A 165,732-nucleotide genomic window follows, 5' to 3' on the forward strand; every position below is an offset into this window, starting at 1 on the left:
AACGATCGACCATCCGAATCATCCCTCTTCATTCCTTACGCACGGAATCACCAACCCGGTTCCGTGCAAAGGCCTCCCGAACGGGACGGGAAACCGCTTCACACTTCTCCGGGAACCGCTCCGAGGGGTGAGGCGCCTACCTCAGCGAGATGCTCATGCCGCTGAGATCCGCGTTCACCTGCAGGCCCACCTGTCTGCCCGTGAGTTGGAGTTGGGCGCCCTTGTCGTTGGTCATCACGATCACCTGAGCGCCTCTGCCGAGCGTGCCGCCGCCGCCGGCCGCGCCATATACGCCAGCCACGTCCCGGGCGCGCCTGATGTGGCGCACGGTGCCCTGGAAATAGGTCTTGGAAACGCCGAAGGCGAGGCCGCCCGAGACGCCGCCGATCGAGATCGGATATTTCCGGCCATGGAAGGTCAGCGTGCCCTCGCCACCGGAGCCGCCGACGAAGAAAGCCGCCTTGTAGACGGAGAAGCGGATCGTGCCGCTGTCGGCATGCGCGGCGCTGGCAAGGCTGACGCCTACCGTGGCGATCGCGGCTACGGCGATTGAACGAAATCCGGACGAAATAGTCATGATGGGAACTCCTGAAGGTGGCCGTCGGCAAGAATGGTCGGCGTGGCATCAAAGTTACAACTGAACAGTCTCGCTCATCATTGGTTCCAAGCGGCGGTCTGAATCTGGCGGCGGGAAGCCCGCCACGAAAAGAGGCCAGGCTCTCTGGTCGCGGCGGTCTTCTTGTGGGATGGAGACGTCGGTGTCCGCTCCACGGCGGTTGGCAAAGGGGTTCGGTATGAGAATTGCGACGGGGCTTGTAATGTCCGCATTGGCCGCGACAATGGCTGGATGCGCGGCGTCTCCAGTCGACTATGGAGCCTCGCTTTCGCAGCAGGACCAGAAATGGGCGACGCCGCAATGCCAGCAAGCCCGGGCGGCGGCTTCGGACTACGCGGTCCGCGAAAAACAGCACCCGGGTTGGGAATTCGTCGCACTTGGCCCCTACGGGTTGGGGATCATAGCGGCGACCAAGGAGCACGAGCAGAAGCAACGAAAGCTGCTCGCCCGCGACGTGCATCTGCAGTGTTCGAGCCTACCCCTTCCGAAGGAATTGCAAGGTGATTTGAGCCCTGCCAGTCCAACCCCGGCGAAATATCCATAGCCGGGAACGGTTGCGGATGCGACCCTCGACGAAAAACCGTTACACGCTTTTCCTGGGAGTTGCTCTAACGTAGCAATCCGTCCGCCTCGAATGTGTCCCAACCTTCGAGCTTTGGCGCATCGTCCTTTCCCGCATTTCTGGTCTTGCGGGCGTTGCCCGTCCGCTTGCCTGCCCGCGTCAGTGCGGCCTTGCCGGCCCCGCGCCGTCTGTTCTCGGACACTTCCAGCGCATCCTCCTCCCGCCAGGCGGTCGCCAGGTCACGATCGAGAACGTCCTCGATGTGGCGTGGATCGAAGACGTGGAAGGTCACAGCCTTGGATCGCCCGCGCATCTTCACGGTACGCGTGCCAATGCTTTTCAGGCGACCATCCCTGAGCCATTTGTGCCGCTCTCGGGAGGAGATGGTGAGGATGTCCTCTGCCTCTCGCGGAAGCACGGGCAGTGCCTCGATTCCCTCCAGCGTCCTGGAGATGGTTGCCGAGGCGGTCTTGAACGCATCCGCGTCGGTTCGCATCATGCGCAAGACGACGCGGCCCGTCTCGGCCTTGGCAAATTTCCGCACCGTCCACGGCAGGCGGGCCCGAACTTCGCGTTCTATCCCCTTCAGGCGCAAGGAAGACCCAAGCGTCGCCGCTGGCGGCAGCAGCCATTCGGCGACCATTGACGCGGTGCCCGTGCCTTGCTCGGCCGTGCGATCAGGGGCGGTGGCAATTTTCGCCGCGATGCCGCTCAGGATCTTCCGAATGGAGCCGCGCTTCTTGTCCGCCATGTTTCGTTTTCGCTCATCGAGTGCTTTCGTGGAAGCACAGTTCGCACAGCGGACAACCGAAATCAGGGTCGAACAGTTCCCTAGGCATGCGCAGGCGGAGGACAATTGACTTCATCTGGGCAACCTCCATGCAAGCGGCCCTGGACAGGTGGTCCAACGAACCGCAGGGTGGTTCCAATATTGCGTCAGGATTTCGCAAGGAGCGCTTGCCCACAACGACAGGTCAGATCGTTGCGAAATTGAAATTCCCGAGGCGCTGACCACAGCTCTCTTCGTCCCATCGACGCCTGATCGACCGTTGGAATTGCACTTGGTCGGAGTCGGCGGGCGATCCTATTACCCTCGAGGCCGTGATGGCATGTGTTGGGCGAGGGCGCCCTGGACTGGGCCGCCGTCGATAAGCAAGAAGTCCGGTGCCGCTTTTGGCAAACACATCGTCCGGTGTTCCAGCATATTGTGCTGGCGAATAAGCTTGAGACAAGGCGGTTCCGAACAACAATGGCTAGGCGGTTTGCGTTTCTCCTGGTGCGCGACTTCACGCTGTCGCCGCTGTCGCTGTTCATCGACACGCTGCGGCTGGCGGGCGATGAGGGCGATCGCAGCCGCAGGATAGAGTTCGACTGGGAGATCGTCGGCGAACGCGGTCTGCCGATCCGGGCAAGTTGCGGCGTCGAACTGCTGCCGACCGGGGGGATCGGCAATCCCGAGGATTTCGATAATGTCGTCGTGGTCGGCGGCCTGCTCGACACCAACCGCAGCCTGAGTTCCGAAAAGGAGGCTTTCCTGTTGCGGGCCGCAGGGAAGGGCGTGCCGCTGACGGCGCTCTGCACGGGCAGCTTCGTGCTGGCGCGCTACGGCCTGCTCGATGGCTATAGCGCCGCCGTCAGCTGGTTCCACATCAAGGATTTCCGCAGCCGGTTCCCGGAGGTCAACGCCCATGCCGACAGCCTGTTTACCGTCGACCGTGGCCGCTCGACATGCGCGGGCGGCACGGGTGCCGCCGACCTTGCAGGCCATTTCGTGTCCGAGTTCATCGGCCGGAAGGCGGCGGAAAAGGCCGCCAAGATCCTGGTGCTCGACCGGATCAGAAGCAGCAGGGATGTGCAGCCCGTCGGCGACCTGTTTCCGGAGGCGTCGAGCCGGGCGGTGAAGCGCGCTTTGCTGTTGATGGAGAGCAACCTCCAGGAGACGCTGTCGGTCGCCGAGATCGCGACCCGCCTGAACTGCTCGCGGCGCCAGCTCGAACGGCTCTTCGGGCTGGAACTGGGCATCGGCCCGATGGCGGCATATCTCGCGTTACGAGTGCACCATGCGAAGTCGCTGCTCGAAGGCAGCGACCTGCAGATCGGCGAAATCGCCTACCGCTGCGGCTTTACCAATGCCGGCCATTTCAGCCGCGTGTTCCGCCAGCAGACCGGCACCACGCCAACCTATCTCAGGCATCCCAACCGCAGGCCCGGCGGCGCGACGATACAATGAAGTCCGCTACGTGCGGCGCCTATGAAATCCGCTGGCCGTCCTCGTCGAGCAGAACGCAGCCCTCGGGATCGAATCCGAGGTCGGCCGTCTCGCCTTCGCGAAGGACGCGGCCATTGATCGGCGCGTTGGCGCGGAGGCTGGTCTTGCCGCCGATGTCGATCTCGTAGATTGCGCTGCCGCCCAGATACGAGGCCGAGACGACACGACCAGTGAGCCGGTTGACGCTCGTTCCAGCACCGACCGAAAATTTCTGCGGCCGCACCACGACGGTGACCTTGCTGCCGTCGCCAAGCGGCCTTGGACAAGCCACGTTGATGGTCTGGCCGGTGGCAAGCACCACCGCTTGGCCGGACCTGCTCACGGTCCCGGCAAGCATGTTGGCCTTGCCGAGGAAGTCGGCGACGAAGGCCGTGGCCGGCGTCTCATAGACCTCCTCCGGAGTGCCGATCTGTTCCACCGCGCCGGCGTTCATCACCACGATGCGATCCGACATGGAGAGCGCTTCTTCCTGGTCGTGCGTGACGAAGATGGCGGTGATGCCCGTTTCCTTCTGGATCTTCTTGATCTCGACGCGCATCTCCTCGCGCATGTTGGCGTCCAGCGCCGATAGCGGTTCGTCCAGCAGCAGCACCTGCGGCTCGAAGACGATGGCGCGGGCAAGCGCGATGCGCTGCTGCTGCCCGCCCGACAGCTGCGACGGCAGCTTCTTCTCGCTGCCCGGCAGCCGCACCATTTCGAGCGCCTTGCCGACCCTGCGGGCGATCTCTGGCTTTGGCACGTTGCGGTACTTCAGGCCGAAGGCGACGTTGTCGAACACGTTCTTGTGCGGGAACAGCGCGTAGCTCTGGAAGACCAGCCCGATGTTGCGCTTGTAGATCGGGACGTCGTCGACCCGCCGCCCGTCGATCATGATCTGGCCGCCCGAAATATCAACCAGGCCGGCTATGGAGCGCAGGATCGTGGTCTTGCCGCAGCCCGAGGGCCCGAGCAAGGTGACGAAGCTGCCCTTGCGGATCGAGAGCGAGAAATCGCGCACGGCGACGAACTTGCCGTAGGCGATGTCGATATCGCGGAACTCGACCGCCGGGCTGTTCGCCTCGGCGGCCGCGCTCGCGCCGGCTGCCCCGGCCAGGACAGGCCGGGGATGGAGTGTCGTGCCCTGGCTTTCAGGCACCTTTGGAGATCCTGTTCCACTGCTTGGTCCAGGCGTCCTCGTTGGTCGCCCAGTAGGTCGGATCGGCGAAGGTCAGCGATTTCATGGTGCCGGTCTTGTCGAACGCCGGCAGTTTCTCGATCTTCTCGGTCAGCTTGACCTTGTTCGGGTCGAGCGACGGCGGATAGCTCTGGCCCTCGGCCACCGCGATCGAGGTCGCCGGGTCGAGCATGAAGTTGATGAGCTCCTCGCACTCGGCCATGGGCGAGCCCTTGAGGATCAGCATGTCCTCCATCCAGGCATAGGAGCCGGCCGGGTCGAGATAGCCGATCGGATGGCCCTGGTCCTGCAGCGCGGCGACCCGTCCCGACCACGCATCGGTCACCACGATCTCGCCCTTGGAAAGCAGGTCCATCAGCTCCGCGCCGGAGCTCCAGAACTTCTTGGCGAGGTCGCGCGTCTCGCGCACCTTGGCCCAGATGGCATCCATGTCCTTGAGGTTATTGGGATCCTGCCCGGTGGCAAGCGCCGCATACCAGACGCGCGTCGTCATGTCGGAATAGCCGCCGACCTTGCCGGCATATTTCTTGTCGAGAAGCAGGGCCGCGCCTTTTTCCTTGGCTTCCTCCGGCGAGATCACCTTGGTGTTGTAGGCGATACCCGTCGTGCCATAGTCGTAGGGTATGGCCGAAAGCTTTGGCGTCAGCTTGCGGAACGGCTCGATCATCGGCTGCAGCACATTCGCCATGTTGGGAATGTTGGCCTCGTTGATCTCCGAGGTCAGGCCGGCGTTCACATATTTGATGTAGTAGTTGACGCCCGAGGAATGGATGACCTGGTAGTCGCCGGGCTTGGCGGTCTTGATCTTGGTGATGATCTCGTCCTCGTCGCCGAACGTGCCCTGGACCACCTTGATCTTGGTCTTGGTCGTGTAGGGCTGGAAGGCGAACTTGTCGATCGCGTCCTGCACCGTGCCGCCCCAGCCGTCGAAGCGAACCTCCTGGACCGCGGCGAGCGCCCGGCCCATCCACGGTATGGAAAGGCCCGCCGATGCCGCCGCGGCGGCGGTCAGTGTCAGGAAAGTGCGGCGGCTCAGGTCGCCATTGGCGTATCGGTCGTGCAGCCGTTCCAGCCGCTTCGTGGTGGTGAGTTTCATTGTGTTTCCTCCTTTGGTTCGCCACGTCTTCTCAGTTTTGTCAGGCTTTGCAGGATCAGGCCGCCAATCAGCGGGATGCCGACGGTCACAAGGATCATCACGGTGCCGAGTGCGTTGATTTCCGGACTGATCGAGATCTTGAGCATGGAAAGGATCTGGGTGGGCATGGTCTCGACGCCGGCCGGCCGCCAGAACAGGCTGGCCGAGGTGTTGTCGAACGAGATGGTGAAGGCGAGCAGCGCGCCGCCCACCACGGCCGGAATGAGCAGCGGCAGCGTGATCTCGCGGAAGGACGAAAAGCGCGAGGCGCCGAGCGACAGCGCCGCCTCCTCATAGACGCGCCGGATGCCGATCATGCGCGCCTGCGCGATCAGCACCACATAGGGCACGGCAAGCAGGATATGACCGAGCACCAGGAGCAGCATGGTCCTCGGCTGGTCGACCGCCTTGATCAGCACCAGCAGGCCGACGCCGAGGATGGTTTCGGGCACCAGCGCCGGGAGGATCACCAGCGTGCTCAGCGCCTGCTTGCCGCGAAAATCGAAGCGCACCAAGGCAAATGCCGTGGTGACGCCGACGGCGGTGGTGACGATCGCGGTGACCAAGGCGATCCACAAGGACGTGCGAAAGGCGGCCAGCACCGCCTCGTTGGCCATCAGCTTGCCGTACCATTGCAGGCTGAAGCCGGTCATCGGGAAGCCGCCGAACATCGAGGCGTTGAACGACAGGATCACCGTCGCCACGATCGGCGCGAACATGAAGATGTAGACGCAGACCGTGACGAAGCCGGTCAGCCGCCAGGCCCATCTGCCTTCCTGCTTGCGCCGTGTTCCTCTCATCCGCCAAGCCCCATCATCCGCCAAGCCCTTTGACGATCTGCGACATGCCCATGTAGCGCGTGTAGACGGCGGCGAAGAAGCCGAGCACGACGAACAGCACGATCGAAAGCGTGGCGCCCATCGGCCAGTTCAGCTCGCCCATGATGGTGTCGTAGATCAGGTTGCCGAACAGCGCGTCGCGGCCCGAGCCGAGAAGCTGCGGCGTCACATAGCTGCCGGCGGCCAGCACGAAGCAGAGCAGCAGGCCCGCCGCAAGGCCTGGCAGCGACAGCGGCAGCGTGACCTCTCGGAACGCCTGCGCGCTCGTGCAGCCCATCGAGCGGGCCGCCGAAATCAACGTGCGATCAATGCTCTCCAGGCTGACATAGACGTTGAGGATCATGTAGGGCAGCAGAAAATGCAGCATGCCCAGGATGACCGCGCCCTCGTTATAGAGCATCGGCAACGGCTCGTTGATGATGCCCATTTTGAGCAGCGCGACATTGATGACGCCCTGTTCGCCCAGGATGTTGATCCAGGAGAAGGTGCGGATGGTGAAGCTGATCCAGAACGGCACGATCAGCAAAAGCAACAGCAGCCATTTGTGCTTGAAGCTCGTGGCCCAGATGAAATAGGCGGGAAAATAGCCGAGCACGCCGCAAAGCAGCGCCGTCATGGCCCCGACTCTCAAGGTCTTCAGAAGGAAGCCGTGATAGTAGCTGTCGGTGAGGAATTCATGCCAGTTCGCGGTCGTCAACGCGCTCGTTTCCACGCCGGCGGTGACGAAGGTGAAGAAGGTGTAGGCGCCCATCACGGCGATCGGCAGCACCAGGAAGAAGATCAGCAGCAGGAGCACCGGTGCGACGAGCATCCAGGCCAGCCGTGGATCATACAATGTCCATCGTCGTTTCATGAGCACCCGGAGCGCTTTCTTTGAAGCGCCTGTTTTGTTCCCGGGCCAAGATTGAGGGATTGGAGGCGCGATGTCCACAGTCGGCGATTGAGCCAGTGAACTTCAGCATGTCGGCCCGATGGGCCAGAATAATTATCGGCGAACGCAATACCGCGGCCGGGCATCTATCCGATGCGTTTGCCGGCGGCAGCCGTCTTCTAGGCCGGCAGGCCGGCCACGCGCAGGGCGTCGGTGACATCGTTGATTATGCCAGGCGCGATTCCGACGGCGGTGGCCCAGCGGCCGATGGTGAAATGCGGATCGAGCGCCATGAGCCGTGCGGCCGACGCTCTTGCCTCCTCGATCCGTCCGAGCCTCGCCAGCGGCGCGGCCAGCCAGCCATGCAGGATGCTGAAACCAGGGTTCAGCTCCACCGCCCGCCGGCCGGCCGCGATGGCCTGTTCGTGCCGGCCGGACAGAAAATTGCCGAAGCCGATGATGCCTTGCGGCACGCAGCTCATGGCGTCGAGCGGGGAGAGCCGCATCGCCTGCTCGCACCAGTCGATGGCGCGTGCCGCATCGCCGCCATAGGCCACCGGCACGCAGCCAAAAGTGTAAACGAAGGCGCAAGAGGCGCTAAGCGACAGGGCCTGCGCGAACATCTCGTTGGCCAGCCCGCGGTCATGCTCGACCAGGCCGATTGTGAAGCCGGCCAAGGCCAGCGCCATCGCGTCGCCCGAGCCGTGCTCGATCGCCGCATGGGCATGGTGCGACGCCTTCTGGCGATGCTCCGCCAGCATGCCGCCGCGGATGAAAAGGGTTTGATGCGCCCAGGCGGCAAAGCCGTGGGCGAGCGCATAACTCGGCTCCATGGCCAATGCCTGGTCGAGCAGAGGCAGTCCCTTGGCCGCGCCCTGGGGCATGAAGGTGTAGACATCGGGCAGAGCGCGCAGAAAAAGGTCGTAGGCGTCGAGGCTGTCGGGGCGCTGGCGCTTGACGCGCTCGATCTCGGCACGGCGCAGATTGGGCTCGATGGCCGCGACCACGCTGATGGTGATCTCGTCCTGCAGCGCGAACACGTCGGTCAGCTCGCGATCGTAGCGTTCGGCCCACAGATGGCTGCCATCCTCGACGTCGATCAGCTGCCCTGTGATGCGCACGCGGCTGCCCACCTTGCGGACCGAGCCTTCCAGCACATAGCGCACGCCGAGTTCGCGCCCGACCTGCTTCACGTCGACGGCGCGGCCCTTGTAGGTGAAGCTCGAATTCCGCGCGATGACGAACAGCCAGCGGATGCGCGACAGGCCGGTGACGATGTCCTCGACCATACCGTCGGCAAAATAGTCCTGATCCGCGTCGCCGCTCATGTTCACGAAAGGCAGAACGGCGATGGAGGGGCGGGCGGGAATGCCGAGGCCAGGCTTGGGTGTCCCCACCGGCGCTGCCGCCTCGGCGCCGGCTTCCTCGCGTACGGTGCCGACGAAACGAAAGCCCCGGCGCAGGATGGTACGGACGAGGCGCTGCTGCTCGCCATTGTCCTGAAGGGCGCCGCGGGCGGCATTGACACGGCTGGCAAGCGTGGCGTCGGAGACGATGCGTCCCTGCCAGACCGCATCGACCAGATCGTCCTTGCTGACCACCCGCTCGCGATTGCGGATCAGATATTGCAGGAGGTCGAACACCTGCGGCTCGACCGGGACCAGCTCGTTGCCCCTGCGTAGTTCGCGCCGGTCGCCGTCCAGAGCGAAGTCCTCGAAAAGATACGGCAAATTGCTGGCTCCAGATGGGGCGGAAACGCTGACCTGGACACTGTAGACGTGTCGTGGGCGCAAAATCAAAGCCCTCTCAAGACAAAATCAAGAGGTCCTGAAGGTCACCTCAAAGCGAGCGCGGCGGACCCGGCGCATAGTCCTCCTGCAACCAACGCAAACAACGATTTGAAAAGGAGAACTCAAATGTCCAACACCGCGGCAAATTCGGTCGTCCTCGTCCATGGCGGCTTTGTCGACGGCTCCGGCTGGGAAGGGGTCCATAACCAGCTCAAGGAGGACGGCTACGACGTCACCATCGTCCAGAACCCGACCACCTCGCTCGCCGACGACGTCGCTTTCACCAAGCGCGCCATCGCCGCCGCTTCCGGCAACGTCATCCTGGTCGGCCACTCCTATGGCGGCGTCGTGGTGTCGGAAGCCGGCACCGATCCCAAGGTTTCAGCCGTCGTCTACATCGCGGCCTTCGCCGCCGATGCCGGCGAGTCGGTCTCGACCCTCATCGCCAACCCGCCTCCCGGCGCCGCGGTGCCGCCGATCCTGCCGCCCGTCGACGGCTTCCTGATGCTCGACAAGGCCAAGTTCGCCGCCTCGTTCGCCGCCGACGTCCGTCCTTCGCTCGCCTCCTTCATGGCGGACTCGCAGGTGCCGTGGGCCGTGGCCGCACTCGAAGGCAAGGTCACCAAGCCGGCCTGGAGGGTGAAGCCGAGCTGGTATCTCGTCGCTACCGACGACCATATGATCCCGCCGCCAGCACAGCGCCAAATGGCAAATCGGGCCGGCGCGACGACGGTGGAAGTGCCCGGCAGCCACGCGGTCTACGTTTCCGATCCCGCATCCGTCGCCAAGCTGATCAAGGACGCAGCCGCCAGCGTCGGCGGGAACTGAACCGGCCTCCCTCCCAACAAAAGGCCTGGCCTCCCAACAAAAGGCCTGGGCGCCCGGCGGCGCCCAGGTCTTTGCCTGTTCCGGCCGAGGCGCCGACTGGCCTCAGCCCTTCGAGATGCCGCGCGCGATCAGCCGGGCCAGACGCTCCGAGAATGCCCTGGCGTCGGCAGGCTTGTCGCCGTCGAGCACGCGCGCCTCGTCATAGAGAAGGTGGGCGGCATCGTCCTTGAAGGCCTGTTCGTCGTCGCCGAGGCCGGCGAGCGCCAGGACGCGCTCGTGGCGGGGGTTGATTTCGAGGATCGGTTTGGCCGTCTTGTCGAGGCGGCCGGCGGCGTTGAGCAGCCGCTCGAACTGCCGGTCCGGACCATGTTCGGGCGCCACCAGGCACACCGCGCTTTCGGTCAGGCGGTCGGAAGGCTTCACATCCGACACGGCATCGCCAAGCGCCGCCTTGACGAAGGCCAGGAAGCCATCGACTTCGGGCGTCGCCGCCCTGTCCGGCTTCTTCGCATCATCGAGCAAGGAGATGTCGGAAAGCTCCGCCCCGCCCTGCGTCACCGACTTGAACGGCTTGCCGTCGAACTCCGGCGCCATCGACGTCCAGAAACTGTCGACGGGGTCGGTGAGCAGCAGCACCTCTATGCCGCGTGCCCTAAAACCTTCGAGCTGCGGCGAGGCTTCGAGCCGCGCACGGTCGTCGCCGGCCATGAAGAAAATCGCCTTCTGGCCTTCCTTCATCGCCGAGACATAATCGGCAAGGCCGCGCCAATTTTCGCCCGAGGTGGTCGAACGGAAGCGGGCGAGCTTCAAGAGCTGCTCGCGCCGCTCATGGTCCTCGTAGAGCCCTTCCTTGAGGACGACGCCGAAATTCTCCCAGATTTTGGCATAAGCCTCGGCCTCGTTCTCCGCCAGCTTGGCGAGATCGCCGAGCACGCGGTTGGTCAGGCCCTTGCGGATCGCGGTCAGCAGCGGGCTTTCCTGGATCATCTCGCGCGAGACGTTGAGCGGCAGGTCGGCGGAATCGACCAGCCCGCGCATGAAGCGCAGGTAGCGCGGCAACAAATCGGCCTCGTCGGTGATGAAGACGCGGCGCACATAGAGTTTCATACGGCCCTTGCGGTCCTGGTCGAAGAGATCGAAGGGACGCGAGCCGGGCACGAAGGCCAGTACGCTGTATTCCTGCCGGCCTTCGGCGCGGAAATGGATGGTGGCGGCCGGCTCGTCATACTGGCCGGAGAGGCCGCGGTAGAAATCGGTGTATTCCTCGGGCTTGATCTCGCTTTTCGGCCTGACCCAAAGGGCCGTGCCATCGGCAATGTCGCGCGCCTCGGCGCCGGGTTTCTCGGTGAGCGTGATCGGCACCGGCACGTGGCCCGACTGCGATTTCGCCAGTTGCTCGAGCCGGTAGGATCCGGTGTAGGACACAGCATCGTCCATCAGATGCAGCACGACGCGGGTGCCGCGTTTGGGTGCCGCTTCGAGCGGGGCGGGCGCGATCTCGTAGGAACCCTTGCCATCGGACGACCAGCGCCAGGCCCCGGCGCTCCCCGCCAGGCGGCTGATGACATCGACGCGGGTCGCCACCATGAAGGCGGAGTAGAAGCCGACGCCGAACTGGCCGATGAGCTGCGTGTCTTCGCTGGCATTGCCCGCATCGACGCGCTCGATGAAGGCGCGCGTGCCCGAGCGCGCGATCGTGCCCAGCGCCTCCGTCATGTCGTCGCGGCTCATGCCGATGCCGTTGTCCTCGACGGTGATCAGCTTGCTGTCGGCGTCGGCCGATATCGAGATGCGGGGTTTCGGATCGTCGGCCAGCAACTCCGGATGGCTGACGGCCTCGAAGCGCAGCTTTTCGCAGGCGTCGGCGGCGTTGGAAATCAGTTCACGCAGGAAGACGTCCTTATCGGAATAGACCGAGTGCACCATCATGTGCAGCAGCCGCGAAACATCCGCCTCGAATGCCTTGGTTTCCGTCGCTTTTGTGTCTGTCGTCATTGCCGAGTTTCCCACGCTGTTCATCCGCCCGCCGCGCCATGGCGCGTTCAGGACTTCCTTTCAACCATTTTCAACCGTGCTGGCAACCGCGTTCAGCAAGGCCAGCGCGCCGACAATATCGTCATGGGGTGCGGGGGCCGCAAGGGGGTGGAAACGGCGCTGACAACGAAATAGCCGATCTCCCCCCGTGGGGGAGATTGGCAGCTTCCGCGCCCTACTTGCCCGCCATGTGGTCGGCAAGCGTCTGCGCCTGGGCAAGCAGCGCGGGGAAGACGGGGTTGTCGGGCAGGTTCTTGGCCATGCAAGCGCGGAAGTCGCTGTCGCCTTTTGCCCAGGCGGCGTCGGCGGCATCGGATGTATTGTCGTCGCCGTCGCCGGTGGCTTGCTTGACCAGTTTCTGGGCGGCGGCGTCGGCGGCGGTCCAGACCGCGTCGCAGGCCGCGATCTTCGGGACGGGGGGCGTCGCGGGCGCCTCGGCGATCATGACGCTGTTGCCCCTAACGAGCGTGACGACGACCTCCTGGTCGTAGTTCGGCCCGACATCCTGTGCCCAGCCGCCGAGGCGGGCAATCGCCATGTCGGCGCCATCGGGCGTCTTCAGGGTGAAGTCGAGCGTGCCTGTGAAAGCGGCGTCGCTGCCGATGGCCTGGGTGTAGAAGGCATCGAGCTTCAGCGCCGCGTCGAAGCTGGTGGGCAGTTTGAGATCGGCGTCCGTCTCGGCGGCGCGCGATTGGAGCCAGCGCTCGACCAGCCCGCGCGTCGATACCACGATGCTGGGGCCGTCCTCAGTGCCGTGGCGCAGCCCGTCCAGCATGCCAAAGCCGACATCGGAGGAACTGAGGCTTTCGATGTTGATCGTGCCGGCCGCCGGAAAACCCTTGACCGTGAAAGGTCCGAGAAGCGCCGAAAGGCGCTGCTCGAGATCGGCACGGGCCTTTTCACTGGCAGCATCGAGTGTCTCGACGGGAGCGTTCGCGCTTTCCATCGCGGCGATGGCTGATATCGCCTTGTCGCGCGCGGCGATGTAGTCGTCCTCCGGCGAAGCGGCACAGGCCGCACCGCTCGCCAGCGCGAACACCAAAGTCCAGACCAGACGCATCGTGGAACCTCCGTTTTTACAAGCTCTTCGCGTGGCTTGGTGGCGATTGTGCGGCGGTGAAGTCTGGCGAGGCGTTGCAGATATCGGGGCACCAGGACAGCCTTCCCACAGTGGGAGGCCGTCATATGGAGAAGGACAATGAAACCTTCCGATTTCCACGCCGTTATGGCCGTTGTGGCAGACATCAAACCCAAACCGAAGCCGGCCGGCGGCGCCAAGCCAAACGGTGCCAGCAAGCCCCGCCGGGAGAAGGCACCCGATGTCGAGGCCGCCTCCGAGGTCGTGGGCGAGGCCGCACCGCCACCAGCGGCGGGGGAACCCGATCCGCAACTGAGCCCCGAACAGGCCGAGCAGGCGCGCAAGAAATATCTGCTGAAGCGTTTCTGGATCAGCGCGCGCGGTTATTGGAGCCGGCGCGGCGACAAGCTCGCCTGGCCATTCACGATCGGACTCCTGATTATGATCTGCGTCAATGTCGGCTTCCAGTACGGGATCAATGTCTGGAACCGCTCGATCTTCGACGCCATCGAACAGCGCAATGCACCGATCGTCTATTTCCTGAGCGCCGTGTTCGTGCCGCTGGTGCTTGGAAGCGTCAGCCTCGTCGTCGCGCAGGTTTATCTGCGCATGACCATCCAGCGCCGCTGGCGCTCCTGGCTCACCACATCGGTCATCGGCCGCTGGCTCACCAATGGTCGCTACTACCAGCTCAATCTCGTCAGCGGCGATCACCAGAACCCGGAGGCCCGCATCGCCGACGATCTGCGGATCGCCACCGAATCGCCCGTCGATTTCGTCTCCGGCGTGCTCAACGCCTTCCTGGCGGCCTCGACCTTCATCGTCGTGCTGTGGACGATCGGCGGCGCGCTGACGCTGCCGATCGGCGGCGCCAACATCACCATTCCAGGCTTCCTCGTCGTCACCGCGGTCATCTATGCGGCCATCACTTCCACCTCGATGGTGGTCATCGGCCGGCATTTCGTCGAACTCTCCGAGCAGAAGAACCAGGCGGAAGCGGAATTTCGCTACACGCTGATGCGTGTGCGCGAAAATGGTGAGAGCATCGCCCTGCTCGGCGGCGAGCAGGAGGAACGCAGCGGCATCGACAGGACCTTCGCCGGCGTGCTGAAGCGGTGGGCGATGCTTGCGGGCCAGCACATGCGCACGGCGCTGGTCTCGCAGGGATCGAGCCTGTTCGCGCCCGTGGTGCCGGTGCTTTTGTGCGCGCCAAAATTCCTCGAGGGCTCGATGTCGCTCGGGCAGGTCATGCAGGCGGCATCGGCCTTTGCAATCGTGCAGGGCGCGTTCGGATGGCTGGTCGACAACTATCCGCGTCTCGCCGACTGGAACGCCTCGGCACGGCGCATTGCCTCGCTGATGATGTCGCTCGACGGGCTCGAGCGCGCGGAAGAGAGCGACGCGCTCGGGCGCATCACTCGCGGCCAGACCAAGGACGATACTATGCTCAGCCTCAACAATCTCTCCGTGTCGCTCGATGACGGCACCGCCGTGGTCAAGGAAACCGAGGTCGTGATCCAACCGGGCGAGCGGCTGCTGGTGGCCGGCGAATCCGGTACGGGCAAGAGCACGCTGGTGCGGGCGATAGCGGGGCTGTGGCCGTGGGGTGGCGGCAGCGTCGATTTCCACCCCGGCAAGCGCTTGTTCATGCTGCCGCAGCGCCCCTACATTCCCTCGGGCACGCTGCGCCGGGCGGCCGCCTATCCAGGTGCCGCCGATGACTGGACGGTTCCACAGATCAGGGCCGCCCTCGACAAGGTGGGGCTCGCTTATCTCGGCGACCGGATCGACGAAGAGGCGCCATGGGACCAGACCCTGTCGGGCGGCGAGAAGCAGCGGCTGGCTTTCGCGCGGCTCCTCCTGCACGCGCCCGACATCATCGTGCTGGATGAGGCAACGGCGGCACTCGACGAGAAGAGCCAGGACAGGATGATGGAGACCATCATCCAGGAATTGCCAAATGTGACCATCTTGAGCGTGGCGCACCGGGCCGAGCTGGAGGCGTTCCACAGCCGCAAGATCACGCTCGAGCGGCGCAAAGGCGGCGCCAAGCTCGTCAGCGATATCGATCTTGTCCCGCGCAGGCGCAGGGGCTTGCTCGGCCGCGCCTTGTGGGGTTCCGGCGGGCGGGCCGACAAGCGCGGCGCCGCCCGTAAAAAGACTTGAAGGCCGTCAGGCGAGTTCTGATTTCAGCGCACGGGATGCCCGGCGACCCCGCCATCAGGCGCGCAATTCCTCCCTATGCGCCTCCACGAGGTCGGCCATGCTGTCGAAGCGGAAGTCCACCTTCGGTATGTCGCCGGGATGCATCGTGGCGCCAAAACCCTGATCGGCGTGCCGGCGGTGGATCCAGCACGATGCGAGGCCCAGCTGGTTGGCGACGGTGTGGTCGTGGAACAGGCTTTCGGCCGTGTGCAGGACCTCCTTGTCGCCAATCCCGAGCGTCGCAAGCTTTTCAAGCATATAGTCGAAATTCCGGGGCGACGGCTTGTAGGAGCCGATGTCCTCCGCCGTGTAGATCGCATCGAAATCGACGCCGAGCTTCCTGTTGCTGAAGGAGAAGCTCGTATTGTCGACGTTGGAGAGGATGATCAGCCTGTAGTGCTTCTTGAGGTATTGCAGGGCGGCGGCTGTGTCGGCAAAGGCCGGCCAGTCCTTCACGCTTAGGCCATAGGCGATGCATTCCTCCGGCGTGGCCAAGACGCCCCATTCCTCGGCGAGCCTTTTGTAGACGACAGCCAGAAGGTCTCGGTAGCGTTTCTGCGGCGTCCAGTTCTGCTGGCTGGATTCGTGCCTTGCGTGCGCCTGCAGGATCTCGTCGCGGCCAAGGCCGCGGCCAACCCGTCCGGTCAGCGGCTTCAGGGCTTCGATCATGCCGGATTCCCAGTCTATGAGGGTGCCGTAGCAGTCGAAGGTCAGCGCCTTGAAATCAGTCAGCTTCATGAGGTTCACTCCCTTAGGGTCCATGGTCGGTTTGGTGCGGGATCACGATCAATCGGCCGGTTGCCCGATCGGGCCTAGACTTGTCTCGCCCTTGGATACCGTGCCGCGCGGCGACGTCAGCCAGACGCCGAACAGCGTCACCGCCAGGCCGAGGAACATCGCCGCAGAAAGCGGCTCGCCGAACAGCAGCCAGGCCCAGAGCATCGTCACCGGCGGGCTGAGATAGATCACGCTGCTGACCTGCGCGGCGCTGTGGAGGCGCAGGCTCACATAGTAGACGCCGTAGCAGAAGAAGGTCGAAAACAGCACCAGCCAGGCGATGCCGAACTCGAACCGGCCATCAAGCGGCGGCATCAGCCCGCCATTCCAGCCGGCGCAGGCGGCAAAAAGCATCGCCGCCGTCATGCATTGGATGCACAGGCTCTGGTGGATGGGCATGTCGATCGTCCCCATCCGTTTCTGCAGCACGGTCACCAGGGCGAAGACCATCATGGACGCGATGGTCACAATATATGCCCAGGCCGGCGCTGTCCCGAGGCTGAGGCTGTTGAGCGAGACGATCAGCACACCCAGCGCCCCTAGCGCCGTTCCGGTCCATTGCCTCGATGTCAGCCGGTGGCCCAGGATGGGCTGCGACAGTGCCGCGATGGCGAGGGGGACGAGGTCGGAGATCAGCGCGACCAGGCCGGTCGGTACGCGCTGGCCGATGGCAAGCGCGAAGCCGCCGAGATAGAGGAACATCATCGCCACGCCGAACGCCATCTGCCGCATCAGGGCGCGTGCGCCGATGCGCGGCCCGACCATGAGCGCGAAGGGCAGAAGGATCAGTCCCGACATCAAGGTCCGCCAGAACAGCACCAGCATGACGTCGGCACTCTCGCTGGCGTAGCGGATGCCGACGAAGCCGGAACTCCAGCTGACGACCAGCGCGGCCGCCATAAGCGGCCAGGCCAGGCGATGGGGCTGATGTTTCGGGAGCGTCATGCGGTCATTCGTTGAATGGGTGCGGGCGTTGAATGGGTGCGGGGTTGAATGCGTGCCGGGGCAGACTTATGGCGGTGCGCACGCGTTTGCACATGACAAATTTCGATGCATCCATGAAATTGCCACTAAATCTGGCATTTCAATTTGCCTGCGAACAGGTTCTGCGCGAGGATTTGGGAGCGCCGCTTTCGTTTCAAACGAGGATTGTCATGGCTGGAGTGATGAGCCGCCGCCTGGATGTCGATGCCTTGCGGGCGATGGTGGCGATCGAGAAACATGGCGGCGTCACCCGCGCGGCCGAGGTGCTGGGCCTGTCGCAGTCGGCCGTCAGCCACAAGATCAGGCGGCTGGAAGCGAGCCTCGACTGCGAAATCCTCAGCCGCAAGGCCAATGCGCCGATGTTCACCAGTTCAGGGCAGGATCTGCTGGGCTATGCCAGGCGCATCCTGGGCATCCATGACGAGGCGATCCTGAGCCTGTCGAAAAGCACGCTGCAAGGAAAGATCGCGTTGGGGATGACCGAGGATACGACCTGCACGGACCTGTCGCGCATTCTTGGCCGGTTTCGCCGGCTCTACCCTGAGGTGAGCGTGCGCACGCAAGTGCGCATGAGCCTGGCCTTGCAGAAGCTGCTGGGCGAGGGGGCGCTCGACGCGGCCATTATCCAGGTGTTCCAGCACGAGGTCCGCCCCACCGACATCCTGCTCTTCCGCGAGAGCCTGCATTGGGTGAAGTCGCCCGAACTGATCCTGGCGAAGGGGGAGCCGGTCCCGTTCCTGTCCTTCGACGACAACTGCTTCTATCGCCGTTGGGGCCTCGATCTCGGCCAGGACGAGGGAACGGTGTTCGAGATCGTGTTCGAATGTTCGAGCGCGGCCGGCATCATCGCCGGCGTGACCTCCGGGCTCGGCGTCGCGCTGCTCAGCCAGCGGCACCTGCAGCCCGGCATGGAGATCGCCGACAAGCAGTTCCCCAAGCCTCCGGACCTCGCCTACGTCATCCGCCGCGCCCGCAACGCCCGCAACCCCGCGCTGGAGACGCTGGTGAAGGAGATCGAGGCCGAGGTGAGGCGCCACGGGACGCTGCAGATCGCGGTGTGAGGGGGATGGCGGAGAGGCGTGGGCGTTCTTGTCCCTCCATGAGCCGATCGGTGCTGGACGTCTGCTTTGCGCCGCATCCATGACATGCGCGATGTCAATCGCTGATCCGAGCTGTCGGCGAAACGGGAGCGTGGCGCCTCAACGCCTTGCCCGCGCCGCCTCGGTCAATCCGACGCAACAGTCCGCTTCCTGCGGTGGCGGCCTTTTGAATCTCACACGGCAGCGGCTGGGATGGGTTGCGGAACGCAAGGAACGAGTCAGCCGGCGTTCGCGTTATTTAAACTCGAACTAATGGAGGTAACCGTGAGAAAGCTGATATTGGCATCTGTGCTCGCGCTTGCTGCCACAGCCGCTGTGACTTCACCAACCAAGGCGCAATTTCTGTTCTCACCGTTCGGTGGTTTTTTTGGGGGTTTCGGAGGCCCGCCATTCCCCTACCGGCCCTATTACAACCCGTATTACGGCCCATACTACGGCCCATACTATGGCTCGTATTACCAGCCATATCGGCCGTACTTCCGATACCACCACAGGTATTATCACCGGTACTATTACCCGCACCGGCATCACCACCACAGGCGACATCACAGGCACTACTATCGGTAGCTAGGATCGAGCCGTTGGTCAGCTCGACGACCCCTGTCAGACGCCTTGACAGGGAAGGAGGTCAAGCCCTCCCCATTCACCCGCTCATTATCTGGCGCGGTTCCTCGCGGGTGGCTGCGATCTGCCCCCGTCTTTCGATCCCTGGGCTGCTTTGACCAACCGGTCCAGCACTGGGAAATCTTTCAAATCTCGATAGGGCGTCAGGTCGAGGTCGTGAGGGACGGCCTTCACCTTCTCCTCGTCGATGGGCTTCTCGTTGCTCTTCATCAGGGCCTGGTAGGCCTGCCATGAAACACGGGCTGCGCGGACGGCATCTCGCTCCGCCCGCAGCGCTATTTGGTGGGCATGCAGATAGTGAAGTCGCAATTTGTCCAAGAGCGATTTCTCGACCACTTCATGCGTGACCAAAAAGGGCGCAAGCCTTACCGCCCGGCCTTGCGACGCCATGGTGCGCGGTAAGTGCCGGTCGATATAGACGGTTCGCCCATCCTCGCTGTAACCGGCAAGATAAGGGATATCGAAATCGTGGTTCACCTCGACCCGCCGCTGCAAGGCAAGCACGACGTCTGTGAGGACTGCATTGTCCACATCTTCGGATTTGTGGCGGGCTTCGTCCTCGAGTTTCATCGGCAGCAACCTACAAGCAAACGTGGCACCCCACCAACGAGGCCCTTTCCGCATTGTTCCTTCCGATCGCAATCATGATGATGCGGCGCTCTTTGCGGTCTCGGAAGTTTCCTGTTGGGGGGCGCTCGATGCAGCCATCATCCAGGTGTTCCAGCATGAGGTCCGGCCCACCGACATCCTGCTCTTCCGCGAGAGCCTGCATTGGGTGAAGTCGCCCGAACTGATCCTGGCGAAAGGGGACCCGTTCCCGTCCTTCGACGACAACTGCTTCTATCGCCGTTGGGGCCTCGATCTCGGCCAGGTCGAGGGAATGGTGTTCGAGATCGTGTTCGAATGTTCGAGGGCTTCGGCAATTTTTGGTGGCAGGCGATCTTTATCGCCCTGGCACACGCCCCGACAGATGGTGAAAGCAGCTAGCGGTTCAGAGCGAAACCGATAGACCGCCGTCGACGGCCAATACATGTCCATTGACGTAGGCGGCAGCATCTGAGGCGAGAAACACCGCGGCTCCACCGAGTTCCTCAGCCCGGGCCCAGCGGCCTGCAGGGGTCCGCGCTTCGACCCATTTGGTGAAGGCTTCGTCGTTCATTAGCGCGGTGTTGAGTTCCGTTGCGAAATACCCGGGCGCGATCGCGTTGATCGTGATGCCGTGACGGCCCATCTCAGCTGCAGTGGAGCGTGTCAATCCATGCAGGCCCGCCTTCGCGGCAACATAGGCATGAATGGTGGGACGGCCAAGGATCCCTGCAACCGATCCGGTGTTTATGATACGCCCAAACTTGTTGGGCAGCATCAAGCGCACGGCGTCGCGTATCATTCGAAAGCAGGACGAAAGATTGACGGCAATCACTCTGTCGAAATCCTCGTCCTCCCATTCCACCAACGGCCTGCGATGCTGGATGCCAGCGTTGTTGATCAGAATATCCAGACGGCCATGGCGTTCGACCATTCCTTCGAGCGATGCCTTCGAGATCGCCGCATCAGTGACATCGAACGGCAGGGCTTCGGCACCGATCCTTTCGGCCGCTGCTGACAGGGCGTGGATGTCGCGGGCATTGACGATCACCGTCGCGCCGTTCTCGGCAAGTGCCTTGGCCATGGCGAAGCCGAGACCACGCGAAGCGCCCGTCACCAATGCGACACGGCCCTTGAGCGAGAACAATTGCGACATAGAGGTTCCTGTAGCAAGGGGCGGGAGTTTCCTCCCGCCCTTAGGCAAAAGCACTATTTGGCGACGCAGGTATCCGCTGTCTGTGGAGTACAAACGTCGAGGCCCGTGTAGGTCGGGTCAGCCGGCGGAGCCTTGCCGTCCTTCATATCCTTCAGTGCCATCATCGTCTTGTAGCCCATTTCGAACGGGCGCTGGCCAACCTGCCCGAGGGAGTATCCTTCCTTCATTTGTTCAATTTGCGTGGGCAAGGTATCGGCAACGACCAGCGCCAGTTCCTTCTTGGCGATCTTGTCTTTGTACGGTGCGACCGCAGCACGGTTGGCGTCGGGGATGAACTGCGGGAAACCACCGGTTGGGATGAACGCGTCGAGATTCGGGTTCTTCGCCATGATGTCTTCAAACTGCTGCACCGAAAGAGGAAAATCATCGTTGGTATAGAGCGGACAGCCTTCGATTTCGGTCCAGCCGTTCTGGCCGGTTAGCCGGTCCCCGGGCGAGGCGGCCGATTTGGTGCCCGAAAGCGTATCGCGAATGCCCTGCATGCGTTCATTGTGGTTGGCCGCCGCCGCGCCGCCCGATTGGATGCAGATCGTGCCCCCCTTGGGCTTGACCTGCATGGCCAGCTTGGCAAGGTTCACACCGATCTCATAATTATGGGTGCCGATATAGGCGGCGCGAAGATCCTTGTTCTCGGGCAGGAGGTCGGAATCCCAGGTGAGCACCGGGATACCGGCTTCCTTGGCGGCCTGCAGCGCAACCGCCATCGCCGCGGCATTCGATGGCGACACGGCGATGCCGTCCACCTTCTTGGCTACGAGATCCTGCACGATCTGAACCTGCTCGTCGCCGCCGCCATGCTCGCCGGGGCCTATATACATGCACTCCACGGCGCCCTTCGATTCAGCTTCGGCCTTCTTGCAGCCGTCGCGTGCCTGGTCGAAAAAGGGATTGTTCATGTTCTTCGGTACCAGGGCGAACGTATATTTCGCCTGGGCGCCGGAAACGGCGAGCACCATTGCGCCAAGCGCCACGGCCGCCGTCAGCAGATGTTTTTTCATGTCACGTTCTCCTCCTAGCTGGATGTCCCGCAGGCCTCCCGCCGGCGGGTTTCTAACGGCTTTTCTTGGGAATCAAGACGGCCAGCGACTTGGCGAGAATGGATTTGCCGCCGGTCTGCATGCCCAGGAGAACCGCAAGAACGATGAAGGCGCCGACGAAGGCACCCTGCCAATTTGAATCGATGCCGGCCATCAGCAGAGCGTTCCTGATCACTTCGAGGAAGGCTGAACCGATGATCGCGCCGAAGGCCGTGCCGGCGCCGCCCATGAGGCTGGCGCCGCCAATGACTGTCGCGGCGATCACGCGCAGCTCGTACCCCTGGCCCATGGCGTTGATGGCTGAGCCGTTGTAGCCGAGGAGCAGGAGGGAGGCGAGCGAGGCGGTGAAAGCCGAGAAGACGTAGGCCTCGAATTTGATCCAGTCGACCGGAACGCCGGTAAGCCGTGCCGCGTCCTCATTGCCGCCGATGGCGAAGAGATGCCGGGCCCAGGCAGTAAAATTGAACACGAAGCCGACGATGAGGGCCAGAACCACCATGGTCCAGAATTGCGATGAGAGTTCTGGTATCCAGTGCGGTGCCCAGTGCTCGGGCCCATGCAGCGGCCATCTCCACTGACCGATCGCTTTCACGATTGGAGCATCGGGCCCGAATTGGTAGAGCATTTGGTTGGCCGAGAATACGACCGCGAGCGAGCGCGCCGCGGACAGCATGCCGAGGGTGACCACGAAGGATGGCATTCCGACATAAGCGACGAAGAAACCATTGACCGCGCCGCAAGCCATACCGGCGAAAAGGCCGATGGCGAAGGCCACGTACCAGGGATAGTGCCAGGTCAGAAACAGGCCGGCGACAATGACCACGAGGCCCATGATCGAGCCGACCGACAGATCGATGCCACCAGTAATGATCACCACCGTCATGCCGAGCGCCATGATGCCGAAAGGTGCGAAGTTGCGCGTGACGTTGGCGGCGTTTTCGGAAGTCCCGAAGCTCGGTTCCATGGCAGTCATCCAGGTGACGAGTGCAATGAGCGCGATCGTCACCCAGAAGGGCTGACTTGACATCACACTTTGGAGCGCGGTCTTTTCCTTGGTCGGGACGAACTCAGACATGCCCGGTCGGCTGGTTTCCCGGGCAGACTCCCTGACACTAACTGACTCCCGAGCACTATTCGCCACGGATGGCCCCCGTTATTAGTCCAGTGATTTCCTCGGGTGATGTGTCGCCGGCATGCTTGTCGGCAACCTTCGAACCCCGCCTGAGCACAATGATACGATCTGAGACAGCGAAAACGTCAGGCATGCGATGGCTGATCAACATGACGCCAACCCCTTGCGCTTTGAGGCGTCGGATCAATTCAAGCACTTCCGCCACCTGACGCACCGAAATAGCGGCGGTCGGTTCGTCCATCAGCACCAGCTTGGCGTTTGAAAGCCGGGTCCGCGCGATGGCTACCGCCTGACGCTGTCCACCCGACATCTTCCTGACGAGGTCGCTCGGCCGGGTTTCCGATTTCAGTTCCTTGAACAGCGATGCCGAACGCTCGATCATCGCCTGTTTATCGAGCACCTTGATTGGCCAGAAGCCCTTCTTCATCTCGCGGCCAAGAAAGACGTTCTGCGCGGCCGTCAAATTGTCGGCGAGCGCAAGATCCTGATAGACGACTTCGATACCTTTGGCCCGCGCTTGGACGGGTTTATGGAAGTGACAAACCTCGCCGTCCACGACAATTTCGCCGTCGTTCGGCGGGAAATTCCCGGCCACCGTTTTGACTATCGTTGACTTGCCGGCACCGTTGTCCCCCATCAGCCCCACGACTTCGCCTCGCTCCACTTGGAAGCTAACGTCCGTCAGGGCCTGGATGGCCCCAAAATTCTTGGAGACGTGGCGAACCTCAAGTACCGGCATCGCGGTCCTCTCCGGACAACATTGCCAATTGTCCCGGCCATATGCAGGACAGCTAATCAGCGAAACGCTTTCAACACAATGATTTATTGGATTAGGGTTTCCGGCGATCACCTTAACTGAGACGGCGGGAGAGGTTCGGTCTGGCGGATTGATTTCAGCCCATGGGTGGCGCGGAAATCGATGTCGCCTTCAACCAACGCATCGCCACCGCGAGGATGGTGGCGATTTGCGGAGGGTTCGCGACCTCGTCGAGCTTGCCGCGATTGGCGGGATTGGTGACCACCAGCTTTGCGCCGCTGTAGCCCAGGCGATGCTCGATCGCCTTCGGGCCGAAGGCGGTGAACAGCGGCTGGTAGACGGCGCCGATGCGCCAGGCGCCGAGGATCAGCGCCACCAGTTCGGGAATGCGCGGCAGCATGCCGGCCACGACATCGCCGGGGCCGACGCCCTCTGCTTCAGCAGAGTGCCGAAACGCGCCGGTGTGCCGGCCGCAGCATTCCACATAGGCGTTGATGCCGGTCGCAGGGTCGCCCTGCAGTCTGGCGATCTCATCCTCTATACGAAAGCCCGCAACGGCATCGTCATAGCGCGGCAAGCCGGTCTTTGTCGTGGTCATGAAAATCCTCCCTGACGGCGCTCCATGTCCCATGGCGCGCCGTCGCGGCGACATTGACATCAGGTGGCGCCAATGGGCAACGATGGACGTCTAAAGGCTCGCCTCGGCGAAGATGCCTGCCGCCCAGTCGAGGAAAACGCGCAGGCGCGGCGAGAGCTGCCGGTTCTGCGGGTAGAGCGCCGACAATGGCGTGGGCGAAGGCGGGTACTCGGCCAGCACTTCGACCAGCGTGCCGTCGGCAAGGTCCTTCTCGAAGCGATAGCGCGGCGCCTGGATGAGGCCGAGGCCGAGCCGCGCCAAGTCGGCGGCGGTGTCGGAATTGTTGGCGGCGACGCGGCCGGGCAGCCTGACCTCGCGCGTCTTGCCGCCGACGGTGAATTCGAAGGGCAGCACTTCGCCGGTGCGCGAGGAGACGAAGCGCACCGCCTGATGGCCATCCAGCGCATCGGGGGAGGCGGGCGCGCCGTGGCGAGAGAGATAGGCGGGGCTGGCGCAGGTCATCTCGCGGATCATGCCAAGGCGCCGCATGATCATGCCACTGTCGGGCAGCTCGCCGACGCGGATCACGCAGTCGACACCCTCGCGCACGAGATCGACCAGCCGGTCGCTCTGGCCGATCTGCAGGTCGATGCGGGGAAAGCGGGCGAGGAATTCCGGCAGGCGCGGCAACAGGAAGGTGCGGGTGAGCAGCGTGCTGGCGTCGATGCGCAGCAGGCCGAACGGCTCGGCGTCGCGGAAGGCGGCCTCGGCATCCTCGATCTCGGCCAGGATCGACAGGCAGCGCCGGTAATAGGCCTCGCCGTCCTGCGTGGCGTTCACCTGGCGCGTCGTGCGCTCCAGCAGCCGGGCGCCAAGGTGCTCTTCCAGCCGCCGGACCGCTTCCGTCGCGGTTGAGCGCGGCAGGCCGAGATCGGCGGCGGCAGCGGTGAAGCTGCGCCGTTCCAGCACACGAACGAAGAGCCGCATTGTGTCGAGCCGATCCATGGGCCTTTGTTCGCAGTTTCCGAATAGTGATGTCAAGAGATGGCTGATTATCCGGAAGTAGGCCTCGCCTATATCCGTCTCACCAACAGAAGGAGAGACTTCCATGACATCTGACCAAACAAGCACGGGCCAAGCCAGGGCGGCGATCGTGACCGGCGCCTCCAAGGGCATCGGCGCGGCGATCGCGCGGCGGCTCGCCCGCGACGGTATCGCCGTCGTCGTCAATTATGCGCGAGGACAGGCGGAGGCCGAGGCGCTGGTGCGCGCCATCGAAGCCGATGGCGGCAAGGCGATCGCCGTGCAGGCCGACATCGCCGATCCGGCCGGCATCGCCAGCCTTTTCGATGCCGGCGAGAAGGCGTTCGGCGGCATCGACATCCTTATCAACAATGCCGGCATCATGAAGCTTTCGCCGATCGCGCAGGCCGATGACGCCTTCTTCGACACCCAGGTCGCGATCAATCTCGGCGGCGTGTTCCGTGGCATGCGCGAAGGCGCAAAACGCCTTCGCGATGGCGGCCGCATCGTCAGTTTCTCGAGCAGCGTCGTCGGCCTCTACCAGCCGGGTTACGGCGTCTATGCCGCCACCAAAGCGGCCGTCGAGGCGATGACGCACGTCCTGGCTAAGGAGCTTGGCGCGCGCGCCATCACCGTCAACGCGGTGGCGCCCGGGCCGGTCGAGACGGCTTTGTTCACGGACGGCAAGAGCGCGGCGCAGATCGAGGCCACCGCCAAAATGATCCCGCTCGGCAGGCTCGGCCAGCCCGACGACATTGCCGGCGTGGTCTCGTTCCTGGCCGGGCCGGACAGCGGCTGGATCAACGGACAAATCATCCGCGCCAATGGCGGCGTGATCTGAGGCGGCGGGCAGCTGCTGCCTGCCGACCTGCTCCATCCCAAACCCGAAACCAACCTCCAGAAACAAGGAAAAGATCATGCCATTCGCCAATATCAAGATGCCGCAGGCGGCGCTCTCCAAGGCGCAGAAGGAAGACCTCATCCATCGGACCACAGCCATGTTCGTCGATTTTTTCGGCGAGGGCGTGCGGCCCTACACGATGGTGCTGGTGGAGGAAGTCGCTGACGGCGGCTATGGCCGCGCCGACGAGGTTTTCATCGTGCCGGAAGCTTTTCGCGCCAAGGAATAGGTTCCGAACGCGATACCCGTCATATGACGACTGGTGGCCGCGCACACCAACGTCCGCCCTGTTCGTGGGGGTATGGTGGCGGGGGCCGGGTGGGCAGCTCTTGGCTGTCCACCTGTCTCGCTTCGTTCAGGGCGGCGTCTCGAAACTGGCCCGCCGAATGGTGGCGTTTGTCACGCCGGCAGGTTCATCTGTTTTCGAAGGCTTTTGTCGAAAGCATTCGCGGGAACGAACCGTCGCAGCAGGTACAGTCGGCGCGCCTGCTTGCTGGCGGGATAGCGCAGCTTCGGCGATGTCGCGGTGGCCGCGGTGACGACCGCCTGGCCGACGATCTCGGGAGCATCGCCGGCTTCGATCGCACTGTTCCAGACCGCGGTCGCCGTTGCCCGCGCCTGATCATAGACACTCATCATCCTGTCCGGCTTCGTCGCATTGTGATCGAGAGCGGTGCGGGTGAAGGCCGGTTCGACCAGCAGGACGCGAACACCGAAGGGACGGACCTCATGATCCAGCGATTCGGAATAGCCCTCGACGGCATGTTTTGTGGATGTGTAGAGCGCGCTGAACGGGCTGGGGACAAAGCCGACGACCGAGCTGATGTTGACGATCCGGCCGCTACCCTGGCGCCGCATGATCGGCAGTACCTCGTTTATGACGCGGATGAGACCGAAGACGTTGACGTCGAAAAGGGCCTTTGCCTGTTCGACCGACGATTCTTCCGCGCCCGCGATCAGTGCATTGCCGGCATTGTTGACGAGCAGGTCTATGCGCCCGGCCTGGCTTACGACCTCCGACACCATGCGTGCGACGGAGTCCGCATCGGTCACGTCGCAGCTCAGCATGGTGATCCCGGCCGGCGACCCGGTTGTGGCTTTCCGGCTCGTGCCGAAGACGCGGTAGCCGGCCGACAGAAGGGCCTTGGCCGTTGCAAGTCCGATACCGCCGGCTGCCCCGGTGATGACGGCGACGCCGCGATTTTTGGTGTTCATTTCAATATCCTTCGAGATGCATGGTCATGGCGCTTGTGCTGACGGACCTGTCAGCCGCGCACGCTCAGGTGAAGCATGGGGTGATGTTCGTAATGGCCGGCGCCATTCCTCACGATGGGGTCTTGCGAGGTTATCGCCTGGATGTCCTGGTCCTCGGCGATCCGGTAGAGCGACAGGCCATAGCCGCCGCCTGGATCCATCACCGGACCATGGGCGACGATCAGTCCGCGATCGAGCAATTCGTCCAGAAATGCGCCATGCTGCTTCATCCATTCCCGCTCGTCGCCGGTCATGGTCGCGAGAAAGTCGGTGCGGGGCGGGATGTACTTGCACAGATAGAACTTCATTTGGGGACTCCAGCGGCGCGATGTCCGGCCGTCACCTTCACTTTTCGGTGGAACGGCCTGGCGGGATCAGATACTATCAAATCAGTAGTAAGTCACTATCAAAATGGTATCGACGTGAAGAATCTTTCCAACCAGCCCTGTTTGATCGCCCGCAGCCTCGGCTCGGTGGGCGACACGTGGAGCATGCTGATCATGCGCGACGCCCATGCGGGGCTCAGCCGTTTCGACGAATTTCGCAAGAACCTCGGCATCGCCCCGACGATGCTGACCAGCCGGCTGGCAACCCTGACGGAGGAAGGGCTGCTGGAGAAACGGCGATATTCAGAGCGGCCGCCACGCGATGAATATGTGCTGACCCAGGCGGGTCAGGATTTGCTTCCCGTGCTGTTTTCGCTCGCCGCATGGGGGGCAAGGCACCGGGGCGGTGGCAATTTCACCCGGTTCTTCGACGCCGAGACAGGAACCGAAATCGACCCGGTCAGCATCGATCGCGGGACCGGAGCGCCGATCGGCAGCCGTCCCATCCAGATCGTGATGCCCAAGCTGCCTGACGAGCCGTCGGACTGACTGGTTGCGTAGCCTCCGCTCCGAACGGACGGCGATATCTCGCCGGTAAGAGAGGGAAGGTGAGCGTTCGGATCAGCCGCTCTTCTTCGCGCCGACCCAGTCGACCGCGATCTCGGCGAACAGCCAGTCGCGGAAGGCCCTGATCTTCTTCTCGCGCAGCGCTCCTTCGGGATAGACGACGTAGTAGCTGGCCGCTGATTTCAACGCGAGGTCGAAGGGCCGTACCAGCCGGCCTGCCGCGAGGTCGGCCGAAACCAGCGCGCTGCGGCCGAGCAACACGCCTTCGCCATGCACCGCGGCCTCGACGGCGAAGGTGGCGGAATCGAAGCGCACGCCGCGCTTGGGGTCGATGCCTTCGACGCCTGCCTGTTCAAGCCATGTCGCCCAGTCGATGCGGAAGGCGTCGTGGATCAGCTTGTGATGCCTCAAATCCCCGGGCTGCCGCAGCGGATGGTCGCCTTCCAGGAGTTCGGGACTGCAGACGGGGAAGACCTCTTCATCGGCGAGGAATTCCGCCGTAACCCCGGTATAGCCGCCACGGCCGTAGCGGATGGATATGTCGATGCCGTCGCTGACGAAATCGGCCAGCACGCCCGAGGTCGCCAGCCGCACGTCGATGTCGGGATTGGCGCGATGAAAGCGATGCAGCCTCGGCACCAGCCAGCGCCCGGCGAAACCATCCGACGTGCTGACGTTGAGGATGCGGGTCGAGCGGTCGGGCGTGGCGGCGATGGTGGCGGCGGCGATCTTGTCGAGCGCCTTGCCGACCTCCGCCGCATAGGCCGCGCCGACAGCGGTGAGGCGCACGGAGCGCGTGCCGCGATCGAAGAGCTGGATGCCCAGCCTGTCCTCGATGTTGCGAATGGCGCGGCTGACCGCGCCATGGGTGAGGTTGAGCTCTTCGGCGGCCTTGGAGAAACTCAAATGTCTCGCGGCCGCGTCGAAGGCGGGCAAAGCAGTGAGGGGCGGCAATCTGCGCGGCATGGTTCGACCTGTGAGCGTTGCTCACAAATCCTGCACAAAGAGTCGTTTGTCGTCCAGCCGCGAATGACCCAATATTCAGGCGTCCCAAGCATCCATACCGGACTTCCGGTTCATCGATGCGCTGAATTGACCAGACAAGTGTGAGCAACCGTCATGCTCGCCCCGCCCGGGCGACATCGGCAGGCTTGCGCCCAGTGAAACACAGGAGACGGATTATGACCTTGACCCTTCGACCCATCGGGGCCGCGATGAGCGGCCTTGCCACGCGAGGCGCGGCAGCGTTCGAGCGCCGCCGCACGCTGCGCCAGATCTCCCGGCTTTCCGATCGCCGTTTGCATGACATCGGCCTCGAACGCGACTGGGACGGTTCCATTCTCGGCAATGGGAGGGCGATATGACCAGCACCCTGATCATCGGCGCGACCGGGCTTCTCGGCAGCGAGATGGCGAAGGCCAGCGCGCGCAATGGCGACAGCCTCCATGTCCTCGTCCGGCCCGCCACATCGGCCAATGAAGCGCGGATGCACCCGCTGAAGGAGCTCGGCGCCACGGTGCATGTCGGCGATCTCGATGACTATGACAGCCTTGTGCGCGCTGTCGGCAAGGTCGATCGCGTCATCAGTTCGGTGCATGTCGGGTCGGCCAGCGAGATGACGCTGGTGCGCGCCGTCAGGGATGCCGGCGTCTCCCGCTATGTGCCGTCCGCCGGTTTCGGCCTCGACTTTGCCGCCGCCGCACCCGGCTCGATCGAACCGCTCGACATCAAGCGGGCCGTCTTCGACGCGGTCAGGGAGGCCGACCTGCCCTATACGGTGATCTACACCAACGGCTTCTTCTCGACCTGGGTGGCGACACTGGGCGACCTCACGCGCTTCGGCTCGTCGCCGCTGCCGCCCGACGAGGTGACGCTCTATGGCGACGGCAATGTGCCGGCGACGTTTGTCAGCGAGAAGGATATCGCGGCGGTCACCTTGCGTGCGCTGGAGGATCCCGACGCCGTTCGCAGCGAAATCCGCATCGCTCAGAACAAGATCACACAGAGTGCGATGATCGAGCTGTGGCGCCGGGTGAGCGGCCGCTCGCCGCACATCAAGCAGATGAGCGCCGAGGAGCTTGAGGCGCTGATCGCGGCGGTTCCCGGCCTTGGATTGCTGCGCGCGTTCTGGATCCGAGGCGAGACCGCGCTGGAGACGGCCACGCCTGAAGCCGGGACGCTCTACCCGGAGCTGAGGTTTGAGACCATTGAAAGCGCTTTTGCGGCGATGGCGGGCTAAGGGGGCGGAGGTTGTGAAGGCAAAGGTGGCGCCGTAGAGCGCGGCGGACATGGTTGGCGTTGCGACAGTGGTTGACCCGACAGCCCATCCGGCCGATAGGTCCGCCCGAACAGCCCGAGACGCCCAATGCCCAACCTCAAAGATGCAACCCGCGCCGCCGACACCGCCTGGCAGGACGACGTCCGCGCCGGCGTACGCCATGTGCGCGACCTCTCCTCCTTGCCGCTCTCGCCGGCCGAGCGCGAAGCCGTGCAAGCCGCCGCCGCGCTCCACAAGGTGCGCGCGCCAAAGAGCTATCTCGACCTGATCGACTGGAACGATCCCGCCGATCCGATCCGGGCGCAGGTGATCCCGTCGCCTGGGGAATTGGACGAGACGGAGGGCGAGCTTGGCGACCCGATCGCCGACCATGAATTCAGTCCGGTGCCCAGGCTGACGCATCGCCATGCCGACCGGGTGCTTTTATTCCCGACCTATCAATGCGCGGTCTATTGCCGGTTCTGCTTCCGCAAGGAATCGCTGACCTCGATCGGGCGGGGCTATACGCGCGAGGCGCTGGAGCCGGCGCTGGCCTATATCGCCGGCCACCCCGAAATCCGCGAGGTGATCCTGACCGGCGGCGATCCGCTGTCGCTGCTCGATGCGGCGCTTGCCGAAATCCGTGCCCGCATCGAGACCATCCCCCATGTGCGGCTCTTGCGCATCCACACGCGTGTGCCGGTGGCGTTGCCTTCGCGCATCACGCCAGGGCTCGTGGCGGCACTGCAGGGCCGGCTGATGGTGACGGTGGTCACCCACTTCAACCACGCGCGCGAGATCACATCCGCGACTGAGGCGGCTTGCCGCACCTTGCGGCAGGCGGGCTTCGTGCTGCTTAACCAGAGCGTTCTGCTCAAGGGCGTCAACGATACGGTCGAGGTGCTGGAAGAGCTCTGCCGCGAGCTGATGTACCGGCTGGGGATAAAACCCTATTACCTGCACCATGGCGACCTGGCGCGCGGCATGGCGCACCGCCGCACCACGATCGCCGACGGCCATGCGCTGGTGGAAGCGCTGCGGTCCCGCCTGTCGGGTATCTGCAATCCGGTCTATGTCATCGACCTGCCGGATGGGGGAGGCAAGGTGCCGCTCGGACCTTGCCATGTCGAGGGGCAACACGGGCAGAGCTGGCGGATACGCGGGCTGGATGGGGAGGTGAGGACCTATCGGGAGGTGGTTAGCGAATAGGCCGATGTCTATTCTGCAATAAACGCCAGCACGACCACGCGCGGGGTGATGCAGTATGCGATGCTGACCTTGCGGCCCATCCTCGTTGTCGCGTGGCCGGTTTCGAGGTCCACGGCGATGTCCTCATAGCCCAGCACTTCGCGATCCAGCGGATAGGCAGCCTTGTAGACCGCTTCCTTGGCGGCGAAGAGGATGCGGCCGGCGAGCTGCCGGTCGGCTGCACCCATCCGGTCGGCGGGAATGGCTACGAGCGAGAAAATGTCGTTTGGCAGGGGCAGCGCCGGCTCGACATCGATGCCGAGCGAGCCTATGCCGGCAACGGGCGCGACCGCCGCCACCGCCACGTCGTCATCATGCGCCAGCGAGCCCGTTATCCCCTCCGGCCATGCGGGTGCACCTGATGGCGTGCGCAAGAGGGCGAAACCGTCGAAGCCGACGTCCGCCAGCAGCCGGTGCGCGATCCAGCGCGCCGCGCCGCTGGCCCGCCGCATGGCCGGCTGGCGGGCGGGGATCGAGCCTGCCTCCGCCGGCAACAGATGGGCTTCGTCGCCGTCGCGGATGATCCGGCAGCCGGTGCGGAACCCGGCCGGGGCCATGGCGGCCATGGCGCGCGCCAGGGCAATTTCCTCGGACGGATCGGCTGATGGCGTCATCGGTCGCCGGCCGGGAGGACGAGATCGGCGATCATTTCGCCGTCCTTATCGAGCCCCTCCTCGACGAAACCGGCGCTGCGATAGAGCCGCCGTGCCGCCTCGTTCTCCGGTTCGTAGCATATCGACACGTGCCTGATGTGGCCGAGCCCGCGGATTTCCTCCAGCACCGCCCGCAGCGCGGCCTTGCCGTAGCCCCGGCCCTGCCAGGCGCGGTCGATCATGAAGCGGTAGATGCGCGCCTCGTCGTCGTCCCGCGGCGCCTCGTACATCAGGAATCCGACAAGCCGGCCCCCGGCCGTCACCGCGCGCGGCCGCGCGTCCCGATCGGATATGGCTTCGCGCAGGGAATCCGCATTGCTGGCGACGAAATCCATCTGCTCCGGCGCCAGCTGCAACGTGGTGACCAAAGCGCGATTGGCCCTGGTCACGGGAGCGATACGGATGTCCACTGTGCCAGGCGCGCCGCCCTTCAAGACGCAGATGCCCTGGAGTCCTCGTTGATCGGCTCGACGAACCGGTGCAGCTTGGCCGGGTTGCCGCGCCAGATGGAGTTTGGCTCCAGCTCTTCGCCCTTCATCACGAAGGAATCGGCATCGACCATCGATCCCTTGCCCATCACAACGCCGTAATGGACAAAGGCGGACGGCCCGAGCGTGCAGCCATCGCCGATGCGGATGAAATCGGACTTGAACGCGCCTTCCTCCAGCGAATGGGCCTGGATGACGCAGCCCTCGTTGAGCGTGACATCGTCGCCAATCTCCACCAGCGAACGCTCGGTCAGGTTGGCGCCGCCGTCATAGACGCGCTTGCCCACCTTGACGCCCAGCATGCGCAGGATCATCGGCCGGAAGGGCGTGCCGGCGAACAGGCGCACGATAGGCGAATCCGCCAACTTCCAGTGGCGCTCATGGCGCCAGAAGGTGACGTCGTAGATCGTCGTTATCCGCGGCTTCAGCTTGCGGAAACCAAGGCTTGCCCGCTCGACGAAGATGTAGAACGGAATGGTGATCGCCGAGGTCAGAAGCACCGCCGCGAAGAGGGCGATTTCCGCCCATTCGGTATAATAGTTCAGCGCCCGGTCCCAGATCGCCAGCGTGGCGAACAGCATGACCCATTGCGTGGCCATGAACAGGAGGATCGTCACCAGATTGTGACGGTTCTTGAGCGGGATGCGCTGGCGCCGGTCCGCCTCGTCGATGCCGGCGATGAGTTCCTTGTCGCGGTTCACCATGCGCGGGATTTCAAAGGGCGGCGAGCCCAGAAGGCCGACATTCTCGCGCAACGGCCCGTCAATCGGGACCATCACCTTGGTGCCGAGCAGGACGTTGTCGCCCGTGCGTCCATCTGGCGGATAGTAGATATTGTTGCCGAGATAGTTGCGCTCGCCGATCCGCGTCGGCTCGAGCCGGAACGCGGAGGCGGACTTGTGCATGTTGATCATGAAAAGCCCGTCCGATACCATGGTCTCGGTGCCGATCTCGCACAGCAGCGGGTTTTCATGCTGCTGGTTGGAGCCGAAATTAGAGCCGGTCTGCACCACCTTGTTGAGGTTCCAGCCGATGGCGCTCATGTAGTGGACGATGGCCGAGCTGTCGCCGAACAGCAGCCCGAGCACGCGTGAGTTGCTCGAGAACTCGGCGACCGCCTGCAGCCAGTAGCGGAAGCCGTAAAGCGTGTAGGTGCGGCCGGGTTTCAGGATCAGGCTGAACAGGCGCGGCACCACCGTGGCGGCGAGGAAGGCCGAGGCGATGTAGCCGAAAAGCGTGACCGTGGTGCCGATCGCCACGATGCCGATCGTCTCCTGATAGTCGTCGCCGATATTCTCCCAATAGCTGTGGAACAAAAGCGGCAGCGGGGTGACGATGGCAAACAGCCCTATCAGCTGCACGGCCTCGTAGAGGAAGCGCCGGATGCGGGGAGGGTTGACGTTGCGCACCTTGCAATAGTCCGCCGTGGTCGGCACCGCCGGCGATCCATGCCAGTGTTCGCCGTCCGGGATGCTTTGCCCGCGCTGCAGCGAGGACGAATGGCCGAGCTGCCCGCCATCGCCGATCGCGGTGTCGATGTCGAGCGTGCAGCCGACGCCGACGAAGGCGTCGCGGCCGATGGTCAGCGGCCCGGTGTGAATATAGCCGGCCTGGGCACGATAGCCGAGGATCAGCGATTCCTTGCGCAGGATCGTACGGTCGCCGATCGAAATCAGGTCCGTGCACACGGGCACGGCGCGGGATTCGATGACCACGTTCTTGCCGATCCTGGTTCCCAGAAGCTGCAGGTACAGGCTGTAGAGCGGGCTTCCGCGGAACAGCACGACAGGTGCCGTGCGGATCAACGTCTTGACCACCCAGAAGCGATAGTAGCGCAGGCCCCAGATCGGGAACGCTTCCGCCTTCCAGCGGCCGACCAGCACCCATTTGGCGGCAACGGCGAAGCCCGACATGCCGAAGAACACGCCGGCCGAGAGCACCACGCACCTGACATATAGCTGCAGCGGGTCGTCGAGCGTGTCGTAGACCCAGTTGAGGCCGTCATTGACCGCCCACAGCGCCACGAAGCTGTAAAGCGCGTAAAACAGCAACTGCGCCGCGCCGCAGGTCCAGTAGACGAGGTTGGACGCTTGGCGGGTGAGAACAGGCTCGTTGGTGGCCGTCGTCATCTCTTCCGCCACGCTCAGGTGCTTGGCCAGGCGCGCCACGGTTGGATAGAGATAGATGTCGCGCATGGACGTCGTCGCCCATTCCTTGCGGGTGCGCACGCGGGCACAGAAATGCGCCATGAGCAGCGAGTTGGCGCCGAGATCGTCGAAGAAATTGTCCTCGACGGACACGTCGTCGAATCTCAGCACGGCGCATAGCGCGTCGGCCAGGAAACGCTCGTCGTCGTTGCCGGGCGGCACCATGGCGCGGTCGGCCGAAAGCCGGACGGTCGTCGGTTTGGGAAGCTGGCGAAGATCGACCTTGTTGGAGACCGTCATCGGGATCGCCGGCAGTTCCTCGAGATAGGAGGGCACCATGTAGTCCGGCAGCCGCCGCTTCATCGTCTGGGCGATGTCGGCGCGCGAGAGCGCCGGCTGGCCGGCCTTGGGCGCGTAATAGGCAACGAGCTCGACGCGGCCGGGCTCGATCTCCCAGGTGGTGACGGCGGCCTGCGCGATTTCAGGCTGGTCCAGCAGCACGGCCTCGATCTCGCCGAGTTCAATGCGATAGCCGCGGATCTTCACCTGGGTGTCGATGCGCCCGGCATACTCGATCTCGCCGGCGTCGTTGATCCGGCCAAGGTCGCCGGTGCGGTAGATGCGCTTGGACGGGTTGTTCGGCAGGCCGAGGAAATCGGCGATGAACTTCTGTTCGGTCAGGTCTAGCCTGTTGAGATAGCCGACCGCCAGCCCGATGCCGGCAATGCCGATCTCGCCCAGTTCACCAGGCTCGGCAAGTTGCGGCAGCGAAGGGTCGAGAATGACGATGGAATAGGTGGGCAGCGGCGCGCCGATCGTCACCGGCCGGTCCGGCGTCAGCGCACCCATGGTTGCCGTGACGGTCGCCTCGGTCGGGCCATAGGTATTGAGGATCTGCCGGCCGGGCTTCGACCAGCGCACCACCAGATTGTGGGGGCAGGCCTCGCCGCCCACCAGCAAAGTGCGCAGGCTGGGCACGTCCGATGTCATGGACGACAGAAGCGTCGGGCTGCAGGCCATGCAGGTGATGTCGTGATGGCGCAGGAAATCGGCGAGCTCTTCGCCTACCAGAGGCATCTGGCCCGGTGCGGGCACGACGGTCGCGCCGGCGACGAACGGCACCCAGATCTCCTCGGAGGAAAAGTCGAAGGCGATGGTCATGCCCTGGTAGACGCGATCGCCCGGCCGGTAGCCGTAAGACGCGGCGGCGACGCGGATAAAGTTGACAAAACTCTGGTGGCGGATGGCCACGCCTTTGGGCCTGCCGGTCGTGCCCGACGTATAGAGGATGTAGCAGATGTCTTCGATCGCAGTGGCGGCCGGCGCCTTGTGCGGCTTCAGCGGCGCGTCGGACTGGGCTGATATCTCGGCGGCGGCGCTGTCGATCAACAGATGCGGAACCGGCAGCTGGTCGGCCCGCGATGCATAGGTGGCGATGGTGACGATCAGGCTGACGCTGGCGTCTTCGATGATGAGCGCCATGCGCTCTTCAGGAAAGGCGGTCGCCAGCGGCACGAAGGCGGCGCCCGCCTTGACCACGGCGAGCAGGGCCACATAGGTTTCCGCGGACCGGTCGAGAATGAGGCCGACCCGGTCGCCCGGCCGCACGCCGCGCTTGACCAGCAGGCGGGCGAACTGGTTGGCGCGCCTGTCCAGCTCCTGATAGGTCCAGCCGCGGCCCTCGGAAATCACCGCCGGCAGCGTGGCGAATGTTTCGGCGAGTTGCTCGAAGACCTTGTCGAGCCGCTCGCCCGGCTGACCTGCCCGGGAAAAATCGGCACCCACCAGGACCTGGCTGTGTGCGATGGAGGCAAGTCCTGCAAGTGCATCGGCGCTGTGGGGGCTGGTCTCGGGCTCTCCGCCCGATCTTGCCGCTTCCCTGTCCAGTTCGGCGATTTCGATACCGTGGTCCATTTCCAAACTTTCTCGTCCTGGCGAAGCTTTCACAGGCACATATCGATCATGCCGCCGCTCGAGCAGGCATTATCGGCTGCGCCGCCGCTGCAATTTGGTCGTTGTTGATGGAGCTGGAATGACCGAACCTTCCAAAATGGAAGATTCCGGAATCCCGGCCGGCGATCGCTGACCGCCGGGTCCTCTTTGGCCGGGCGGTTATCACAGAACCAGCCGCTCCGTCTTCACATGTTCGGGAGCATCGGCTCGGGGCGGAGGCGTGCGCATCCTGGGCGCTGCCGTCGACGAGCGACATGCCGGGCAGGGCACCCATCCATCCGTTCGAACCTCGTTGCATCGCCCGTACCCAAACCCCGTATGCCTGTGCGGCGGCCAGATTTCTCGCCGTTGAGAAATGCTTATGCCATCCGATCTTTTCGCCAGTTTTTCCGAACTGTTGAAACTTATTTCTGGATTGTGTCTGGGTGCGCCCTTCCGCATGGCCGCTGCCGCCGGTTTCGGCCGTTCCAAAAAATCTCACCGCCCCGGGAATAAAGCGGAGCCCTTCCGAGTCTTCTCTGCAAGCGGGGCAATCTTGCGGCCGCGACCCCTGGAAAACGAAACAAGGATTTACCGAAATGACCAAGCTCGCCCTCAGCGTGGCTGCGATGTTGCTCGCCTCGAGTTCTGCCTTTGCCGGCAGCGACCATTTCGGCACGAGCGCCCTCACACCGGCCGCCGTGACGGTCGACAACACCTACACCGCCTCTACCACCAAGCCGGACATGGTCCGCCACGGCGTGCAGGCGACGATGAAATCTGATGCGGAGGAACCCGGCCAAGGCATCTGGGGCCGCTGAGTTCATGGTCGGCGCCGGATCCCGACGGTGCCGCTCCGATCCGCGGTCAGCGACGGAGGGCCGGCGGTCCTCCGTCATTCCTTCGAAAAAGTAGCCACAACTCAACAGAGGAGATCACCATGTTCAGCATGACACGCCGCACAGTGCTTCAATCCGCCGCCGCCGCTGCCGCTTTCGGCCTTGCCGGCAAGCTGGAATTCACCCGGCCCGCCTTCGCACAGACGCCGGTGGAGCCCACCGTCGGCTTCTACAAATACACGGTCGGCGACATCGAGGTCACTGCCATCTATGACGGCATCTGGAAGAAGCCGCATGACCCGGCCTTCATCAGGGATGTCTCGGTCGACGACACCAAGGCGGCACTCGCCAAGGCCGGGCTGACCACCGACTTCATGCCCATTCCGCTCACCGTCGCCGTGCTCAAGATGGGCGGCAGGCTGATCATGATGGATGCGGGCTCGGGCGTCGGCCAATGGCAGGCCAACGCCACGCATCTGCCGGCCAACATGGCCGCCGCCGGCCTCGACTACAAGGCGATCGACACTATCATGATCTCGCATTTCCATCCCGACCATGTCTGGGGCCTGATGGAGAAGGGCACCAACACGCCGGTGTTCCCCAATGCCGAGCTGATCGTCAACGCCACCGAATACGACTGGTGGACCGATCCCAGCCGTCTGGCCAAGCTGCCGGAGGGTCGCAAGCCGGCGGGCAAGCGCATCGCCGAGAACTTCCCGAAATGGAAGAACTGGAAGCTGGTCGAGGACGGCGCCGAGGTCGTGCCCGGCATCCAGATCATTGCCGCACCCGGCCACACGCCGGGTCATTCGGTGTACCTCGCCAACTCCGGCAAGGAGCAGCTGATGATCTCGGCCGACACCATGTATGTGCCGGCGCTGCTGGCGCCGCACCCGGAATGGCAGGGCGCCTACGACCAGGACGGGCCGACGGCGATCGCCACGCGCCACAAGATCATCGACCGGGTGATCGCGGACAACATCCGCATTTCCGGCTCGCACTTTCCGTTCCCGGGCACCGGCGTCTTCGTCAAGGACGGCAGCGCCTATGGCTTCACTCCCGTGCAGATTTGAGCGCCAGCACTCAACCAAGCGAGACAGACAATGAAACGATCCCTTTTGGGCAGAAACGCCCTGTTCGGCCTGCTCGGCGCCATTGCCGTGCTGACCGTCGTTCCCGTCGCCACAATCGTGCCTGCCTTTGCGGTGGACGACATCGAGGGCGCCGACGCGCCCGACCTCACCGCCGTCAAGGCCAAGCTCGACGCCAAGGACTATAAGGGCGCGCTGGCCGATCTGCGCGACCTCGCGCAGGACAATCAGCAGGCCGACGTCTATAATTTGCTCGGCTTCACACTGCGCAAGACCGGCGACTTCGACACCGCGCTGACCTACTACAACAAGGCGCTGGAGCTGAAGCCCGACCACAAGGCGGCCCGCGAATATCTGGGCGAGCTCTATGTCGAGACCGGCGACATGGCCAAGGCCAATCAGCAACTGGCCTCGCTGCAGAAACTCTGCCCGGCCGGCTGCGAGGAGCTTTCCGACCTGCAAAAGGCCATCGACAGCAAGGTGACGAAGTAAGTTCCCCTCACCCGGATTGCCAACCGAATTGCGAAGGGCAATTCGGGGCAATCCGACCTCTCCCCGAGGGGAGGGGAGGGGGCCGGCACAAGCGCAAGCCTCTTCTCCCCGGCGGGGAGAAGGTGGCCGCGCAGCGGCCGGATGAGGGGGCCCTGGCGCCAACCTCAACGCGAAATGAACCAAAGTTCGGGCGCTTGTGGCTGGCGCCCATTGCCGGAGCCGGCGCCTCTCCCTCGAACCGGCTCCGGCCCTTTCGAACATAACATTCGGCAGGCGCCATCCCCGCGCGGCGCCTGTGCCCAAAATATCGGAGCCCGACCATGACCCTGAACGAACGCGCCGCGAAGCTGCACGCCACCAGACAATACCTGAGGGACGCGGCCCTGATCGCCGGTCGCCTGCTGCTTTCTCTCATCTTCCTGCATGAGGGCGTCACGCTGGCCACCCATTTCGAAGGCGCCGCCAAGGCGATGGCGGCGCTCGGTGTCAGCCTGCCGCTGTTCATCGCCACCGTGGCCCTGCAACTGGGGGCAGGGCTTTCCGTCGCAACAGGCCTGCTGACGCGGCTGGGCGCCATCGGTCTCGGCCTGTTTTGCCTGGCGACGGCAACCCTGTTCCACACCGACTTCGCCAGCCGGAACGAACTGCTGCATTTCGAAAAGGATCTGGCCATCGCGGGCGGCATGTTCGTGCTTGCCGCGGTCGGCGCCGGCAGGTTCTCGCTGGACTGGTTGTTGGCCGGCTACCTGCAGCAGCGGCGGCGCGACAAGGACATGGTGGCGGCGCTGCTGGCGGTGGAGAACCAGTTTTCCCTGGGGCTGCCGGTTTGAGGGGAGCTGAGCCCGCGCGCCTCATCCGGACACGCTCGCGACACGCACTTTGCTGGAACCAGCCTTGATGCTCCGCATTCTATAAGCAGGGGCTGAAGGAGCGTGACGTGAAAGCGATCGTGGCACTGGTCAGCGGCTTCGTTTTGACGCTGGCGGTTTTCGGCAGCGGGCTCGCCTTTGCCGCTTGGCTGCTTGCCGCCAAGCCTGCGCATGAGGCAAGGCCGACTGTCAGCGTGGCGGAGCTCTGGACCAGGAACGCGCGGCCGGTGAACAAGGCGGCGCAGAACCTTGAACGCTTGCCGGCCGACCAGCCCGCCCCGCCCGACATCGCCGCCAAGGAGCCGGCACCCGATCCGGCCGCGACCGGCTCGATCGAGCCCGCCGCAAGCGACGCGGTCCTGCCGGCGTCCCATCTCCAGTGGTGCGCCAGCCGCTACCGCTCCTACCATCCCGACGACAACAGCTACATGTCTTATAGCGGGCGGCTGCGCCCCTGCGTATCGCCCTATCTCGACGCCGGCGCCGACCAGGGGGCAAAGCCTTCAGCCGAAGTCAGCTATGCCGAGACGGGCGACGCCGCTTCGGTCGCCACGGCGGGGCTTTCCGCCGACCATGTCGATTCCTGCTTCAGCCGCTATCGCTCCTACCGGCCCGAGGACAACAGCTATCAGCCCTATTCCGGCGGACCCAGGCGCCAGTGCGAATAGCCGCCGGATGCGGGGCGGGCGCGCTGAAAGGTAGCGCCTTGTGATCCCAGAGATTACGCAGATTTTTTGGATCGTTCGGATCGGCGCGGCGTTCATGCCTCACATGAGTGGAGGAATGGATATGAGCGACGACCGCGACGACAAGATCAGGAATCGCGCCTACGAGATCTGGCAGCGCGAAGGCGGCGCGCATGGCGACCATGACCGTCACTGGCGCCAGGCCGAGATGGAGATCGATAGGGAAGCCGCCCTGCCGCTGACGGCGGACGACGCGCTGCCGCAGACCGGCGAGATCGCCAGCTCCGACGTGCTGACGGTAGAGGAACTGGCCATCCGCGCCGGCATATCGGGCGACGAGGCGCAGGCGCTGCTCGACCGCCTGGGCACCGACCGCGCCGCGATCGAGCAGGCCGCGCGCAACCTCAAGGCCAAGCGCAGGCGCTGAACGCGAGGCATTTCGAGACAATGCGTTGGCGCGGCTTGATGAGAAGATGATTCATCGAGCCGGCCCTCAAAATCCGCGCGCCCGCTACTTCCGTCATCCGCGGCAATGTCGGAACCCTTGGCCACCTCGGAGGTTCACCCTGTCCCAACCCCCAGAGGAGATGCACTCATGGACCACGCAAACCACGTAAGGCTCCGCCCCGCCGAACTGACCCCCGACACGCTTGAAGGCGCGACGATCTACGGCCCCAACGACGAAAAGATCGGCTCCGTCGACCACATGCATGGCAGCGGCCAGGTCGTGATCGACGTCGGCGGCTTCCTCGGTATCGGCGCCAAACCGGTCGCCGTCGCCGCCAACGAACTCGATTTCATGCGCGACGAGGACGGCGACGTCCACGCCGTGACCAGCTGGACCAAGGACCAGCTGAAAGCCATGCCCGAACACCGTGACTGACAAGGGAAGGGCTCGGCGATCGCCGGGCCCTTCGCCAAGGGAGAGACCGATGATCAGGAAGCTGAAGGACGGAAAATACCGGCTTTATTCAAGGAAGAAGGACGAGAAGACGGGGAAGCGGCGGAATTTGGGGACGTTCGATACGAGGGAGGCGGCGGAGAAGCATGAGCGGGAGGTGCAGTATTTCAAGCGGGGGTGAGATGGCGAATCTGCCCTAGGCCCTGCCACCACAGCTCAGGCCAACTGTTCGGCAATGCCTTCTTGATTCACTACAACAAGAATTTATCAAGCGACTGAAATACACCCGCGCTTTTCCAGAGAGCTCGGTTCCCAATGACATACACGACCTCCTTAGCCCGCGTGACGGCGACGTTCAGCAGATTGGGTCGTCCGCCTGCCCACCCTCGCGCGCCACGCTGCTCGGCATTGGGTGCTCCAAGGATGAAGAAAATTGCCTCAGCTTCTCGCCCTTGGACCGTGTGGACTGTTCCGACGCGCTCGTACACCCAGGTGAAGGGATTCTCGACCCATCCGTCAAGCAAACCGCTGGAGCGCAACATTTCACGCATGCGATCCTGTACCACCACAAACGGGGTCACAATGTAAAAGTCAGGTGCGATTTCTTGTTGGCGGAGTTGCCTGAGCATATCCAGCAATACCTCGCCCTCCCGCTGGCACCATTTCTCCTGTCCGCGCCCTTCCACATCGATCCACTGCGAAGGACCTAGAATGTCCCGGATAGGCGAGATCTTGGAGGTCTTCGCTTGGACCATCAGATTCTCATAGGCAATTGCATTCGATATACTGAACATAGGCTCTTCGCACCGCCGATGTACCAGAAGGGGCACCCCAACTTCCCGCGTGCCAGATTTGGTTTCCAGGCAAACGGTCAGTATGGTTGCCTCCACGCTGTCAGAAACCTCGGGTCCAACTCTCTCTCCACCCTCCCCGTTAACCATTCGTTAACCATTAACCCCCTAGCGTTTACCTCTCAGTAAGGATTCGCTGGCCGTGACCTTTGCCGCCCCCGTCGAAACAAAATCCATCCGTTTTCGCGCCCGTTCGTTCGTGGCCTTTTCGCTCACGCCGGAGGCGCCGATTTCCGCTTGGCTGGAGGGGCTGGATCATTGGATCGGCAATTCGCCGGGGTATTTTGCCGGGCGCCCCGTGGTGCTCGATTTGAACGTGCTGAAGCCCGAGGTCGCCGATATCGCGCTGCTGGTTGCTTCGCTCGGTGCGCGCGGTATCCGGGTCTATGCGATCGAGCTCGAAGGCGCTTCGCTCGGGCTTGACCTGCCGCCGCTTTTGACCGGCGCCAAGGAGGCGACTTCGGACGGTCTGCTTTCCGGCCGCAAGGGCAAGGCGGAGGCGTTGGAAGAAGCCGGCAAGCTGGAGACGGTGTTTTCGGATCACGGCAAGGACGCCGGCAAGCCCGAAGACGGCAAGCCTGTCGAAATCAAGGCCGAGGCCGGCAAGGGCAAGGCTGCCAAGGCGGCGGAAGCCGGCGTGGTGGAGGCGGTCCAGGCCGGCACGCTGATGGTCAAGTCGCCGATCCGCTCGGGCCAGTCGATCTTCCATCCGCATGGCGATGTCATCGTGCTCGGCTCGGTCGCGTCCGGTTCGGAGATCATCGCGGCGGGCTCGATCCATGTCTATGGCACGCTGCGTGGCCGCGCCATCGCCGGCTCGCAGGGCAATCGGTCAGCGCGCATCTTCTGCCGCAGGAACGAGGCGGAACTGATCTCGGTCGACGGCTGGTACACCACGGCCGAAGAGATGGAAGGCGTCTCGCGCGGCAAGGCCGTGCAGGCCTTCCTCGAAGGCGACATGCTCGCCGTCGTGCCCTTGAACTAGGGCGGCGCGATGCTGACGCCGGGTTTCACGGTTCCGGTCGGGACATGCGCCGCGCGCGCAAGCTTCAGACCGGTTTGGGATGGCATGATGGCAGGCTCTGACCGTGCGGCGCACGGCATAACAAACGACAACAGGCAACGGAGGCTTTTTCCATGGGCAAGGTAGTGGTCGTCACATCGGGCAAGGGGGGCGTCGGCAAGACCACCTCGACGGCCGCGCTGGGTGCCGCGGTCGCCAAGACCGGCAAGAAGGTGGCGCTGGTCGATTTCGACGTCGGCCTGCGCAATCTCGACCTGATCATGGGTGCCGAGCGGCGCGTGGTGTTCGACCTCGTCAATGTCATCCAGGGGCAAGCCAAGCTGTCGCAGGCGCTGATCCGCGACAAGCGCGTCGACACGCTGTTCCTGCTGCCGGCCTCGCAGACGCGCGACAAGGATGCGCTGACGGAGCAGGGTGTCGGCGAAGTGATCGACAAGCTGCGATCGGTCTTCGACTATGTCTTCTGCGACAGCCCGGCCGGTATCGAGCGCGGCGCGCAGCTCGCCATGCGCTTCGCCGACGAGGCGGTCATCGTCACCAATCCGGAAGTGTCGTCGGTGCGCGACTCCGACCGCATCATCGGCCTGCTCGACGCCCGCACCATGCGCGCCGAACAGGGCGAGCAGATCGCCAAGCACGTGCTGGTCACGCGCTATGACGCGGCGCGGGCCGCGCGCGGCGAAATGCTCTCGATCGACGACGTGCTGGAAATCCTGTCGGTACCGCTGCTCGGCATCATCCCGGAAAGCCAGGATGTGCTGCGCGCCTCCAATCTCGGTTCGCCGGTGACGCTGTCGGAACCGCTCAACAACGCCGCCAAAGCCTATCTCGAAGCGGCAAGGCGGCTGGAAGGCGAAGATTTGCCGGTGGTGGTGCCCTTCGAACGCAAGGGTTTTCTCGACCGTCTGCTCGGAAGGAGGGCCGCATGAGCATCCTCGACCTCTTCAAGCGGCGCACCAGCGCGCCGGTGGCGCGCGAGCGGCTGCAGGTGCTGCTCGCCTATGAGCGCCGCAGCCGTGGCCAGCCCGATCTCGTCTCCATCCTGCGCGAGGAGATCATGGCTGTGATCGCCAGGCATGTGCAGATCGACCAGGATTATCTCCAGGTCTCGATGGATCGCGGCGAGACCATGTCGACGCTGGAAATCGACATCCAGATCCCCAACAAGAGCGCCGTGCCGCTGGCCATGGCGGGGTAAAAACGCCTCGCCTTTTCCTCGCCCCGCTCCAGAGGGGCGAGGGACCCGGATTTTGCCGGGCCGGCACCGCCGGTATCCGTCCAGATCAGTTCAGCGAAAATCTCGACCTGAAGCCCGCGGCGTTGTTGCGATTGGGATAGTCCTGATCCGGTATCGCAACGCCGAGATGGGTGCACAGCGGTTCCCAGCCATCGCCAAGAGCGTGGACCAGCAGCCGCTCCGGTGGCACCCCAGCGTACACCGCACGGACATTGGCCTCGTAGCAGGCAATGGCATGCGCTCGATCGCCAGGCCGGCCGCCGAACACCTGCCTGGCGATCAGGACAAGGCCCAGCGATTCCTGATCCACGCTTTGCTCAAGTCCCGCCGCGATCGTTTTTTCAAAACTCTCCCACCAGCTTTCGGCCGAACGGTAGGTCAGGATCACCCTGGCATTCGGATAGAATTCGATCAGTTCGCGCCAGTAGTACGCCGAGGGCCAGTCCAGACAGGAGACATAGCCCGAGAGCAGCTGGTTCCAGTCCGGCGTGGCACCTTGGGCCAGCGCGCGCCACATCCGTTTCTGCTCCTCGTTGCCGTTCACTTCATGCATGTGATGACAGGGGCCGAAGCCGAGAATGGCCAGCGCCTCGCGCATCGAATCCGTGCCCGTTCGGCCGAAGCCGGTTCCGATCACCTTGATCGACATCTCCACGCCCTCCCGTTCGACCTGCAAGCCGTTTGCCGGCAGCATATCGGGCTGCACACCACGTTCACACCGTCGCGAACGCCACGGTCTGCGCCGGAGGCTCGGCACTGGCTGCTCGCGGCATCCAAATCGCCAATGTCGGAAATTTACATTTTCCAAGGGGGGCTTCCCCTGCGGAATAAGCGGATGTAAGGATGCATATTAGCAGTTTGTTAAATATCCGGTTTTGGTTGCGTACAGAGGGAGTTCCGTATGAACTTCAAGAGCCTGATCAAGCGTGCTGAAGACGTAGATAATGCCCTCCAGGAGTTGCAGGACGATCTTGCGGACGCCCTGGATGCCAGCCTCGACAGCGAATTCGAGTCACCGCCAAAGGGCGACGGTGTCCCCGATGCCGGGTCAGGCGCCGATGCCTCGCCACCACAAGCCGATGCCGACTATGCGGATGCCGCGGACAATCCGGATGACGCGGGCAATGCCGAAACTGCCGAAACCGCGCCACGACTGACCCCCCATGCCCAGACCCGGCTGGCGGCGTTGAATGCCTTCGAAGGGATGTTCCACGACGCCAGGGATTATCTGGATGAGATCAACGGCAAACTGTCGGAGATCTCGACCTCGCACCATCTGACGCGCGAATTCCTCAACATCCTCCACACCGACATTCTTCGCGCCAACGAGCTGGAGCTCGCGAATGCCGGGCTGGTCGCGGAGCAAAGGACGCTGTCGGACAAGCTGCACGACACGGCGGCAAAGCTGCGCGAGCGTGACGGCGCGTGCGAATTGCTGCAGCAGCGCGAGACAAGCCTGGTCCAGGACCGGGAGACGCTTCGCGCAACGCTTGCGGCGGTAAGGCTCGAGCTCACGGAGACGGCCAATGCCAGCGCCAAACGCGACGCGGAATTCGGCGACATCGCCAACCGGCTGACGGCCAGGACGGTCGAAGCCAACAGGCGCCTGCGCGAGAGCAAGATGCTGCGGGAAAAACATGTCAGCCTGTCAGCCGAGCTCGACAAGGTGCTGAAGCGGGAGACCCAGGCGCGCCACAGGCTGGACGAGCTTTCGACAATCCACGCCAGCGAAGCGGCGCGGCTTGCAGAACTGATGGCGGCGCTCGGCAAGAGCGAGAAAGAGGAGATCCGGCTGCAGAAGGCGCTCGAGGCGACACAGGCCAAGCTGGCGGAAAAGACCGAGTCGGCCAGCATGATGCAAGGCGACTGGGAAGCCGAACGGGCTCGCGCCCAGACGGAAATGCGCGGATTGCGTTCCGAGATACGAGATCTGGAATCGCGGCTGGAGCGGGCCTCCAACGAGAACAGTGCGGCCGCCGCCGAGATGGCCAGGCTCAAGACCGAGCTGGACGACGCAGTGGCCGAAAAGAAGATCGCCGATGAAAGACTGTCCGCGCTCACGGATGAGAACGAAGCCGACAAGCTGAGCCTTTCCAGGGCGAACGCCACTCTTTCGCAGCTCACGCTGCAGCAGGCGTCGGAGGACATACAACGGGATGTCCAGCGGCAGGAATGCGAGGATCTGCGGGCCGAAATCGCGTCGCTCAATGCCCGGATCAAGGAATTGCTGCCCTACGAACGGCTCCACAAGGCCACCAACGGCAGACCGCGCGAGGGCGAGGTGGTAGAGATCGCCGCCGTGGTGGCCGAGAAAGCCCGTGCAACGGGCAGGCGGCCCATCCGCAGGAACCTGCGTGCCACGTCGTAGCTCGGCTCCGCAGGTCTCGTTGCCCAGCGCTTTGCGCTTAGCGTGCGCTGTTCAATGTCGGGCGGTCGAAAGCGGCGGCCGTCGAGGTCGCCAGGCGCATCGCGACCAGTATTTCATCACCTACCGGTCTTCGGTATTGACCGCTGCGTGAGACCAGGCTGGTGCCGGCCTGCTCATTGTGCCAGTGGCAATGCCGCTTTGGCGATAGCTCGCGCAATACTTCGCTGATATTGATAGCAGAAATTCCTGGATGAGCAGATGACATCGAATTCGGATAAGGCGGAGACGGTCGAGCAGTTGCTCGAAACGCCGGACCTTGCCAGCGCGCTGGAAAGCGAACAATTCAAGAAGTTCCTCGACCAGGTGCCAATTGCAATCGCCGTTTCGGATGTCAGCGGGCAGGAACGTGTCGTCTATGCCAATCCGGAGTTCGAGAAACTGTCCGGTCTGAAGGCGGCCAAGCTCGCCCAGAAGCATTGGGCGGCACTTTCCGGCATCGGCCTGCACCAGCAGAAGGATCGCGCGCTATCAAGTGCGGTGGTCGACGAAACCGATTTCGTCGGTACCTTCCGACTGGAGCGGGCCGAGGACAAGCCTGCAATCGTCGACGTCTATTCCAACATCATCGAGGATGACAATGGCAGAGCCTGCTTCCGGCTGGTGGCTCTGGTCGACGTCTCGGCCCATGGCGAGACCGAAGATGCGCGCTCGATCGAAGAGCGCGTTCGCGAGAAGGACACGCTGTTGCGGGAATTGCAGCATCGGGTGAAGAACAATCTGCAGATGATCACCGCCCTGATCCGCCTCGAAACGCGCAACGCGGCCGAGCCGGACCGCAACCGCTTCGAAAGACTGGCCGGCCGCGTCGACGCCCTGGCCATCCTTTATCAGACCCTGTCGGGCGAGGAGCACAAGGAGGAGGTCGATCTCGGCGTTTATCTCAGCCAGATCGCGTCCGCCGTAATGGCCTCGCATGCTGTCGAGGGCATTCGCCTCGACATGAAAGTGGACACCTATCCGGTCTCGGTAAACGTTGCCATGCCCACTGGCTTGGTGGTCAACGAACTGCTGACCAATGCGCTCAAGCATGCATTTCGCGGGCGCGACAGTGGGACGATCACCCTGCACAGCGTCGTAAACGGGGATGGCTGCCGCGTCGTCGTTGCCGATGATGGGATCGGGTTGCCGGACGGCGAAAGCTGGCCCAAGCGAGGCAAGCTCGGCGCGCTCATCGCACAGTCGCTGAGCGAGAACGCCAAGGCGGAGTTCCATGTAACCTCCAGCGCTGACGAAGGCACCCGGGTCACAATCGTGTTCAAGCGCTCTGCCGCCGCAGCCTAGACTGGATACTGAAATCGCGCTTCACCCACGCTGGACCGGCCAGCCTGCTGTGATCTATCCGCAGCAAGGTTGCGAGCCGGCGGAAGGCTCGCAACAGGCCTTGGCTTTCCGCTCTTCCTCCAGCCAACGGTCGCGCGGCTTGCAGCTTGCCGGCCGGGGCGAAAGCTCGACATGCACCGCGCCGTCGACGAGCCGGGGAAGGGCGGCCCGATAAAGCGCGATCGGGTGCGCACCGTCGCTGACCTCGAAGGTGAGCCGCGCGGAAGGGTCAAGGTCGACATGCTTCGTCACCTTGCGGATGATCGCGGAGAATTTCGCGGCCGGCATATGCGTGCGGTCCTCGTCGACGTCCCAGAGCTGGACGAAGATCTCGGCCCAGGCTTCCGGATTGGCGCCGCAGTCCAGCGCTGCGAACGTGCCCGCCTTCACCTCGGTGACGTGGTAGCCGGGCCGCACCGGCCGGCCATCGTAGAAAAACACCAGCTGCCTGTCCTTGTGGCCGGCCAAGAACCCCAGCAGGCCAGCGATGGTGATGTCCTCGGGATCACTGACGATGGAGAGTTCAAATTCCCGATTGTCAGAGGCGGGCATGTGCGGTAATCCTTGTTTCAACATTTCTAGGATTGTTGAAATATGGATGAACGTCAAGCCCTGTCCGCCTTCGCGGCGCTTTCGCAGGAGACGCGTCTGCGCATCCTGCGGCATCTGGTGATCGCGGGTCCTGATGGTATTGCCGCAGGCGCCATCGCCGAGAAGGTCGAGGTCTCGGCGTCGAATGTGAGCTTCCACCTGAAGGAACTCGAACGGGCTGGGCTGGTAAGCGTGCGCCGCGATTCCCGGTCCATGGTCTACAGCGCCGAATATGAAGCGCTGAGCGGGCTCATCCGCTTTTTGATGGAGGATTGCTGCTCCGGACGGCAGGAGATTTGCGCGCCGGCGCTGGCGCCGGGCTGCTGTGCGGCCGATGCGCAAGAGACGGCTCAATGACGGTCGAGCGCCAATTCGACCTGCCGCGCCGCCTGGTCGCGGAAAGCCTCGGCACGGCGCTGCTGGTGGCTACGATCGTCGGTTCAGGCATCATGGCGCAGTCGCTGACGACCGACGGCGCACTGGCACTTCTCTGCAACACGCTGCCAACCGGTGCGAGCCTGGTCGTGCTGATCACAATCCTCGGCCCAATATCCGGTGCCCATTTCAATCCGGCCGTGTCGCTCGCCCTCGCTCTGTCGCGCCGCCTGTCGGCCAGCGATTGCACCTTGTATATACTGGCCCAGCTTGCCGGCGGCATTGCCGGAACAATGATCGCGCATCTGATGTTCGGGCTGGCGCCGCTGGCGCTGTCGACGCATGGCCGCACCGGCGCCGCGCGGTGGCTTTCGGAAGGCGTCGCGACTTTCGGCCTGCTCGCCGTCATCCTCGCGGGCCTGCGCTTCGAACGCGCGGCCGTGCCGTGGCTGGTCGGCCTTTATATCACCGCTGCCTACTGGTTCACCGCCTCGACGTCCTTCGCCAATCCGGCGGTCGCGGTGGCAAGGGCGTTCACCGACACCTATTCCGGAATCAGCCCGGCAAGTCTTCCCGGCTTCATCACCGCCGAGTTCGCCGGCGCCGGCATTGCCTTGGCGCTGATGACTTGGCTGCTGCAGCCGCAATCCGAAATCCAACCTCTTGCCGTCAAGGCCACGCCATGACCGTCACCATCTACCACAATCCCGACTGCGGCACCTCGCGCAACACGCTTGCCATGATCAAAGCAAGCGGCGAGGAGCCGGTCGTCATCGAATATCTGCAACATCCGCCCAGCCGGGACCGCCTGCGCCAGCTTATCGCCGCCATGGGAATTCCGGTGCGCGCCTTGCTGCGCGAAAAGGGCACGCCCTATGCCGAGCTGGACCTGGCTGATCCCAAATGGACCGACGAGCAGCTGCTCGACGCCATGCTGGAGCATCCGATCCTGATCAACCGGCCGATCGTCGAGACGCCCAGGGGGACGCGACTGTGCCGGCCGTCCGAGCTTGTGCTCGACCTGCTTGACCATCCGGCGACCCATTTCACCAAGGAAGACGGCGAGGTGGTCACCGGTGACCGTGGCATCAGGTGATCGGGGCCTTTCCGAGCTCGATGCCTCGGAACGCGCGCCGACAGCCGCAATTGCCGCCCTTGGGGTCACCCAGATCATCGGCTACGGCACGCTCTATTACAGCTTCAGTATTCTTGCCGCCGACATGGCGAGGGATTTGGGATGGCCGACCGAATGGATTTTCGGCGCGCTTTCGGCCGCCTTGCTGGTTGGCGGCCTGACGGCGCCATGGCTCGGACGCTGGATCGACCATTTTGGCGCCGGAAAAATCATGACCGCCGGCTCGGTCCTTGCAGCGGCGGCACTGGCCGCCTGCGCCTGCGCTCCCACCGTTGGGGCCTTCGTGGCAGCGCTGATCGTCCTCGAAGTGGCATCGAACCTGGTGCAGTACGGCGCCGCCTTCGCGCTGCTGGTGCAGATAAGGCCGCATGCCGCGCAACGCAGCATCACCTATCTCACCCTCATTGCCGGCTTCGCATCGACCGTGTTCTGGCCGATCACGTCAGCCTTGCACGCGCACATGTCCTGGCAGAGCGTCTATCTTGTCTTCGCAGGGCTGAACCTGCTTGTCTGCCTGCCACTGCACGCTTGGCTCTCACACGGGCTGGCCAAGGGCAGGCGGGCGGCAAGCGCGCCGCCACGGCATATCAAGGGGTCGCTTCCCGCCTCGTCGCGGCCGCTCGGCCTTGCGCTGATGGTCATTGCCTTCTCGCTGCAGAACCTGATCGGCGCCGCCGTGCTGGTGCATATGGTGCCGCTGCTTTCCGGGCTTGGGCTCGGGGCGACCGCCGCCATCGTCGGAACGTTGTTTGGGCCGTCACAAGTGTTGAGCCGCTTCGTCAACATGGTCTTCGGCGGCAAGCTGTCGCCCCTGATGCTCGCCACTATCTCGGCCAGCCTGATGACAACCGGTGTGGTCGTGCTGGATAGCACCGCGCCTTCAATCGCCGGGGCGATGGCGTTCGCCGTCGTCTTCGGCATGGGCAACGGGCTTTTCAGCATCGTCACCGGCTCGTTGCCGCTTGGATTGTTCGGCAGCGAGGGCTACGGCCGGCTGCAGGGCCGGGTCATGTCGGCCCGGCTGATCGTCTCGGCCGTGGCGCCCTTTGCCCTGGCATTCGCCATCGTGCATATCGGCATTGCCTGGTCGCTCGGAGCGATGGCGCTTCTGGGCAGTGCCGCGCTGCTCGTCCTTGTGGCGATCACCAGACTGCCGAACGCGCGCAACGACCGGGTGTGATGTCCGACGGCGATGCCCGCCGGTTCATGCCATTTGACCGTGCCCTCATCGAGGCATCCGCGCTGTCTCACGACAGCAAGGCCGGTTCAGCCTATTGCGTTCCTGCCAGCAGGTTTGCGCCTGCCGGCATGGAGGATGAAGCACAAGTGACATCAATGCCGGTTGCCAGCCGCGAAGCAGCACCCTTGCCGGTCGCGGCACTGATGGGCGCCATGGTGTCGATCCAGATCGGCGCCACCTTCGCCAAGACGCTGTTCCCGGTGATCGGCGCGCAAGGCACGACGACGCTCAGGCTGGTCATCGGCGCGCTGATGCTGATCGCGGTGCTGAGGCCCTGGCAGATGCGGCCCTCACGCGCCACTCTGCCGTGGCTCGTCGCCTATGGGGTGACGCTATGCGCGCTCAATCTTCTGTTCTACGCAGCGCTTGCCAGGATCCCGCTCGGCGTCGCGGTGGCGCTGGAGTTTTCCGGTCCCCTGCTGGTGGCGACGCTGACCTCGCGGCGGGCCAGCGACTTTGCCTGGATCGCGCTTGCCGTCGCCGGCATCGTGCTGTTGTCGCCCTTCATCCACTCGCTAAAGCCGCTCGACCCGATCGGCGTGATGCTGGCGCTGGCGGCCGGCGGGTTTTGGGCGCTCTATATCATGCTGGCGCAGAAGGCGGGCGCGGAGCTCGGCACCCGCACCACCGCCTATGGCATGGCGATCGCAGCCGTGCTGGTGCTGCCCTTCGGCATCGCGGAAGCAGGATCGGCGCTGCTCGCGCCATCGATCCTGGTCAGCGCACTGCTCGTCGGCCTGTTTTCCAGCGCGCTGCCGTTCTTCCTGGAAATGGTTGCGCTGACCCGCATGCCGGCGCGAATCTATGGCACGCTGACCTGCCTGGAACCGGGGCTCGGCGCGCTGGCCGGGTTTTTATTCCTGCGGGAAAGCCTGACCATGCCGCAACTGGCCGGCATCGCCGCCGTGATCGTGGCCGCCGCCGGCACCGCGCTGAGCTCGAAGCCGCCGGTGCCTTCGCCGGAGTAGGGGCGGATGCCAGGACCGCCCGGCGACGTCAATTTGGCCGAGCCGGCGGCCTGTTGTCGTCAGAATTTGACGCTGAGGTTTGCCTTCGCGCCCTGGTCGACCGTGCCGCCGCCGAACTGTCCGGTATAGGACAGGCCGAGCGTCGCGTTGGCCGACATGTTGATGTCGAAGCCGGCCTCGATCACCGCTGCGTCCCTGGCGATCGGCACGCCGCCGATGGTGAATTGATCGCCGCCGGCAAAGGCGAGGGCGGAAGTCGGCGTGACGTCGCCAAAGGCGTGACGCCAGCCGAGCATGCCGCGCGCCGTGGTCTTGACGCCGCCAAGCGCAAAATCGGTCGAGCCGCGCATGCCGAGCGTGGTGAAGGTGGCGTCGGTGTTCGAACCGGCGCTGGTCAGTGCCGCCGCACCACCCTGTTCGCTAAAGCCGTCGGTTCTCACATTGACATAGGCGAGATTGGCGAACGGCTCGAAGTGGAAGCGATCGGCATCGACCTTGTAGGCAAGCTCGCCGAACGCCTGCGCGGTGCCGGCATCGTAATCGGCCGACAGTGCGTCGGCAAAACCGTTGAAGGCGACGGAGCGCTTGGTCGAGAGGCTGCTCCAGCTGTAGGCGGCGCCGCCGCGGAAGGCGATGGCGCCCCAATTGGTGCCGCCATAGAGACCGAGATGGTAGTTGTCGCTCTTGCCGGAGGAATTGCGATCGTCGGCGTCGAAGGACGAATGGCTGTAGCCGCCGAGAGCACCAACGCGCCAGCCGCCGACCAAAGTGTCGGCGCCGGCCAGCAGGCCGCCGGTGGAGCGGTCGAAGGCGGCGGCATTGCCGTCGGAATTCGTCTTGCCCCAGGAGCCGAAGCCCTGGCCCCAGACGGCGAAGCGGTCGGTATCAGCGGCGACCATTTCGGGCCCGCCTTCGCCATAAGCCATGACCGGCAACGCTGCCGCACCAATATCGCTGAAGGCGGCGCTGATGCGATTGCTGGCGGCGTCGCGGACGAAGCGGCTGTCCTCGAGCAGCATGCCCTTGGCCGAGGCGTGAATTTCGCCCGAAAGCTGGTCGAAAGCGTCCTGGGCGGCGGCTTCACTCGGCAGGGCGAAGATGGCATCAAACAGCGGATTGCCGCTGCCAAGGCTTTCGGCGCCGCCGCCGGTGGCGATCTGATTGGGCGTCAGGCCGACACTGGTAAAGCTTGCCCGGGCCAGGTTGAGATAGACATTGTTCGCGTCATAGGTGAGCGTCGGCGCGATGAAAATCGAGCCGCCGGTTTCAAGACTGACCTTGTCGAAGGCGCCGGTGACACCGCCCGCCGCCGTGACGATCGTGTATGTCGTGCCGGTCGCATAATCCGGATAGGGGATGATGTCGACCGTGCCGCCGCCGATCGTCACGGTGCCGGTGGCGTTGATCCGATCGGATGTGCCGCCGCTTTCGACTTCAACGGCATAGGTCGAACCCGCCGAGAAGGTGGTGTTGCTGACATTGATCGTGCCGATCGAATTGCCCGGTGCAAAGGTGCCGCCCGAAGCAATGGTCACATTGCCTGCCGTGCCCGACCCGCCAAGCAGGCCGCCGGTGACATTGATCGCGCCGCCGAGCAAGCCGTTGACATAGAGGCCGCCGCCGAGAACGTTCGTCGTCCCGGTGAAGCCGGAGGAATTACCGGTCAATTTGGTGGTGCCGGCGATCTGGTTGATAGTCCCCAGTCCGCTGATCGCCGAAGCGAAGCCATTGTTCGCGCTGGTATGGTTGAAATTGAGCGTGCCGGTGCCGGCGCCGAACTGCAACGTGGCCGAATCGAGGACGCCGGCACCCGCCGCCGCGGAGCCCGCCGCGCCGCCGATGTTAAGCGCGCCGACAGAGCCGGCCTGGCTGGCGATCACGGTAACGCCGTCCACCAGAGCGGTGCCGCCGTTGGAGAGTGTCACCGAAGCCGTGCCGCCGAAACCGATATCCAGGTCGCCGTGCATCTCCCAGAGCGAGGCCGGGCCATCAACGGTTGCCTGGCTGGTGGCACCGGCGGCGAACGCCATGTAGGTGCCGCCGCCGGAGGCGACGCCGCCATTGGTGACGGCAAGAGTGCCGCTTCCGAGACCGGCAAGATACATGCCGTTCTTGTTGGTCCATTTCGAGCCCACGCCGTCGACGGTAACCGCACCGGTGGCTGTCGCCGCCTGGCCGACAAAGACGGAATCCGCATCCGCTGAACCGCCGCTGGAGATGGAAAGTGTCGCGTGACCGGCGCTTCCCAGGATAAGATTGTCATCGGTGCTCCAGGAGGATCCCGCCCCGTCCACCGTCACGGTGGCGGTCGCGGTTTCGAACACCGCGAGGAGCGCGGCCTGGTTGAGGACATGGCCGCCATCGGCGACCTGGAGAGTGCCGGCGCCCTTGAAACCGAGGAACAGGTCGCCGGAATTGGTCCAGCTCGAACCCGGTCCATCGACCGTGACGGTGCCCATGGACCCGACGTCGTAGCCCACAGAGCCAGTCTGGTTGCTGACGGCGCCGCCATTGATGATGTCGATCGTGCCGGTTCCTGATTGGCCGACAATGAGTTTGCCGGTATTCGCCCAGTTCGAACCCACGCCATCCACCGTCGCGGTTCCGCTGGAGCCCTGATAGTAACCTAAAGTGCCGTCCACGTCGTTGAGGGCACCACCTCCCGACACGGAAACGGTGCCTGCTCCGCCAACGCCCACGGTAAAGTCGCCGATGTTCATCCAGGTCGAGCCGATGCCATCGACAGTTGCCTTGCTCGAAGAATCCACCGAACCGCTTCCGGCGCTTACGACGCCGCCATTCGTGATCGCCAATGTGGAGATCGAACCGGCGCCGACCTGTAGAAAGCCGCTGTTGGACCAATTCGAACCCGCACCGTCCACGATACCGGTACCTACGCCGGCACCGTACCCAAGCACGGCATTGACATCGCTGACACTGCCTCCATTTGTAATGTTCAACGTGCCGGAACCATCGAGCCCGACCTGCATATCGCCGCTATTGGTCCAGGTCGAACCCGCGCCATCGACGAACACCATGCCGGTCGAGCCTGCTTTCGCGCCAATGGCCCCCGCGCCATTGCTGACCGTGCCGCCATTCGAAATGGTCAACGTGCCAGTGCCGGCGTCGCCGACAAACAGGCTCGACGCGATGCTCCAGATCGAACCTATGCCATCGACCGTCGCCGCGCCCGTCGAGCCCGCTGTGGCACCGACAAAGCCGATGTTGCTGCTGACAAGGCCGCCGTTCTGGATGTTCAGTAAGCCAGTGCCGCCATACCCAACGTAGAGGCCGCTCGTGTCGCTCCATGTCGATCCGCTTCCGGTGACCGTAAGGGTGCCACTCGAATCGGCATTGATGCCGATGTAACCCGCCATGGCGCTCACCGCGCCGCCGTTCTGGATCGTCAGCGCGCCGGCACCGTAATTGCCGATGGAGAGAAAGCCGGAATTGGTCCAGTGCGAGCCCGCGCCGTCCACCGTCGCGGCGGCGGCCGGGCTGAAATTTTCACCGATATAGCCGTTGGTGTTGCTCACCGTGCCACCGTTCTGGACCGTCAGCGTGCCGGCGCCGTTCCAGCCGACATAAAGCTCGCCGGAATTGGTCCAGGACGAGCCAGCGCCGGCGACTGTCACGGCGCCGGTCGAGCCGGATTTGGAGCCGATCTGGCCGCTGGCGCTGCTCACCACGCCGCCGCTCTGGATCGTGAGCGTGCCGGCGCCGCCCCAGCCGACAAGCAGATTGCCGGAATTGGTCCAGGACGAGCCGACGCCGGTGACAGTCGCCGAGCCACTGGAACCGGCCTGCTCACCAATCGAACCGAGGGAATTGCTTACAGCGCCGCCGTTGGAGATGGTCAGAGTGCCGGCGCCGGCATGGCCGATGAAGAGCGACGAACTGCTGGTCCAGGTCGAACCCGCTCCGTCAACCGTCACCGTGCCGGTGGAGCCAGCATGCCAACCGATGGTGCCCATGGCATTGCTGACCGCGCCGCCATTGGTGATGTCCAGCGTGCCGGTGCCAAATTCGGCGACGTAGAGATCCCCACTGTTAGTCCATGTCGAGCCCGGGCCGTCCACCGTTACGGTGCCGGTGCCCAGGCCGTAGCCGACATGACCCACTTTGTCGCTCACAGCGCCGCCGCCGGAGATCGTCAAGGTGCCTGTGCTGCCGGTGCTCAAGGCAAGGAAAACGTCCGAACTGTTGTTCCAACTGGAGCCTGGTCCAACGACCTTTACAGTGCCGTTCGCGTTTGAAATGTAGCCGAGATAGCCGGCGGTGTCGGCAAGCGTGCCGCCATTGGTGATCGTCAGCGAGCCCGAGTAACTCGAAATGGTGCCCATAAGCAGATAATGGGCGGCCGCATTCGCCGCATCGACCACGGTCGGGTGCGGGAACACCGGATCGAGAATGACATCGTCGCTCGATGTCGGAACAGCGGCGGGGTTCCAGTTTCCGGCGGTAAACCAATCCGTGGAGGTGGCGCCGGTCCAGATCTCGGCTGCCGAAGCGGGGATCGGCTGGCCAAGGCCGACCAGCGCCGTCGACGTCAGCGCCAGATATTTCAAAGCGCTAGCCTTGCGGCCTACAAAACCATTCCGCGGCATTCGATCCCCTGACATGACAGTCGTTTCGCCCTGAGGCTGACATGTCATCGGCGCCCGGCTGTTGTCTTGGGCAAGGCCGCACTGGAATTGGACTGGAGTGAGGTGCCGTGCCTTTTTCGCGCACTGTGGCAGTTCGGCGTCATCGGTCACGCAGGGCGATGCGGAACGGCCTCGCACGGGGCGGATACCGGACTGCTGGCGAAAGCCGCAAAACTTATCTGGCGCCTGTCGGCGTATGGCCGAAGCGGCGACGAAAGCAGCGGTTGAAGTACGATACGTCGCTGAATCCGTTTGTCAGGGCGATGTCACTGACCCGCATGTCGCTGTGCTTGTGCAAGAGCATTCTGTGGGCGCTCCGCAGACGCAGTTCGAGAACGCGTTCGGAGAAGCTCATTCCCGTCTCCTGAAGGAGGTCGTGGACGTAGCGCACCGACAGGCCGAGTTGTTGGGCAACACTTTGGGCGGAGATGCCGGGATCGATAAAATCCTCGGCGATCCTCGCCAGGACGGCCTCCAGTCTGGCAGCGCGCGGGCCGCGAAGTCCGGCCAGTTCGGCAGCCCGACCTTTTGCGCCGGTCGCCAGGCCGATCAGATCCACGATCGTGTCCGTCGCGTGCGTGATCAAATCCACCGAGGCAAGCGGGCTGCCGCTTTCAAGAAGCAGGCAATAGCGTTTGAGGAGGTCGAGGGCTTCGCTGTCGGCGCCGATCTTCAGCCCCAACCTGTCATCGATCCGCGGGAAGGCGCGCAGGAGGATCGCGCGTGGGACCACCACATTCATCCAGACATTGCTGTCGGCACCGTTCATTTTCAGAGCTTCCGATGCGGTGACAAGCACGGCCTCTCCCTGACCGACGGCATATTCGCGGCCGACATGTACCCCTGACAACACGGTATCGGCCTTGTTGATCAGCAGCAAATAGCCGTCCTTGTCGTCATTGGCGATGTTGCTCGCTTTGCTTGTGGCGTGCTTGACCGGTCCGGACATCTGGCCGAGAACCGCTGAACCGACAGCGGTGGCTTCGAAGTGCGGGTTTTCCGGACTGCCGTATTCGGCCGACCATGTTTCCGCGACATGGATGTCTTGCCACGGGGAAAATCGTTCTCGTTCGTCAAGATGCGGTGGCAACCGAGCCGATGAAAGCACCGTCTTTCGCGACAATGGAGAACCTCGACAACTGTCCACGGCTTAAAAAATATCGAACGCGATGCTTTCCATTGCGACAATAACCGGCAACAGTGGCGACCGGCGTTCAAGCGATCAGGTTCAACCTGTAGTCGAGAGCCGCCGCGACTTGCGTCATCCAAAAGTATGATGTCACAAATTCCTCCGAGGCGAGATCGGGATGTGCCAGGAGGTGTGGTGGAAAGGCTGAGCAGCGAAGTCCTGAGTTCGATAATCGGCGATATCTATGATTGCGTATTGAACCCGGAAGGCTGGGCCGGAGTCATGACCCGCGTCACGAAAGCCGTCGACGCGGCCTATACCACCATCGCGCTTGCCGGCACCGCTCATAATAGCGGCCGTTTCGCGGCTCAGTCGCCTTGGGATCCGATGCGGATGCGGGCCCTCGAGGAAGACTATGACTTTGATGGAATTCCCGGACTGAAGGAAGCGGTCGTCGGCGATGTCGACCGGCCCGTTGCGACGCTGTCGCTCATGAGCGAAAGCGAACTCCAGCTGACGCCGTTTTTTCAGAACTGGGCCAAACCGCAGGGACTGCGCGAGGCTTGCATCACCAAATTCGTCCATACGCCGGACCGAATCGGGCTTCTGGGCTGCACCACGCGTGCCAGCAGGGGAGGCATTTCGACCGAAGAGCAGCAGTTCCTGGCATTGCTCTCGCCGCATCTGCGCCGCGCTTCGCTGATCGGCGATCTGCTCGACCAGAGCCGCGTCACCATCGATCTTTATCGTCAGGCGCTCGATCATTTGGCTGTGCCTGTCGTGCTCACCCACGCCAATGGAGCAATCCTCCATGCGAATGCGGCCGCCGAACAGATGTTTTCGGTGCAGGGGCCCATTCTCTCAAGGAACGGCCTGCTCCAGGCACAGAATAGGGTGGTGGCCCGCGCCCTGCTCGACGCGATCGCCAGTGCGGCCAGCGCGGATGCCTCGCTTGGCGCGCGCGGCATAGGGCTGCCGGTTTCGGCCCAAGGCCAGCCGCCCGCCGTCGCCTATGTGTTGCCGTTGACTGAAGGAACGGCGCGCGCGGTTTTCCGGCCGGCATGCGCGGCTGTGTTCATATCGACGACGACATCGGCTTCTCCTCTCCCGGAGGCCGTTCTGACCACGCTGTTCGATCTTACGCCCTCGGAGGCGCGGGTGCTGCTGCGGATCGGCAGCGGATTGTCAGCGTCGGAGAGCGCGTTGGCGCTCGGCATTGGCGAAAACACCTTGAAGACCCACCTCAATCGAATCTTCGCCAAAACCGGCACGAGACGCCAAGCCGACCTCGTCAAACTCGTGTCGGACATAGGCATGCCGCTGGCGGCCCATGGGCCCTGAAGCCGGAGCGCGCGGTCTCTACCGCCAGCGGGTCAGGGGCTTTACCGCCAGGGCGGCTCCGGCGCGAAGCGCTTGCCGATCCAGTCTGTGAAGGCGCGGGTCTTGGCGGCTTTTCCCTTGGCCGCCGCCGGCACGTCGCTAACCTCCGAGCCGCCGGTGCCGTCGCCGGAGTAGGAGAGGCCGTCTCTTCGGTCGTCGCCGATCTCCGACGTCGGCGCCTTCATGGACTTCGCAAGAATACAACCCATATTGAGTCCATGGAGCTTTGAGCGTGACCTTCGCGCGGGTGGCCCTTCTTGCCGCGGCCTTCGTCGTCGCGGCTGTGCTTTTTCCCTTCTCCTCAGCCGGGAGCGAAAGGGTTGCGCTGAGCGTCGCCATTGACGGCGCCATCGGGCCGGCAAGCAGCAGGCAGCTCAAGGAAGCGCTCGATGCCGCGGCCAGGCGGGACGCGGCGGTCCTCATCCTGCAGCTCGACACGCCGGGCGGGCTGGTCACGTCGATGCGCGAGATGATCGCCGACATCCTGGCGTCGCCGGTGCCTGTCATCGGCTATGTCGCGCCGGCCGGCGGCCATGCGGCAAGTGCCGGCACCTATATCCTCTATGCAACCCATGTCGCGGCGATGGCGCCCGGCACCAATCTTGGTGCGGCGACGCCGATTGAGATTGGCGGCATGCCGTCGCTTCCGGGCGGCGACAAGGGCGATCAGAAGGACGTGGGCGATCAGAAGGACGTGGGCGATCAGAAGGACGTGGGTGACCAGAAGGGCGGGGGCGACCAGAAGGAAGCCGGCGGGCGGCCTGCGGGCGACGCGATGATGGCCAAGGTGACCAATGACGCGGTCGCCCTGATCCGCTCTCTTGCCGAACTGCGCGGGCGCAACGGCGACTGGGGCGAGAAGGCCGTGCGCGAAGCGGCGAGCCTTTCGGCCAATGCGGCATTACAGGAACATGTGATCGATCTCGTCGCCCGCGACACCACCGAGCTGCTGCAACTGGCCGATGGGCGCACCGTCGATGTGGCGGGCAAGAAAGTGGTGCTGGCGACGAAGGGGCTGCCGGTCGAGACGCTGGAGCCGGGCTGGTTCATCCAGCTGCTTTCCGTCATCACCGATCCGAACACCGCCGTCATCCTGATGCTGGTCGGCGTCTATGGCATCGTCTTCGAGTTCACCAGCCCGGGCGCGGTCGCGCCTGGCGTCATCGGCACCACCTGTCTCGTGCTCGGCCTCTATGCGCTCGATCTCCTGCCGATCAACTATACCGGCCTTGCCCTGATGCTGCTCGGCGTCGTTTTCCTGATCATCGAGGCCTTCAATCCCACCGTCGTGCTCGGGCTCGGCGGCGTGGCCGCCTTTCTGTTCGGTGCCGCCATGCTGCTGCGGGTCGAGGGGCCGGGCTTTGCCCTGTCATGGGCCGTCATCGGTCCCGCCGCCGCGCTGACGCTTGGATTGGCGCTGCTGAGCGGCACCTATCTCTGGGCGGCGCGCCGGAAGCCGCCGCGCGTCGGCGGCGAAGCAATGCGCGGCCAGCCGGCCGAGATCCTCGACTGGCAGGGCGGCGAGGGCCATGTGCTGGCCTTGGGTGAGCGCTGGCGGGCCAGGGCCGATGAACCCGTCGCGGCCGGCGACAGCGTCGAGGTGACCGAGATCGCCGACCTCGTGCTGACGGTGCGACGGCGCGACGCGGGAAGGAATGGAGCAAGGCAATGAACATCGGTTATGTGGCCTACCTGGTACTTGCGCTTCTTGTGGTCATGTTCCTGTCCGCGGCTATTCGCATCCTCAGGGAATATCAGCGCGGCGTGGTCTTCACGCTCGGCCGCTTCACCGGGGTCAGGGGACCCGGCCTCATCATTCTGATCCCCTTCGTCCAGCAGATGGTGAAGGTCGACCTGCGCGTGGTGGTGCAGGACGTGCCGCCGCAGGATGTGATTTCGCGCGACAACGTCTCGGTAAAGGTCAATGCCGTGCTTTATTTCCGCATCGTCGACGCCGAGCGGGCGGTCATCCAGGTCGAGGACTACATGGCCGCCACCAACCAGCTGGCGCAGACCACGCTGCGATCGGTGCTCGGCAAGCACGAGCTCGACGAGATGCTGGCCGAGCGCGACAAGCTGAACAGCGACATCCAGGAAATCCTCGACCAGCGCACCGATGCGTGGGGCATCAAGGTGTCCAATGTCGAGATCAAGCATGTCGACCTCAACGAGAACATGGTCCGCGCCATCGCCAAACAGGCCGAGGCCGAGCGGCTGCGGCGCGCCAAGGTGATCAATGCCGAAGGCGAGCAGCAGGCGGCGGCAAAACTGGTCGAGGCGGGCCGCATGCTGGCGGCCGAGCCGCAGGCCATGCAGCTGCGCTATTTCGAGGCCTTGCACGACATCGCCGGCGAGCGCTCGTCCACGGTGGTGTTCCCGCTGCCGGTAGACTTGCTCAGCCAATTCCTGAGGCACGGGAAGTGAGGGAAGGGGCATCGGCGGAACTGCTAATCTCCCCCACGTGGGGGAGATTGGCTGTATCTCCGTCTTCGCCAGTCCCGCCACTTCACTTCACCGCCGCCAGGGCGGCTCCGGCGCGAAGCGCTTGCCGATCCAGTCTGTGAAGGCGCGGGTCTTGGCGGCTTTTCCCTTGGCCGAGGGCGTGACGACGTAGACCGCGCCTTCGTCCGCCAGCGTCCACTTCTCCAGCACGGGCACCAGCCGTCCGTCGGCAAGCTCGCGGCCGACCAGCCAATCAGTGCTCATCATCAAGCCGACGCCTTGCACGGCGGCGTCGACCAGCACCTCGGCATCGTCGGTGACCAACGGCCCCGAAACCTCGATGCGTGCGCGGCGGCCCTCGCGGTCGGTCATCTCCCAGGCTGGAAAGGTCTGGAAGCCCGAGAAGCCCAGGCAGGCGTGGTCGAGCAGCGCCTGGGGTGTCTCCGGCCTGCCCTTGCGGGCGAGATAGGATGGAGCGGCGCAGAGCAACCGGCGTCGCGTCGCCACCTTGCGTGCCACCAGGCGCGAATCCTCCAGGCTGCCCAGTCGCACGGCCACATCGAAATTCTCGGCGACCAGATCGGTGAAGCGGTTGGAGAATTCGGCCTCGATGCGGACATCGGGAAATTCGCCGAGGAACCGAGGCAACAGCGGCCCGATCCACATGCGCCCGAACGTGCCGGGCAGCGCCAGCCTGAGCACGCCGCGCGGGCCGCCCCCGGCATGCGCGGACGCGACGGCCTCAGCCTCGTCGACGGATGCGAGGATGGCGCGCACACGCACCAGGAATTCGGCACCCGCTTCGGTCAGCGACACGCTGCGTGTCGTGCGCGAGAGCAACCTCACCCCAAGCCGCGCCTCCAGCGATTGCAGGCGCCGCGACAGGATGGTCGCGTCGCGCCCGACACGTGCCGCCGCCCGGGTGAAGGAGCGCGCCTCGGCGATAGCGGCGAAGGCGGCCATCTCGGCAAGGGCAGCGGGTTCGTGAGATTGCTGCATCGTTCACAGTTCTCAATTGCAAAAAACAAGGATTATCCAGAGATAGCGCAGCAAATAGGTTCACTCAATCGAACAAATCGTCCACCGGAGTGAAACCATGAAAGCCATCGAACTCAGCCAGCCCAGGCTGGACGCCTTCCGCGCCGCCACCGTTGCAACCCCCGAACCGCAGCGCGGCGAGGTGCTGATCCGCCAGCGTGCGGCGAGCCTCAATTTCGTCGATGTGGCGGTGGCGAGCGGCAATTATCCCGGACCGAGTTTCCCGCTCATCCCCGTCGCCGACAGCGCCGGCGAGATCGTCGCGCTGGGCGAGGGCGTTACGAGATCCGCCATCGGCGATCGCGTCGTCGCGCATGCCAAGCCGCGCTGGATCGGTGGGCCGCCCCGGCCTTACGAGATGACGCAGATGCGCGGCGTCTCGATGCCGGGGTCGCTGGTCGAATATGTGGCGCTGCCGGCCAATTCGCTGGTGGCGGTCCCGGCGCATCTCTCCTTCGAGGCGGCGTCGACCCTGCCGATCGCCGGCACCACCGCCTGGAACGCCATCCGCGCCGCCAATGTCGGGCCGGGCTCGGTCGTGGTGCTGCTTGGCACTGGCGGCGTCTCGATCTTCACCCTGCAGCTCGCGAAAGCCGCCGGCGCCACCGTCATCATCACCTCGTCGTCGGACGAAAAGCTGGAGCGGGCGAAGGCGCTCGGTGCCGATCATCTCATCAATTACCGCGCGACATCAGACTGGGACGTCAAGGTGCTGGAGCTGACCGGCGGCCTCGGCGCCGACCTCATCGTCGAGACCGGCGGAACTGCCACCTTCGCCCGTGCCGTCAATGCCACCGCGCCCGGCGGCACGCTGTTCACCATCGGCTTCGTCACCGGTGCGGAAGCCACGATCAATCTGCTGCCGATCATCATCAAGGCGCTGAAGGTGGTCGGCAACAACACCGGATCCGTATCCGATCTTTTCGACGCCGCCCGTGCCATCGGCGCGGCCAGCATCGAACCGGTTGTCGACAAGGTGTTTTCACCTGATCAAGCGAGCGAAGCCTACACACACATGGCCGCCGGCGGCCTGCATTTCGGCAAGCTGGTGTTCGGGCTGGAGTGGTGAAGCAGCTGATCTCCCCGTCAAGGGCGGAGATTGGCAGTTCCACCCTCAGATCAGCTTCTCCAACGTGATGGGCAGATCCCGGATCCGCTTGCCCGTTGCGTGGAACACGGCATTGGCAATAGCCGGCGCCATGCCGACGATCGCCAGTTCGCCGACACCCTTGCCGCCGAGCACGGAGGAGTGCAGGTCGGGGATGCCGACCGAGATCACCTCGATGTCGGGGACGTCGGCGTTGGTCGGGACGAGATAGTCGGCGAGGTTGTTGTTGACGATGCGGCCGTGGCGGCGGTCGACGATGCCTTCTTCGAGCAGCGCCTGGCCGATACCCATGATGATGCCGCCTTTCCACTGGCTTTCGGCCAGCTTCGGATTGTAGAGCCGGCCCGAATCCAACGCCGACACCACGCGCGATACGCGCACCGTGCCGAAATCCTCGTCGACGCGCACCTCGACGAAATGCGCGCACCACGAGTGGCGGGAATAGTCGCCCTCGGTGTGCGGTAGCGCCATGGCGATGGTGGTGTAGTTCTTGTAGCGATCCTCTGCCGTCGAATTGGCCGGCATGGTGTCGCCGGTCGCCTCGATGCGGTCGCGGCCGATGCTTTTGAGCAGTTCGGCGATCGAGACATCGGGACCGTCGCCGCGAGGCGAGCCGATGCGGCCATTGGCGACGACCAAAGTGTTGGCCTGCAGCGTGTGGAAGGGCGAGCGCGGATCGCTGATGGCCAAGCCGATCAGCTGGTCGAGCGCCGAGGTCGCCGCCTTGTAGACCGCGCCCGTCATCACGCCGGCCAGCCGTGAGCCGCCAGTGACGCCGGCGCGGGGAAACCGGGAATCGCCGAGCTTCACCACGACGTCGTCTGCGCTCACGCCAACCGTTTCGGCGGCGGTCTGCGCCAGGATGGTGTAGGTGCCCTGGCCCATGTCGATCGAGGAGCTCTCGACCTCGACCGAGCCGTCGGCCAGAATGCGCACCATCGCTTCGCCATAGGCGCGCCGCACCGGATAGGTGCCGGCGGCGACGCCCCAGCCGATCAGCTGGTTGCCGTCGCGCATCGAGCGCGGCTCAGGTGCGCGCCTAGCCCATCCGAAGCGTTCGGCGCCTGCTGCAAAAGCTTCGCGCAACTGTCTGGTCGACCAGGCTTTTTTCGCGTGCGGGTCCTGCTCGGCGTAGTTCTTCAGCCGGATTTCCAGCGGATCGATGCCGACCTCGTAGGCGAGCTCGTCGATGGCGCTTTCGATGCCGAAGGCCGACGGGTTTTCACCCGGTGCGCGCATGGCGCCCGACACCACCGAATTCACCCGCACGACATTCTGTTTCGAGGAGAAGTTCGGCGTCGCGTACATGATCGAGGTGACCGAACCCAGCGGCTCGACCCACATGCCGTCGATGGACGTTTCGTTGACGCCGCGATGTACGATCGACTGGATCATGCCGTCACGGTCGGCGCCGATCGTCACCGTCTGCCGCGTCGCGGCGCGGCCGCCATAGCTGGTGAAGGTCTGCGGCCGCGTCATCACCAGCCGCACCGGCCGGCCGAGCATTTTCGCGGCACTCGCGGCAATCGCGCCATGGCTGAGCGCCAGTGCCTTGGAACCGAAGCCGCCACCGACATAGGGCGACACCAGCCGCACATTCTCGAACGGCACGGCGAACCATTCGGCATAGGTGCGCGCCATGCCATCCAGCCATTGGCTCGGCTCCCACACTGTGAGGTGGTCACCCTCCCAGCGGGCGATCAGGCCATGCGGTTCCATCGGCGCCTGGTATTCGCGCGGCGTGTTATAGGCGGCGCAGATGCGCACCGGGGCGGAGGCGAAGGCGGCGGACGCGTCGCCCCATTCCTTGGTCATGGCATCGACCGGAATGCCGTCACCGGCCTTGCCGTCGCTGAGGTCGACGATTGCCGGCGTCTCGTCGTAGCTGACCTTGACCAGCGCCGCCGCGGCGACCGCCTGCTCGAAAGTCTTGGCAACGACGGCGGCGACGTGCTGGCCCGAGAAGGTGATGTCGCGCGCCAGCGGACAATAGGGTTTGTCGGGCGGCGGGGTGCCGAACCAGTCCGAGGCGGTTCTCAGGCTGATGATTGTGTCCGGGGTCAGCACCTTGAGTACGCCCGGTGCCGCCTCGGCCGCCTTGCTGTCGATGGCGCGCACCTTGCCGGACGCGATGGTACTTTCGACCAGTGCGGCGTAGGCGAGGCCTTTGAGCTGCTGCTCGACGGCGTATTTGGCGGCACCCGTGATCTTGGCCGGACCGTCGACGCGCGATAGCCGGCCGCCGACCGCGTCCGCGCCGCCGTCGAACGCATCGCCATGTCTGATGTTGTGAACGGTCATGCCGTTTCTCCCATCTTGAGAATAGCCCGTGCGACGACGCGCGGCGCGAGCTCGATCTTGTAGTGGTTGGCGCCTTGGTCGACGGCGCCTTCGACGGCGAGCAGGCTGGCGGCGCGAACAGCTTCGGGCTCCAGCACCTTGCCTTTCAGCGCGGCTTCCACGGCCCGCGCCCGCCAGGGCTTGGTGGCGACGCCACCGAGCGCCACGCGCAGGTCGCGGATGGTGCGTCCGTCGGATTCCAGTTCGAGCCCGACGGCGGCACTGGCCGCGGCGAACTCGTAGGATTGCCGGTCGCGGACCTTCAGATAGGTCGAGCGGTGGGCAGCGGCGGAAGAGGGGATTTCGATGGCGGTGATCATCTCCCCCGGCTCGATCGCGTGTTCCCTGTCCGGCGTCGTGCCGGGCAACAGGAAAAAGTCATCGACCCGGATGCGCCGATCGCCGAGATGAACTGTTGCGTCGAAGGCGACGAGCACGGTGGCGAGGTCGCCTGGGTACATGGCGATGCAGGCCTCGCTGGTGCCAAGCACGGCATGGCCCCTGGTGACGCCGCCGATCGCCGAACAGCCGCTGCCTGATACACGCTTGTTGCAGGCCGAAAAGTTCGAGGGATCGCGGAAATAGGGGCAGCGCGTGCGCTGTATCAAATTGCCGCCTATGGTCGCCATGTTGCGGATCTGCGCCGAGGCCGCTTGCCATAGCGCCTCCGAGATGGCGGGGAAGCGGCTCTTGATGTCGTCGTGGTCGGCGACATGGCCCATCCTGGCGAGCGCGCCGATGATGGCGCCGCGCTCGCCGATCTCGATCCGGTCCAGTCCCTTGAGATGGGTGATGTCGACCAGCGTGTCGGGTTCGGTGACGCCGCATTTGGCGAGGTCGATCAGCGTGGTGCCGCCGGCGAGCAGCATGGCGCCGGGGAGCGCGGCCGCCTGGCGGGCGGCGTCGACCGAAGTGGCGCGAAGATAGGAAAAATCCCTCATGACGCGGCCTCCAGCGTTGCCTGGCGCACGGCGGCGACGATGTGCGGGTAGGCGCCGCAGCGGCAGAGATTGCCGGCCATGTATTCACGGATTTCGTCGTCCGAGCCGGCATGGCCCTCACGGATGCAGGCCACCGCCGACATGATCTGGCCTGGCGTGCAATAGCCGCACTGGAAGGCGTCCTGTTCGAGGAAGGCAGCCTGCACGGGATGCAGTTCGCCCTCCCGTGCAAGCCCCTCTATAGTGGTGATGGTGCGACCTGCGGCCTGTGCGGCCAATGTCAGGCAGGCCAGCACGCGCTCGCCGTCGACATGGACGGTGCAGGCGCCGCACTGGCCATGGTCGCAGCCCTTCTTGGTGCCGGTCAGGCCGAGCCTGTCACGCAAGGCGTCGAGCAGCGTGACACGCGGTTCGAGTTCCAGCGTGTGACGCTGGCCGTTGATATCGAGATGGACAGGAATTGTGGTCTTGCTCGTCATGGGCGTCTGGCTCCAGTTGCTTGACGCTTGGGGGAATGAATTGGAGTTAGGTTAGGGGGGTCCAACCGTTGCTTCGGACGGACCGCTCCTCACCCCAGCAGGTCCTCGATCCGGATCGGAAAGCGCCGCGGGCGCATGCCGGTCGCGTGCCAGACCGCATTGGCCACGGCGCCGGCCGTGCCGGTGATGCCGATTTCACCGACGCCCTTGATGCCGAGTGCGTTCACATGAGGGTCGTCCTCGTGAACCAGCAGCGCCTCGACCGACGGCACGTCGGCATTCACCGGGACATGATATTCGGCGAGGTTGGCATTCTGGATCCGGCCGGAGCGTCGGTCGGTGACGGCTTCCTCATGCAGTGCGAAGGAAACGCCCCAGATCATCCCGCCATAATACTGGCTGCGCACCAGCCGCGGATTGATGACCCGTCCGGCGGCGAATGCGCCGACCAGCCGGGTGACGCGGATCTGGCCTAAATCCGGGTCGATCTTCACCTCGGCGAACACGGCCCCATGCGCGTGCTTGGCGTAGATCTCCTGCGACGCCGGATCCGGTGCGCCTTTGCCATGGCCTTCGATCTCGGCAAGACCCGCGCGGGCGAGGATCTCGCTATAGTTTTCGCTGCGGCTTTCGTCATCGCGGCGGTAGAGGCGTCCGCCGCGCGCCAGGACACCTTCATTGCCGGCGCCGAACAGCGGCGAGGCTTCGTTGCCCGTGGCGAGATCGGCAAGCCTGGCGATGACGGCCGCACCCGCATTGTGGATGGCCATGCCGGCCGTCGCCGTGTGGCCCGAACCGCCGGCGATGCCCGCATTGGGCAGGTCGGAACTGCCGGCCCTGAAATCGACCTGGTCGATGTCGAGCCCCAGCCCGTCTGCCGCAATCTGGGCAAAGGCCGTCCAGGCGCCTTGGCCCATGTCCTGAGCGCCGGTCTCCATCAAGCCGCTGCCGTCGGCCCTCAGCACTGCGCGTGCCTCGGCCTGGAACATGAGCGCCGGGAACGTCGCCGTGCCCATCCCCCAGCCGGTAAGGAAGCCGTCCGCGTCGCGCATCCGCCGCGGCTGCAGCGGGCGGCTCGCCCAGCCAAACGCTTCGGCCGCCTGTTGGTAACATTCGCGCAGGGCCTTTGAGGAGAACGGCTTGCCCGTCATAGGCTCGACTTCGGCATAGTTCCTGAGCCGGAATTCCAGCGGGTCCATGCCGCAGGCATGGGCTGCCTCGTCTATAGCGCTTTCCAGCGCGATCGATCCGGTGGCCTCGCCCGGCGCCCGCATGAACAGCGGCGTGCCGGTGTCGAGCCGCACAGCATCGTGCGAGGTGGCGATGGCCGGACTGGCATAGAGCGTGTGCGAGGCGTCCGCCGCCGGTTCGAAGAAATCGTCGAACGTGCTCGATGTGGTCCTGGCGTGATGGGAGAGCGCGGTCAGCCGCCCTTCGCCATCCATGCCCATGCGCAATGTCTGGCGGGTCGGTGCGCGATGGCCGACCGGGCCGTACATCTGCTCGCGCCGCAGCACCAGCTTGACCGGGCGGCCGACGAGACGCGCCGCCAGGATGCCGAGCACTTGCGGCCCGGAGATCATGCCCTTGGAGCCGAAACCGCCACCCAGGAATGGGCTTCGGATGTGGACGTTCCGCGGCGCGATGCCGAACAGGCCGGCGATGCGCCCTTGCGCCATGGCAAGGCCCTGGCTCGGCGTGTCGATCGACAGCTGGTCGCCATCCCAGGCAGCGACGATTGCGTGGGGCTCCATGGCGTTGTGATACTGTGCCGGCGTCTCGTAAGCCGCCTCGATCCGCGTTCTTGCCGATTCGAGGCCGGCCTCGATATCGCCCTTCTCCTGCACCGCCGGGTTGCCGATGCCAACGCCGCGCGGCACGAAGCTTTTGCCGCTATCGAGACCGACCCGCGCCGGCAGCGTTTCATAGCGCGGCGACAGCAGCGCCGCGCCTTCGGTCGCCGCTTCCAGCGTCTCCGCGATCACCACGGCGATGCTCTGGTTGGGATAGCGAACCCCATCGTTCTGCAGCAGGTCGAGCCGGAACATGAAGGGATGGTCCTTGGCATCCGGATCGACGGCGAGTGCCGGCCGGTTCAGTGGCGTCATCACTTCGATCACGCCCGAATGCGCCTTGGCCGCCTCGATATCCAGCGACACGACCCGGCCGCGCGCGATGCTCGAGACGGCGAGCACGGCATAGAGCATGCCGGGCGGGTGGTTATCGGCGGCGTAACGCGCCGCCCCCGTCACTTTCAAGAATCCGTCGCGGCGGGTCAGCGGCTGGCCGATGCTGGAGCCCTGCCGCGTATGGGCGGGTTGCTGGTTGAGGCTGAGTTCAAGCGTCATGGCGCACTCCGGGAATGGAGGAAAAGGGGGAGGCAGGAAGAGCCGGCATCCGCTCGGGTGTTCCGGCCTTTGCGGCCATCAGCGCCCTGACGACAATGCGGCGGGCAAGCTCGATCTTGAAGGCGTTGTCGCCGGAGGGGCTGGCGTCGGCCAACGCGGAATCCGCGGCGCGAACGAAGCTCGCCTCGTCGGCATCGGCGCCAAGCAGCACCGCTTCCGCCGAACGCGCCCGCCACGGTTTGGCCGCCACACCGCCCAGCGCCAGCCTTGCACCGCGGATCTTGCCGCGATCGACGAAAAGTGCCGCGGCCGCCGAAACGACCGCGAAGGCATAGGAGGTGCGTTCGCGCACTTTCAGATAGCGGGCGTGAGCGGCGAAGGAAGCTGCTTCCGCCGGCAGGCGCACCGCAACGATCAGCTCGCCCGGCTCCAGCACGGTCTCGCGCTGCGGGGTGTCGCCCGGAAGTCGGTGAAATTCCTCCAGCGTCACATGGCGCCGGCCTTCCTTGCCCTCGATCTCGACCACGGCGTCCAGCGCCACCAGGGGCACGCAGAAGTCGGAGGGATGGGTGGCGATGCAGGCATCGCTCCAGCCCAGGATGGCATGTAGGCGGTTCTCGCCGCCAAGGGCCGAGCAGCCGGAACCGGGTTCGCGCCTGTTGCAGGCGCTGGCGGTGTCATAGAAGTAACTGCACCGCGTGCGCTGCAACAGATTGCCGCCAACAGTGGCGGCGTTGCGAAGCTGCGCCGAGGCGCCCGACAGCAGCGCCTCGGCCACCGCCGGATAGGCCTTGGCGAAGGCCGGATCGTGTGCGAGATCGGCATTGCGGACCAGCGCGCCGATGCGCAGGCCGCCATCATCGAGCGTTTCGATGCGATTGAGTTCCGGCAGCCGGGTAATATCGACGATCCGTTCGGGGCTGGTAATGCCGCCCTTCATCAGATCCAGCAGATTGGTGCCGCCGGCGAGATAGGCCGAGCCCGGTACGGCCGCCGCCGCTATGGCGTCGGAGATGGTGGCCGGCCTGACAAAATCGAAGTCTCTCATGCCGCGGTCCTCCGGTCGGTTCCGGCAAGTTGTTGCCGGGCCTCCAGAACGGCCTCGACGATGCCGCCATAGGCCGCGCAGCGGCAGATGTTGCCGCTCAGCCCCTCGCGGATACGCTCGGGATCGTCTCCAGCCTGTCCTTCGGCGATCAGGCCGAGCGTGCTCATGATCTGGCCGGGTGTGCAGAAGCCGCACTGGAAACCGTCATGGGCGATGAAGGCGGCCTGCACCGGATGCAGTTCTTCACCGTGGGCGACGCCTTCGATGGTCAGCACCTCGGCGCCGTCATGGCTGACCGCCAGCGCGAGGCAGGAGTTTATGCGCTTGCCGTCGACCAGCACCGTGCAGGCGCCGCACTGGCCGCGGTCGCAGCCTTTCTTGGTGCCGGAGAGCTCAAGCCGCTCGCGCAGCAGGTCGAGCAAGGTGACGCGGGTGTCGACCTCGAGTTCGTGGCGGTGTCCATTGACGGTAAGCGAGATGGGAAGGGTGGTCATGGGCGTCTGGCTCCAGTTGCTTGACGCTGAGGGGGATGATCTGGCGCTTGGGAGGGGAAGGACAAGGTCAGGCGGCAGCCAATCCGCCGCGGGTAGGGAAGGTGGCAGCTTGCGGCTTCGAAAGACGTGACATACCGGGCTCCCTGATTATATGATAAAGGTGCTCCACTAAAACGGAGGCGCCTCCGTTTATTTACGTGGGGACTGGCCGGGCATGGTTCAAGCCCCCATATCCCTGGTGGAGAAAAAAATTGGCTTTTGAGCCCGTCACAACTGTCGACCAAAAACCCGCCGCCGCCGACAAACCGCTGCGCGCGGATGCCCAGCGCAACCGCGACCGGCTGGCCGAGGTCGCGGCGGCCGTGTTTGCCGAGCGCGGCATCGATGCCTCGCTGGAGGAGATCGCGCGCCGCGCCGGCGTCGGCATCGGCACGCTCTACCGGCATTTCCCGACGCGCGAGCATCTGGTCGAGGTGGTCTACCGCCGCGAGGCGGAGGCGCTATGCGCGGCGGCCGGCGAGCTTGCGGCAAAACATCCCTCCGATGTTGCTCTGGAAGAGTGGATGCGCCGCTTCGTCGACTATATCGCCACCAAGCGCGGCCTGGCGACCAGCCTGCGCATCCTGTTCACCACCAATTCGAGGCTGTTCTCCGACACGTCGGGTAGGGTTTCGCAGGCCTTGCGGCAACTGGTCGAGGCGGCGGTGGCCGATGGCACGATCCGCGGCGACGTCGATGCCTCCGATGTGCTGCATGCGCTCGGCGGCATCTACTCGGCACCCGACACGCCTGAGTGGCGCGACCGCTCGCGCCGGCTAGTCAAGCTGTTGATGGACGGCCTGCGGTTCGGGGCGGGGAAGGCTGGGTGAACGGGGATAATGGCCGCGCAACCGTGCGCGACAGAATGATTTGAGGGGCATTCAATGTATGTAGGCCGTTCCTACAAGGTGATCGATTTCGCGCTGTGGTCGCGGCGCAGCGTGCTCTACATGGTGGTGGTGAGCGGGCTGGCCGTGGCGGCCTACCGCTTTCCGGGCATTGCCGGGTTCTCCGTGCCATGGTCCGTGGTGCTGGTGCTCGGCACCACGGTATCGCTCGTCGCCGGCTTCAAGAATTCGCAGGTGCTCACCCGCAGCGGTGAGGCGCTGCAGGCTTTCACGCAGATCACGGCCAGCAGCCGGATGTGGTGCAATTTCTGCCGGGACTTCCTCGATGCGCCGACGGCTCGGAAGCTCATCTACCGCCACATCGCATGGATGACGGCGCTGCGATACGCGCTGCGGCGGCCGATGCCGTGGGAATCGATGGGGAAGGCCGCCAATATCGAATACCGGCGGCGTTACCACATCCAGGAGGACGGGGGCTCGATCGCCGACGAATTGCGCCCGCTGCTGGGCGACCAGACCGTTGATGTCCTGAAATCGCCTCGTCCGGCGATTGCCTTGCTCGAATTGCAGTCGGTCCAGGTCAACGGGCTGCTCAAGGACGCCAAGGTTCCGGCGCAGGTCTATGTCGAACTGACCAAGCTGATCCGCGACTTCCACGATCAGCAGGCGCGCTGCGACCGTATCAAGAACAATCCCTATCCCCGGCAATACGCCATCGTCAGTTCCATGTTCGTGATGATCTTCTGCACGCTGCTGCCGTTCGGCGTGGTTCCGGTGTTCGCCGACATGGGCAAACCGGACGGCATGCTCGGCTCGATCGCCATCTGGCTGACAATCCCGTTCAGCACGTTGCTGGGCTGGGCCTACATGTCCCTCGACCAGGTCGGCGAGAGCAGCGCCAACCCTTTCGAGGGCAACGCCAACGATGTGCCGATCTCCCAAATCTGCCGCGACATCGAGATCGAGATGCGCGCCGGGCTCGGCGAGAGCGACCTTCCCAAGCCCTTGCTGCCGGTCAACGACATCGCCATGTGAGGCGGAAGCGGGCGCCTACCGGCGGGAGATCACCCGCAGCCAGGGAGCCAGGTGGAAAGCGCTCATCAGCAGATACATGGCGGGCATTCCGGTCAGGATTGGGCCGGCCAGCGGCGAGGCGCCCATGCATGGCATGGCGGTATCGCCGCCTTGAAGGCGGGAAAGCAGCGCCATCAGTGCGAAGGTGGGCGCTGCTGCCAGGCACAGCCAGTCGGCGATGCCACGAGGGGCGGCATTTTCGGGGGTGGCGCTGCCGATGCCGGATTGGATATCGCTCATGGTCGTTGTCCTTGATGGTTGCGAGCCGTCAGGACCTGGGTTCCTCAGCCCCTGCCGGAGGCGGGAGAGGAACCCAGGCTGGACAGGCCTGCGCCGGTTACTGGTTGGCCTTGTCGCGGAACGCGGCTTCGCCGGCGGCGGACACTTCGGCCCATTTCTGGTCGGCTCCGGCTTCGTAGTTGTCGTGCCAGTTCCACCAGCTGTAGAGCGGGGTCTGCGGGTAGCCTTCGGGCGAGTCTTCCCAGACCTCCTGGCGGCCGAGCGGTGTGACGTCGAGATAGCTCCAGACGGTGCCCAACGCCTCGTCGCCGCGGTTGTTGATGAAATAGGTGCGGAAGATGCGGTCGCCATCATGAATGAACACGTTGTGGCCGTGCCATTCGTCGACGCCGAAATCCTTGTCGAAGCTGTCGGTGATCGTGTACCAGGGCATCTCCCAGCCCATCCGTTGCTTCAGCCGCACAATGTCGGCCTGCGGCGCGCGCGAGGCATAGGCAAGCGTGGTGTTGCGGGCGTTGAGATGGGCGAGGTGGCCGACCTGGTCGGCGCCGAGCGAGCAGCCACGGCAGGCGTGCTCCGGCCAGCCATAGACGCCAGGCTCGAAGAAGGCGCGGTAGACGATCAGCTGGCGGCGGCCTTCGAAAAGGTCGAGCAGGCTCACCTTGCCGTCGGGACCCTCGAAGACATAAGCCTTGTCCACTTCCGTCCATGGCATGCGCCGGCGTTCGGCCGACAGCGCGTCCCTGGCGCGCATCGTCGCCTTCTCCTTCACCAGCATCTTTTGGTGCGCGGCTTCCCAATCTTGCCGTGAAACGATCGGCGGGGTCTTCATCGTCATGGTCATTGGTCTTCTCCTTTGCCAGTCGTGGCGTCGTTGCGGTGTGGTGTTGGCTGGGCAGGTCGGGGTGCTGCGGGCGCGGCGGAATCCAAGAGATCCGGTCCGGCGCAGCAGGGGTGGCGTGCTACGTGCTTGGCCGTCTCATTGGCCGTGTCGAGGTCGAGGTCGGTGGAAGCAGGCATCTTTTGTGTCTCCTATGCGTGCCGTCATTGCCGACTTGCTGGGCCGACTTGCTGGGCCGACTTGCTGGTTGACGGTACTGACGTAAGTTAGGGCGGCTCGGTGCCTAGGTGGGAGTTACAAGTGTGACGGGATTTGAATGGACTCGCTGATCACCTCGGCAGCGCTGGCGCTGGCGGCCGGCGATCCGCTTGGGGCGCTCGACCGCGTCGCCCTGCGCGAGGATGCGCCGGCGCTGGCGCTGCGCGGCATCGCCATGGCGCAGCTCGGCGACTTCGATCGCGCCAAGCTCTTGTTGCGGCGGGCCGCGCGCGCCTTCAGCCCGAAAGAGGCGGTCGCGCGCGCCAGATGCGTCGTCGCTGAGGCCGAGATCGCGCTGGTCTCGCGTGATCTCGGTTGGCCGGCCAAGGCGCTCGACGCGGCCCGCACGGCGCTGGAAAAGCACGGCGACCGGTTGAACGCGGCGCATGCCGGCCACCTCAAGGTGCGCCGCCTGCTCCTGATCGGCCGCCTCGACGAGGCCGAGCATGTGCTGGCCGGGCTCGACCCGGCGCCGCTTCCGCCGGCGGCCAGGGCCGCGCACGAGCTCGCCGTCGCCGGCATCGCCATGCGGCGCCTGCGGACCCGGCCGGCACGCGCGGCGCTGGAGTGGGCGCGCCATGCCGCCCGCAAGGCCGGCATTCCCGGCCTCATCGCGGAGGTCGACAGCGCATGGCAGGCACTGGAGACACCCGCGGCGCGATTGATCGCACAGGGCAGGGAGCAGCCGCTGCTGCTCGAAGAGGTCGAGGCGTTGCAGGGATCGCCGGCGCTGGTCGTCGATGCTTTCCGCTACGCCGTGCGGGTTGGGCGGACCACGGTTTCGCTGGCAAGCCGGCCTGTGCTGTTCGCCTTGGCGCGGACGCTCGCCGAAGCCTGGCCCGGGGACGTGTCGCGGGGCGACCTCGTGGCGCGGGCCTTCGGCGGCAGGCATGCCGATGAATCCCATCGCGCGCGCCTGCGCGTCGAGATCGGGCGGCTACGCGCAGAGCTTCGCGCACTGGCCGGCATCAGCGCCACCAAGCATGGCTTCACGCTGGCGCCGCGCCAGGCGCGCGCGGTGATGGTGCTGGCGCGGCCGATCGAGGAGCGGCACGCGGCCGTGCTGGCCTTGCTGGCCGACGGCGAGGCCTGGTCGAGTTCGGCCCTGGCGCTGGCACTTGGAACCGGCCAGCGCAGCGTGCAACGGGCGCTCGATCCGCTTGCCGAGGCCGGTAAGGTCCAGTCCTTCGGCCAAGGCCGGGCGCGCCGCTGGATGACGCCGCCGGTGGCGGGTTTCACGACCACCTTGTTACTCCCGGCGCCGCTGCCAAACGGCTAAGTGTGTTGATATTCAGGTGATGCCGGCCCGCAAAGGTCAGCGGGATGACGACCACACTAAAGGATCAAGAGATGAAACATTCAGCGGCCGAAATTTTGAGGGAATATGGACCCTTTCCCGGTGCCAAGACGGTGGCCGGGGTGAGCTTTGACGGCAAGAACGTCTGGTTCGCCTCGGGCGACAGGCTTAACGCCTTCGATCCGGAGAGCGGGCAGGCATTGCGTTCGATCGATGTCGCGGCTCACGCCGGCACCGCCTATGACGGCCGGCATTTCTTCCAGCTCGCCAAGGACCGCATTCAGAAGATCGATCCCGACACGGGCGAGGTGCTTTCCACCATTCCGGCACCCGGCAACGGCGGCGATTCCGGTTTGACCTGGGCTGAAGGCACGCTGTGGGTCGGGCAGCACCGGGAGCGCAAGATCCACCAGATCGATCCCGAGACCGGGGCGATCCTGCGCACCATCGAATCCAACCGTTTCGTCACCGGGGTGACCTGGGTCGAGGGCGAATTGTGGCACGCCACCTGGGAGGGCGACGAAAGCGATCTGCGCCGCGTCGACCCACGGACGGGCAAGGTCCTGGAGAAGCTCGACATGCCTGCCGGCATGGGCATCTCGGGGCTGGAATCCGATGGCGCCGACCGACTGTTCTGCGGCAGCGGAAATGCCGGCGTGGTGAGGGCGGTGCGCCGGCCTCGGTGACATCCGATCTCCGACAGGACAGAGCGGCACTGTCCCGGTAGCTGGACACCTCCCGCCGTCGTTGTGCTACATTAATCCCAGCCTAGGCCGATGGATTTTGCGGCCACTGAACTGTTCAGAGGGGCTGGCGCTGATCCGGAATGTCTCCTTCTCCTTCCTAGGTTGACAATCTCAACCCAAGAGGCCCACTCGGGCACTTGGTACTTCAATGGGAATTGCCCGTGCACAACCCTGTTGCCGTTTTTGACGCCGGAATCGGCAGTTACGCTATAGTGACCGAGATACAGAGGCGACTTCCTGCGCAGGACATTGTCTATTTCGCAGATCGTGCGAGCTTTCCCTATGGAAATAAGGGGCGTGGACAGCTCCTTGCTATCATGCGCAAGACGATCACCTTTCTGGAGAGCTACAACCCATCAGCCATCGTTGTCGCGTCGAACGCACCATCCATCATGGTGCTGGATCAGATCAGGCAATATAGCTCCGTGCAGCTGTTCGGCGTGTTCCCGCCGCTGCAGGAAGCTCTTGCTACGTCAGCCAGTGGCCATGTCGGCATCATGGGCGTTGGTTCTCTGATCCAGAGCGAGGCTTTGAAGCGCTTTGTTCAACAGCATGCCGCCAAGCCTGAGAATGTCGCCCTGATCAACGCTTCACCCTTGGTGGAGCTTGTCGAGAGTGGCTCGTTTCTCTTCTCGCCCGCCGAGACCCAGACCGCTGTGACGGCCTTCGTTGACGAGATTTTCCGCCAAGACGCACCGATCGATGTTCTAACCCTCTCAAGCACGCATCTGCCGTGGTTGCGCTCTTTCTTTAAAGCCGCCCGTCCGGAATGCCAGTTTTTGGACCCAGCGGAGAGGGTCGTGGCTGCGATCGGGGAAGGAACTATAGGCACCGGATTAATCCAGGGACTGGTGACAGAGGATGAGAACTACGGATTGCCGGCCTTCCGACGTATGCTCGGACAGATCGGCGTAGACATTCCGCTCGAATTGGTCGGGTAGCCACAAGAAACGACCGCCTGTCGCCGCCGAACTCATTTAGATTTGTCTAATGTCGGACAGGTTGTACTCATTGCTGTCGTAGCCACCCGCGAATTTTCCCCAATCGACTGGCCGTTGCGCGATGTCGGGCCTAGATAGGCTGGACCATCCCCCCGCAAAAGGACCAGATCATGCCCGAACAGATCACGTTGAACGACGGCGCCGCCATTCCCCAGCTTGGCCTTGGCGTGTGGCAAGTCGATCACGACATCACCGCGCAGGTAGTGGGCTGGGCGATCGCGGCCGGTTACCGGCTGATCGACACTGCCGAGGGCTATCAGAACGAGGAAGGCGTCGGCGAGGCGATCCGCGCCGCCGGCGTGCCGGCAAGTGAGTTGTTCATCACCTCGAAGCTGCGCAACGGCGCCCACCAGCGCGATGCGGCGCTTCGTGCCTTCGACGACACGATGCAGAAGCTCGGCGTCGAGCAGCTCGACCTGTTCCTGATCCATTGGCCGGTGCCCAGCCAGGACAAATATGTCGAGGCGTGGAAGACGCTTGTCGAACTGAAGCAGGCCGGCCGCATCAAGTCGATCGGCGTCTCGAATTTCAATCCTGATCATCTGGAACGCATCATCGGCGAGACGGGCGTGACACCAGTCGTCAACCAGGTCGAGTTGCATCCGCGCTTCCAGCAGCGCGCGCTCAGGGAGTTTCACACCCGGCACGACATTCATACGGAAAGCTGGAGTCCGTTGGGCAGCGGCCGCCTGCTGAGCGATCCGACCATATCAGGCATTGCCCGCAAACATGGCAAGTCCGCCGCGCAGACGATGATCCGCTGGCATCTCCAGCAAGGGCTGATCGTCATCCCGAAATCGGTCCGCCAGGACCGTATCGCGGCCAATTTCGACGTCTTCGATTTCGAACTGGACGCGCAGGACCTGGAGACGATCGGCGGCATGGATGCGGCCGACGGCCGCAACGGGCCGAATCCGGCGACGGCTTCCTTTTTGTTCTGAGCGTGCCAAGCGGCGTTAAATCCCCGAGCCGTCCAGCTGTTGCGCGTCGTCGCCTTCCCATGGCGCCGGCATCGAGGCGCCCCGGCTGAGATTGGCCGAGGGCATCGGCATCCAGCACTTCAGCTCCGGCTCGGCGTATTCGACGACGCGGCCGGGCGAGGAATCGGAGGCGCGCCAGCCTTCCTCGCCGAACTGATCGGCGCGTGACCAGTAGGCGAGGTCGACTTCCGCTGGCCCCTGTTCGGACGGGCGGACCGTAACGAGTATCCGGCTGCCGTCTTTTGGCGCGCTGGACATGTGGCGCCAGCGGTCGGGCTCATCCATCGTTTTTCCTCCTGCCTTGCTGTGGGATGAAGTGTCGCCTCGCCGTCGGAGGCGGTCAACCCAAACTTTGCACGACCCTTCCTGTTTCGATGGGCTGCTCGTTCCGCCCGGTCCGCGGGAAATGTAAGATTTGTAGGATTGCACCAGCCGCATCCGTCCTTGATCTGGCGATGGTCGCCGGAACAAGGAGAGGCATTCATGAGGGACAAGGTCGAGCCGACGCCGGCTGGGGTGGAAACAAAACTGTACTTCAGCCGCAACCCCAATCCGCGCCTGGGGGTCGCGGTGGCGCGTCATCTCGGGGCGAAAGTGACCTTCGAATTCGCGTCGCCGTTCGCGCCGGGGCAAGCGGAGCGATTCCGGCCGCTCAATCCCAACCTTTCCCTCCCCATACTGGCGTGGCCGGGCGGCAGCCTTTGGGAGGCCGACGCCATAGCCTGCCGGTTGTCGCGCGACATGGGTTCGGATTTTTGGCGCACCGGCGAGGATGAGCCCGACATGATCCGCTGGCTGAGCTGGGGCAAGGAGAATTTCGTGCGGGCCTGCGACATGGTGCATTTCGAGCGCGGCACCAAGCAGCGCTATCACATCGGGCCGATCGATCGGGAAAAAGTCGCGGAGGGACTTGCAGAATTCCCCAAGGCCGCCGCGATCCTGGAGGCGGTGCTTGCCGACCAGCCATGGCTGGTCGGCAATTCAGTCTCCTATGCCGACTTCCGCATGGCGACGTTCTTGCCGTTCAACGACGTCGCTGGGCTGCCGCTTGGTGATTATCCCGCGCTCACCCGCTGGTACGGGCGGCTTGAAGCCATCGACGCCTGGCGTGATCCCTTCGAGGGTCTGGAAGCGCCGCGATTGCCGCCAGTCCCAGGACAGATCGAGCCGCATGAGGCGGCACCGAGGCTGTAACCGAAAGGGGTGGCGACCGGCGTATACATTTGGAGAGAAACTTGAAGACGCCGGCCGCCATTTGGGGGCGTTGGGTGCATCACGTTGGGGCACGATGCAGGGTCAGGTTAGGCGGATGCCTGGTGTCCGCAATCGGAACACCAGCCCATGGTGAACAAGTGGTTACTATCCACAGGTCAGGGCTGTAAACGGCAGCCGGGCCGCCGGTCTCGGCCGTCCATCGCGGCCACGTCGTCGTTCTCTCGGCTGTGCGCAACGCGAATCGCCGGCCATCCCACGCTCGACGGGCCGCGATCGGGTTGATAAGCCCGTCTGCGAAGGAGCTGATGAGTCTGGCATGACCGTTGCGATCGAGATGGGACACACCACGGCGGGCGACCCGGCGAAGCTCGATCTCGAGGAATTGCTGGCGACCCGCCTTCTGGTGCAGGGCAATTCGGGCTCCGGCAAGTCGCATTTGTTGCGGCGGCTCCTGGAGCAGAGCGCGCCTTGGGTGCAGCAGACCATCATCGACCCCGAAGGCGACTTCGTTTCGCTGGGCGAACGCTACGGCCATCTGGTCATAGATGCCGAGGAGCATACCGAGCGCGGGCTGCAGGCGGCCGGCGAGCGGGCGCGTATCCATCGCGTCTCGACCGTGCTCAACCTGGAAGGGCTCGATGCCGAGAACCAGATGCGGCGGGCCGCCGCCTTTCTCGGCGGGCTGTTCGAGGTCGCGCGCGACCACTGGTACCCGATGCTGGTGGTGGTCGACGAGGCGCAGCTTTTCGCGCCGGCGGTGGCCGGCGAGGTGTCGGACGAGGCGCGCAAACTCTCGCTCGGCGCCATGACCAATCTGATGTGCCGTGGCCGCAAGCGGGGGCTGGCTGGCATCATCGCCACGCAGCGGCTGGCCAAGCTCGCCAAGAACGTCGCGGCGGAAGCCTCCAACTTCCTCATGGGCCGCACCTTCCTCGATATCGACATGGCGCGCGCCGCCGATCTCCTGGGCATGGAGCGGCGGCAGGCGGAAGCCTTTCGCGATCTGGAGCGCGGGCAGTTCATGGCGCTGGGGCCGGCGCTGTCGCGACGGCCGCTCGGCCTGCGCATCGGCCCGACCGACACCAGCCCGCGCAACGGCACGCCCAGGCTGATGCCGCTGCCGGAGGCGGGGCTCGAGGATGCCCGCGCCATCATCCTGGCCGCCCCGCCGCCGGAGACGATGCGCACGCCACGCCGGGTGGCGTCGCCGGACCTGCTGGAGCAGCTGATGGCGGCGAAATCGGCGCCGCGCGACATCCGCCCCGAACCGGCGGAGCCGCAAATCAGCGCCGAGGATCTGGCGGAGCGGCGCGAGCGCGTGGACCGGGTGCTGCGCGCTATTCTTGCACAACCTGACGCAGGCTTCCGCGTGATCGGCGTGCTCTACCAGGAGTTCGTCGTACGCTGCCGCATCGAGGGTCTCGCCTCGGTCGTGCCTGATCTGCCCGCATTCCGCCGCATGTTGACGCGCGCCCGTGCCGGGCTGGGGTCTGAAACTAGCGAGGACGATGTGTGGCGCGACGTCTCGGTGCGCGCCTCTCTGCTGCCGGAGGACATGCAGGGCGTGTTCATGATGATCGCGCGCGCGGCGAAGGAGGGCTGGCCGTGCCCGAGCGATGGCGCGATCGCCCGCGCCTATGGCTCGCACTCCATGCGCCGGGCCCGGCGGCTGCTCACCTATATCGAGGAGCAGGGTCTCATCGTCTGCCAGTTCGACGGCGCCGGCCGGCGCACCGTGACGCTGGTCGAACTCGCTTGGGCCACGGCGCCCGGCGACCCCAGTGCCGAGGAGGCGGAGCAGGGGAGCCTGGCCCTGTGAGAGAGCTATGAAGTTTTCAACCTCGGGCCGTCATGCAGGCATCCTGGCAAGACCGGCCGGTCGCTTATCTGTTTCCGGTGAGAGTCAGCCGTGCGAGGACGCTTTACTGGATGGTGATGACGCCCTCGATGGCTCGCCATTCCGATGGGGTGATCAGCCGGTGGTGGGCGACGCGGACGGAGTGAAGCGGTCCCTCGAGTTCGCGCTCCCAATAGGAGAGGAACCCCTTGAGTTCGGGGAACTCCGGCGCCAGGTCGTAGTCCTGCCAGACATAAAGCTGCAGCAGGCTCGGATGGTCGGGCAGATGATAATGAATCTGAGCCGTGGTCAGGCCATAGCCTTCCATCTGGAGGCGGAACTCCTTGCTGACATTTTCAACCATTCATGTCTCCTTTCGGCGGCCGTCTTCAACCAACTCCCTGAGCGGGCGAGCGGTTCCGGCGCCCGCGATCGCGCCGCCGCGGATATTTTGTTGGACCGCGGCGGAACTTCAAGCGGCAGCTCCCGGCGCGAGGCAGAATAACCACGCGATAACAGCCGGTTGGCACTCTCTCAGGGTGAGTGCTAAAATTTTTTGGCCGACCTCTTGAAACCCAAAAATGGCAAGACTAGCTCGATATGCGCGCGCGATGCCTGACAAAGGGTCGCCGCACCCCGCACCGGTCCAATTGCCGGTCCGGTGCGGAGGAACCTCAAACCTGTTTGTCCCAAGAGGAGAACGACATGGCGTTCCGTCCATTGCATGACCGTATCCTGGTCCGCCGCATCGAGGCCGAGGAAAAGACCTCCGGCGGCATCATCATTCCCGATACCGCCAAGGAGAAACCGCAGGAAGGCGAAGTCATCGCCGTCGGTCCCGGCGCGCGTGACGACAGCGGCAAGCTGACCGAACTGGATGTCAGGGTCGGTGACCGTATCCTGTTCGGCAAATGGTCCGGCACCGAGATCAAGCTCAACGGCGAGGACCTGCTCATCATGAAGGAAAGCGACGTGATGGGCGTGATCGAACAGACCGCGCAAGTGAAGAAGGCCGCCTGACGGGTTCTTCGAAAATCCACCAGTCAACGAATGCTGCCTAGATAGAGGAGTGATCCAATGGCTGCCAAAGAGGTAAAATTCCATACCGAAGCGCGCGAGAAGATGTTGCGCGGCGTCGATATCCTGGCCAATGCGGTGAAGGTGACGCTCGGCCCCAAGGGGCGCAATGTCGTCATCGACAAGTCGTTCGGCGCGCCACGCATTACCAAGGACGGCGTCACCGTCGCCAAGGAAATCGAACTCGAGGACAAATTCGAGAATATGGGCGCGCAGATGGTGCGCGAAGTCGCGTCCAAGACCAGTGACATTGCCGGCGACGGCACCACGACCGCGACCGTTCTGGCTCAGGCGATCGTCAAGGAAGGCGCCAAGGCCGTTGCCTCGGGCATGAACCCGATGGACCTGAAGCGCGGCATCGACAAGGCGGTGGAGGCTGTCGTGGCCGAGTTGAAGGCCAACGCCCGCAAGGTGACCCACAACGACGAGATCGCACAGGTCGGCACCATCTCCGCCAATGGCGACGCCGAGATCGGCCGCTTCCTCGCCGAGGCGATGGAGAAGGTCGGCAATGAAGGTGTCATCACCGTGGAGGAAGCCAAGACCGCCGAGACCGAACTCGAAGTCGTCGAGGGCATGCAGTTCGACCGCGGCTATCTCTCGCCCTATTTCGTCACCAACCAGGACAAGATGCGCGTCGAACTCGAAGAGCCCTACGTGCTGATCCATGAAAAGAAGCTCTCCAACCTGCAGGCGTTGCTTCCGGTGCTGGAAGCGGTGGTGCAGTCGGGCAAGCCGCTGCTGATCATCGCCGAGGATGTCGAGGGCGAGGCGCTGGCGACGCTGGTCGTCAACAAGCTGCGCGGCGGCCTCAAGGTCGCGGCCGTCAAGGCGCCGGGCTTCGGCGATCGCCGCAAGGCCATGCTGGAGGATATCGCCATCCTCACCGGCGGCACGGCGATTTCGGAAGATCTCGGCATCAAGCTCGAGAATGTGACGCTGGAGATGCTGGGCCGCGCCAAGAAGGTGGTGATCGAAAAGGAAAACACCACCATCGTCGACGGCGTCGGGCGCAAGGAAGAGATCCAGAGCCGCGTCGCGCAAATCAAGGCCCAGATCGAGGAGACCACCTCCGATTATGACCGCGAGAAGCTGCAGGAGCGGCTGGCCAAGCTCGCCGGCGGTGTCGCGGTGATCCGCGTCGGCGGCTCGACCGAGGTCGAGGTCAAGGAGCGCAAGGACCGCGTCGACGATGCCCTGCACGCGACCCGCGCGGCCGTCGAAGAAGGCGTGCTGCCCGGTGGCGGCGTCGCGCTGCTTCGGGCCAGCAAGGCGCTCGATGCTGTCCAGACGGACAATGCCGACCAGAAGACCGGCGTCGAGATCGTGCGCCGCGCCATCGAGACGCCCGTTCGCCAGATTGCCGAAAATGCTGGTGCGGAAGGCTCGATCATCGTCGGCAAGCTGCGCGAGAAGAGCGAATTCGGCTGGGGCTGGAACGCCCAGACCAATGAGTTCGGCGATCTCTATGGCCAGGGTGTGATCGATCCGGCCAAGGTGGTGCGCACGGCGTTGCAGGATGCCGCGTCGGTCGCCGGCCTTCTGGTGACCACCGAGGCGATGGTGGCCGAGAAGCCGAAGAAGGAAGCCGCCGCTCCGGCGATGCCCGCCGGCGCCGGGATGGACTTCTGAGGTCCCGGTCAGTCCGCCCGCTCCCCTCGAGGGAGCGGGCATCAGTTGAGGGAGAGAGACATGGATGCAATGGCTGGCCTTGGGCCCGTGCCCGCGCCGACATATCAGGCAAAGGAGTTCCTGGCCTATGAAACCGAATGCCGCAGCGTGCTGAAGCCGCTGCTGGCGGGACTGCTCGACATGGCCGAAGCCGCCGGCTGGAAGCGGCGCACCGCTGCCGCGACCCTGATGTTCCTGGCGGCGAAACAGGTGTCGGAGGAGTCCGAGACATCGGCTAGCGGCTGAACGCCAAAGGGCGGCCAATCACCCTGTCCGCGGCGGGCGCTTTCCGGTATTCGGTCCGCCGCAGGGCCTGCACAATCGAAAGGAGCCACAAGCCATGAATCGCGGGCAGTTTGAAGAACCGGTCACCCTTCTGGTCGGAATGGGCTTTCCGAGGAAGATCGAAAGCGTGATGGAAGCCTACGTGCTGTTGCAGGACTGGCCCGCCGTCAGCCGCAACGGCGCCCATGCCATCGCCCTCAATGCCTGCAAGGCGGGCATCGCCGGTGAGATCGACCCGGAGACGGTGCGGGCGACGCTGGTCACCTTCGCACGCCGCAACGACATATTGCTGCCGGATGCGGTTTCGCCGGCCGCCGCGATGGGCAATGAGATGCATGCGGGGTGAGGCGGCAGGTCCGTCCGATGTGCGGCGATCGGTTCCCGGCTTCGCGGGCGCCGGGAACCAAGCGACGGCCACGCAGGTTGATCAGCGTTGGGTTCCCCGAGGCGAGGCGACGTCATGAGCATCCTGCAAAGCATCAAGAAAGCAGCCGAACAGGTGACCGGTGCCGCAAGACCGGACAGGCAACACGCGGCCGATCTTGTCAGGCCACGAAAATCGAACGAGTTCAGGTTTGGGGATGATGGCCTGGTGCCCAACCATCCGTCCTGGCCGCTGGTGGTTTATCGCGGTGCCGTCACGCTACCGGAGGACTTCGATCCCGCGGCCGTCATGGAGGAGCTTTTCTCGGCCAATGGCTGGGGGGAAAGCTGGCGCAACGGCATCTACGACTATGTCCACTACCATTCGCGCATCCACGAAGTGCTGGGCGTGGCGCGCGGTACGGCGAAAGTCCGGTTCGGCGGCAAGAAGGGACGAACGCTGGCGCTGAAGGCCGGCGATGTCGCGGTTCTGCCAGCCGGCACCGGGCATCAGCGCATCTCCGCCTCAGACGACTTTCTCGTGGTTGGCGCCTATCCGCCATCCGGCACCTATGACGAATGCACGACCGCCGCCGAGCACGCCAAGGCAGTGGCGATGATCCCCAGGGTCGACCGGCCGCGCAAGGACCCGGTCTACGGAAGCAAAGGCCCGCTGCTGGCGGCGTGGAAGAAAGACTGAATTCGCAGAAGCCCAGGAGAGCAAAACTCATTGGCGCAAGCCCTGCCTCGGCACGAGCGCCCGAGCAGATCGACGCAACAGCATCACATCGGTGGAACGCTCTCGGCCATTGGAGGTCGGTAGGCGTCGATTGCTTCATTGGACTGATAAACGGAGAGCGCCCGTCTTCGGTTAACGCCGGGCGGGTTCTTTTTTCAGTCCAGGCTTCTCCGGGTTGACCACGGCGTGCGGAAAACATGCCCGGCAGCCAGGCGCAAATATTGGGAGCAAAGCATGGATACAGCAGGTGGTGAAGAGATTGCGCCTGCCTCGAAAGGCGGAAGACGCCGGATTATATGATCTATATTCCGTAGGTCAGGGCAACATATATCACAGGGATAAGGGCCAGGCAGATCGCCATTCCCACGACAACCGCAATGGCCAAGCGCTCGGTTCGCCTGACAAGATCGGCAATATTGGCGTCGTCACTCAAAGAGACGTGCGGGACCGGAGGCATTTCCGGAACCTGAGCATCATTGTCATTTGCGGGGTGATTGTCGTCGCGGGTAATCGGTCTCTGGGCTGATGTCACTGCTTGCCTCGCTCTCAAAATATCCGGCAGTCCAGCTCCATCCGTGAGGGTGGGCGACCGGCAATAGTAACGTGTGGGCAAGACATTGGGTTGCGCCATAAGACTTCAGTCGGATCATTTCCTGGACCTAAGCCTTGCCGGGGAACGCAATGCAGCGGAAGTCGTTGCTCATCGGTGACAACTCAAGAATAGGAGAGGAGAAAGCCATGGCTGACGGCCCAACTGTTGTTAATTCTGGAGGTGGCGGCGGCACTGCGGTCGCTATTGTTCTTGCAATCATCGCCATCGTGGTCCTGCTGATATTTACCGGTGTCATCAATATCCATGGCGGCGGAAAGGACATCAACGTGAAGGTTGAAGCGCCAAAGCTGGAAGCCCCGGCCACTTCAGCGCCGGCGAAGCCCGCAGCACCGGCCAATGGTGGCTGATGCGGCGGCAGTAGAGGCCAGAATAGTTCTGGCATTCGCTTCTCAATTCACAACAAAGAAGGACTTGTCATGAAAAGATATCTTGCCGGCGCAGTCGCCGCAGTCGCATTTGTGGGTGGAATTGGCGCTTCCTACGCGGGAGACGTCGTAGTTCTCAAGCCTGAGCAGCAGACGGTCGTTCGCGAATACATCCACAAACAAAAGCTCGCATCGGTCAGCCTGCTCGGTGTCGAACTCAACGTCGGCTCCGCTCTCCCCGACACTGTCGAGCTTCACACAATAGACGTCCCCGACGTCAGGTACAAATATACCGTCGTCGGAGATCATGCGGTCCTGGTGGACCCCGATACACGCAGAGTCGTGCAGATCATCGAGTGATGCCGGTAGTTAGCCCCTGATCGGCAGGGGACGGCCCGCCGTCGCCGCAAATGGCACGGCGGGTTTACTATTGGGGAGCCACTTCATCCCTATGAATATCGCGGGGGGCTGCGTGTCACCCGCCCAGGTCTGCGGGCAACGCGAGGCGTCATGCCTTGCTTTTGGTCAGGCGCTCGAGCGCATCGACGATCAGGTCGCAGAATTTCGGATGGTCGAGCTTCATCGCCACGGTATGGCGGAAGTCGACCTGCTCGCTTGCCGTGCCGCCGAAATGGTGCATGCCGCCCATCTTCTCGAAATTGCAGACCGTCATGCCCTTGGTCCACCGGCCGGCAATCTCGACGCGGATATCGGCCTTCTCGGTGGTGAAGACGGTCGGGTCGATCATGGCCGCGACGCAGCATGCATCATGGATGGCGGGATACTCGATCTGCAGGAGGCCTCCATGCGTGGTCGCTATGAACTCCCAGATATCGAGGATGAACCTGGCAATCGGGCCGCCGACCGCGCGCACCCTGTTTTGCAGGTCCGGAGTGGCCAGCGCCTGGTGCGTGAGGTCGAGCCCGACCATGGTGACGTCCCAATCGGCGCGGAACACGACGTCGGCGGCCTCCGCGTCGGCATAGACGTTGAACTCCGCCGCCGGCGTGATGTTGCCGCGTGTGTAGGCTCCGCCCATCGCGACGACACGCTTCACCCGCCCGATCATGCGTGGATCCTTGCGGATGGCGAGCGCGATGTTGGTGTAGGGACCGACCGGCACGAGCGTGATGGTTTTCGGCTCGTGCGCCATGACCGTGTCGATGATGAAGTCGGCGGCATGCCGCTTGTCGAGTTCGAACGAGGCGGGCGGCAGGACGGGGCCGTCGAGCCCAGTATCGCCATGGATTTCGACGGCCAGCACCTGGTCGCCGATGAGCGGGCCGGGTGAGCCCTTCGCCACCGGCACCTTGATGCCGTAGGCAGTGCATACGGCCAAGGCATTGCGCGTGGTGTTCTCGACATTGTGGTTTCCCGAAACCGTGGTGATGCCGAGAAGGTCGATATTCGGGTTCCCCGCAGCGAGCAGGATAGCGATGGCGTCGTCGTGCCCGGGATCGCAGTCCAGGATGATTTTTTCCATGATGGCATCTCCCTTGTCGCCTGCGGCGATTATTGTCGAGCGGCCCGGATATGCCCGCTACCGCTCCTCGATAATCCGCAAATACGCCGCCGTCACGAACAGCACGATCAGCCCAAACAATATCCGCCTCGCACCTTCCGGCATTTGCAAGATGGTGAGCAGCGTGGTCAGCACGGTGAGGATCAGCGCGCCGATGATGGTGCCGGTGTAGCCGCCGCGGCCGCCGAAGATCGAGGTGCCGCCGATGACGGCCGCCGCCACCGAAGGCAGCACCAGCGGCTCGGCGAGCGAGAGCGAAGGGGCCTTGATCAGGCCGATATAGAGCAGGCCGGTGATGCCGGCGAGCATGCTGGAGGAGATGTAGAGCGCTGTTATGACCTGCCAGTACTGGACGCCGGAGAGGCGGGTCGCGCGCTCATTGTCGCCGACGGCGTAGAGCAGGCGGCCGAAACCGGTGCGGGCGAGCGTGAAGACGATGAGGGCGGCCAGCGGCACGAACAGCAGCAGGGCGTTGGGAAAGCCGGAGGTGACGCCGGTGCCGAGCCAGGCGAGGAAGTCGGGGATTTTGGCGCCCGACGCGATCACCGTGCGCTGATAGACCTGCAGGCAGCCGGTGCCGATCAGGCTGGTGCCCAGCGTCATGATCAGCGGGTGAACGCGGAACACGCCGACGCCGATGCCGTTGACGAGGCCGATCAGCACCGCCGGCAGCATCGCCAGCAGGAAAGCCACCGCCGGGTCCTGGTTCACCACTTGCGTCGCCATGATGAAGGCGCTCATCGTCGCCACCGTGCCGACCGAAAGGTCGATGCCGCCGGTCAGCATGGTCATGGTCTGGCAGCCGGCGAGGATCGCCAGCGGTATGGCGAATTTGATGGTGTTGGCGATCCAGCGCTCGTTGACGATGCCGGGGCGCAGGATCTGCAGGATCACCACCAGGATGACCAGCAGGATGATCAGCGGGATGAGGGGCCGGTCGGCCATGAAACGCTTCAGGCGGCGGCCGAAGGGAACGGGCGTGATCGCGGTGGTGCTCATGGCGCGGCTCCTGCTCGCGATGGGGTGGTGTTCTGCGAGGGTAGTGCCCTACGGCGCCCCCGGCGTTGCAAGAATGAGCGAGGCGCCAAAGCTGCCAATCTCCCCCCTTGAGGGCGAGATGTCCGGCAGGACAGAGGGGGGCGCCCTAGAGCGCTGCGCGTCAATTCATGTCTACTCATCATTGCCGCTCCCTCATCGTAATAAACGCGCCGAACATCACCACGGCGACCATGATCAGGCCTTCGATGATGGCGGTGACGTTGGGGTCGATGGCGAGCAAGGTGAGATCGGTGCGCACCAGGCGCAGCACGAAGACGGCAACGATGGGGCCGAGCAGGCCGCCCTTGCCGCCGCCGAGCGCTACGCCGCCCAACACGACCGCGGCGACGCTGGCGAGCAGATAGGGGCCGGGGATGGGCGCGCCGATGCCGGTGCTCATGGTCAGCGCCAGCCCGCCCATGGCCGCGAACAGGCCCGACAATGCGTAGGCGATGACCCTGGTGCGGGCGACAGGCACGCCGCTGCGGAACGCCGCAAGTTCGCTCGAGCCGATGGCATAGATGGAAAGGCCGAGGCGCGAGCGCCGGAGCGGGATCCAGATCACCCAGAGGCAGACGACCAGCACCAGCAGCGCCTTGGGCAGCCAGGCATCGATGGTATCAGGCAGGCCCGGTATCGGCACGGTGCCCGAGATCAGCGCCTTCAGCCATTCGGCGGCCGCGCCGCCCGGCGCGCCGAGCACCAGAAGGGCGGCGCCCTGCAGCACGAACAGCATGGCGAGCGTAACGACAATGTCGGGCACGCGAGTGACGACGATGAGCAGGCCGTTGAGCGCGCCCAGCACAAAACCCATGGCGAGCACGAAGGGCACCACGAACAGGGCGTATTCCTCCGAGGCGCCGTTCATCATCGAGGCGGCGGTGACGCTGGTCAGCGCCATCATGGCGGCGACCGAGAGGTCGATGCCGCCGGCGATGACGACAACGGTCTGCGCGGCGACGGCAAAGGCGTAGGGTAGCACGGCCCGCGCCAGCGAGCCGAAATCGCCGCTGCCATAGCCGGGCTGGATCAGTTTTGTCGCGATGAACAGAACGATCAGCAGGGCAAACAGGCCTGTTACCCAGCCCTGGCGGCGCAGGAAATGGCTCATGGCGTCGCTTCCGGCGCATCGGAGGTGTTGGCGGTGGGATCGGCCAAAATGCCGATATCGGCCTTGGCGCCGCGCGGCAGGCCGTAGGCGGCGCGCATCAGTGCCGGTTCATCCGCTTCCTCGACAGGGAAGACATCGACGAGGCGGCCGCCGAAGATGACGATGACGCGGTCGCAGACGCGCTGCACCTCTTCGAGTTCGGAGGTGTAGAACAGCACCGACTTGCCATTGCCGGCGAGCTCGCGCAGCAGCTTATAGATCTCCTGCTTGGTGCCGACATCGATGCCGCGTGTCGGGTCGAAGCACAGGATGGTGCGGGCATCCGCCGCGATCCAGCGGGCGATGGTCACCTTCTGCTGGTTGCCGCCGGAGAGGCGTTGCACCTCGCCCTGGGCGCGAGTATCGATCTGCAGGCGCTGGATGGAGCTCTGGACCGTGGCGCGCTCCTTGCGCATGGCAATCGGTCCCCAGTTGCGCAGGGCGGCGCTGAAGGGGAGCGCAATGTTCTCGCGCACCGAGCGCTGCATGGCGAGCGCCTCGGACCGGTCGCCCGGCACATAGGCGATCCCCGATCGGATGGCGTCGATCGGGTGGGCGAATTTCACTGGGCTGCCGTCGACCTCGATCGTGCCGCCCGATGGCTTGATCGAGCCGGCAAGGGCGGCGAACAGCTCGTCCTGGCCCTGGCCTTCCAGCGCCACCACGCCGGCGACCTCGCCATCCCCGAGGTCGAAGGAGACGTCGCTGAGCTTGGTGCCGACGCGCAGGTTGCGTACGGCGATGCGCGGGCGGGCAGGGGGGCGGGCCTTCTCGCTGGCGCTGCGGCCGGCGACATGGGTCTTGACGATGCGGGTGCCGAGCATCAGCTCGACGATCTTTTCTTCCACGCCCGGCACGATGTCGACGACGCCGACGGTTGCGCCGTCGCGCAGCACCGTGGCGCGGTCGCATAGTGCGGCGATTTCGACAAAGCGGTGCGAGATGAAGATCACGGCGCGGCCGGCGTCGCCCTGGCGGCGCACCACCTCCAGCACTTTTTCGGCAAGGTTGGCGGGCAGTGCCGCCGTCATCTCGTCGAGCAGCAGCACGTCGGGCTCGACGGCCAGCGCACGGGCGAGGTCGAGCACGCGCAGTACGGCCAGCGGAATGTCACGCGCGGTGTCGCGCAGGTCGAGGTCAGGAATGCCGAGCTCGCGCACCCAGGCGCGGAACGGCTCGACCGGCGTGCCGGTCAGCCGCAGATTGGACAGCACGTCGAGATCGGGGATCAGCGACGGCTCCTGGTAGACAGGCAAAAGCCCGGCGCGCCGCGCGGCGGCGGGCGAGCGTATGTCGCGCGCCTCGCCACGGATCAGGATGCGGCCCGCATTGGCTGATATGGCGCCGGTCAGGATCTTCACCAGCGTCGACTTGCCGGCGCCATTGGCGCCCATCAAGGCGTGCACCTCGCCCGGCAGGACGGAGAGCGACGCGTTACGCAAGGCGGCAACCGCGCCGTAATTCTTGGCGACGCCCGTGGCGTCGAGGAGGAGATTGGACAAATCGTGTGGTTCTCGGTGAAGCTGTTCAGATGTTTGAAGGAGCTCAATTGCTTTTGACAGGTTGGCACTCTACGAGGCCCCCCTCTGTCCTGCCGGACAGAGGGGGGCGACGTAGAACGCTGACCTTCGCATCACGAGGAGGCGACCCGCCGTCCTCGTCAGGTAATTCAAACCCGGCTTACTCCCCCGGGCCCTTGCAGGCGACGATCTGGTCCTTGGTGTAAGTCGTCCAGTCCGGGATCGAGATCGAGACCGGCCATTCCGGGCTGAGCGACGGGTCGGCGGCGGCCTTCAGCTTGGCCTTGCCTTCGTCGGTGGCGTTGTCCCACAGCTGCGGGTCGACCAGCACGGTCTGCTGGGCCGGCTTCTTGCCGTCGAGGATCTGCAGGGCGAGCGTTACACCCGCACCGCCGATCGAGCCGGGGTTGGTGACGGCAGCGCCGACGAGGCCCTTGACCGAGCTCAGCTGGCCGACGAAACCGGCATTGTCGGCGCCGACGATGGGCACCAGCGGCGCCTGCGATTCGACCAGCGCGTCGACGATGACGTTGTCGATGCCGGAGGTCCAGACGCCGTTGAACGGCGTGCCCGTCGCGAGGAACGACAGCATCTGCTGCTTGGCCTGGTCCTGCTGCCAGCCGGTGAAGACTTCCTGCGCGACCTTCACGTCGGGGAATTCGGCCAGCGCCTTCTTGAAGCCTTTGTCGCGATCGCTATCGGCGGACGCACCGGCTGCGCCGCGCATATAAAACACCTCGCCCTTGCCGCCCATCTGTCCGAACAGCCATTTGGCGCCGAGATAGGCATATTGTTCCTGGTTATTGGAAATGATGTAGGCCGACGGTTCGGTGACCGCCTGGTCGACGGCGACGACGACAATGCCGGCCTTGGTGGCTTCTTCCAGGCCCGCCTTGATGCCGGCCGGATCGGCGGGGTTGACGACGATGGCGTCGACCTTGGCGCTGATCAGGTTGCGGATGTCCTCGAGCTGGCCGGCGGCATCGGTGTTGCGGTGGGCGATGTTGAGCTTGGTCACTTCGCCGGAGGCGAGCGCCTGCGCCTTCATGGCGCACACCATCTCTTCGCGCCAGCCATTGCCCTGCACGGTGTTGGAAATGCCGATCGTGTATTTGCCGGCGGCGGACGACACACCCACCGAGGCCAGCAGGGCCGCGCTGGCAAGCAGCGGGACGATGGTCAGATATTTCTTCATTTCAGTCTTCCTCCACATTTGTTTTTCAGTTCAGTTTTAATCCGTTAAGCCGCGCCACTCACAAACAGAGTCAAGTGGCCCGCTATGCCCGTCACTTGACAAAGGGACGCAGCACGTCGCGGGCGAGCAGAAAGCCCCGCTTGACCTGATCGTCGCTGCCTTCAAATCGCCTGTCCTCGTGTTCGATGATGACCGATCCTTCATAGCCGGCGCGATAGAGGCCGGAGAAGAAGCCGCTCCAGTCGACATCGCCCAGCCCCGGCATGCGCGGCACCTGCCAGCCTATGCCGGCTGACAAAATTCCGCGCTCGTACAAACCATCATGATCAATCATCAGGTCCTTGGCGTGGACATGCAGCATGTAGGCGCCGAATTCCCTGATGAAGCGGGCTTGGTCGATCATCTGCCAGACCAGGTGTGACGGATCGAAATTCATGCCGACATCGCCGCCCCAGCTCTCCAGGATGCGGCGCCAGACCTGCGGCGAGTAGGCGATGTTGTGCCCGCCCGGCCATTCGTCATAGCTGAAGATCATCGGGCAGTTCTCGAAGGCGAGTTTTACCCCGTGGTCGCGCGCATGGGCGACGATTTCAGGCCAGACTTTCAGCGCGTCCTGCCAGTTGACGTCGACGGTCTTGGTCGCATCGCCGCCGCAGAAGGTGTTGACCACTGGGACACCCATGTTTGCGGCCAGCACGATGACCTTTTTGAGGTGGCCGATGACCGCCTCGCGGTGCGCGGTATCGGGATGCAGCGGGTTGGGATAATAGCCGAGGCCGGAGATGGACATGTTCTTTTCCGCCAGCGCGGCGACAATCTCTTTTGCCTGCGAGGCCGACGTGCCGGCAGCGTCGATGTGGCTGGTGCCGGCATAGCGGCGGGTCGCGCCGGAGGTTTTCGGCCAGCAGGCGATTTCCAAGGCCTCGAAGCCGACGGAGCTTGCCCAGCCGGCGACCTCGCCAAGCGGCGTCTCCGCGAACGGTGCGGTGAGCAGTCCAAGTTTCATCATGCCTCCCCTGACCGCGAACCCGCGATCGATGCCTATAATGCCGATTGTTTGGATCGCTTCAACCTCGCGACCTCGTCTTGTTCGAGACTGTGACGGACTGCCGCCATCGGATCGTCCGACAGCAGTTCGCCAAGCGCCGAAGCCGCGGCCTGCCGGAACGTCTCGTTTGCGGCAAGGTCGGGATCGAAAATCGTGTCGATGGCCAGGATGGCGGAAGCCAGAGCCGGCGCATCGCTGCCCGTCGCGTCGGCTATTGCCGCGACCTTGCCGGCATAGGGATCCGACACCGGCCAGCGTTTGCCGAAGCGGGCCGAGGCCAGGATCAGATAGGCCATCCAGCCGGCGACCGGCACCGACAAAAGGCCGATGCTGGCCCCCTCGTTCAGCCGGTCGCGGATCGGGTTGAGCAGGCGCTGGATGATCTTCTGCGAGCCATCGGTGGCGATCTGGTGGTTGCGGTGGCGGATGGCGGTGTTGCGTAAGCGGCCGAGGCTCTGGTCGACATAAGCCAGCGGCTCCATGCCAGGCACTGGCATCAGCGTCGGCAGCGTTTCCTCGACCAGCATGCGCCTGACGAAGACCGACAGCAGCGGGTCGGCGATGGCATCGAATGTGTGTTCCAGCCCTGCCAGTACGCCGAGCGTGGCGAGCGTCGTCTGCGCGCCGTTCAGCACCCGCATCTTGAGATGCTCGAAGGGCGTGACATCGTCGACGAAAGTCGCGCCGGCCAGGTCCCAGCGGGGCACGCGGCCGGCGAACTTTTTCTCGATCACCCATTGCCGGAACGGTTCGCCGACGGCGACGGCGGCATCGCGGTAGCCGAACCACTGTTCGACGCTATCGAGGTCGTCCTGCGTCACCGCCGGCGCTATGCGGTCGACCATGGCTGAAGGGAAGGTGGCGTTGGCGGCGACCCAGTCGGTCAGACCATTGCTGCGCCGCTCGGCAAGGCTCCGCACCACATTTTCCAGGATGACGCCGTTGGTGGGAATGTTGTCGCAGGAGAGCAGTGTCAGCTTCCGGCCATGCGTGGCCCGGCGCATCTCCAGCGCCCGTGTGAGGATGCCGGGCACGCTGCGCGGTGTGTCCGGGTTGGCGAGGTCATGGACGATGTCGGGATGGCCGAGGTCGAGTTCACCGCTCGACGGGATGTGGCAATAGCCTTTTTCCGTCACCGTCATCGTCACCAGTTCGATGTCGGGCGAGGCGAGCGCGGTGAGCGCCGGTGCGGCGCTGTCCTGGCTGTCGATCACCTTCACGATGCTGCCGATGATACGCGCCTCGACATGGTCGTTCTCGCGGATCAGCCTGGTGTAGAGGCCGCGTTGCCGGCCGAGCGTGTCGGCGAGGGTGGGCGGGCGGATGTTGATGCCGACAATGCCCCAGCGGTCGAATTGCAACGACAAGAGGTCGTCGGTGTATTCGGCTTGATGGCAGCGGTGGAAGGCGCCGACGCCAAGATGCGCCATGCCGGGTGACAGCGACGCCCGGTCATAGGCCGGTGTCTGGACAATGGCCGGAAGCCGGCCAAGCAAGGCCGGTCCGAGCGTTTCCAGCGATGCCGAAGCGGCGTTCACCGGTTCGCCCCGATCACCGACTGCTCCTGGTCGATCACCGCACCGGTCATCGGCCCGGCCGCGTCGGAAAGCAGGAATACGGCGAGGTTGGCGATATCGTCCGGCTTGAGTAGCCGGCCAAAGGGCTGCGCGGCATTGGCGGCGTCGAGCCAGCCCGGGCCGTTGCCCAGCGTCTCGGCCTGCATGATGCGTTCGGCCGGGGTGTCGGTCCAGCCGACATTGATGCCGTTGACGCGGATGCGGTCGAAGCGGTGGGCGTTGGCGGCATTCTTAGTCAGCGTCGCCAGCGCGCCCTTGGTGGCGGAATAGACGGCAAGCTCCGGCGAGCCGCAATGGGCGTTGATCGACAGGATGTTGACGATCGCCCCGCTTTGGCCGCGCTTCTTCATGTCGCCGATCGCCGCCTGCATCAGGAAGAAGGGTGCGCGCGCATTGACCGCGAACAGCGCCGCCCAGTCGTCCAACGACGCGTCGAGAAAGGAGGCGCGGTCGGTCAGACCGGCGGCGTTGACCAGGCCGTCGATGCGGCCGAAGTGGTCGATGCAGGCCTGCGCCAGAGCGGCGGGGGTTGCCGGATCCTCCAGGTCGGCGGCGACGAAGAGCGTCGGCGTACCCAATCGCGAAAGCTCCGCCGCCACGGCATTGCCGCGCTTGCTGTCGCGCCCCGTGATCAGCAGGCCAGCAGCGCCGGAACGCGCCAGCGTCTCGGCAATGGCGCGGCCGATGCCTTGCGTCGACCCGGTGACCAATATCACCTTGCCGTCGAGCCTGGTCTCCATTCCTCCTCCCGGAACAAAGTTTCTATTTTTTGAAATATGGAACGATAATTCCCGGTAGTCAATTGTGCCAGCAGCGCCTCATGTGCCGCGGCGCGCGGCGACGCCTTGGACCAGCGCCATGCCGACCGCCAGCGATGCCGCCAGCGAGCGGAAACCGGCGAAGTCGGATTCCACCACCTCCAGCCAGCTGTCCGAGAGCCGGATCAGCGGCGAGAAGGTGCTGTCGGTGATGGTGACGATGCGGGCGCCGCGTTCGTGCGCCACCGCGACGAGGTCGGGCGTGATCGAATTGTAGGGGCTGAAGGACACCGCCAGCACCGCATCCTGCCTGCCGATGCAGCCGACCTGGTCGAGCGCGGTGGAGCCGACATTGTCGAGCAGCACATTGCGTACGCCTTGCTGCGAAAGCGTCAACGACAGGTAGGTGGTGACGGAGAAGGCGCGCTTGGAGCCGATGACGTAGATCAGGTCCGCTTGTGCCAGCGTTCCCACCATCTTCTCGAAGCTTTCGACATCGAAGCCGCTTTCGATGCGGCCGAGCGAGGCCTGCGAGGCGGCGACCATGCCGTGCAGGAAATGCAGGGCAGCGTTTGGCTCCGTCTCGGCGCGCTGCTCGCCGCGTCCTTCCGGCCAGGATCCCTTGATGTGGTCCTTGAACAGACCCTGGAAATCGGAAAAGCCGGAATAACCGAAGATCTGGGCAAAGCGCACCAGCGTCGAGGGCTGCACGCCGGCCTGCGCCGCCACCTGGGCGATGGTGCCGAACGCCACCTCGCTCGGATGCTGCCACAGGAAGATCGCCACCTGGCGCAGGCGCTTGGGAAAATGCACCGTGCCGGAAGACAGCACGGCGCGCAGCTCCTCATAGTTTCGCGGCTGTATATAGCCAAGCGCCGCCAGGGAACGCCCGCGCTTGCGCGTCGCGGCCTCCTCGGCACTCGATCGTCCGGATGGTTTTCTCGCCCCGCTCATGAATTCAGGCTAGCGCGATACGATCGTTTTACAATATGGAAATTGGAAATCCTGTTCGAAGCGATGTCTTGGAGAGGGATGTAAACGGTTCAAAGTGGGCGCTCTACGAGGCCCCCTCTGTCCTGCCGGACATCTCCCCCTCAAGGGGGGAGATCGGACGTCGCCTATGCTTTCGCCAACCATGAGCGTTGCAGGAAGGGCGCCGCGATCAACGCTGCAAATCTCCCCCGAAGAGGGGGAGATGTCCGGCAGGACAGAGGGCGGCGCCGTAGAACTCGACGGGATAGCCAGGAGGAGAAAACATGGTCTACGCAACATCGGATGGATCGACGCGCCAGCGTCTGCGGGTCGGCATGGTCGGCGGCGGCCGCAATGCCTTTATCGGCGCGGTGCACCGGCTGGCCATGCGCCTCGACGACCAGATCGTGCTGGTTGCCGGAGCGCTGTCGTCCGACCCGGACAACGCCGCCGCCTCGGCCGCTGAGATCGGCATCGCGCCGGAGCGCAGCTATGCCGATTACCGCGCCATGGCCAAGGCAGAGGCCGCGCGGCCGGATGGCATCGAGGCGGTCGTCATCGTCACGCCCAACCATCTGCACGCGCCGATCGCCACCGCCTTTCTCGAGGCCGGCATCGACGTGATCTGCGATAAGCCGCTGTCGACGACGCTCGGTGACGCCGAAGCCCTGGTGGCGCTGGCGCGCGCGAAAAAGCGCCGCTTCGTCGTCACGCTCAACAACACCGGCTACGCCATGGTGCGCCAGGCGCGCGAAATGGTGATGGCGGGCGAGCTTGGCCGGATCCTATCGGTGCATGGCGCTTATATCCAGGACTGGCTGACCAAGCCGATCGACGCCGACGGCCAGAAGCAGGCGGAGTGGCGCACGGATCCGGCAAGGGCAGGGCAGTCAGCGGTGCTGGCCGATATCGGCGTGCACGCCTTCAACCTGGCAAGCTTCATTTCCGGCCGCGAGGCCGAGACGGTGTCGGCCGACCTGTTCACCGCGGTGCCCGGACGCCGGCTGGACGACAATGCCCATGTGCTGGTGCGCTGGACCGACGGCGCGCGCGGCACGATTCTCGCCAGCCAGACATCGCCCGGCCACTACAACGATCTCTCCGTGCGCATCTATGGCGACAAAGCCGGGCTCGAATGGTCGGGCGCGCGGCCGGAGGAACTGCGCTTTTCCGTCCATGGCGAGGAAACCCGCACGCTGGTGCGCGGCGGCCATGGCTCGACGGCTGAATCCCGCCGCGTGTCGCGCATGCCGGCGGCACACCCGGAGGGCTATATCGAGGCCTTCGCCAATTTCTACCGCGACGCCGCCGACATCATCCGCGCCCACCGCTCGGGAGGCGCGGTCGATCCGGCGCGCGCGGCGCAGGTGCCCGACGTGATCGATGGCGCGCGCGGCGTGAAGTTCGTCGCCGCCGCGGTGGAGTCGAACGCGGCCGGCGGGGCGTGGACGGCGGCACGGTTCGGGTGAGGTCACTCCAAGCCTAGGACTTGGAACGGAATTAGCCGGCGACGGACAACCGACGAGATCGAACGAATTTTCTCAGTCCGTCGGAATCCAAGGGCTGCCCGAAGGCATAGCCTTGCAGAATGTCGCAGCCAAGCGCTTTAAGCAGACGGGCGTGCTCCATCGTCTCCACACCCTCCGCTATGATCTCGATGCCGAGGGATTTGCCGATTTCGATGATCGAAGACACGACTTGCCTCTGCTGGGGCGAATTCACAATTGGATCGACCAACTGGCGGTCTATCTTCAGGCGGCGAGGTTGCAGTTTGAGCAGACTGACGATTGAGGCGTAGCCGGTGCCGAAATCGTCGATTTCGATGTCGATGCCGAGTTGCTTGATCTGCTCGACGTTCCATGTGACCAGGTCATCGTTGTCGTCGAGGAAGATGGATTCGACGAGCTCAAAGGAGAACGTTCCCTTCCTGATGTTGAGATCTCGCAAACTCGCTATGAGTTGCTCATCGTGAAGGCGCCGTGCCGAAACGTTGACTGACATGCGCGGAACGCCAATCTTCTGCGCGGACCATGCTTCGAAATCCAAAAGCGATTGCTGGAGGATTTTCTGGTCTATTATCGAGACGACGTTCAGTTCTTCAGCGGTCTTCAGGAAAACGTCGGGTGTTAGAATGCCCTTCTCAGGGTGATTCCATCGCGCCAGCGCTTCAACTCCCACGATCTCCCGCGTCCTGGCGCTAAATTGAGGCTGGTAGAATACGATAAATTGATTTCGTTCGAGGCCGGCGAGAATTTCGTCGGCAATTCTCTTCGTGTTGACGATTTCACTTTGCAACTCGCCGCTGAAGAATTCATGCCGGTTGCGGCCACGTCTCTTGGCCCGGTAGAGGGCGATATCGGCATTTACCAGCAGCTGTCTGGTATCGGCGCTCGTACCATCGTCGATTGCAATTCCGACGCTGACGCCAAAACGGCACTGGTGACCGTGGTAATAAACGGGCCTGCGCATCTCTTCGATAATGCGGTCCGCGAGCGCGGCCGCCTGGGCATCGTCATCGTCTATCGTGCAGAGCACGATGAATTCGTCTCCTCCAACCCGAGCGACGAAACCTCGGTCGCCGACGTTGGACTTGAGAACGGATGCCGCATGCACCAGCATCGCGTCGCCCGCTGCGTGGCCGAGCGTATCGTTGATGTGCTTGAAGCGGTCCAAATCGACGTGAAGCAGTGCGGCATGGCCGCCATTCAGCCTGGCCTTTGCCGCGTAATCATACAGTACCTGGTCCAGGTAGCGCCGATTGGGCAAATCCGTCAGCGAATCGTGCATGGCGACATGTTCCGTGCGCGCCTTGGCAACTTCGAGTTCCCCATTTTTCGACTCGGCCAGCTGTTTTGCGCGAACCAGATCGGTGTTCAGCATTACATCGGATGTCACGTCCCATTCGGCCCCCACCATTCGTGGCGAATTGTTCGCGGTCTCGTAAAACATCGCCCTGGACCGGACATGGCGAATTTCGCCGTCTGGACGAACAACCCGGTATTCCGATGAATATGTGCCTCGCCCGGTCACGGCACTTTCGAAGTCTGTAAGCGCCTGAGGCAGATCGTCGGGATGAATGGCCCCGGCCCAGTCGGAATATCCGCGCGGTCCGCCATCAGCCTCCCTGCCATATATCTCGTTGACGCGGTCGTCCCAAGCAAGATGGTTGGTTTGGAGGTCGTGTTCCCAAACGCCAATGGCCGAGGCCTCCAGGGCAAGTTCCAGCCGTCGCGACAGCCGATTCAGTTCCCAGTAGTTTCGCTGCCTTTCATTGATCAAGCGGCCCGCCGCCAGGAAGGGAATCAAAATCAGCGCCGCTGCTGCCGCCATGAGCGCCCGGAGCCGCCAGGCGTTGGCGGGCGTGGCGGGCCAACCGCCCTTGGGAATCGCAGCGATCTGCCAGGAGCCCGATGGAAAAAGAACGTCGGCTGTCACAGGATCGCTTTTGACAACCTGTTCGTCACCAAAGAACCGCATCCCTTTAGTGCCAAGGGCGTCATTGCCGATGAGGGCTATGTCGATCCCGAGCTCCTTGTCGAGAAGACCGCTTGCCTGGTAGAGGCGCTGCACGTCGACGACTGCGGAAACGATGCCCCAGAACCGTTCGGTGTTGCCCGCGCTTTTAACGAACACCGGAAATCGGCCGATGAAGGCCTGCCCTCCCTGCGCCAGATCGACCGGGCCGGCAAGAATGAGCTTGCGCTCGTCGCGCGCACGCAACGCCGCCGCACGCTGCTGGTCGTTATTGCGGTAATCGAGGCCGATAGCCTTCTCGTTGCCGGCCATCGGATACATCAAGGAAATGACCAGGTCGGGCGCGCCGGCAATGTTGCGAAGCTGGGACTCTTCGTTGAACAGTCTGCTGGCAAGCTCAGTGAAACGTTGCTGTCCCATGTAGGGTTCGGTCGTGACTGCCGCGACCAGTCCTCGCGCCAGCTGAAGGTTGCCGTTGATGTTCCCTTCGAGCTTGGCGCGAACGACATTAACCTTGGCCAGGACGTCCGCGCGGGCGACCTGATCCGAAACGATCTTGTTTTGGTGGTCGGCGAGCGCCGCACAAACGGCAATAACCACAACCGCGATCGCCACCGGAATCCTTGCCGGTGAAAAGACGCCCGCCTTAACGCGGGCGATCATACTGGCGAAAAAAGCCAATAAAGCGATGTTCCCTGTGCTTCTCAGGCCCTCTGGTCGAGCCTCATCAAGGGAATATTAGTTCGCAACAACTTAATTTTGACCTTCACAATCTTTAAAAATTTTCCGCCTTCGGAGGCTGCTGCGTGGAGAACGCACACCAGAACCTGCCAAATACGAAACTAGTGGCTGTCGAGCTTCTTCTTGACGATCCGATACGTCCCGACGCCGCGCTTGGTTGCCCCGATTGAATAGGCCATCGGAATCTTGGGAGCGTTTTCGGGAAGGCCGTACATATCCTTGCCGGCCCTTACCGCGAATGAAAAGTGCTGCCAGGAAACAGTGTCGTGCTCATTGAGGAAATCAAGCGTCAGGCCCGCAGCGATCAAGGCGTTCACCACGTCGCTGATCGGATGAATCCATTCATAATAGCGGGGATGCTTCAAGGTGCGCTCATCGCCGGTGTAGGTTCGCTTCTCGTTCCAGACGAGCGGTCGCGCTACAGGCGTTCGCCAATCGTCCTTCAATTCGAGCGCAGCAGCCTTGCGATTGCACTGGAACATCAAGGGATGACCTTCGGCCATATAGAGCCGGCCGCCGGGACGCAGAAGATCGGCAACCACCCGGGCCCAACGGAAGACATCGTCAAGCCAGTTCACCGATCCCCAGGTAACGTAGACGATGTCATAGGTCCGGTCGAGCGCTTCGACAGCCTCGTATAGTGGCGCTTCCACGAAGCGAACGTCGCTGCCCGCCTTGGAGGCGAAAACTCGCGCCGCGGCTATCGCCCTTGGTGAAAAGTCCAGGCCGGTCACACTGCCCGCGCCGAGATTCCTGAGGCTGATCGTGTCGAGCCCGATGTGGCACTGCAGATGGACGATGTCCTTGCCGAAGAAGTCACCGATCTCGCGCGTTTCCAGCTCATAGAGATTGGATCCACCAGCCAGCACGTTCTCGATACGATAGCTGCCGGTTCTGTCGGTCGCGTGCAGTTCGGCCCGATCGTCCCAATTCAGGAGGTTCGTATCCATGAACGGTTCCAAACTGTCCCCCGATCTCAGCCGCGGCATGGTAAACAGCTGGTTAACGCAGATTGCAGTGGGCGGGCGTGCACGTCAATCCCAGCGCCTTGCGATGTGTCGCAACTGGCAGGGTAACTGGCGCGGTCATCGCAGATGCGGTGCCCGGTGCCACTTCCGCCGGTACGTATCGCGCATGCCGATGGCGCACTGGGACGGGGCGACGAAGTTTGAGGACGACAGCCAATCTCCCGCTCCTAGGGGTGGTTGGCAGCTTATCGCGACCGCATCAGGCCGCCCCTAACTGCCCTGCCAGATCCGTCAGCATCGGGCGCTGGCCCTTCAGGATCTTCACCTCGGCTTCGGCCAACGTGAACCAACCGGCTCTGTCGACCTCCGGGAATTCCTTCATCCTTCCGGACCTCGGCGGCCATTCCATGGTGAAGGTGTTGCTCTTCATAGTGGCCACATCGATGTCGGACTCGACGGACCACGCCATGACGATCTTGCCGCCCGGTTGCCGGTAGTCGCCAAGGCGCGCGAAGAGGCCTTCGACCTTTATACCGAGCTCTTCCTCGGCCTCGCGTCGTGCCGCTGCCAGTTCGTCCTCACCCTCGTCGACAAGGCCCTTCGGGATCGACCAGGCGCCATCGTCCTTCTTCGCCCAGAACGGGCCGCCGGGATGGACCAGCAGCACCTGGATGTCACCACCGCCGCGGCGATGGATCAGCAGGCCCGCGCTGCGTTTTGCCATGTTTGCACGTCCGTTTGCGGCACTGGTGCGAAGCCGGCCGATCCTGCGTTGATCATTGCCGACCTTGCACCGGGAAATTGCGACGCTATGTCAGGCGCATCTGCATTGCACCTCATGCGCGAGTCCGGCAATCTGATAACATCGTTTTTGGGGCGGCGTCGAAAGTCAGGTGAGGCGTCTGAATGCAGCTGGGTCTGATCGGCTACTACAGCGACTTCGTGGTCTATCCCCTGGTGATCGCCATATTGGGCGTGGCCGGGCTGATCGAGGCCGGAGAGGAAAGCGCGCCGGATTGGATCGGCACGGCGCTGATCTGCCTTGGCCTTTGGACGCTGATCGAATACGTCCTGCACCGGTTCGTGCTGCATCACGTCCCCTGGATCCGGGACCTGCACGACCGCCACCATGTCGAGGAGCGCAGCCCGGTGGGCACGCCCACCTGGCTCAGCCTTGGCGTCCATGCGCTGGTGGCGTTCCTGCCTGTCTGGATGGTCTCGGATTTCGCGACCGCCAGCGCGGTGAGCTGCGGGTTGATGCTGGGCTACCTCTGGTATATCAGCGTCCACCACATGATCCATCACTGGCATCCGGCCCATGCGAGCTATCTCTATACGCTCAAGCGCCGCCACGCGGTGCACCATCATATCGACGATAACGCCAATTTCGGCGTGACGTCGATATTCTGGGACCGGATTTTCGGCACCGCGCGGCTTTGACGTGGGTCTTTCGACAGGCCACCAACATCATTTGTGGTCCGGGCGGTCGAGCGATGAAATCTAGGCCGAGCGATCCGGCCAGAATAACCAGATGAGCGCGGCGGCCATCAGAATCCAAATTCCGACAATGAATGCGAGAGCGCCGCGGCTGGTCGGTTTGGATCGGCGAATGGCCTCCGCGCGAAACTCCGCCATCAAATCGGCGGGGATCAACTTCACCGCAAGCAGGATCCCAAGTGGTACGATGATCAGGTCGTCCAAATATCCGAGTACGGGAATGAAATCGGGTATCAGATCGATAGGACTGAGCGCGTAGGCGGCGACCGCGCCGGCGGCAACTTTGGCGTACCAGGGAACGCGAGGATCGCGGGCGGCCAGCCACAGGGCTACCACATCGCGCTTGACGGCCCTCGCCCATTGCTTTGCCTTATCAAGGATAGTCACACGGCAACTCTCTTTTTGTAGGACCCCAAACCGTAAGGCGTCTCCGCTCCTTACAGCATGTCGCGGCGAATAGGATTCGCCCGACCTGCCACAAGATTCTGATTTTATGCTTGTCCTTATCCCGGAACCGAGGACACTTCCGGATGACATGCATTGCTTCGATCATTGCAAGGATGTCCGCGATCCGCAAACTGAGCCGCCACCCAATTTCGGGTAGTGGGTCAGTTTGAAAATTCAGACGCTCGCGGAGCCTCAGACTTCAGTCCCATGGAATTGACTCGTTTCTGACTTTTTCTGGGTGTATCTTTTCCATGTCGTCCGCACCGAGTAGAGCGAAGCGGACGGGTGGGGGCGGCTATCGTGCTTTCGCCCTATGAGGGAGGCAGGCATGTTGCCATGCGGAGTGGCGGATTCCGCCGATCTGGAAGCTCTTGCGAACGTTTTCAACGACTACTGCGCCAAGCATCGAATTGTCAGAGAGGACGAGCGCGAACAGGTCGCGATCAAGATCATGTGCCTTTTCAAGCGTGGCATCATTGACCCTGACCGGTTATCGGCGGGACTTGAAAGGGTAGGCTAGACTAGGCAGCACTCGCCTTACTGGGCGTCCGGCCGGCAAATCCTGTGTCACCTCGCTGACCACTACCGAATTTCGCGTCTTCTTGACAAGCCGTCCCTGCCGGATGTTACGCTGCTTGGGCTTGGGGAGTTGCCGTGAAGAAGACATATCAAAGCCGGTGCTGGTGAAGCGCGAATTGCTGTCGGCCGTGACCGCCGCCGCGCCAGCTGGTTCCGGACCCGGAAGGTAGCGGCGAGGGGCTGAGGCTCCTTCGCTCACAGTTCCTTTTCAGCCAACTCCCTGAATTCGTCGGGCACCGAGCGAGCCGCTTCCAGTGCCACCGTGCCGTAGCCGACCGCCTGTTTGCCGAAGCGCTCGCGGATCTTGTCGATGGCGCGGTCGGCGCCGAAGCGCGCAAGGCCTTTTTGGCTGCCCGGGCGGCGCTTCTCGTCGGCGAGGCCGAGCGGCAGGTCGAGCTGCAGTTCGGCGCTTTCCTCCAGATGTGACACCGAGATCGCCAGCAGCGAGATGGTCTCCCGTGGATGATCGGCGAGCACGCCGCGCACCAAATCCCCTGCGATCTCGGCCAGCATGGCGGTCGCCGAGATCGGCTGCTCCAGCGTGATCGAGCGGGTGACAGCGCTGAGATCGGCGAAGCGCACGCGCACCGTCACCGTGCGGCCGGGGCGGTTCCTGGCGCGCAGCCGGCTGGCGACGCGGTCGGCCAGATGCAGCAGTGTCGGCACGATCACCCGCGCCACGGCCGGTTTTTGCCCGAGCGCCGACTGCGCGCCGGCCGAGTGCGCCCGGCGCTTCGTCTCCAGCTTGCGGGGATCGCGGTTCCAGGACAGGGCCGCGAGCTTTTCGCCGGCGGCGGGGCCGAGCAGCCGCGTCAGTGCGCCGCTGTGCGTCCGGGCCAGCTCGCCGATGGTCTCGACGCCAATCTCGGCCAGCCGCGCCCTGGTTACCGGCCCGACGCCCCACATCAGCGCGACCGGCAAATCGCGCAGGAAGGCAAGTTCGGTGCCGGGATCGACCACCACCAGCCCGTCGGGCTTGGCAACCTGCGAGGCGATCTTGGCCAAATGCTTGGTGCGCGCCACGCCGATCGAGATCGGCAGGCCGAGTTCGGCGCGCACCCGGCGGCGGATCACGGTCGCGATCTCCCTGGGAGAGCCGAACAGATGCGTGCAGCCGGCGACATCGGCGAAGGCCTCGTCGATGGAGATGCGCTCGACCACCGGCGTGAAATCGTCGAGCACCTTGATCGCCGCGTCGCCCAGCCGCTGGTAGTGGCTGAAATTGCCGCTGACGAAGATCAATTGCGGGCAAAGCTCGCGCGCCTTGCGCCCCGGCATGCCGCCGCGCACGCCAAAAGCGCGCGCTTCGTAAGAGGCGGCGAGCACAACACCACCACCGACCGCGATCGGCTTGCCACGCAATGTCGGGTCGAGCAACTGCTCGACCGAGGCATAGAAGGCGTCGAGATCGGCATGCAGGATGGTGGCCGTCGTTTCCATCCTGTTCCGCTCATCCGCGATTGCTGATAGACCGAAACAAATAGAGAACAAATGCAGATCGTTGTCAATGCGGGGCCGTAGGATGCGTCCTTCTTCCACAGGGGAGGAGAAAGGCCTAGACAATATGCTCCGCCCGCAGCGCTGCCTTCATCCGTTCCAGCGCCGGCTCGCCCCCGGCCGCCAGTTCTTCTGCGATGCGGGCAAGTTGACCGTCGGCCTTGCGGTGCCTGCTGCCCCACGCGCCAAGCGTGGCCAGCACCGGCAAGAGGTCGATGCCGGCCTCGGTCAGCCGGTAGATCGCCTTCAGCCCGTGGCTGGGATCGTCGCTGCGGGTGAGGATGCCTTCATCCTGCAGCGTCTGCAGCCGCTCGGCCAACGTGCGCGAGGAGATGCCTTCATCGGATTGCAGGAACTCGCGAAAATGCCTTTTGCCGGCGAAGACCAGGTCGCGGATGATGAGCAGCGTCCAGCGATCGCCGAGCAGTTCCAGCGACAGGCTGATCGGGCAAGCGGATCGTTCACGCGTCGACATATCTATGGTTCCATTTTTAAATCACTTTACTATTGACATCGTTCTTTCCGTCAGTCAAATGCTTTCAAAAGTAAATCGTTAGATCGCAACTTAGCCAGCAGGAGGACGTCATGAGCCAGGCCGTCGGGAAAATCAGCACACCAAGAACCGTCGTGGTCATCGGAGCCACCAACGAGGTTGGCAAGGCAGTCGCCCAGGCCCTGACCGGGCGGGGGCATATTGTGCGCGGCGTGGCGCGCGGCCTGGGTGTCGCGCTTGACGATAGCGACGCGCTCGCCTCCGCCTTTTCCGGTGCCGACAGCGCCTATGTAATGATTCCGTTCGACGTCACGGCGCCGGATCTTCATCGCTTTGAAGATGAAGTCGGCGCGCGGCTGGCGGCGGCGATCGCGAAGTCAGGCGTGCGCCGCGTCGTGCTGCTCAGCGGCCTCAACGCCCATCTCAGGATGGGAACTTCGCTCGGCGCCGTCTTGATGGAGGAACGGCTGGCGGCGCTCGGCCTCGACGAACTGGTGTTTTTGCGCGCCTCGTTCTTCATGGAGAATTTCGCCAAGGGCATGGGCTTTGTCCAGCAGGCCGCTTCGGGCATCTTCATGACGCCGTTTCGGGGCGATCTGCCGATCCCTTTGATTGCCGCCAGCGATGTCGGCCAGCGCGCCGCCGCCCTGCTGGACGCCACGCGTTTTCCAAGCGAGCGGATCATCGAATTGCATGGCGGCGGCTATTATACGTTCGAGCAGGCCACCGCGATCCTGGGCAGCGCGATGGGGAGGCAGGTCACTTACAAGGCGGCTCCACTCACCGAGGCGCGCGCCGGGATGATCGCCAACGGCCTGTCACCGAGCTTTGCCGATGCGCTCGGCGAAACGGCGGCGAGTTTCAACAAGGGCGAACGCTGGGCGCTCGAGGCACCGTCAATCCGCAACGCCACGCCGACCACTTTCGAGAGCTGGGCACAAGCCTTTGCCCGTTCGCAAAGCGCGACGTGATCCTTCCTGCCTGGAATCCGGAAACGAGGAGAACCCGATGAAAAAGCTGATCCTTCAGATGCAGATGTCGGTCGACGGTTTCGTCGGCGGCGATGCCGACCATCCCTGGCAACTCTGGGGATGGGGCGACGACATCGGCTGGGACGAGGAGTTGAAGCGTGATTTCAACGCCGTGTTTGCCGGCATCGACACCATCCTGCTCAGCCGCAAGATGGCCGAGGAGGGTTATCTCACCCATTGGGGCAATGCGGCGAGGAAATATCCGGCCGATCCGTTCTATGCCTTCGCCCGGCGCATCGTCGACGCGCGCAAGGTGGTGCCGAGCGACAGGCTCGAAGCCTCGCGTTGGGAGCGCACGACAGTGGTGAGCGGCGACCTGCCGCGAGAGGTCAACGCGCTGAAGGCGGGCGACGGCGGCGACATGGCCGTCTTCGGCGGCGCCGGCTTTGCGTCGGCGCTGATCGCGGCCGGGCTGGTCGACGAGTTCCAGCTGTTCGTCAATCCTGCCGTGTTGGGCGCCGGCCGTCGCATCTTCGACCAAGGTGGGTTCCGGAACCTGCGGCTGCTCGGCTCGAAGGCCTATGCCTGCGGCATGGTGGTCAGCCGCTACGCGCCGGCAGGCTGATCGGCGCACAGGCCTCGCGCCGACAAAAAAGACGTTTGGCCGGAATCCTTTGCCCGCTTCTCTTCGTCTTCAAGGTGCGGTCGTCGCAAGGGCGGCCCCATCAATCTGAATGGAGAGACAGACCATGATCCTGGTGACAGGCGCCACCGGCCTGAACGGCAAGGCAATCGTGCGCGAATTCGCGCGGCAGAAGCATCAAGTGAGGGCGCTGGTTCGCGATCTCAACCGGGCATCGGCGGCGGGGCTCGGCGGACTTGCCGGCATCGACCTGATCGAGGGCGATATGCGCCGGGCGGACACGCTTGGTGCCGCACTTAATGGCATCGATCGCGTGCTGATGATTTCGACCGCGGCCGAAGACATGGTCGAGACGCAGTGTCGTTTCATCGACGCCTGCGGGCAGGCCGGCGTCGCGCATGTGGTGAAGTTTTCCGGCGCCGAATCCAACATCGGCTACGACGCGACGAAGTTCCGTTTCACGCGCATGCATGAGGAAATCGAGCGCTATCTCGAAGCGGCCGGGATGGCGTGGACCCACCTTCGCCCCAGCCAGTTCATGCAGGTCTATTTGCGCGACGCGCCGACCATCGCCACCGAAGGCGCCTTCTATCTGGCGCTTGGCGACACCGAACTGTCGCCGGTCGATGTCGAGGATATCGCCAAGGTCGCCGTCCGGCTGCTGTGCGACGGTGGCCACGAAGGAGAGAGCCTCGACATGACCGGACCCGAGGCGCTGACGATGAGCGACATCGCGGCGCGAATATCGCAGGCGATCGGCAAGCCGGTCCGCTACGTCGATATCAGCCCGCGGGAGCGCCGGCGCAATCTGCTGGCCGCCGGTGTCCCCGCCGACTTCGCCGACGCACTGGACGAGCAATTGGCGGAGCGGCTTCGCCGGCCGAAATCGCGTGTGCATCTGGCGACGCATGAGATGTTCGGCGTGCGGCCGACGCCGTTCGTCGAATTCGCCCGGCGGTATGCCGCAATGTTTGGAGGCTGAGTGCGTCCGCAAAAAAGCACCCATCGTCACGTATCCTTTTTGTCTGCCCGTCCGTCTCTGCCTTCCGAAGGTCGCGTCTTCCGCGATCCGCAACCCGAGGAGAATGTCATGGCGAGCATCGAGAGCGAGGCAAACAGGAACCATTACGCTGTTATTGCGGCCAATGCGGGCAAGCTGACCAGCCCGCAGGCGATCATCGACCACAACGATATCCACTGGACGGCGCTGACCGGCGAGCCGCGCGGCGTCGACTTTATCGAGATCGATGCCGGCGGCATGCCGGCGATGTGGGTCGTGCCGAAAGGCGCCGACGAGCAGCGGGTGCTGTTTTATGCGCATGGCGGAGGCTTCATCGGCGGCTCGATCTACACCCACCGCAAGCTGGTCGGCCATCTCGCCAAGGCCGTCGGCTGCCGGGCGCTGCTCTACGACTATCCGCTGGCGCATCAAGCCAAGCATCCGGCCCAGCTCGAGGCCGCGATATCGGCCTGGAACTGGCTCGTCGACCAGGGCTTCGACCCCGGGCGGATCGTGATCGCCGGCGACTCCTGCGGCGCGGTGCTGACCTATGGCGTCCTGCAGCGGCTGCGTGCGCAGGGGCGGCCGCTGCCCGTCGCCACGCTGGTCATCTCCGGCTGGTTCGACATGGCGCTGACCGCCGCCAGCTATCAGACCAACCGCGAAAAAGATCCGGCCTTCGCCAAGGAAGCCGTCGACTGGCTGGCGGCCAATTTCATCGGCGATGCCGATCGGCGCGATCCCGAGGTCAGCCCGCTCTACGCCGATCTCTCCGGCTTTCCACCCGTCTTCCTGCAGGCCGGCGCCGACGAGACGCTGGTCGACGAAAGCCGCATGTTCGCCGAGCGGGCAAGGCAGGCGGGGGTCGAGACGCGGCTCGACGTGTTCGACGGCATGCTGCACTCCTTCCAGATGATGGCCGGGCGGGCGCCGGAGGCCAACGAGGCCATTGCCCGCTTCGCCGCCTGGGTACGGCCGAGACTGGGGCTGCCGGCTGCCGGTGAGAAGACCCGCGAAAAGGCGGCGTGAGCATGCGACGGCTGATCGTGTCGAGTTTCGTCTCGCTGGACGGCGTCATCGAGGGGCCCATGACATGGGCCTCGCCGTTCTTCGTCGGAGAGAATGTGGACCACGCCTTGCAGGCGCTTTCGAACGTCGAGTTCTTCCTGCTTGGCCGCGCCACCTACGAGATGTTCTTCGCGCGCTGGCCCGGGATCAAGGGTCCCTACATGGACCGCATCAACGGCCTGAAGAAACTGGTCGCCTCGACGACGCTGAAGACGGTGTCGTGGAATGCCACGCTCATCAACGGCGACGTCGCCGAGGCGCTCGCGGCGCTGAAACGCCAGCCGGGCGGCGACATCCTGAAATATGGCGTGTCGCAGCTCGACCGCACCTTGCTTTCCGCGGGGCTGGTGGACGAGTATCATCTGTCGATCGTGCCGACATGGGTGGGGCACGGCAAGCGCGCCTTCGACGATGTTGGTTACATCAACCTCGATCTTGTCGGCACGCATCGTTTCGACAATGGTGTGGTGACCCTGATCTATGTGCCGCGATGAACCAGCAAATCCGCAAATCCCTCGACACGACGCAAGGCATGCGGACCTGGCCTGAGCCCGACCGCGTGTTCGACCTGCGCTATGCCGCGTTCCTGGAGACGGTTTCGCATCTGCGCGCCAGGCTGCATCGCTATTGCGCGCGCATGACCGGCTCGGCGCTGGATGGCGAGGACATCATGCAGGAGGCGCTGTTCGAGGCCTATCGCAAGATCGAGCTGCTCGACGACGCGCAGGCGCTACGGCCGTGGCTTTTCCGCATCGCGCACAACCGCTGCATCGACTTCATCCGCAATCGCCGCACGCGGCACGCGGCCGAAGCCTTCTATGCCGGCGACGACATCGTGCTGCCGGTCGAGCCGGCCGGTCCGGGGGCCGGCCGCGCCATCGAGCGGCTGGTCGTGCATCTGCCACCGAAGGAGCGCGCCTGCGTGCTGCTCAAGGATGTCTTCGACCATTCGCTGGAGGAGATCGCCGACCTCGTCGGTTCGACATCGGGCGGCGTCAAGTCGGCGCTCAATCGCGGCCGCGCCAAGCTCGCCGCCCTGCCAGCGCAACCGGTCGCGGCGCCGCCACACGATCCTGAACTGGAGCGGCTGCTCGACCGCTATGTCGCGCTCTTCAATGCCAGGGACTGGGACGGCGTGCGGGCGCTGACCAGCGCCGATGCGCGCCTGCAGGTTTCGGACTGCTACAGTGGCCTGCTCTCGGCCTCGCCCTATTTCGTCGAATATGAGCGCAGCGAGCTGCCCTGGCGCATCCGGCCGGGCGCGTTCGAAGGGGAGATCGTGCTGGTCGTCGACAGGCAATATGGCGAGGTCTGGCGGCAGGCATATCTGGTGCGGATCGGCGCCACGGGCGGGGTAATCGACAGCATCAGCGACTACTATGCCTGCCCGTGGATCCTGGAGATGGCAAACGCGGAGGGGTAATGGATCTATCCTGGTCTCCTCGCCGGTATCGTTTCCGTGCCTACTTCACCGAGTGCGGTGGTCGCTGAAGCCGTGCTGTTACTTGGCGAGGAAATCCGTGATCAGCTTGACCGTGGCGTCGGGGTTTTCTTCCATGATCCAGTGACCGGAGGCCGGCACAATCCCGCCCGTCACATTGGTCGCCACAAGCCGGAGAACATCGGCCTGAGTCGTACCGGCCGACTTTTCCCCGCCAACCGCGAGGACCGGCATGGTCAGCTTGCCGCCCGTGGTGAGCATCGCCTGATTGTCGATCGCATCCTGGTCGAACGCCTTGAACTGCTCGAAGGCGTCGTGCATGGCATGCGGCCGGGCGTAGAGCTTGGCGTAGTGGGCGCGCGTCGCCTCGTCGATCTTCTTGGGATCGGCCGACAGCTCATTGTAGAAGCGGTCGAGATAGATGCGCTCGCGGCCCGCCACCAGCCGTTCCATGTCGGGGCCGCGGAAGTTGAAGTGCCACAGAAGTGGGCTTTGCTTGATCTTCTCCCAGTCGCCAATACCGGGCAACGGCGCGTCGATCACCACCCATTTCGTTATGCGCTTCGGATACTGGGCGACAAGCGCGTAGCCGACCATATTGCCGATGTCGTGCGTCACCAGATCGGCCTTGTCGATCTTCAGCGCGTCCATCACGCCGGCGATGTCGACGGCCTGGTTCTTCTTGGTGTAGCCATCGTCGGGGTGCGCCGAAAGGCCCATGCCGCGCAGGTCCGGCACGATCACCGTGTGGTCTTTCATCAACTTTATCGCTGCCGCTCCCCACATGTCTCCCGTATCCGCAAAACCGTGCAGCAGCACGACCGCAGGGCCTTTTCCGCCGACGCGGACATGCAGGCTGGTGCCGTTGGTCTCTATCGTCCGCGTCTTGAAACCGGCAGGAAAGGGGACCACGCGAGCCGATGCTGGAACACTCATTGCCAACAGACCAAGGACGATGACCAAAGGACGAAACATACTGTACTCCCGACGAGATTTTGTTTGTCGCCGCCATATCGCGGCTTCGCCAACTATGACACCATGTCCTTGATTTCGTTAGGCGACGGTCGCCTGATTGTGAATTCGGGAAAGCCGAACAATGCTGAAGCTCGAATCCGCCGCCGCCTTCGTCGCCGTCGCGGAATCCGGTTCGATCACCGAAGCGGCCCGGCGCATGGCGCTGTCGAAATCGGTCGTCAGCGAGCGGCTGTCGGAACTTGAGCGCAGCCTCGGCACGAAGCTGCTCGACCGCACGACGCGCAAATTGTCCATCACCGAGGCGGGGCGCGGTTTTTACGAACGCGCCAAGCGCATCATGCAGGAAGTGGCCGATGCCAGCGCTGAAATCGCCGAGCGCCGGGGCGAACTTGCCGGTCCGCTCAGGATAGCGGCGCCGACCAGTTTCGGCATCCTGCATCTCGGCCCGGCGCTGTATGGCTTCCTGGCCAAGCATCCGGGGATCGAACTGACGCTCGATCTCGATGACCGCTTCGTCAGCATAGTGGCCAATGGCTATGACGCCATCCTGCGTCACGGGCCGGTCGTCGATGACGGGCCTGTCATCATCAAGAAACTGGCTTCCAGCCGCCGCTCTCTGGTGGCTTCGCCGGACTATCTCGAGCGGTTCGGACGGCCCGGGACGATCGAAAACTTGAAACGGCACAAGGGCATCATCTATTCCTTCCGAGGTGCCGCCGACTGGCGGTTCAAGATTTCGCGGCGGCTGGTGACGATCCGCCCGGAAACCGCGCTGCGCGTCAACAATGGGATTTTGATGCGCGACGCCGCGCTTGCCGGCCTGGGCCTGGCGCTGCTCCCCGCCTACTTCACCCGCACCGAGATCGCCGACAAGCGATTGACGGTCGTCGATGTGGCTGCGGAGCCTGAAGGAGCCACCATCTATATCGCCTGGCCCGAGGATCGGCGCGGATCCGCCAAACTGCGCGCGCTTACCGCATGGCTGCGCGACGCTTTCGGCGATCCCCCCTATTGGGAGCAAGAGCCGGCGCTCATTTCGCATCGTGAAAAATGATGCCGACCGTGTGGCGCATGCCTGAGCGCAGGCGGCTGACGCCGTGGCGCAGATTGACGCGGTAATTGCCTTTGGTTCCCTGCACCGGCCGGTTGTGGACGGCGAAAGCCACCGCGTCGCCCTGGCGCAAGGGCACCACTTCGACCCGGCTCTGCATGCGCGGCCGCTGTTCGGTCAGTGCGAATTCGCCGCCGGTGAAATCCTCGCCGGGCTCGGAAAGCAGGATCGCCACCTGCAGCGGGAAGGCGAGGTCGCCGTAGAGGTCCTGGTGCAGGCAGTTGAAGTCGCCGGGCACATATTGCAGCAAGAGCGGCGTCGGCCTGACCTGACCGGCGGCATGGCACTGTTCGAGAAACGCTGCATGCGTGCTGGGGTAGCGCATGGCGATCCCCATGCGCTCGTTCCACCGGTTGGCGACCTCGGCCAGCCTCGGATAGAGCGCGCCGCGCAGGCCGCCGATGAGATCGGGCAAGGGATAGCGGAAATAACGGTATTCGCCCTTGCCGAAGCCATGCCTGGCCATGTGAATGTGGCTGCGGAAATGCTGCTCCTGGGGGTAGAGGCCGGCGAGCTGCCGGCACTCTTGCGGGGACAGCAGCTTTTCCATCACCGCGCAGCCGAAGCCGTCGAGCTCGGTGGCGAGCGCCGGCCAGTCATAGGCGGCGATGCGTGTCTCGGCGGCTTCGACCAGCGATGGCGCGACCCTGGCGTCGGCGTTCATATCGCGGCCTCCCTTTCCAGCAAGGCGCGCTTGCGTTCGATCCCCCAGCGGTAGCCGGACAGCGAGCCGTCGGCGCGCAGCACGCGGTGGCAGGGAATGCCGAGCGCAATGGCGTTGGCGGCACAGGCCGCCGCCACGGCGCGGGCGCCGTCCGGCATGCCGAGGCGCCGGGCAAGGGCGGTGTAGGTGGTGGTGGCGCCGCACGGGATCGTGCGCAGCACCGCCCACACGCGCTGCTGGAAGGGCGTGCCGTGACGCATGTCGAGCGGCAGATCGAGACCGGCGCCGGGCGTTTCGATAAAGCGAATTGTCGCCGCGAGATCGTCGCGCAAGCCGGCCTCGTCTTCGAGCAGCACCCTGCCGGGGAAGCGGTCGGCGAGGTCCTGTTCCAGCGTAATGGTGTCGAAACCGATCAGGATGGCGCAGACGCCCACGGGGCTGCGCGCCACGAGGATGTTTCCAAGCGCGCACTGGCCGATGGCATAGGTGATGGTGTCGAGGGCTACGCCGGCGGCTGTCGCCGGCATATGGGTTTGCATGTGGTTCATTGCCTTCACTCCTTGTTGTGCCTGCACCCTAGCGATCTGGCCGCTGCCGCTCACTCCGATGCTTGCTTTCAAATTGAAGTCTCAGCTCACGAGCGCTCACCACGACCGCCGAGTAGAGCGCTAAGTGTATCTAAGCGACGCGCGTGACGGACACTTCGCCGAGCACGAACACTTCGCCGGTCATCAACCGCAGCTCGAACTCACCGCTCGCCGTGCGGCCCCACTCGGCCTTGCCATCCTCGACCAGCTCTCCCATGGCGGCCATCACCAGCGTCTTCGCGTCCTCTCTACTGACGGCAGCGCCGTTAGCGATCTGGCTGTTCGCACCGGTGGTGGAAGACCTGGCCATCGCGCGCATTGCCGAATCCTCGTCAAGCCCGCGAAGGCCGGCCGGCTTCGCGGTCGAGCAGCGCGCGTTTGCGCTCCGCGCCCCAGGCATAGCCCGACAGGGCGCCGTTCTTCCTGATTACGCGGTGGCAGGGAATAGCGACCGCAAGGGTGTTGGCCGCACAAGCGGCGGCGATGGCGCGGGTCACCTTCGGCGCGCCGATACGCCGCGCGATCTCGGCGTAGGAGACGGTGCGGCCGGCCGGGATGTCCCGCAAGGCCTGCCAGACGCGCTGCTGGAACGCGGTGCCGCGCACGTCGAGCGGCAGGTCGAGACCGAGCGCCGGCGCCTCGACGAAGCCGACGACGCGGGCGACGAGCGCCTCGTAGTCGCTGTCGCCGCCGACCAGCCGTGCCTTGGGGAAACGGTCCTGCAGGTCGCGCACCAGCGCGTCGGGATCCTGGCCAAGCAGGATCGAGGCGACGCCGTTGCGGCTCGAGGCGACCAGGATGGTGCCCAGTGACGTTTCGCCGACGGCGAAACGGATCTCCTCATTGGCGCCGCCGGCACGGTAGCGCGTCGGCGTCATGCCGAGCATGCCGGTCGATTTTTCGTAGAAACGCCCGGACGAATTGAAGCCGGCATCGTAGATCGCCGATGTCACGCTGGCGCCATCTTCCAGGCCCTGGCGGACCCGGGCGGCACGCTGGGCCGCTGCATAGTCTTTCGGCGTCAGCCCGGTGACTGCCTTGAAAACGCGGTGGAAATAGCCGGGGCTGCGGCCGGCGGCATCAGCCAGTTCGGCGAGCGACGGTTCCGCCTCGCTCGCCTCGATCCTGCGGCAGGCATCGGCGACCATCGCGGCGTTGGCGGCCTCGAGCGAAGGGCCGTCCGGATTGCAGCGCCGGCATGGGCGAAAGCCTGTCGCCTTCGCCGCCTGTAAAGTGTCGTGCAATTGGACATTGGCGGGGTTGGCGCGCCGCGACGGACAGGACGGCCGGCAATAGACGCCGGTCGTCGCCACCGAATACCAGAATGCGCCGTCGGCCGACTTGTCGCGTGCCACGATGCGCGCCCAGCGCGGATCGTGGGCCACCGGCAGCGGCGCGGGTTGCAGATGTTTGGCCAGGGTGATGAACATAGTCCATTGAAGCCGCCAAAAGCCGGCCTCGCCACCCGTTTCCTGACAACTGCCGGAGGGGAAGCTTGATCAATATTCGTGACGTTAAGGCGGGGCGATCGGAATGCTCCACAATTTTCTGGTAGTGTCTCAGTTAGAAATTGAAATATTAAGGCGTCTATTCCGGTTTGCCGCATAGGCGAAAGTGCCTAGATGTTCAGCGGAAAACATGGGTGGGAGACATGTCGCGAGTTTGGAAGATTGTACGCCACGGGACGCCCGACCGATGGGAGGATTCGATCCCCGAGAAGTCCCTGGCGGAAGGGCAATTAGCTCTGCTTCTCGGACGGCTGGCTGCTGGCCATCTGCCACCCGTCACGACCCCATTGCCACGAAATGCTCCGCGATATACCACCTCGCTTACTGTCAAAAACGACCGCTTGGGCAACAAGTGTTTCACCGTCTACGCCAGCGGTAGCCGGGTGCACTACATAGCGACCTTAGAGGAGATGCCTTGAATGGGCGCTTTGGCCGACGATCTGATTTCAAACCGAGATACAACCAATTTCGCTCCCAATTCCGGCAAAGAATGACAAAATTGATCCGGAGGAGGTGTGATGGAGAACATCCGACCTGTTAAGACCGAAGCCGATTACGATTGGGCGATCGCCGAAATCACCAAATACTTCGAGAATGAGCCGGAGATCGGCTCACCCGACGGTGATCGCTTCGACGTTCTCGCGACTCTGATCGAGGCTTATGAGGATAAGCACTATCCAATTCAAGCACCCGATCCCGTGGAAGCCATTCATTCGCACATGCAATTGTTCAACCTGCCGCGAAAGGCTTTGGCCGAGGTGATCGGATCGTCGCCTCGGGCGACCGAGGTGCTGAACAGAAAGCGCCCCCTTACCCTCGACATGATCTTCAAACTGAACAAGGAATGGAACATTCCCGCCGAAATTCTCGTGCAACCCTATCACCTCGCAAATGAAAGGGGCGGCAAGCGCGCCTAAAGCGCGTCGCGGCGAAACAGATGCATGCGACGCGCTTTAGGTCTTTGTTTTTATGCATGTCGTTGTCCCAAAACCAAGGTCAGTTTTGGGCGACCTGATAGGCCTTCTCCCACGCGCTTGCCGGCAGCACCGGCTCCTACGCCGCGCGTTTGGGCTCCACCGCGAACGGGCTGAGCCCGAGCCAGGCCTGCATCTTCCTGCCGATGGCCTGGTCGCCGGTCAGGACGACCTTCGCGCCGGCCTTTTCGACGGTGAGCACTCCCATCCAGATCGCCGTCATCGTGTGCAGGTCGGTCGAGACATAGAGGTCGACGTCGAAGCCCGGATCGTACCAGCACAGGTCGACTTCACCGAGCTTTTCGACGATCAGCCACCAGGAGCGTTTGGAGGCGGGGAGTTCCTGATACAGAAATTGTATCACCGTGCGTCCCTCGGGCAGCGGCGAGGGGTTCAGGTTGCGCCGCATGTCCCACATCAGCAGCGACGGATCGAGGTTCTTCAGGGACAGCCTGGATTCGACCCATTTCTGGCCCCAGAAGCCCATCGCCTCGACGACCGGACGCAGATCGCGGCCGGCCTCGGTCAGCCGGTAATCGAAAATCCCTTTTTCTCCCTGGACCTCCTTGCGCTCGACGATCCCCGCCAGCTCAAGCTCCTTCAGCCGTTGCGACAGAAGGGTCGGCGACATTTTCGGCACGCCGCGGCGCAGGTCGTTGAAGCGGGTCGACCCCGCCACGAGCTCGCGCATCAGCACCATCGTCCAGCGGGTGCACAGCACCTCGGCGGCCATCGATAGCGGGCAGAACTGTTTGTATCCGTGCTGGGTCATGGCTGTGCCTCTCCCTCGAACCTTGGGAGAACATTAGCCCTTCGCGATTGAGGCGGCGAGTACAGAAACTGTACCGGCCCAGTACAGATCGCGGACTGGCTGGCGCGGGCCTTGCCATGCGAGCCCTTTGGCCGGTGCACGGGATACCCCTGTGCGCCGCAACCAGGAGACCACAATGACTGCTTACGTTATCGCCGACATCAAGATGAGAGATCCGAAATGGGTCCCGGCCTATGCCGCCTCGGTGCACGACCTCGTCCACAAGCATGGCGGCAAATATCTGTCGCGCAGCGGCAATGTGAAGACGCTCGAAGGCAAGCCGCTCGACACCACGCTGATCGCCCTAATGGCGTTCCCGTCGGAAGCGGCGGCGCGCGCCTTCACCAACGATCCGGCCTACGCGCCCTTCGTTTCGGCCCGCCAGGACGGCAGCGACAGCCGTTTCCAGCTGATCGACGACACCGATCTGGCAGGAACGATCCCGTATCTGCCGAAAGGATGACCGGCATTCGCCGCGTCGTTTTCGGGATCTCCAAGCAGCAACAGACACGGCGCTTGCCCGTCGCGCCGCCGTATTGCCGGCGGCCGGCCAGCCGTGCTTTTTCAACAGGAATGGAATGGATATGAAATCAAACTTTCGCAACGGGCTTCTCATGGCGGGGGCCATGCTGGCCGTCTGCACGACCTTTGCCCAGGCGCATCAGGAAGCGGCGGCGGGCGCGCCGGATGCCAGTCCGCTGGCCGAGAAGGTGCGAGCCGCCAACAGCCGGTTTCTCGACGTCAACGCCGCGACGGCGGAAGGCTATGCGCCTATTCCCTGCGCCAGCGGCATCACCGGCGGCGCCATGGGCATCCACTATGTCAATGGCGGGTATCTGAAGGACGACAAGATCGACATCGCCCGTCCCGAAGCGGTGATGTACGAGCCGATGGCCGACGGCACGCTGAGGCTGGTGGCGGTTGAATACATCGCCTCGAAGGGGCCGGCTTCGCTTGAGGGACAGCTGTTCAACTTCAACAGCGCGCCCAACCGCTATGGCCTGGGTGAATTCTACGAGCTGCATGTCTGGGCCTGGAAAGGCAACCCGACCGGCACGTTCGCCGACATGAACCCGAAAGTGTCATGCGAGCACGCGATGGCGCCGAGCCAGTAACCGGCACGGCCAGGCGGCGCCAATGCCGCGTGGCCGTTGTCCGAAAGTTCCTGTCGACCCCATGAAATCAGCGATGCGGGCGTAGCAGACGGCTCTTGCTGCCTTGGACGAAGCCAGACAGGCTGATCATCGCGATGCCGTTTCGGGCAGCGGCAGTTCCATCCCGGCGCTGTCCCGGCTCGCCCGCGGCAGAACGAAACGTCCGGCCAGGTACCACAGCACGGACACGACAAGGACGGAAAGGTAGCCGTCCACGGCATAGTGCCAGCCGGTATAGACCGAACCGAACAGGATAAACGCCGCGAAGGACCAGCTGGCAAACGCCCACCGGCGACCGAAACCGCTCAGAAAGAACGCGTTGAGCGTGGCGAAGGCGACATGCATGCTTGGCATGGCGGAAATGCCGCCGCCAAGTTCCGGCCGTTTGCTTTCGAAGGCGGCAAGCAGATAGTTGGCATAGGTATGAACCGGCGCGGCATAGCTGTTGTGCGCCAGAGCATCCCGCAATGCGCCAAATCGGTCGCCGCCATAGAACTGGTCGTGGAATATCGGACCCGTGGACGACAACAACGTGGCCAGGACCGTGCCGCACACGATCGTGGTCAGCGCCAGCGCCCAGAGATAGCGCAGACGCCCTGCCGGGTTGTTCCAGAAGGCGACGAACAGCAAAGTGCCGAACCATTGCACGTGCCAACCGTATGCGTAGCCGAAGAAAACGACGGCCGAGACGGATTCGGGAACGACGCTGTGCGCCCATGCCCAGGGGTCGGCGCCATGCAACCCAAGATCAAGTTCCGCCAGCATGCCGTCGGCGTAGAATGGCACGAAGTCCGGGATGGAGATCTTGAAGGTGGTGAAGGCTGTGATACCGAGAAAGAACAGCAGGATCACCGGTGCGGCGCCCAGCCAGCGCTGCCTGATCGTGTCGAGCATGAACCTGGTTGGGTTTTGCCTGGAGAATGTCAGCGCCACCAGGCCGAGGCCAGCAGCAAACAGCGCGGGCAGGAAGAAAGCGAACGGCTGGACGTAGGATTGGGCCAGGTGCAGGTACCGGTCCGGCGCGACGCAAAGCGCGGCCAGGGCGTAGGCCAGGCACATGGCCGTCAGCAGCCAGCCGCTCCTGGTTGTCGCGATGTCCAGGTCAGGAACGGCAAGGGTGCGGCCATCGCCGTCCCTGTGCCCGGTGTACGCACTCATCGAAGACATCCCGCCAGCTGCCCAAGTTTTCCGAATCTTGTCTATAACGCGAAGTATTACTGCCCGGTTACACCTTGGAGGAAGGCTCTTTCAAGTATCTGACGGATATGATTCTTCCATTTTCCTCAAGGAATTGTTCACGAAGACGTCGATGAAATGCGGCAGTGTCGATGATTGCCTGTTCCGCCGGAAACGCTGCCGCGCCTCCGCCGCGGTCGAAGAGGGCATCGTTTGTCTGACATTCCGACCCTCCGCTGCCCGGTAACTGTTTCTTCTCTGGTTTTGCCGCAGATTGCGGGTGGGGTGGAGCAGGCGAAACGGACGATGGCGGGTCACGGCAAGAAAAGTCGCAACGGAGCGTTCTGGGCCAAGGCCCTGGAGAGCGCCGATCTTGGCGTCTGGGATTGGAATCTTCGCACCGGCGACTGCTTCTATTCGGCGACCTGGGCGCGGATGCTGGGGTACGAGGAGGGCGAACTCGCCAATACCAGCGACCTGTGGCTGCAACTGACCCATCCCGACGACCGGGAACGGGCGCAGGCCAGCGGCGACCGCCACATTGCCGGGCTGACCGACGCTATCGAGACCGAACTCAGGCTCAAGCACAAGCAGGGCTATTGGATATGGGTGCTCGACCGCGGCGGCATCGTCGAGCGCGACGCCGACGGCAAGCCGCTCAGGCTGATGGGCGTGCAGACCGACATCTCGAAGCAGAAGGCGGCCGAAGCCGCGCTCGAACAGGTCAATATCCGCTTTCGCCTGGCGCTCGCCGCCAGCGGCAGCGGCATCTGGCACTACGACATCGCCACCAACAAGAGCTATTGGGACGCGCGCACAAGGGAGATATTCGGCCTCGTCGCCGTGAACGATGAGGTGACGGCCGATCTCTGGCACAGCTACCTGCATCCCGACGACAAGGACGCCGCCGAACGCGCGCACAGGGTGCCGTTGGAAACCGACGGCGTCATCGCCGCGCAATACCGTATTATCAAGCGCGACGGCCAGATCCGCCATGTCGAATCGCTGCTGCGCTTCGTCGCCGCGGCGGGCGCGGCCGGCCTGGTTCTCGGCACGGTGCGCGACATCACCGAGGACAAAGTGCGCGAACAGGAACTGGCCTTCGCCGCCCGTCACGACGCATTGACCGGACTGTGGAATCGCACCGCTTTCGACAGGCTGCTCGCCGGCCAAATCGCCACCGGCGCGTCTCTGGCGGTGTTCTACATCGATCTCGACTACTTCAAGGCACTCAACGATTTCGCCGGCCATGCCGCGGGCGATCTGGCGCTGAAGAGCGTCGCGGCGGGTATTGGCCGTTGCTTGCCGCCGTCGGCGCACGCGGCGCGGCTCGGCGGCGACGAGTTCGCGCTGATGGTGCCCGATTGCGATGCCGTGCAAGCCGAACAGCTGGCCGGCGCCATCCTGGCGGCCGTGCGCGACGCCGATCTCGGCCTTGCCGCGATGTCACGCCGGCTGGCGGCCAGCATCGGCATCGCCATCGTCCGCGACCGTGTCACCACGGTTGCCGACGCCCTGGCCTGCGCCGACGATGCCTGCTACGCGGCCAAGGCCGCCGGGCGCGATCGCTTCGCGCTGTTTTCGACCGATGCCGTCTCCGGTTCGGGCGGCCTCAATGCCGCACGGCTCGCCGCCGACACGGTCGACGCCATGGACGACGGCAGGCTGAAACTGTTCGGCCAGGAGATCCACCAGCTAGGCAGGCCCTGGGAAGAGAGCCGCCATGTCGAGGTGCTGGCGCGGCTTGACGGAAAGACCGGCCGGCTGATCCCGCCCGGCGAATTCATACCGGCGGCGGAGCGCTTCGGCGTTGCCGCCCGGCTCGACCGCTGGATCATCCGCACTGCGCTGTCGCGGCACGGCGCGGCGATGAAATCCGGCGCGATCACGCTCGGCTTCAACCTGTCGGCGCAGACGCTGAGCGATCCCGGGCTGTGGGACTTCGTCGAGAGCATCATCGAGGAAACCGGGGCGCCGCATTCGGGCATCGGCTTCGAGATCACCGAAACCGCCGCCGTCACCAATTTCGATGCCGCCGAAACCTTCGTGCGCAAGGCGCGCGAGCGGCGCTGCAAGGTCAGCCTCGACGATTTCGGCGCCGGCATGAGCTCGTTCGAATATCTCAGGCGCTTTCCGGTCGATGCCATCAAGATCGACGGCTCGTTCATCGAGCACGTCACGGAAAGCCGCTTCGACCGCGAGATCGTGCTGGCCATCGCCAGCATTGCCCGCAGCCTCGGTTGCGCCGTCGTGGCCGAGAAGATCGAGCGGCAGGACACAGTGGCCATGCTGGGCGATATGGGCGTCGAGTTCGGCCAGGGCTTCCTGCTGCACCGGCCCGAACCGCTGGAGCGGATCGTGGCGCGCGCGGGGCAAATGGCGGGCGGTGCATCGAGTCGCAAGGCGTCCTGACGGACAACTTGCATGTCGCCGAAAGCGGCCTGGATAACGACATTCGTGAAGACTTGATGCGCGTAGCCCGAATCCGCTCAGCGCGGCGGGTTTTGTTCAGCCGTGTCGGCGCGCCGCCGCTCGGGGAAATTCCAGCACCCCTGGTTCCGGCTTCCTGTGCTGTGCTTCCGCCACCGTCTCGATCAACAGATCGAGGGCCTCGCATGTCGAACGGCTCGTCTCGTCATTGCCGCGCAGATAGTGGTAGGCGCGTTCGAGATGAAGACGGGCGGCTGAAAAATCACTGGTCAATGGTCCCTCCATGATACCGCCCTAATGTATCTTGGCCGGCCTGGCGCAATTTGAGGTAAATATCCACAAGCGCCTTTTATTCAAATGCCGGCGGATGCCTCGCGGCGGCGGCGGCACGTCGTGTCAGGAGTGGCGGCGCCGCGGCCTTGCGCGGTCTGGCGGCGCGCCTACAGCTTCTGATTTTATGCATGTCGTTGTCCCGGAACCGAGGCACCTCAGGGCGACATGCATTAGCATGCATTAGACTGCGCTCTTTTGTCCGAGGTGAAATCGATGATCGTCCAGGCCTGCATCAACGGCGCGCGCCCGCGCGATTTCCATCCCAGGCTGCCGCTGACGGCGCAAGCGATGGCCGGCGATGCGGCTTCCTGCGTCGCCGCGGGTGCCGCCGAACTGCACATTCATCCGCGCGGCGCCGACGGGCGCGAAAGCCTGGCGGCGGTGGATATGACGGTGCTTGCCGTGCGCCAGGCCTGTCCGGGTACATTGATCGGTGTGTCGACCGGCGCCTGGATCGAGAACGATGTGGCGCTGACCCGCGCGGCGATCGCGGCCTGGCGCGAGCTGCCCGACTATGCCTCGGTCAATCTCTCGGAGCCCGACGCACCCGAGGTGATGGAACTGTTGCGTAAACAGGGCATCGGCATCGAGGCGGGGCTTGCCACGACGGATGATGCGGAGCGCTTCGTGGCGCTTGCCGATCATAGCAGGGTGCTGCGCATCCTGATCGAGATCGACATACCGGACCTGCCTACAGCCCTCGACGAGGCGCGCGGCATCGCCGCCGTGCTCGAACGCGGGGGCGTGCGGCGGCAGATCCTGCTGCACGGCGTCGACGGCACAGTCTGGCCGTTCGTGGATATTGCCCGGCAAAAGCGCTGGTCGACACGGGTCGGGCTGGAGGACGGCAATACGCTGAGCGATAGAACGGTGGCGAGGGACAATGCCGAGATCGTGGCCGCGGCCGCCGCGAACTTCCGCTCCACGAGTATGAGCTGAACCTTGTCAGGCCGCGCCGCCGGCGAACTCGGTGATGCCCGCCATTCGCGCAGCAAACCCATGTCGCCTGACGAACAGCTGAAATAAGGCCACATTCGAGGGCGAGGGGAGATGTCCAATTGTTTCGGAGCTCTCGCATGTCGCTGTCCGGCACGACAACCCGCTATGGACGCCTCGCCCAGGCATTTCATTGGCTGACGGCACTGCTGGTGCTCATTGCTTTCCTGGTCTCGGCGGGTGGCCCTCCGGAGCGGGTCTATTCAGCGGCCAGGGCGCCCACGCTGCTGCTGCACGAGTCGCTCGGCTTTACCGTTTTCTGCTTGCTGGTCATTCGCCTGGTCTGGCGCCGGTTCGATCGCATTCCCGAGGCGCCGGCCATGCCTATCTGGATGGAGGTCGCCTCGAAGGCAACGCATTGGGCGCTCTATGCGCTGCTGTTCGCGGTTCCGGCGACAGCCATGGTCGGCGCCTTGTTCGGCGGCCACCCGGTCACCGTCTATGGGTTGGGAGCGATCGGTCCGTTTTCCGGCACCTGGGGCGCGCCGCTGGCGGAGATCCACGGCACGCTCGGCGATATCATGATGTGGCTCGCTGGCCTGCACGCGGCCGCTGCCATTTTCCATCACGTCTTCCTTCGCGACCGGGTGCTGAGCCAGATGCTGCCGGGCCTGCCCGATCCATCGTCCGGGCAGGGCGGCTGAACGCGGTCAGTCGAGGATGATGCGGATCGCCTGGTCGACCACCGGGTGCAGGCCACTGGCCTGGAAGGACAAGCGGTTGCCGGAACCGACATTGCTGGTCATGGCGATGGTGAGGTCCGTCTCGGGATCGTGCAGCATGACGGCGACATAACCCGGAATGCTGCCCTGGTGGCCGTAGAAGGCGCGGTCGGCATAAGCGCTCTGGAACATGCCCGCGCCGGCCTCGCGCATGCGGGTGCCTGGAAAGCTCGCCGGCACGCGGTGTTCGAACATCTCGGCGAAGAACGGCGGTGACAACAGCTTCCCAGAAAACAGGCCGCGCATGAAACCCACCATGTCGGATGGCGTCGACACCATGTCGCCGCAGCCATAGGCGGCGCCGAACGGGAAGGAGTCGGACGAATCCTGCAGCTCGTCGGAATAGGGCAGCACGCCGTCCATGCGCCACATCTCGCCGCCCGAGGCGATGTCGGTGGGCGCGTTCGGCGCCGGCGGCGGCCGGTGGTAATAGCCGCGCACCATCGACTTTTCCGGAAACGCTTCGGTCGCCGGCGACCAGGTGTTCTTCAGGCCGAGCCGCTCGAGGATCGCGCTTCTGACATAGGCGCCCAGCGGCTGGCCGGTGAGGGCCTCGATCACCATGCCGGCCAGGACATAGCCGGTGTTGTTGTAGACGGCTGGCCCGCCCGGCGCCTTCTGCTTGTCGGAGGCAAAGGCGATGTCGACCAGCTGCCGCGGCGTCCACTGCCGGCCCGGGTCCATCGGAATGTAGTATTCGAACTCCGGCAGGCCGCTGCGGTGGTTGATCAACTGGCGCACCGAAATATCGCCGGCGCCCGGCAGGTCCGGGAACCACGATGAGATCGGCGCGCCGAGATCGAGCTTGCCGGTCTCGGCGAGCTTGACCAGGGCGGCGGCGACGAAGGTCTTGGTGCAGCTGCCGATCTTGAACAGCTGGTCTGGCGTGACCGATGTGCCATGCGCGCGGTCGGCGAGGCCGGCGGTAAGGGCGGTCGGCGTTGAGTCACCCTTGGCGTAGGCCAGCGAGGCACCCACCGCGCCGTCGGCAAGGTAGCTGTTTAGGAGGGAGGTCAGGTTTTTTGGCATGATGGTCTCGCTTTCCTTTTTCCTTCTCCCCTTGTGGGGCCCGAAGGGCGGGCGAGGCCCGTGACTCGCCCAGGGCGGTGGATCGGCGCGCAGCGCCGAGACGGTTGAGGGGTGTTCCAGCGGAGTGGGGCGTTGGCGTTCCCTGGAACACCCCTCATCCGACCGAGATCGTTTCTTCTCCACAAGCGAAAGGGAGTTTCTTTCATCCTCCCGGCCCTTCGCTATGGCTCCGGGCGTTCCAGCCCTTTGAAAGGTCCACTGGACCTTTCAATTTGCCTCCGGCAAACCGGGCTCTCACCCCGCAAGGGGAGAAGGGAAGGGCAGCCCAGCTCTACTCCGCCATATCGACGGCGGCGAAATTCTGCCGGCCGAAGGGGTCGAGCACGTAGTTGAGCACGCTTTTGCGGATCGGGATCGCCACCATCGAATGGGCGATCGGCGCCACCGGCACCTCGGCCTTCAGGATCGCTTGCGCCTTCCCGTAGATCGCCGCGCGCTCCTTGGGGTCGGCGGCGACGCGGCCCTCGTCAAGCAGTTTCTCGAAATCCCTATCGCACCAGCGCGAGCGGTTGGAGCCGCCCTTCACGCCGTCGCAGGAGAGGAGATAGCTCAGCATGTTGTCGGGGTCGCCATTGTCGCTGCTGCCGCCGAGCAGGAAGGTGTCCTGTTCGCCCGCCGCGGTGCGCTTGAGATATTCGCCCCATTCGAAGCTGACGATCTCCGAGTGCACGCCGACCTTGGCCCAGTCCGCCTGGATCATCTCGGCCATGCGCTTGGCGTTGGGGTTATAGGGGCGCGACACCGGCATCGCCCACAGGCTGACCTTGAGGCCGCTTTCGTGGCCGGCTTCCTTCAGCAGTTTCTTCGCCCCATCGGGATCATAGTCGATGCCGGCATCGGTGACGGCGCCGAGCTGCGCCGGCGGCACGACGCTGCCGGCCACCGTGCCGGCGCCGGCGTAGACGGCATCGACGATTGCCTTGCGATCGATGGCCTTGGCCAGTGCCGTGCGCACGCGCACGTCGCCCAGCGGCTGGTGCTCGACATTGAAGCCGAGGATGCCGATGTTCTGGCCCTTGAGATCGAGAACCGTGATGTCGGAATCGGCACGCAGGTCGGCGACCGCACTTGGCGGCGGCGGCGCGGCGACCTGGCATTCATTGGCCTTGATGCGCTCGACGCGGGTGGTCGGCTCGGGCGTGACGGCGAAGACCAGCGTGTCGATCTTCGGCGCACCGCGCCAGTAATCCTTGTTGGCGGCGTAGCGGACCTGACTGTCGGGCACATAGGCCTGAAGCACGAAAGGCCCGGTGCCGACCGGCATGCTGTCGATCAGCTCCGGCGTGCCGGCCGCGACCATCTTTTGCGTCTGCTCCAGCGACAGGATCGAGAGATAGTCGAGCGCCAGCCCGGCCAGGAAGGTGACATTGGCTGCCGTCAGCGTGAAGCGCACCGTGTAGTCGTCGACCTTGTCTATTCTGTCGATCAGTGTGCCCATGCCGAGCGCGTTGAAGTACTCGTAAGCGCCGCCGCCGAGCTTGTGATAGGGATTGTTGGCATCGCGCTGGCGGTTGAAGGTGTAGAGCACGTCATCCGCGTTGAAGTCGCGCGAGGGCGTGAAGTGCTCGTTCGACTGGAATTTCACGCCGTGCCTGAGATGGAAGGTGTAGGTCTTGCCATCCGATGAAACATCCCAGCTTTCGGCCAGCGCCGGCCCGGCCTCCGTCGTGCCCGGCTTGAACTCGACCAGCCGGTTGAAGATCGTCTTGGCGGCGGCGTCCATGGTGGAATCGGCGATGCCGATCGCCGGGTTGAAGGTCTCGGGATTGGCCTCCGAGCAATAGACCAGCGTCTTGGCGTAGGCCTGCCCGCCGACGAGGACGGATGAGGCCAGAAGGGTCGAGGCCAGAAGGGACGCGGCCAGAAGAGACGGGGCAAGCACTGTGCGCAGAACGGTGGATTTCATCGCAAACGCTCCTGATGACACTTTACGGGTTGAGGGAAGGGCTGAAATTCATGGGGTCGCCGCCGGGACAAGAAAGCGATCAGGCGCCAGCGCCCCGGCGGTGACGCCGAGCGCCGTGACATCCCCCGGGATGGACTGCCCGCGCAGCAGCGCCGCGCTCAGCCTGGCCAAGGTCAGCGAAACCTGGAAACCGTAGCCGCCCTGGCCGCCGAGCCAGAAGAAGCCGGGCAGGCGCGGGTCGAAGCCGGCGACCGGCGTGCGGTCGGGCGCGAAGGTGCGCAGGCCAGCCCATGGTGTCGACGGACGGCCTATGCGCATCGATGTCGCCTGTTCGATGCGGTCGACGGCGATGGCGACGTCGAGGTCTTCCGGCCAGGCGTCGCAAGGTTCGGAATCCGTCTCGTCGGCGAGGGAACCGATCAGCCTGCCGGCATCGGGCTTGAAGTAGAACTGCTCGTGCAGGTCGACCACCAGCGGCCAGCCGGCGATATCCATCCCGGCGGGCGGATCGAACAGGAAGGCGGTGCGCCGTTTGGGCTGGAAGCCGAGGCCCGGCAGCCCCGCCATCCCGGCGACGACATCGACCCAGGCGCCGGCGGCGTTGACCACGATGTCGGCCGAGTAGACGCCGGCGCTCGTTTCAACCCGAAAAGCGCGGCCGTCGCGTGATATGGCGCGGACCTCCTCGCCGGTGCGGATGATGCCGCCGCGGGCCTTGAGCGACGAGGCGCTGGACCCCAGCATCTTGCCGGTGTCGACATCCACCGCGTCCGGCTCATAGACGCCGCCGCAGGTGGTTTGCCTGGCAATGACCGGAACCAGCGCGTGGAGCTCGGCCGCCGATAGGCGGCGCACGCTCGGCACCAGCGCCTGCAATTCATGAGCCAGCCGGTCGATGGCGGTATCGTCACCAGTCCATCCGACGTGCAGCGCGCCGCGCCGGTGGGCGACGAAGCCGCCCTCGACTATCGCCTGCCGGCTGGCCAGCGTCAGCCCGCGCACCAGCCGGTTTCCATAGGTCTCGGTGAACAGAGCGGCGGAGCGGCCGCTGGCGTGATAGCCGAGATGCGGTTCGCGCTCGATGACGGTGACATCGGCCCAGTCCGCCACCTCGGCGGCAAGGGAGAGACCGGCGATGCCGCCGCCGATGACGATGATCTTGGTGGGAGAATCCGACTGCATCCATCAGTCGTAAAAATAATTTCGTATGCAGTCAATATTTAGCGTATAAGAAAATTATTGATGTTGTTGATGGCCCGCTCGAGTTCGACTACCTAGGGTGAACCCCGCGGTAGTGACGTGCCGCCGCTTCATGGAGCTGACAATGTCGGAGCAACCGAATCTCGGTGATTGTCTGCGTGCCCTGAGAAAAAGACATGGCTGGACCTTGCAGGAGGTCAGCTCTCTCACCGGCGTCGCGGTGTCGACGCTGTCCAAGGTCGAGAACGACCAGATGTCGCTGAGCTACGACAAGCTTTTACAGATCTGCGAAGGGCTCGGCATCCATGTGACCGAGCTGCTCAGCGGCGACCGCAAGCAGCCGGCGGCGCGCACCCGCCGTTCGGTGACCTCGCAGTCCAACACACTGCGCCAGCTGACCCGCAACTACGACTACCGGTATCTCGCCACCGATCTCGTGCGCAAGCGCATGGTGCCGATCCACGCCTATGCACGCGCCCGCACGCCGGAAGAGTTCGGTCCGCTGACCCGGCATGCCGGCGAGGAGTTCCTGATCGTGCTCAAGGGCGAGATCGAATTGCACACCGACCAGTACGCGCCGGTGCGGCTGAAAGCGGGCGAAAGCGTCTACATCGATTCCACCATGGGCCATGCCTATCTCTCGGTGGGCGAGGGCGACGCCGAAATGCTGTGCGTCTGCTCCGGCGACGAGCCCGACATGGAAGGCACGCTGCTCTCCGTGCTGGAGACGGTGGAGGGGTAGGGCGCGGCTCACCGCGCAAGTTTTCTGCAGCTCGATTCAGGCTTTCTCGTTCGAACCGCGCGGCGAAACCGGCTATAGGGACCGCTGAAACCGTGGCTCTCGCCAATCTGAAAAGGAAATCCGATGAGTGTAGAAAAGACAGCCGTCATCGTGGCCGGCGGCAGCGGCATGGGCGCGGCGGCGGCAAAGCGCCTGGCGGCGGATGGGTTCAAGGTGGCGATCCTGTCTTCGTCCGGCAAGGGCGAGGCGCTGGCCAAGGAGCTTGGCGGGCTCGGCGTCACCGGCTCCAACCAGTCGAACGACGACCTGCAGCGTCTCGCCGACCTCACGTTGGAGCGCTATGGCCGCATCGACGTGCTGGTCAACAGCGGCGGCCATGGGCCGCGCGCGCCGATCCTGGAGATCACGGACGAGCAGTGGCACACCGGCATGGATGTCTACCTGATGAATGTCATCCGGCCGGTGCGCATCATGGCGCCGCAGATGGTCAAGCAGAAGGGCGGCGCCATCATCAACATCTCGACGGCCTGGGTGGCCGAGCCGAACGCGATGTTCCCGACCTCGGCCGTGTTCCGCGCCGGCCTTGCCGCCTACGCCAAGATTTTCGCCAACACCTATGCGGCCGACAATGTGCGCATGAACAATGTGCTGCCCGGCTGGATCGACAGCCTGCCCGCCACCGAAGAGCGCCGCGACAACGTACCGATGCAACGCTACGGCACATCAGAGGAGATCGCCGCGACGATCGCGTTTTTGGCGTCGGACGGGGCGGGTTACATCACCGGGCAGAATATCCGGGTGGATGGGGGCGTCATCCGGGCGCTGTGAGAGGCGGCTGGCTTCAGTCCGATACCTCTCGGATTAGCCTAGCCGAATCCCTCCCTCCCTTCGTCATTCTAGGGTCTGCGCCGCGTCGCTTCGCTCCTTGCTCCGCCCTAGGATGACGAAGGGAGGGAGGGATTCGGCTAGTCGCCAGTCAACCAGCGACCCACTATGGCGGGGCTTCCCAGTTCACCGCGACCGCTTCGCCGTCTGATCCGCATCCGTCAGCGTCCGCAGAAACGCCACGATGTCGTCGATCTCGGTGTCGTTGAGCGCCGGCTTGTCGCCGGGTTTCTTGCCGTTGAAGGGTGGGTCCTGGTTGAGATTTCCCCAGTAAGCCTTTGGCAAATCGTCATATTGCCTCACCATGCCGTCTGCATTCCTGGGATACCAGTGGCCGGGGTCGGTGTCGCGGCTGGCGTAGAAGGCGACGGCGTCGCGCAGCGTGTGGAAGTAGCCGTTGTGGAAGAAACTCTTGCGCAGCGCGACATTGCGCAGCGTCGGTGTCTTGAACAGGCCGCAATAGCCGGTGCGGCCGTGAAAATCGGTGCGCAGCGGGCCGCACAGGCCGAGATCGGCATAGGCGGGGTCGGCGTTGGCCGGGATGGCCGGGTTGCGCGGCACGGCGATGGCGATCAGGCCGAAGTCGGTGAACTGCGGCGGCTCGCCGTCATTGGCGGGTTCGCTGAGGTGGCAGGAGGCGCAATTGCCTTTCGCCTCGTCCTCGAACAGGGCGCGGCCGCGCCGTTCCTGCGCCGACAATGTCGCCTTGCCGGCGAGGAAGGCGTCGTAGCGGCTGGAATAGGGGTAGAAATCGGCGGCGCTCTGCTCGAACGTGCCGAGCGCCTCGGCGGCGGCGTCGAAGGCGTCGCCCGGGCGGTCGAAGACATCGTTGCCGAAGGTTGCCTTGAACTCGTCGGCATAGGCCGATTTACGCAGGGCGGCGGTGACAGCCCCCGCATCCTTGTTGGCCATCTCGAAGGGCGAGAGCAGGGGGATTTTCGCCTGATCCTTGCCGTGGTCGGCGCGGCCGTCCCAGGTCAGGCCGCCGGTCGGACCGTTGTCGACGCTCTCGTCGCCTTCGTCGTCGGAATCGTAAAAATGCTCGGTGAAGGCGGGAGCGGCCTGGAGATAGCGCAGCGAGGGCACCGCGCGCACACCGGGCTGGTCGAGGTTCGGGCCGCCCATCTCGACCGGCGTGGCCGAGGCCGGTCCGAAAGCATGGCGCGGATCATGGCAGGACGAGCAGGCCTGCCTGCCCGAGGCCGACAGCGCCGGGTCGAAGAACATTTTTCGCCCCAAGGCGGTCAGCGCCTCGGCGCGCGCGAAAGCTTGCGCGCGCGATAGCGGACCGGGATGGACGCCATCCGCCGTATTCGCGGGCGCGGCAAAGCCAAAGGTCGAGATCGCGGCAATCGCGATCATCAGGCTTTTCCATCGTCTCGTCGTCTTTTTCATCGTCCCGTCGTCATGGGGAATGTCCGCTTTGGCCCGGAAATAGGAATGGAGTGCAACGGATTGATGAACGGCTCCAGTGCTCACGAAACCGTGTTCGCCGCGGCGGCGGATGTCACAAAGGTGACAAGGCATCCACGTTAGCTGCCCCTATGGTTCCCGCGCCCCTCCAGCCACAGTCAAGCCACGAGGTCTTCCCTATGACGAGGCTCAAACTCCTCACTTCCTTCTGCCTGGCCGGCTCGGCCCTGCTTCCCCTCGCGGCCAATGCCGCCCCTCCCGCCTTCGACAAGATCGACACTGTCGTCGTCATCTATGCCGAGAACCGCAGCTTCGATAATCTCTATGGCGGCTTCCCCGGCGCCAACGGGCTGGCCAATGTCTCGGCCGACCAGGCGCGCCAGCTCGACCGCGATGGCAAGCCGCTGGCCGAACTGCCGCCGGCCTGGGGCGGGCTGACTGGAAAGGGCGTCACGCCCGTGGTGACGGAGGCTGAGACCGCGCACCTCGCCAACGCTGCCTTCGCCATTGACGATCCCAAGGGCTTCAACGAAGGCACCAACGTCATCACCCATGATCTGTGGCACCGCTTCTACCAGGAGCAGATGCAGATCGACGGCGGCAAGAACGACAAATTCGTCGCCTGGGCCGATTCCGGCGGCCTGGTCATGGGGCACTATGATGGCTCCATCCTGCCGATGTGGCAGGTCGCGAAGAAGTATGTGCTGGCCGACAATTTCTTCCAGGGCGCCTTCGGCGGCTCCTTCCTCAACCATTTCCAGCTCGCCTGCGCCTGTACACCGGTCTACCCCCACGCCGACACCGGCCCGATCAAGGGCCAGATCGCCGTGGTCGAGGCCGATGGCACAACCTTGAAGGTCGCTGACAATTCGCCGGCCTCGGCACTCGGCGGCGTACCGAAATTCGTCAATGACGGCGCCATCACGCCCGACTTCCATGCCGTCAACACCATGCAGCCGCCCTATCAACCGAGCGCCAACAAGCCGGCCGAGGGCGGCGACAAGGCGCTGGCCGACCCGGCCGCGCCCACCACGCTGCCGCCGCAGCACGACATCACCATCGGCGATCTGCTGTCGCTGAAGGGGGTGAGCTGGGCCTGGTATGCCGGCGCCTGGCAGGCAACGCTGGACGGCAAGAACGCGACGCCGGTGCCGAACTTCCAGTTCCACCACCAGCCGTTCAACTATTTTGCCGCCTACGCGCCCGGCACCCCCGCGCGCACCGAGCATCTGAGGGACGGCGGCCTGAATGGCACCGAGTTCATCAAGGCGATCGACGACGGCAAGCTGCTGGCGGTGAGTTTCTACAAGCCGCAGGGCAATCTCAACGAACATGGCGGCTATGCCGACGTGGCCAGCGGCGACCAGCATCTGGCCGACCTCATTTCGCATCTGGAGAAGAGCCCGCAATGGGGCCACATGCTGGTGGTCGTCACCTATGACGAGAATGGCGGCTTCTGGGATCATGTCGCGCCGCCCAAGGCCGACCGCTGGGGCCCGGGCAACCGCATCCCGGCCTTCATCGTCTCGCCCTATGCCAGGATGGGCATGGTCGACCACACGCAATACGACACGACATCGATCCTGCGCTTCATCACCGCGCGCTACGACCTGCCGGTACTGACCGGCATCGTTGCCCGCGACAAGGCGCTGGCCGCCAATGGCGAGCCGCCGATGGGGGATCTGAGCGCGGCGCTCGACCTCAGCCGGTAGGCCGGGGCGAACGGCGGATATGCCGCCGCGCCGCGGGGTGCGGTGGCTCAGCCGCCATTGACCAAGGCAAGAATGAGCTTCTGCAGATTGCCGCCCTGGCCGAGTTCGACGCGGTCGAAATCGCGGCTTGCCTGGCGCTGCGCCTGCGAGAGTGCGGACAGGCGCTTGGTCATCTCGACCCGGATCTTGCTGCATTTTGGGTCGTCGGGAACGGTCAGGCCCACTGTCGCCGCCTCGATCTTGCGCGCCATGTCGACAATGCTCGCGCCGTGCACCTTTTCGTGGGCGCTGACGCCGGCGAGGAAAACCTCCCAGTTCTTCTGGATGGCGGAGGGCAGCGGCGATGAGGGGCTGGGCAAGGTGTAGGTGATGATGAGCTTGGGCTTCGCCGAAACCAGCACGCAGGCTCCGGCATGCGCCTGATAATCCCTGGTCCAGGTCAGCTTGAAATTGGTGTGGGCGATGGCGCGGGCAATGCCGGCATTCGGCCCGTTCTCGCCGATCGACCGGTAGAGCTCCAGCCCGGACTGGCCTGAAATGGCGTAGGTCTCGACCTTCTCGACCGGCTTCCATTCGGCCTGCGCGGTGAGCGGCGAGGCCACCAGGGCGGCTGTCACAAGACACAGGCGAATACAAGTTCTCAACACCAAGGCGCCCCGCACATGCAATGCCATTCAACGCCTTTTCCTATATGCTGCCGGCGGGTGCTGCAAATGCCCGAAGGGGGAAGTCATGAAAAGATATGTCGTTGCCGCCGGAGCCTTGGCGGCATTGCTTGGCGCGCAGCCGGCCTTTGCCGCGTCCTGCGGCTGGAGCGCGAAGATGGAAGAAGACGAGGGCGGCAGTGTGCTGACGGCTTCCGTCTGCGGCGGGCCGAAGGGCGACGCCTATCTGATGCTCAATTGTTACGACAAACCGGTGCTGAGCTACGATCTGGGCGCCAGCGGCCAGGAACTGGAACCGGGCACCAGCGGCGCGTTCGACTTCAAGGCCGACGGCAAGACGGTGACCAAGACGCTGCGGTTGGAGGCGATGTACAATTATTTCGTGGTCGATCTCGCCAAGGCCGATCCGCTGCTCGACCTGCTGCGCTCGAAGGGGGACGTGTCGGTCAGCGCGGCCAAATATGGCGCTATCAACTTTCCGCTGAAGGGATCGAGCGCGGCCATCGGCAAGGTGCTGGCGCAGTGCGGCAAGGCCAAGCCTGCAGGGGATGGGGATTGATCGGTGGTGCTGTGCGGCAGCTGTGGCGGCTATAGTTGCTGGCCCATTGTCACATCCAACTTCGCGGGCGGTGACGCCTCTTCCTTCTCTCCTTGCGGGAGAAGGTGGATCGGCGCGTGGCGCCGAGACGGATGAGGGGTGCCGAAAGAAATATTCCGTTGATAATTCAGCGTAATGTGGTGTCGCGAGAAGCATGTTGCCAAGCTGGAACACCCCTCATCCGACCTCGCTTCGCGAGGCCCCCTTCCCCCACAAGGGCGGGAAGGGGGAGCTGAACCTTGCCGCCGGGGACGGCCGTATCTCATCCGCTATGGCCAACATCCAATTATGAAGGCTTGGGCTTCACCGCCAGCTACAAGAAGAGCCTTTAGCGGACGCCAGCACGCTGTCGCCGGTTCCGGCTTGGCGGCGACTGGCGTATAGCGGAAGCCTTTCAGGCACTATTCAAATCGCCCGGCAAACCGGATATAGGTCAGTCAGGTTGACCTATATAAGAAAACGTCGGGGAGGCATGTCTTGACCCTTTTGAACCTGTTGGCTTCGCGCTCGTCGCGTATGAAGGCGTCGGAAATCCGCGAGCTGCTGAAGCTGCTCGACCAGCCCGACATCATTTCGTTCGCCGGCGGCATTCCCGATCCGTCGCTGTTTCCGTCCGACGCCATCCGCGATGCCTATGGCGATGTGCTGGACGGCGCGGAAGCCGGGGCGGCCCTGCAGTACCAGGTTTCGGAAGGCTATCTGCCGATGCGGCGCTGGCTTGCCGGGCAGATGGGCAAGCTCGGCATTGCCTGCGACGAGGCCAACATCTTCATCACCTCCGGCTCGCAACAGGCGCTGGATTATCTCGGCAAGCTGTTCCTGTCGCCGGGCGATACCGCGCTGGTGACATGGCCGACCTATCTCGGCGCGCTGCAGGCCTTCAACGCCTACGAGCCGCGCTACGACCGGCTGCGGCCCGAAGGCGGCAACATGACGCCGGCGGCCTACCACACCGCTGCCGCCGCCAATGGCGGGCGGGTGAAATTCGCCTATCTGGTGCCCGACTTCGCCAACCCGACCGGCGCCACGCTGGACCGAAAGCAGCGCGAGGCCGTGCTCGACCTTGCCGGCGAGCTCGACATCGCCGTCATCGAGGACGCCGCCTATCGGGCGCTGCGCTATGACGGCGAGGGTGTGCCGCCGATCCTGGCGCTCGACTGCGCGCGCTCCGGCGGCATCGACAAGGCGCGCACGCTCTATTGCGGCTCGTTTTCGAAAATCCTGTCGCCGGGCATGCGCGTCGGCTGGGTCTGCGCGCCGCGCCACGTGGTCGAAAAACTGGTGCTGATGAAGCAGGCTTCGGACCTGCACAGCCCGTCGGTCAACCAGATGGTGATGCACCGCGTCGCCGAATCCGTGTTCGACAGCCAGGTGGAAAAACTCATCGGCGCCTATCGCGAGCGCCGCGACGGCCTGCTTGGCGCGCTGGAAGCCAACATGCCGGAGGGCGTGAGCTGGAGCCGCCCGGAAGGCGGCATGTTCGTCTGGGTGACGCTGCCGGAAGGCACCGATGCCACGGAACTCCTGGCGCGGTCGGTGAAGGAGGCGCGCGTCGCCTTCGTGCCCGGCAATGCCTTCTACGCCGACGGCACCGGCCGCAACACGCTGCGGCTGTCGTTCACGCTGGCCGACCGTCGCGCGGTGAGCGAGGGCATTCCACGGCTGGCGGCGCTGCTCAAGGGTTAGCCAAGCTTACGCCGGCACGTTCACCAGTTGCTTGAGCTTCGCGAGCCTGGCGCGGGCGAGCTTGCGGATCGGCTTTTGGAAACCCTCTTCGCCGGTTTCGACGACGAAGACCAAGGTCTTGAAGTCCAGCATGAACTCGTCGATGGCCCGCGCCGTCTTTTCGGACCTGTCCTTGAACCGGCGCAGCAATGCGTTCGCTTCCTCGATGCCGTCGGCGCCTGCGCTGTCGACCAAGGCTTCAAGCCTCTGAAAACAATCCAATCGCAATCCTCCCGCCGCGCCACCAAACTTCCGGTCAGCCGAAAAGTTCCGTCGGGCCCAAAAAATTGTCGCTGGTTGTCAGCAGATGCAGGCGCCCCGCGTTGACGCCTTGCCGCCCGCGCCTAAATTCGAGGCCTTGCGAGGAGGAGCTTTCATGGAACTGCATCGCGGCCGGCTCATCGACCACCTCCAGCTCGTGGTCCGGGATATCCCCGCCAGCCGGCGTTTCTACGAGGCGCTCTTCCAGGTGCTCGGTATCCCGATCGGCGGCACCGGCGAGGACTATTTCTGGGCCGACGAATTGTTCATCTCCAGCGTCGACAGCCGGGCCGCACAGGGAAAGCTGACCGGCCGCCATCATCTGGCCTTCCAGGCCAGGGATCACGCCATGGTCGATGCCTTCCACAAGGCCGGGCTGGCGGCTGGCGGCACGGACAATGGCGCGCCCGGCGAGCGGCCCTATCATCCCGGCTATTATGCCGCCTTCCTACTCGACCCGGACGGCAACAACATCGAGGCCGTCCACCACGGCCCGGCCAACCGGAGTGCCGCTTCCGTGAAGATCACGTTCTAGCAACACCCGGCCGGCCGGGCGACCGCGATGCGCGCGTCGGATGGTGATTCTCTTGCCGCTGCATGTTCCGCGCATTTGAAAAAAACGCGGGGCCGGCGAATCGGATCGGATCCTTGATCTGGGCGGCACTGAAATTGTCCTGCAGGGCATGGATAGCGTCGCCTCTGGACAAGAGGCAAATCGGTCCCATACGGTGCGGCTTCAGGGAAGACGCGTGCGCGGGAAAGGCCGGTTGGTCGTTGAAAAAGAACGTCTTCTCATCGGTCGACCTGCCGCCGCATCTCGACGACCGCGCGCGTTTCGCGCTCTGGCAGGACATCCATGTCGCGGAGATATGGTCGGTCGAATACGCCATCTCCGGCAACGTGCCGTTCCAGGCGGATATCGAAGCCACCGCCATCGGGCCGCTGGTGCTGGGGCGGATGGCAGGGACGATCAGGCATGCCAGCCGCAAGACGCGCAACATCGCCGATGACGGCCGTGACGGCTACCTGCTGCTGGTCAACGACGGCGACACCAAGCTGAGCGGCGTGCAGACCGGCCGCGACTACAGCATCGGCAGGGGCGAAGGCGCGCTGGTCTCGGCTTCGGAAGCGCTGGAAATGACCGGCGGCGACCGAAATGTCTGGACCAATGTCGTGGTGCCCCGCGAAATCCTGGAAAATGCCTTCCCCCATCTCGAGGATCGCCTGGCGCTGACCATCGGCGCCGACAATGAAGCGCTCGATATGCTCAAGCGCTATTGCGGCTTCCTGGAAGCGGGACCGGCATTGCTCTCGCCCGACCTTGTCGCCCACGCCACCGAGACGATCGTCGACCTGATCGGGCTGGCGACCGGCGCCAAGGGCGAGATCGCCGAGCTGGCGGGCGTGCGCGGCCTGCGCGCGGCAAGGCTGCAGGCCATCCTGCAGAAGATGCGGGACAACTTCGCCGATCCCGCGATCTCGGCTCAGCACATCGCCCAGCATTTGCGGCTTTCCGCGCGCTATGTCCATGATCTCTTGCAGGAAACGGGCTCCAGTTTCGCCGAGCATATTCTTGAACTGCGCCTGCAGAGAGCCCATCGCATGCTGCGCGACCGGCGCAACGACAGCATGCGGGTCAGCGAGATCGCGCTGTTGAGCGGTTTTTCCGACGTCTCCTATTTCAATCGCTGTTTCCGCCGCCGCTTCGGCTCGACGCCGAGTGGCGCCAGGTAGAGCGATTCATCGTTTCCTTGAATCGCAAGCGGGCTTTTCCGCGCCGGCACGTTCGCAAGCAGCTCGATATGGCGAAGACTGGTTCCGATCAGCTTTGCCGATCGCTGCCCTGCGTTGCCAATTCGGTGGCTCCGGTGCTAACCGGACACGGCGCCCAGGCTCGATATCTACGCCAAGGGCGGCGACATACAGATGACCAACACCGCCGAACCCGATGAAAAATCGAAATAGCCTGGCTGGTGTTCGGCTGGACGAAGGTTGAGTAGACGCCGCGGACGCACCGGGAAATTCGGGGTGTCCGAGCGGCTTTCACCTGCCCGAGGAGTCCACATGAGTCCATTGCCTGAAGCCGTGCCGTTTTTCAGTCAGTGGGAGACGCCCGACATGACGCTGGCGGTGCTCGCCGATGGCGCCGAAGCCGCGTTGCGGCAGGATCCGCTGTGGCAGGGATCGGGTGCCGCCACGCTCGACGAATACGCGGTCTGGGCCGCCAATGTCTGTGGCATGGCTTGCCTCAAGATGATCCTGGCGACGCGCGGCCAGATCGTGCCGACGATCGAGCTGGCAAGGCGGTGCACCGGATATGGCGGCTATGTCGTCAATGAAGGCTCGATCAAGGGCCTGATCTACGCGCCCTTCGTCACTTTCGTGAAGCAGGAATTCGGCCTCGAGGCCGAGGTGATGACCGATGTCGCGGCAGCGGACGTCCCAGGGATCCTCGCCCGGTCGCGCTTCTTCATCGCTTCGGTCAGCAGTTCGATCCGCTGGCCGGAGCGCGAGCCGCCGTCGAAGGGCGGTCATCTGGTGCTGGTCACGGCGGCGTCGGACGATGGTTTTCGCTTCCACAACCCATCCGGCCATACCAGCGCCACACAGGCGGACGCAGTGTTGGCGCCCACCGATTTCGATCGTTTCTTCGCCAATCGCGGCATTGCCGTCAGCATTTGATTTTTGACAGTTGAGGGATTTCGATGACCGGAAAGATCAGGGTTGCCATCCTCTATGGCGGTCGCTCGGCCGAGCACGAGGTGTCGCGGCTGTCGGCGGCCAATGTGCTGAAGGCGATCGACCGGACCCGGTACGAGGTGGTGCCGATCGGCATATCCAGGGACGGCAGATGGCTGCTGCAGCCGGCGTCCGAGGCCTTCGGCGAAGGGGCAGGGGCTCCAGTGTCGGAGGACGGCGTGGAAGTCGCTCTGCTGCCCGGCGGCAAGGGCCGGCTGATCTTAGCGTCGCACAAGGAAGCTGACCTGCCGCCGGTCGATGTCGTTTTTCCCGTGCTGCACGGTCCGTTCGGCGAGGACGGCTCGGTGCAGGGCTATGCCGAGGTTGCCGATGTCGCCTATGTCGGCTGCGGCATCCTCGCCTCGGCCGCCGCCATGGACAAGGACGTCGCCAAGCGGCTGCTGCGCGAGGCCGGCCTTGCCGTCGCCCGCTCGGTCACCGTGCTTAGAGGCGATGTCGGTTCGTTCCAGGAAACCGCCGGGGCGCTCGGGCTGCCTTTCTTCGCTAAGCCGGCGCGCCAGGGCTCGTCCTTCGGAGTGAGCAAGGTAAACGACAGGGATGGCTTCGAAGCAGCCATCGAAACCACTTTCCGCTATGACGGCAAGGCGTTGATCGAGGAGTTCGTCGAAGGCCGCGAGATCGAGTGCTCGGTGCTGCAACGGGCAGACGGCTCGCTCACGGTGTCGCTGCCAGGCGAGATCATCCCGGCCGGCAAGCATGGCTTCTACACCTACGAGGCCAAATATCTCGACGCCGACGGCGCGGTGGTCAAAGTGCCCGCCGATATTCCCGCCGCAGTCGCCGACAGAGCGAGGAACATGGCGGGGCAAGCCTTCAAGGCGCTCGGCTGCGAGGCCCTGGCGCGCGTCGACTTCTTCCTGCGTGCCGACGGCTCCCTGCTGGTCAACGAGGTCAACACGCTGCCCGGCTTCACCGACATCTCGATGTACGCCAAGGCGCTGGCGGCGATCGGCATCGGCTACAGCGAGGTCATCGACGCGCTGATCGAGCACGCGCTGGCAAGGCATGCGGTGCGCACAGTCTAAAGTCTTCGCCGATCGAGATACAAGCCAGGATGATCCCGTTTGCGCTCCGAGCGCCTACCGATCGACCATCGCCATGCCGCGCTCGGTGTAGCGCGGGCCGGAGATTTTTCCCGGCGCCAGGGCATCGTCGAGCGCGGCCATTTCGGCGGCGTCGAGTTTCAATGATGCGGCGGCGACGTTTTCCTCCAAATATCTGATCCGCTTGGTGCCGGGGATGGGCACGATGTCGACGCCAAAGCCGTTGCCCTTCTCCAGCAGCCAGGCCAGCGCGATCTGGCCGGGCTTGACGCCCCGGGCTGTGGCGATGTCGCGCACCTTGGCCGCCGCGTCGACATTGGCGTCGTAGTTTTCGCCCTGGTAGCGCGGGTCGTTGCGGCGGTAATCGCCCTCGGCGTAGTCCTCCGCGCGCTTGACCTCGCCAGTGAGAAAACCGCGGCCGAGTGGCGAGAACGGCACCAGGCCAATGCCGAGTTGCCCGAGAAGCGGGATGATCTCCGGCTCCAGATTGCGCTCCCAGAGCGAATATTCGCTCTGCAACGCCGACACCGGGTGAACGGCATGCGCCCGGCGGATGTTGGCGGCACCTGCCTCCGACAGGCCGAAGAACCGCACCTTGCCTTGCGCGACCAGCTCGCCGACAGCGCCCGCGACGTCCTCCAGCGGCACCGCAGGGTCGACGCGGTGCTGGTAGAGCAGGTCGATATGATCGGTGGCGAGACGGCCGAGCGAGGCTTCCACGACCTCGCGGATATGCCCGGGCCGGCTATCGACTCCCACCTGTTTACCGTTTTCGATGCGGAAGCCGAACTTGGTGGCGATGGTCACCTTGTCGCGCTTGCCCTTCAACGCCCGGCCGAGCAGGGCCTCGTTGGTGTACGGGCCATAGACCTCGGCGGTGTCGAGGAACGTGCAGCCGAGTTCGATGGCGCGGTGCAGCGTGGCGACGGATTCGGCCTCGTCAGCCGGGCCGTAGGACTGGCTCATGCCCATACAGCCGAGACCAATGGCCGAGACTTGCAGCCCCTGGCTGCCGAGCTTGCGTGTGTTGAGGGTCATGGTGGAGCTCCGAGAGGGAAGGAAGGAGATGACCCGGATTATATAAGGCGCTCGCTCAATTCCCACAGGGTGTTCGGCACGGTCTCGATGGATAGCATCGGGCATGACGCTGTACGCGCCGGCTTCGCCGTCAAGCTACAGGCTGATCGCGCGTCACGCTGCAGCGAATGTGCGAAAGGACATCTGGGTCCAGGGCTTCGAAGATAGTCGGGCTTCATTCCGATTTGGGTGTGGTTGCCAGCAGACCGCTCAGCCCAGGTCTGGCGGTAAGCGCACTGTGCTCACCTATTTGAAGCGACGTCACGGGAGGAGGGCGGCTTTGGCTTGTGTTCCGGTCGCGTTCTCGCGGTCTGGCGGGCAACGCGGGAAACGGGTTTGACAGGATTTCCGGCGACTGGTTTTTTCGTCTTGCGGCGCTGGAGCCAGTTGGCAGACAGTTCGGCAAGCAGACTGCGCAGGGCCTTCACTACATCCTCCTTTATCGGGCGATGCAGTAATTTCCGAAGGCTAGACTCGTTCCATGGCACATGGATCTGTCGCGCCTCGGGCTTTGACTATTGCATCAAGCCTGATCGTTGAAGACCGAGATGGACTGTCGCACTCTCATCGCCGTTCTCGACATGCCCGTTTCCAGACGGCGCCAATCCGTTGCTCAAAGTGTCGAATTCGATCGGCGCGCCATGCAGTTGAGCAGCCTGCATGACCAGATGTTCAATGTCCTCGAGGGCGACATTCTCGGCCAGGTTCCTGAGCCTGATCCTTTCCGCAACTGCCGACAGTTCGATGATGCCAACGGTCCTGAACACTGCGCAGACGATCGAATAGACGTCTTCACGCAGCTGTGCGGAATAATCGTATCGCATCGAAACCTCCCAAAGCGAGTTGGTTTCCTCAAGGCGGCAAGATGCGCCCGATACCGCGGCCTGACAAGTCAAAAAATGAAAAATTGACAAATAAAATCAGCTAGTTAGTAGAGTTACACGAACGCGCAACCTGCGTTCGATGATCATCATTGGTACAATGCTGCATTCGCGCATTAGCCACGCTTGACGCAAGATGAGCGAATTCCTAACTGTAAGTGGAATGAGACAGTTACTAACTCAGCAAATCTTACGCGGGGAAACGCACATGGAACTGGAACGCCCGGAACGATTGCAGGTCATGTTGACACAGGACGAACTGGCAGCGCTGGAAAACTGGCGTTTCGACAAGCGCATGCCCAGCCGTTCGGCTGCGGTGCGCGAATTGCTGCGCCGTGGCCTTGCCTCCGACGGGTTCCTGACCGCCGAGATGGGCGCCAAGTCGCAGGAATTCGGCGTGCTCAGGCCCAATGGCGATGGCAAGACGCCGCCGGAACAGACGGAGTGAAATGCGTTAAGGCCTATCCATCCTCGCGCCGGCGATTGCCTTGATCCGTTTGCGCCTTATCTGATTGGGGGAAGATGCAATTGCGGGTGGCGATGAACGACGTCGACGGCAGCGACAGACAGGGGGCGACCGCCGATGCCCGGCTCGCGACCGCCGATGCCCGGCTCGCGGCAATTGTCGATTCCTCTTTCGATGCCATCATCAGCAAGGACCTGAACAGCATCATCCAAAGCTGGAACCAGGCGGCGGAACGCATGTTCGGCTATACCGCCGAGGAGGCGATCGGCCAATCCATTCTCATGCTAATCCCCGATCACCTCAAGAACGAGGAAATCGAGATCATCAGCAAGATTCGCAGCGGCGACAGGGTGGCGAGCTTTGAGACGATGCGCAAGCGCAAGGATGGCGTGCCGATTTCCGTCTCGCTAACGATTTCGCCGATCAAGAACAGCAATGGTGGGATCATCGGCGCCTCGCAAATCGCCCGCGATATCTCCGCCGCCAAGGAGAGCGAGCGCCGCATCAGGCTGCTGATGCGGGAGGTCAACCATCGCGTCAAGAACCAGTTCGCGGTCATCCTGTCGATGGTCAGGGAGACCAGCAAGCGCTCGACCCATCCAGGCGAGTTCGAGGAGTTGATCCGCGCCCGCATCATGGCGCTGTCGCGGTCGCACGATCTGCTCGTCACCTCGGAATGGGCGGGGGCGAGCCTGTTCGACCTGATCCAGGAGCATCTCAAGCCCTTCGGTCTCGAGGAGCAGATCCTGCTCTCCGGCCCGGTCCTGACGCTGCAGTCGAACGCGGTACAGAACCTCGGCATGGCCTTCCACGAACTGGGCACGAACTCGTCCAAATATGGCGCGCTGGGCAGCGAGGGCGGCCGGGTGGAGATCACCTGGACAATCGACTCCGGGACGCAGAACCCCGGCTCCGTGGGCGAGCGTGAATTTCACTTGACCTGGGAGGAGACGTCGACGCCGCATCCCGGCGACCGGCGGGACCAGACCACGCGCAAGGGGTTCGGCACCGTTGTGCTGCAGCGGGTGGCGCCGCAATCGCTGGGCGGTTCCGCCATTCTGGAGCGGTCGCCCGGCTATTTCAAATGGCGGCTGAGCGCGCCCTTGGCGTCCATCGTCGTGGCGCCGATCGGTAGCGAGGCTGACGGCGATTCGCCGGGTGCCGGCATCTAGGGCAATCCGCCGGTCCGGAATGCCGCCCAAAATCCGTGGCCCACAATCCGTGCTCGACCTACTCGACCAGGATATGCGCCTCGCGCGCGGCCTCGACAAAAGCCTCCCTGGCGACGTCGGGCGGCACGTCGCCGCTCGTTGCGCGGCGGCAGGCGCGCAGCGCGGACTGGTGTTTCAGGCTGCCGGCATCGCGCCAATGTGTCGTCAGCAACTCGATGGCCTGTTGTGTGTTGGACAGGTTGCGGGTGGCTCCGGTAACGCCGACCGAAACCACGACGGGCTTGGAGAACCACGCGGTTTGCATTGGAACCTGGACCCTGTTGCAGGTATGGAACGTGTTTGGCCGCGCGAGGTTTCGTTGCCGCCGATCACTGTAGCGTGAACTCTCCGGCATCTCCCGGCGAAACGATGCCTAGAGGATGTTGGTCGTCACCTCGACGACAATCGCGGCGCCTTCCAGTCCGCCGTTGGGAACATGCACGACGCGCGAGACCCTGAGATCCTGTGGGCTTCCGTCGACCGGCAGGGAAACGCTCTCGCCAATCCGCGGCACAGCCTGGAAAATGGCGTTGGTGGCGTCAGGCCGGTTGTCGATGGATATGCGGCAGTTGACGGTCATGGAAATGTCTCCTTTGTCTGGCCATGCCGGTCGTTAACGCCGGGTCCCTGAAATGGTTTCAGGAGGGCCGGGTCAAAACCGAGAGCCCGCCGATGTCTACCCGTTCGCCAACTGGCGACGTTGGTCGCGGCCCGGCGGCTTCGGCATCCGGACTTGTCGTTGCTGGCGGGCTTCTAGTTGCGGGCTCTCGGCACGAAATAGTTGGTGGTGACCGCATCGCTGCCGGTTCCCCGCGTGACTTGAACCGCGGCATAGCCTTCCGGAGGAATCGAGCCAGTCGCCGTCTGGTCGACCTGCTTGCATCGGCCGACCATTTCGCCGTTCGGCCACGGTGCCAGTCTGGCTTCAAGTGCCGCTTGGCATTCCTCCATCGATGAATAGACGACCGGGCGCGACTCCGTAGGCCTGCAGAGCGATGCGCTGCATGAAAGCATCACCATCACTGCCACGGTTCCCGGATCCATGGAATTCTCCTGTTGGCCGACAACGCGCAACAGGCCGCGAGGTTTCATGCGGGCCCAGCGCGCCGCGATTGCTAGAGTCAAGCACGAGGTCTGATAGTGCACTCACGTTTTACAACGGCCCAGCGCCTCGGTCGCCGGGCCTTCGGGTAGAGGAAATGCTGGGAACGTTAAAGGCCGAACGAGGGTATCGTCCAAGCGTTTTCGTACCCAAGGTGCGGCTTGGCATTCGCTGCGTCAGTCTGGGTTGCTGTGGCGGTTCCCGTTGCACTGCAGTCCAATTTTGCCGCCACTGCCGCCTTGATCGACAGACAAGCACATGCCTTGGCAGCAGTGACTGTTGCCTTTTTCCCATGCGCCGCAGCGACACTCGACCCGGCGAGGACAAGCGCCAGGCAAACGAAGGCGATCTTCATGAGGATCTCCTATTTTAGAGTTGGCTAATTTAAAGTTAACGTAACGTTAACTGGCCGTCAATCGCGAGCGGGGTCCTGGGCTGAAGCCACCTTCCTCCTGCCCGGAAGGATCACGGCCGTTCTTTACCTGTCCCGGATTGTGTCCAAATTGATGCGAGAGGATCGGGAGCGGCATGACCTTCGGCGCCGCACGCTCGCGTGCTCCGGCACGCGGTGATCAGCACCTCTATACGATGGCTTCTTCCCAAGCCCTCCACTCCCCGAAGCAGAGAATGCTTCCGTTGCGGGAGAGAGACTAGACAATCATTAGCAAGTGCTAAAGAGCGACTGGAAGACGTGCCTCGGCTGAATTACGACTTGGCCATGAGCTTTTTAACAACTTCAGTAACGGTTGATTCAACCATTACTGGTATTTATTCCAGCGTGTGGTGGCGGCTCCGACAAAAGCGGGCGGGGCTAGTTGCCGAAGCCGCCTGCGCAGTCCGGTGGGATCTGACCGCGCTGTCTCAGAATAGGACAGCGCGGTCAACGATCCGTTAATCGGGCGTCAGCCGCCACTTGTAAGCTTTCCCACCCATGGTGATGATCGCCTCCCCCGGTGGATCGGCCTTTGGCCGTGATAGCTCGGGCGGGCTCCGGTAGAGCTTGAGCATAGCGTCCTAAATTCGGGAGCCGCGTGGAACATTGTTGCGTACGGTGTCCGGCGAACTGCGCGCAGCTTGCGGAAGCTTTAGCCCTCGATCTCAGTCTTGAATGCTCGCACGCCGGCGTGGCAAAGCGCATGCCGGCTCGGCATCCAAGAAGGAGAGTTGCCTGGGAGGACGCCGAGCCTAACCGACGAGATTAGCGGGGGGCCGCGTCGTCTCGCCGGCTAAGAGTTTATGCGCTCTTTAAGGCAACTCGCACAAAGCATCCGAACGAACTAAGGGGTCAGCCGATCGGTGGTGCATCATCGACCGCTGTTCTGGCGCGGCTGGTTCCTTAGAGGGGTGCTTCCTGCAATAGATGCGAAGCATCCGAATGAAACGAGACATCCTTGCGCTTCGAAGGGCGTAGGACCGCCGGGCGGCAGGAGACCGCTCTCCGGCAGGGTTTGCCAGCCCCTGTTAATAGTTCTTCATCGCTCGGTGCGGGATGCCGGCTTCCTCGAACTCGTCGCCACATGCGACGAAGCCCAGCTTTTCGTAAAGCGCGGTCTTGTCGGTCTGGGACGTGAGGTAGAAGCGGTTCTCGCCACGTGACCGCGCTATCTGCATCCCCGCCTGCATCATCCGCATGGCGATGCCATTGCCCCTTGCCTGGCGTAGCACGGCGACGCGGCCGAACTTGGCATGTTCGGTCAGAAAGACAATCCGCAGCGTGCCGACGACATCGCCTCCGTCGATGGCGACGACGTGAGTGGCCTCCGCGTCATAGGCATCCCGTTCCACCGTCTCGGGCACGTTCTGCTCGACAATGAACACTTTGCGCCGGACTTCCAGGGCGAGGGCTCCCAGGTCAGAGGCAATGGAAACGGGTAGAATTGTTAGATTGGCCATAACCGTTGTTCCCATGGCTTACCAATAAGTGGCGCCTTATGTCCTCTGCGTTTCAGTAAGAAATGTGGCGACCCGGCGCCAAGTAAATTGTTGGTTCCCGCTCATGGGCTCGAACCACGATTCACGCCTTCAAAGGGCGCTGTCCTACCATTAGACGAAGCGGGAAAGGCTGGACGTTATGGCGCCCAGGCAGCTTGCGGTCAATTCGGGAAATTATTGACCGGCTCTTCGCAACGATAGACCGGGCAGTGGCCATCGCGGGACGGCACATAGGCCGACATCGGCACTTCAGGCCAGTCGCACTCATTGCCGAACTGCCTGACATAGCGGTCATAGGTGTTGCGGCCGGTGGTCAGCACCACGGCGCGATGGCTCTGGATCATGGCCCGGATCTCGCCGCAGCCCATGGAGCGGCTGTCGGGGCGGGCATCGACCAGACCGGTCGTCGCGAGCACGGCGCCGATGGCCGTCAACAGGGTCAGAACGCGAGCGGACATGACGGTTCTCTTTGGTTTGACAAAATTGGCGACCGGTCCGGATTCGCACTGGAACGGCCGCTTGCATTGTCGCACACAACCCCTTTCGTGTCCGTTGGTTCCGCGACAGGCTGTGCGGCGCGCGCGTTCGGGCGCGGCGCGGGCCCCCGCGCAACCAAATCAGGCGTTGCGCATTGCTGGGCATGGACGGCAGGAAGCCCTACGAAACACCGCAATGGCGGCCCGGAAACGAGGGCCGTCCGGCGATGTGCTGTTCCTTCTGCGGCGGCCGCGACCATGGTTTCGAGGAGTGTCCGCGCATGCCCGATCCTCTCCGGCCCGATAGACCCGAAGACGACGATACGTCGGAGGAATCGGCCGGCTGATCCGAGGCGCCCCTGGCGGGTGGCTAACCGGCGCCAGCCGCGCCGAAGAAATCGATCAGCGCGCCAGCCGTTTGCCCGGGCGCTTCCTCGGGGAAGAAATGTCCGCCTGACATCGCGCGGCCCCGCACGTCATCGGCCCAGTTCCGCCATAGCGCTAGCGGCCCGCCTTCGCCGGCATACCATTCGGCGAGCGCGCCTTGCCCGCTCCACAATGCCAGCAACGGGCAGGCGATGCGCCGGCCGGCGGCTTTGTCCGCCCGGTCGTGGTCGCGGTCGAGCGTTGCCGCCGCCCGGTATTCCTCGCAGATCGCGTGGATGTGGGCGGGTTCGCGCAAGGCATCGACATAGGCCTGGCGGATGCCGGCTGGAAAGACATCGGGCGGCGAACCCCAGCCGCCCAGCGCATTGTCAACGATGGCGTCGGCGGTGCCCGCCAGGATCTTTTCCGGCAAGGGTTCGGGCTGCGCCAGCAAGGACCACGGCCAGTAGCCGAGGGCCAGCCGGGCATCGGCCCTGTCCCAGGCGTCGGCCGTGGGCACGATGTCGAGCACGGCGAGTTTTTCGACGCGGTCGGGATGGTCGAGCGCCAGACGGTAGGCGACACGCCCGCCGCGGTCATGGCCCGCGACCATGAAAGAGGTAAAGCCGAGTTTGGCCATCATCGCCACCATGTCCGATGCCATGGCCCGCTTGGCATAGGGCGCATGATCGGCGGTCGACGGCGGGCAGGCGCTGCGGCCATAGCCGCGCAGGTCGGCGCATATGACGGTGAAATGCTCGGCAAGCACCGGCGCAATATCGCGCCACATCAGATGGGTTTGCGGAAAGCCGTGCAGCAAAAGCACCGCCGGCCCGGCGCCGGCGCGGCGCACGAAAATGCCGGCGTCCCCGATGTCGACGTCCATGGCTTGGAAGTGCTCGAACATAGCTGGCCTCCGGCACAGGCAACGACTGGAGGACGGGGTTGGTTGCAGCGCCTTTCGCGCAAGCACCGGCTCTTTGCGCCGCGACAAGTGGTCCCGGGCAAAGCCGGGCGCCACGCTGATCGAGCTGATCGTGCTGGTGCTTGCGCACCGGCTCGAACCCAAGGCTGGCCTTGCGAAAGAGGCCGACAAGAAAGCCGCTCCGGCTCCAACGGGCCGGTTCCGCGAATAAACCTTTTTTCCAACCCTTGGGGCCAACGCTGTGGGCCAACCCTTGGGGCCAACCTTTTGGGCCGACGGGCGTTGTCTCCATGAAGGGAAGGCCGCCGCGGGCGGCCATTCAACGAAGGAGGCCGAGATGAAACCTCTCGCCATTGCGTCATGCGCCGCGATGCTGGCCCTGGCGGTGCCGGCAGCGGCACAGGCGGATCAACAGATACCGAACCAGCAAACCGACAAATGCCGGGCGCAAACGGACCAGGGCGGCAAGCAGCAGCCCGGCGGCGGCGACCTCAGCGAAAAGCTCAACGATTGCGGCGGCGTGCTGAAGCCGCCGCCCACCGGCGACCAGGGCATGGCCGCGCCGGCGCCCGACGAAGGCAAGACGCCGATAATCAAGCCGGGCGAAGTGCCGCCCCAGCCGCCGAAGCAGTAGAACTGGTCAGGCGACATCATCATCGAGGCAGCGGAACCTCGCAGATCGCCACTGGTTCCAGACAATGGAGGCGGGTTCGCCTGCTTTTTTGGACTTTTCTTGACTTACCTGACCAGAAGGCCGGCGTGATCGCACAGCGCGGTGAAGGCCTCCTGCGCCTGTGCCACGCCTTCATTGTTTTGCAGCGCCGACTCGATCTTTTCGCGCGCGGCTTGGTAGAAAGGGCCGCGCTTGGCTTGTGGCCAGTCGATCAGGATTTCACTGGCGTCCTGGAGCGTGGCCACGTCACGGATCGTGTCCGACCCATGCGGCTTGACCCGCAGCGGTGTCGACAGCATCAAATACGCCATTTTTATTCCCGCTATTGGAGGATGCGCGCTTCGCGCGCGGCGTCGATCATCGCCCGCATCGCTTTTTCCGGCGGCGCCCAGCCATCCAGGGCATCGCGGCAGCTGCGCAGTGCCGCCCGGTAGCGCCGGCCTTGGCCGGCCGGCCAATCGCCAAGGCACTCCAGCCCTTCCCAGGCGCTGCGCACCACGCGCTCCCGCTCAGGGGCGAATTTGAGGCGGATCGGTCGGGGAAACATCTTGTCGTTCAACGGTCGTCTCCATGAATGGTGCATGTGAGCAGAAGCCGACATGCACCGAGGAAGCGGCGGATAACGTGACCGACAGGGGAGGGTTCCGGGCCCGACGATCAATTTTCAATCTTGCTTTCAGTCGCGCGCGACGGCGTCCGACAATGGCCTGGGCGCGGGCAGATCCGCGCCCAGCGCCCGCGGCCGGTCATGCTCGAACTGCTCGGCGCCGGGCAAGGCATGCAGCCAGGTTTCGCGCCGGCCGGTCCACAATTCATATTGCGGTGCCAGGTCCGTGGGTGCGATGTCGAGGCTGCCGAGCATCACCTCGGCCTCGTTGTCGTCGACCCAGGCGACGCGGCTGCCGCAGGTCGGGCAAAAGCTGCGTGTGCCGTAGCTGGCCACTTGGCCCGATGTCTCGAAAGCATCGCGCGGCCAGATGGCAAAGGCCGAATAGATCGAACCGCCCGCCTTGCGGCAGTCCTTGCAGTGGCAAAGGCCGACCCGCGACGGCTGGCCGGTGACGACGAACTGCACGCCGCCGCACAGGCAGCTGCCGGTCCTGCGGGTTATCTCGGACATGGTTGCGGCCCCTCCCTTTTTCGCCAGTCTGGTTTCGTCAGTTTGGCATACCGCGGGCCGGGCGGGACAGATGCTCGTCTGCCATTTCGTTGGCCAGGATGAGAAACCGGGAAAAAGACATCCTGTTCACCGTACCGCCGGGCCCGGTTGACGCGGCCCGCAGCATCCTCCAACGCGACGCAGGCGAAATGGTTGCCGCCTCGCGCCTTCTTCTATCCTCGCGCCGCCATGTGGTTGTCGAGCTTCTTGCGCGAGGGGCCGTAGCGCTTGATGATGGTCTGCGCCTCGCTCTGTGGAATGCCGTATTTGCGCGCGAAGGCGGCGACCTCATAAGTGTCCTCGCTCGAGACCAGCTTGCGGTCCTGTTTGGTCTTCGATTTGTCGTCGGGCATGGCGGGCCTCACTTTCTGTAAGCCGCATGGTCGCGCGGACGTCTAGATGTCGCGGTCAGACATAACACGGATCGGCCATGCTGGTTCCATGGCGGATGGCGGTGACCGGCGGGCACTTACCGCCGGCCCCGGTTCAGGCCGATGGAGCGGCCGGGGCCGGCGCCACGGCTGTCGGGCGCCCCGCATTCGGCGCAGGGCGCGCTGGCGCCGGGGCAGCCGCGGGAATGCGTGCCGGCGGGACAGCAAAGGCCGTTTGAACTCGCCCAACGCGGGCACTGGAAAACCTGTCCGGTGCCGCCGCAGCCATCGCACTCCAGGACCGGCGACCGGACCAGATAGGACTTCGTCCCCAACCTGACGTTTGCGCCCAAAACTCGACCCACCCAAGATTACTGCACGGAACACGCCATGCATTAGCCATAGCTAACATATCATGTTGCCGGTTACGGACAAGTTTCAGGATCGTTAATTGTTCGTGAACGCCTGGCGCGTGTCGCGGCGGCCGGCAATCGGCGCCTTGGGCCTGCTTGCTTCCCCTTCGAGGGGTGCCGTACATCAGCCGTCAAACCGAAGTCGGAGAGAAAAATCGCTGGCTGATGTCGGATCCGCGCGCGGCGGTGCGTCCTTGGGGCTGATGAAACTGGAGGAATACAACCATGCCGTCGCAAATCACACAATCGCCGTGGCAGACCGCGGCCCTTCTCGTCGCCCGCCTGATCTTCGCGGCCGTCTTCCTGATGGCGGTGACCTTCAAGTTCATGGGCATGGAGGCCACGGCGGGCTATATCGCGGCCGCCGGTTTCCCGTTCCCGCTCTTCCTCGCATGGTGCGCGGCGATCCTGGAGGTTGCGCTGGTGCTGTGTTTCCTCAGCGGTGCCTTCTTCACCCAGGCCGCGCTGGTCGCCGCCGCCTATGTGCTGTTCCTGGCCTTGGCCTTCCACGGACCCAGCCACTGGGCCGGCAACCAGGCCGAATTCGGCTTCTTCGTCGACCATTTTTCGTTCCTGGCCGGACTGCTTTTCGCGGCGGTCCATGGACCGGGAAGAATCCTGGCGCTGAACCTGGGATGGCCGGGCAGGGCCTAGCGGCCCGCCCGGGGCAGGGGATGACGCCCGCCCGGGGCAGGGCATGACGCCCGCCCGGGGCAGGGCATGACGCCCGCCCGGGGCAGGGCATGACGCCCGCCCGGGGCAGGGCCTAGCGGCCCGCCCGGGGCAGGGCATGACGCCCGCCCGGGGCAGGGCCTAGCGGCCCGCCCGGGGCAGGGCCTAGGGGCCCGCCCGGGGCAGGGCGTAGGACCCGACCGGGGCGCGAGGAGCCCTCACATCTGGTCGTTATAAGGCTCCTTCATCTGGCCGACCATGCGGGCCAGCTTCGAAAAGGACGGCATGTCCGCCTCCGGCTGGCACTGGTTGGCAAGTTCCAGCAGCCGGATCGGGAAGTTGACGGCGTCGCGGCTCGACGCCGACATGCCTCCTGACCGCTCCTCGCCGGTTTCCGAGGCCTCGGCCTTGCGTAGCGCGATGTCGATCTCCTCCGATGTGAGCACCCCCTTTTTGACGAGGACGTGGTTGATCGAGGCGACGGCCATCAGCAGGCCCTCGAGTTGCAGATTGGCGACGTTCATGGCGATTGCTCCAGTGGCTGGGTTCCAAACGCGCGAGCGGCATTTCCGATCCGACGTGGAGAAGCGCCGCGGCCTTTTGGCGACATGCGTCTACTCCTCCGTCAGGCGCTCGCCATATTCGCGCCACAGCGCCCTGACCTCCAGGCTGCCGAGGCGCGGGATCGAAGGGTCGCCGCAGTCTATGGCGACGGTGCCGATGTCGTAGTTGGGGTAAGCGCCGGCGACGAAGCGGATCGCTTCGCCAAGCGAGTGCACCCGGATGATCGGATCGGCCTGGCCCTGGCCAGTGCTGCGCACACCGGAAACCGTGGCCGGAGCGTGCCGCATCCTGAAGACGGATGCCATGGCTGGTCTGTCCATCGTCCTCTCCACAAGGCCGTGCGACGGGAATCATTCCATGAGCTGCCGCTGATGATTTCACAGGAGCCGGCTGATGAAAAGCCGGATGAATGTCTGGGCTGGCGTCATGCTCTCTCGGTCAAATGTGAATTTTTTCCTAGAAGCCGTTGACCGGGTGAGGGCAGCCATGCTATAAATTTGTCCATGGTGCTGATTTGCGCCAACGACCCGCCGCCAAGGCGGGTTTTGTGTTTCTGCCGCCATGCCTAGGGACGCTACTGCGGTTGCAAATTTGGATGCTGGCGGGACAGCGCCCCCTCTGGCCTGCCGGCCATCTCCCCCTCTTGGGGGGAGATCAGATACAATCGCGACCTTCGCCAACCGCCTGCGCTCCAAGACTGGGCGAGGCGTCCAACCTGCCAATCTCCCCCTAAGACGGGGAGATGTCCGGCAGGACAGAGGGGGGTGCCGTAGAGCGCTACCTCCGCGAGATGCGAGAAATCCCATGACACGTTACGCCACCATCATCACCGGCGACGACGGCCTTGAGGTCGTCAGCGCCATCGGCCAATTCGAGGGCGCGGCGCCTCGGGCGCGCCTCGGCCGTGTCGAGGCGGTTGCGCCCGACGTGCTGATCGGCATGGTGCGGGAGGCGGCGGGCGGTTTCTGTTTTCCGCAAGCAGGCACAGACAGCCGCGCTGTCGGTCTTGTCATGGCCAGACTCAAGGCGCGAGCCAATGCTGCAAAACCTGCAAGCGCGGCAAAACCGGCCAGCACGGCAAGGCAGAAGGGTGCCAAGCGGGCCAGGAAGAAATCCGCCCGCTCGAAAAAGCCGGCCAGGCGGGCCAAGCAGGCGCTGCCGGAGGCTGCCGCCGGTGATACCAATGCCGTGGCGCAGATCCATGACTGACGAAACCGGGCCGTCGCGCGCAAAGGCAAGGTCGGCAAAGCGCAAGCCCGCCGCCAGCCCGGCAGCCGCGAAGACGCCCCGCCCGAAGCGGACGAAGAAGTCACTGGGCGCCGATTTTCTCGCCGCCGTGCGGGCCGATTTTCGCATCCATGGCGCCGGTGTCCTGGCCGAGGTGCGAGCCGACAAGCCGGACCAGTATCTCAAGATCGTGCTTTCGGTACTGCCCAAGGACATCGATGTCGCCATCAACCAACTGGACACGCTCTCGGATATATTGTTCGAGGTGATCGTGCGGAAGTTCAGGCCAGCGGGGGAGGAATGACCCGGGCCTCTTCCGCGGCTCGATCGAGCCAAAGCCCGCCTTGGCTCGCGCCAAGGCGGGCTTTTTGCGTTTGTGGCTCCTGCCCAAGGCGCGTTTGAATGGATCGAGGCGACGCGCGCTCAGGTCTTCATCTTCATGCCTGCCGTTCTCCCGGTGCCCGGCGGGCTTGGGGACGTGCCTTAGGCCAGGATGTTGACCGCGCGGGCCGCGACAAGCGCGATCGTCAGCAGCGAGATCATCGCCTCGGCCATCATCAGCAGCTTGGCGCGTTGGGAGAGCGGCAATGTGTCGGTTGGCGAAAACGCCGTCGCATTGGTGAAGGCGAGGAAGAAATAGTCGACGAAGCCCGGCAGCCAGTCGCGGATCTCGCGGTCGCTCAGGGTCATTTGCGGAAATAGGAAATCGGCATGGGCGCGTGTGACGAGGCCGCAGGTCGGCGGCCCGCCCCGGTCGGTGCTCCAGAACCACAAGGCAAAGACGATAACGTTGGTGACCCAGATGTTGAGCGCGTCGACCAGCAGCGTTTGGCCGCTGGAGCCGGCATGGCCGGCCAGCAAGGCACGCACCAGAAGCGCCAGAGAGCCGCAATTCATGACGCTGACGAGGCCGGTCATCACCAGGGCCGTCCTGCGGATCATGACGCGAAACCGGCCAACCAGATACCAGTGCTCCTCCTCGACCGCTTTCTGGGTGGCGACCTGCGTCCAGGCGGTGGCTACGGACAGGGGTACGAGCAGGGCGGCCTCCAGCGCCGGCGCCAGCCAGCGGGGGCCGAACGAAAGATCGTTGATGACCAGAAGCTGCAGGCAGATGATGACAAGGACCGCCGCGCGCGCCAGCCAGAAGTCGAGCGCGCGGTGGTGGATGACGGCATGCTGGTGACGCATCGAGTATCCGGGATGTTCAAGTGGGATCAGTGTGCGGGCTGTTCTGCCCGGCGACGGCAGTAAGAGACCGTAGATCCCGCTCAATCTTGGTCTTGCAATGACCTGAAAGCATACTTTTTTGTGAGCTTTGATGTTGGGGCTGTTCGGCAAACCAGGCGATGTGGTCTAAGCGCCGCATGGCGGGAATTGACGACTCCATCGATCGTTGGATGCCAGCAGGGCTGCCTGCCGCGGGGCTGGACTCAGCGTCGGTCTGGTCCGTCCTGCTTCGGCACCCCTGGGGTTTGCTGGCGCTTTTGTGCCTGGCGCAGACCCTGTGCTGGACGGTGGTGCCAACACTCATCAATCCCGCTCCGCCCGGTGATGTCGTGGAAGGCTTCATGTGGGGCCGCGAATGGGTGCTTTTAACCTACAAGCATCCGCAACTGCCCGGCTGGCTGCTCGAGACCAGCCATCTTCTGACCGGATCGTTCCGCTGGCCGCAATATCTGCTCGCTCAGCTGACGATCTCGGCCACCTTCGTCCTGGTCTATCTGCTGGCCCGCGACATGCTCGGACAACGCCGCGCGCTGGCTGCCGTGCTTTTGATGCCATCGATATATTTCTTCGGCTGGCCGACGCCGCAATTCAATCACGACTATGCGCAGATGCCGTTCTGGGCCGCGATCTGCTGGCTGTTGTGGCGCGCCGGCCGCGCCGGCGGGCCAGGCTGGTGGCTGGCGCTCGGACTGGTGTCCGGCGTCGGGCTCTACGCCAAGTTCTCTACCGGACTGCTGCTTGCCTTCGGCGGCCTCTGGCTGCTGTACGAGCCGCGCGCGCGCAGCCGGCTGGCGACACCCTGGCCATGGCTTGGCCTGGCCGTTTTTCTCGCGGTCGCCGCGCCGCTGGCCGTCGCACTTTACCGCATGGATTTCCTGCCGCTGACCTATTTCGCCGGCCGCGACGCTTGGGTGACCGAACACCGTGCGCGCCTCTACTATATCGGCGTCCAGATCGCCGGGTTTTCCGGCTTTCTCCTGGTGTTGGCGCTATCAGGGCTCTTGCGGCGCTCACCAGCCCCGCAAGAGCCGGTCGAGCGCGGCACCCTCGTCTATCTCATATGGATGGGGCTTGGGCCCGCGGCGCTAGTCATGGTCGCCTCGCTGTTCACCGGCACCGGCGAGGCCTGGAGCGCGCCGATGTACAATCTTGTCGGTGTGGTCGCGCTGGCCTTTCTCGGTCACCGGCTCGCCGCCGTCGAGATGCGAAAGCTAGCGATCTGCGCCTTCATCTGCATCGTCACCATGTCGGGCGCATATGCGGCAATCCGCTGGACGGACTGCAATGTGCGCGGGCGCATGGACGCCGTCTGCTGGCCGGCGCAGCCGATCTCGGACGAGGCCGAGGCAATCTGGCACGCGGCGGCGCCCGGCCAGCTCGACATCGTCGGTGGCGACACCAATCTTGCTATGCTGGCGGGCCTCAATGCCGATGACAAGCCGTCGATCTTCACCGACCTCGATATGCGGTTCGCACCCTGGATCACGAGGCAGCGGTTGCGCGACCATGGCATGCTGATGATTTGGCGGGGTCATGGCGTGCCGCCACAGTTGCGGGCATGGTTGGACAACATCCCGGTCAAGACGGTTCTTTTCAACTGGTCGCGCGAGGCGCCGCCGGTAGCGATCAGTTTTGCCGCCATTCCGCCTGGTACGCGATATCTGCCGGTTGCCGCCAGCAGCCGGACCCGGCATCCGCGCGTCTAAGGCGGGCAGTGTCATGCGCCGGTTCGTTAGGGGGCGCCTTCCACCGGTATGACCGAATGGCCGCTCGTCTGACTGGACGAACCGGGCGACAATGCCCATTTATGGGGATATCCATATTTGTTGTCGCGCAATTCCCCGGGGAAAGCCGCTACACTTTTCCTGGGATTGCCTTGAGGAGACGTTACATGGCGACTTCGAGCGAACGTGCAGTGCTTGCCGGTGGCTGCTTCTGGGGCATGCAGGATCTGATCCGGCGCTTCCCGGGCGTCCTCGCCACCCGTGTCGGCTACAGCGGCGGCGACGTGCCGAACGCCACCTATCGCAATCATGGCACGCATGCCGAAGCCATCGAGATCACCTTCGATCCGGCGAAAATCAGCTTCCGCCAGCTTCTGGAATTCTTCTTCCAGATCCACGATCCGACGACGCGCAACCGCCAGGGCAACGATGTCGGCATGAGCTATCGCTCGGCAATCTACTACACCAGCGAGGAGCAGAAGCGTGTGGCGGAGGACGCCATCGCCGATGTCGATGCCTCCGGCCTGTGGCCCGGCAAGGTTGTCACCGAGCTCGCGCCGGTCGGTGCGTTCTGGGAGGCCGAGCCCGAGCACCAGGATTATCTGGAGAAATATCCCAACGGCTACACCTGCCATTTCATCAGGCCAGGCTGGAAACTGCCGGTTCGCGAAAAGGCAGTTTCATAAGTTTTTTTGGCGGCGGGCAGAATTTCTATAAATTCAACGCCAGAGCGGTTCACGGGCTTCGCGGAAGCAACTGACCGCTCTATCTCTTTGTTTTGACGCAAGTCCGGCCAGAAACCGCTTCACACTTTTCCTGCGATTGCGTCTGGTGAACAACCCCTCGGCATTGCGAAGGTTCCAGACAAATTTCCGAGCCGGGGCACCCGGTTGCGTCTGCGCTGGCGCAATGCTTTTGGTGCAGCTTGCTGAAAAAACAGCTTCCCCAACCGATCGAATGGTGCTTTAACGCCGCCATCCACAGGGGTGCTCCGTACGGTCGGGGCTGAGACGGGGGCGGCAAGCCCACAGACCCTAGAAGCTGATCTGGGTAATACCAGCGGAGCGAGGCGGGCGATGTTTTCAGGCGCACAGGTTTCCCTATATCCAATGGCCGACGATTTTGTCGGCGTCATCCTGGGCGCGCTCGGCGCGCTCGATCCGTACCGCGACAAGCTCAGGATCGAGACCGACGACATCTCGACCCTGCTGGTCGGGCCCCCCGAGGTGTTGTTCCCGGCGCTGCGCGACCTTTTCGTGGCTGCGTCCGGCAGCGGCAAGCATTGCGTGCTGTCGGCCACCATTTCGCGTGGCTGTCCAGGGGAGCCGGACGATCCAATCTGCCGCTCCAACACGTTCGGCGGACCCGCCGGGCCACTCGGACCACGCAAGCAAGCGGCCATCACCGCCGTGCGCTGCGCGCCCGCCACTGGCCAGCCAGCGGCGGCGCAGTTCTCGCTCTATGTGATGGGCACGGACGACCACATGGACGAGATCCATGGCTGCATCGATTTCCTGAAGCAGTCCGGCGTCTACGATCGCTCCAAGAATTTCTGCACCAAGCTGCGCGGCGATGCCGGCGCGATCTTCTCGGCGCTCGATGAAGCGTTCTGCCGCTTCGGGCCAGGCGCCGGCCACGTAACCCTCGACGTCACGGTTTCGGCCAACAGTCCCACTGCCGTCTGAACCGCTCGCGCCGAAGCGCGCGCGCCGTCAAGGTTATCCTCTCGTGGTTTCATCGTCATTCAACCCGCGTCAACTCGTGGGCTTCTTCGCCCAGGCAGCGCCGGCCGTGATAACGATCGGTCTGGTGCTCGTGGCCTGGGAACTCTACGCAAACCATTCCGGCATCAAGCCGACGGTTCTGCCGGCGCCCTCGCGCGTCTTCGAACAGGCGATGCTCAATCGTGACGCGCTGCTCGACAATGCCATTCCCACCATGCGCGCCACGCTGATCGGTTTTGCCTGTTCGCTCAGCGCCGCCTTCGCGCTGTCGATGCTGGTCGACTTCTTCCAGCCTTTGCGGCGCGCGCTGTTTCCCGTGTTTATCGTCAGCCAGACTTTGCCGCTGGTCGCCATTGCGCCATTGGTGGTGCTTTGGTTCGGTTTCGGGCTGACGCCCAAGATCATGCTGGTGGCGCTGGTCACCTTCTTCCCGATGCTGGTGGCCCTCGTACAGGGCTACGAGGCGACCGAGGTTGAGATTGGCCAGATGCTGCGCGCCATGGGAGCAGGGCGCTGGCGGGTCTTCATGCTGGCACGGTTGCCTTCGGCGCTGCCGTATTTCTTCGCGGGCCTCAGGATCTCCATCACCTACGCCGTCGTCGGCGCCATCTTCGCCGAATATGCGGGCGCGGCCAAAGGGCTGGGCATCTACATGCTCAACGCCAAGAACAATTTCCGTCCCGACCTGGTGCTCGCCGCCGTCGGCGTCAGCGCCGCGCTCACCCTCGTCCTGTTCGGGCTGACGGTGCTGCTGCAGCGTCTGGCCATGCCCTGGGAACAAGCCGCTGGCAGGCAAGCCGCCGGAAGAGGCCCGCAAGCATGAGCCGGCTCGAATTGCGGCATATGCGCAAGGTCTTTGGCGGGCTCGAAGTGCTCGCCGACATTTCACTGCGCGTGGATGCCGGCGAATTCGTCTCGATCCTTGGGCCTTCGGGTGCCGGCAAGTCGACGCTGTTCCAGCTTTTGACCGGCGCCGAGCATGGCGAGGGTGAGATGTTCTTCGACGGCGCGCCGCTCGACGATCACGGCAGGCATTTCGCCTTCATGCCGCAGCGCGACGCGCTGATGCCGTGGCGGCGCATCCTCGACAACACGACGCTGGGGCTCGAGGTGCAAGGCGTCAGCCGCAAGGCGGCACGGACGCGGGTCGCGCCGCTGTTTGCCGAGTTCGGGCTTGCCGGCTTCGAGCGGCATTTTCCAGCGCAGCTTTCGGGCGGCATGCGCCAGCGCGCGGCGCTGCTGCGCACTGTCGTGCAGGAACGCGACATGTTGCTGCTCGACGAGCCGTTCGGCGCGCTCGATGCACTGATCCGGGCGGCCATGCAGCGCTGGCTCGAACAGATGTGGCGGCATCATCGCTGGACGGCGATGCTGATCACCCATGATGTGCGCGAAGCCGTGTTCCTGTCCGACCGCATCTATGTGCTGTCGGCGCGGCCGGCCCATGTCGTGCGCGAAATCAAGGTGCCACTGCCGCGCCCGCGTGATCCGACCAGCACCGCCACACGGCAGGCCGGGGCACTCGAGGCCGAAATCCTCGATATTCTGCTCAACCTCCAGCCATCCAAAGGACATGACCATGACTGACTTGACGCGCAGGCAAGCTCTGCTGCTCACCCTTGCCGGCAGCGTACCGCTGATCACCGGATCGAGCCGCTCCTTCGCGGCAACGCGGAAGGTCACCGTCGCGCTCGACTGGACGGTCAACACCAACCACATCGGACTGTTCGTCGCCCGCGACAAGGGCTTTTATCCCGAGGCCGGCCTCGAGGTCGACATCCTGCCCTATAGCGATACCGGTGCCGGTACGCTTGTCGCCAACCGCGTCGCCGATTTCGGCATCAACGGCACCATCAGCCTGTTCACCCAGAGGACCGCTGGGGCCGACTTGAAGGGTGTCTATGCCGTCGTGCAGTCCGAGACAGGCCGGCTGGTGTTCAATGCGGCGCGCAGCGAGATCAAAAGTCCGAAGGATCTGGATGGCCTGACCTATGGCGGCTTCGGCAGTGCCTGGGAGAACGCACTGATTTCAACCATCATCCGGCATGATGGCGGCAAGGGCGATTTCGAGACGGTGACGCTCGGCACTTCCGCCTACGAGGCGCTGGCCAACGGCTCGGTCGACTTCACGCTTGAAGTGTCGACCTGGGAGGGCGTCGAAGCCGAACTCAAGGGCGTCAAGCAGCGCAGCTTCGTCTACGCCGACTATGGCGTCCCCGACGAGCACACGACGCTTATCTCTTCGAGCGAAGCCTATCTCCAGGCAAATCCCGAGCTGGCGTCATCCTTCATCCAGGCAACGCGGCGAGGTTATCAGTTCGCGGTCGATCATCCAGAGGAAGCCGCCACGCTGCTGATCGCCGCCAACAAGGATGCCCTGAGCAATCCGGCGCTGATCCACGCCTCGCTGAAGACACTGATCGAGGGGCACTATCTGCGCGGGCAAGACGGCACCATCGGCATCATGGATCCGGCCAAGATGGAAGCGATCGGCTCCTATCTCCTTGCTGCCGGCATCCTGCACGATGCCGATGGCAAGATCGTCGCGCAACGTCCCGATTTTGCGAAATATTTCAGCAATGTGTACCTCAGATAGGCATCAATGCGGAACCGCGAAAGGATCGTCCGATGCTGGACGCCGGGATGTCGCCAAGGTTGCGGCCCCGACAAACCCCGGGTGCGGCCCTCACCTTCGATCCGGTTTGATGCCGATCTGATCTTCTCGGTTAACGGCCCGGCAATGGTTGCGTGCGAGGGTCGCCCCGAGGGATCATCGGGATGCTTGCCTTGCTCATGTTAAAAAGCGACACACTTTCGCCTGCAGCAGATAACCGGTTTTTGTCCGCGGCGCGCAAGCGCGAGATTCTGCTCGACCTGCGCGAAGGTTTCTTTCGTGTCTGCGCCTTGGTGTGCGCGGGGCTGTTCGTCTATCGCGGCGTCTATCAGCTTATCGAGGATCCGACCCGGCTCAATGCCGCGCTGGTGGCGATTTCCGAGATACTCACCTTCACCTGGCTGCTTCTGTCGCGGCGTCCGGTGACGCGTGACTGGAATCCGCTGACGGTCATCGTTTCGGTGTCAGCCAGTTTTGGCGTTGCGTTGATCACCCTCCAACCAGGCATTGCACTCATCCCCCTTTATGTCGCCGCGCCGTTGCAGTTCATCGCACTGTTGTTCGTTATCTGGGGTAAGATCTCGCTGGGGCGCTCTTTTGCGATCCTGCCCGCCAATCGCGGTGTGATGACGGGCGGTGCCTATCGGCTGGTGCGGCATCCGATCTATGCCGGTTACCTCGCCGGCCATGTGCTCTACCTCCTGTCGGCCTTTTCCTTCCACAATCTCGCGGTCTATGCGGTAATTACCTATCTCCAGCTTTACCGCATCTTGCGCGAGGAGGCCTTGTTGGCCACCGTGGCGGAGTATCGCGCCTACATGGAACGCGTGCACTACAGGCTGTTCTATCGGCTATTCTGAGAGCAAGATCGCCAAGGCACTGTTGGCGAACTCATTTTTGGGCTGTTCAGGGGCGGGTCGCCTCAACATCGCCCAGTGAATCAAAGATTCCCGGCAAAAGCCAGGGTTGTCAGCAGTCCGAGCCCGCCGTCCAGGCGGGCTTTTCTGCGTTTCGGGGCTGAATGTTCCGCAGTTGCAATGGTCCGGCGGAACGCCAGCCCCCCTAAAACGTTCATACCTTGCAACATCCGAAATGGCGCGATGTTGAAACAGCGCGAAAGCGCGCATTCAGGAGCAGGGAAGGCCATGGGTCTAGGAACGATACTGATCATTATTCTAATCCTCGCGCTGCTCGGCGGCTTCAGCGGTCTCGGCGGTGGCCCGTTCTACGGAACCGGTTATTATGGTGGTGGCGGTCTCGGACTTGTGTTGCTCATCGTCATCATCCTTGTCGTTCTGGGACGCATTTAGCAGTTCGATCACGGCGGCAATCGCCACGTCGCCGGGCACCGGATTGTGATGCAAGCAAGCCGGCTTGTGATCCGGCATTCCGCGGGACTCGCATATGGTGATTGCGGTCCACACCCCCGTGGAAACAAGAGGAGAAGGTCCCACCCTTTCATCCTCCTCCAAGGCCCGCCCGGTGTCCCCGGAGCGGGCTTTCCTTTTTCATCAAAGCGATTGCCTCGAAGTGCTGGCTCGCCGCAGGGTGATACTGGGCCACTTGCGGTGAAGCGTCCGTCCGCGGCGATCGCTGACAGAGTTCACATAGCTGCGCGTGCTCTCGACGAGCCGCTCGGCGCGCTCGACAAGGCGTTGCGCTTCCATGCAGATCGAATTGAAGCGCATCCAGCGCGAGATCGGCATCACCACCATCTTCGTCACCCACGACCAGGAAGAAGCGCTGACAGGCTGGCGGAGGGGCAGGATGTGGTGCTGCGGTGGTCACCGGAGAGCACGGTGCTGATCGCGGCGGGGTAGTCAGGGCGTCTATAGCTGCGACGGTTGGCATTCCTTCGCGCCCCCCTCTGTCCTGCCGGACATCTCCCCCCACGAGGAGGCCTTTGCACGGGAGCCGATATTTGGCGCACGTGATGCATGGGCGTTTTTTGAAAGGCGATCGGGCCGCCTT

173 protein-coding genes, 1 tRNA gene, 3 pseudogenes and 1 riboswitch are annotated in these 165,732 nt (G+C 64.1%); of the genes and pseudogenes, 89 read left to right on the forward strand and 88 right to left on the reverse strand.

What is annotated here, in order from left to right:
* Positions 1 to 136 precede the first annotated feature (136 nt).
* Positions 137 to 577, reverse strand: coding sequence for a hypothetical protein (locus FJ492_RS18195; RefSeq protein ID WP_140713903.1), 441 nt, complete (start codon positions 575 to 577; stop codon positions 137 to 139).
* Between the two features lie 217 nt (positions 578 to 794).
* Between FJ492_RS18195 and FJ492_RS18200 the strand changes: the two genes are divergently transcribed.
* Positions 795 to 1,160, forward strand: a complete 366-nt coding sequence (locus FJ492_RS18200) for a hypothetical protein (protein WP_140771347.1) — start codon at positions 795 to 797, stop codon at positions 1,158 to 1,160.
* 64 nt (positions 1,161 to 1,224) lie between these two features.
* Here FJ492_RS18200 and FJ492_RS18205 read toward each other — a convergent pair whose 3' ends face one another.
* A complete protein-coding gene (locus FJ492_RS18205; RefSeq protein WP_140771349.1) occupies positions 1,225 to 1,929 on the reverse strand; it encodes a hypothetical protein in 705 nt (234 codons plus the stop codon).
* Between the two features lie 498 nt (positions 1,930 to 2,427).
* Here FJ492_RS18205 and FJ492_RS18210 point away from each other — a divergent pair, with 498 nt between their 5' ends.
* Complete coding sequence (locus FJ492_RS18210) at positions 2,428 to 3,408, forward strand: GlxA family transcriptional regulator (protein WP_140508607.1); 981 nt, start codon at positions 2,428 to 2,430, stop codon at positions 3,406 to 3,408.
* 19 nt (positions 3,409 to 3,427) lie between these two features.
* On the opposite strand, the gene FJ492_RS18215 is transcribed toward FJ492_RS18210, so the two are convergent.
* The 5 genes from FJ492_RS18215 to FJ492_RS18235 form a co-directional block, all read right to left on the reverse strand.
* A complete protein-coding gene (locus FJ492_RS18215; RefSeq protein ID WP_140751466.1) occupies positions 3,428 to 4,582 on the reverse strand; it encodes an ABC transporter ATP-binding protein in 1,155 nt (384 codons plus the stop codon).
* A complete protein-coding gene (locus FJ492_RS18220) occupies positions 4,575 to 5,717 on the reverse strand; it encodes an ABC transporter substrate-binding protein (RefSeq protein ID WP_140508611.1) in 1,143 nt (380 codons plus the stop codon). The genes FJ492_RS18215 and FJ492_RS18220 overlap by 8 nt, the downstream gene beginning before the upstream one ends.
* Entirely contained in the window at positions 5,714 to 6,556 is an 843-nt protein-coding gene (locus tag FJ492_RS18225; protein WP_140508613.1) for an ABC transporter permease, read from the reverse strand. Before FJ492_RS18225 ends, FJ492_RS18220 begins: the two co-directional genes overlap by 4 nt.
* Before the next feature lie 13 nt (positions 6,557 to 6,569).
* Entirely contained in the window at positions 6,570 to 7,406 is an 837-nt protein-coding gene (locus FJ492_RS18230) for an ABC transporter permease (protein ID WP_246676061.1), read from the reverse strand.
* Between the two features lie 239 nt (positions 7,407 to 7,645).
* Complete coding sequence (locus FJ492_RS18235; RefSeq protein ID WP_140771353.1) at positions 7,646 to 9,196, reverse strand: winged helix-turn-helix domain-containing protein; 1,551 nt, start codon at positions 9,194 to 9,196, stop codon at positions 7,646 to 7,648.
* Positions 9,197 to 9,382: 186 nt separating this feature from the next.
* On the opposite strand from FJ492_RS18235, the gene FJ492_RS18240 reads away from it, so the two are divergent.
* A complete protein-coding gene (locus FJ492_RS18240) occupies positions 9,383 to 10,084 on the forward strand; it encodes an alpha/beta hydrolase (protein ID WP_140771355.1) in 702 nt (233 codons plus the stop codon).
* 102 nt (positions 10,085 to 10,186) lie between these two features.
* Here the strand turns inward: FJ492_RS18240 and htpG are convergent, their stop codons facing one another.
* Positions 10,187 to 12,079: a molecular chaperone HtpG gene (gene htpG / locus FJ492_RS18245; RefSeq protein WP_140771357.1), complete on the reverse strand. Its 1,893-nt coding sequence runs from the start codon at positions 12,077 to 12,079 to the stop codon at positions 10,187 to 10,189.
* A 214-nt stretch (positions 12,080 to 12,293) separates the two neighbouring features.
* The gene (locus FJ492_RS18250; RefSeq protein ID WP_140713885.1) at positions 12,294 to 13,178 is read right to left on the reverse strand and encodes a hypothetical protein; all 885 of its coding nucleotides are present in this window, start codon (positions 13,176 to 13,178) and stop codon (positions 12,294 to 12,296) included.
* 174 nt (positions 13,179 to 13,352) lie between these two features.
* Between FJ492_RS18250 and FJ492_RS18255 the strand changes: the two genes are divergently transcribed.
* Positions 13,353 to 15,362 carry an ABC transporter ATP-binding protein/permease gene (locus FJ492_RS18255; RefSeq protein ID WP_140771537.1) on the forward strand — a complete coding sequence of 670 codons (2,010 nt, stop codon included), beginning with the start codon at positions 13,353 to 13,355 and terminating at the stop codon, positions 15,360 to 15,362.
* A 54-nt stretch (positions 15,363 to 15,416) separates the two neighbouring features.
* On the opposite strand, the gene FJ492_RS18260 is transcribed toward FJ492_RS18255, so the two are convergent.
* A complete protein-coding gene (locus tag FJ492_RS18260) occupies positions 15,417 to 16,139 on the reverse strand; it encodes a haloacid dehalogenase type II (RefSeq protein ID WP_140771359.1) in 723 nt (240 codons plus the stop codon).
* A gap of 48 nt (positions 16,140 to 16,187) precedes the next feature.
* Entirely contained in the window at positions 16,188 to 17,123 is a 936-nt protein-coding gene (locus FJ492_RS18265) for a DMT family transporter (RefSeq protein WP_140771362.1), read from the reverse strand.
* 209 nt (positions 17,124 to 17,332) lie between these two features.
* Here FJ492_RS18265 and FJ492_RS18270 point away from each other — a divergent pair, with 209 nt between their 5' ends.
* Positions 17,333 to 18,223, forward strand: coding sequence for a LysR family transcriptional regulator (locus FJ492_RS18270; protein WP_140713879.1), 891 nt, complete (start codon positions 17,333 to 17,335; stop codon positions 18,221 to 18,223).
* A 693-nt stretch (positions 18,224 to 18,916) separates the two neighbouring features.
* Here FJ492_RS18270 and FJ492_RS18275 read toward each other — a convergent pair.
* Positions 18,917 to 19,456: a hypothetical protein gene (locus tag FJ492_RS18275; protein ID WP_181166678.1), complete on the reverse strand. Its 540-nt coding sequence runs from the start codon at positions 19,454 to 19,456 to the stop codon at positions 18,917 to 18,919.
* Between the two features lie 118 nt (positions 19,457 to 19,574).
* Between FJ492_RS18275 and FJ492_RS18280 the strand changes: the two are divergent.
* Positions 19,575 to 19,811: pseudogene (locus FJ492_RS18280) on the forward strand (LysR family transcriptional regulator); the annotation flags it as partial.
* 66 nt (positions 19,812 to 19,877) lie between these two features.
* Here FJ492_RS18280 and FJ492_RS18285 read toward each other — a convergent pair.
* The 6 genes and pseudogenes from FJ492_RS18285 to FJ492_RS18310 form a co-directional block, all read right to left on the reverse strand.
* Positions 19,878 to 20,627 (reverse strand): glucose 1-dehydrogenase, encoded by a 750-nt coding sequence (locus FJ492_RS18285; protein WP_140508690.1) that lies wholly within the window; start codon positions 20,625 to 20,627, stop codon positions 19,878 to 19,880.
* 53 nt (positions 20,628 to 20,680) lie between these two features.
* On the reverse strand, positions 20,681 to 21,685 hold the full coding sequence (locus tag FJ492_RS18290; RefSeq protein ID WP_140713876.1) for a sugar-binding protein: 1,005 nt from the start codon (positions 21,683 to 21,685) through the stop codon (positions 20,681 to 20,683).
* 52 nt (positions 21,686 to 21,737) lie between these two features.
* Entirely contained in the window at positions 21,738 to 22,799 is a 1,062-nt protein-coding gene (locus tag FJ492_RS18295; protein WP_140771364.1) for an ABC transporter permease, read from the reverse strand.
* 55 nt (positions 22,800 to 22,854) lie between these two features.
* Positions 22,855 to 23,595: an ATP-binding cassette domain-containing protein gene (locus FJ492_RS18300; protein WP_140771366.1), complete on the reverse strand. Its 741-nt coding sequence runs from the start codon at positions 23,593 to 23,595 to the stop codon at positions 22,855 to 22,857.
* 167 nt (positions 23,596 to 23,762) lie between these two features.
* A pseudogene (locus FJ492_RS18305) lies at positions 23,763 to 24,211 on the reverse strand (AMP-binding protein); the annotation flags it as partial.
* 90 nt (positions 24,212 to 24,301) lie between these two features.
* Complete coding sequence (locus tag FJ492_RS18310; protein WP_140771368.1) at positions 24,302 to 25,195, reverse strand: LysR family transcriptional regulator; 894 nt, start codon at positions 25,193 to 25,195, stop codon at positions 24,302 to 24,304.
* 103 nt (positions 25,196 to 25,298) lie between these two features.
* Between FJ492_RS18310 and FJ492_RS18315 the strand changes: the two genes are divergently transcribed.
* Both FJ492_RS18315 and FJ492_RS18320 read left to right on the forward strand, forming a co-directional pair.
* Positions 25,299 to 26,054: an SDR family oxidoreductase gene (locus FJ492_RS18315; RefSeq protein WP_140771371.1), complete on the forward strand. Its 756-nt coding sequence runs from the start codon at positions 25,299 to 25,301 to the stop codon at positions 26,052 to 26,054.
* Between the two features lie 76 nt (positions 26,055 to 26,130).
* Positions 26,131 to 26,343 (forward strand): 4-oxalocrotonate tautomerase family protein, encoded by a 213-nt coding sequence (locus FJ492_RS18320; RefSeq protein WP_027144271.1) that lies wholly within the window; start codon positions 26,131 to 26,133, stop codon positions 26,341 to 26,343.
* Positions 26,344 to 26,513: 170 nt separating this feature from the next.
* On the opposite strand, the gene FJ492_RS18325 is transcribed toward FJ492_RS18320, so the two are convergent.
* Positions 26,514 to 27,329 carry an oxidoreductase gene (locus FJ492_RS18325; protein WP_140508641.1) on the reverse strand — a complete coding sequence of 272 codons (816 nt, stop codon included), beginning with the start codon at positions 27,327 to 27,329 and terminating at the stop codon, positions 26,514 to 26,516.
* A 50-nt stretch (positions 27,330 to 27,379) separates the two neighbouring features.
* The gene (locus tag FJ492_RS18330) at positions 27,380 to 27,676 is read right to left on the reverse strand and encodes a YciI family protein (RefSeq protein WP_140751437.1); all 297 of its coding nucleotides are present in this window, start codon (positions 27,674 to 27,676) and stop codon (positions 27,380 to 27,382) included.
* 114 nt (positions 27,677 to 27,790) lie between these two features.
* On the opposite strand from FJ492_RS18330, the gene FJ492_RS18335 reads away from it, so the two are divergent.
* Positions 27,791 to 28,243 (forward strand): helix-turn-helix domain-containing protein, encoded by a 453-nt coding sequence (locus FJ492_RS18335; RefSeq protein WP_140508645.1) that lies wholly within the window; start codon positions 27,791 to 27,793, stop codon positions 28,241 to 28,243.
* Positions 28,244 to 28,315: 72 nt separating this feature from the next.
* On the opposite strand, the gene FJ492_RS18340 is transcribed toward FJ492_RS18335, so the two are convergent.
* Entirely contained in the window at positions 28,316 to 29,227 is a 912-nt protein-coding gene (locus tag FJ492_RS18340) for a transcriptional regulator GcvA (RefSeq protein WP_140751435.1), read from the reverse strand.
* A 215-nt stretch (positions 29,228 to 29,442) separates the two neighbouring features.
* Here FJ492_RS18340 and FJ492_RS18345 point away from each other — a divergent pair, with 215 nt between their 5' ends.
* The 3 genes from FJ492_RS18345 to FJ492_RS18355 all read left to right on the forward strand — a co-directional run bounded on the left by FJ492_RS18345 (position 29,443) and on the right by FJ492_RS18355 (position 31,727).
* A complete protein-coding gene (locus FJ492_RS18345) occupies positions 29,443 to 29,625 on the forward strand; it encodes a DUF1127 domain-containing protein (protein ID WP_140508649.1) in 183 nt (60 codons plus the stop codon).
* Entirely contained in the window at positions 29,622 to 30,500 is an 879-nt protein-coding gene (locus FJ492_RS18350) for an NmrA family NAD(P)-binding protein (protein WP_140508651.1), read from the forward strand. The genes FJ492_RS18345 and FJ492_RS18350 overlap by 4 nt, the downstream gene beginning before the upstream one ends.
* Before the next feature lie 126 nt (positions 30,501 to 30,626).
* Complete coding sequence (locus FJ492_RS18355) at positions 30,627 to 31,727, forward strand: KamA family radical SAM protein (RefSeq protein ID WP_140771374.1); 1,101 nt, start codon at positions 30,627 to 30,629, stop codon at positions 31,725 to 31,727.
* An 8-nt stretch (positions 31,728 to 31,735) separates the two neighbouring features.
* Here the strand turns inward: FJ492_RS18355 and FJ492_RS18360 are convergent, their stop codons facing one another.
* From FJ492_RS18360 to FJ492_RS18370, 3 genes are read right to left on the reverse strand one after another with little or no spacing between them, the layout of a single operon-like run.
* On the reverse strand, positions 31,736 to 32,380 hold the full coding sequence (locus tag FJ492_RS18360) for a 4'-phosphopantetheinyl transferase superfamily protein (protein ID WP_140771376.1): 645 nt from the start codon (positions 32,378 to 32,380) through the stop codon (positions 31,736 to 31,738).
* Positions 32,377 to 32,853, reverse strand: coding sequence for a GNAT family N-acetyltransferase (locus tag FJ492_RS18365; RefSeq protein WP_140713858.1), 477 nt, complete (start codon positions 32,851 to 32,853; stop codon positions 32,377 to 32,379). Before FJ492_RS18365 ends, FJ492_RS18360 begins: the two co-directional genes overlap by 4 nt.
* Positions 32,850 to 36,968 carry a Pls/PosA family non-ribosomal peptide synthetase gene (locus tag FJ492_RS18370; protein ID WP_181166679.1) on the reverse strand — a complete coding sequence of 1,373 codons (4,119 nt, stop codon included), beginning with the start codon at positions 36,966 to 36,968 and terminating at the stop codon, positions 32,850 to 32,852. Before FJ492_RS18370 ends, FJ492_RS18365 begins: the two co-directional genes overlap by 4 nt.
* 617 nt (positions 36,969 to 37,585) lie before the next feature.
* Here FJ492_RS18370 and FJ492_RS18375 point away from each other — a divergent pair.
* From FJ492_RS18375 to FJ492_RS18410, 8 genes are all read left to right on the forward strand, one after another.
* Positions 37,586 to 37,807, forward strand: coding sequence for a DUF680 domain-containing protein (locus FJ492_RS18375; RefSeq protein WP_140771380.1), 222 nt, complete (start codon positions 37,586 to 37,588; stop codon positions 37,805 to 37,807).
* 119 nt (positions 37,808 to 37,926) lie between these two features.
* On the forward strand, positions 37,927 to 38,898 hold the full coding sequence (locus FJ492_RS18380; RefSeq protein WP_140771382.1) for an MBL fold metallo-hydrolase: 972 nt from the start codon (positions 37,927 to 37,929) through the stop codon (positions 38,896 to 38,898).
* Between the two features lie 30 nt (positions 38,899 to 38,928).
* On the forward strand, positions 38,929 to 39,408 hold the full coding sequence (locus FJ492_RS18385) for a tetratricopeptide repeat protein (protein ID WP_140771384.1): 480 nt from the start codon (positions 38,929 to 38,931) through the stop codon (positions 39,406 to 39,408).
* A gap of 320 nt (positions 39,409 to 39,728) precedes the next feature.
* Complete coding sequence (locus tag FJ492_RS18390; RefSeq protein ID WP_140771386.1) at positions 39,729 to 40,238, forward strand: DoxX family protein; 510 nt, start codon at positions 39,729 to 39,731, stop codon at positions 40,236 to 40,238.
* A gap of 107 nt (positions 40,239 to 40,345) precedes the next feature.
* Complete coding sequence (locus FJ492_RS18395; protein ID WP_140771388.1) at positions 40,346 to 40,945, forward strand: BA14K family protein; 600 nt, start codon at positions 40,346 to 40,348, stop codon at positions 40,943 to 40,945.
* A gap of 121 nt (positions 40,946 to 41,066) precedes the next feature.
* On the forward strand, positions 41,067 to 41,390 hold the full coding sequence (locus FJ492_RS18400; RefSeq protein WP_140508670.1) for a DUF2934 domain-containing protein: 324 nt from the start codon (positions 41,067 to 41,069) through the stop codon (positions 41,388 to 41,390).
* Between the two features lie 168 nt (positions 41,391 to 41,558).
* Positions 41,559 to 41,846 (forward strand): hypothetical protein, encoded by a 288-nt coding sequence (locus tag FJ492_RS18405; protein WP_027144288.1) that lies wholly within the window; start codon positions 41,559 to 41,561, stop codon positions 41,844 to 41,846.
* Positions 41,847 to 41,895: 49 nt separating this feature from the next.
* Entirely contained in the window at positions 41,896 to 42,045 is a 150-nt protein-coding gene (locus FJ492_RS18410) for a hypothetical protein (protein WP_140509404.1), read from the forward strand.
* A gap of 70 nt (positions 42,046 to 42,115) precedes the next feature.
* Here FJ492_RS18410 and FJ492_RS18415 read toward each other — a convergent pair whose 3' ends face one another.
* A complete protein-coding gene (locus FJ492_RS18415; protein ID WP_140771390.1) occupies positions 42,116 to 42,805 on the reverse strand; it encodes a C-terminal helicase domain-containing protein in 690 nt (229 codons plus the stop codon).
* A gap of 52 nt (positions 42,806 to 42,857) precedes the next feature.
* Between FJ492_RS18415 and minC the strand changes: the two genes are divergently transcribed.
* The 3 genes from minC to minE all read left to right on the forward strand — a co-directional run bounded on the left by minC (position 42,858) and on the right by minE (position 44,937).
* Entirely contained in the window at positions 42,858 to 43,700 is an 843-nt protein-coding gene (gene minC / locus FJ492_RS18420; RefSeq protein WP_140509406.1) for a septum site-determining protein MinC, read from the forward strand.
* Between the two features lie 152 nt (positions 43,701 to 43,852).
* Positions 43,853 to 44,668 (forward strand): septum site-determining protein MinD, encoded by an 816-nt coding sequence (gene minD, locus FJ492_RS18425; protein ID WP_027144292.1) that lies wholly within the window; start codon positions 43,853 to 43,855, stop codon positions 44,666 to 44,668.
* A complete protein-coding gene (gene minE / locus FJ492_RS18430; protein WP_027144293.1) occupies positions 44,665 to 44,937 on the forward strand; it encodes a cell division topological specificity factor MinE in 273 nt (90 codons plus the stop codon). Before minD ends, minE begins: the two co-directional genes overlap by 4 nt.
* 85 nt (positions 44,938 to 45,022) lie before the next feature.
* Here the strand turns inward: minE and FJ492_RS18435 are convergent, their stop codons facing one another.
* The gene (locus tag FJ492_RS18435; protein ID WP_246676063.1) at positions 45,023 to 45,670 is read right to left on the reverse strand and encodes a sulfotransferase family protein; all 648 of its coding nucleotides are present in this window, start codon (positions 45,668 to 45,670) and stop codon (positions 45,023 to 45,025) included.
* 207 nt (positions 45,671 to 45,877) lie between these two features.
* Here FJ492_RS18435 and FJ492_RS18440 point away from each other — a divergent pair, with 207 nt between their 5' ends.
* A complete protein-coding gene (locus FJ492_RS18440) occupies positions 45,878 to 47,344 on the forward strand; it encodes a hypothetical protein (RefSeq protein ID WP_140771392.1) in 1,467 nt (488 codons plus the stop codon).
* 258 nt (positions 47,345 to 47,602) lie between these two features.
* Complete coding sequence (locus FJ492_RS18445; RefSeq protein WP_140771394.1) at positions 47,603 to 48,685, forward strand: histidine kinase dimerization/phosphoacceptor domain -containing protein; 1,083 nt, start codon at positions 47,603 to 47,605, stop codon at positions 48,683 to 48,685.
* Between the two features lie 54 nt (positions 48,686 to 48,739).
* Here the strand turns inward: FJ492_RS18445 and FJ492_RS18450 are convergent, their stop codons facing one another.
* Complete coding sequence (locus FJ492_RS18450; RefSeq protein ID WP_140771396.1) at positions 48,740 to 49,276, reverse strand: DUF6428 family protein; 537 nt, start codon at positions 49,274 to 49,276, stop codon at positions 48,740 to 48,742.
* Between the two features lie 42 nt (positions 49,277 to 49,318).
* Between FJ492_RS18450 and FJ492_RS18455 the strand changes: the two genes are divergently transcribed.
* The 5 genes from FJ492_RS18455 (at position 49,319) to FJ492_RS18475 (ending at position 53,033) form a co-directional block, all read left to right on the forward strand.
* Positions 49,319 to 49,672, forward strand: a complete 354-nt coding sequence (locus FJ492_RS18455; protein WP_140509414.1) for a metalloregulator ArsR/SmtB family transcription factor — start codon at positions 49,319 to 49,321, stop codon at positions 49,670 to 49,672.
* On the forward strand, positions 49,669 to 50,376 hold the full coding sequence (locus FJ492_RS18460) for an MIP/aquaporin family protein (protein WP_140771398.1): 708 nt from the start codon (positions 49,669 to 49,671) through the stop codon (positions 50,374 to 50,376). The genes FJ492_RS18455 and FJ492_RS18460 overlap by 4 nt, the downstream gene beginning before the upstream one ends.
* Positions 50,373 to 50,786: an arsenate reductase (glutaredoxin) gene (gene arsC / locus FJ492_RS18465; protein ID WP_140713832.1), complete on the forward strand. Its 414-nt coding sequence runs from the start codon at positions 50,373 to 50,375 to the stop codon at positions 50,784 to 50,786. The genes FJ492_RS18460 and arsC overlap by 4 nt, the downstream gene beginning before the upstream one ends.
* On the forward strand, positions 50,767 to 52,005 hold the full coding sequence (gene arsK, locus FJ492_RS18470; RefSeq protein ID WP_246676064.1) for an arsenite efflux MFS transporter ArsK: 1,239 nt from the start codon (positions 50,767 to 50,769) through the stop codon (positions 52,003 to 52,005). The genes arsC and arsK overlap by 20 nt, the downstream gene beginning before the upstream one ends.
* A 146-nt stretch (positions 52,006 to 52,151) precedes the next feature.
* Positions 52,152 to 53,033, forward strand: coding sequence for a DMT family transporter (locus FJ492_RS18475; RefSeq protein WP_140771400.1), 882 nt, complete (start codon positions 52,152 to 52,154; stop codon positions 53,031 to 53,033).
* 59 nt (positions 53,034 to 53,092) lie between these two features.
* On the opposite strand, the gene FJ492_RS18480 is transcribed toward FJ492_RS18475, so the two are convergent.
* A complete protein-coding gene (locus tag FJ492_RS18480) occupies positions 53,093 to 57,601 on the reverse strand; it encodes an autotransporter domain-containing protein (RefSeq protein WP_181166680.1) in 4,509 nt (1,502 codons plus the stop codon).
* Between the two features lie 253 nt (positions 57,602 to 57,854).
* Complete coding sequence (locus FJ492_RS18485; protein WP_246676065.1) at positions 57,855 to 58,628, reverse strand: AraC family transcriptional regulator; 774 nt, start codon at positions 58,626 to 58,628, stop codon at positions 57,855 to 57,857.
* 375 nt (positions 58,629 to 59,003) lie between these two features.
* Here FJ492_RS18485 and FJ492_RS18490 point away from each other — a divergent pair, with 375 nt between their 5' ends.
* Entirely contained in the window at positions 59,004 to 60,149 is a 1,146-nt protein-coding gene (locus FJ492_RS18490; RefSeq protein ID WP_140713984.1) for a helix-turn-helix transcriptional regulator, read from the forward strand.
* Positions 60,150 to 60,190: 41 nt separating this feature from the next.
* Here the strand turns inward: FJ492_RS18490 and FJ492_RS18495 are convergent, their stop codons facing one another.
* The gene (locus FJ492_RS18495; RefSeq protein WP_140509429.1) at positions 60,191 to 60,373 is read right to left on the reverse strand and encodes a hypothetical protein; all 183 of its coding nucleotides are present in this window, start codon (positions 60,371 to 60,373) and stop codon (positions 60,191 to 60,193) included.
* 47 nt (positions 60,374 to 60,420) lie between these two features.
* Between FJ492_RS18495 and FJ492_RS18500 the strand changes: the two genes are divergently transcribed.
* Together FJ492_RS18500 and FJ492_RS18505 are read left to right on the forward strand one after the other, a co-directional pair.
* On the forward strand, positions 60,421 to 61,860 hold the full coding sequence (locus tag FJ492_RS18500; protein WP_140771406.1) for a nodulation protein NfeD: 1,440 nt from the start codon (positions 60,421 to 60,423) through the stop codon (positions 61,858 to 61,860).
* A complete protein-coding gene (locus FJ492_RS18505; RefSeq protein WP_140509433.1) occupies positions 61,857 to 62,612 on the forward strand; it encodes a slipin family protein in 756 nt (251 codons plus the stop codon). Before FJ492_RS18500 ends, FJ492_RS18505 begins: the two co-directional genes overlap by 4 nt.
* Positions 62,613 to 62,699: 87 nt before the next feature.
* Here FJ492_RS18505 and FJ492_RS18510 read toward each other — a convergent pair whose 3' ends face one another.
* Positions 62,700 to 63,629 (reverse strand): LysR family transcriptional regulator, encoded by a 930-nt coding sequence (locus tag FJ492_RS18510; protein WP_140771408.1) that lies wholly within the window; start codon positions 63,627 to 63,629, stop codon positions 62,700 to 62,702.
* 97 nt (positions 63,630 to 63,726) lie between these two features.
* On the opposite strand from FJ492_RS18510, the gene FJ492_RS18515 reads away from it, so the two are divergent.
* Positions 63,727 to 64,737 carry an NAD(P)-dependent alcohol dehydrogenase gene (locus FJ492_RS18515; RefSeq protein WP_140771410.1) on the forward strand — a complete coding sequence of 337 codons (1,011 nt, stop codon included), beginning with the start codon at positions 63,727 to 63,729 and terminating at the stop codon, positions 64,735 to 64,737.
* 45 nt (positions 64,738 to 64,782) lie between these two features.
* On the opposite strand, the gene FJ492_RS18520 is transcribed toward FJ492_RS18515, so the two are convergent.
* From FJ492_RS18520 to FJ492_RS18545, 6 genes are all read right to left on the reverse strand, one after another.
* Positions 64,783 to 67,077, reverse strand: coding sequence for a xanthine dehydrogenase family protein molybdopterin-binding subunit (locus FJ492_RS18520; RefSeq protein WP_140771412.1), 2,295 nt, complete (start codon positions 67,075 to 67,077; stop codon positions 64,783 to 64,785).
* Positions 67,074 to 68,057, reverse strand: coding sequence for a xanthine dehydrogenase family protein subunit M (locus FJ492_RS18525; protein WP_140771414.1), 984 nt, complete (start codon positions 68,055 to 68,057; stop codon positions 67,074 to 67,076). The genes FJ492_RS18520 and FJ492_RS18525 overlap by 4 nt, the downstream gene beginning before the upstream one ends.
* Positions 68,054 to 68,536 (reverse strand): (2Fe-2S)-binding protein, encoded by a 483-nt coding sequence (locus tag FJ492_RS18530; protein WP_140713813.1) that lies wholly within the window; start codon positions 68,534 to 68,536, stop codon positions 68,054 to 68,056. Before FJ492_RS18530 ends, FJ492_RS18525 begins: the two co-directional genes overlap by 4 nt.
* Before the next feature lie 89 nt (positions 68,537 to 68,625).
* On the reverse strand, positions 68,626 to 70,884 hold the full coding sequence (locus FJ492_RS18535) for a xanthine dehydrogenase family protein molybdopterin-binding subunit (protein WP_140771416.1): 2,259 nt from the start codon (positions 70,882 to 70,884) through the stop codon (positions 68,626 to 68,628).
* On the reverse strand, positions 70,874 to 71,932 hold the full coding sequence (locus FJ492_RS18540) for a xanthine dehydrogenase family protein subunit M (RefSeq protein WP_140771418.1): 1,059 nt from the start codon (positions 71,930 to 71,932) through the stop codon (positions 70,874 to 70,876). Before FJ492_RS18540 ends, FJ492_RS18535 begins: the two co-directional genes overlap by 11 nt.
* Positions 71,929 to 72,426, reverse strand: coding sequence for a (2Fe-2S)-binding protein (locus FJ492_RS18545; RefSeq protein ID WP_140771420.1), 498 nt, complete (start codon positions 72,424 to 72,426; stop codon positions 71,929 to 71,931). The genes FJ492_RS18540 and FJ492_RS18545 overlap by 4 nt, the downstream gene beginning before the upstream one ends.
* A gap of 251 nt (positions 72,427 to 72,677) precedes the next feature.
* On the opposite strand from FJ492_RS18545, the gene FJ492_RS18550 reads away from it, so the two are divergent.
* Together FJ492_RS18550 and FJ492_RS18555 are read left to right on the forward strand one after the other, a co-directional pair.
* Positions 72,678 to 73,295, forward strand: a complete 618-nt coding sequence (locus FJ492_RS18550; protein ID WP_140509452.1) for a TetR/AcrR family transcriptional regulator — start codon at positions 72,678 to 72,680, stop codon at positions 73,293 to 73,295.
* A gap of 54 nt (positions 73,296 to 73,349) precedes the next feature.
* Positions 73,350 to 74,348 (forward strand): bestrophin family ion channel, encoded by a 999-nt coding sequence (locus FJ492_RS18555; RefSeq protein ID WP_140771422.1) that lies wholly within the window; start codon positions 73,350 to 73,352, stop codon positions 74,346 to 74,348.
* 15 nt (positions 74,349 to 74,363) lie between these two features.
* On the opposite strand, the gene FJ492_RS18560 is transcribed toward FJ492_RS18555, so the two are convergent.
* On the reverse strand, positions 74,364 to 74,627 hold the full coding sequence (locus tag FJ492_RS18560) for a hypothetical protein (RefSeq protein WP_140771425.1): 264 nt from the start codon (positions 74,625 to 74,627) through the stop codon (positions 74,364 to 74,366).
* A 97-nt stretch (positions 74,628 to 74,724) separates the two neighbouring features.
* A complete protein-coding gene (locus tag FJ492_RS18565) occupies positions 74,725 to 75,471 on the reverse strand; it encodes a thioredoxin family protein (protein ID WP_140771427.1) in 747 nt (248 codons plus the stop codon).
* A 313-nt stretch (positions 75,472 to 75,784) separates the two neighbouring features.
* On the opposite strand from FJ492_RS18565, the gene FJ492_RS18570 reads away from it, so the two are divergent.
* The 4 genes from FJ492_RS18570 to FJ492_RS18585 all read left to right on the forward strand — a co-directional run bounded on the left by FJ492_RS18570 (position 75,785) and on the right by FJ492_RS18585 (position 79,711).
* Positions 75,785 to 77,005: a helix-turn-helix domain-containing protein gene (locus FJ492_RS18570; RefSeq protein ID WP_140771428.1), complete on the forward strand. Its 1,221-nt coding sequence runs from the start codon at positions 75,785 to 75,787 to the stop codon at positions 77,003 to 77,005.
* A 71-nt stretch (positions 77,006 to 77,076) separates the two neighbouring features.
* Positions 77,077 to 77,709 (forward strand): PQQ-binding-like beta-propeller repeat protein, encoded by a 633-nt coding sequence (locus tag FJ492_RS18575; RefSeq protein WP_140771429.1) that lies wholly within the window; start codon positions 77,077 to 77,079, stop codon positions 77,707 to 77,709.
* A 377-nt stretch (positions 77,710 to 78,086) separates the two neighbouring features.
* Positions 78,087 to 78,710 carry an Asp/Glu racemase gene (locus FJ492_RS18580; protein ID WP_246676066.1) on the forward strand — a complete coding sequence of 208 codons (624 nt, stop codon included), beginning with the start codon at positions 78,087 to 78,089 and terminating at the stop codon, positions 78,708 to 78,710.
* Positions 78,711 to 78,880: 170 nt separating this feature from the next.
* The gene (locus tag FJ492_RS18585) at positions 78,881 to 79,711 is read left to right on the forward strand and encodes an aldo/keto reductase (RefSeq protein WP_140752774.1); all 831 of its coding nucleotides are present in this window, start codon (positions 78,881 to 78,883) and stop codon (positions 79,709 to 79,711) included.
* Positions 79,712 to 79,726: 15 nt separating this feature from the next.
* Here FJ492_RS18585 and FJ492_RS18590 read toward each other — a convergent pair whose 3' ends face one another.
* Positions 79,727 to 80,035: a hypothetical protein gene (locus FJ492_RS18590; RefSeq protein WP_027146346.1), complete on the reverse strand. Its 309-nt coding sequence runs from the start codon at positions 80,033 to 80,035 to the stop codon at positions 79,727 to 79,729.
* Positions 80,036 to 80,233: 198 nt separating this feature from the next.
* Between FJ492_RS18590 and FJ492_RS18595 the strand changes: the two genes are divergently transcribed.
* Together FJ492_RS18595 and FJ492_RS18600 are read left to right on the forward strand one after the other, a co-directional pair.
* Positions 80,234 to 80,944: a glutathione S-transferase family protein gene (locus tag FJ492_RS18595; RefSeq protein ID WP_140771433.1), complete on the forward strand. Its 711-nt coding sequence runs from the start codon at positions 80,234 to 80,236 to the stop codon at positions 80,942 to 80,944.
* Positions 80,945 to 81,281: 337 nt separating this feature from the next.
* A complete protein-coding gene (locus FJ492_RS18600; protein ID WP_140771435.1) occupies positions 81,282 to 82,784 on the forward strand; it encodes an ATP-binding protein in 1,503 nt (500 codons plus the stop codon).
* A gap of 103 nt (positions 82,785 to 82,887) precedes the next feature.
* On the opposite strand, the gene FJ492_RS18605 is transcribed toward FJ492_RS18600, so the two are convergent.
* Positions 82,888 to 83,166: an usg protein gene (locus FJ492_RS18605; protein ID WP_027146349.1), complete on the reverse strand. Its 279-nt coding sequence runs from the start codon at positions 83,164 to 83,166 to the stop codon at positions 82,888 to 82,890.
* A 341-nt stretch (positions 83,167 to 83,507) separates the two neighbouring features.
* Between FJ492_RS18605 and FJ492_RS18610 the strand changes: the two genes are divergently transcribed.
* From FJ492_RS18610 to FJ492_RS18640, 7 genes are all read left to right on the forward strand, one after another.
* Positions 83,508 to 83,822, forward strand: coding sequence for a co-chaperone GroES (locus FJ492_RS18610; RefSeq protein WP_015316962.1), 315 nt, complete (start codon positions 83,508 to 83,510; stop codon positions 83,820 to 83,822).
* 57 nt (positions 83,823 to 83,879) lie between these two features.
* Positions 83,880 to 85,511, forward strand: a complete 1,632-nt coding sequence (gene groL / locus FJ492_RS18615) for a chaperonin GroEL (RefSeq protein WP_140509470.1) — start codon at positions 83,880 to 83,882, stop codon at positions 85,509 to 85,511.
* Positions 85,512 to 85,571: 60 nt separating this feature from the next.
* Positions 85,572 to 85,796: a hypothetical protein gene (locus FJ492_RS18620; protein ID WP_140752770.1), complete on the forward strand. Its 225-nt coding sequence runs from the start codon at positions 85,572 to 85,574 to the stop codon at positions 85,794 to 85,796.
* 94 nt (positions 85,797 to 85,890) lie between these two features.
* Entirely contained in the window at positions 85,891 to 86,181 is a 291-nt protein-coding gene (locus tag FJ492_RS18625; protein ID WP_140509472.1) for a DUF982 domain-containing protein, read from the forward strand.
* A 114-nt stretch (positions 86,182 to 86,295) separates the two neighbouring features.
* Complete coding sequence (locus FJ492_RS18630) at positions 86,296 to 86,898, forward strand: cupin domain-containing protein (RefSeq protein WP_140771437.1); 603 nt, start codon at positions 86,296 to 86,298, stop codon at positions 86,896 to 86,898.
* Positions 86,899 to 87,675: 777 nt separating this feature from the next.
* Complete coding sequence (locus tag FJ492_RS18635; protein WP_140771440.1) at positions 87,676 to 87,897, forward strand: hypothetical protein; 222 nt, start codon at positions 87,676 to 87,678, stop codon at positions 87,895 to 87,897.
* 69 nt (positions 87,898 to 87,966) lie between these two features.
* Positions 87,967 to 88,275, forward strand: coding sequence for a DUF1236 domain-containing protein (locus FJ492_RS18640; protein ID WP_140509481.1), 309 nt, complete (start codon positions 87,967 to 87,969; stop codon positions 88,273 to 88,275).
* A gap of 148 nt (positions 88,276 to 88,423) precedes the next feature.
* Here the strand turns inward: FJ492_RS18640 and FJ492_RS18645 are convergent, their stop codons facing one another.
* From FJ492_RS18645 to FJ492_RS18685, 9 genes are all read right to left on the reverse strand, one after another.
* Positions 88,424 to 89,398 (reverse strand): nucleoside hydrolase, encoded by a 975-nt coding sequence (locus tag FJ492_RS18645; protein WP_140771443.1) that lies wholly within the window; start codon positions 89,396 to 89,398, stop codon positions 88,424 to 88,426.
* A 57-nt stretch (positions 89,399 to 89,455) separates the two neighbouring features.
* Positions 89,456 to 90,436 (reverse strand): ABC transporter permease, encoded by a 981-nt coding sequence (locus tag FJ492_RS18650; protein WP_140771446.1) that lies wholly within the window; start codon positions 90,434 to 90,436, stop codon positions 89,456 to 89,458.
* A gap of 178 nt (positions 90,437 to 90,614) precedes the next feature.
* Entirely contained in the window at positions 90,615 to 91,586 is a 972-nt protein-coding gene (locus FJ492_RS18655) for an ABC transporter permease (RefSeq protein WP_140771448.1), read from the reverse strand.
* A complete protein-coding gene (locus FJ492_RS18660) occupies positions 91,583 to 93,127 on the reverse strand; it encodes a sugar ABC transporter ATP-binding protein (protein ID WP_140771450.1) in 1,545 nt (514 codons plus the stop codon). The genes FJ492_RS18655 and FJ492_RS18660 overlap by 4 nt, the downstream gene beginning before the upstream one ends.
* 178 nt (positions 93,128 to 93,305) lie before the next feature.
* Positions 93,306 to 94,340 carry an ABC transporter substrate-binding protein gene (locus FJ492_RS18665; RefSeq protein ID WP_140509491.1) on the reverse strand — a complete coding sequence of 345 codons (1,035 nt, stop codon included), beginning with the start codon at positions 94,338 to 94,340 and terminating at the stop codon, positions 93,306 to 93,308.
* Positions 94,341 to 94,431: 91 nt separating this feature from the next.
* On the reverse strand, positions 94,432 to 95,346 hold the full coding sequence (locus FJ492_RS18670; protein ID WP_140771452.1) for a sugar phosphate isomerase/epimerase: 915 nt from the start codon (positions 95,344 to 95,346) through the stop codon (positions 94,432 to 94,434).
* A 35-nt stretch (positions 95,347 to 95,381) separates the two neighbouring features.
* Positions 95,382 to 96,926, reverse strand: a complete 1,545-nt coding sequence (locus FJ492_RS18675; RefSeq protein WP_140771454.1) for a mannitol dehydrogenase family protein — start codon at positions 96,924 to 96,926, stop codon at positions 95,382 to 95,384.
* Positions 96,923 to 97,705, reverse strand: a complete 783-nt coding sequence (locus FJ492_RS18680) for an SDR family oxidoreductase (RefSeq protein ID WP_140752756.1) — start codon at positions 97,703 to 97,705, stop codon at positions 96,923 to 96,925. Before FJ492_RS18680 ends, FJ492_RS18675 begins: the two co-directional genes overlap by 4 nt.
* 78 nt (positions 97,706 to 97,783) lie before the next feature.
* Positions 97,784 to 98,677: a MurR/RpiR family transcriptional regulator gene (locus FJ492_RS18685; RefSeq protein ID WP_140509499.1), complete on the reverse strand. Its 894-nt coding sequence runs from the start codon at positions 98,675 to 98,677 to the stop codon at positions 97,784 to 97,786.
* A gap of 302 nt (positions 98,678 to 98,979) precedes the next feature.
* Between FJ492_RS18685 and FJ492_RS18695 the strand changes: the two genes are divergently transcribed.
* Positions 98,980 to 100,164 carry a Gfo/Idh/MocA family oxidoreductase gene (locus FJ492_RS18695; RefSeq protein WP_140509501.1) on the forward strand — a complete coding sequence of 395 codons (1,185 nt, stop codon included), beginning with the start codon at positions 98,980 to 98,982 and terminating at the stop codon, positions 100,162 to 100,164.
* A gap of 31 nt (positions 100,165 to 100,195) precedes the next feature.
* Here FJ492_RS18695 and FJ492_RS18700 read toward each other — a convergent pair whose 3' ends face one another.
* The 3 genes from FJ492_RS18700 to FJ492_RS18710 form a co-directional block, all read right to left on the reverse strand.
* A complete protein-coding gene (locus FJ492_RS18700) occupies positions 100,196 to 102,832 on the reverse strand; it encodes an EAL domain-containing protein (RefSeq protein WP_181166687.1) in 2,637 nt (878 codons plus the stop codon).
* A 179-nt stretch (positions 102,833 to 103,011) separates the two neighbouring features.
* Complete coding sequence (locus FJ492_RS18705) at positions 103,012 to 103,860, reverse strand: class I SAM-dependent methyltransferase (RefSeq protein ID WP_246676067.1); 849 nt, start codon at positions 103,858 to 103,860, stop codon at positions 103,012 to 103,014.
* A gap of 277 nt (positions 103,861 to 104,137) precedes the next feature.
* Positions 104,138 to 104,602, reverse strand: a complete 465-nt coding sequence (locus FJ492_RS18710) for an NUDIX domain-containing protein (protein ID WP_140509505.1) — start codon at positions 104,600 to 104,602, stop codon at positions 104,138 to 104,140.
* A 182-nt stretch (positions 104,603 to 104,784) separates the two neighbouring features.
* Here FJ492_RS18710 and FJ492_RS18715 point away from each other — a divergent pair, with 182 nt between their 5' ends.
* Positions 104,785 to 105,318 (forward strand): sterol desaturase family protein, encoded by a 534-nt coding sequence (locus tag FJ492_RS18715; RefSeq protein ID WP_027141435.1) that lies wholly within the window; start codon positions 104,785 to 104,787, stop codon positions 105,316 to 105,318.
* A 60-nt stretch (positions 105,319 to 105,378) separates the two neighbouring features.
* On the opposite strand, the gene FJ492_RS18720 is transcribed toward FJ492_RS18715, so the two are convergent.
* The 3 genes from FJ492_RS18720 to FJ492_RS18730 form a co-directional block, all read right to left on the reverse strand.
* Positions 105,379 to 105,762 (reverse strand): YkvA family protein, encoded by a 384-nt coding sequence (locus FJ492_RS18720; RefSeq protein WP_140771458.1) that lies wholly within the window; start codon positions 105,760 to 105,762, stop codon positions 105,379 to 105,381.
* A gap of 834 nt (positions 105,763 to 106,596) precedes the next feature.
* Positions 106,597 to 107,841: a DNA polymerase IV gene (gene dinB / locus FJ492_RS18725; RefSeq protein WP_140771460.1), complete on the reverse strand. Its 1,245-nt coding sequence runs from the start codon at positions 107,839 to 107,841 to the stop codon at positions 106,597 to 106,599.
* Between the two features lie 115 nt (positions 107,842 to 107,956).
* Positions 107,957 to 108,373: a helix-turn-helix domain-containing protein gene (locus FJ492_RS18730; RefSeq protein WP_140771462.1), complete on the reverse strand. Its 417-nt coding sequence runs from the start codon at positions 108,371 to 108,373 to the stop codon at positions 107,957 to 107,959.
* Positions 108,374 to 108,483: 110 nt separating this feature from the next.
* Between FJ492_RS18730 and FJ492_RS18735 the strand changes: the two genes are divergently transcribed.
* From FJ492_RS18735 to FJ492_RS18760, 6 genes are all read left to right on the forward strand, one after another.
* On the forward strand, positions 108,484 to 109,362 hold the full coding sequence (locus tag FJ492_RS18735; RefSeq protein ID WP_140771464.1) for an NmrA family NAD(P)-binding protein: 879 nt from the start codon (positions 108,484 to 108,486) through the stop codon (positions 109,360 to 109,362).
* A gap of 37 nt (positions 109,363 to 109,399) precedes the next feature.
* Entirely contained in the window at positions 109,400 to 109,987 is a 588-nt protein-coding gene (locus FJ492_RS18740; RefSeq protein WP_140771466.1) for a dihydrofolate reductase family protein, read from the forward strand.
* A gap of 124 nt (positions 109,988 to 110,111) precedes the next feature.
* Complete coding sequence (locus FJ492_RS18745; protein WP_140771468.1) at positions 110,112 to 110,987, forward strand: SDR family oxidoreductase; 876 nt, start codon at positions 110,112 to 110,114, stop codon at positions 110,985 to 110,987.
* A 108-nt stretch (positions 110,988 to 111,095) separates the two neighbouring features.
* Complete coding sequence (locus FJ492_RS18750) at positions 111,096 to 112,034, forward strand: alpha/beta hydrolase (protein WP_140771470.1); 939 nt, start codon at positions 111,096 to 111,098, stop codon at positions 112,032 to 112,034.
* 2 nt (positions 112,035 to 112,036) lie between these two features.
* A complete protein-coding gene (locus FJ492_RS18755; RefSeq protein ID WP_140771472.1) occupies positions 112,037 to 112,567 on the forward strand; it encodes a dihydrofolate reductase family protein in 531 nt (176 codons plus the stop codon).
* Positions 112,564 to 113,496 (forward strand): sigma-70 family RNA polymerase sigma factor, encoded by a 933-nt coding sequence (locus FJ492_RS18760; protein ID WP_140771474.1) that lies wholly within the window; start codon positions 112,564 to 112,566, stop codon positions 113,494 to 113,496. The genes FJ492_RS18755 and FJ492_RS18760 overlap by 4 nt, the downstream gene beginning before the upstream one ends.
* A gap of 78 nt (positions 113,497 to 113,574) precedes the next feature.
* Here FJ492_RS18760 and FJ492_RS18765 read toward each other — a convergent pair whose 3' ends face one another.
* Positions 113,575 to 114,489: an alpha/beta hydrolase gene (locus FJ492_RS18765; RefSeq protein WP_140771476.1), complete on the reverse strand. Its 915-nt coding sequence runs from the start codon at positions 114,487 to 114,489 to the stop codon at positions 113,575 to 113,577.
* A gap of 121 nt (positions 114,490 to 114,610) precedes the next feature.
* Between FJ492_RS18765 and FJ492_RS18770 the strand changes: the two genes are divergently transcribed.
* Entirely contained in the window at positions 114,611 to 115,543 is a 933-nt protein-coding gene (locus FJ492_RS18770; RefSeq protein ID WP_140771478.1) for a LysR family transcriptional regulator, read from the forward strand.
* On the opposite strand, the gene FJ492_RS18775 is transcribed toward FJ492_RS18770, so the two are convergent.
* From FJ492_RS18775 to ada, 4 genes are all read right to left on the reverse strand, one after another.
* Entirely contained in the window at positions 115,521 to 116,264 is a 744-nt protein-coding gene (locus FJ492_RS18775; protein WP_140771480.1) for a 2OG-Fe(II) oxygenase, read from the reverse strand. The genes FJ492_RS18770 and FJ492_RS18775 overlap by 23 nt on opposite strands.
* Complete coding sequence (locus FJ492_RS18780; RefSeq protein ID WP_140771482.1) at positions 116,261 to 116,812, reverse strand: methylated-DNA--[protein]-cysteine S-methyltransferase; 552 nt, start codon at positions 116,810 to 116,812, stop codon at positions 116,261 to 116,263. The genes FJ492_RS18775 and FJ492_RS18780 overlap by 4 nt, the downstream gene beginning before the upstream one ends.
* 130 nt (positions 116,813 to 116,942) lie before the next feature.
* On the reverse strand, positions 116,943 to 117,170 hold the full coding sequence (locus FJ492_RS18785) for a hypothetical protein (protein WP_140771484.1): 228 nt from the start codon (positions 117,168 to 117,170) through the stop codon (positions 116,943 to 116,945).
* A 13-nt stretch (positions 117,171 to 117,183) separates the two neighbouring features.
* Entirely contained in the window at positions 117,184 to 118,281 is a 1,098-nt protein-coding gene (gene ada, locus FJ492_RS18790) for a bifunctional DNA-binding transcriptional regulator/O6-methylguanine-DNA methyltransferase Ada (protein WP_140771486.1), read from the reverse strand.
* 596 nt (positions 118,282 to 118,877) lie between these two features.
* Here ada and FJ492_RS18795 point away from each other — a divergent pair.
* Entirely contained in the window at positions 118,878 to 119,276 is a 399-nt protein-coding gene (locus FJ492_RS18795; RefSeq protein WP_140509536.1) for a type II toxin-antitoxin system HigA family antitoxin, read from the forward strand.
* A gap of 136 nt (positions 119,277 to 119,412) precedes the next feature.
* Here FJ492_RS18795 and FJ492_RS18800 read toward each other — a convergent pair whose 3' ends face one another.
* Positions 119,413 to 120,105 carry a helix-turn-helix domain-containing protein gene (locus FJ492_RS18800; RefSeq protein WP_140771488.1) on the reverse strand — a complete coding sequence of 231 codons (693 nt, stop codon included), beginning with the start codon at positions 120,103 to 120,105 and terminating at the stop codon, positions 119,413 to 119,415.
* Between the two features lie 175 nt (positions 120,106 to 120,280).
* Between FJ492_RS18800 and FJ492_RS18805 the strand changes: the two genes are divergently transcribed.
* Together FJ492_RS18805 and FJ492_RS18810 are read left to right on the forward strand one after the other, a co-directional pair.
* A complete protein-coding gene (locus FJ492_RS18805) occupies positions 120,281 to 120,607 on the forward strand; it encodes a DUF1330 domain-containing protein (RefSeq protein ID WP_140713753.1) in 327 nt (108 codons plus the stop codon).
* A 115-nt stretch (positions 120,608 to 120,722) separates the two neighbouring features.
* Positions 120,723 to 121,259: a hypothetical protein gene (locus FJ492_RS18810; RefSeq protein ID WP_181166681.1), complete on the forward strand. Its 537-nt coding sequence runs from the start codon at positions 120,723 to 120,725 to the stop codon at positions 121,257 to 121,259.
* Between the two features lie 126 nt (positions 121,260 to 121,385).
* Here FJ492_RS18810 and FJ492_RS18815 read toward each other — a convergent pair whose 3' ends face one another.
* Positions 121,386 to 122,456 (reverse strand): phosphatase PAP2 family protein, encoded by a 1,071-nt coding sequence (locus FJ492_RS18815; RefSeq protein WP_140771490.1) that lies wholly within the window; start codon positions 122,454 to 122,456, stop codon positions 121,386 to 121,388.
* 324 nt (positions 122,457 to 122,780) lie between these two features.
* Between FJ492_RS18815 and FJ492_RS18820 the strand changes: the two genes are divergently transcribed.
* On the forward strand, positions 122,781 to 124,886 hold the full coding sequence (locus FJ492_RS18820; RefSeq protein WP_140771492.1) for an EAL domain-containing protein: 2,106 nt from the start codon (positions 122,781 to 122,783) through the stop codon (positions 124,884 to 124,886).
* A 96-nt stretch (positions 124,887 to 124,982) separates the two neighbouring features.
* Here FJ492_RS18820 and FJ492_RS18825 read toward each other — a convergent pair whose 3' ends face one another.
* Positions 124,983 to 125,177, reverse strand: coding sequence for a hypothetical protein (locus FJ492_RS18825; RefSeq protein ID WP_181166682.1), 195 nt, complete (start codon positions 125,175 to 125,177; stop codon positions 124,983 to 124,985).
* Between the two features lie 273 nt (positions 125,178 to 125,450).
* Here FJ492_RS18825 and FJ492_RS18830 point away from each other — a divergent pair, with 273 nt between their 5' ends.
* The gene (locus FJ492_RS18830) at positions 125,451 to 126,176 is read left to right on the forward strand and encodes a 3-keto-5-aminohexanoate cleavage protein (RefSeq protein WP_140771494.1); all 726 of its coding nucleotides are present in this window, start codon (positions 125,451 to 125,453) and stop codon (positions 126,174 to 126,176) included.
* Positions 126,177 to 126,313: 137 nt separating this feature from the next.
* Positions 126,314 to 126,877, forward strand: a complete 564-nt coding sequence (locus FJ492_RS18835; RefSeq protein ID WP_140771496.1) for a cytochrome b — start codon at positions 126,314 to 126,316, stop codon at positions 126,875 to 126,877.
* Between the two features lie 6 nt (positions 126,878 to 126,883).
* On the opposite strand, the gene FJ492_RS18840 is transcribed toward FJ492_RS18835, so the two are convergent.
* The 3 genes from FJ492_RS18840 to FJ492_RS18850 all read right to left on the reverse strand — a co-directional run bounded on the left by FJ492_RS18840 (position 126,884) and on the right by FJ492_RS18850 (position 131,132).
* On the reverse strand, positions 126,884 to 127,984 hold the full coding sequence (locus tag FJ492_RS18840; protein WP_140771498.1) for a serine hydrolase domain-containing protein: 1,101 nt from the start codon (positions 127,982 to 127,984) through the stop codon (positions 126,884 to 126,886).
* Positions 127,985 to 128,315: 331 nt separating this feature from the next.
* Complete coding sequence (locus tag FJ492_RS18845; RefSeq protein ID WP_140771500.1) at positions 128,316 to 129,950, reverse strand: ABC transporter substrate-binding protein; 1,635 nt, start codon at positions 129,948 to 129,950, stop codon at positions 128,316 to 128,318.
* A 48-nt stretch (positions 129,951 to 129,998) separates the two neighbouring features.
* Positions 129,999 to 131,132, reverse strand: coding sequence for an FAD-binding oxidoreductase (locus tag FJ492_RS18850; protein WP_140771503.1), 1,134 nt, complete (start codon positions 131,130 to 131,132; stop codon positions 129,999 to 130,001).
* 142 nt (positions 131,133 to 131,274) lie between these two features.
* Here FJ492_RS18850 and FJ492_RS18855 point away from each other — a divergent pair, with 142 nt between their 5' ends.
* Both FJ492_RS18855 and FJ492_RS18860 read left to right on the forward strand, forming a co-directional pair.
* The gene (locus FJ492_RS18855; RefSeq protein ID WP_027141459.1) at positions 131,275 to 131,892 is read left to right on the forward strand and encodes an XRE family transcriptional regulator; all 618 of its coding nucleotides are present in this window, start codon (positions 131,275 to 131,277) and stop codon (positions 131,890 to 131,892) included.
* A 123-nt stretch (positions 131,893 to 132,015) separates the two neighbouring features.
* Positions 132,016 to 132,720, forward strand: a complete 705-nt coding sequence (locus FJ492_RS18860; protein WP_140771505.1) for an SDR family oxidoreductase — start codon at positions 132,016 to 132,018, stop codon at positions 132,718 to 132,720.
* A 183-nt stretch (positions 132,721 to 132,903) separates the two neighbouring features.
* Here the strand turns inward: FJ492_RS18860 and FJ492_RS18865 are convergent, their stop codons facing one another.
* Positions 132,904 to 134,139: a cytochrome-c peroxidase gene (locus FJ492_RS18865; RefSeq protein ID WP_140771507.1), complete on the reverse strand. Its 1,236-nt coding sequence runs from the start codon at positions 134,137 to 134,139 to the stop codon at positions 132,904 to 132,906.
* Between the two features lie 230 nt (positions 134,140 to 134,369).
* Between FJ492_RS18865 and FJ492_RS18870 the strand changes: the two genes are divergently transcribed.
* A complete protein-coding gene (locus FJ492_RS18870; RefSeq protein ID WP_140771509.1) occupies positions 134,370 to 135,902 on the forward strand; it encodes an acid phosphatase in 1,533 nt (510 codons plus the stop codon).
* 47 nt (positions 135,903 to 135,949) lie between these two features.
* On the opposite strand, the gene FJ492_RS18875 is transcribed toward FJ492_RS18870, so the two are convergent.
* Positions 135,950 to 136,576 (reverse strand): DUF922 domain-containing Zn-dependent protease, encoded by a 627-nt coding sequence (locus FJ492_RS18875; RefSeq protein ID WP_140771511.1) that lies wholly within the window; start codon positions 136,574 to 136,576, stop codon positions 135,950 to 135,952.
* A 58-nt stretch (positions 136,577 to 136,634) separates the two neighbouring features.
* Here FJ492_RS18875 and FJ492_RS18880 point away from each other — a divergent pair, with 58 nt between their 5' ends.
* Both FJ492_RS18880 and FJ492_RS18885 read left to right on the forward strand, forming a co-directional pair.
* Positions 136,635 to 137,126, forward strand: coding sequence for a hypothetical protein (locus FJ492_RS18880; RefSeq protein WP_246676068.1), 492 nt, complete (start codon positions 136,635 to 136,637; stop codon positions 137,124 to 137,126).
* A gap of 555 nt (positions 137,127 to 137,681) precedes the next feature.
* A complete protein-coding gene (locus FJ492_RS18885; protein WP_181166688.1) occupies positions 137,682 to 138,851 on the forward strand; it encodes a PLP-dependent aminotransferase family protein in 1,170 nt (389 codons plus the stop codon).
* Between the two features lie 6 nt (positions 138,852 to 138,857).
* On the opposite strand, the gene FJ492_RS18890 is transcribed toward FJ492_RS18885, so the two are convergent.
* Positions 138,858 to 139,085 carry a hypothetical protein gene (locus FJ492_RS18890; RefSeq protein WP_246676069.1) on the reverse strand — a complete coding sequence of 76 codons (228 nt, stop codon included), beginning with the start codon at positions 139,083 to 139,085 and terminating at the stop codon, positions 138,858 to 138,860.
* Positions 139,086 to 139,266: 181 nt separating this feature from the next.
* Here FJ492_RS18890 and FJ492_RS18895 point away from each other — a divergent pair, with 181 nt between their 5' ends.
* From FJ492_RS18895 to FJ492_RS18910, 4 genes are all read left to right on the forward strand, one after another.
* Positions 139,267 to 139,686 (forward strand): VOC family protein, encoded by a 420-nt coding sequence (locus tag FJ492_RS18895; RefSeq protein ID WP_140771515.1) that lies wholly within the window; start codon positions 139,267 to 139,269, stop codon positions 139,684 to 139,686.
* A 239-nt stretch (positions 139,687 to 139,925) separates the two neighbouring features.
* A complete protein-coding gene (locus tag FJ492_RS18900; RefSeq protein ID WP_140510635.1) occupies positions 139,926 to 140,885 on the forward strand; it encodes an AraC family transcriptional regulator in 960 nt (319 codons plus the stop codon).
* Positions 140,886 to 141,215: 330 nt separating this feature from the next.
* Complete coding sequence (locus tag FJ492_RS18905; RefSeq protein WP_140713718.1) at positions 141,216 to 141,833, forward strand: C39 family peptidase; 618 nt, start codon at positions 141,216 to 141,218, stop codon at positions 141,831 to 141,833.
* Positions 141,834 to 141,856: 23 nt separating this feature from the next.
* Entirely contained in the window at positions 141,857 to 142,936 is a 1,080-nt protein-coding gene (locus FJ492_RS18910) for a D-alanine--D-alanine ligase family protein (protein ID WP_140752219.1), read from the forward strand.
* Between the two features lie 54 nt (positions 142,937 to 142,990).
* On the opposite strand, the gene FJ492_RS18915 is transcribed toward FJ492_RS18910, so the two are convergent.
* Together FJ492_RS18915 and FJ492_RS18925 are read right to left on the reverse strand one after the other, a co-directional pair.
* Positions 142,991 to 143,992 (reverse strand): aldo/keto reductase, encoded by a 1,002-nt coding sequence (locus tag FJ492_RS18915; protein WP_140510642.1) that lies wholly within the window; start codon positions 143,990 to 143,992, stop codon positions 142,991 to 142,993.
* Positions 143,993 to 144,546: 554 nt separating this feature from the next.
* Positions 144,547 to 144,945, reverse strand: coding sequence for a hypothetical protein (locus FJ492_RS18925; protein WP_246676070.1), 399 nt, complete (start codon positions 144,943 to 144,945; stop codon positions 144,547 to 144,549).
* Between the two features lie 175 nt (positions 144,946 to 145,120).
* Here FJ492_RS18925 and FJ492_RS18930 point away from each other — a divergent pair, with 175 nt between their 5' ends.
* Complete coding sequence (locus tag FJ492_RS18930) at positions 145,121 to 145,360, forward strand: hypothetical protein (RefSeq protein ID WP_140771517.1); 240 nt, start codon at positions 145,121 to 145,123, stop codon at positions 145,358 to 145,360.
* Positions 145,361 to 145,452: 92 nt separating this feature from the next.
* Positions 145,453 to 146,550, forward strand: coding sequence for a PAS domain S-box protein (locus tag FJ492_RS18935; RefSeq protein ID WP_246676071.1), 1,098 nt, complete (start codon positions 145,453 to 145,455; stop codon positions 146,548 to 146,550).
* A 58-nt stretch (positions 146,551 to 146,608) separates the two neighbouring features.
* Here the strand turns inward: FJ492_RS18935 and FJ492_RS18940 are convergent, their stop codons facing one another.
* The 8 genes from FJ492_RS18940 to FJ492_RS18975 form a co-directional block, all read right to left on the reverse strand.
* Positions 146,609 to 146,854, reverse strand: coding sequence for a DUF982 domain-containing protein (locus FJ492_RS18940; protein WP_140510650.1), 246 nt, complete (start codon positions 146,852 to 146,854; stop codon positions 146,609 to 146,611).
* 108 nt (positions 146,855 to 146,962) lie between these two features.
* Complete coding sequence (locus FJ492_RS18945) at positions 146,963 to 147,169, reverse strand: hypothetical protein (RefSeq protein ID WP_140713710.1); 207 nt, start codon at positions 147,167 to 147,169, stop codon at positions 146,963 to 146,965.
* Between the two features lie 173 nt (positions 147,170 to 147,342).
* Complete coding sequence (locus tag FJ492_RS18950; protein ID WP_140771521.1) at positions 147,343 to 147,633, reverse strand: hypothetical protein; 291 nt, start codon at positions 147,631 to 147,633, stop codon at positions 147,343 to 147,345.
* 167 nt (positions 147,634 to 147,800) lie between these two features.
* Positions 147,801 to 148,046 carry a hypothetical protein gene (locus FJ492_RS18955; protein ID WP_140771523.1) on the reverse strand — a complete coding sequence of 82 codons (246 nt, stop codon included), beginning with the start codon at positions 148,044 to 148,046 and terminating at the stop codon, positions 147,801 to 147,803.
* A 1,106-nt stretch (positions 148,047 to 149,152) separates the two neighbouring features.
* A complete protein-coding gene (locus FJ492_RS18960) occupies positions 149,153 to 149,584 on the reverse strand; it encodes a GNAT family N-acetyltransferase (protein ID WP_140510658.1) in 432 nt (143 codons plus the stop codon).
* 91 nt (positions 149,585 to 149,675) lie between these two features.
* A tRNA-Gln gene (locus FJ492_RS18965) sits at positions 149,676 to 149,749 on the reverse strand.
* A gap of 35 nt (positions 149,750 to 149,784) precedes the next feature.
* Entirely contained in the window at positions 149,785 to 150,081 is a 297-nt protein-coding gene (locus FJ492_RS18970) for a hypothetical protein (protein ID WP_140713702.1), read from the reverse strand.
* Positions 150,082 to 150,469: 388 nt separating this feature from the next.
* Positions 150,470 to 151,372: an alpha/beta hydrolase gene (locus FJ492_RS18975; RefSeq protein ID WP_140752231.1), complete on the reverse strand. Its 903-nt coding sequence runs from the start codon at positions 151,370 to 151,372 to the stop codon at positions 150,470 to 150,472.
* Between the two features lie 73 nt (positions 151,373 to 151,445).
* Between FJ492_RS18975 and FJ492_RS28785 the strand changes: the two genes are divergently transcribed.
* Positions 151,446 to 151,601 carry a hypothetical protein gene (locus FJ492_RS28785; protein WP_181166683.1) on the forward strand — a complete coding sequence of 52 codons (156 nt, stop codon included), beginning with the start codon at positions 151,446 to 151,448 and terminating at the stop codon, positions 151,599 to 151,601.
* A gap of 126 nt (positions 151,602 to 151,727) precedes the next feature.
* Positions 151,728 to 152,024 (forward strand): hypothetical protein, encoded by a 297-nt coding sequence (locus FJ492_RS18980; protein WP_140752233.1) that lies wholly within the window; start codon positions 151,728 to 151,730, stop codon positions 152,022 to 152,024.
* 104 nt (positions 152,025 to 152,128) lie between these two features.
* On the opposite strand, the gene FJ492_RS18985 is transcribed toward FJ492_RS18980, so the two are convergent.
* The 4 genes from FJ492_RS18985 to FJ492_RS19000 all read right to left on the reverse strand — a co-directional run bounded on the left by FJ492_RS18985 (position 152,129) and on the right by FJ492_RS19000 (position 153,575).
* The gene (locus FJ492_RS18985) at positions 152,129 to 152,374 is read right to left on the reverse strand and encodes a DUF982 domain-containing protein (protein ID WP_140510665.1); all 246 of its coding nucleotides are present in this window, start codon (positions 152,372 to 152,374) and stop codon (positions 152,129 to 152,131) included.
* Between the two features lie 11 nt (positions 152,375 to 152,385).
* Positions 152,386 to 152,622: a DUF982 domain-containing protein gene (locus FJ492_RS18990; protein ID WP_140510667.1), complete on the reverse strand. Its 237-nt coding sequence runs from the start codon at positions 152,620 to 152,622 to the stop codon at positions 152,386 to 152,388.
* Positions 152,623 to 152,739: 117 nt separating this feature from the next.
* Positions 152,740 to 153,183 carry a GFA family protein gene (locus FJ492_RS18995; protein ID WP_140771525.1) on the reverse strand — a complete coding sequence of 148 codons (444 nt, stop codon included), beginning with the start codon at positions 153,181 to 153,183 and terminating at the stop codon, positions 152,740 to 152,742.
* A gap of 212 nt (positions 153,184 to 153,395) precedes the next feature.
* Positions 153,396 to 153,575, reverse strand: coding sequence for a DUF3606 domain-containing protein (locus FJ492_RS19000; protein WP_013894490.1), 180 nt, complete (start codon positions 153,573 to 153,575; stop codon positions 153,396 to 153,398).
* Positions 153,576 to 154,231: 656 nt separating this feature from the next.
* Here FJ492_RS19000 and FJ492_RS19010 point away from each other — a divergent pair.
* Complete coding sequence (locus tag FJ492_RS19010; RefSeq protein WP_140713693.1) at positions 154,232 to 154,660, forward strand: DoxX family protein; 429 nt, start codon at positions 154,232 to 154,234, stop codon at positions 154,658 to 154,660.
* Between the two features lie 236 nt (positions 154,661 to 154,896).
* Here FJ492_RS19010 and FJ492_RS19015 read toward each other — a convergent pair whose 3' ends face one another.
* Both FJ492_RS19015 and FJ492_RS19020 read right to left on the reverse strand, forming a co-directional pair.
* Positions 154,897 to 155,202 (reverse strand): hypothetical protein, encoded by a 306-nt coding sequence (locus FJ492_RS19015; protein ID WP_127870393.1) that lies wholly within the window; start codon positions 155,200 to 155,202, stop codon positions 154,897 to 154,899.
* A gap of 90 nt (positions 155,203 to 155,292) precedes the next feature.
* A complete protein-coding gene (locus FJ492_RS19020; protein WP_140510672.1) occupies positions 155,293 to 155,562 on the reverse strand; it encodes a hypothetical protein in 270 nt (89 codons plus the stop codon).
* Between the two features lie 484 nt (positions 155,563 to 156,046).
* Here FJ492_RS19020 and FJ492_RS19025 point away from each other — a divergent pair, with 484 nt between their 5' ends.
* Both FJ492_RS19025 and FJ492_RS19030 read left to right on the forward strand, forming a co-directional pair.
* Positions 156,047 to 156,451, forward strand: coding sequence for a hypothetical protein (locus FJ492_RS19025; RefSeq protein WP_140510674.1), 405 nt, complete (start codon positions 156,047 to 156,049; stop codon positions 156,449 to 156,451).
* Positions 156,444 to 156,773: a hypothetical protein gene (locus tag FJ492_RS19030; protein ID WP_140771527.1), complete on the forward strand. Its 330-nt coding sequence runs from the start codon at positions 156,444 to 156,446 to the stop codon at positions 156,771 to 156,773. Before FJ492_RS19025 ends, FJ492_RS19030 begins: the two co-directional genes overlap by 8 nt.
* Before the next feature lie 179 nt (positions 156,774 to 156,952).
* On the opposite strand, the gene FJ492_RS19035 is transcribed toward FJ492_RS19030, so the two are convergent.
* A complete protein-coding gene (locus FJ492_RS19035) occupies positions 156,953 to 157,660 on the reverse strand; it encodes a hypothetical protein (RefSeq protein ID WP_140510677.1) in 708 nt (235 codons plus the stop codon).
* A 209-nt stretch (positions 157,661 to 157,869) separates the two neighbouring features.
* On the opposite strand from FJ492_RS19035, the gene FJ492_RS19040 reads away from it, so the two are divergent.
* The 7 genes from FJ492_RS19040 to FJ492_RS19070 all read left to right on the forward strand — a co-directional run bounded on the left by FJ492_RS19040 (position 157,870) and on the right by FJ492_RS19070 (position 164,621).
* Complete coding sequence (locus tag FJ492_RS19040) at positions 157,870 to 159,405, forward strand: glycosyltransferase family 39 protein (protein ID WP_140771529.1); 1,536 nt, start codon at positions 157,870 to 157,872, stop codon at positions 159,403 to 159,405.
* A gap of 185 nt (positions 159,406 to 159,590) precedes the next feature.
* Complete coding sequence (gene msrA, locus FJ492_RS19045; protein WP_140510680.1) at positions 159,591 to 160,109, forward strand: peptide-methionine (S)-S-oxide reductase MsrA; 519 nt, start codon at positions 159,591 to 159,593, stop codon at positions 160,107 to 160,109.
* A gap of 286 nt (positions 160,110 to 160,395) precedes the next feature.
* Positions 160,396 to 160,509: riboswitch (TPP riboswitch) on the forward strand.
* Entirely contained in the window at positions 160,500 to 161,108 is a 609-nt protein-coding gene (locus FJ492_RS19050; RefSeq protein WP_140771531.1) for a YkoF family thiamine/hydroxymethylpyrimidine-binding protein, read from the forward strand. It overlaps the preceding riboswitch by 10 nt.
* Before the next feature lie 43 nt (positions 161,109 to 161,151).
* The gene (locus tag FJ492_RS19055; RefSeq protein ID WP_181166685.1) at positions 161,152 to 161,970 is read left to right on the forward strand and encodes an ABC transporter permease; all 819 of its coding nucleotides are present in this window, start codon (positions 161,152 to 161,154) and stop codon (positions 161,968 to 161,970) included.
* A complete protein-coding gene (locus FJ492_RS19060; RefSeq protein WP_140771533.1) occupies positions 161,967 to 162,734 on the forward strand; it encodes an ABC transporter ATP-binding protein in 768 nt (255 codons plus the stop codon). Before FJ492_RS19055 ends, FJ492_RS19060 begins: the two co-directional genes overlap by 4 nt.
* Complete coding sequence (locus tag FJ492_RS19065; protein WP_140771535.1) at positions 162,727 to 163,743, forward strand: ABC transporter substrate-binding protein; 1,017 nt, start codon at positions 162,727 to 162,729, stop codon at positions 163,741 to 163,743. The genes FJ492_RS19060 and FJ492_RS19065 overlap by 8 nt, the downstream gene beginning before the upstream one ends.
* Before the next feature lie 242 nt (positions 163,744 to 163,985).
* Positions 163,986 to 164,621 (forward strand): isoprenylcysteine carboxylmethyltransferase family protein, encoded by a 636-nt coding sequence (locus FJ492_RS19070; RefSeq protein ID WP_245262035.1) that lies wholly within the window; start codon positions 163,986 to 163,988, stop codon positions 164,619 to 164,621.
* Between the two features lie 80 nt (positions 164,622 to 164,701).
* Here FJ492_RS19070 and FJ492_RS28790 read toward each other — a convergent pair whose 3' ends face one another.
* Complete coding sequence (locus FJ492_RS28790) at positions 164,702 to 164,932, reverse strand: hypothetical protein (RefSeq protein WP_181166690.1); 231 nt, start codon at positions 164,930 to 164,932, stop codon at positions 164,702 to 164,704.
* On the opposite strand from FJ492_RS28790, the gene FJ492_RS19075 reads away from it, so the two are divergent.
* A complete protein-coding gene (locus FJ492_RS19075) occupies positions 164,907 to 165,071 on the forward strand; it encodes a DUF3309 family protein (protein ID WP_023768317.1) in 165 nt (54 codons plus the stop codon). The genes FJ492_RS28790 and FJ492_RS19075 overlap by 26 nt on opposite strands.
* A 312-nt stretch (positions 165,072 to 165,383) precedes the next feature.
* Positions 165,384 to 165,510: pseudogene (locus FJ492_RS19080) on the forward strand (spermidine/putrescine ABC transporter ATP-binding protein); the annotation flags it as partial.
* Positions 165,511 to 165,732 lie beyond the last annotated feature (222 nt).

Origin of the sequence: Mesorhizobium sp. B2-5-4, assembly GCF_006441095.1 — a bacterium.
In the GTDB taxonomy this organism is placed as follows: Bacteria; Pseudomonadota; Alphaproteobacteria; order Rhizobiales; family Rhizobiaceae; genus Mesorhizobium; species Mesorhizobium salmacidum.

Excerpts from the sequence above, each read along its gene's own strand:
- FJ492_RS18195 (WP_140713903.1), bottom strand. The coding sequence starts at position 577 with ATGACTATTTCGTCCGGATTTCGTTCAATCGCCGTAGCCGCGATCGCC.
- FJ492_RS18200 (WP_140771347.1), top strand. The coding sequence starts at position 795 with ATGAGAATTGCGACGGGGCTTGTAATGTCCGCATTGGCCGCGACAATG.
- FJ492_RS18205 (WP_140771349.1), bottom strand. The coding sequence starts at position 1,929 with ATGGCGGACAAGAAGCGCGGCTCCATTCGGAAGATCCTGAGCGGCATC.
- FJ492_RS18210 (WP_140508607.1), top strand. The coding sequence starts at position 2,428 with ATGGCTAGGCGGTTTGCGTTTCTCCTGGTGCGCGACTTCACGCTGTCG.
- FJ492_RS18220 (WP_140508611.1), bottom strand. The coding sequence starts at position 5,717 with ATGAAACTCACCACCACGAAGCGGCTGGAACGGCTGCACGACCGATAC.
- FJ492_RS18225 (WP_140508613.1), bottom strand. The coding sequence starts at position 6,556 with ATGAGAGGAACACGGCGCAAGCAGGAAGGCAGATGGGCCTGGCGGCTG.
- FJ492_RS18230 (WP_246676061.1), bottom strand. The coding sequence starts at position 7,406 with ATGCTCGTCGCACCGGTGCTCCTGCTGCTGATCTTCTTCCTGGTGCTG.
- FJ492_RS18240 (WP_140771355.1), top strand. The coding sequence starts at position 9,383 with ATGTCCAACACCGCGGCAAATTCGGTCGTCCTCGTCCATGGCGGCTTT.
- htpG (WP_140771357.1), bottom strand. The coding sequence starts at position 12,079 with ATGACGACAGACACAAAAGCGACGGAAACCAAGGCATTCGAGGCGGAT.
- FJ492_RS18250 (WP_140713885.1), bottom strand. The coding sequence starts at position 13,178 with ATGCGTCTGGTCTGGACTTTGGTGTTCGCGCTGGCGAGCGGTGCGGCC.
- FJ492_RS18260 (WP_140771359.1), bottom strand. The coding sequence starts at position 16,139 with ATGAAGCTGACTGATTTCAAGGCGCTGACCTTCGACTGCTACGGCACC.
- FJ492_RS18265 (WP_140771362.1), bottom strand. The coding sequence starts at position 17,123 with ATGACGCTCCCGAAACATCAGCCCCATCGCCTGGCCTGGCCGCTTATG.
- FJ492_RS18270 (WP_140713879.1), top strand. The coding sequence starts at position 17,333 with ATGGCTGGAGTGATGAGCCGCCGCCTGGATGTCGATGCCTTGCGGGCG.
- FJ492_RS18275 (WP_181166678.1), bottom strand. The coding sequence starts at position 19,456 with ATGAAACTCGAGGACGAAGCCCGCCACAAATCCGAAGATGTGGACAAT.
- FJ492_RS18285 (WP_140508690.1), bottom strand. The coding sequence starts at position 20,627 with ATGTCGCAATTGTTCTCGCTCAAGGGCCGTGTCGCATTGGTGACGGGC.
- FJ492_RS18290 (WP_140713876.1), bottom strand. The coding sequence starts at position 21,685 with ATGAAAAAACATCTGCTGACGGCGGCCGTGGCGCTTGGCGCAATGGTG.
- FJ492_RS18295 (WP_140771364.1), bottom strand. The coding sequence starts at position 22,799 with ATGTCTGAGTTCGTCCCGACCAAGGAAAAGACCGCGCTCCAAAGTGTG.
- FJ492_RS18300 (WP_140771366.1), bottom strand. The coding sequence starts at position 23,595 with ATGCCGGTACTTGAGGTTCGCCACGTCTCCAAGAATTTTGGGGCCATC.
- FJ492_RS18310 (WP_140771368.1), bottom strand. The coding sequence starts at position 25,195 with ATGGATCGGCTCGACACAATGCGGCTCTTCGTTCGTGTGCTGGAACGG.
- FJ492_RS18315 (WP_140771371.1), top strand. The coding sequence starts at position 25,299 with ATGACATCTGACCAAACAAGCACGGGCCAAGCCAGGGCGGCGATCGTG.
- FJ492_RS18320 (WP_027144271.1), top strand. The coding sequence starts at position 26,131 with ATGCCATTCGCCAATATCAAGATGCCGCAGGCGGCGCTCTCCAAGGCG.
- FJ492_RS18325 (WP_140508641.1), bottom strand. The coding sequence starts at position 27,329 with ATGAACACCAAAAATCGCGGCGTCGCCGTCATCACCGGGGCAGCCGGC.
- FJ492_RS18330 (WP_140751437.1), bottom strand. The coding sequence starts at position 27,676 with ATGAAGTTCTATCTGTGCAAGTACATCCCGCCCCGCACCGACTTTCTC.
- FJ492_RS18340 (WP_140751435.1), bottom strand. The coding sequence starts at position 29,227 with ATGCCGCGCAGATTGCCGCCCCTCACTGCTTTGCCCGCCTTCGACGCG.
- FJ492_RS18345 (WP_140508649.1), top strand. The coding sequence starts at position 29,443 with ATGACCTTGACCCTTCGACCCATCGGGGCCGCGATGAGCGGCCTTGCC.
- FJ492_RS18350 (WP_140508651.1), top strand. The coding sequence starts at position 29,622 with ATGACCAGCACCCTGATCATCGGCGCGACCGGGCTTCTCGGCAGCGAG.
- FJ492_RS18355 (WP_140771374.1), top strand. The coding sequence starts at position 30,627 with ATGCCCAACCTCAAAGATGCAACCCGCGCCGCCGACACCGCCTGGCAG.
- FJ492_RS18360 (WP_140771376.1), bottom strand. The coding sequence starts at position 32,380 with ATGACGCCATCAGCCGATCCGTCCGAGGAAATTGCCCTGGCGCGCGCC.
- FJ492_RS18370 (WP_181166679.1), bottom strand. The coding sequence starts at position 36,968 with ATGGACCACGGTATCGAAATCGCCGAACTGGACAGGGAAGCGGCAAGA.
- FJ492_RS18375 (WP_140771380.1), top strand. The coding sequence starts at position 37,586 with ATGACCAAGCTCGCCCTCAGCGTGGCTGCGATGTTGCTCGCCTCGAGT.
- FJ492_RS18380 (WP_140771382.1), top strand. The coding sequence starts at position 37,927 with ATGTTCAGCATGACACGCCGCACAGTGCTTCAATCCGCCGCCGCCGCT.
- FJ492_RS18385 (WP_140771384.1), top strand. The coding sequence starts at position 38,929 with ATGAAACGATCCCTTTTGGGCAGAAACGCCCTGTTCGGCCTGCTCGGC.
- FJ492_RS18390 (WP_140771386.1), top strand. The coding sequence starts at position 39,729 with ATGACCCTGAACGAACGCGCCGCGAAGCTGCACGCCACCAGACAATAC.
- FJ492_RS18400 (WP_140508670.1), top strand. The coding sequence starts at position 41,067 with ATGAGCGACGACCGCGACGACAAGATCAGGAATCGCGCCTACGAGATC.
- FJ492_RS18405 (WP_027144288.1), top strand. The coding sequence starts at position 41,559 with ATGGACCACGCAAACCACGTAAGGCTCCGCCCCGCCGAACTGACCCCC.
- FJ492_RS18410 (WP_140509404.1), top strand. The coding sequence starts at position 41,896 with ATGATCAGGAAGCTGAAGGACGGAAAATACCGGCTTTATTCAAGGAAG.
- FJ492_RS18415 (WP_140771390.1), bottom strand. The coding sequence starts at position 42,805 with ATGGTTAACGGGGAGGGTGGAGAGAGAGTTGGACCCGAGGTTTCTGAC.
- minD (WP_027144292.1), top strand. The coding sequence starts at position 43,853 with ATGGGCAAGGTAGTGGTCGTCACATCGGGCAAGGGGGGCGTCGGCAAG.
- minE (WP_027144293.1), top strand. The coding sequence starts at position 44,665 with ATGAGCATCCTCGACCTCTTCAAGCGGCGCACCAGCGCGCCGGTGGCG.
- FJ492_RS18435 (WP_246676063.1), bottom strand. The coding sequence starts at position 45,670 with ATGCTGCCGGCAAACGGCTTGCAGGTCGAACGGGAGGGCGTGGAGATG.
- FJ492_RS18440 (WP_140771392.1), top strand. The coding sequence starts at position 45,878 with ATGAACTTCAAGAGCCTGATCAAGCGTGCTGAAGACGTAGATAATGCC.
- FJ492_RS18445 (WP_140771394.1), top strand. The coding sequence starts at position 47,603 with ATGACATCGAATTCGGATAAGGCGGAGACGGTCGAGCAGTTGCTCGAA.
- FJ492_RS18450 (WP_140771396.1), bottom strand. The coding sequence starts at position 49,276 with ATGCCCGCCTCTGACAATCGGGAATTTGAACTCTCCATCGTCAGTGAT.
- FJ492_RS18455 (WP_140509414.1), top strand. The coding sequence starts at position 49,319 with ATGGATGAACGTCAAGCCCTGTCCGCCTTCGCGGCGCTTTCGCAGGAG.
- FJ492_RS18460 (WP_140771398.1), top strand. The coding sequence starts at position 49,669 with ATGACGGTCGAGCGCCAATTCGACCTGCCGCGCCGCCTGGTCGCGGAA.
- arsC (WP_140713832.1), top strand. The coding sequence starts at position 50,373 with ATGACCGTCACCATCTACCACAATCCCGACTGCGGCACCTCGCGCAAC.
- FJ492_RS18485 (WP_246676065.1), bottom strand. The coding sequence starts at position 58,628 with ATGTCCGGACCGGTCAAGCACGCCACAAGCAAAGCGAGCAACATCGCC.
- FJ492_RS18495 (WP_140509429.1), bottom strand. The coding sequence starts at position 60,373 with ATGAAGGCGCCGACGTCGGAGATCGGCGACGACCGAAGAGACGGCCTC.
- FJ492_RS18505 (WP_140509433.1), top strand. The coding sequence starts at position 61,857 with ATGAACATCGGTTATGTGGCCTACCTGGTACTTGCGCTTCTTGTGGTC.
- FJ492_RS18510 (WP_140771408.1), bottom strand. The coding sequence starts at position 63,629 with ATGCAGCAATCTCACGAACCCGCTGCCCTTGCCGAGATGGCCGCCTTC.
- FJ492_RS18515 (WP_140771410.1), top strand. The coding sequence starts at position 63,727 with ATGAAAGCCATCGAACTCAGCCAGCCCAGGCTGGACGCCTTCCGCGCC.
- FJ492_RS18520 (WP_140771412.1), bottom strand. The coding sequence starts at position 67,077 with ATGACCGTTCACAACATCAGACATGGCGATGCGTTCGACGGCGGCGCG.
- FJ492_RS18525 (WP_140771414.1), bottom strand. The coding sequence starts at position 68,057 with ATGAGGGATTTTTCCTATCTTCGCGCCACTTCGGTCGACGCCGCCCGC.
- FJ492_RS18530 (WP_140713813.1), bottom strand. The coding sequence starts at position 68,536 with ATGACGAGCAAGACCACAATTCCTGTCCATCTCGATATCAACGGCCAG.
- FJ492_RS18535 (WP_140771416.1), bottom strand. The coding sequence starts at position 70,884 with ATGACGCTTGAACTCAGCCTCAACCAGCAACCCGCCCATACGCGGCAG.
- FJ492_RS18540 (WP_140771418.1), bottom strand. The coding sequence starts at position 71,932 with ATGAGAGACTTCGATTTTGTCAGGCCGGCCACCATCTCCGACGCCATA.
- FJ492_RS18545 (WP_140771420.1), bottom strand. The coding sequence starts at position 72,426 with ATGACCACCCTTCCCATCTCGCTTACCGTCAATGGACACCGCCACGAA.
- FJ492_RS18555 (WP_140771422.1), top strand. The coding sequence starts at position 73,350 with ATGTATGTAGGCCGTTCCTACAAGGTGATCGATTTCGCGCTGTGGTCG.
- FJ492_RS18560 (WP_140771425.1), bottom strand. The coding sequence starts at position 74,627 with ATGAGCGATATCCAATCCGGCATCGGCAGCGCCACCCCCGAAAATGCC.
- FJ492_RS18565 (WP_140771427.1), bottom strand. The coding sequence starts at position 75,471 with ATGACCATGACGATGAAGACCCCGCCGATCGTTTCACGGCAAGATTGG.
- FJ492_RS18570 (WP_140771428.1), top strand. The coding sequence starts at position 75,785 with ATGGACTCGCTGATCACCTCGGCAGCGCTGGCGCTGGCGGCCGGCGAT.
- FJ492_RS18575 (WP_140771429.1), top strand. The coding sequence starts at position 77,077 with ATGAAACATTCAGCGGCCGAAATTTTGAGGGAATATGGACCCTTTCCC.
- FJ492_RS18580 (WP_246676066.1), top strand. The coding sequence starts at position 78,087 with ATGCGCAAGACGATCACCTTTCTGGAGAGCTACAACCCATCAGCCATC.
- FJ492_RS18585 (WP_140752774.1), top strand. The coding sequence starts at position 78,881 with ATGCCCGAACAGATCACGTTGAACGACGGCGCCGCCATTCCCCAGCTT.
- FJ492_RS18590 (WP_027146346.1), bottom strand. The coding sequence starts at position 80,035 with ATGGATGAGCCCGACCGCTGGCGCCACATGTCCAGCGCGCCAAAAGAC.
- FJ492_RS18595 (WP_140771433.1), top strand. The coding sequence starts at position 80,234 with ATGAGGGACAAGGTCGAGCCGACGCCGGCTGGGGTGGAAACAAAACTG.
- FJ492_RS18600 (WP_140771435.1), top strand. The coding sequence starts at position 81,282 with ATGACCGTTGCGATCGAGATGGGACACACCACGGCGGGCGACCCGGCG.
- FJ492_RS18605 (WP_027146349.1), bottom strand. The coding sequence starts at position 83,166 with ATGGTTGAAAATGTCAGCAAGGAGTTCCGCCTCCAGATGGAAGGCTAT.
- FJ492_RS18610 (WP_015316962.1), top strand. The coding sequence starts at position 83,508 with ATGGCGTTCCGTCCATTGCATGACCGTATCCTGGTCCGCCGCATCGAG.
- groL (WP_140509470.1), top strand. The coding sequence starts at position 83,880 with ATGGCTGCCAAAGAGGTAAAATTCCATACCGAAGCGCGCGAGAAGATG.
- FJ492_RS18620 (WP_140752770.1), top strand. The coding sequence starts at position 85,572 with ATGGATGCAATGGCTGGCCTTGGGCCCGTGCCCGCGCCGACATATCAG.
- FJ492_RS18625 (WP_140509472.1), top strand. The coding sequence starts at position 85,891 with ATGAATCGCGGGCAGTTTGAAGAACCGGTCACCCTTCTGGTCGGAATG.
- FJ492_RS18630 (WP_140771437.1), top strand. The coding sequence starts at position 86,296 with ATGAGCATCCTGCAAAGCATCAAGAAAGCAGCCGAACAGGTGACCGGT.
- FJ492_RS18635 (WP_140771440.1), top strand. The coding sequence starts at position 87,676 with ATGGCTGACGGCCCAACTGTTGTTAATTCTGGAGGTGGCGGCGGCACT.
- FJ492_RS18640 (WP_140509481.1), top strand. The coding sequence starts at position 87,967 with ATGAAAAGATATCTTGCCGGCGCAGTCGCCGCAGTCGCATTTGTGGGT.
- FJ492_RS18645 (WP_140771443.1), bottom strand. The coding sequence starts at position 89,398 with ATGGAAAAAATCATCCTGGACTGCGATCCCGGGCACGACGACGCCATC.
- FJ492_RS18650 (WP_140771446.1), bottom strand. The coding sequence starts at position 90,436 with ATGAGCACCACCGCGATCACGCCCGTTCCCTTCGGCCGCCGCCTGAAG.
- FJ492_RS18655 (WP_140771448.1), bottom strand. The coding sequence starts at position 91,586 with ATGAGCCATTTCCTGCGCCGCCAGGGCTGGGTAACAGGCCTGTTTGCC.
- FJ492_RS18665 (WP_140509491.1), bottom strand. The coding sequence starts at position 94,340 with ATGAAGAAATATCTGACCATCGTCCCGCTGCTTGCCAGCGCGGCCCTG.
- FJ492_RS18670 (WP_140771452.1), bottom strand. The coding sequence starts at position 95,346 with ATGAAACTTGGACTGCTCACCGCACCGTTCGCGGAGACGCCGCTTGGC.
- FJ492_RS18680 (WP_140752756.1), bottom strand. The coding sequence starts at position 97,705 with ATGGAGACCAGGCTCGACGGCAAGGTGATATTGGTCACCGGGTCGACG.
- FJ492_RS18685 (WP_140509499.1), bottom strand. The coding sequence starts at position 98,677 with ATGAGCGGGGCGAGAAAACCATCCGGACGATCGAGTGCCGAGGAGGCC.
- FJ492_RS18695 (WP_140509501.1), top strand. The coding sequence starts at position 98,980 with ATGGTCTACGCAACATCGGATGGATCGACGCGCCAGCGTCTGCGGGTC.
- FJ492_RS18700 (WP_181166687.1), bottom strand. The coding sequence starts at position 102,832 with ATGATCGCCCGCGTTAAGGCGGGCGTCTTTTCACCGGCAAGGATTCCG.
- FJ492_RS18705 (WP_246676067.1), bottom strand. The coding sequence starts at position 103,860 with ATGGATACGAACCTCCTGAATTGGGACGATCGGGCCGAACTGCACGCG.
- FJ492_RS18710 (WP_140509505.1), bottom strand. The coding sequence starts at position 104,602 with ATGGCAAAACGCAGCGCGGGCCTGCTGATCCATCGCCGCGGCGGTGGT.
- FJ492_RS18715 (WP_027141435.1), top strand. The coding sequence starts at position 104,785 with ATGCAGCTGGGTCTGATCGGCTACTACAGCGACTTCGTGGTCTATCCC.
- dinB (WP_140771460.1), bottom strand. The coding sequence starts at position 107,841 with ATGGAAACGACGGCCACCATCCTGCATGCCGATCTCGACGCCTTCTAT.
- FJ492_RS18730 (WP_140771462.1), bottom strand. The coding sequence starts at position 108,373 with ATGTCGACGCGTGAACGATCCGCTTGCCCGATCAGCCTGTCGCTGGAA.
- FJ492_RS18735 (WP_140771464.1), top strand. The coding sequence starts at position 108,484 with ATGAGCCAGGCCGTCGGGAAAATCAGCACACCAAGAACCGTCGTGGTC.
- FJ492_RS18740 (WP_140771466.1), top strand. The coding sequence starts at position 109,400 with ATGAAAAAGCTGATCCTTCAGATGCAGATGTCGGTCGACGGTTTCGTC.
- FJ492_RS18745 (WP_140771468.1), top strand. The coding sequence starts at position 110,112 with ATGATCCTGGTGACAGGCGCCACCGGCCTGAACGGCAAGGCAATCGTG.
- FJ492_RS18750 (WP_140771470.1), top strand. The coding sequence starts at position 111,096 with ATGGCGAGCATCGAGAGCGAGGCAAACAGGAACCATTACGCTGTTATT.
- FJ492_RS18755 (WP_140771472.1), top strand. The coding sequence starts at position 112,037 with ATGCGACGGCTGATCGTGTCGAGTTTCGTCTCGCTGGACGGCGTCATC.
- FJ492_RS18760 (WP_140771474.1), top strand. The coding sequence starts at position 112,564 with ATGAACCAGCAAATCCGCAAATCCCTCGACACGACGCAAGGCATGCGG.
- FJ492_RS18765 (WP_140771476.1), bottom strand. The coding sequence starts at position 114,489 with ATGTTTCGTCCTTTGGTCATCGTCCTTGGTCTGTTGGCAATGAGTGTT.
- FJ492_RS18770 (WP_140771478.1), top strand. The coding sequence starts at position 114,611 with ATGCTGAAGCTCGAATCCGCCGCCGCCTTCGTCGCCGTCGCGGAATCC.
- FJ492_RS18775 (WP_140771480.1), bottom strand. The coding sequence starts at position 116,264 with ATGAACGCCGACGCCAGGGTCGCGCCATCGCTGGTCGAAGCCGCCGAG.
- FJ492_RS18780 (WP_140771482.1), bottom strand. The coding sequence starts at position 116,812 with ATGAACCACATGCAAACCCATATGCCGGCGACAGCCGCCGGCGTAGCC.
- FJ492_RS18785 (WP_140771484.1), bottom strand. The coding sequence starts at position 117,170 with ATGCGCGCGATGGCCAGGTCTTCCACCACCGGTGCGAACAGCCAGATC.
- ada (WP_140771486.1), bottom strand. The coding sequence starts at position 118,281 with ATGTTCATCACCCTGGCCAAACATCTGCAACCCGCGCCGCTGCCGGTG.
- FJ492_RS18795 (WP_140509536.1), top strand. The coding sequence starts at position 118,878 with ATGGAGAACATCCGACCTGTTAAGACCGAAGCCGATTACGATTGGGCG.
- FJ492_RS18800 (WP_140771488.1), bottom strand. The coding sequence starts at position 120,105 with ATGACCCAGCACGGATACAAACAGTTCTGCCCGCTATCGATGGCCGCC.
- FJ492_RS18805 (WP_140713753.1), top strand. The coding sequence starts at position 120,281 with ATGACTGCTTACGTTATCGCCGACATCAAGATGAGAGATCCGAAATGG.
- FJ492_RS18810 (WP_181166681.1), top strand. The coding sequence starts at position 120,723 with ATGGATATGAAATCAAACTTTCGCAACGGGCTTCTCATGGCGGGGGCC.
- FJ492_RS18815 (WP_140771490.1), bottom strand. The coding sequence starts at position 122,456 with ATGAGTGCGTACACCGGGCACAGGGACGGCGATGGCCGCACCCTTGCC.
- FJ492_RS18820 (WP_140771492.1), top strand. The coding sequence starts at position 122,781 with ATGGCGGGTCACGGCAAGAAAAGTCGCAACGGAGCGTTCTGGGCCAAG.
- FJ492_RS18830 (WP_140771494.1), top strand. The coding sequence starts at position 125,451 with ATGATCGTCCAGGCCTGCATCAACGGCGCGCGCCCGCGCGATTTCCAT.
- FJ492_RS18835 (WP_140771496.1), top strand. The coding sequence starts at position 126,314 with ATGTCGCTGTCCGGCACGACAACCCGCTATGGACGCCTCGCCCAGGCA.
- FJ492_RS18840 (WP_140771498.1), bottom strand. The coding sequence starts at position 127,984 with ATGCCAAAAAACCTGACCTCCCTCCTAAACAGCTACCTTGCCGACGGC.
- FJ492_RS18845 (WP_140771500.1), bottom strand. The coding sequence starts at position 129,950 with ATGAAATCCACCGTTCTGCGCACAGTGCTTGCCCCGTCTCTTCTGGCC.
- FJ492_RS18850 (WP_140771503.1), bottom strand. The coding sequence starts at position 131,132 with ATGCAGTCGGATTCTCCCACCAAGATCATCGTCATCGGCGGCGGCATC.
- FJ492_RS18855 (WP_027141459.1), top strand. The coding sequence starts at position 131,275 with ATGTCGGAGCAACCGAATCTCGGTGATTGTCTGCGTGCCCTGAGAAAA.
- FJ492_RS18860 (WP_140771505.1), top strand. The coding sequence starts at position 132,016 with ATGAGTGTAGAAAAGACAGCCGTCATCGTGGCCGGCGGCAGCGGCATG.
- FJ492_RS18865 (WP_140771507.1), bottom strand. The coding sequence starts at position 134,139 with ATGATCGCGATTGCCGCGATCTCGACCTTTGGCTTTGCCGCGCCCGCG.
- FJ492_RS18870 (WP_140771509.1), top strand. The coding sequence starts at position 134,370 with ATGACGAGGCTCAAACTCCTCACTTCCTTCTGCCTGGCCGGCTCGGCC.
- FJ492_RS18875 (WP_140771511.1), bottom strand. The coding sequence starts at position 136,576 with ATGGCATTGCATGTGCGGGGCGCCTTGGTGTTGAGAACTTGTATTCGC.
- FJ492_RS18880 (WP_246676068.1), top strand. The coding sequence starts at position 136,635 with ATGAAAAGATATGTCGTTGCCGCCGGAGCCTTGGCGGCATTGCTTGGC.
- FJ492_RS18885 (WP_181166688.1), top strand. The coding sequence starts at position 137,682 with ATGAAGGCGTCGGAAATCCGCGAGCTGCTGAAGCTGCTCGACCAGCCC.
- FJ492_RS18895 (WP_140771515.1), top strand. The coding sequence starts at position 139,267 with ATGGAACTGCATCGCGGCCGGCTCATCGACCACCTCCAGCTCGTGGTC.
- FJ492_RS18905 (WP_140713718.1), top strand. The coding sequence starts at position 141,216 with ATGAGTCCATTGCCTGAAGCCGTGCCGTTTTTCAGTCAGTGGGAGACG.
- FJ492_RS18910 (WP_140752219.1), top strand. The coding sequence starts at position 141,857 with ATGACCGGAAAGATCAGGGTTGCCATCCTCTATGGCGGTCGCTCGGCC.
- FJ492_RS18915 (WP_140510642.1), bottom strand. The coding sequence starts at position 143,992 with ATGACCCTCAACACACGCAAGCTCGGCAGCCAGGGGCTGCAAGTCTCG.
- FJ492_RS18930 (WP_140771517.1), top strand. The coding sequence starts at position 145,121 with ATGGAACTGGAACGCCCGGAACGATTGCAGGTCATGTTGACACAGGAC.
- FJ492_RS18935 (WP_246676071.1), top strand. The coding sequence starts at position 145,453 with ATGAACGACGTCGACGGCAGCGACAGACAGGGGGCGACCGCCGATGCC.
- FJ492_RS18940 (WP_140510650.1), bottom strand. The coding sequence starts at position 146,854 with ATGCAAACCGCGTGGTTCTCCAAGCCCGTCGTGGTTTCGGTCGGCGTT.
- FJ492_RS18945 (WP_140713710.1), bottom strand. The coding sequence starts at position 147,169 with ATGACCGTCAACTGCCGCATATCCATCGACAACCGGCCTGACGCCACC.
- FJ492_RS18950 (WP_140771521.1), bottom strand. The coding sequence starts at position 147,633 with ATGGATCCGGGAACCGTGGCAGTGATGGTGATGCTTTCATGCAGCGCA.
- FJ492_RS18955 (WP_140771523.1), bottom strand. The coding sequence starts at position 148,046 with ATGAAGATCGCCTTCGTTTGCCTGGCGCTTGTCCTCGCCGGGTCGAGT.
- FJ492_RS18960 (WP_140510658.1), bottom strand. The coding sequence starts at position 149,584 with ATGGCCAATCTAACAATTCTACCCGTTTCCATTGCCTCTGACCTGGGA.
- FJ492_RS18970 (WP_140713702.1), bottom strand. The coding sequence starts at position 150,081 with ATGTCCGCTCGCGTTCTGACCCTGTTGACGGCCATCGGCGCCGTGCTC.
- FJ492_RS18975 (WP_140752231.1), bottom strand. The coding sequence starts at position 151,372 with ATGTTCGAGCACTTCCAAGCCATGGACGTCGACATCGGGGACGCCGGC.
- FJ492_RS18980 (WP_140752233.1), top strand. The coding sequence starts at position 151,728 with ATGAAACCTCTCGCCATTGCGTCATGCGCCGCGATGCTGGCCCTGGCG.
- FJ492_RS18985 (WP_140510665.1), bottom strand. The coding sequence starts at position 152,374 with ATGGCGTATTTGATGCTGTCGACACCGCTGCGGGTCAAGCCGCATGGG.
- FJ492_RS18995 (WP_140771525.1), bottom strand. The coding sequence starts at position 153,183 with ATGTCCGAGATAACCCGCAGGACCGGCAGCTGCCTGTGCGGCGGCGTG.
- FJ492_RS19000 (WP_013894490.1), bottom strand. The coding sequence starts at position 153,575 with ATGCCCGACGACAAATCGAAGACCAAACAGGACCGCAAGCTGGTCTCG.
- FJ492_RS19010 (WP_140713693.1), top strand. The coding sequence starts at position 154,232 with ATGCCGTCGCAAATCACACAATCGCCGTGGCAGACCGCGGCCCTTCTC.
- FJ492_RS19015 (WP_127870393.1), bottom strand. The coding sequence starts at position 155,202 with ATGAACGTCGCCAATCTGCAACTCGAGGGCCTGCTGATGGCCGTCGCC.
- FJ492_RS19020 (WP_140510672.1), bottom strand. The coding sequence starts at position 155,562 with ATGGACAGACCAGCCATGGCATCCGTCTTCAGGATGCGGCACGCTCCG.
- FJ492_RS19025 (WP_140510674.1), top strand. The coding sequence starts at position 156,047 with ATGACACGTTACGCCACCATCATCACCGGCGACGACGGCCTTGAGGTC.
- FJ492_RS19030 (WP_140771527.1), top strand. The coding sequence starts at position 156,444 with ATGACTGACGAAACCGGGCCGTCGCGCGCAAAGGCAAGGTCGGCAAAG.
- FJ492_RS19035 (WP_140510677.1), bottom strand. The coding sequence starts at position 157,660 with ATGCGTCACCAGCATGCCGTCATCCACCACCGCGCGCTCGACTTCTGG.
- FJ492_RS19040 (WP_140771529.1), top strand. The coding sequence starts at position 157,870 with ATGCCAGCAGGGCTGCCTGCCGCGGGGCTGGACTCAGCGTCGGTCTGG.
- msrA (WP_140510680.1), top strand. The coding sequence starts at position 159,591 with ATGGCGACTTCGAGCGAACGTGCAGTGCTTGCCGGTGGCTGCTTCTGG.
- FJ492_RS19050 (WP_140771531.1), top strand. The coding sequence starts at position 160,500 with ATGTTTTCAGGCGCACAGGTTTCCCTATATCCAATGGCCGACGATTTT.
- FJ492_RS19060 (WP_140771533.1), top strand. The coding sequence starts at position 161,967 with ATGAGCCGGCTCGAATTGCGGCATATGCGCAAGGTCTTTGGCGGGCTC.
- FJ492_RS19065 (WP_140771535.1), top strand. The coding sequence starts at position 162,727 with ATGACTGACTTGACGCGCAGGCAAGCTCTGCTGCTCACCCTTGCCGGC.
- FJ492_RS19075 (WP_023768317.1), top strand. The coding sequence starts at position 164,907 with ATGGGTCTAGGAACGATACTGATCATTATTCTAATCCTCGCGCTGCTC.
- FJ492_RS28790 (WP_181166690.1), bottom strand. The coding sequence starts at position 164,932 with ATGATCAGTATCGTTCCTAGACCCATGGCCTTCCCTGCTCCTGAATGC.